The 230,686-nt window shown below is 63.7% G+C and carries 197 protein-coding genes, 5 tRNA genes and 2 pseudogenes (1 of these 204 only partly in view); 74 read left to right on the forward strand and 130 right to left on the reverse strand.

The window, feature by feature from the left end; all coding sequences use genetic code 11:
• From B9Z01_RS00510 to B9Z01_RS00545, 8 genes are all read right to left on the reverse strand, one after another.
• On the reverse strand, position 1 holds a 1-nt sliver of the coding sequence (locus tag B9Z01_RS00510) for an aspartate/glutamate racemase family protein (protein WP_085480315.1). It extends 752 nt beyond the left edge of the window; a 1-nt sliver of its 753-nt coding sequence is all that appears in the window; its start codon straddles the left edge of the window (only 1 of its three bases is visible, at position 1); its stop codon lies beyond the left edge, outside the window.
• Positions 2-70: 69 nt separating this feature from the next.
• Complete coding sequence (locus B9Z01_RS00515; RefSeq protein ID WP_085480316.1) at positions 71-1,552, reverse strand: NCS1 family nucleobase:cation symporter-1; 1,482 nt, start codon at positions 1,550-1,552, stop codon at positions 71-73.
• A gap of 436 nt (positions 1,553-1,988) precedes the next feature.
• A complete protein-coding gene (locus B9Z01_RS00520) occupies positions 1,989-2,690 on the reverse strand; it encodes a GntR family transcriptional regulator (RefSeq protein WP_085480317.1) in 702 nt (233 codons plus the stop codon).
• 315 nt (positions 2,691-3,005) lie between these two features.
• Positions 3,006-3,932, reverse strand: coding sequence for a muramoyltetrapeptide carboxypeptidase (ldcA, locus tag B9Z01_RS00525; protein ID WP_085480318.1), 927 nt, complete (start codon positions 3,930-3,932; stop codon positions 3,006-3,008).
• Positions 3,933-3,958: 26 nt separating this feature from the next.
• Positions 3,959-4,549 (reverse strand): tRNA adenosine(34) deaminase TadA, encoded by a 591-nt coding sequence (gene tadA / locus B9Z01_RS00530; RefSeq protein WP_085481128.1) that lies wholly within the window; start codon positions 4,547-4,549, stop codon positions 3,959-3,961.
• 47 nt (positions 4,550-4,596) lie between these two features.
• Positions 4,597-4,998 carry a DnaJ family domain-containing protein gene (locus B9Z01_RS00535; protein WP_085480319.1) on the reverse strand — a complete coding sequence of 134 codons (402 nt, stop codon included), beginning with the start codon at positions 4,996-4,998 and terminating at the stop codon, positions 4,597-4,599.
• A gap of 190 nt (positions 4,999-5,188) precedes the next feature.
• Positions 5,189-5,812, reverse strand: a complete 624-nt coding sequence (locus tag B9Z01_RS00540; RefSeq protein ID WP_085481129.1) for a 2'-5' RNA ligase family protein — start codon at positions 5,810-5,812, stop codon at positions 5,189-5,191.
• 275 nt (positions 5,813-6,087) lie between these two features.
• Positions 6,088-6,768 (reverse strand): protein-L-isoaspartate(D-aspartate) O-methyltransferase, encoded by a 681-nt coding sequence (locus B9Z01_RS00545; RefSeq protein WP_085480320.1) that lies wholly within the window; start codon positions 6,766-6,768, stop codon positions 6,088-6,090.
• Positions 6,769-7,060: 292 nt separating this feature from the next.
• Here B9Z01_RS00545 and B9Z01_RS00550 point away from each other — a divergent pair, with 292 nt between their 5' ends.
• Positions 7,061-7,888 (forward strand): MetQ/NlpA family ABC transporter substrate-binding protein, encoded by an 828-nt coding sequence (locus tag B9Z01_RS00550; RefSeq protein ID WP_085480321.1) that lies wholly within the window; start codon positions 7,061-7,063, stop codon positions 7,886-7,888.
• 52 nt (positions 7,889-7,940) lie between these two features.
• A complete protein-coding gene (locus B9Z01_RS00555) occupies positions 7,941-8,918 on the forward strand; it encodes a sulfonate ABC transporter substrate-binding protein (protein ID WP_085480322.1) in 978 nt (325 codons plus the stop codon).
• A 152-nt stretch (positions 8,919-9,070) separates the two neighbouring features.
• Here the strand turns inward: B9Z01_RS00555 and B9Z01_RS00560 are convergent, their stop codons facing one another.
• From B9Z01_RS00560 to B9Z01_RS00575, 4 genes are read right to left on the reverse strand one after another with little or no spacing between them, the layout of a single operon-like run.
• The gene (locus B9Z01_RS00560; RefSeq protein WP_085480323.1) at positions 9,071-9,922 is read right to left on the reverse strand and encodes an amidohydrolase family protein; all 852 of its coding nucleotides are present in this window, start codon (positions 9,920-9,922) and stop codon (positions 9,071-9,073) included.
• 26 nt (positions 9,923-9,948) lie between these two features.
• A complete protein-coding gene (locus B9Z01_RS00565; protein ID WP_244195891.1) occupies positions 9,949-10,794 on the reverse strand; it encodes a sugar phosphate isomerase/epimerase family protein in 846 nt (281 codons plus the stop codon).
• Positions 10,791-11,531 carry an SDR family NAD(P)-dependent oxidoreductase gene (locus B9Z01_RS00570; protein WP_085481130.1) on the reverse strand — a complete coding sequence of 247 codons (741 nt, stop codon included), beginning with the start codon at positions 11,529-11,531 and terminating at the stop codon, positions 10,791-10,793. Before B9Z01_RS00570 ends, B9Z01_RS00565 begins: the two co-directional genes overlap by 4 nt.
• Before the next feature lie 37 nt (positions 11,532-11,568).
• Complete coding sequence (locus B9Z01_RS00575; RefSeq protein ID WP_085480325.1) at positions 11,569-12,927, reverse strand: MFS transporter; 1,359 nt, start codon at positions 12,925-12,927, stop codon at positions 11,569-11,571.
• A gap of 179 nt (positions 12,928-13,106) precedes the next feature.
• Here B9Z01_RS00575 and B9Z01_RS00580 point away from each other — a divergent pair, with 179 nt between their 5' ends.
• Positions 13,107-14,009, forward strand: a complete 903-nt coding sequence (locus B9Z01_RS00580; RefSeq protein WP_085480326.1) for a LysR family transcriptional regulator — start codon at positions 13,107-13,109, stop codon at positions 14,007-14,009.
• A gap of 147 nt (positions 14,010-14,156) precedes the next feature.
• Here the strand turns inward: B9Z01_RS00580 and B9Z01_RS00585 are convergent, their stop codons facing one another.
• Positions 14,157-15,053, reverse strand: a complete 897-nt coding sequence (locus B9Z01_RS00585; protein ID WP_085480327.1) for a VOC family protein — start codon at positions 15,051-15,053, stop codon at positions 14,157-14,159.
• 344 nt (positions 15,054-15,397) lie between these two features.
• Here B9Z01_RS00585 and B9Z01_RS00590 point away from each other — a divergent pair, with 344 nt between their 5' ends.
• Together B9Z01_RS00590 and B9Z01_RS00595 are read left to right on the forward strand one after the other, a co-directional pair.
• Positions 15,398-16,975: a tannase/feruloyl esterase family alpha/beta hydrolase gene (locus tag B9Z01_RS00590; RefSeq protein ID WP_085480328.1), complete on the forward strand. Its 1,578-nt coding sequence runs from the start codon at positions 15,398-15,400 to the stop codon at positions 16,973-16,975.
• A 469-nt stretch (positions 16,976-17,444) separates the two neighbouring features.
• Entirely contained in the window at positions 17,445-19,133 is a 1,689-nt protein-coding gene (locus tag B9Z01_RS00595; protein ID WP_085480329.1) for a hypothetical protein, read from the forward strand.
• A 189-nt stretch (positions 19,134-19,322) separates the two neighbouring features.
• Here the strand turns inward: B9Z01_RS00595 and B9Z01_RS00600 are convergent, their stop codons facing one another.
• The gene (locus B9Z01_RS00600) at positions 19,323-19,574 is read right to left on the reverse strand and encodes a hypothetical protein (protein WP_085480330.1); all 252 of its coding nucleotides are present in this window, start codon (positions 19,572-19,574) and stop codon (positions 19,323-19,325) included.
• Positions 19,575-19,759: 185 nt separating this feature from the next.
• Entirely contained in the window at positions 19,760-19,945 is a 186-nt protein-coding gene (locus B9Z01_RS00605) for a hypothetical protein (RefSeq protein WP_085480331.1), read from the reverse strand.
• A gap of 505 nt (positions 19,946-20,450) precedes the next feature.
• Here B9Z01_RS00605 and B9Z01_RS00610 point away from each other — a divergent pair.
• Together B9Z01_RS00610 and B9Z01_RS00615 are read left to right on the forward strand one after the other, a co-directional pair.
• Complete coding sequence (locus tag B9Z01_RS00610) at positions 20,451-20,822, forward strand: YciI family protein (RefSeq protein ID WP_085480332.1); 372 nt, start codon at positions 20,451-20,453, stop codon at positions 20,820-20,822.
• Complete coding sequence (locus B9Z01_RS00615) at positions 20,819-22,096, forward strand: RNA polymerase sigma factor (RefSeq protein WP_085480333.1); 1,278 nt, start codon at positions 20,819-20,821, stop codon at positions 22,094-22,096. The genes B9Z01_RS00610 and B9Z01_RS00615 overlap by 4 nt, the downstream gene beginning before the upstream one ends.
• A gap of 12 nt (positions 22,097-22,108) precedes the next feature.
• Here the strand turns inward: B9Z01_RS00615 and B9Z01_RS00620 are convergent, their stop codons facing one another.
• Positions 22,109-23,530, reverse strand: a complete 1,422-nt coding sequence (locus tag B9Z01_RS00620; RefSeq protein WP_085480334.1) for an MFS transporter — start codon at positions 23,528-23,530, stop codon at positions 22,109-22,111.
• A 26-nt stretch (positions 23,531-23,556) separates the two neighbouring features.
• Between B9Z01_RS00620 and B9Z01_RS00625 the strand changes: the two genes are divergently transcribed.
• The 3 genes from B9Z01_RS00625 to B9Z01_RS00635 all read left to right on the forward strand — a co-directional run bounded on the left by B9Z01_RS00625 (position 23,557) and on the right by B9Z01_RS00635 (position 26,110).
• Complete coding sequence (locus B9Z01_RS00625) at positions 23,557-24,471, forward strand: GntR family transcriptional regulator (protein ID WP_085480335.1); 915 nt, start codon at positions 23,557-23,559, stop codon at positions 24,469-24,471.
• A gap of 64 nt (positions 24,472-24,535) precedes the next feature.
• Positions 24,536-25,285, forward strand: a complete 750-nt coding sequence (locus B9Z01_RS00630) for an arylmalonate decarboxylase (protein WP_085480336.1) — start codon at positions 24,536-24,538, stop codon at positions 25,283-25,285.
• Between the two features lie 84 nt (positions 25,286-25,369).
• Positions 25,370-26,110 (forward strand): alpha/beta fold hydrolase, encoded by a 741-nt coding sequence (locus B9Z01_RS00635; protein WP_085480337.1) that lies wholly within the window; start codon positions 25,370-25,372, stop codon positions 26,108-26,110.
• A 195-nt stretch (positions 26,111-26,305) separates the two neighbouring features.
• On the opposite strand, the gene B9Z01_RS00640 is transcribed toward B9Z01_RS00635, so the two are convergent.
• The 5 genes from B9Z01_RS00640 to B9Z01_RS00660 form a co-directional block, all read right to left on the reverse strand.
• The gene (locus B9Z01_RS00640; protein ID WP_085480338.1) at positions 26,306-27,706 is read right to left on the reverse strand and encodes a cytochrome P450; all 1,401 of its coding nucleotides are present in this window, start codon (positions 27,704-27,706) and stop codon (positions 26,306-26,308) included.
• A gap of 93 nt (positions 27,707-27,799) precedes the next feature.
• Complete coding sequence (locus B9Z01_RS00645) at positions 27,800-28,564, reverse strand: class I SAM-dependent methyltransferase (RefSeq protein ID WP_167387410.1); 765 nt, start codon at positions 28,562-28,564, stop codon at positions 27,800-27,802.
• A gap of 98 nt (positions 28,565-28,662) precedes the next feature.
• On the reverse strand, positions 28,663-29,868 hold the full coding sequence (locus B9Z01_RS00650) for a cytochrome P450 (protein WP_167387411.1): 1,206 nt from the start codon (positions 29,866-29,868) through the stop codon (positions 28,663-28,665).
• Positions 29,858-30,610, reverse strand: coding sequence for a tRNA-dependent cyclodipeptide synthase (locus B9Z01_RS00655; RefSeq protein WP_085480341.1), 753 nt, complete (start codon positions 30,608-30,610; stop codon positions 29,858-29,860). The genes B9Z01_RS00650 and B9Z01_RS00655 overlap by 11 nt, the downstream gene beginning before the upstream one ends.
• 637 nt (positions 30,611-31,247) lie before the next feature.
• Entirely contained in the window at positions 31,248-32,096 is an 849-nt protein-coding gene (locus B9Z01_RS00660) for a LysR substrate-binding domain-containing protein (RefSeq protein WP_085480342.1), read from the reverse strand.
• 102 nt (positions 32,097-32,198) lie between these two features.
• On the opposite strand from B9Z01_RS00660, the gene B9Z01_RS00665 reads away from it, so the two are divergent.
• A complete protein-coding gene (locus tag B9Z01_RS00665) occupies positions 32,199-32,846 on the forward strand; it encodes a LysE family translocator (protein WP_085480343.1) in 648 nt (215 codons plus the stop codon).
• A 112-nt stretch (positions 32,847-32,958) separates the two neighbouring features.
• Here the strand turns inward: B9Z01_RS00665 and B9Z01_RS00670 are convergent, their stop codons facing one another.
• A complete protein-coding gene (locus tag B9Z01_RS00670; RefSeq protein WP_085480344.1) occupies positions 32,959-33,909 on the reverse strand; it encodes a LysR family transcriptional regulator in 951 nt (316 codons plus the stop codon).
• Positions 33,910-34,327: 418 nt separating this feature from the next.
• Here B9Z01_RS00670 and B9Z01_RS00675 point away from each other — a divergent pair, with 418 nt between their 5' ends.
• The 4 genes from B9Z01_RS00675 (at position 34,328) to B9Z01_RS00690 (ending at position 39,114) form a co-directional block, all read left to right on the forward strand.
• Positions 34,328-35,119 (forward strand): SDR family NAD(P)-dependent oxidoreductase, encoded by a 792-nt coding sequence (locus tag B9Z01_RS00675; RefSeq protein WP_085481131.1) that lies wholly within the window; start codon positions 34,328-34,330, stop codon positions 35,117-35,119.
• Between the two features lie 71 nt (positions 35,120-35,190).
• Positions 35,191-36,948 (forward strand): dihydroxy-acid dehydratase, encoded by a 1,758-nt coding sequence (ilvD, locus tag B9Z01_RS00680; protein WP_085481132.1) that lies wholly within the window; start codon positions 35,191-35,193, stop codon positions 36,946-36,948.
• Positions 36,949-37,148: 200 nt separating this feature from the next.
• Positions 37,149-38,456, forward strand: coding sequence for an MFS transporter (locus B9Z01_RS00685; protein ID WP_085480345.1), 1,308 nt, complete (start codon positions 37,149-37,151; stop codon positions 38,454-38,456).
• Positions 38,457-38,619: 163 nt separating this feature from the next.
• Complete coding sequence (locus tag B9Z01_RS00690) at positions 38,620-39,114, forward strand: ester cyclase (RefSeq protein WP_085480346.1); 495 nt, start codon at positions 38,620-38,622, stop codon at positions 39,112-39,114.
• A 15-nt stretch (positions 39,115-39,129) separates the two neighbouring features.
• Here the strand turns inward: B9Z01_RS00690 and B9Z01_RS00695 are convergent, their stop codons facing one another.
• Positions 39,130-40,062: a LysR family transcriptional regulator gene (locus B9Z01_RS00695; RefSeq protein WP_085480347.1), complete on the reverse strand. Its 933-nt coding sequence runs from the start codon at positions 40,060-40,062 to the stop codon at positions 39,130-39,132.
• A 142-nt stretch (positions 40,063-40,204) separates the two neighbouring features.
• Here B9Z01_RS00695 and B9Z01_RS00700 point away from each other — a divergent pair, with 142 nt between their 5' ends.
• Together B9Z01_RS00700 and B9Z01_RS00705 are read left to right on the forward strand one after the other, a co-directional pair.
• Positions 40,205-40,987, forward strand: coding sequence for an SDR family oxidoreductase (locus B9Z01_RS00700; protein ID WP_085480348.1), 783 nt, complete (start codon positions 40,205-40,207; stop codon positions 40,985-40,987).
• A gap of 65 nt (positions 40,988-41,052) precedes the next feature.
• A complete protein-coding gene (locus B9Z01_RS00705; protein WP_244195892.1) occupies positions 41,053-41,424 on the forward strand; it encodes a nuclear transport factor 2 family protein in 372 nt (123 codons plus the stop codon).
• 102 nt (positions 41,425-41,526) lie between these two features.
• Here the strand turns inward: B9Z01_RS00705 and B9Z01_RS00710 are convergent, their stop codons facing one another.
• From B9Z01_RS00710 to B9Z01_RS00725, 4 genes are all read right to left on the reverse strand, one after another.
• Positions 41,527-43,236: a thiamine pyrophosphate-dependent enzyme gene (locus tag B9Z01_RS00710; protein ID WP_085480349.1), complete on the reverse strand. Its 1,710-nt coding sequence runs from the start codon at positions 43,234-43,236 to the stop codon at positions 41,527-41,529.
• A 163-nt stretch (positions 43,237-43,399) separates the two neighbouring features.
• Complete coding sequence (locus tag B9Z01_RS00715) at positions 43,400-45,190, reverse strand: acyl-CoA dehydrogenase C-terminal domain-containing protein (protein ID WP_085480350.1); 1,791 nt, start codon at positions 45,188-45,190, stop codon at positions 43,400-43,402.
• A 13-nt stretch (positions 45,191-45,203) separates the two neighbouring features.
• Positions 45,204-46,169 carry an electron transfer flavoprotein subunit alpha/FixB family protein gene (locus B9Z01_RS00720; protein WP_085480351.1) on the reverse strand — a complete coding sequence of 322 codons (966 nt, stop codon included), beginning with the start codon at positions 46,167-46,169 and terminating at the stop codon, positions 45,204-45,206.
• Between the two features lie 15 nt (positions 46,170-46,184).
• Positions 46,185-46,934 (reverse strand): electron transfer flavoprotein subunit beta/FixA family protein, encoded by a 750-nt coding sequence (locus B9Z01_RS00725; protein ID WP_085480352.1) that lies wholly within the window; start codon positions 46,932-46,934, stop codon positions 46,185-46,187.
• A 439-nt stretch (positions 46,935-47,373) separates the two neighbouring features.
• Between B9Z01_RS00725 and B9Z01_RS00730 the strand changes: the two genes are divergently transcribed.
• Complete coding sequence (locus B9Z01_RS00730; RefSeq protein ID WP_085480353.1) at positions 47,374-50,112, forward strand: winged helix-turn-helix domain-containing protein; 2,739 nt, start codon at positions 47,374-47,376, stop codon at positions 50,110-50,112.
• A gap of 97 nt (positions 50,113-50,209) precedes the next feature.
• Here the strand turns inward: B9Z01_RS00730 and phaZ are convergent, their stop codons facing one another.
• The 5 genes from phaZ to B9Z01_RS00755 form a co-directional block, all read right to left on the reverse strand.
• Positions 50,210-51,043 carry a poly(3-hydroxyalkanoate) depolymerase gene (gene phaZ / locus B9Z01_RS00735; RefSeq protein ID WP_085480354.1) on the reverse strand — a complete coding sequence of 278 codons (834 nt, stop codon included), beginning with the start codon at positions 51,041-51,043 and terminating at the stop codon, positions 50,210-50,212.
• 74 nt (positions 51,044-51,117) lie between these two features.
• Positions 51,118-51,534 (reverse strand): phasin family protein, encoded by a 417-nt coding sequence (locus tag B9Z01_RS00740; RefSeq protein ID WP_085480355.1) that lies wholly within the window; start codon positions 51,532-51,534, stop codon positions 51,118-51,120.
• Between the two features lie 66 nt (positions 51,535-51,600).
• Positions 51,601-53,235 carry an alpha/beta fold hydrolase gene (locus B9Z01_RS00745; RefSeq protein WP_420814642.1) on the reverse strand — a complete coding sequence of 545 codons (1,635 nt, stop codon included), beginning with the start codon at positions 53,233-53,235 and terminating at the stop codon, positions 51,601-51,603.
• A 169-nt stretch (positions 53,236-53,404) separates the two neighbouring features.
• On the reverse strand, positions 53,405-53,881 hold the full coding sequence (locus B9Z01_RS00750; RefSeq protein WP_085480357.1) for a MaoC family dehydratase: 477 nt from the start codon (positions 53,879-53,881) through the stop codon (positions 53,405-53,407).
• 22 nt (positions 53,882-53,903) lie between these two features.
• On the reverse strand, positions 53,904-55,547 hold the full coding sequence (locus B9Z01_RS00755; RefSeq protein ID WP_085480358.1) for a fatty acid--CoA ligase: 1,644 nt from the start codon (positions 55,545-55,547) through the stop codon (positions 53,904-53,906).
• A gap of 259 nt (positions 55,548-55,806) precedes the next feature.
• On the opposite strand from B9Z01_RS00755, the gene B9Z01_RS00760 reads away from it, so the two are divergent.
• Positions 55,807-56,256: a hypothetical protein gene (locus B9Z01_RS00760; protein ID WP_085480359.1), complete on the forward strand. Its 450-nt coding sequence runs from the start codon at positions 55,807-55,809 to the stop codon at positions 56,254-56,256.
• A gap of 18 nt (positions 56,257-56,274) precedes the next feature.
• On the opposite strand, the gene B9Z01_RS00765 is transcribed toward B9Z01_RS00760, so the two are convergent.
• From B9Z01_RS00765 to B9Z01_RS00785, 5 genes are all read right to left on the reverse strand, one after another.
• Positions 56,275-57,768 carry an MdtP family multidrug efflux transporter outer membrane subunit gene (locus tag B9Z01_RS00765; protein ID WP_085480360.1) on the reverse strand — a complete coding sequence of 498 codons (1,494 nt, stop codon included), beginning with the start codon at positions 57,766-57,768 and terminating at the stop codon, positions 56,275-56,277.
• Complete coding sequence (locus B9Z01_RS00770; RefSeq protein WP_085480361.1) at positions 57,765-59,912, reverse strand: FUSC family protein; 2,148 nt, start codon at positions 59,910-59,912, stop codon at positions 57,765-57,767. The genes B9Z01_RS00765 and B9Z01_RS00770 overlap by 4 nt, the downstream gene beginning before the upstream one ends.
• 9 nt (positions 59,913-59,921) lie before the next feature.
• Positions 59,922-60,980: a multidrug transporter subunit MdtN gene (gene mdtN / locus B9Z01_RS00775; RefSeq protein ID WP_085480362.1), complete on the reverse strand. Its 1,059-nt coding sequence runs from the start codon at positions 60,978-60,980 to the stop codon at positions 59,922-59,924.
• Positions 60,981-60,999: 19 nt separating this feature from the next.
• On the reverse strand, positions 61,000-61,284 hold the full coding sequence (locus B9Z01_RS00780) for a YtcA family lipoprotein (RefSeq protein ID WP_244195893.1): 285 nt from the start codon (positions 61,282-61,284) through the stop codon (positions 61,000-61,002).
• A gap of 269 nt (positions 61,285-61,553) precedes the next feature.
• Positions 61,554-62,957, reverse strand: coding sequence for a sensor histidine kinase (locus tag B9Z01_RS00785; protein ID WP_244195894.1), 1,404 nt, complete (start codon positions 62,955-62,957; stop codon positions 61,554-61,556).
• 514 nt (positions 62,958-63,471) lie between these two features.
• Here B9Z01_RS00785 and poxB point away from each other — a divergent pair.
• Entirely contained in the window at positions 63,472-65,193 is a 1,722-nt protein-coding gene (gene poxB / locus B9Z01_RS00790) for a ubiquinone-dependent pyruvate dehydrogenase (protein WP_085480364.1), read from the forward strand.
• Positions 65,194-65,242: 49 nt separating this feature from the next.
• Positions 65,243-66,535, forward strand: coding sequence for an MFS transporter (locus B9Z01_RS00795; RefSeq protein WP_085480365.1), 1,293 nt, complete (start codon positions 65,243-65,245; stop codon positions 66,533-66,535).
• Positions 66,536-66,608: 73 nt separating this feature from the next.
• Here B9Z01_RS00795 and B9Z01_RS00800 read toward each other — a convergent pair whose 3' ends face one another.
• From B9Z01_RS00800 to B9Z01_RS00815, 4 genes are all read right to left on the reverse strand, one after another.
• Positions 66,609-67,247 (reverse strand): response regulator transcription factor, encoded by a 639-nt coding sequence (locus B9Z01_RS00800; RefSeq protein ID WP_085480366.1) that lies wholly within the window; start codon positions 67,245-67,247, stop codon positions 66,609-66,611.
• 147 nt (positions 67,248-67,394) lie between these two features.
• Positions 67,395-67,712, reverse strand: coding sequence for a YnfA family protein (locus B9Z01_RS00805; RefSeq protein ID WP_085480367.1), 318 nt, complete (start codon positions 67,710-67,712; stop codon positions 67,395-67,397).
• A 35-nt stretch (positions 67,713-67,747) separates the two neighbouring features.
• Positions 67,748-68,065: a CcdB family protein gene (locus B9Z01_RS00810; protein ID WP_085480368.1), complete on the reverse strand. Its 318-nt coding sequence runs from the start codon at positions 68,063-68,065 to the stop codon at positions 67,748-67,750.
• Positions 68,065-68,307, reverse strand: coding sequence for a type II toxin-antitoxin system CcdA family antitoxin (locus B9Z01_RS00815; protein ID WP_085480369.1), 243 nt, complete (start codon positions 68,305-68,307; stop codon positions 68,065-68,067). The genes B9Z01_RS00810 and B9Z01_RS00815 overlap by 1 nt, the downstream gene beginning before the upstream one ends.
• A 224-nt stretch (positions 68,308-68,531) precedes the next feature.
• On the opposite strand from B9Z01_RS00815, the gene B9Z01_RS00820 reads away from it, so the two are divergent.
• From B9Z01_RS00820 to B9Z01_RS00845, 6 genes are all read left to right on the forward strand, one after another.
• On the forward strand, positions 68,532-69,509 hold the full coding sequence (locus tag B9Z01_RS00820; protein WP_085480370.1) for a LysR family transcriptional regulator: 978 nt from the start codon (positions 68,532-68,534) through the stop codon (positions 69,507-69,509).
• Positions 69,509-70,978 (forward strand): NAD(P)-binding domain-containing protein, encoded by a 1,470-nt coding sequence (locus B9Z01_RS00825; protein WP_085480371.1) that lies wholly within the window; start codon positions 69,509-69,511, stop codon positions 70,976-70,978. The genes B9Z01_RS00820 and B9Z01_RS00825 overlap by 1 nt, the downstream gene beginning before the upstream one ends.
• Positions 70,979-71,058: 80 nt before the next feature.
• The gene (locus tag B9Z01_RS00830) at positions 71,059-71,583 is read left to right on the forward strand and encodes a CMD domain-containing protein (protein ID WP_085480372.1); all 525 of its coding nucleotides are present in this window, start codon (positions 71,059-71,061) and stop codon (positions 71,581-71,583) included.
• Positions 71,580-72,179, forward strand: a complete 600-nt coding sequence (locus tag B9Z01_RS00835; protein WP_085480373.1) for a peroxidase-related enzyme — start codon at positions 71,580-71,582, stop codon at positions 72,177-72,179. Before B9Z01_RS00830 ends, B9Z01_RS00835 begins: the two co-directional genes overlap by 4 nt.
• A 46-nt stretch (positions 72,180-72,225) precedes the next feature.
• Entirely contained in the window at positions 72,226-73,530 is a 1,305-nt protein-coding gene (locus tag B9Z01_RS00840) for an MFS transporter (protein WP_085480374.1), read from the forward strand.
• Positions 73,531-73,647: 117 nt separating this feature from the next.
• On the forward strand, positions 73,648-74,073 hold the full coding sequence (locus tag B9Z01_RS00845) for a DUF3293 domain-containing protein (RefSeq protein WP_085480375.1): 426 nt from the start codon (positions 73,648-73,650) through the stop codon (positions 74,071-74,073).
• A 56-nt stretch (positions 74,074-74,129) separates the two neighbouring features.
• Here the strand turns inward: B9Z01_RS00845 and B9Z01_RS00850 are convergent, their stop codons facing one another.
• From B9Z01_RS00850 to tsaC, 3 genes are all read right to left on the reverse strand, one after another.
• Positions 74,130-75,368 carry a metal-dependent hydrolase family protein gene (locus B9Z01_RS00850; RefSeq protein ID WP_085480376.1) on the reverse strand — a complete coding sequence of 413 codons (1,239 nt, stop codon included), beginning with the start codon at positions 75,366-75,368 and terminating at the stop codon, positions 74,130-74,132.
• Positions 75,369-75,474: 106 nt separating this feature from the next.
• Positions 75,475-76,767, reverse strand: coding sequence for an MFS transporter (locus tag B9Z01_RS00855; protein WP_420814638.1), 1,293 nt, complete (start codon positions 76,765-76,767; stop codon positions 75,475-75,477).
• Positions 76,768-77,087: 320 nt separating this feature from the next.
• The gene (gene tsaC / locus B9Z01_RS00860) at positions 77,088-77,663 is read right to left on the reverse strand and encodes an L-threonylcarbamoyladenylate synthase type 1 TsaC (protein WP_085480378.1); all 576 of its coding nucleotides are present in this window, start codon (positions 77,661-77,663) and stop codon (positions 77,088-77,090) included.
• Between the two features lie 406 nt (positions 77,664-78,069).
• Between tsaC and B9Z01_RS00870 the strand changes: the two genes are divergently transcribed.
• The 3 genes from B9Z01_RS00870 (at position 78,070) to B9Z01_RS00880 (ending at position 81,081) form a co-directional block, all read left to right on the forward strand.
• Positions 78,070-79,317 (forward strand): aconitase X, encoded by a 1,248-nt coding sequence (locus tag B9Z01_RS00870; RefSeq protein WP_085480380.1) that lies wholly within the window; start codon positions 78,070-78,072, stop codon positions 79,315-79,317.
• Positions 79,310-79,798: an aconitase X swivel domain-containing protein gene (locus B9Z01_RS00875; RefSeq protein WP_085480381.1), complete on the forward strand. Its 489-nt coding sequence runs from the start codon at positions 79,310-79,312 to the stop codon at positions 79,796-79,798. Before B9Z01_RS00870 ends, B9Z01_RS00875 begins: the two co-directional genes overlap by 8 nt.
• Before the next feature lie 170 nt (positions 79,799-79,968).
• Complete coding sequence (locus B9Z01_RS00880; RefSeq protein ID WP_085480382.1) at positions 79,969-81,081, forward strand: branched-chain amino acid ABC transporter substrate-binding protein; 1,113 nt, start codon at positions 79,969-79,971, stop codon at positions 81,079-81,081.
• A 57-nt stretch (positions 81,082-81,138) separates the two neighbouring features.
• Here B9Z01_RS00880 and B9Z01_RS00885 read toward each other — a convergent pair whose 3' ends face one another.
• Positions 81,139-81,888: a FadR/GntR family transcriptional regulator gene (locus B9Z01_RS00885; RefSeq protein WP_085480383.1), complete on the reverse strand. Its 750-nt coding sequence runs from the start codon at positions 81,886-81,888 to the stop codon at positions 81,139-81,141.
• 248 nt (positions 81,889-82,136) lie between these two features.
• Here B9Z01_RS00885 and lhpI point away from each other — a divergent pair, with 248 nt between their 5' ends.
• Both lhpI and lhpH read left to right on the forward strand, forming a co-directional pair.
• The gene (gene lhpI, locus B9Z01_RS00890) at positions 82,137-83,048 is read left to right on the forward strand and encodes a bifunctional Delta(1)-pyrroline-2-carboxylate/Delta(1)-piperideine-2-carboxylate reductase (protein ID WP_085480384.1); all 912 of its coding nucleotides are present in this window, start codon (positions 82,137-82,139) and stop codon (positions 83,046-83,048) included.
• A 227-nt stretch (positions 83,049-83,275) separates the two neighbouring features.
• Positions 83,276-84,283: a trans-3-hydroxy-L-proline dehydratase gene (lhpH, locus tag B9Z01_RS00895; protein WP_085480385.1), complete on the forward strand. Its 1,008-nt coding sequence runs from the start codon at positions 83,276-83,278 to the stop codon at positions 84,281-84,283.
• 281 nt (positions 84,284-84,564) lie between these two features.
• On the opposite strand, the gene guaA is transcribed toward lhpH, so the two are convergent.
• From guaA to guaB, 3 genes are all read right to left on the reverse strand, one after another.
• Positions 84,565-86,148, reverse strand: coding sequence for a glutamine-hydrolyzing GMP synthase (gene guaA, locus B9Z01_RS00900; RefSeq protein ID WP_085480386.1), 1,584 nt, complete (start codon positions 86,146-86,148; stop codon positions 84,565-84,567).
• A 236-nt stretch (positions 86,149-86,384) separates the two neighbouring features.
• Entirely contained in the window at positions 86,385-87,221 is an 837-nt protein-coding gene (locus tag B9Z01_RS00905; RefSeq protein ID WP_085480387.1) for a hypothetical protein, read from the reverse strand.
• A gap of 6 nt (positions 87,222-87,227) precedes the next feature.
• Entirely contained in the window at positions 87,228-88,688 is a 1,461-nt protein-coding gene (guaB, locus tag B9Z01_RS00910) for an IMP dehydrogenase (RefSeq protein ID WP_085480388.1), read from the reverse strand.
• A gap of 464 nt (positions 88,689-89,152) precedes the next feature.
• Between guaB and B9Z01_RS00915 the strand changes: the two genes are divergently transcribed.
• Positions 89,153-90,130 carry a DMT family transporter gene (locus B9Z01_RS00915; RefSeq protein WP_085480389.1) on the forward strand — a complete coding sequence of 326 codons (978 nt, stop codon included), beginning with the start codon at positions 89,153-89,155 and terminating at the stop codon, positions 90,128-90,130.
• A gap of 33 nt (positions 90,131-90,163) precedes the next feature.
• Here B9Z01_RS00915 and B9Z01_RS00920 read toward each other — a convergent pair whose 3' ends face one another.
• Together B9Z01_RS00920 and B9Z01_RS00925 are read right to left on the reverse strand one after the other, a co-directional pair.
• A complete protein-coding gene (locus B9Z01_RS00920) occupies positions 90,164-90,496 on the reverse strand; it encodes an RnfH family protein (RefSeq protein WP_085480390.1) in 333 nt (110 codons plus the stop codon).
• Positions 90,493-90,930 (reverse strand): type II toxin-antitoxin system RatA family toxin, encoded by a 438-nt coding sequence (locus B9Z01_RS00925; protein ID WP_075301055.1) that lies wholly within the window; start codon positions 90,928-90,930, stop codon positions 90,493-90,495. Before B9Z01_RS00925 ends, B9Z01_RS00920 begins: the two co-directional genes overlap by 4 nt.
• Positions 90,931-91,030: 100 nt before the next feature.
• On the opposite strand from B9Z01_RS00925, the gene smpB reads away from it, so the two are divergent.
• Positions 91,031-91,471, forward strand: coding sequence for an SsrA-binding protein SmpB (gene smpB, locus B9Z01_RS00930; protein ID WP_085480391.1), 441 nt, complete (start codon positions 91,031-91,033; stop codon positions 91,469-91,471).
• A 49-nt stretch (positions 91,472-91,520) separates the two neighbouring features.
• On the opposite strand, the gene B9Z01_RS00935 is transcribed toward smpB, so the two are convergent.
• From B9Z01_RS00935 to ppsA, 3 genes are all read right to left on the reverse strand, one after another.
• Positions 91,521-92,453, reverse strand: coding sequence for an SPFH domain-containing protein (locus tag B9Z01_RS00935; RefSeq protein ID WP_085481135.1), 933 nt, complete (start codon positions 92,451-92,453; stop codon positions 91,521-91,523).
• Between the two features lie 80 nt (positions 92,454-92,533).
• Positions 92,534-92,992: an NfeD family protein gene (locus B9Z01_RS00940; RefSeq protein WP_085480392.1), complete on the reverse strand. Its 459-nt coding sequence runs from the start codon at positions 92,990-92,992 to the stop codon at positions 92,534-92,536.
• A gap of 169 nt (positions 92,993-93,161) precedes the next feature.
• Positions 93,162-95,564, reverse strand: a complete 2,403-nt coding sequence (gene ppsA, locus B9Z01_RS00945) for a phosphoenolpyruvate synthase (protein ID WP_085480393.1) — start codon at positions 95,562-95,564, stop codon at positions 93,162-93,164.
• Between the two features lie 115 nt (positions 95,565-95,679).
• Between ppsA and B9Z01_RS36610 the strand changes: the two genes are divergently transcribed.
• Entirely contained in the window at positions 95,680-95,802 is a 123-nt protein-coding gene (locus tag B9Z01_RS36610) for a hypothetical protein (protein ID WP_275937482.1), read from the forward strand.
• A 345-nt stretch (positions 95,803-96,147) separates the two neighbouring features.
• Entirely contained in the window at positions 96,148-96,963 is an 816-nt protein-coding gene (gene ppsR / locus B9Z01_RS00950) for a posphoenolpyruvate synthetase regulatory kinase/phosphorylase PpsR (protein WP_085481136.1), read from the forward strand.
• 132 nt (positions 96,964-97,095) lie between these two features.
• On the opposite strand, the gene B9Z01_RS00955 is transcribed toward ppsR, so the two are convergent.
• The 16 genes from B9Z01_RS00955 to rpsB form a co-directional block, all read right to left on the reverse strand.
• Positions 97,096-97,884, reverse strand: coding sequence for a TrmH family RNA methyltransferase (locus tag B9Z01_RS00955; protein ID WP_085480394.1), 789 nt, complete (start codon positions 97,882-97,884; stop codon positions 97,096-97,098).
• A 51-nt stretch (positions 97,885-97,935) separates the two neighbouring features.
• The gene (gene rnhB, locus B9Z01_RS00960) at positions 97,936-98,646 is read right to left on the reverse strand and encodes a ribonuclease HII (protein WP_085480395.1); all 711 of its coding nucleotides are present in this window, start codon (positions 98,644-98,646) and stop codon (positions 97,936-97,938) included.
• The gene (gene lpxB, locus B9Z01_RS00965; protein ID WP_085480396.1) at positions 98,643-99,812 is read right to left on the reverse strand and encodes a lipid-A-disaccharide synthase; all 1,170 of its coding nucleotides are present in this window, start codon (positions 99,810-99,812) and stop codon (positions 98,643-98,645) included. The genes rnhB and lpxB overlap by 4 nt, the downstream gene beginning before the upstream one ends.
• 3 nt (positions 99,813-99,815) lie before the next feature.
• Positions 99,816-100,604, reverse strand: coding sequence for an acyl-ACP--UDP-N-acetylglucosamine O-acyltransferase (gene lpxA / locus B9Z01_RS00970; protein ID WP_085480397.1), 789 nt, complete (start codon positions 100,602-100,604; stop codon positions 99,816-99,818).
• Between the two features lie 93 nt (positions 100,605-100,697).
• Entirely contained in the window at positions 100,698-101,162 is a 465-nt protein-coding gene (gene fabZ / locus B9Z01_RS00975; RefSeq protein WP_085480398.1) for a 3-hydroxyacyl-ACP dehydratase FabZ, read from the reverse strand.
• A 183-nt stretch (positions 101,163-101,345) separates the two neighbouring features.
• Positions 101,346-102,482, reverse strand: a complete 1,137-nt coding sequence (gene lpxD / locus B9Z01_RS00980; RefSeq protein ID WP_085480399.1) for a UDP-3-O-(3-hydroxymyristoyl)glucosamine N-acyltransferase — start codon at positions 102,480-102,482, stop codon at positions 101,346-101,348.
• Positions 102,483-102,585: 103 nt separating this feature from the next.
• The gene (locus tag B9Z01_RS00985) at positions 102,586-103,107 is read right to left on the reverse strand and encodes an OmpH/Skp family outer membrane protein (RefSeq protein WP_208625860.1); all 522 of its coding nucleotides are present in this window, start codon (positions 103,105-103,107) and stop codon (positions 102,586-102,588) included.
• A gap of 46 nt (positions 103,108-103,153) precedes the next feature.
• Complete coding sequence (bamA, locus tag B9Z01_RS00990) at positions 103,154-105,457, reverse strand: outer membrane protein assembly factor BamA (protein ID WP_085480401.1); 2,304 nt, start codon at positions 105,455-105,457, stop codon at positions 103,154-103,156.
• Positions 105,458-105,525: 68 nt separating this feature from the next.
• Positions 105,526-106,920, reverse strand: coding sequence for an RIP metalloprotease RseP (rseP, locus tag B9Z01_RS00995; protein WP_085480402.1), 1,395 nt, complete (start codon positions 106,918-106,920; stop codon positions 105,526-105,528).
• A gap of 7 nt (positions 106,921-106,927) precedes the next feature.
• The gene (locus B9Z01_RS01000) at positions 106,928-108,133 is read right to left on the reverse strand and encodes a 1-deoxy-D-xylulose-5-phosphate reductoisomerase (RefSeq protein WP_085480403.1); all 1,206 of its coding nucleotides are present in this window, start codon (positions 108,131-108,133) and stop codon (positions 106,928-106,930) included.
• A gap of 10 nt (positions 108,134-108,143) precedes the next feature.
• The gene (locus B9Z01_RS01005; RefSeq protein ID WP_085480404.1) at positions 108,144-108,965 is read right to left on the reverse strand and encodes a phosphatidate cytidylyltransferase; all 822 of its coding nucleotides are present in this window, start codon (positions 108,963-108,965) and stop codon (positions 108,144-108,146) included.
• Positions 108,959-109,741 (reverse strand): polyprenyl diphosphate synthase, encoded by a 783-nt coding sequence (gene uppS, locus B9Z01_RS01010; protein WP_085480405.1) that lies wholly within the window; start codon positions 109,739-109,741, stop codon positions 108,959-108,961. The genes B9Z01_RS01005 and uppS overlap by 7 nt, the downstream gene beginning before the upstream one ends.
• Positions 109,742-109,803: 62 nt before the next feature.
• Positions 109,804-110,364 carry a ribosome recycling factor gene (gene frr / locus B9Z01_RS01015; protein ID WP_013089702.1) on the reverse strand — a complete coding sequence of 187 codons (561 nt, stop codon included), beginning with the start codon at positions 110,362-110,364 and terminating at the stop codon, positions 109,804-109,806.
• Positions 110,365-110,462: 98 nt separating this feature from the next.
• Positions 110,463-111,176, reverse strand: coding sequence for a UMP kinase (pyrH, locus tag B9Z01_RS01020; protein WP_085480406.1), 714 nt, complete (start codon positions 111,174-111,176; stop codon positions 110,463-110,465).
• 222 nt (positions 111,177-111,398) lie between these two features.
• The gene (tsf, locus tag B9Z01_RS01025) at positions 111,399-112,280 is read right to left on the reverse strand and encodes a translation elongation factor Ts (RefSeq protein ID WP_085480407.1); all 882 of its coding nucleotides are present in this window, start codon (positions 112,278-112,280) and stop codon (positions 111,399-111,401) included.
• A 209-nt stretch (positions 112,281-112,489) separates the two neighbouring features.
• Positions 112,490-113,242 carry a 30S ribosomal protein S2 gene (gene rpsB / locus B9Z01_RS01030; RefSeq protein ID WP_085480408.1) on the reverse strand — a complete coding sequence of 251 codons (753 nt, stop codon included), beginning with the start codon at positions 113,240-113,242 and terminating at the stop codon, positions 112,490-112,492.
• A 632-nt stretch (positions 113,243-113,874) separates the two neighbouring features.
• On the opposite strand from rpsB, the gene map reads away from it, so the two are divergent.
• From map to B9Z01_RS36840, 3 genes are read left to right on the forward strand one after another with little or no spacing between them, the layout of a single operon-like run.
• Positions 113,875-114,684 carry a type I methionyl aminopeptidase gene (map, locus tag B9Z01_RS01035; RefSeq protein WP_085480409.1) on the forward strand — a complete coding sequence of 270 codons (810 nt, stop codon included), beginning with the start codon at positions 113,875-113,877 and terminating at the stop codon, positions 114,682-114,684.
• Positions 114,685-114,710: 26 nt separating this feature from the next.
• The gene (locus B9Z01_RS01040) at positions 114,711-117,290 is read left to right on the forward strand and encodes a [protein-PII] uridylyltransferase (RefSeq protein WP_085480410.1); all 2,580 of its coding nucleotides are present in this window, start codon (positions 114,711-114,713) and stop codon (positions 117,288-117,290) included.
• A gap of 6 nt (positions 117,291-117,296) precedes the next feature.
• Positions 117,297-119,432 carry a pseudouridine synthase gene (locus tag B9Z01_RS36840; RefSeq protein WP_085480411.1) on the forward strand — a complete coding sequence of 712 codons (2,136 nt, stop codon included), beginning with the start codon at positions 117,297-117,299 and terminating at the stop codon, positions 119,430-119,432.
• A gap of 135 nt (positions 119,433-119,567) precedes the next feature.
• Here the strand turns inward: B9Z01_RS36840 and def are convergent, their stop codons facing one another.
• The 5 genes from def to B9Z01_RS01070 all read right to left on the reverse strand — a co-directional run bounded on the left by def (position 119,568) and on the right by B9Z01_RS01070 (position 128,468).
• Positions 119,568-120,101 (reverse strand): peptide deformylase, encoded by a 534-nt coding sequence (gene def / locus B9Z01_RS01050; RefSeq protein WP_085480412.1) that lies wholly within the window; start codon positions 120,099-120,101, stop codon positions 119,568-119,570.
• A complete protein-coding gene (gene ligA, locus B9Z01_RS01055) occupies positions 120,098-122,209 on the reverse strand; it encodes an NAD-dependent DNA ligase LigA (RefSeq protein ID WP_085480413.1) in 2,112 nt (703 codons plus the stop codon). The genes def and ligA overlap by 4 nt, the downstream gene beginning before the upstream one ends.
• Positions 122,210-122,360: 151 nt before the next feature.
• Positions 122,361-123,674 (reverse strand): cell division protein ZipA C-terminal FtsZ-binding domain-containing protein, encoded by a 1,314-nt coding sequence (locus B9Z01_RS01060; RefSeq protein ID WP_085480414.1) that lies wholly within the window; start codon positions 123,672-123,674, stop codon positions 122,361-122,363.
• Between the two features lie 113 nt (positions 123,675-123,787).
• Positions 123,788-127,306 (reverse strand): chromosome segregation protein SMC, encoded by a 3,519-nt coding sequence (gene smc, locus B9Z01_RS01065; protein ID WP_085480415.1) that lies wholly within the window; start codon positions 127,304-127,306, stop codon positions 123,788-123,790.
• 148 nt (positions 127,307-127,454) lie between these two features.
• Complete coding sequence (locus B9Z01_RS01070) at positions 127,455-128,468, reverse strand: DMT family transporter (protein WP_085480416.1); 1,014 nt, start codon at positions 128,466-128,468, stop codon at positions 127,455-127,457.
• 706 nt (positions 128,469-129,174) lie between these two features.
• Here B9Z01_RS01070 and dapC point away from each other — a divergent pair.
• From dapC to cls, 6 genes are all read left to right on the forward strand, one after another.
• Complete coding sequence (dapC, locus tag B9Z01_RS01075; RefSeq protein ID WP_085480417.1) at positions 129,175-130,437, forward strand: succinyldiaminopimelate transaminase; 1,263 nt, start codon at positions 129,175-129,177, stop codon at positions 130,435-130,437.
• 117 nt (positions 130,438-130,554) lie between these two features.
• Positions 130,555-131,382, forward strand: a complete 828-nt coding sequence (gene dapD, locus B9Z01_RS01080; RefSeq protein WP_085480418.1) for a 2,3,4,5-tetrahydropyridine-2,6-dicarboxylate N-succinyltransferase — start codon at positions 130,555-130,557, stop codon at positions 131,380-131,382.
• A complete protein-coding gene (locus B9Z01_RS01085; protein WP_085480419.1) occupies positions 131,382-131,747 on the forward strand; it encodes an ArsC family reductase in 366 nt (121 codons plus the stop codon). Before dapD ends, B9Z01_RS01085 begins: the two co-directional genes overlap by 1 nt.
• Positions 131,748-131,871: 124 nt before the next feature.
• Positions 131,872-133,011, forward strand: a complete 1,140-nt coding sequence (gene dapE / locus B9Z01_RS01090) for a succinyl-diaminopimelate desuccinylase (protein WP_085480420.1) — start codon at positions 131,872-131,874, stop codon at positions 133,009-133,011.
• Positions 133,012-133,024: 13 nt separating this feature from the next.
• On the forward strand, positions 133,025-133,909 hold the full coding sequence (gene prmB, locus B9Z01_RS01095; RefSeq protein WP_085480421.1) for a 50S ribosomal protein L3 N(5)-glutamine methyltransferase: 885 nt from the start codon (positions 133,025-133,027) through the stop codon (positions 133,907-133,909).
• Positions 133,910-134,094: 185 nt separating this feature from the next.
• A complete protein-coding gene (cls, locus tag B9Z01_RS01100) occupies positions 134,095-135,564 on the forward strand; it encodes a cardiolipin synthase (RefSeq protein ID WP_085480422.1) in 1,470 nt (489 codons plus the stop codon).
• 67 nt (positions 135,565-135,631) lie between these two features.
• Here cls and B9Z01_RS01105 read toward each other — a convergent pair whose 3' ends face one another.
• Complete coding sequence (locus tag B9Z01_RS01105; RefSeq protein ID WP_085480423.1) at positions 135,632-136,111, reverse strand: glutathione peroxidase; 480 nt, start codon at positions 136,109-136,111, stop codon at positions 135,632-135,634.
• 225 nt (positions 136,112-136,336) lie between these two features.
• On the opposite strand from B9Z01_RS01105, the gene B9Z01_RS01110 reads away from it, so the two are divergent.
• Positions 136,337-138,310 carry an ATP-binding cassette domain-containing protein gene (locus B9Z01_RS01110; RefSeq protein WP_085480424.1) on the forward strand — a complete coding sequence of 658 codons (1,974 nt, stop codon included), beginning with the start codon at positions 136,337-136,339 and terminating at the stop codon, positions 138,308-138,310.
• 119 nt (positions 138,311-138,429) lie between these two features.
• A complete protein-coding gene (locus tag B9Z01_RS01115; RefSeq protein ID WP_085481137.1) occupies positions 138,430-139,437 on the forward strand; it encodes a CaiB/BaiF CoA transferase family protein in 1,008 nt (335 codons plus the stop codon).
• A gap of 124 nt (positions 139,438-139,561) precedes the next feature.
• Here B9Z01_RS01115 and B9Z01_RS01120 read toward each other — a convergent pair whose 3' ends face one another.
• The 3 genes from B9Z01_RS01120 to alr form a co-directional block, all read right to left on the reverse strand.
• Positions 139,562-139,840 carry a DUF2866 domain-containing protein gene (locus B9Z01_RS01120; RefSeq protein ID WP_085480425.1) on the reverse strand — a complete coding sequence of 93 codons (279 nt, stop codon included), beginning with the start codon at positions 139,838-139,840 and terminating at the stop codon, positions 139,562-139,564.
• Between the two features lie 153 nt (positions 139,841-139,993).
• On the reverse strand, positions 139,994-141,370 hold the full coding sequence (gene radA / locus B9Z01_RS01125; RefSeq protein ID WP_085480426.1) for a DNA repair protein RadA: 1,377 nt from the start codon (positions 141,368-141,370) through the stop codon (positions 139,994-139,996).
• Positions 141,371-141,373: 3 nt separating this feature from the next.
• Positions 141,374-142,444 (reverse strand): alanine racemase, encoded by a 1,071-nt coding sequence (gene alr, locus B9Z01_RS01130; RefSeq protein WP_085480427.1) that lies wholly within the window; start codon positions 142,442-142,444, stop codon positions 141,374-141,376.
• Positions 142,445-142,662: 218 nt separating this feature from the next.
• Here alr and lplT point away from each other — a divergent pair, with 218 nt between their 5' ends.
• A complete protein-coding gene (gene lplT, locus B9Z01_RS01135) occupies positions 142,663-143,970 on the forward strand; it encodes a lysophospholipid transporter LplT (protein WP_085480428.1) in 1,308 nt (435 codons plus the stop codon).
• Between the two features lie 80 nt (positions 143,971-144,050).
• Positions 144,051-144,857, forward strand: a complete 807-nt coding sequence (gene thiD, locus B9Z01_RS01140; protein WP_085480429.1) for a bifunctional hydroxymethylpyrimidine kinase/phosphomethylpyrimidine kinase — start codon at positions 144,051-144,053, stop codon at positions 144,855-144,857.
• 62 nt (positions 144,858-144,919) lie between these two features.
• Here the strand turns inward: thiD and B9Z01_RS01145 are convergent, their stop codons facing one another.
• The 4 genes from B9Z01_RS01145 to tsaB all read right to left on the reverse strand — a co-directional run bounded on the left by B9Z01_RS01145 (position 144,920) and on the right by tsaB (position 148,614).
• Positions 144,920-145,945: a DUF1853 family protein gene (locus B9Z01_RS01145; protein ID WP_085481138.1), complete on the reverse strand. Its 1,026-nt coding sequence runs from the start codon at positions 145,943-145,945 to the stop codon at positions 144,920-144,922.
• Positions 145,946-146,094: 149 nt separating this feature from the next.
• Positions 146,095-147,300 (reverse strand): uracil-DNA glycosylase, encoded by a 1,206-nt coding sequence (locus B9Z01_RS01150; RefSeq protein WP_085480430.1) that lies wholly within the window; start codon positions 147,298-147,300, stop codon positions 146,095-146,097.
• Complete coding sequence (gene rimI / locus B9Z01_RS01155; RefSeq protein ID WP_085480431.1) at positions 147,287-147,781, reverse strand: ribosomal protein S18-alanine N-acetyltransferase; 495 nt, start codon at positions 147,779-147,781, stop codon at positions 147,287-147,289. Before rimI ends, B9Z01_RS01150 begins: the two co-directional genes overlap by 14 nt.
• Complete coding sequence (gene tsaB / locus B9Z01_RS01160) at positions 147,778-148,614, reverse strand: tRNA (adenosine(37)-N6)-threonylcarbamoyltransferase complex dimerization subunit type 1 TsaB (RefSeq protein ID WP_085480432.1); 837 nt, start codon at positions 148,612-148,614, stop codon at positions 147,778-147,780. Before tsaB ends, rimI begins: the two co-directional genes overlap by 4 nt.
• Positions 148,615-148,794: 180 nt before the next feature.
• Here tsaB and B9Z01_RS01165 point away from each other — a divergent pair, with 180 nt between their 5' ends.
• The 3 genes from B9Z01_RS01165 to aceA all read left to right on the forward strand — a co-directional run bounded on the left by B9Z01_RS01165 (position 148,795) and on the right by aceA (position 153,001).
• A complete protein-coding gene (locus B9Z01_RS01165) occupies positions 148,795-149,064 on the forward strand; it encodes an acyl-CoA-binding protein (protein ID WP_085480433.1) in 270 nt (89 codons plus the stop codon).
• Between the two features lie 560 nt (positions 149,065-149,624).
• A complete protein-coding gene (locus B9Z01_RS01170) occupies positions 149,625-151,244 on the forward strand; it encodes a DEAD/DEAH box helicase (protein WP_085480434.1) in 1,620 nt (539 codons plus the stop codon).
• Positions 151,245-151,696: 452 nt separating this feature from the next.
• Positions 151,697-153,001 carry an isocitrate lyase gene (gene aceA, locus B9Z01_RS01175; protein ID WP_143808821.1) on the forward strand — a complete coding sequence of 435 codons (1,305 nt, stop codon included), beginning with the start codon at positions 151,697-151,699 and terminating at the stop codon, positions 152,999-153,001.
• Positions 153,002-153,347: 346 nt separating this feature from the next.
• On the opposite strand, the gene B9Z01_RS01180 is transcribed toward aceA, so the two are convergent.
• Positions 153,348-153,782 (reverse strand): universal stress protein, encoded by a 435-nt coding sequence (locus B9Z01_RS01180; protein ID WP_085480436.1) that lies wholly within the window; start codon positions 153,780-153,782, stop codon positions 153,348-153,350.
• Between the two features lie 145 nt (positions 153,783-153,927).
• Positions 153,928-154,830, reverse strand: a complete 903-nt coding sequence (locus B9Z01_RS01185; protein WP_085480437.1) for a LysR family transcriptional regulator — start codon at positions 154,828-154,830, stop codon at positions 153,928-153,930.
• 150 nt (positions 154,831-154,980) lie between these two features.
• Between B9Z01_RS01185 and B9Z01_RS01190 the strand changes: the two genes are divergently transcribed.
• Both B9Z01_RS01190 and aceB read left to right on the forward strand, forming a co-directional pair.
• Positions 154,981-155,832, forward strand: coding sequence for a (S)-2-haloacid dehalogenase (locus tag B9Z01_RS01190; protein ID WP_085480438.1), 852 nt, complete (start codon positions 154,981-154,983; stop codon positions 155,830-155,832).
• Between the two features lie 88 nt (positions 155,833-155,920).
• Complete coding sequence (gene aceB, locus B9Z01_RS01195; protein WP_085480439.1) at positions 155,921-157,513, forward strand: malate synthase A; 1,593 nt, start codon at positions 155,921-155,923, stop codon at positions 157,511-157,513.
• 186 nt (positions 157,514-157,699) lie between these two features.
• Here the strand turns inward: aceB and B9Z01_RS01200 are convergent, their stop codons facing one another.
• Together B9Z01_RS01200 and rraA are read right to left on the reverse strand one after the other, a co-directional pair.
• A complete protein-coding gene (locus B9Z01_RS01200; protein ID WP_085480440.1) occupies positions 157,700-158,101 on the reverse strand; it encodes a gamma-glutamylcyclotransferase family protein in 402 nt (133 codons plus the stop codon).
• Between the two features lie 39 nt (positions 158,102-158,140).
• On the reverse strand, positions 158,141-158,635 hold the full coding sequence (rraA, locus tag B9Z01_RS01205) for a ribonuclease E activity regulator RraA (RefSeq protein ID WP_085480441.1): 495 nt from the start codon (positions 158,633-158,635) through the stop codon (positions 158,141-158,143).
• 151 nt (positions 158,636-158,786) lie between these two features.
• On the opposite strand from rraA, the gene B9Z01_RS01210 reads away from it, so the two are divergent.
• On the forward strand, positions 158,787-159,686 hold the full coding sequence (locus tag B9Z01_RS01210; RefSeq protein WP_085480442.1) for an AraC family transcriptional regulator: 900 nt from the start codon (positions 158,787-158,789) through the stop codon (positions 159,684-159,686).
• Positions 159,687-159,703: 17 nt separating this feature from the next.
• Here B9Z01_RS01210 and B9Z01_RS01215 read toward each other — a convergent pair whose 3' ends face one another.
• The 5 genes from B9Z01_RS01215 to B9Z01_RS01235 form a co-directional block, all read right to left on the reverse strand.
• Positions 159,704-160,168, reverse strand: a complete 465-nt coding sequence (locus tag B9Z01_RS01215; protein ID WP_085480443.1) for a GNAT family N-acetyltransferase — start codon at positions 160,166-160,168, stop codon at positions 159,704-159,706.
• Between the two features lie 177 nt (positions 160,169-160,345).
• Positions 160,346-160,422: transfer RNA gene (locus B9Z01_RS01220), tRNA-Asp, on the reverse strand.
• Between the two features lie 103 nt (positions 160,423-160,525).
• A tRNA-Glu gene (locus tag B9Z01_RS01225) sits at positions 160,526-160,601 on the reverse strand.
• A 61-nt stretch (positions 160,602-160,662) separates the two neighbouring features.
• Positions 160,663-160,739 (reverse strand) — tRNA-Asp (locus B9Z01_RS01230).
• Positions 160,740-160,842: 103 nt separating this feature from the next.
• A tRNA-Glu gene (locus B9Z01_RS01235) sits at positions 160,843-160,918 on the reverse strand.
• A gap of 891 nt (positions 160,919-161,809) precedes the next feature.
• Here B9Z01_RS01235 and B9Z01_RS01240 point away from each other — a divergent pair.
• Positions 161,810-162,682, forward strand: coding sequence for an IclR family transcriptional regulator (locus tag B9Z01_RS01240; RefSeq protein WP_275937483.1), 873 nt, complete (start codon positions 161,810-161,812; stop codon positions 162,680-162,682).
• Positions 162,683-162,699: 17 nt separating this feature from the next.
• On the opposite strand, the gene B9Z01_RS01245 is transcribed toward B9Z01_RS01240, so the two are convergent.
• The 14 genes from B9Z01_RS01245 to B9Z01_RS01310 form a co-directional block, all read right to left on the reverse strand.
• Positions 162,700-163,227: a flavin reductase family protein gene (locus B9Z01_RS01245; protein ID WP_085480445.1), complete on the reverse strand. Its 528-nt coding sequence runs from the start codon at positions 163,225-163,227 to the stop codon at positions 162,700-162,702.
• 61 nt (positions 163,228-163,288) lie between these two features.
• Entirely contained in the window at positions 163,289-163,717 is a 429-nt protein-coding gene (locus tag B9Z01_RS01250) for a MaoC/PaaZ C-terminal domain-containing protein (RefSeq protein WP_085480446.1), read from the reverse strand.
• Positions 163,714-164,199: an FAS1-like dehydratase domain-containing protein gene (locus tag B9Z01_RS01255; RefSeq protein WP_085480447.1), complete on the reverse strand. Its 486-nt coding sequence runs from the start codon at positions 164,197-164,199 to the stop codon at positions 163,714-163,716. Before B9Z01_RS01255 ends, B9Z01_RS01250 begins: the two co-directional genes overlap by 4 nt.
• A gap of 61 nt (positions 164,200-164,260) precedes the next feature.
• A complete protein-coding gene (locus tag B9Z01_RS01260; RefSeq protein ID WP_085480448.1) occupies positions 164,261-165,427 on the reverse strand; it encodes a thiolase family protein in 1,167 nt (388 codons plus the stop codon).
• A complete protein-coding gene (locus B9Z01_RS01265; RefSeq protein WP_085480449.1) occupies positions 165,424-166,611 on the reverse strand; it encodes an acyl-CoA dehydrogenase family protein in 1,188 nt (395 codons plus the stop codon). Before B9Z01_RS01265 ends, B9Z01_RS01260 begins: the two co-directional genes overlap by 4 nt.
• 42 nt (positions 166,612-166,653) lie before the next feature.
• Positions 166,654-167,832, reverse strand: a complete 1,179-nt coding sequence (locus tag B9Z01_RS01270; RefSeq protein WP_085480450.1) for an acyl-CoA dehydrogenase family protein — start codon at positions 167,830-167,832, stop codon at positions 166,654-166,656.
• Entirely contained in the window at positions 167,829-168,899 is a 1,071-nt protein-coding gene (locus B9Z01_RS01275; RefSeq protein ID WP_085480451.1) for an ABC transporter ATP-binding protein, read from the reverse strand. The genes B9Z01_RS01270 and B9Z01_RS01275 overlap by 4 nt, the downstream gene beginning before the upstream one ends.
• Complete coding sequence (locus B9Z01_RS01280) at positions 168,899-169,969, reverse strand: ABC transporter ATP-binding protein (RefSeq protein ID WP_085480452.1); 1,071 nt, start codon at positions 169,967-169,969, stop codon at positions 168,899-168,901. The genes B9Z01_RS01275 and B9Z01_RS01280 overlap by 1 nt, the downstream gene beginning before the upstream one ends.
• Positions 169,969-170,868: an ABC transporter permease gene (locus B9Z01_RS01285; RefSeq protein ID WP_085480453.1), complete on the reverse strand. Its 900-nt coding sequence runs from the start codon at positions 170,866-170,868 to the stop codon at positions 169,969-169,971. Before B9Z01_RS01285 ends, B9Z01_RS01280 begins: the two co-directional genes overlap by 1 nt.
• Positions 170,861-171,778, reverse strand: a complete 918-nt coding sequence (locus B9Z01_RS01290) for an ABC transporter permease (protein ID WP_085480454.1) — start codon at positions 171,776-171,778, stop codon at positions 170,861-170,863. Before B9Z01_RS01290 ends, B9Z01_RS01285 begins: the two co-directional genes overlap by 8 nt.
• The gene (locus B9Z01_RS01295) at positions 171,775-173,550 is read right to left on the reverse strand and encodes an AMP-binding protein (protein ID WP_167387413.1); all 1,776 of its coding nucleotides are present in this window, start codon (positions 173,548-173,550) and stop codon (positions 171,775-171,777) included. Before B9Z01_RS01295 ends, B9Z01_RS01290 begins: the two co-directional genes overlap by 4 nt.
• A gap of 38 nt (positions 173,551-173,588) precedes the next feature.
• Positions 173,589-175,154, reverse strand: coding sequence for an ABC transporter substrate-binding protein (locus B9Z01_RS01300; RefSeq protein WP_085480456.1), 1,566 nt, complete (start codon positions 175,152-175,154; stop codon positions 173,589-173,591).
• Between the two features lie 33 nt (positions 175,155-175,187).
• On the reverse strand, positions 175,188-176,021 hold the full coding sequence (locus B9Z01_RS01305; RefSeq protein ID WP_244195896.1) for an SDR family NAD(P)-dependent oxidoreductase: 834 nt from the start codon (positions 176,019-176,021) through the stop codon (positions 175,188-175,190).
• A 299-nt stretch (positions 176,022-176,320) separates the two neighbouring features.
• Positions 176,321-177,913: an FAD-dependent oxidoreductase gene (locus tag B9Z01_RS01310; RefSeq protein ID WP_085480458.1), complete on the reverse strand. Its 1,593-nt coding sequence runs from the start codon at positions 177,911-177,913 to the stop codon at positions 176,321-176,323.
• A gap of 72 nt (positions 177,914-177,985) precedes the next feature.
• Here B9Z01_RS01310 and B9Z01_RS01315 point away from each other — a divergent pair, with 72 nt between their 5' ends.
• Entirely contained in the window at positions 177,986-178,207 is a 222-nt protein-coding gene (locus B9Z01_RS01315) for an acyl-CoA carboxylase biotin carboxyl carrier protein subunit (protein ID WP_085480459.1), read from the forward strand.
• Positions 178,208-178,303: 96 nt separating this feature from the next.
• Here B9Z01_RS01315 and B9Z01_RS01320 read toward each other — a convergent pair whose 3' ends face one another.
• Positions 178,304-179,902: an ABC transporter substrate-binding protein gene (locus tag B9Z01_RS01320; RefSeq protein WP_085480460.1), complete on the reverse strand. Its 1,599-nt coding sequence runs from the start codon at positions 179,900-179,902 to the stop codon at positions 178,304-178,306.
• Positions 179,903-180,159: 257 nt separating this feature from the next.
• Between B9Z01_RS01320 and B9Z01_RS01325 the strand changes: the two genes are divergently transcribed.
• The 4 genes from B9Z01_RS01325 to B9Z01_RS01340 all read left to right on the forward strand — a co-directional run bounded on the left by B9Z01_RS01325 (position 180,160) and on the right by B9Z01_RS01340 (position 185,024).
• Positions 180,160-181,698, forward strand: coding sequence for an acyl-CoA carboxylase subunit beta (locus tag B9Z01_RS01325; RefSeq protein WP_085480461.1), 1,539 nt, complete (start codon positions 180,160-180,162; stop codon positions 181,696-181,698).
• Positions 181,699-181,755: 57 nt separating this feature from the next.
• Complete coding sequence (locus B9Z01_RS01330) at positions 181,756-182,544, forward strand: enoyl-CoA hydratase/isomerase family protein (RefSeq protein WP_085480462.1); 789 nt, start codon at positions 181,756-181,758, stop codon at positions 182,542-182,544.
• 105 nt (positions 182,545-182,649) lie between these two features.
• Positions 182,650-183,567 (forward strand): IclR family transcriptional regulator, encoded by a 918-nt coding sequence (locus B9Z01_RS01335; RefSeq protein WP_085480463.1) that lies wholly within the window; start codon positions 182,650-182,652, stop codon positions 183,565-183,567.
• Between the two features lie 68 nt (positions 183,568-183,635).
• The gene (locus B9Z01_RS01340) at positions 183,636-185,024 is read left to right on the forward strand and encodes an acetyl-CoA carboxylase biotin carboxylase subunit (RefSeq protein WP_085480464.1); all 1,389 of its coding nucleotides are present in this window, start codon (positions 183,636-183,638) and stop codon (positions 185,022-185,024) included.
• 343 nt (positions 185,025-185,367) lie between these two features.
• Here B9Z01_RS01340 and B9Z01_RS01345 read toward each other — a convergent pair.
• Both B9Z01_RS01345 and gltX read right to left on the reverse strand, forming a co-directional pair.
• Positions 185,368-185,443: transfer RNA gene (locus B9Z01_RS01345), tRNA-Ala, on the reverse strand.
• A gap of 133 nt (positions 185,444-185,576) precedes the next feature.
• Positions 185,577-186,986, reverse strand: coding sequence for a glutamate--tRNA ligase (gltX, locus tag B9Z01_RS01350; RefSeq protein ID WP_085480465.1), 1,410 nt, complete (start codon positions 186,984-186,986; stop codon positions 185,577-185,579).
• Positions 186,987-187,521: 535 nt separating this feature from the next.
• On the opposite strand from gltX, the gene B9Z01_RS01355 reads away from it, so the two are divergent.
• On the forward strand, positions 187,522-188,463 hold the full coding sequence (locus B9Z01_RS01355; protein WP_085481139.1) for a patatin-like phospholipase family protein: 942 nt from the start codon (positions 187,522-187,524) through the stop codon (positions 188,461-188,463).
• Between the two features lie 169 nt (positions 188,464-188,632).
• Here the strand turns inward: B9Z01_RS01355 and B9Z01_RS01360 are convergent, their stop codons facing one another.
• The 6 genes from B9Z01_RS01360 to B9Z01_RS01385 all read right to left on the reverse strand — a co-directional run bounded on the left by B9Z01_RS01360 (position 188,633) and on the right by B9Z01_RS01385 (position 195,759).
• Positions 188,633-189,298 (reverse strand): C40 family peptidase, encoded by a 666-nt coding sequence (locus B9Z01_RS01360; protein WP_085480466.1) that lies wholly within the window; start codon positions 189,296-189,298, stop codon positions 188,633-188,635.
• 136 nt (positions 189,299-189,434) lie between these two features.
• Entirely contained in the window at positions 189,435-191,072 is a 1,638-nt protein-coding gene (locus B9Z01_RS01365) for an ABC transporter ATP-binding protein (RefSeq protein WP_085480467.1), read from the reverse strand.
• Positions 191,069-192,175 (reverse strand): ABC transporter permease, encoded by a 1,107-nt coding sequence (locus B9Z01_RS01370; protein WP_085480468.1) that lies wholly within the window; start codon positions 192,173-192,175, stop codon positions 191,069-191,071. Before B9Z01_RS01370 ends, B9Z01_RS01365 begins: the two co-directional genes overlap by 4 nt.
• A complete protein-coding gene (locus B9Z01_RS01375; protein ID WP_085480469.1) occupies positions 192,175-193,212 on the reverse strand; it encodes a microcin C ABC transporter permease YejB in 1,038 nt (345 codons plus the stop codon). The genes B9Z01_RS01370 and B9Z01_RS01375 overlap by 1 nt, the downstream gene beginning before the upstream one ends.
• A gap of 72 nt (positions 193,213-193,284) precedes the next feature.
• Positions 193,285-195,228: an extracellular solute-binding protein gene (locus B9Z01_RS01380; RefSeq protein ID WP_085480470.1), complete on the reverse strand. Its 1,944-nt coding sequence runs from the start codon at positions 195,226-195,228 to the stop codon at positions 193,285-193,287.
• Between the two features lie 183 nt (positions 195,229-195,411).
• Complete coding sequence (locus B9Z01_RS01385; protein ID WP_085480471.1) at positions 195,412-195,759, reverse strand: hypothetical protein; 348 nt, start codon at positions 195,757-195,759, stop codon at positions 195,412-195,414.
• Between the two features lie 480 nt (positions 195,760-196,239).
• Between B9Z01_RS01385 and B9Z01_RS01390 the strand changes: the two genes are divergently transcribed.
• From B9Z01_RS01390 to B9Z01_RS01430, 9 genes are all read left to right on the forward strand, one after another.
• The gene (locus B9Z01_RS01390) at positions 196,240-197,526 is read left to right on the forward strand and encodes an MFS transporter (RefSeq protein ID WP_085480472.1); all 1,287 of its coding nucleotides are present in this window, start codon (positions 196,240-196,242) and stop codon (positions 197,524-197,526) included.
• A gap of 19 nt (positions 197,527-197,545) precedes the next feature.
• Entirely contained in the window at positions 197,546-199,972 is a 2,427-nt protein-coding gene (locus B9Z01_RS01395; protein ID WP_085480473.1) for a glycoside hydrolase family 31 protein, read from the forward strand.
• A gap of 115 nt (positions 199,973-200,087) precedes the next feature.
• The gene (locus B9Z01_RS01400) at positions 200,088-201,272 is read left to right on the forward strand and encodes a porin (RefSeq protein ID WP_085480474.1); all 1,185 of its coding nucleotides are present in this window, start codon (positions 200,088-200,090) and stop codon (positions 201,270-201,272) included.
• 323 nt (positions 201,273-201,595) lie between these two features.
• Positions 201,596-202,432 carry a transporter substrate-binding domain-containing protein gene (locus tag B9Z01_RS01405; RefSeq protein ID WP_085480475.1) on the forward strand — a complete coding sequence of 279 codons (837 nt, stop codon included), beginning with the start codon at positions 201,596-201,598 and terminating at the stop codon, positions 202,430-202,432.
• Between the two features lie 51 nt (positions 202,433-202,483).
• Positions 202,484-203,200: an amino acid ABC transporter permease gene (locus tag B9Z01_RS01410; RefSeq protein ID WP_085481140.1), complete on the forward strand. Its 717-nt coding sequence runs from the start codon at positions 202,484-202,486 to the stop codon at positions 203,198-203,200.
• A gap of 21 nt (positions 203,201-203,221) precedes the next feature.
• Complete coding sequence (locus tag B9Z01_RS01415) at positions 203,222-203,866, forward strand: amino acid ABC transporter permease (RefSeq protein ID WP_085480476.1); 645 nt, start codon at positions 203,222-203,224, stop codon at positions 203,864-203,866.
• Complete coding sequence (locus B9Z01_RS01420) at positions 203,863-204,615, forward strand: amino acid ABC transporter ATP-binding protein (RefSeq protein ID WP_085480477.1); 753 nt, start codon at positions 203,863-203,865, stop codon at positions 204,613-204,615. The genes B9Z01_RS01415 and B9Z01_RS01420 overlap by 4 nt, the downstream gene beginning before the upstream one ends.
• A 102-nt stretch (positions 204,616-204,717) precedes the next feature.
• Positions 204,718-205,467, forward strand: coding sequence for an IclR family transcriptional regulator (locus tag B9Z01_RS01425; RefSeq protein ID WP_085480478.1), 750 nt, complete (start codon positions 204,718-204,720; stop codon positions 205,465-205,467).
• A gap of 74 nt (positions 205,468-205,541) precedes the next feature.
• Positions 205,542-205,928, forward strand: coding sequence for a RidA family protein (locus B9Z01_RS01430; RefSeq protein WP_085480479.1), 387 nt, complete (start codon positions 205,542-205,544; stop codon positions 205,926-205,928).
• 153 nt (positions 205,929-206,081) lie between these two features.
• On the opposite strand, the gene glmU is transcribed toward B9Z01_RS01430, so the two are convergent.
• The 13 genes from glmU to B9Z01_RS01495 all read right to left on the reverse strand — a co-directional run bounded on the left by glmU (position 206,082) and on the right by B9Z01_RS01495 (position 225,756).
• The gene (glmU, locus tag B9Z01_RS01435; RefSeq protein WP_085480480.1) at positions 206,082-207,443 is read right to left on the reverse strand and encodes a bifunctional UDP-N-acetylglucosamine diphosphorylase/glucosamine-1-phosphate N-acetyltransferase GlmU; all 1,362 of its coding nucleotides are present in this window, start codon (positions 207,441-207,443) and stop codon (positions 206,082-206,084) included.
• 40 nt (positions 207,444-207,483) lie between these two features.
• On the reverse strand, positions 207,484-208,698 hold the full coding sequence (locus tag B9Z01_RS01440) for a pectate lyase family protein (protein WP_085481141.1): 1,215 nt from the start codon (positions 208,696-208,698) through the stop codon (positions 207,484-207,486).
• A gap of 27 nt (positions 208,699-208,725) precedes the next feature.
• A complete protein-coding gene (gene glmS / locus B9Z01_RS01445; RefSeq protein ID WP_085480481.1) occupies positions 208,726-210,543 on the reverse strand; it encodes a glutamine--fructose-6-phosphate transaminase (isomerizing) in 1,818 nt (605 codons plus the stop codon).
• Between the two features lie 111 nt (positions 210,544-210,654).
• On the reverse strand, positions 210,655-211,746 hold the full coding sequence (locus tag B9Z01_RS01450; protein WP_085480482.1) for an SDR family oxidoreductase: 1,092 nt from the start codon (positions 211,744-211,746) through the stop codon (positions 210,655-210,657).
• Positions 211,747-211,773: 27 nt separating this feature from the next.
• A complete protein-coding gene (locus B9Z01_RS01455; RefSeq protein WP_085480483.1) occupies positions 211,774-213,837 on the reverse strand; it encodes a tetratricopeptide repeat protein in 2,064 nt (687 codons plus the stop codon).
• Positions 213,830-215,014: a KpsE/RkpR family capsule polysaccharide export protein gene (locus B9Z01_RS01460; protein WP_244195897.1), complete on the reverse strand. Its 1,185-nt coding sequence runs from the start codon at positions 215,012-215,014 to the stop codon at positions 213,830-213,832. The genes B9Z01_RS01455 and B9Z01_RS01460 overlap by 8 nt, the downstream gene beginning before the upstream one ends.
• Positions 214,974-215,702 carry a P-loop NTPase family protein gene (locus B9Z01_RS01465; protein WP_085480484.1) on the reverse strand — a complete coding sequence of 243 codons (729 nt, stop codon included), beginning with the start codon at positions 215,700-215,702 and terminating at the stop codon, positions 214,974-214,976. Before B9Z01_RS01465 ends, B9Z01_RS01460 begins: the two co-directional genes overlap by 41 nt.
• Before the next feature lie 7 nt (positions 215,703-215,709).
• A complete protein-coding gene (locus B9Z01_RS01470; RefSeq protein ID WP_085480485.1) occupies positions 215,710-217,053 on the reverse strand; it encodes an ABC transporter permease in 1,344 nt (447 codons plus the stop codon).
• A gap of 9 nt (positions 217,054-217,062) precedes the next feature.
• Complete coding sequence (locus B9Z01_RS01475; RefSeq protein ID WP_167387414.1) at positions 217,063-218,094, reverse strand: polysaccharide biosynthesis/export family protein; 1,032 nt, start codon at positions 218,092-218,094, stop codon at positions 217,063-217,065.
• 80 nt (positions 218,095-218,174) lie between these two features.
• On the reverse strand, positions 218,175-220,436 hold the full coding sequence (locus tag B9Z01_RS01480; RefSeq protein ID WP_085480487.1) for a glycosyltransferase: 2,262 nt from the start codon (positions 220,434-220,436) through the stop codon (positions 218,175-218,177).
• Positions 220,437-220,570: 134 nt separating this feature from the next.
• A complete protein-coding gene (locus B9Z01_RS01485) occupies positions 220,571-223,054 on the reverse strand; it encodes a tetratricopeptide repeat protein (protein WP_143808762.1) in 2,484 nt (827 codons plus the stop codon).
• A 32-nt stretch (positions 223,055-223,086) separates the two neighbouring features.
• Positions 223,087-224,349 carry a nucleotide sugar dehydrogenase gene (locus B9Z01_RS01490; RefSeq protein ID WP_085481143.1) on the reverse strand — a complete coding sequence of 421 codons (1,263 nt, stop codon included), beginning with the start codon at positions 224,347-224,349 and terminating at the stop codon, positions 223,087-223,089.
• 171 nt (positions 224,350-224,520) lie between these two features.
• A complete protein-coding gene (locus B9Z01_RS01495) occupies positions 224,521-225,756 on the reverse strand; it encodes an EAL domain-containing protein (RefSeq protein WP_085480489.1) in 1,236 nt (411 codons plus the stop codon).
• A 294-nt stretch (positions 225,757-226,050) separates the two neighbouring features.
• On the opposite strand from B9Z01_RS01495, the gene B9Z01_RS01500 reads away from it, so the two are divergent.
• On the forward strand, positions 226,051-226,638 hold the full coding sequence (locus B9Z01_RS01500) for a recombinase family protein (protein WP_085480490.1): 588 nt from the start codon (positions 226,051-226,053) through the stop codon (positions 226,636-226,638).
• A 76-nt stretch (positions 226,639-226,714) separates the two neighbouring features.
• Here the strand turns inward: B9Z01_RS01500 and B9Z01_RS01505 are convergent, their stop codons facing one another.
• Positions 226,715-227,290, reverse strand: coding sequence for a recombinase family protein (locus tag B9Z01_RS01505; RefSeq protein ID WP_085480491.1), 576 nt, complete (start codon positions 227,288-227,290; stop codon positions 226,715-226,717).
• Positions 227,291-227,762: 472 nt separating this feature from the next.
• Between B9Z01_RS01505 and B9Z01_RS36010 the strand changes: the two are divergent.
• Together B9Z01_RS36010 and B9Z01_RS34575 are read left to right on the forward strand one after the other, a co-directional pair.
• A pseudogene (locus B9Z01_RS36010) lies at positions 227,763-227,903 on the forward strand (IS5/IS1182 family transposase); the annotation flags it as partial.
• Positions 227,904-228,353: 450 nt separating this feature from the next.
• Positions 228,354-228,689 (forward strand): annotated as a pseudogene (locus B9Z01_RS34575) (FAD-dependent oxidoreductase); the annotation flags it as partial.
• A 141-nt stretch (positions 228,690-228,830) separates the two neighbouring features.
• Here B9Z01_RS34575 and B9Z01_RS35380 read toward each other — a convergent pair.
• Both B9Z01_RS35380 and B9Z01_RS36015 read right to left on the reverse strand, forming a co-directional pair.
• Positions 228,831-229,316 (reverse strand): hypothetical protein, encoded by a 486-nt coding sequence (locus B9Z01_RS35380; protein ID WP_167387404.1) that lies wholly within the window; start codon positions 229,314-229,316, stop codon positions 228,831-228,833.
• Positions 229,317-229,343: 27 nt separating this feature from the next.
• On the reverse strand, positions 229,344-230,102 hold the full coding sequence (locus B9Z01_RS36015) for a hypothetical protein (RefSeq protein ID WP_244195898.1): 759 nt from the start codon (positions 230,100-230,102) through the stop codon (positions 229,344-229,346).
• Positions 230,103-230,686: the final 584 nt, after the last annotated feature.

Consider the following 230,686-nt stretch of genomic DNA (forward strand, 5'->3'; position numbering starts at 1 on the left):
TATCGACTCCTGTTCGACTCTTTGCGACTCTTTGTTACAACAGCAAAATCAGGCGAGATTCAGCCGGATTTCAGCGTGCCAGCACGCGATAGAACAGCGCGCCAAGCCCCGCGCCGATGAACCACGAAAAATTCGCGCAGCCGTCGAGCCCCGGCACCATCACGCAGATCACGGCGATCAGCGCAGCCGGTAACAAAGCCGCCACGGCGCGATGGTTGACGCCGTTGCGATACCAGTAGCTGCCGTTCGGCGAGACGGTATAGAGATCATCGAGCACGATCTTCTGACGCTTCACGAGGTAGTAATCGACGATCAGGACACCGTACAAAGGTCCAATGAAGCTGCCGAGCACGTCGAGCGTGTAGTGGATCACGGCAGGATTGTTGAAGAGATTCCACGGCGTGATGAACACCGACGCGACCGCCGCGAGCATGCCGCCCGCGCGCCAGCTGATGAGGCGCGGCGCGACGTTCGAAAAGTCGAATGCCGGCGACACGAAGTTCGCGACGATGTTGATGCCGATCGTCGCGATCGTGAACGTGAGCGCGCCGAGAATGACTGCCATCGGATAGTCGATGCGGCCCACCGTTTCGACCGGGTCCGTAATCAGTTCGCCGAACACCGGCAGCGTGGCCGCGGTCGTCACCACCGTGACGAGCGAGAACGCGAGGAAGTTGACCGGCAGCCCCCAGAAATTGCCGCGCTTCACGCTGCGAAAGCTCTTGCCGTAGCGCGAGAAATCGCCGAAATTGAGCATCGGTCCGGAGAAGTACGACACCACGAGCGAGATCGCCGTAATCATCACCGGCACCACTTCCATGCCGTGATATTTGACGCCGCCGAGGTTGATGCCGATGTTGCGCCATCCCGCGCGATACACCATGTAGCCCGCGAGAATGAACATCACGACGTAGACGGCAGGACCCGCGAAGTCGATGAACTTCTTGATCGTCTCCATGCCGTGCCAGAACACGAGCGCCTGCAGCACCCACAGCAGCATGAAGCCGGCCCAGCCGAGCATCGACAGACCGAACAGCCCATGACGATGCACGTCGGCATACGGCAGCAGTTGCGGCACGAACTTCAGCACGACGATCACGAGCGCGCTCGACGCGAGATAGGTCTGGATGCCGTACCACGCGACCGCGATCAGGCCGCGAATCACCGCGGGAACATTCGCGCCGAGCACGCCGAAGGTCGCGCGGCACGCGACCGGATACGGCACGCCGTTCGCCTGGCTCGGTTTCGCGATGAGATTGCACAGCACGTTGACGAACGTGATGCCGACGAGCAGCGAGGCCAGCACCTGCCAGCTCGTCAGTCCGAGCGCGAAGAGGCTGCCCGCGAACACGTAGCCGCCGACGCTATGCACGTCGGACATCCAGAACGCGAAGATGTTGTACGCGCTCCAGGTCTGCTTCGGCAGCGGCGCGAGATCCTCGTTGTAGAGCCGTTCACTGTAGCCGGCCGGCAGCGAGTGACCGGCTTGCGCGCCGTCGTCTGCGAAAGTGGAAAGTTCGGGACTGCCTGGCGCTGCACTGAACTGAGCCATGATTCCTCCTTTGGATAGGTACCGTCGATAAGGCATCGACGGACATTGCATCAGCCATGCCAGTCGCACGCTTTGCGCTCATGTGAAGGCGAAAATGCGGGCGCCGTGGGCTTTGGCCGTGCCGCGGGTATCTCCGTACTGAAGTACTTGTGGTTATCGCATCGCCAGCCGCCGCGGGTTCCCGGCGATGCGTCACTGCTCGAAGCCCATCGCTTGGCGACGGACGTGCGTGTTCCGGCCGGCGGCGCTCACGGGAGCGCCGCCTTGCCACGCGTCATCTGGTTCAATTCAATTCAGTGCGGCGCGCACCACGAACGGGCGCGTCTGCCGGTGTGTCTGCCTTTTGCCTACGGCCTGCTTGCGTTCCTTATTTGCCGCCAGCCTGCAAATCACCTCAGCCTGGGGTGGACCCGGCCTTGGCTGTCTCCGTGGATATTTATTTCGGCGCCAGCGCGCCAAATACTTCGTGCAAATCCGCTGCCCCACGTGCGGGGCGGTCCAGCATCTTCAACTCGACGCTTTGCAGATGGCGCGACATGAGTGCCGTCGCCTCTTTCGCATCGCCGGCGTCGAGCGCGGCGAGAATCGCTTCGTGGTCCTCGAACGAGCAAGGGCTGCGTCCAAGCGACTCGTAGAGCGCCGAAATCAGCGTGGAGCGCGCGACGAGCCCATGCAGGCAATCGCACAGCACCGTGTTGCCGGTGAGGCTCGCGAGCTCGGTATGGAACTCGCCCGACAGACGGATCCATGCCGGAAAATCCCGGGTTTCGAACGCCTTGCGTTCGCGGCCGATCATGCCGCCGATGTTCTTCAAACGCCGCATGCCGTGTCCGTTGCAAATCTTTTCGACGACGGCCAGCTCGATGATGCGGCGCATTTCGAACACCTCGTGCACCTCCTGCAGCGACGGACTCGCGACGAACGCACCACGATTCGGTTCGAGGTCGACGAGCCGCTCGCCTGCGAGTTGCGACAACGCCAGGCGGATCGGGCCGCGTTTCACGCTAAATACTTCGCACAACTGCGCTTCGGTCAGCTTCGCTCCCGGTGCCAGCCGATGCTCGAGGATCGCGGCGCGAATGCGCTCGGCAATCGCTTCGGGCTTCGGACTGTTTGCGGCGGAATCGGTATCGGACATGATGTGCGTCTCGGTATGTTGGTCATCATAGGATGGACACAAAAATTGTCAACAATTTTTGTGTCTATTTTTGTCAATCTGCGATGCTAGCGAATGGTCGATGAGGCGCACGCATAGGCTACAAGGCCGTCTGACAGGGATCTGAACCTGTTAGAGAGTTGCGCGGCCGTTGTCTGTCGGCTGGTTTTTGTCAACAAAATCATAAAACGAAGGGTGTGGTGTGGAGTGTGGGGAGTATCGCAAATCTGACCGTTAGTTGCGTCCAAGGACTGAAGAAAAGCGGGCTGCTGCCCGCTTGCGCCCTGTCCGCCCGCTTCAGGCCAGATAGGGATAGCCCGACAACGTGAGCCTGAAGCCGTGCGCATTGGTGACGAGATGCGCGTCCGCGCCGACCGGCAGCGTCAGCATGTTGTGAATGTGCCCGAACTGCAGCCCCGTCACGACCGGAATGCCGATCAGCGCTCTCACCTGCTCGACCATCGCGTGCAGGTCGTAGCCGTTGTCGTAGTCGTAGGTCTTGCCGCCGGAGAAATCGCCGAGCACGAGCGCCTGCTGCTGCGCGAGGATACCGGCCAGATGCAGTTGATAAATCATCCGCTCGACCCGGAATGGCTGCTCGTTGACGTCTTCGATAAACAGGATGCCGCCCTGCACCGGCGGCATGTACGGCGTGCCGACCAGCGACGCCAGCACCGCCAGATTGCCGCCCCACAGCATGCCCGACACATCGACCGCCTGCGCTTGCGGCGTGTTGCCCGTCACGGTCATGGAGGGCTTCGTCAAGGCCGACCAGAAATGCTGCATCGTGAATTCGCTCAAATCTTCCGCGCCGAAATCGCTCATCAGCATCGGGCCGCCGAAGGTCTTCACACCGGCGCGCGCGAGCAGTGCAAGCTGGATCGCGGTGAAGTCGCTATGGCCGACTAGCGCGATCGGCTGATCGGAGAGCCGCCGCTGCAGCCCTTCGTAGTCGAGGCCATGCAGGATGCGCACCGCGCCGTAGCCGCCGCGCACGGCGAGCACCACATCGGGCAGCTCGCGCGATGGATCGGCGAGCCGGTTCAGATCGGCCGCGCGCTCGCCGTCGGTACCGGCAAAGCGCTGATAGCGGCGCTTTGCCGCCGCCTCGCCGTCGACGCGATGCCCCTGCGCCCGCAGCCGATGCAACGCGCGATGCAGCACCTCCGGATCATGCGGATACCCGGACGGCGCGATCAGTTCGATGGTGCGATGAGCAGTCATGGCAAGACCCGTTGGACGTTGTTGTTTTAGAGCGGTGACGGTGGGAGCGGTTCGCCGTCGGCCTGGGCGGTAGTCCCACGCGCCGCCGCGCGCGCTTCGCGGCTCGCGCGCCGCCGCTCGGCAAAAAACGATCTGAGCGCGGCGGCGCATTCGGCTTCGAGCACCCCGCCGCTCACGGTCGTGTGATGGTTCAGTTGCGGATTCGCGAATGCATCGACGACGCTGCCGCACGCGCCGGTTTTCGGATCGCGCGCGCCGAACACGACACGGGCGATGCGCGCGTGCATGATCGCACCGGCGCACATCAGGCACGGCTCGAGCGTCACATAGAGTTCGCAGCCAGGCAGACGGTAGTTTTCGAGCGCCTGCGCGGCGGCGCGCAACGCGGCCATTTCCGCGTGCGCCGAAGGATCGTGCGCGCCGATCGGATGATTGAAACCCGTCGCGATGACCTCGTCGCCTCGCACGAGCACCGCGCCGACCGGCACTTCGCCGGCTGCGCGCGCTTCTTCGGCGGCAGCCTGGGCGAGCGCCATGAAGCGCAGATCGCGTTCGGAAACGATGCGGGGTTCCGGCGGCTCGGGGGAGATAACAGGCGTGGGGGACACTGCCGTCACGTCGCCCGTTGCGGGCACGGCGGCCGCAGCGCGAACGAGCGGCGCGCTCACTGAGAACCCGCGCTAGCCGCACCGACGTCGCCGACACGTTCCGATAGACGTTCGGCAATCCGGCGGCAATATTCGCGCGGCAGGACCAGCGGGCCGCCGCGCAGCGATTCAAGCGCCATATCAAGCGCGAGCATGCGCGCCTGAAGACGGCAACGGGTCGCCTGGTCGCTCACGGCATTCAACTCCGTTTGCAGGTCGCGCAAGGCGCGAAGCTGCTCGACAGCGGGCGGCACGAAGCCCGCGTTTTTCAGAATCCGGTTGGCGACGCGCACTTCTTGCGGCACCAGAGCATCGTCGTCGAGGGACAGCGGCGCGCCCGCACCCGGCAAGTCGTCGAATTCTCCGCGTGCGGCGGCGGCGGCAATACGCTGTTCGACAAGCGCATCAAGCAATTTCATCTGCAATCCACTACGTTGAGGCCCGTGCATTCTATCAGGGAGCGCACGAGCGTTCAGACTGCCTCGCCGACAAGAACCCCCGCCCATCGGCTGATTCAGCGCATTTGACGGCGCATCGCGGTGCACCTCTGGAGTGAATCGCCAGGTTGCAGGATACGCATGGCCGTGAAGAAACCACGCTGCGCGCCATTCACTGCCGCTCACCACGGCCCGCGACCCGCGGCCCCTCGGGGCTCCCCGTCAACGGCCAGCGCGCGAGCACGATATGCCGGGTGCGTCCGAGCAGACTGTGGATCAGCGCGAACTCCCGCACATTCCAGCACGCCGGTTCAACCGGACGGCGCTCGGCCCACGGTATCCCGTACGCCAGCGTTACATGCGGCATGAACCGCGTCTCGGGCTCGACGCCGACGTTTTGCAAAGCCGCCGCGAGTGCGTCGTGAAGCACATGCAGCCCCTGCACGCCATCTTCACCGACCAGCACCGCCGGCCCGAGTCTCGGCTTTTTCGCGAAACTCGCGAGCGCATCGAACTCGACGGTAAACGGCGCCATGCTGACCGACGCGGCCGCCCGCTTCGCCGCGTCGACGTACTCCGGCGGCAGGCCACCCGCGAAATTGCCCAGATAACGCAGCGTGACGTGCAAACGGCCCGCCGCGAGCGGCTTGCTGCGCACGCGCGCCGCATCGCAAACCTGCTGCGCGAACTTCGCGATGCCGGCCGCCGTATTGCTGTCCGGAAAGACCGCGAAAAAAAGTCCGTCTGTTGGCGCGGGCGGCGCCTCGAGCCCGGGCAACCACAGTTGTTCAGACATCTTGCCTCGTTCCTTCGCCTGTTTCTTCAGCTGCTTCTGCGCTCGCTTCTGCGCGTCTTTCCGCGTGGCCTGTTCCTGCGATCCGCCCACCACCCGCGGCTCGCCTTTGCATGATACTGTATATTCATACAGTATCTCAAGGAACGTAGCTTGACGTCATGAATGGCGCAGCGGCGCATGCGCATTCAGCCTGCTGGCATCGAAGCATCCCGCCTCGGCAGCCGTCGACGAAAAGCCATGCCGCCTGGTGAAGCGCTGCGGCGAACGCCTTCATTTCACCCTGCCCATCGCGCGGCGAGGCGCCCCCGCTCGGGCCAGCCGTCGCCGCCAACGAGCGGAACGAACCTCACATCGCCGAACGCATGTTCTTCGTATTCCTGCTCGCTGCTGCGCACGATCTTCACGAGCCGCTGACGACCCGACTCGCTCCCGACCGGCATCACGAGGCGCCCGCCGCACGCAAGCTGGGCACGCAGCGCAGTCGGCACATGCGGGCCACTGGCAGCCGCGATGATCGCGTCATAAGGCGCATGCTCCGCGAGGCCCGCCGTGCCGTCGCCGAGATGAACCGACACGTTCGCGTAGCCGAGCCGCTGCAAGCGTTCGCGTGCGGCTTCGACCAGCTCGGCGTCGCGTTCGATCGAATCGACTCTCGCCACGATCTCCGCGGCGATCGCGGCGGCATAGCCTGAGCCCGTGCCGATATCCAGCACGCGCTCGCCCGGATGAAGCGCCGCGGCTTCCAGCATCTTCGCGACAATGAACGGCTGCGAAATCGACTGCCCGCCGCCGATCGGCAACGGCGTGTCGTCGTAAGCGAATTCGTGCCAGTAGGGCGGCACGAATGCCTCGCGCGGCACGCGCCGCATTGCCGCCAGCACAAGGGGATCGCGCACGCCACGGCGAAAGATCTGCCACTCGACCATCCGCTCGCGCGCCTCGGTAAATTCACTCATCGCCGTCTCCTGACGATCACCGCACCGACCGGTTCGAACTCCGCCCGATGTGCGGCGCGAAGGCGCCGTTGCCTGCTGGAGTTGCTGCCGCAGCGCGATGCCCTAGGCAGCGGGTCACATACTCGCTTCAGCAATCAGCATACCTCGGAGGGAAAGGTACGGATCAGGCATGGCCGCTCACCGTCCGCCGCTTACGCTCATCCGCGATAACGATAGCTCTCCATATTATTTGCGCGGCAGCGGGCGGCTCCTTAGGATTTCGTGACCTTCACTTCGACTCCTTCTGAACAATATGAATACGACAAAAGCACTCAGGGCCGCACTCTTCTCGCTTCTCGTCACCTGCGGCATCGTGAGCGCGCAAGCGGCGCTCGCAGCGGGGCAGACAGTGCGAGTCGGCATCATGTCCGGCGAGGACGAGGACGTGTGGCGCGCGGTGGCGGCCAATGCGGCCAAACAGGGCATCACCGTCAAGATCACGACGTTCTCCGACTACACGCAGCCGAACGAAGCGCTCGCGCAGCACGATCTCGACGCGAATTCTTTCCAGCACAAGCCTTATCTCGACGCGCAAATCGCGGCGCGCCACTATGACATCGTGCCGGTCGGCTTCACCTATGTGCAGCCGATTGGCCTCTACTCGCGCAAGGTGAAATCGGTCGGGGCGTTACCGCAGAATGCGACGATCGGCGTGCCGAACGATCCGAGCAACGAAGGCCGCGCGCTGCTGCTTCTGCAAGCGAATGGACTCATCAAGCTGCGTCCCGACGTTGGTTTGCTGCCGACCGCGCGAGACATTTCGGACAACCCCAAACACATCCAGATCAAGGAACTCGACGCGGGCATCGTCGGCCGCGCGATTAGCGACGTCGACGCGGCCGTCGTTAATACCGACTGGGCGGTCAAGGCGGGCATCAAGATTCCGCAGGAGCGCATTGCGCAGGAGAAAGTGCCGGGTAATCCGTATCGCAACTTCATCGCGGTCAATGCGAAAGATGCGAACGCGCCCTGGGTGAAGACGATTGTGGACAGCTATCAGCAGGCCAATGTCGCCTCAGAGATTCTGACCGTTTATCACGGTGCGACGCTGCCGGCATGGGACGGCGCGCCCCAACACTGACTTTCGCCTGCTCTACCGCGAACGCCTGCCCCCTTTCACCGTACCGCTCACCATGTCCACTCAAAGAACGCCCCACGATCGACGCAGCTTCCTGAAACTCTCGCTGGGCGCCGCAGCGGCGGCCGCATCGGCCACAAGCGCCCGTTTTTCTTTCGCGCAAGGGACGTCACGCACGTTGCGTATCGGCAACCAGAAGGGTTATCTGAATCTGCTCAAGGCACGCGGCACGCTCGAAAAGCGGCTCGCGCCGCTCAACGTGTCGGTGAGTTGGACCGAGTTCGCGGCGGGCCCCGTGCAACTGGAAGCACTCAATGTCGGCTCGATCGATTTCGGCGACGTGGGCGAAGCGCCGCCGATCTTCGCGCAGGCAGCCGGCGCGCCGCTGGCGTATGTCGCGGCGACGGTCACGCGCCCGCAGTCGGAAGCCGTGCTCGTGCCGCCGCAATCGACGATACGCTCGGTCGCGGATCTCAAGGGCAAACGGATCGCGTTCAACAAAGGCAGCAACGTTCACTACTTTCTCGTGAAGCTGCTGCGCCAGCATGGCCTGCAATACGGCGACGTCAACTCGGTGTTCCTCGCACCCGCCGACGCGCGAGCCGCGTTCGAGCGGGCGTCCGTCGATGCGTGGGTGATCTGGGATCCGTTTTTCGCGGCGGCGGAGAAATCGCTCGGCGCCCGCGTGATCGCGGATGCAAGCGGCGTGGTGGGCAATCGCGCGTTCTACTTTTCGTCGCAGAGCTATGTGGCGAACCATCCCGACGTGATCCGGGTTGTGATCGAGGAACTGGACAAGGTCGATCAATGGGGCAAGCAGAACAAGGATCAGCTCGCCAGCGAACTGGCCCAGTTATGGGGCCTGCCGAAGCCGGTCGTGGACGCGGCCGTGCAGCGCCAGCAGTTCGGCACGCAACCGATCACCCACGCGATTCTCGGCGAGCAGCAACAGATCGCCGATACGTTCCTCGAGCTTGGACTGATTCCGAAGCACATCGACGTGCTGAAGGCGGCGCCTTCCAATCTCGCGTAACGGCGCAGCAGCCGATTATTCGAAGCCAGGCCCGATGTCATGCGTGGCCTCGCGACGCTCGACCACGCCGCCAGCAAGACAGGCTGCCTGGCACTCAGGTTCGATGAGCCGGTTGCAGCCTCGCCGGCATCACGGCGCGCGGTGATGCCCACTCACGCGCGTTTGCCGCCTCGTGGTTCGTCGAAACCGAAAAGCCGGCGCGGCGTTTCCCACTGGATCTGTCGCCGCACTGTTGCGTCGGGCACGATCGTTTCGAACAGCGTCAACAGCGGACCGTAATCGAGCCGCTCCGGCGCGCGCAGAAACGGCCAGTCGGAACCCCACACGCAGTGCTCGGGCCCGAACGCGCGCAATAGCGCCTGCGCGTACGGCCAGGTATCCTCGTACGGATGCGCGGCACGCGAGTACTTCTGCCAGCCCGACAGCTTCACGCTCGTCCTGCCGCTTTCCGTGAGACGCAGCAGCGCGTCGAAACCGGCCTGAGCGATGCCGTCCGCGCTATCCGGGCGTCCGCAGTGATCGACGACGATCGGCGCGGGCTGCCGCGCGAGCCAGGGCCCGAGCGCTGTCATCTGGTCGCCGGTCACCTGGATCTGCGCGACCATGCCGAGGTCGGCGAGCATGCCGAAGAGCGGGCCCGCTTCGAGCACGAGTTCGATACCCTCCATCGCCGGATTGAATGCCACGCCCACCACGCCCGCCCGGCGCAGCGCGGCAAGCTCGGCGCGGCCGATGTCGTTGTCGACCACCGCGATGCCGCGAAAGCGCTCTTCATGGGTTTCGAGCGCATCGAGCAGGCAGCGGTTGTCGGTTCGATAGCCGCTCGTCGGGCCGACGAGCAGCGCGTGGCGCACGCCATAGGCATCCATCACGTGCACGAACTGCGCGGCCGTGCCGACTTCCTGCTGCGCGGGCCGATAAGCAGTGTCGTCGCGATACGGGAAGCGGATCGGATCGAACACGTGGCAATGGCAGTCGATCTTGTCTTCGTCGAATACGCTCATGGACTTTTCCACTCAGAACTCAGAACTCAGAAAGCGGGCGTTGCATGCGCAACGGCAGCCGCGCGCTCGACGACGCGTCGCGCGCCCCGGTAGGCCAGATCGATACGCTCGTGAGCGGGTAGCGACGGCATCGGCATCTCGACGCTCAGCGCGACGTCCGGCGCCAGCGCGCGCAGCAGCGCATCGAGCGGCAGTGCGCCGTCGCCGGGCGCGAGCCGGGCGGTGCGTGCTTCGTGAATCGCTTCGTCATCGCTCGACGGCAGCGTGGCAGGCGCGTCGCACAACTGCACGATGCCGATCGACGCGGGCGGCAGCGCGGCCACGTCTTGCGGCGTGCTGCCCGCGCGCGACAGATGCAGCGCGTCGATCACCAGCGCGAGATTCGGATGCGCGGCGCGTTCAATCGCCGCACGCGCCTGCGCGAGCGTGCCGACATGGCGCCAGCGCATGAATTCCAGATCGATACGCAATCCGAACGGTTGAGCCAGACCGGCGAGCGCGGCGAGGTTCGCGGCAAGACGCGCCGCATCGGCATCGTCGCCGGAGACGCTCACACAGCGCGCGCCGAGCGAGGCGGCCGCTTCGAATAGCGGCACGAACGAGGCGGGATCGAGCGTCGGCACGACCGGAATGAACTCGACGTCGAGCACGGCAACGCCCTCGCCCGCCATCACCTCGCGCAACTCGCGGTGCGCCGCGGTGCCCGCCATGACCGGCCAGGAGACGCCATCGGGCGTGGCCGGATGCATACGCAGCCCGACGCCCTTGAAGCCGGCGCGCGCGGCGAGCCGCACCCACGGCACGGGCGCGAACTCGAGCGCCGTCAAATGCGCGACGGCAAGCGGGCGCGCCATCTGTTGAGCGGGTTTCAATAGGTGGCCCTCCCGCCCGTCAGGTCGAACGTGAAGCCTGTCGTAAAGCTGCAGGCGGGGCTCACGATCCAGCTCACCATCCTGCCGACCTCCTCGATCTGCAGGAAGCGGCCCAGCGGAATCTTCGCCTTGCTCGCTTCGATGTGCTCAGGCGACATCTCGCGGAACAACTCCGTCTCCACCATCGCGGGCGCCACGCAGTTCATCAGCACGTTGTCGCGTGCGAGTTCCTTCGCGGCCGATTTGGTGAACGCGATCACGCCCGCTTTCGCGGCGGAATACGCGGAGATGAACTGCACGCCCTCCTTGCCCGCGATCGACGCCACGTTGAGAATCCGTCCGCCGCCGCGCGCGCGCATGTGCGGAACCGCGACGCGGCAGCCGTAGAACACGCTGTTCAGATCGACTTCGAGCACCCGCTGCCAGGTCTCGACCGGATACTCCCAGCTCGGCACCACCGGGCCGTTGATGCCTGCGTTGTTGACGAGAATGTCGACGTGGCCGAGCGCCGCGACGGTCGCTTCGAACGCCCGCTCGACACACGCGTACGACGAGACATCGACGGACTGAAGATGATCGGGCTCGAAGCCGAGACGCGCGGTGTCGCACTCGCTGACATCGAGGTCCCAGATCACGACGCGGGCGCCGTCGGCCTTCAACTGGCGCGCGATGCCGAGCCCGATGCCGCGCGCGCCGCCGGTGACGATCGCGACCTGGCCGTCGAAAGAGTGACTCATGACGAACATTTCCTTTTGAGGTTGCAGATGGATGAATTCAGATGGAGGCGTCGGCGTTCGTGAGGACGATCCGCTTGAGGTCGCCGACCACGAACACGTAGGAGAGCGCGCCGACCAGCGTGACCGCAGAAATGAAGGCCAGTGCGTAGACGAATGAGCCCGTTGCGTTGACGATCAGTCCGATCACGAGCGGCGTGACGATGCCGGCCGCGTTCGCGAACAGGTTGAAGAGGCCGCCGCTCAGGCCGAGCAGTCCCTTCGGCGCAATATCGGAAACGATCATCCAGGCGAGCGCCGACATGCCTTGCGCGAAGTACGCGACGCACAGAATCGCAATCACGGCCGCGGTCGAATCGACGTAGTTCGCGAGCGCGATGCTCGCGGCGGCCAGCAGACCGGTAATCACGGGCAGCTTGCGCGACCAGTTCAGCGAAATGCCGCGCCGGAGCATGGCATCGGAAATCCAGCCGCCGCTCAGCGTGCCGACCGATGCGGCAATGAACGGCAGCACCGCGACCATGCCGACCTTCAACCACGGCATGTGCCGCTCGGTGACGAGATAGGTCGGAAACCACGTGAGAAAAAACACGTTGGTCGAATTGCAGGCGAACTGGCCGATGCAGATGCCGAGCATGCTGCGGCGGCGCAGCAGCGCGGCGATATCGGCCCAGCGAAAGCGCGTGGTCTCGCGGTTGCCGTCGACCACGCCGCCGCCGTTCGCGATGTGATCGAGCTCGGCGCGGTTCGCCGCTTTCGACTCGTGCGGCTCGCGAAAGCGCAGCGCCCAGACCACGCCGAAGGCCACACCCACCGCACCGACCATGCCGAACAGCGCGCGCCATCCATAGCGCTGTTCGAGCCAGAAAAGCAGCGGGCTCAGGAATGCGAGGCCCACGTACTCGGCGAACGTATAGACGCCCGTCGCGCGGGCCCGCTCGCTCTGCGGGAACCAGACCGCGACGACACGGCTGTTGGTGGGAAAGCACGGCGCTTCAGCCGCGCCGATCAGGAGCCGCATGATGAGCAGCGACACGAACCCCGCCGCGAGCCCTTGCAGCCCCGTGAACAGCGACCACAGCGTCAACGCGAAGAAATAAGTCCAGCGGGTGCCGACGCGATCGAGCAGCACGCCGCCCGGAATCTGGGCGGCGGTATAGGTCCACGAAAAAGCGGAGAAGATCACGCCCATGAGCGCCGGTGTCAGCCCCAGATCGTGGCTCATGCCAGGCGCCGCAATGCCCGCGACGCTGCGATCGAGATAATTGATCATCGTGCCGATCGCGAGCAGCGCGAGGATGCCGAAGCGTGCCCGCGTGCGTGCGGCGGCGGGCGCGGCCGCGTGGGTCTGCGCGGCGCCATACGTCTGCGGCGCGCGCGGCGTCTCGATTGGGTTCATCGCGTCTCCATCGTTGATTATGGTGTGCGCCGCCGGCCTCTGGCGCTCTGCCGCGGCCGGCCTGCGGTCTACGATGGAGATACTAGGGAGTAACCGTCCGGCTGTCGTATGCCGAGTTTCAGCTATCCTATAACTTTTGGTTAATCGTGTTACTCGCCCGGCTCGGGGCCGGAGGAAGGATGCGCTTCAAGCTGCGGCAAATGGAAGTGTTTCGCGCCGTGATGCTCACGGGCTCGATCAACGCGGCCGCGAAGATGCTGTATGTCTCGCAGCCGGCCGTGAGCAAGCTCGTCTCGCACACCGAAACCACACTGGGGCTGCGTCTGTTCGAGCGCGCGAAAGGCCGCCTGATTCCGACGGCCGAGGCCCAGGCGCTGTTTCGCGAGGTCGAGCAGGTCTACCAGTCGGCGCTGCGGGTCGATGAATTCGCGCGGGCGCTCGCGCTCGGCCCGGCGAGCCTGCTGCGCGTCGCGTGCAGCCCGTCGCTCGCGACCGCGATCGTCGAACTCAAGCGCAAGCTGCCGCGGCTGCGGGTCGACTGGCATACGACGCTGATGGCCGAAATGCCGTTGGAAGTGCTAAGCAAAACCGTGGACGTCGCCGTCACGTCGATGCCGATCGAGCACGAGCATCTCGAAGTCGTACCGTTCATGCGCGGGCGCATGGTCTGCGTACTGCCGCCGGATCACCCGCTCGCGCAACAACCCCGCATTGCGCTCGCCGATCTCACGTCCGAGCCGATGATTCTCTTCAGGCGCGACATTCCGTTCGGCACGATGGTCGTGCGGGCCTGCCAGCAAGTCGATGTCGATCTGACCTCGGTCGTCGACGTGACGCGTGCCGATCAGGCGCTTGCGCTCGTGCGCGGCGGACTCGGGCTCGCCATCGTCGATGAGTTCGCGGCGGCCGAGGCCGATTGCGTCGTGCGTCCGCTCGTCGAGAATCTCGAGATGACCTCGACGTTCGTCTACTCGAAGTTCTCGCCACCCACGAGAAACGCGATGTTGCTGATGAGAGCCGTCTATCGGCGCGCCGAGCAGTTGGGACGACAGATCGGCAGTGTGCCGGGCGAAATTGCGTGACGCCGTGCCGTCCGGTCATGCCTGGTCATACGCGTTGCTTGCCGTGCGAAACGCCTCTCCCCCGTTCGTTGCCGACCTGCCGATCGTGCTGTTCGATGCATTCAATTCCATGTCAATTCCATGTGGCAGCAGCGAGTCGCTGCCAGATCAAAACACACCGCTTCGTGAATCGGCACCCTTTCGATAGTTCCGGTTGGTCTGTTCCGGATTGCGGTTCACGAGCGCTCGCGCATAAAGCGGATGATGCAGACTCCGCACTTCGTGCTCGAGTTCGAAGCAGCGTGCGCCGGACGACAGATCGACGATGTCCGCGAACCGGTACTGATGCGGCTCTTCCCCATAGGCAAGCCCGTACTCGGCGAGGCGCGCATAGGGCTCGGAAAAGCGGGCAGCGTAAAGGGCGATGTGATGTCCGTCGTATTGCGCAACCGGCTCGGGCGTTTCTGCGTACAGCAACTGCTGATGCGTTCCCACATCGATCACCGCACGTTGCAACCCGTCGCGCTCCTCCGTCGCAACGGGCGCATGGAAGATATCCCGGTAGAAACGCGCGATAGGCAGCGCACTGCCGACAGGCACATCGATCCTGACGAATGCGATGCCCAGATCTATTTCCGACCAGGGGCTCGAGGCGGATCGACCCGCAGATCGACCCGCAGATCGACCATGTGGATCGAGACACTCGTAGCGGTTACCCCAAGGGCAGATCACCTCGATGCTGCCTGAGCGCTCCGTCCAGCCGAACTGCGTGCCATCGAGCAGCGGCTCGACAGAGCGCAGGCGCGCAACGAGCGGTTCGAGTTCGCCGGCAACGAGGCCGACGCTTCCCCGCAGGCGCTGCGCGTCTCCTTGCGGCAAGTGAATTTGCGATCGGCCGATGTTGATCCACATATTGTCCACGCCGGTCATGATGAACGGATCGCGCGTCAGCCCAAGTCCACTGACGTAGAAGGCGGTCGCGAGAATCTGATCGGGAATCTTCAGGTTGACGTGCTCGAGCAGTATCAGATTGCCGGTATCGTCGTGAGCGTAGGAGTGCTTCATTGGGTCTGCCTTGCGATGGGTGAATCATATTGCCTGAACGTGGGAGACGACCTTTCGCGAGCGGCTTGTCTTCCCGAGGTAACACCATACCGCGTTCACAGGTTGCCGTTCGAAGCCGCTTTGCGAGGCGTGGCGCCGATGCGGCGCGGCTAGAACTGGCCGCGTCGCCAGCAGCCCGTAACCGCGCGCCCCATATCGTCCCGATGAAAACCGCGGCGTATCTCCAGGGGTTAACGTTGCTATCCGAACTTTTAACGGCAACTTATCCTGCACCCCGAATGTAAACCGACCGGTCGGTTAATTAATAGAACGAGAAAATCCGTATTCATCCAAGGAGATATCAGATGGCAAGTCCGTTTGGTCTGTTTGTCAGGCGCTCCAACCGTGTACGCGTGGGCATTGCCCGGTCATTTTTAACATGGGGCATGGCCGGTCTGTGTGGTCTGTTGGTCGCTGCGTGCGGAAGTGATGACGTGACGCCTGCGACCACCGCTCAAACCAACGCATCAAAATGTACCTCGCTCAACGGTCAAACGATCGGCGGAATTCAGATCACGGCGACCAAGCGCACGGAAGCAAGCGGCGACGTTCCCGCCTATTGCAAGGTCAGCGCCACTGGCGCTCAGGGGACCACACTCGACATCGAAGTCGATCTTCCGGACAACTACGCAAACCGGTTATTCCATCAGGGCGGTGGCGGTTTCGACGGGTCCATTCCGACCGTTGAATCTATCAACCAGACTTTTCCGCTAGTCAAACCGCTGCAGCGCGGCATGGCCTTCACTGCGTCGAATGGCGGCAACCGGGACGGCAACCCCGCCGATTTCATTACCAATGCCACCCAAAAACAGGACTACTCGTACGCCGCTTTGGGTATCACCGTGCATTTCGCCAAAGCCGTCATTGCATCCTTTTATGGCCAGGCGCCTAAATACACGTACTTCGAGGGTGCATCGAACGGTGGACGAAATGCCTACCTCGTCGCTCAGGATTGGCCCGCCGACTACGACGGCATCATCGCCGGTTCCGAAACCATGGACATGGCGACACAAACCATGGCATGGCTCAACATGGCTTCCAAGGTAGGAACGGCAGCGATGCCCAGCAGCGCGCAATGGACGGCGGCCTATCAGGCTGCCTTGCAACAATGTGGCAACGCAAACGGCGTCATACTGAATCCCGATGCCTGCACCTACGACCCTGCGCCGCTGCAATGCGGAACCGCGGGTGCGCCGGCAGCAACCTGCCTTACCCCCGCGCAACTGCAGACTGTCCGGCAACAGATCGGCGCGCTGAACACAGGCAGCGGGACGCTGCTGTATTCCGGTTACTACTGGGCGGACTTCGGCAGCGCCCTTGGTGTTGACGCATACGCAACGCTGGGAGGCGGCTTCGCGGGAATCGCGACGGGTGACGGCAATTGGCTTTTGCCGGCGACCACGCCGGGAAGTTTGCAGGCGACCTTCAACGTCGACAGCGCCTATCCGGTCATCGCCGCAGGTCTGCAAACGGCGGGAGCCGATCACAGCCTTCCCGCCATCGCACAGTATCTCGTATCGGGCAAGAAACTGATCTCGTTCCACGGCGGTGCGGATCCGCTGCTGTCGGCTCGCGATCATCTTCGCAACTGGCTGACCATGACGCAACTCGCAGGATCGGCGGCGAGCAACGCGCGCTTTTACCGCGAGGCCGGTGTGGGCCATGTCACAGGCGGCAATGGACCTGACCAGTTCGACTACATTGGTCCGATGATCGCGTGGGTCGAACAAGGCGTCGCGCCTGGCCAGTTGACCATGACGAAACTCGACGCGAACGGCAACGTGACAGCAACCCTTCCCGACTGTCCGTACCCGAGCGTGCCGCATTACAACGGCTCGGGAGACATCAATCAGGCTGCCAGCTATAGCTGCGCAAGCAGTTGATCGTGCGTGATGGCGAGTCGGCGGCTTATGCCGCCGATAGCAAACATCCAGACACCCCAGATCACGTTATCCCACCGGAAAGGTGCAAAGTCAGTCAGATATACGATTCTGACAGGACTGCTTATCGAAAGCGGCGAACGTCCGCCCGCGTTTCCGATGCGCGTCAAGGGCGCCGAGCCGTCTACCCGCCATCGCCTCCGCTCTAATCCACGCCGGGCCATGGATATGAGAACGCGGGAGATCCCGACGACCTGCCTTAGCCAATGAGCGGGTAAACCTCGGTCGTGACATCGCGCATGGCAGTGCCGCGAAAAATATCAAACGGAATATCGAACGGAATTTCAGACCGGTTGTTGGCTTCGAGAAAGTTTGGTGCAATCAGCCGGTCATCAAGTGCCCCTAGGATTAGCCGGTTCTACCCCGCAGTTCCGCTAAAGAAGATCCCGTCCGATCCCCTACGGAGACACACATGCAAAGAAGAAATCTTCGCCCGATGGTTCGTACCCTGATGTCCGCCGGCTGCACATCCTTCGTTCTCTTTACACTCGCTAGTGCCAGCGCTCACGCAGACTCCTCCGGTCACGATCAGGACAACAACGGCCATTTCAAGCCCGGCCTGCTCGTTATAAGCCGCAGTGTCTACGACAACGTCTCGAGCAACGTGCAGGTGGGCAGCATCCTGCCGCCCAATTGCGCCAGTACTCAAGGCGGGTGCAGCGCTTCAACGGGGGCGCCCGCCGACGGCACGTACCCGTACGTGTGGAATAACGATGGCTACGACGCCAGCTTCGGCATCACGTCGCGGATCTTTCTCGACCAGATCACGCCGGGCGGCACACTCGTGAGCACGCTCGAAGTACCGAACAGCCTGCAGAAGAGCTTTGCACACGACCAGCTGGTGACGAGCTTCAGCTCGAAATCGGAACTCGCGCTGCATCTGTCGACGGACGGCCAGTATCTGACGTTCATGGGATACGTCGCGCCCGTGAACACGCTCGACGCTTCCAACTCGAACACGCCGGGTGCGGTCGATCCGACGAACCCCGTCGGCCAGAACTTCTATCGCGCGGTTGCCCGTGTCGATCGCAACGGCCACTTCCGCTTCACCGAAACCAATGCGTATAGCGGCAACAACGGCCGCTCGGCGATTCTCAACAACAGCAACGGTCACGATATCGTCTACACGTCGGGCAATGCCGGCAACGGCGCGAACCCGCAACCGGATGGCGTCATTCTTGGCGCAGGCGCGCAATTCATCGATGCGTCGACGCACCACGAAGCCCAGCAGAATCCGGGGACGCCGGCGCCGCTCGCGAGTTTCTCGGTCACGCAACTCGGCGCGAAAGCCGACAAGATCGGCAAGGACGATAACTTCCGCGGCATGACCGTCTTCAATAACGTGCTGTACTTCACGAAGGGAAGCGGCAGCAACGGCGTGAATACCGTCTACTTCGTCGATACCACGGGTAGCGCATGTCCCAACGGCGTCGGCGTGCCGTCGCCGAAAGCAACGTTGCCGACCACACCGCTTGCCTACAACGCCGCGACGCTGCAAACCAGCGGCCTGCCGAACAACATGTGCATTCTGGCCGGCTTCCCGTCGACGCCGAACAAGTCGGCGACCACGCTCTCCTATCCGTTCGGCCTCTGGTTCGCCGACGCGAATACGCTGTACGTGGCCGACGAAGGCGATGGCTATACGGGCGGCGCCGACCTCTACACCCATGCCGCCGCGCAGCCGCAAGCCGGTCTGCAGAAATGGACATACAACACCGGCACGAAAACGTGGACGCTCGCCTATACGTTGCAGACGGGTTTGAACCTCGGCACGCAGTACACCATACCCGGCTATCCGACGGGTTCCAATACGGCGACGGGACTGCCGTGGGCACCCGCTACCGATGGACTGCGCAACCTGACCGGCCATGTCGACAGCGACGGCACCGCGACGATCTGGGCAGTCACGTCGACGATCAGCGGCAATGGGGATGTAGGCGCCGATCCGAACAAGGTCGTAGCGATTCGGGACATCGTCAAGAATACGGCGGCTGCCGGTGCAGCGCAGGAGAAGTTCGTCACGCTGCGCAGTGCGGGGTATGCGGAAGTGCTGAGAGGTGTTTCGTTCGCGCCGGGCACCGATCTGAACGGGCGCTTCTGAACGTCTGATCGCGTTGTCTGGATTGCACATGGCAAACCGGGCGCTTGCACGCGCAAGCGCCCGGCATGTCAACCGCCGCGCGTCCAATCTCGCATGACGCGGCGGCGGCTCCCTGATTGCACGGCAGTTGGAGACACGGTTAAAGACCGCAGTTAAAGACCGCTGGCGGCCATGGCCGCAACGCAGGCTTTATGCATGCCCCGTCACGAATTTTTTCGTCGCGTGATAGCCGTGTTTTGTTGCATCGGCAACGGAATGACCCGCACTCTTCGCACCACGGCCGACCGCGTGCACGGCATCGCTCACGGCATGCCCGGTTTTCTTTCCGGCCGTCTTGACGTCGCTCTTGAACTCATGAGCGCCCGTTGCCAGGCTCGCATGAGCAAGCGGACTGAGCACGGCCAGCATGCACACGATGATCGAAATTCTCGTCTTTTTCATCACACTGATTCTTCCCTACAAGAAAAGCCGCTCCATGCTACGGCCAGAGTCCTTTGGACAACTCGCTCGCAGGATAACGATGGTCAACAAGGGTCGGGTCAAAGGGTTGGCGCCGGCTTGAAAACTGCCGGGCCCGAATTCGGCTCGAACGACACGTTCGTCGACGGAACCGGGCCGCAACGAAGCTATCTTCGCCAGCCGCGCCCGTAGTAACCGCCAAAACCGATGCCGACATCGACGGCAGGCGCTGCGTAGTACGCAGGCGCATAGCCGTACCCATAGACCGGCGCGGGTGCATAGCCATACGGTGGAGCGACGATGCATCCTGACAGACCGGCCGCGAGGGCAATGACACACAAAAGTCTGATCATGATTTTCTCCCTGCATTGATTGTAGATGGCAGGCGCATCCTGATTCGCAACGAAGTGTGTCCGAACGTAACCGGTCGGACACTCGCGCGATAACCGCAACAACCGCGATAACGCAAGCGCGCATGAGAGCCTTCGCGCGGCATTCCGTGCGCGACATCGACGCCTGCGGCGAGCCCGGGATTTCAACGGAAGCTCGCCGGATCAGGCCTCGTGCGGCGACGTGCGTGTGATCCATATGGGAATAACATACAGCGAGACATACAGCGAGGCGGTGGCGCGATCCGCGGCCGCGCCGCGATGGCGGGCTCGCCCGACGTGAGCGCGCACACGGTCATCGACGAGGGCGAGCGCATGAGACGGATGCATGGTCGGCGATTTTTTTCGACGTAACCTGTCCATCGGCATGCGGCCCGAGCGTCATTGTCATGGCGGCCCGATATCGACTGATGTCGCCCGATATCGCCCGATGTCGGTTCCCCCGCCTCAACCCATGATGGAGGCTCACATGCAATACCTGTTGATGATCTATTCGGAAGAAAACCGTTGGAGCCAGATGACCGATAGCGAGCGGCAGCAAGGCGTCGCCGCGTATCAGGCGTACACCGAATCGTTGAAAAAAACAGAGGCGCTGCTAGGCGCCAACCGGCTGCAACATTCGAACACCGCTACCACGGTGCGGCTTGTCGACAACAAGCCGCAGGTGCTCGACGGCCCCTTTTCCGATTCGAAGGAGCAACTCGCTGGCTACTACCTGATCGACGTGCCCAACCTGGACGCGGCGATCTCGTGGGCGTCGCGTTGTCCCGGCGCGGCACACGGTGTCATGGAAGTGCGCCCGGTGTGGACTGCTCCTTACGACGCACCGTCTGCTGCATGAGCCCGTCCGGCGGCGCCGGCCCTGAGGGTGACGCGGACGGCGCCGCGCATTCGATTGCCGAGGCGGTCGCCCGCCGCAGTTACGGCAAGCTCGTCGCGCTGCTGGCGATGCGTACGCGCGATATCGCCGCGGCCGAAGACGCGCTGGCCGACGCGTTCGCGGCCGCGCTCGCGGACTGGCCGGCGCGCGGCTGCCCCGCGAATCCCGAAGCGTGGCTCATGACGGTTGCGCGCCGCCGGGCGATCGACGGCGCGCGCCACCGGCGTGTCGGCGACGAGGTGAGCAACCAGCTCGCGATCCTCGCCGACGAGATCGACGAGCATGAAGCCGACGTATTGCCCGACCGGCGGCTTGCGCTGCTGTTCGCCTGCACGCACCCCGCGCTCGAGGCCGCGATTCGCACGCCGCTGATGCTGCAGGTGGTGCTGGGGCTCGAAGCGAAGACGATCGCGTCCGCGTTCCTGACCTCGCCCGCCGCCATGAGCAAGCGCCTCGCGCGAGCGAAGCACAAGATCCGCGAAGCGGGCATTCCGTTCAGCGTGCCCGAGCGCGAAGAGTTGCCCGGCCGGCTCGCCGCGGTGCTGGAAGCGGTCTACGCGACGTATGCGGAAGGCTGGAGCGACCCGGTCGGCGGCGATAGCGGGCGGCGCGATCTCGCCGGCGAGGCGCTGTTTCTCGCCCACCTGCTCGCCGAGCTGTTACCCGAAGAGCCCGAGACGCTCGGTCTGCTCGCGCTGATGCTGTATGCGCAGGCGCGGCGCGATGCGCGACGCGATGCGGCCGGCGACTACGTGCCGTTATCGGCCCAGGATCCGGCGACATGGAACGCGCCGATGATCGACGCCGCCGACGCACTGCTGCGACGCGCGAACGCCTTCAACGCAATCGGACGTTTTCAGCTCGAGGCCGCGCTGCAGTCGGCGCACGTGCACCGCTGCCGCACGCATCGCTCGAACTGGGACGAGATCGTACAGCTCTACGATGCGCTGCTCGCGATTGCAGCGTCGCCGGTAGTCGCGGTGAACCGCGCGCTCGCGCTGGCGGAACGCGACGGCCCGCAGGCGGCGCTCGACGCGCTCGCTCCCTATGCGGACGATCCGCGGCTCGCCGACTACCAGCCGTACTGGGCCGCGCGCGCCGATCTGCTCGCGCGTGCCGGCGCGGCGGCCGAGGCGCTCAACGCGTACGATCTCGCGATCGGCCTCGAGCGCGATCCGGCCGTGCGCCGGTTTCTGCAGCGCAAGCGCATGGAACTGTCGTCGGCGAACCGCTAGTGGCCCGTTCCGTCACTGCCTGCCCGGCCTCGGGATGTGCCGCCGCACGAGGGCCAACGCCACCGTCACCGCGGCCATCGCGGCGCCAAGCATCCATAGATAGCTCGACGCGCCGCCCATCGTAATCACCGCCGCGCCGGCGAACGAGCTGAGAATGGCGCCCATGCGGCCAAATGAATTCGCCGCCGCCGTGCCCGTTGCCCGCACCTTGGTCGGGTACACGTAGGCGCACAGCGCGAACGAAGTCGAGATCACGGCATTGACGAAAAGTCCATGCAAACCCAGCCCCAGCACCAGCAGATTCGCGCTGCGCAACGGATCGACACCGATCAGGGCCCAGGCGCTCAACGCGCCGCCCACGCTGCACACGACGAGCGGCCAGCGCGAACCGAAACGTGAGATCGCCACCGCGCAGACCAACGCGCCGATGACGCCGCCGAGGTTGTATGCCATCAGCCCCCGGCCCGAAATCGCGACCGGCAAGCCTTGCCCCGTCAGCATCGCCGGTAGCCAGCTGAATGCGCTGTAGACCGCGAGCAGACCCATGAAGTTGGCAATCCAGATGGCGATCGTGTCGTTCGCCCGCTGGTCCTTGAAGAGTGCGGTGAAACCGGCATGCTTTTCGTGGCCTTGCTCGCGCGCATCGACGAATGTCGCGTCAGCCTCGACGGGGCGCGAGATCGCGCGCAACAACCGCGCGAGTTCGGGCCAGCGATGCGTTCGGCGCGCCAGAAAGCGCGGAGATTCCCGCAAGCCGGCGCACAGTGCGAGCGCCAGCGCGAACGTGACGGTGCCGCCGATCATGAACAAGCCGCGCCAGCCGTAGACCGGCAACACGTGCGCCGCCAGGACCCCCGCCAGCATGCCGCCTAGCGGCACGCAGACGATCGTCACCGTCACGGCCATGGTCCTGAAGCGCGCAGGCGTGTATTCCGCGGTGAGCGTGGTCGACGTGGGCAGCACGCCGCCGATGCCGAGGCCCGCGATGAAGCGCAGCAGCGCGATCATCCAGATGTTCGGCGCAAATCCAATCGAAAACGTCGCGACGCCGAACAACAGCACGCTGCCGATGATGGCCCAGCGCCGCCCGAGCCGATCGGCCACGAGACCTGCGCCGATGCTGCCGAAAGCCATCCCGGCGAGGCCCGCTGCCACGACCGGCGCGAAAGCGTTGCGCGTGATGCCCCATTCCTTGATCAGCACGGGAATGACGTAGCCGATCAGCTGGCCGTCGAAGCCGTCGACGAGAATCGACAACGCCGCGAGCAGCACCACGACACCCTGCACTCCCGTGAATGCGCCGTCGTCCAGTATGGAACCGATGTCGACGGTGGCACCGCTCGCGCTCACGCTCGCCTCGCCGATGCACGCAGCGCCGTCCGCCCGTCCTGGCGAAGGACTCGCGGAGTCCGCCGTTCCGGTGTAACTCGCCATGAGCTTGTCTCCTGATCGGCTGGCGCATGGGGACGCCGCCGTCTTCGATGGTTGCCGGCGCCGCTTCACCCGTGGATTTCGAGGGCCGGGGCAGTGTGCGCCTCCTGGCGGAGGCTCGGCACACGGTCGGATCTCAGCGTAGATATGAATATCAGATATGTAAACTGATATTTTTACTTAGCCAGTATAAATTTCAAATTGCCGATTTGATATTCACAATCTATGATGGATGCGTTCATGACAACCGCACACCTGCCGTCCACATGTCGAAGCCAGAACTCGCCGTCAGCACCACCGAGCAGATCAAATCGCAGATCGAGGAGGCCATCAACGCCGGCACCTACCTGCCCGGCGATGCGCTCGACGATGCCGCGCTCGCAAAGCACTTCGGCGTTTCGCGCACCCCCGTGCGCGAGGCGATCCTGCAGTTGTCAGCGCAAGGTCTCGTGAAAATCGTGCCGCGCTCGGGAATCTACGTCGCGCGCATGTCGATCAAGGAACTGCTCGCGATGTTCGAGCTGCTCGCCGAACTCGAAGGCGCCTGTGCCAAGCTCGCCGCACGGCGCATGGATCTCCCCCAGCGCCAGCGGCTCAAGCAGCTTCATGAGGAGAGCCGTGTCTTCGTGGACACGTACGATCCGGAAAGCTACGAGAAAGCCAACGCGAGCTTCCACGGGCTGCTGTATGAGGCCTCGCTCAATCGCTATCTGGAAGAACAGATCCTGATGATCCGCAAGCGGACCCGGGCCTATCGTCAGGACCACTTCCGGATGCCGCAGCGGCTCGCGAAATCGTGGGCGGACCACGGGCGTATCGTCGACGCCGTGCTTATCTGCGACGCCCAGGCCGCATCGCAGGCCATGATCGATCACATTGCGATCGGCGGGCAGGAGTTTGCCGAATTCGTCACGCGCATTCCCGATGCGCTGCTCGAGCCGTGAAGGCCGAACCTTTCTGTCCGTTCGCCCATTACGTCCATTGACCCCGACAACCTCGAATCCACTCATGACCTCACCTGACTCCACCGCTCCCCTGATCGGCCTGATCGTCCCCCCTGCCTCGGGCGAGGTGCCCAGCGACGCGGCAAAGCTGTACCCGCATCGCGCGCGCTTCATCGCTCGCGGACTCGCGCTGCCCGCCATTTCCACGGCCGGCTACGATTCGGTGATCGACACGGTCACGGCAAGGGCCATCGAGCTGGCGGATGCCGGAGCCCAGGTCATCTCGCTGATGGGCACGTCCCTCAGTTTTTACCGCGGCGCCAACTTCAACCGCGAACTCGTCCGCGCGATGACCACCGCGACCGGCCTCCCCGCCACGACGATGAGCCAGGCTGTCGTCCGGGGCCTGCGCAACGTGGGCGCGCGGCGCATCGCCGTGGCTACCGCGTACACCGACGACGTCAACGCGCGGCTGCGGGATTTCCTGCTGGCGGAGGGTTTCGAAGTCAGATCGATCAGCGGGCTGGGGATGACCGATGTGATCGGCGTCGGCGAGGTCACAGGCGACACCCTGATGGCTATCGCGCGCGACGCCTTCGCGAAAGACCCAACGGCACAGGCCATTCTGATTTCGTGCGGCGGCCTGAAGACCCTTGGAATCATCGAGGCACTGGAAGCGCAGTTCGGCGTGCCGGTCGTCTCCAGTTCTCCCGCGGGCTTCTGGGATGTCGTGCAACTGGCGAACGTCGATCCGCTTGTCAGCGGCGCGGGGCGACTCTTCCGGCAACGCGCGCCGGCTGTCGAATCGCATTGATGTAACGGGAGTAATGGGAGTAACGGGGGTTTTTGCGCGCGCACCTATCGTGCGTTTATCGCGCATATTTCGGATAACGATACGATGATTCCTGCTTTCCGCCTCGACGGCCAGCCGAAAACGTTCGTTCTCGTTCCCGGGTCCTGGCACGGTGGATGGTGCTGGTCGCGTGTCGTCACGGCGCTCACGAGGAAGCGGCACAGGGTATTCGCGCTCACACAAACGGGATTGGGTGAGCGTCGCCACCTCGCGGCCGCCGCCACGCATATCGACGTCTATGTCGACGACATCGTCAATACCATCGAGTGCGAGGAACTTCACGACGTGGTGCTCGTGGGGCATAGCTTCGGCGGCATTCCCATCACGGGCGCCGCTGCCCGGCTGCCCGCGCGTATCCGCTCACTCGTGTATCTGGATGCGGGCGTGCCCGAGGTCGGGGAGTCCGCCCTCAGCCCGCTCTCGCCCGAGGAACAGGAGCGCCGGCGACGCTCGGCGCTCAGGCTGGATGGCATCGACGTCCTGATGCCGCCTGCCGGGGCGCCGGCTCATTGGGGCATTGCGGGCGCAGCGGCCGAGTGGGTCATGAGGCGCTTGACGCCGCATCCATTGGCTACGTATGCCACCCCGCTCGAATACGACAGAAGCAGTTGGGAAGCGCTTGCTCGTACCTATATCCGGTGCACCGCGTTCCCGCATCCGCACCTCATCGTGCGTCAGAACCAGCTTCGTGCCGATACGCGATGGAACTGGATCGAGTTCCCGGCCGGCCATCACGCGATGGTGTCTCATCCTGAAGAACTGGCCTGTCTGCTCGAAACGCTCTGAATGGCGAACGGTTCGTCGAGCGCCGTATGCGTGAGGCCGTACTTCGCCATGCGGGCACGATGATCCGCCGAACCGGGGTACTGGCGAAGCTCAGCGGATCCAGGCCGTGAAGCGGCGCCACGTACCTGATTCGATCGCAACGCTGAACTGGGGAATTGCCGCTCTACTCCAGATTGTCTGGTGACACAGGAGTATCTAGGCGCGAATACTGTCGATCTGAATGGGTAGCCCACGCGTTGGGCCCACCATGACACCGACATGCACAGGCCGGATCCTATCCGGCTTCAATAGTCGCAAGTCGAAACGACTGACTAGACGGGCAAGCATGATTCTCTGCTGAAGTTCCGCAAAAGGCGCACCCAGGCACCGCCACACACCTAAGCCGAACGGGAAGAATTGCCGGACTTGCTGTTTGCCCCCGATGAATCGCTCCGGGAGAAATTCATGCGGCCGCTCCCATATCGCAGGGTCTCTATGAACGAGAAACATGCTCGGCCCCAATACAATGCCGGCAGGCAAAGTGTAGGAGCCCACCGTCATAGACTCTTTCAGGAGCCTCGGTAGATATAGCGCCACGGGAAATAGTCGCATCGACTCGCTCATCACTGCGTCGACGTATTCAAGTTCCTTGACCTTCTCCGGTTGAAATTGCTTACCCATGACCGTGTCAACCTCCTTCTGCACTCGGGCGAGTGCGTCTGGATGCCGGAGCAAGCAATAGAGTGCCCAGGAAAAAGTGTTCGCCGAACTTTCGTAACCACCAATCAGAAGCGTCAGAAGCTGGTCTCGCAGCACGGCGTCGGACATCGCCGCTCCGTCTTCGAGACGCACGGTTGTCAGCATGGCGAGAATATCGGTTCGGGCTGGTCCGCTCGCCGCGGTCCAGGTTCTGCATTTGTGAATCTCCTCCTGCAGCATCTCGTCGACCACACGGAAATTGCGAGCCGCGCGACGAAACAGAATATCCATGGGATACGGATTTTTCCGCGCCGGACACCCACGCACATAGTCATAGACTTGCTGGGCGCCTATGTACGCCGACAGGCCGAAAACAAGCGGCTTCGTCATATAGTTCATATACCCGAGATACGCGGCGCTGAATCGTTCCAGCCGGGCGCTGTCGTCGATGCCGAGAACGAGCCGCACGATGAAGTCGAGCGTGATTTTTCGCGACTCCCTGGTCATCTGGCGCTGATCGCCAGTCTTCCATAATTCGATATGGGCGTCGGTGATCCGGAGCATCTCCGGCGCATAGCCGCGAATCCGGTCACCGTGAAAAGGCGGTGTGATCGCCTTGCGCAGGAGCCGGTGCGGCTCACCGTGAGCGAACAGCACCGAATTGTTGCCCACGAGGTAGCGAAACTCGTCGACATGCCTTCCAGGACCGTCATAACCTGATCCGCTCAATGATTGGATCACGCCACTATCACTCGTGATGACGGTCGGTGGCCGCCCGGGCAAACGCAAGGTGAATGTATTCCCGTATAGCCGATAGCAACTCGAGAAGTATCCATGGGGATCGCGCAACAATTTACCCATCTGCATGACACCGGGTGCTGACGGCCCCGGCGGAAGGTCGCATGTTTCGAAGTTCATGATGATCTCCGCTGTCCTGCATGAATCCGTCCCTGGCTATAGCCGATGCATCCCGTTCCGGAAATGCCGATAGCGTTGACCGTTTCCTGCCGTTCACGACGACATCGCATCGATGATGATCGCGTGCGGAGATGTCAGATAGTTGGACCAGTATGACGGCTCCAACAACTCTTTCCCTTCATCGGACAACCAGGGTTTGATCCATTGAGCGTTATCGAATCCCGCGCTGCTCAGCGCGCGCTCGTGCGCGGACTTTGACCAGTAGAATGCATCCACACTCACTGCGTGTTCGCCTACCTCGGCGGTCAGATGAACGATTGCGCCATCTCGCCTGCGGTTATCGGTTTGCGACAGGCTGAAACCATAGTGGCTATACCAGTGGGCGTCGGGACAGAAATCCGGATTCAGCGTGAATGCGACGAAGCGCTGACCTGGGGAAGACAGCGCTTTGCGTGCGGTCATGCACAATGAGGCAAGTCGAGCCTCGGTATTCGCGTAGGGGAGCACGTACACCGAGACGACCAGATCGAACTGCCCGATTAACGACCGGTTCTCGTCGGCCGACGAACTCATCGCGTCATGGACAAGGTAGTCGACCCCCAGATTTTCGCGAGCTTCGCGGCGAGCGGCGTAATCCATCATTCCAACCGAAATGTCGGCGCCAGTCACTTTCGCCGCACCACGCCGCTTCAACTCCCTGGTATAGAGTCCGCTGCCACAGCCTAAATCGAGCACGCGCAGCCCGTGCACGTCGCCCACGACCGACAGGAAACTGTTCAACTCGATATGCTTGCGAAACGGCATCGAGTCCAGGCTCTCTTCGTAGGCAATAGCCAGATCGTCAAACTGACTGTCCATATGTTCCTCTCGTGTGAGCATCCATGCGCAAGGCGTGATCGTTCGCCGGCCGATTGTCGGGCTTCACCTTTTGACGCCGCTCCGGGCTTCCGTTGAACTCACCATACGACCGGAAGACATGCCGGTTTCGTAAAAATGATGTCCTGTTCCCACGGCACCTGCTCAGGCGACACCGCCATCGCCAGACTCGGGAAACGTTCGAATAATTTCCGATAGGCAATGAGCAGAAACTGGCGTGTCAGGGTCGCACCCAGGCAAAAATGAGGACCCGCGCCAAAAGTCGCCGTACCATCCGTTTTGCGCAGAATCCGGAATTTTTCAGGTGAGTCGTAGTATTTGGGGTCCCACGTCGCGCCGAGCATCGTCGCGCAAACGGCATCGCCTTTTCTGATCGTCACATCATGGAGTACCAGGTCTTCCAGTGCGACACGCGGCATCCCAAGCACGCCGTTATGGTGGTATCGAAGCACCTCCTCCACCGCCTTGGGCCACAGCAACGGATCCTGAAGGCAACGGCGCAATTCCTGAGGGTGCGCAAGGAGGGTGAAAACGCCCGTGCCGAGCGGTGAGACCAGCGGATCGCTGCCAGTAATGAAAAGATAGGCAACCGTGCTCACGAGTTCATCTTCGCTGATCGAGCCGGACCGATGCGCGTCGATCAATGCCGCGATTGGGTCCTCCCGATCGCCGTGTTCACTCCTGGAACGAATAACGTCACGGCAAAACGCGACGATCGCCGCTATGCCGGTGGCTACCTCTTCCGGCGTTGCCACGAAATTGGTTTGCGCCTTGAAGAATTTTGCGTAATCGCTCCTCAGTTCCGCCGGTACGCGAAGGATGAAGCTACTCACCTCCAGCGGCAATGGCGCCGCGTAGTGCGGTATCAGGTCCGTCGGATTAGGGCCGCTCCCGATCGCATCCAGGAATTTTTCAGCGATAAGCGTGATCGGGTCTTCGAGCCGAGCGACCGCCTCGCGCGTATAGAAGCGATAAATGACCTGCTTCACGCGTGTGTGATCTGGCGGATCCAGATTGAACAGGCCACCGGGTAAGGCATTGAAATCCTCTCCCACGAAGCGCGGACCACCCGGATAAGTCAGGTCGCGTGAGAAACGACGATCAGTCAATAACATATGAATGTCATCTTTTCGGGTGAGCATCCATGCGTGACAGCCGCTCGGCAGCCGAATTGGGCAAACCGGCCGATTCTTTCTCGCCCAGGCGATAATTTCGGGGGGTTTTCCCATGCTGCCCGGTGTAAAGGGATAAGAAATCCGTTCGGATTCACCGATATTAGCCTGCATTTCGAGCCTCCTCGCCCGCATGATCCGCGAACCCGTCGCCACCATATTGAATATGGTTTTCAGGCAGCCAGTCGTGAAAAGCATCCTGGGAAAGCACGATGAATCCCTGATTACGTGAACAACGGCCTTGCAATAGAAAATAGCTGATATCGAACGGACGATGATATGCAAAAACCGAGTGTTCGACGCCGAAAACGGCAGGGCTATCGAGGAGAATTGGAATTTCGGCCAGTGGATAGCTCACGGCGGCCTCTATGGCAGTCGGAGAGGGTTCGCATTTCGCTATAGAACTTACCGCGGCGCGGGCTAAGTCCTGGCATGCCTGTCTCCATGACAAGTCGTGCTGATACATCGAATACGCATAAGCTTTCAGATCCCGATAACGTGGGCGATTTTCATATTCCGTCCATGAGCACACGTAATCTTCTGGATTATCTATGCCGCATTCACGGAATGCCGTTATTGCGGCATACCGTAATTTCCTGACAGCTCTCTGAACGCGTCTTACGGCATCAGGGGGGGCGATCCCCGCCGCGACAAGGGTATGCGCCGCTTCGTATCCGGCCGTCATGACGTCGACACGCCCGAAATGCGCGCAGGCCCAGTGCACGAGTTGTTCGACCCGTTGAGGATTGTAGTAGCTATTCATCGGGCTCACGCCGAGAACAATGTGTTCGGCACGTTCGGCGAGTCGGCGGCAATTGTCCGAAATCGGCTGAACGGAAAAATTGATTTGTTTCATATGTAAAATCAGGTTCTGGTGAATGATGTCGATACGTCACATACCCAGGATGGAATCTGCCGAATTGCAACGATGGAGACGATCAATTTTCAACATCGTCTTCATTAAGATTTTTCACTTCCCCTGTGCTTCCGCGCAGTCGCCCCCTTCCGGGAACATTGAAACCAATATTCCGTGGCAGACAATGCGGTCTGTTTCTTCAACCACTTAAATAGGGTGTAATCGCCAGTTCTCCGCGCGCATATATCATCCGCGAAGTCGTTGCAATCTATCGAAATAAATTCACAATTGAGTTTTCACAATTCGACGAGGCCATTGAGATTCAACAAGGATGGTAGTCAACAAAATAGAATATGCAATGTTTACATTTTTCGAACAGAGATATTATTCTGGACTTCTTCCAGTAATTCGATGGTCTTTTTGGGGCGGAATTGAGTGTTGGCCGTCAACGTTTGGACAGTAGTCTTTATATCGTCTGGAGCGTATTAAGCATTTTGCATAATCGGAAAGGCATGAATGAACATCGACGTGACGAATACGACAAAATGCAGGCCCCGCGAGCGAGGCCTTCGCGGGTTTATTAACCGTATCCTTGTGCCGGCGCCAGCTTAAGCACAACCTGTTCCGCGCATGGAACTCAGCCCCTCCATTCAGCCAGAATCTGCTCAGCGAGGAAATCACACGGCGGCCGTCCGGAACGGGCGCTGCGTACAAGGACCACTTCGAGTTCATTCAGCGAAGGCAACCCATCGTTTTGCGATAGCTGAACAAGGTGCCCTGGCACGCTGCATCTTGCGAGAGGCGCGATCGCAAGCCCTGCTTCGACCATGCTGATGAGCCCCAGCAAACCCGGACTCTCGTAAGACATGCGATATTTGATGTTCTCCCGCTGAAGCGCACTGATGGCATAAGCACGTGCAGTACTGCCCTGTGCGAACACAGCGATTGGAAGCGGACGCTCTTCCCACATCTTTCTTGCCGGCGATCCGGCCCACACCATCGGCTCGAACCGGATGAATTCACCCGCGACGCCCTTTGTTTTCGTCATGCATGCCAGGTCGAGCGTGTTGTCTTTGAGCAATGGAACGAGCGCGCTGCTGGGCAAGCCGATGACCCGGATGTCCACACGCGGATGAGTGACCGCGAACTTCCCCAGAACATGGGGCAACAACGATGAAGCGTAGTCGTCGGGAATGCCGATGGTTACCCGCCCCTTCACCTCCGGACGCACCACCGACGCCCAGGCCTCATCCCGCAACGCAAGCATCCGCCGGCCATAATCCAGAAGCGTTTTGCCCTCTGCGGTAATGCTGACGTTACGGGTGCTGCGCACGAAGAGCTGTTTGCCCAGCGCCTCTTCGAGCGCCTTGATCTGCATGCTCACTGCCGACGCAGACCGATGCACGGACTCCGCCCCGCGAACGAACGATTCTGTGTCGGCAACCGCCACCACCATCTCAAGCACGTCCAGATCGAGTTTTTTCATTTTATTCAGAAAATCTGATTAATAGATTCAATTTAATCCGTTTTACCAGATCATGCATCAGGCCGATACTATTCTCGGTAACCACCTCGCGGAGTTGGCGCAATGCACGGCACGGCATCGATTTACGGATTTCTGGCGGTCGGCGGCATGCTTGCCGTGACACCGGGGCCGAACATGGTCTACGTGATGTCACGTTCGATTGCGCAAGGGCGCGCCGCCGGGCTGATCTCGCTTGCGGGTGTGATGCTCGGCTATCTCTTCTACATGTTCGGGGCAGCATTCGGCATCACCGCGTTCTTCCTGAGCGTGCCTTACGCAGGCAGCGTCCTGGGCGCGGCGGGCGCGGTGTATCTGTTCTATCTGGCGTGGCAGGCAGTGAAGCCCGGCGGCCGTTCTCCGCTGGAGGTTCGCGATCTGCCTCGCGAACAGCCTTACCGGCTCCTTGCGATGGGCGCAACCACCAGCCTGTTGAATCCCAAGCTCGCGATGGTTTTCCTGTCACTTCTGCCGCAATTCATCAACTACCAGGACGGCAGCGTTCTCAGGCAATCGCTCGTGCTCGGTTCGTTGCTGATCATCGCGTTCGCCTCGGTCAATGGTTTCGTGGCAATCTGCTCGAGCAGCATGGCAGCTTTCCTCTCCCGCCGCCCAGGACTCCTGCTGGCTCAACGCTGGACGATGGGGATCGTTCTGGCTGCACTCGGCGCACACATGACCATCGATGCATTGAAACTGGGCGGCATCACCTGATTTCGCTCTCTGCCCCCGCTCTCTGCCCCCCGCTCTCTGCCTTGTTATCGCGAGCGCTTCGAATTCATCAGGAAACCCGTGAACCCGAATGCCGTGAACTCACGGCAGCCGCTCATTCCTTTCGTATCTCGTTGGCCGCCTCCTTGAGACATTCGACAAACAGCAGCTCGGCGCCCCGCAACGCGTCGACGCGCCAGTACGCGACAATTTCGGTGAGCGGTTCGAGCGGCGGCAACGGCAGGATGCGCATGTGGCCTCGCATGGCATGCAGGCGCGCCGTCGAGAGGGGCAGAATCGCGACGAATTCGCCACGCGTGAGCAGTGTGATGTTGAGCGAGAGCGCACTGGACTCGACATTGCTCGCGCCCGGCACGATGCCGTGCGCGGAGAGCGTCTCGATCAACGTGGCGTAGGCGGGCGAGCCGTGCAGAGGCGTGATCCAGCGGCAGCCGCGCAGGTCGTTCCATTCCACGGTCTTATCGAACTGCCCCAGAGGATGATGCGCACTCGCCACGAACACGAACGACTCGCTGTGCAGCGATTCCTGACGTAACTGCGTCTGCGCGGTTGCGACCCGGTTGCGGCCGATAGCGATGTCGAGCTCGCCCTCATCGAGCATTTTGATGAGCCGGTCCAGCGTCCCTTCGACGAACGACAGCGAAGCGGACGGCGCACGCCGCAGGAAAAGCTGCACGGCATCGGCGATCAATGGCTCGGGAATGGTCGCCACCGCGCCGAAGCGCAAATGACCGCCCGTACCCGCCGCGAGCGCCTGCACGTCCCGGCGCGCCAATTCCAGCTGACGCAATATCTCGCGCCCGCTCGTCACGATCACCTCGCCGATACTCGTGAATTCCAGCGCATTGCCGACACGGTTCACGACGCTCACACCCATCGCCTGTTCGATTTCCGCAATCTGCCTGGAGATGGCGGGCTGCGTGACGTGAAAAGCCGTGGCTACACGTGTAATTTGCCCGAGTTCGGCCAACGCGACGAGGATACGCAGATGCGGGAGCTTGAGGCCGCTGCGGAAGAACCGGTCGATGGAATCGTCGTTCTGCATAGGGGGTTTTTCGTATTCGGCATAACCATTCGATTATGCGCGATACCAAAAGAGTAATTTGCGGCGGCCCACCGGAGACAGCTACTCTTGGGGTTTCAAACCGATCCCCGATTTTGGCGCAGGCAAAGCATAACAAAGCCGGTCGAGATACGCCGCATGCCCCGACGCTCGTCGGGCGGCACCGGGGACAGCGCCGCAGAGACGCTATAGAGACGCCAAGGAGACGACATGAGTACCCGGTTATCCGGGCGGGACGCGCCGCACTCCGCCGCGTATCCCGCACTGCCCGCTCACCCTCTCCGTCGCTTTGTCGATCGCCGTCGCGCACGCACTGCATGTGTCCTTGCACATGTCGATGCGCACGCGGCAAAACGCAATCGCAAACGGTAACCCATTCATTGCATCGAGGATTCTCAACATGACGCATACCGCAGCGCCGGTCTGCACGATCACGGGCGCGGCAAGCGGCATCGGCGCCGCCACGGCCATGCGCTTCGCACGGGCGGGCTGGTCCGTCGCGATCGGCAATTTCGACGAAAGCACGCGGCACGATGCGCTCGCGGTCGAAGCCGAATGCCGTGCTCTCGGCGCGCAGACGCTGGTGTTCGACGCCGACGTCGGCGACGCCGCCGCCTGCCGCCGTGCTATCGACACGATCGCCGACCGCTGGCGGCGCATCGACGCGCTCGTCAATTGCGCGGGGACGACACGCGCGATCCCGCATCACGCGCTCGACGACATCGACGCCGCCGAATTCGAGCGCGTCTACCGCGTCAACACCATCGGGCTCTTCCAGATGACGCGCGCCGCCGCGCCTTTGCTGCGCGAGTCGGCGCAAGCGGCGCGCAGCACGAGCGTCGTGAATGTGTCGTCGCTCGCCGGGTTGAACGGCACCGGTTCGTCGATCGCATACGCAGCGTCGAAAGGTGCCGTCAACACCATGACTCTCTCTTTGGCTCGCTCGCTCGCGCCACACGTGCGTGTGAACGCGATCGCACCCGGCATGGTCGACGACGGCCTGCTGCAGCGCACACTCCAACCCGAACAATATCGCGACGTGCTTGCACGCATGACCGGGAACTCTCCGCTCAAGCGCGTCTCACAACCAGCCGAAATTGCGGACCTCGCGTTTTTCCTCGTCGATCAGGCACCGGCTATCACAGGGCAGATCATCGCGGCCGAAAACGGTTTTCTGCTCACAACCGCATGATCCCGAAAGCAACCGGTAAGCCGATCGAACAGGCGCTACAGGCAACGAATCGCCCTCACCTCGAGACGAACATGACAGACCTCCACAAGCACCGCTCCCGGATGGTGACCGATGGCATCACGCGCGCGCCGCATCGCGCGTTCCTGCGCGCAACCGGGCTCGATGAAGCGTCGATGCAGAAGCCCTTCGTCGCCATCGTCGACACGTTTGGCGAGAACACACCGTGCTCGATGTCGCTGAACCAGGTATCCGACAATGTGCGCCTCGGCGTGGCCGCCGGCGGCGGCGTGCCGATCCGCGGCACGGCGATCTCGGTATCGGACGGCACGTCGATGAACCACGCGGGCATGCGCATGAGCCTTGTCTCACGCGAAGTGATCGCGGACAGCGTCGAGCTCTTCGTGCGCGCGCACGGCTACGACGCGATCGTCGGCGTCGCCGGTTGCGACAAGACGCTGCCGGGCATGCTGATGGGCATGGTGCGCGTGAACGTGCCGGGCGTGTTCCTGTTCGGCGGTGCGATGCTGCCGGGCACAGCGCCCGGTGCCATTCCGGGCGGTGCGGGCCACGGACTGCAACGCCAGGCGACCATCCTCAATGCGATCGAGGCCGTCGGCGCGGCGCAGCGCGGTGACATCACGCGCACCGAACTCGACGCGATCGAGAAGCGCTGCACGCCGACGGCCGGCTCGTGTCCCGGCCAGTTCACCGCCAACACGATGGCGATGGTCGCCGAAACGCTTGGCCTCGCACCACTCGGCTCGGCGATGGTGCCGGCCGTCTACAGCGAGCGTATCGCCATCGCGCGGCGCGCCGGCGAAACTGTAATGCACGCCTTGCGCTGCGGCGGTCCACTGCCGCGTGATCTCGTCACCGTGAAGAGTCTCGAAAACGCCTGCGCGGCCGTGGCGGCAACGGGCGGTTCGACCAATGCCTGCCTGCACATTCCGGCAATCGCGCACGAGGCGGGTATCCGCTTCACGCTCGACGACGTCGAACGCGTGTTCGCACGCATTCCACTGATCGGCGATCTGCAGCCGGGCGGACGCTATCTCGCGCAGGACCTCCATCATGCAGGCGGCGTGCCCGCTGTGCTCAATGCGCTGCTGGCCGGCGGCCATCTGCACGGCGACGCGCTCACGCTCGCGGGCACGACGCTCGAGGAAGAACTGGCGCACTTCGATGGCCCTGACGGAGAAGTGGTGCGCACCTGTGACGCCCCGCTCTCGCATAACGGTGGCCTCGTGATTCTGCGCGGCAACCTTGCTCCCGATGGCGCGTGCCTGAAAATCGCCGGCCTGAAATCGCTGACGTTCACCGGCACCGCGCGCCTCTTCGAATGCGAGGAAGACTGCATGGCCGTGGTCGCGGCGCGCAGCTATCGTGAGGGCGACGTGCTCGTGATACGCAACGAAGGGCCACGTGGCGGACCCGGCATGCGGGAAATGCTGAGCGTGACGGCAGCGATTTACGGCCAGGGTATGGGCGAGAAAGTTGCGCTGCTCACCGATGGCCGCTTCTCGGGCGCAACGCGCGGCATGTGTATCGGCTACATCGGACCTGAGGCGGCCGCAGGAGGACCGATTGCGCTGCTGCGCGACGGCGACCGCATTCGCATCGACGCGCGCGAGGGCGTGCTGCACGTGGAACTTTCAGACGACGAAGTCGCGCTGCGCCGCGCGCAGATGCCGCCGCTCGAGCCGAAGCGGCTGGCCGGCGTGCTCGAGAAATATGCGGCGCTCGTGCGGCCCGCGCATCTCGGCGCGGTGACGCATTCGGGCAATCTCGACTGGCCCTACGACGCCCCAACGCATGGGGATACCGCATGAACGCGGCAGCGAGGACCGAGGAAGCGGCACCGTGCGTGCGTCTTTGCGGACCCGGAAAGATGGACCTGCCAATGGCTCACACATGCGGTCGAACGAGGCCTGGCTGACGCGGACATTTCGCAGATGGTGACGGTAGCGCCCGACTGAAGATGCACCGATGTATGCATTGCAAAACGACATATAAGATCACGGAGACAAGCATGCCAACACTCGAATCCACGCCCGCGCTCGGTGCTTCCGGTGAGCGCCTCACCGCGAGCCAATGGCGACTGCTCGTGCTCGCAAGCCTCGGCGGTGCGCTCGAGTTCTATGATTTCGTCGTCTACGGCGTATTCGCGCAGTTCATCGGCGCTGCGTTCTTCTCGATGCTCAATCCGATGATGTCGCTCGTGATGTCGTTCGCCGTTTTCGCCATCGGCTATCTTTCCCGGCCTATCGGCGGAATGGTGCTGAGCTGGTTCGGTGATCGCTATGGCAGGCGGCGCGTGTTCATCGTCTCGGTGATCGTCGTGTCGCTTTCGACAATCGGCATGGGCCTCGTTCCTACCTACGCGAGCTGGGGGCTCACGGCAACGTTCACGATGATCGGCCTGCGGCTGATTCAGGGCTTCTGCCTGGGCGGCGAGCTGCCGGGCTCGATCACCTATGTCGTCGAGACGGTACCGCGGCGTGCGGGCTTCGTCTGCGGCATCGTGTTCTTCTTCGTGAATTCGGGCGTGCTGCTCGCGGCGAGCATGAACCTGTTCGTGCACGCGGTCCTCACACCCGCCGCGATACCCGTCTACGGATGGCGCATCGCCTTCGTGTTCGGCGGGTTGATCGGCTTGCTCGGCTTCTGGTTGCGCCGCAAGCTCGAAGAGACGCCCGAGTTTGCCCACATGAAGCATCTTGCGTCGAAGCATCCGTTCGCCGAACTATGGCGCGAGCACTGGCGCGCCGTGTTGGCCGGCGTGCTCACGACAGCGGCAACGGCGGGCTACAACGGCCTGCTGTTCGCGCATATGCCGGCATACCTCGACAAGGTTCTCCACTACGACCCGCATGCGGCCGCCGTGGGTCAGAATGTTGCGCTCGCGACGGCATCGATCGGTATCCTGATCGTCGGATACATCGGCGACCGCGTGCCGCGGCGTTATCTGATGCGCGCGGGTGCCCTTATTCTCGCCGTGCTTGCGCTGCCCTTTTACTCCGCACTCGTCGCGCGCAGCATCGATCTGATTCTGCTGATGTTCCTCGCCGGCCTGGGCGCGGCACTCGTCAGCGGCACGTTTGCATGCATCATCGCCGATATGTTTCCCACGCGCGTTCGCTTTAGCGGTGTCGCCATCGCGTTCAATCTGAGCTTCACGCTTTTCAGCGGCACGGCGCCGCTGATCGGCACATGGCTCATCAGCAGGACCGGCACGCCGGTGGCGCCGGCCTGGTTCATGATGGCGTGCGCACTCCTGACGTTTCTTGCCACCTTCCCTTTAAAGGCATTGAGTGGAAAAATTGGCGCTGCTGGATGAGATCCGCCTTCGAAGGGTCCCGGAAAAAGGACACCCTGACAGCAGGACTCTCCCGCTCCTTCCGGCTTTGTCCGTCTGAAGATGTTGCTGTGAACACAGCCGGCGGGAAAGCAGGCAACCAGTGGGCCCTGATTCCCGGTTAAAACAACGAAGCGGAGCATGAATGAACAGACGAGACTGGATTGCCCGTGGATTGACGGCATCAGCATGTGCCGCCTTACCCGCCTCCGGCGCGATGGCGTTTTCCGATGGTAAGCCAGATGTTGTGATGCGCTTTGCGAAAGCGCTCAGTGAGCGCGACATCGACGCCTTCGCGGCCCTGTTCTCATCGAATTACGTGAACCATCAGTTCAGCGCCGCCAGCCCGCCATCCGCCGGGGGAACGGCAAAGGAGCTGACGGTCAGGCTGTTCCGCGCACGTATCGACGGCATGGCGGACCTTAAGGTAGTCGTCGACAAAGCATTGACAGAGGGTGACAGTTGCGCGGCCAACTTCACTTATGAAGGTACCCATACGGGTTTGTACATGGGTGTTCCGCCCACCGGCAGGCGTCTGCGGTTCTCGTCATGCGATATCTTCAGGATTAGCAATGGCTTGATCGTGGAGCACTGGGGCATGGGGGATATTGCCGGTTTGATGGCGCAGCTTAAGGGGTGACATGCATTAGCCATCTCAATGCATGCCCCCAGTTCCAAGTGTTGATGGATTTTGAATGCGTTCATAGAGCTGCGTCACCCAGTCGGCGAATACCCGCACCTTGGTACTGAGTTGGCGGCTTGGTGCATAGGAGATGTAGATATCCAGAGGCTTCGGCCGCCAGGCATCGAGAATAACCACGAGATCACCGCGCTCGACGGCGGCCCGCACCATGAAGTCAAGGGTGTGCACTATCCCGATGCCGGCCAGTGCCGCTGCCAGGTGGGCATTGCTTTCATTGACCATGACATTGCAGTGCGGATGAATCTCAAGTGGCTTGCCGTCATCGAGAAAATGCAGCGGCTGTATGACCCCGCTCTGCGCTGAGAAATAGCCCGCGACGGGAAAGCCGTCATCGAGGATTTGCTGCGGATGAGCCGGCACGCCATAGCGCGCCAGATAGGCTGGGCTGGCGCAAGTGGCCCAGGCGAGCGAACCGATCTTGCGGGAAATCAGAGCGCCATCGTCCGCGGTGCTGCGAATGGCGCAATCGATGTTTTCGCCGATCACGTCGACAGTGCGATCGGTGACGCCAAGCTGCAACTGGATATCCGGATAGCGCGCGCAGAAATCAGGCAGCGCGGGAATCAGCAGGCCACTCGCCGTCGAGCCGCCAATGTCCACTCGCAGCCGGCCACGCGGGTTGGCTCGCGCACGGCCAAGGGTGGCCTCGACGTCGTCCAGCTCGGCCAGCAGATGTTTGGTGCGTTCGTAGTACGCCGCCCCGTCACTGGTCACGCTGACCCGTCGTGTACTGCGTTCAAACAGCTTCACCCCGAGATGTTTCTCCAGAAACTGGATCGACTTGCTCAGCGTTGCGTTGGGCATCTGCAGCGATTCCGCCGCGCGGCTGAAGCCGCCGGTTTCGACAACACGAGCGAACGCACGAATGGCCTGCAGGTGATCCATGGCGGTTTCCCCTGTCCCCTATGACTGGCGTATTTTTTCCAATTGTGAATAAAGAAGTCACGAATGACCAGTTTATTCCTTTTCTGACCAGGCATAAATTGAACACCGTCACGCGGCATGTGCCGCTTTCCGGAGTTCTCTCATGCAGATTTCAGACCTCACCAACCTTCACGCCGCGAGGCACACCGGCAAAATCGCCTTGATCACCGGGGGCAGCTCCGGCATCGGCCTCGCCACCGCGAGGCGCCTCGCCCGCGAGGGTGCGATCGTCTTCATCACCGGCCGTCGCCAGAGTGAATTGGACAAGGCCACGGCTGACATCGGGCACGGTGTCACGGCCATTCAAGGCGACGTTGCCGTGGCGGCGGACCTGGACCGTATCTTCACCACGATCAGGAATGCGCATGGACGCCTGGACATCCTGTTCGCCAATGCAGGCGGTGGCGAATTTGCCGCGCTTGGCACGATCACGGAAGCCCAGGTGGATAAATACTTCGGCATCAACGTCAAGGGCACGTTGTTCACCGTGCAGAAGGCGCTGCCATTGATGGGCAAAGGCAGCGCCATCGTGGTGACCGGCTCGATCGCCGCTAACCAGGGCACGCCATCCTTCGGTGTCTACGCAGCGACCAAGGCCGCGCTCCGATCGTTCGTGCGCACCTGGGCCTCCGATCTCAAAGGCCGGGATATCCGCGTCAACCTCATCGCGCCCGGTGTGGTGGTCACGCCGGCCTACAAGTCCGAGTTGGGCATGAGCGAGCGGGATATCGAGCAATACCTCGTGGACGTAGCGAACCGCACGCCGCTCGGGCGTGCGGCAAGCGCGGACGAGATGGCGAAGGCCATGTCGTTTCTCGCTTCCGACGATGCGAGCTACATCACCGGTACGGAACTGGTGGTCGACGGCGGCATGACGCAGATCTGAACGCGTACGAACGTGGAAGCTCGCTACCGCCGCAGCCCCGATCATCCATCATAGGAATCCTTATCATGAACATGTCTCACACCATCCCGACCTTACTGCTTCGCAACCTCAGCGATGTTTTCGGCGAGATAGATCCCGTCCGCCGGCGCGCGGCACTCAAAGAACTCTTCCACGAGGACGCTGTCTTCTACGACCCCAAGCAGGGCGTATATCGCGGACATGCCGCGATCGACCAGATAGCCGGTGCGATCAAGGCAACGCATCCCGACTTTCAGTATCAGCCGATCGCCGAACCGGAGACGACCGGCGACGGCGGCCGGGTCAAGTGGGTCTCCGGCACCCCGGGCAAGGCGCCGGAATATGCCGGCACCGACTTCATCATTGCGCGCGACGGCAAGATCGCTGCCGTCTACCTTTTCTTCGATCCGCTTCCCTGAGGTGGGGGGCCGGACTTCGCCTTCGGCCCGCGGCGGAACCCTGCGAGAGTAGTCGTCGAGTTCCGGGGCCCAGCGGATTACGACGCGCTGACTGCGCAAGTCCTACAAATTTTCGCGGATCATCGCGAACACGTCGGCGGACTGCCCCTGCAGCAGCGCCTTCGCCGAATACAGGACCATGCCGTACGCAGCGCCCCACTCTATCTTCGGCGGCATCACGAGCGTCATCGTGTCCACCTTGACGTTCAGAAGCGCGGGGCCGGGCGCGTTCAACCACATCACGACGGCGTCTTCGAGTTCATCGGCTTTCGTCACCGTGCGCCCCCATAAGCCGATCGCTTCGGCGACCTTGCCGAAGTCCGGATTTTGCAGACCCGTGTAGAGCGGAAGCATGCCTTCGGACTTCTGCTCGATGTCGATAAATCCAAGCTTGCCGTTGTCGAACACCACCACCTTGATGGGCAGCTTCTCCTGCACCGCCGTCATGAGCTCGCCGAACAGCATGGCGAGGCCGCCGTCGCCGGACATGGAAATCACCTGGCGTCCAGGCTGGCACTTCTGCAGCCCCAATGCCATCGGCAGGGCCGCGGCCATCGTGCCGTGCAGCAGACTCGAAAACACCCGGCGTTGTCCATTCGTATCGATATGCCGATAAAGCCAGACAGTAGGCGTCCCATCGTCGGCGCAAAAGAGTGCATCGCTCGCTGCGTGCCGGTTGATCAGCTCGGTCAGATAGATGGGCGGGATCGTGCCGCGGCTCGACGCGACGGCCTTGGCGCGATGGGTTTCCACCGCGCGGGCATGCCGTTCGACGAGCTTGTCGCGGAACTCGGTCGATGTGCGCGGTTCGAGGCGCGGCAGCAGAGCCTCCATCGTGGACTTGATCTCGCCGACCAGCCCCAGCGTGACCGGATGCCTGCGCCCGAGATGATCGGGCGCGATGTCGATCTGGACGATTTTGGCCTTCTGCGGGTAGAACTGCCGCCATGCGAAGTCGGCGCCCAGCATGAGCAAGGTCTCGCATTCGGATACCGCCAGATAGCCCGCTTCGCCACCGATGATGCCCGTCATGCCGACGTTGTACGGATTGTCGTGTTCAAGCGCGTCCTTTGCGCGGGACGTGTGGGCAATCGGCGCTTTGAGCCGCTCGGCTACGGCAAGGATCTCGGCGTGAGCGCCACGGCATCCCGAGCCTCCATAGATCGCGATCTTCTCGCCTGCATTCAGGATCTCGGCGACACGGTCGAGGTCCGCGTCGCTCGGCCGGACCACGGGCACATTGGTATGGACCGAGTACGGAACGTCGTCGCTCGTACTGGCATGGGCGATGTCGACTGGAACGATCAGCACGGCTACGCCACCCTTCGCAATGGCGGTCTGACAGGCAATCACCGCTTTGCGGCGTGCCTGCTGCGGCGTAATGATCATGTCGCAGAAAACACTGCACGATCCATAGATCGCCTTGAAATCGACTTCCTGCGGAAAGTTGAAACCGATTTCCTCGCTCGCCACCTGGGTTGCGATCAGAACAACCGGAGCCCGATTACGGTTCGCGTCCACGAGGCCGTTAATGAAGTGAAGGCTGCCCGGGCCGCAGCTTCCCGCCACGGCGGTCAGATTGCCGGTCAACAGGGCTTCGGCTTCCGCGGCGAACGCCCCGGCCTCCTCATGACGCACATGGACCCACTCGATGTCGCTCTCGTTAATGTGGTGGGCGATGAGATTCAGCGTATCGCCGACGATGCCGTAGCAGCGCTTTACGCCCGCCTGCTCGAGAACTTCGACGATGATTTCCGCAACTTCCTTGCTCATGGACGTCTCCGGGCCCTGACTTGTCTCGATGATAGTGAGCAGGAGGAAGCGCGGCTATTACATAAAACTGGAATCCGCCGCGTGTACGCCGATGAACCCGACTTCGACTATGCGTGCGCATGACGCTTCACGGCGCGGCCTTCCCCCTTGTTGCACGTTCGATTCAGAACTGCTCGATCGACATGTCGACTGCACCGGATGCACCGCGCAGGATCGCCGTTTGAAGGGCTTGAACTTTCGGCAAGATCTTGTCCGCGTAGAAACGCACAGTGGCGAGCTTCGTGCGGTGAAATTCCTGATCCTCACCGGCTGCCTCTTTTTTCGACGCCACCAGCGCAGCGCGTGCCATCTGCCATCCGCCGCACACGTATCCAGTCATCATCAGATAGTCGACGGAGCTCGCCAGCGCGCCATCGATGTCTGTCGACAACGCGGACAGCATCCACTTCGTCGCGTCTTCGAGCGCCTGCGCACTTGCCGCGACGGCCGTACCAATCGGCGCGAGCCGTGCGTCCGTGCTTTGCCCGGCTTCCAGCGCAACGCTACGCATCTCCGCGACGAGCGCGGACATCGCGGCTCCGCCGTCCGAGGCGAGCTTTCGTCCCACCAGGTCCGCGGCCTGAATGCCGGTCGTGCCTTCATAGATCGTCGCGATGCGGGCATCGCGAAGAAACTGGCACGCGCCGGTTTCCTCGATGTAGCCCATCCCGCCATGCACCTGCACGCCGAGCGACGCGATCTCGACACCCAGTTCGGTGCACCAGCCCTTCAGCACCGGAATCAGCAGATCGACCCGCGCCTGATGTCGCGCACGTTCGCTATCGTCCGGATGCCGGTGCGTGCGATCCATGTCGGCCGCCATCACGTAGGCGAACGCGCGCATCGCTTCGATCTGGGACTTCATCGTCAGCAACATGCGACGGACATCCGGGTGATGAATGATGGCGACCGCCTGGCCTGAGCGGCTTGCCGCCAGACGTCCCTGCACGCGCTCGTTCGCATACTCCCGGGCTTGCTGGTAGGCGCGCTCCGCCATCGCGAGCCCCTGAATGCCGACCTTCTGGCGCGCTTCGTTCATCATCGTGAACATGTGCGCGAGGCCTTTGTTCTTCTCGCCGACCAGATAGCCGATCGCGCCGTCCTTGTCGCCGAAGCTCATCACACAGGTCGGACTCGCGTGGATTCCCAACTTGTGCTCGAGGGACACGCAGTGAACGTCATTGCGCTGCCCCGGCGAGTCGTCGGCGTTCAGCAGGAACTTGGGCACGAGGAACAGCGAAATCCCGCGCACGCCTTCCGGTGCATCGGGTGTGCGGGCGAGGACGAGATGGATCACGTTGTCCGTCATGTCGTGGTCGCCCCACGTGATGAAGATTTTCTGGCCGTAGAGACGATACTGATTACCGTCCGGCACGGCCTTCGTGCGTACGGCGGCGAGATCCGATCCAGCCTGCGGTTCGGTCAGGTTCATCGTGCCCGTCCACGCACCGCTGATGAGTTGAGGCAGATAGCGCTGCTTGAGATCCTCCGAGCCATGCTGCCGCAATGCCTCGGTGGCGCCGGCCGTCAGCAGCGGGCACAGCGCGAACGCCATATTGGCGGAATTCCACATCTCCACGGTGGCCGCATGCAGCAGTTCGGGCAGGCCCTGGCCGCCGAACGCGGGGTCGCCGCTGAGGCCGCTCCACCCTCCCGCGGAAAATTGCCGGTACGCCTGCGCGAAACCGTCCGCTGCGACCACGCCGTCCTGCGTCAGACGCGCGCCCTGCCCGTCGCCGGTTTTATTGAGCGGCGCGAGCACTTCGGCCGCGAGCTTCGCGGCTTCTTCGAGTACGGCATCGGCCAGTTCAGGCGTGACCTCGTCGAGGCCCGGCAGCGACGACAGCGCGTCGAGATCCGCCAGTTCCGTCATCACGAAACGCATGTCGCGCAGCGGTGCAATATAGGTGCTCATCGTTTGTCCCGAATCAGTTCTGTTGCAGTTTGGCCAGTTCGCCGGACAGTTCCGGCAACACCTTGAAGAGATCCCCGACGATCCAGTAGTCGGCAACCTGGAAGATCGGCGCCTCTTCGTCCTTGTTGATGGCGACAATCACCTTCGAGTCCTTCATCCCGGCCAGATGCTGGATCGCGCCGGAGATGCCCACGGCGATATACAACTGTGGAGCGATCACCTTGCCGGTCTGACCGACCTGGTAGTCATTCGGCGCAAAGCCGGCATCCACCGCCGCGCGCGACGCGCCCACCGCTGCGCCAAGCTGGTTGGCAATGTCGTCGAGCAGTGCGAAGTTCTCGGGCGACCCCATGCCTCGGCCGCCCGAAATCACCCGTTGCGCGGACGTCAGTTCGGGGCGCTCCGAGCGCGTCAGCTGCTGACTCACGAAGCGCGAGCCTTGCACTTCGGGCGCGTGCTCCAATGCTTCGATCGCGGCCCCGCTGCTTTCCGTCTTTGCCGATGCCGCTGCCGCTGCCGCCGCAAAGGCTGTCGTTCGAACGGTGATGACCTTGACGGTGTCCGCGCTTCGCACCGTTGCGAGCACATTGCCTGCGTAGATGGGGCGCACGAACGTATCGGCGGACTCGACGGCAACGATGTCCGAGATCTGTGCAACGTCGAGCAGCGCGGCCACGCGCGGCATCACGTTCTTCGCGGTCGTGGTGGCCGGCGCCATGATGTGGCTGTACGGCCCGGCGATCTTCACGATGAGCGCGGCGAGGTTCTCGGCCAACGCGTGACCATAGTGCGCGGCATCGGCCACGAGCACGCGGGTCACGCCGCTAACGCGGGCGGCCTGCTCGGACACCTTCGCGCATTGCGCTCCAGCCACGAGAACATGAATGTCGCCGCCAAGACGCGCGGCGGCCGTGATGGCGTTCAGCGTCGCCGCCTTGAGCGCCTGATTGTCGTGCTCTGCAATAACGAGTACGGGCATGTCTCTCTCCTTCGATCAGATGACGCGAGCAACGTTTTTCAACTTGCTCACCAGTTCCGCGGCATCGGCCACGCGCACGCCCGCTGCGCGCTTCGTCGGCTCCGCGAGCTTCAGCGTCGTCAGCCTCGGCGTGACGTCGACACCAAGCGTCTGCGGCGTCACCACGTCGAGCGGCTTTTTCTTCGCCTTCATGATGTTGGGCAGCGTGGCGTAGCGCGGCGTGTTCAGGCGCAAATCGACGGTGACGATGGCGGGCAGATCGACTTCGATGGTTTCCAGACCGCCGTCGATCTCACGCGTCACCGTGGCCTTTCCCGCCTCGAGCGTCACCTGCGAGGCGAACGTCGCCTGCGGCCAGCCAAGCAGCGCCGCCAGCATCTGGCCCACCTGGTTGGCGTCGTCGTCGATGGCCTGCTTGCCGAGCATCACCAGTTGCGGCTGCTCCTTGTCGACCAGCGCTTTCAAAAGCTTCGCCACCGCGAGCGGCTGCAAATCCTCGCTCGACTCGATCAACACCGCACGATCCGCGCCGATCGCCATTGCCGTGCGCAGCGTTTCCTGGCATGCCGGCACGCCGCAAGACAGCGCGACCACCTCGGTCACGGCACCCGCTTCCTTCATGCGCACGGCCTCTTCCACGCTGATTTCGTCGAACGGATTCATCGACATCTTCACGTTCGCGATATCGACGGCGCTGCCGTCGGCCTTCACGCGAACCCTCACGTTCGCATCCACGACGCGCTTGACAGGTACCAGTACTTTCATTGACGACTCCGTGTGTACAAAAGCATTTCATCCGGCCAGCCACGCGAGCGGCCGCAAAGAGAGGGCATCGTTCGGAACGTTTCGGGGCGCGCTCATCCACGTGCACAACCGCCCTGCGCCCTACGTGATGGCAGGAGCGGCCCCTTACCCTGTGGTCCGGGCTTGTGCATCGCAGCACGATGCGTGCGCCGCACACGCCTTCTTCTTCGAGGTGGTTGGCGTATCATCGGGTCAACCGTGCACCGCATAGGCACACGCCTCGCCAGCCACCCCAGGCGGTAAATCGGCGCACAGAACCGTTGTCCGGCCGCACTTCGATCTCCTCTATGGAATCTATGGTGACTCCGCGTGGCGTTGCGCAATATCCCCCGTATAGGGGAGCGCGTTGGCATGGGCGGGGGATGACAGCCAGGGTCGACCCGAGTGCCCGGAGCCGCCGATGCAAGTAATCGATGTAATCGCGCCAGCCAGGCCCTCTCTGCTTCTCGCTACGAAGCTGCTGCCGCCGCGCATGCCGAGGGGGTTGATCGATCGCCCGCGGCTGATCGATCTGGCGGCGCTTGCCGAAGACAAACGGCTCACGGTCATCAAGGCGCCCGCGGGCTTCGGCAAGACCTCGCTCGCGCTCGCGTGGCTCGACCAGTTGCGCACGAGCGGCGCGCACGTTGCCTGGCTTTCGCTCGATACCGACGACGACGAACCCGCCCGCTTTCTGCACCATCTCGCGCAGGCATTGCGGCATGCTTGCGGCAACATCGGTGCGTCGGCGATCGGCCTGACCGCCGACGCCTCCCTCGTTCCCGCGCAGTCCATCGTGGCGACGCTGATCAACGAACTGGTCGAAGTCGATGAGGAGGTCTATCTTTTCCTCGACGACTATCACCTGATCAACCTTCCCGTCATTCACGAAGTCGTAGCGTTCTTCATCGAACACATGCCGTCGCACGTGCACGTGGTGGTGTGCACCCGGGTCGATTCCACGCTGCCGCTGGCGCGCTTGCGGGCGAGGAATGAACTGCTGGAAATCGACGCAGCGGCGCTGCGCTTTAACTTCGAGGAAACGCAAAGCTTCATCGAACGCGAGTGTCGCGGCAAGCCGGACGCTTCCACCATCAAGTCGCTGTTCGCGAGCACCGAGGGTTGGGCCGCGGCGCTACGCATTTCGGCCTCGGTGCTGGCCCGGAAAGACCATCCGCCGGGGGCGGAATCAGGCACGCCGTCCGGTGCGTCCCGGCCGTTCGCCGCCTACCTCGAAGACATGCTGAAACATCTGCCCGCGGAGATGGTCGAGTTCATGCTGCGCACGGCGATCCTCGATCGGCTGAGCGCGTCGCTGTGCGCGGCGGTGACGGGCGTCGGCAACAGCCAGGGCATGCTGGAAGCGATCGCCGAGCGCCAGCTTCTGCTGGAGCCGATGGACGTCGAAGGACACTGGTTCCGTTATCACCATCTGATGCGCGACTACCTGTGCCAACGGCTTGAAACGCAGCACCGCGACGAGGTGGCGGACGTGCACCGCCGCGCGTGTCAGTGGTACGCGCAACAGGAGCAATGGACGGACGCTGTCCGGCACGCCATCGCCGCAGGCGCGACCGACGACGCGATCTCGCTGATGGGCCGCTGCGCGATGGCGCTCGTGACGAAAGGCGATCTGCTCACGCTGCTGGGCTGGCAGCGCCAGTTCCCGGCGCACCTGATGCGCGGACAGGTACAGGTCAGACTGGCGATCGCCTGGGGCATGGCGCTCGCATTACGCTTCGACGACGCGCTGGCGATGCTCGACGCGCTGGCGCACGACACCGCCAGCGGCGCCGACACCGACCACATACGCTGGGAATGCGAGGCGATCCATGCTGTGCTCGCCGCGTTGCAGGACGATCCGCAACGCGCGCTCGCGATGGCGCAGGCCTGTCTCGCGCGGCCGTCGACCGATGTCTGGACCACCAACGTCGTGTCCAACGTCGTGCGGTTCGGGCACTGGAAAGCAGGCAACCTCGAAGCGCTGTACGCGACACCCTGGGTGCCCTATTCGATCGAAGAGGACCAGCGAAATGTGTTCTCCTCGGTGTACCGGCTGTGCCTGCTCGGCCACACGGAAATGCAGCAGATGCACTTCGTGCTTGCCGAGCGGTATTTCATGGAATCGATGCATCTCGCCGAGCGTTATTCCGGCCCGCAGTCCATTTCCGCCGCCTTGTGCGCGCCGATGATCGCGCAGATCCGCTACGAGCAGGGCCGTCTGGATGAGGCCGAGGCGCTGCTGCTCGATCTGATGCCCATCGTCGATCTGGCCGTCCTGCTGGATAGCGTGCTGATCGCGTATCGCCTGCTCATCCGGATTGCGGTGGCGCGTTCGAATTCCGCGCACGCGTACGTGCTGCTCGACCGCGCGCAAACTCTCGGCTATCAGCGCGGCTGGCGTCGCCTCGTTGCAGCAGCGCTGGTCGAGCGCACGCGGCTGCATATCAGCGAAGGAAGAATGGCGGAAGCCTCCGCGTGTGTTTCTCAACTCGACGGACTCGCGGGCGAGGATACGCAATCGTCTCCACCTGTGTCGGCGGAAATAGACAACTATCGCGCACTCGCCACGGCCTGCGTGGCGATGGCACAGGGCCGAACGGACGCCGCCGTCGAAGATTTGAGCGCCGCACGGCACAGCGCCGAAAGCCGTCACGTCGACTACCTCGCTTTACGCCTGCGAACCACGCTCGCGCTCGCGTGGATGAACGCGGGCAAAGTTCACGAGGCGATCGAGGTGTTTGGCGAGGTCGTGAAAATAGCCGCGTGCACAGGCCTTTACCAATCCATCCTCGACCAGGGTCCTGAAATCGGGCCGCTATTGCAGGCGGTTCGCGACGCGACGCGCAATACCGCGCAAACGAAGGACGTGGCGAATTACATCGACCGTCTGCTGGATGGCTGGCGTGCGCTCTATCAGCCCGGCAGCGCGTCGGCGCGTGAGCGTGACGCCGAACGCGAATCGCTGAGCGCGCGAGAACGCGATATCGTCGGGCTGATCGCGCAAGGGCTGTCGAACAAGGAAATCGCGCGCAATCTCGGGATCGCACCTGAGACGGTCAAATCCCACGTGAAGAGCATTTTCGTCAAACTGGCGGTCGACAAACGCGCGCATGCCGTCGCACGCGCGCAAGCGTTGGGACTGCTAGGCAATAGCTAGACGATCCGCCGACCGTACCGGCTTCGGCAAACGATCGCGGCCACGCTAGCCACAAATACGCAACGGTTCGCGCTTCGATCGCCGCGAGTCCGCAAGCTCAACTCCCCTCCCGGCGCAGAAATTCGCGCACGACAGGCGCAACCTCCTTCGCCCGCGTGATGAGAAACAGGTGGCCGTCGTCGATCACATACAGCTCGGCAGCGGGGATGCGCGCCGCAAGAATTCTGGCGTTGGACAGCGGCACGATGGGATCGTCGTTGCCGTGCATGACGAGCGTCGGCTGACGCAAGGTGCAGAGCCAATGCAGACTGGTCCAACCCCAGGCGGCCATCAGTTGATAAAGGTATCCGCGGCCGCGCGGCGGCTGGATATGGCGGCCGTGCTCCTTGAGCAGGTCAGGATCGCGCCGGTAAGCACCGCCGTAGATCTCCGGCCCGACCTCTTGCAGATAGGCCGGATCGGTATAACGTCTCGGACCGATCAGCTTCGACAGAACGGAGAGTCTGGCCGGCACCATCAGCACACCGGGCGAAGTCGCGGCGAGGATCAGTCTGCGGCAGCGCACCGGATACTGCCGCGCGAACTGCTGCGCGAGCGCGCCGCCCCACGATACGCCGAGCACGTCGACAGCCCCGTCATACCCTAGCCGCCGCAACAGCTTGTCGGCTAACACGCAGAGTGTCGAAAAGCGATAAGGCGCGAGCGGCAGCGGCGAGCCGCCCACACCGGGAATGTCGAAAATGACGACGCTGACGTCGTCCAGCGCTTCGACGAACGGCTCGACGAGTTCCAGATTGGCGCCGATGCCGTTGAAGACGAGAAGCGGCGCAAAGGCATCGCTGCCGTGCCGGATGCCGACGCGCACGAACTGGCCGTCCAGATCGATCATCCGGATTTCCATGCTGCTGACAGACTCGGGACTGGTATTCATTTTTTTCATCCGGACACAGGCTTCTCGCAACGCACAGCATCGTGGTATCGGCGCCAGACGACGCCCTCGCTGTATCACCGCGCGCGTTGCAGCAGCGCCTTCAACTCCTCGACATTCTCGGCGACGCGCTTCGAGATCACCGCATAGCTGTCGGCCTGGGCGCGGTACGCCGTGTGGGCGAGTTCCTGCATGTCCGTCAGTGCCCTGTGCAACGCCTGTTGTACTGCCTCGCCCGCGGCCGGCTTGTTCTGCGCCGCACTCTGCTGCGCGACCAGCGACTGGAGCTGCGTCATCGTCGCGTTCAGAATCTCCATCTGTTTCTGGCCGAGCGACTGCATGCCCGTCAGCGCCGCCGTGTTGGCGGCGGCCAGTGCTTCGATGTCCTTGCGGCGCGACTCCAGAATGGCGTTCGCGTCGACGCCGGGCAGCTTGAACTGCTTGATGAGCTTGATGTATTCAGCAAAAAGGCTGTTGGGATTGGTCGATTCCATACTAAGTTCTCCAGATAAAGTAAATTGAGTTGCTGACGGCGCACAACGCCGTCAGCGTGTTGCACGTCAGGCTTGCATGACGTAGGTTCCCGGCGCCGCCGTTAGCGACGGATGCCGTTCATTGCCGAGCGCCGCGGGCGCGGCGCGCCGTTCGCCGGAACGCGCGGCCAGCCAGTCTCGCCAGTCGCTCCACCACGAATCCTTCTCGATCTGCGCACTCGCGAGCCATGCGTCGGCGTGCGCCGGCAGCTCGGGATTCATGTAGAACTTTGCCTTCGGATTGCCCGGCGGGTTGATCAGACTCTGAATGTGGCCGCTCGAACTGAGCACGAACCGCGTATCGCCGCCGAACAGCCGGGCCGTGTTGTAGACACCTTTCCACGGCGTAATGTGATCGGTGATGCCGGCCACCACGTACTTGTCGCACGTCACGTCGGACAGATCGATCGGCGTGCCGAGGATGCTCAGCGCGCGAGGCTTCGTGAACAGGTTGCCGATGAAAATGTCGAGCAACTGGCCGTGCAGCCCGGCGGGTAAGCGCGTCGTATCGTTGTTCCAGTACAGGATGTCGAATGCGGGCGGCGTCTTGCCCATCAGGTAGTTGTTGACCCAGTAGTTCCACACCAGGTCGTTGGGCCGCATCCACGCGAACACGCGGCCCATCTCTTCGCCGGCGAGCACGCCACGGGACGTGCTGTTCTGCTTGGCCGCCGCGATGGCCTCCGGTGTCGCGAAGAGACCGAGTTGCGAATCCGCGGTGTTGTCCAGCACAGCGACCATCAGCGTGGCGGCGTTGACGGTTTCTTCGCCGCGGCTCGCCAGATGTCCGAGCAAGGCCGAGATGGTCATTGCGCCGGAGCAGGCGCCGTGCAGATTGACGTCGTCGCTGCCCGTGATGTCGCGCACCGCCGTAATCGCTTCGAGCAGCGCCGTGACGTAGGTGTCGAGATCCCAATGAGCTTGCGCGGCGGTCGGATTGCGCCAGCTCACCACGAAGACCTGAAACTCGTTCTTCACCAGATAGTCGACGATGCTCTTGCCTTCCGAGAGATCGAACACGTAGTACTTGTTGATCTGGGGCGGCACGATCAGTTGCGCACGGCCATAGACGTGCGGGGTCGACGGGGCGTACTGGATCAGCTCCAGCACTTCGTTGCGAAACACCACGGCGCCGCGCGACGTGCCGAGGTTCTTGCCCACCTCGAATGCCGTCTTGTCGACCTGAGCCGGCATGCCCTGATTTTTCAGCATGTCCGTCACGATGTTCCTGAAGCCGCCCAGCAGGCTCGCGCCGCCGGAATCGATGACCTTCTTGAGGGCCGCGGGGTTGCCGAGCAGCGTGTTGGTCGGCGACAGCGCGTCCGTGAACAGCGACAGCACGAATTGCGCGCGCTCCTTGGTCTTCGGGTCGAGTCCGGAGCGGTCGACAAACCCGGACAGCGCATCACGCCACGCGAAATAACCCTGCATCGTCATTCTGTACCACGAATTGTCGCGCCACGCCGGGTCGCCGAAGCGCTTGTCCGCCGCCGGCGGCGTGCCTTCCCCGTTACCGCTCAGCACGGCAATCAGCTCGCGAACCAGCTTCGCTTCCTGCTCCACGAGCAAAGCCGGTTGCCGAAAAGCCTGCGCGCCGATCTGCTGCGCGGTGGCGAGAACGTCGCGCGGACGCAGTCCAACAAACGGGTTGGGGCCCAACATGCCTTCTGTCGCGGACGCCGCGAGATCGTCCGCCGGTTCGCCGCGCGACAGGTCTTCCGTCGTTGCCGCCGCAGTTGCCGCTGTCGTTGCCGCCGTCGTTGCCTCAATAGTTGCCGCCATTTTGCCGCTCCTCAAACTTTCATCAGCTTCGTTCATCACACACGTCCGCTCAGGCGATCAGCATCGCCAGCGTCTCGGCGATCAGCGCCGGTTTGTCCTCGCCGTCGATCTGCAATTCGTTCTTCGTCTTGACGATGACCCTCGCGCCGTCCTTTCTGTCCACCGCGAGCAACGTCACGCGGTTTCGCACACGCGCTCCGGCTTTCACGGGCGTCATGAAGCGCACCTTGTCGAGCCCGTAGTTGAGACCGGCGGACGCGTCCTCGGGAATGACGCCGGTTTCGATCGCGAGCGCCGCCAGCAGCGAAAGCGTCAGATAACCGTGCGCGATGGTTCCGCCGAACGGACTCTCGCGCTTGGCGCGCTCGACGTCCACGTGGATCCACTGCGTGTCGCCCGTGCATTGCGCGAAAGCGTCGATGCGTGCCTGGTCGACGACGACCCAGTCGGACACACCCAGTTCCCGACCGACGAATTCCTCGATCGTGGTGATGCTGTATTTGATGCCGTATTTATCGATGTTCATCGTGATTGCTCCTCGTGACCGGTCAGGCGAACTGCGCGCGCAGCCACTTCTTGTTCGCCTTGCCGACACTGGTCTTCTCCAGCGCGTCGACGAACCTGACGATTTGCGGCACCGCGTACTTCGAGATACGTCCCGTTGTACTGAACGTCAGCACATGACGCTTGATGTCGTCCTCGGTGACCACGGCGCCCTCATGCAGCACCACCAGCGCCACCGGCCGCTCGCCCCATTTCTCGTCGCTGATGCCGATAACGGCGACTTCGGCCACGCCCGGGTACAGCGAAATCAGGCTTTCGATTTCGAGCGACGAGACCCATTCGCCGCCCGACTTGATCACGTCCTTCATGCGGTCGGTGATCTGCAGGTTGCCCGTCGGGTCGATATTCGCGATGTCCTGCGTGTGCAGGTAGCCGCCGCTCCAAAGGTGAGCGGACGCTTCGGGGTTGTTCAGGTAGCCCTGGGTCAGCCACGGCGCGCGCGCGACGATCTCTCCATACGCTTTGCCGTCGTGGACGACCTCCTCCATGTTTTCGTTGACGACGCGCAGATCGACGAGCGGTATCGGCAGCCCCGTCTTGCAGCGCAGGCGCAACTGTTCATCGGCGTCGAGCGCCTCGGCGCCGGGCGGCAATTGCGCGAGACTCAGCACCGGACACGTTTCGGACATGCCGTAGCCCGCGAAGATGTCGATGCCGCGTTCGAGCGCGGCACGCGCGAGTCCGTGCGTGAGCGCCCCGCCGCCGATGATGATCTTCCACTTGCTGAAGTCGGCGGACCTGGCTTCAGGACAGTTGAGCATCATGTGCAGGATCGTGCCGACGCAATGCGAGAACGTCACGCCTTCGTCGCGCACGAGCTGCACCAGCCGGTCCGGCATGTAGCGTCCCGGATAAACCTGCTTCACACCCAGCACGGTGGCGATATAGGGCATGCCCCACGCGTGCACGTGGAACATCGGTGTGAGCGGCATATAGACGTCGCCGCGGTGAAAGCGCTGCCCGGATTCGGGGCTCGACAGCGCCGCCATCACGGTAATGGTGTGCAGCACCAGTTGGCGATGCGAGAAATAGACGCCCTTGGGCAGACCGGTCGTCCCGGTCGTGTAAAACGTCGTGGCGCGCGTATTCTCGTCGAAGTCCGGAAAGTCGTAGCGATCCGAACTCGCGGCAAGCATGGCCTCGTATTCGGTGGAGAACGGAATCGAGTGCGTACTGGCCTCGCTGCCCTCCTCGTCGATCCAGACGAAGGTACGCACCGTTTCGAGCTGGTCCTTGATCGCCTCGACGACAGGCAGAAAATCGGTGTGAACGAACAGTATCTCCGCACCGGCGTGATTGATCGTGTAGGCGATCTCGGCCGGCGACAGGCGCACGTTGACCGTCTGCAGGACGGCGCCCATCATCGGCACCGCGAAATAGCATTCGAGGTAACGGTGACTGTCCCAGTCCATGACCGCGACGGTGCTGCCGTGCCGCGCGCCGAGCTGGTTCAGCCCATTGGCGAGCCGCGCGATGCGCTCGCGCAGCGTCGAATAGGTCATCCGTACTTGCCCGCGATACACGATCTCCTGGTCCGGCGCCTGAACGAACGACGTGTGCAACAGTTGCTTGATCAGCAATGGATAAGCATAGGCCGAGGGCGTGGTGGCCGTGGCATCGTCCCGCATCTGAATCTCCTTGAGTCCTGAACTGGATGGCGGGCAAACACGGCTTCATTGCTGCGTCGGCTTGCTGTGTCGTCCCGATAGACAAATGATCGGCGCGAACGCGATCTGGACATATCCCCTGAACGGGGGAGCCGGACGGGTGATGCGGGAGGGACGGCTCGCGTGGGCGCGCAGCGCTAAAAAGTCGCGCTCGGACCGGGAAAAATGTCCGCACGGGCACTAATATGAATAACCGTGACAGGCAATGAGAGGATGCTTCATGAACGCATCGGCCATCTCCGCGCTGGCTGCACTGGTCGGCGCCGCCATCGGCGGCCTGACCTCGGTTCTCGCCAGCTGGCTGACCCAGCGCACCCACGTTAGAGCGGAGTGGCTCACGCATGACCTCACCTGGCGGCAGGACCTGTACAAGGCGTTCATCGAGGACGCGACGAACTGCTATGTCCACGCGCTGCAACACAGCGAGCCCGATCTCGCCGCGCTCGGCAATCTCTACGCGAAGATCAGCCGCATGCGCGTGCAGTCGTCGCGCCAGGTCGCGGACGAAGCCGATGTGATCGGACGCAAGATCGTGGACACCTACCTCGCGCCGGACAAGACCTTTATCCAGATTCACGAGATGCTTGCGGATGGTTCGATCGACATTCTCGGCAAGTTCAGCGATGTGTGCCGCGCGGAATTCGCGTCGCTGCGCGCCCAGCAGATCTGAACCCTATCCGTGCGCCGTTCAGCGCGGTTTCAGCTCGACGGGCGGGTCGGCGCGATAGCCGCCGCCGAGCGCCTTCGTCAACGCGATCTCCTGGCTGAGCGTCTGAGCGTTGAGCGTGAGCAGTTCAGCCTGTGCCGCGATGACGGGCTGGTGCGCTTCGAGCGCCGCGAGCTGGCTCGTCAGTCCGCGCCGGTAAGAGGCTTCGACGCTGTCTCTCTCGAACGCAACCGATTCGATCCGTTGCGTCTGCAACCCGGTCTCCGTATCGAGAGCCTGCAGACGGCTGCCGGCTTGCGCGACATCGCGTACCGCGTCGAGAACGGCCTGGTTGTACTGTTCGATCAACAGATTGCTTCCCTCGCGCGCGCCGCTCAGGTTCGCGTTGAGCCTGCCGCCGTCGAAGATCGGCAGATACAGGCCCGGAATCAGGTTGATCTGCTGGCTTGCGTGCGTGAAGAGATCCGCGAGATGCAAAGCGTCGAAGCCGAAGAATGCCTTGATGTCGAAGCTCGGATAGAACGCCGCCTTCGCCGCATCGATCCGGCTGAACGATGCCTGTACGTACCATCGCATCGCCTGCAGGTCAGGGCGCCGGGCGAGCAGTTCGTAGGAAAGCGTCGCCGGCAGCGCCGCCTGCGAGCGCGGCAGCGAGACAGGTTCGATGGCGGGCAGGCCGTTGGGTCCCGCGCCGACCAGCGCCCGCATCGATTCGCGAAGCTGCTTGATCTGCCCTTGCGCCGACACGATCTGCCGTTCGACGGCCAGTTGCTGCGCCCGTGCTTCTTCGAGCGGGGTGCGAGATTCGACACCGCGCGCCGCACGCGCTTCGTGTGCCTGCACCGCGAACATCGCTATCGCATGCGATTCGTTCAGCAGGTCGATGAGCTGATAAGTCGTCTGGATGCCGTAGTAAAGCTGCGCGACATCCGTCGAGATTTCGAGTTCGACCGCGGACGTCTCGGCAAGACGCGCGTTGCTGACACCGAGCGACGCGGCAATCTGCGCGCGCTGCTTGCCCCAGAGATCGATGTCGTAGCTTGCGCCCAGCCCGACGATGCCCTCGGTGTACCACGGCCCGGTCAGCCCCGCTTCGGGTTCGTTCTTCGCGAACGGTCCAAGAAAACCGTTCGCGGAAACGTGAGTGCGATCCAGCGACGCCAGCGCGGCCACCTGTAGACTCGATCCCGCTGCGGCGAGCTCCACGTCAGACTTCGCCTGCGCCACGCGCGTGCGCGCAATCACCATCGTCGGCGCATTGGCGAGCGCCTGATCGATCAGCGCGTCGAGCTGCGCATCGTGATAGCGCGTCCACCAGCGCGCATCGGGCCAGCCGTCGCGCGCGAGGTGGATGTCGCTCGCGAGGTTGATCTGCTCGGGCGCAATCTCGGCATAGGGCTTGCCGTTGTGGTGGATCAGCGCGCATCCCGGCAGCATGGTGGATAGCCATGCGACGCAGAAGAACAGGAAGCGGCGACGCCATCGCCGGCTGCGTACACCCGAGCGCGCTTTCATGTTCGCATCGCCGGTGAAGCGGTCGCCGCAACGGCTGCGTCGACGCGCCAGTCCGGCAAGCCCGCGACCTGCCGCGCGAGCTCGTCCGCGGCGGCGATCAGCAACCCGTCAGCCGGTTCGACAGCTTGCGCGGCGATCCCGATGCGTTGCGGCGCGCGGGCGTCGGGCGGGCTGTCCGCAACTTGATCCGCGTATCGCTCGAGTTCGACGCACGCCTGTTCCTGTGCCGCGCGCACGGCATCGACCGTTCGCGGGTTCGGCGATCCCGCTTGCGCCGCCTGTGCTGCTTGTGCGCTATGCAACGCATCGCCCGCCAGCATGATTTCGCGTCCCTGCGCGAGAACCGTTTGTGCGCGCAATGTCAGTTGCTCCTGTTCCCCGTCCCCTTCCTGCCAGTTGGGTTCGAGCGCGACACGCGAAAGCATCGCCTCGCAATCGGCCAGCATGGCCCACGTCTGCAACTGGCGCTGCGCCTCGGGTAGCACATCGGGCAGCACATCGGGTAACGCACCGCGCGTCCCGGCGTCTGCCTGCGTGCTGCGCAGTTGCGCGGCAATCGCGCGCAGCAGGGTTGCGAGCTTCCGCCGTAGCGCGTCGCCCTCACCTTCCCGCCAGAACGACATCTGCACGAAGGTCGCCACGCCGACACCCAGCACAATGCCGACCATGCGGTCGCGGATTTCCGTGAGGTTCGTGGTTGGACCGAACTGTTCGAGCAGCGCGAGCGAGAAGGTGAACATCACCTGAATGCCGGCATAGCCGATCCGCTCCGAGCCGGCCGCGATCCACGCGCCGAGCGCGACCACGGGCAGCGTCATCAGCAGCAGACCGACGATGTCGTCGAGATGCGGCACGACGAACACCACCATGAACAGTGCCAGCGCGCTGCCGATGCTGGCCCCGCTCACCCGCAGCAACGCGCGCTGTGTCGATGCGCCGAGGCTCGGCAGCGCGACGACGAGGCAGGTCAGCATGATCGTGTGAATGCCCTGCCAGTCGACGGCGTTGTAGAACACGTAGCAGCCGAGCACGGCGAGCAGCGTCTTCAGCGAAAAGCGCAGGTACGCGGGATTGGTCCATGCGTCGGGCGCGACCATCGGTTCGCTCGCGGGCGGCTTGCTCGCTGCCGTGGCGCTTCCGACCAGATCGGCGAAGGCGCGCAGCGCCCGCTGCATGTCGGCGGCAGCGGGAATCGCGTCGGCCACATTACGCTCTTCCGGTGTCGCCGTGCTCACGTAGCGATAAGGAGCGCCCGCCATCACCGCTTCGTCGAGCGCGCGGCCATTCGCGCGCAACTCGAGCAACATCGCCCGTTGCGCGGCCGATGCGGGTTGCCAACCAGGCGGCAAATCACTCGCTCCGCGATAAAGACGCGACACGGTCGCAATGCACGCAAGCTGCAACGCCTGATGCTCGCGATAGTGGGCATCACGCATCGTCGTGAACCGCAGCAGCTTCTGCAGCGTCAGCGCGCCTTGCTGGACGGCCGCCAGCGTGATCGGCCCGGCGTGCGTCGTGCCGTCGATCAACTGCGTCAGGCACGCGTCCAGCGCCGCCAGTTGCCGATGGATCTCCGCCTTGAGCTGCAATTGCGGTTCGGCGGGCAGCAGCAACGTGTTGACCACGAGCGTCAGTGCGATCGGATAATTGACGGACACCCACACCCACAGCACCGCGCGAATCAGCAGGTCGGCCTGATCGGTCTGGTCGACGAAACTCTGCACGTAGATCACGACGATCGCGACGATAAAGAACACCACGCCGATTTTCAGTACCCGCATCAGGTACACGCTGCCGAGGAACACCAGACTCGCGGTCACGATGCGCAGCAACGGATAGTCGAACGTGAACTTGAGCAGCAGGATCGACAGACCGATGGCGAGCGTCGAGCCAACGATGAACATCACGCCGACCAGCCGTGTGACCACCACGTTCGACTGCGTGACGTAGAACACCACCAGCAGGGACAGCGCGAGCGACGGCACCTCGAGCGCCATCGACACGACTATCACGATGGCGCTCGTCAGCATGCAACGCAGCATCACATTGAGACGCCCAGGGAAAGGCGCCAGCTCGCGTGTGAGGAAAGCGCCCGCATCGCGCAGCATATCGGGCATACGGGGCAGATAGTCGGCGGTGGTCATGGGCGCCTCTCAATGGCGCTCGCCGTCGTTGCCGCGCCCGGGTTCCAGCACGGCGACCGCCGACGTTCCCACGCGAAACAGCTCCGGGTTCGGATGATCGACGCGGATCTTCACCGGGAAGCGCTGCGCGACATGGACCCAGTTGAGCGTGCGTTGAATGCGCGGCAATCCGCCAGGCAACGCAAGGCCGGCTTCATCGGACGCGATACCGTAGCTGATCGAATCGACGCTGCCCTGGAAGCGCTGGCTGGTATCGCTCATCAGATAGACCGTGGCGGGCGTGCCCGCCCTGACGCCCTTGAGTTCGGTCTCGCGAAAGTTCGCCACGACATACCAGTGGCGCGTGTCGATCAGCGTAAAGACCGGTTTGAGCGCCGTTGCAAACTGACCTGTCGATGTCTTCAGGGACACGACGCGTCCGTCGAACGGCGCGCGTACCGTCGCAAACTCGAGGTTCAGTTCGGCAATCGCGATCTCCGCCATGATGACGGCTCGTTGCGCGACCAGCGCGTCGACGCCGCTCACCGCCGCTGCCGCCTGCTGCGCCTGCAGTTGCGCGGCGCTGAGTTCGGCCTGGGTGGCGCGTTGCGCGGTGCGCGCACGGTCGACGTCCTCCGCCGACACATAGCCATGCGACAGCAACGGCTCCATGCGGTGCAGCGTGTCGGACGCCTGACTGGCCGCGGCGCGCGCTCGCTCGACGGCCGCCCGCACCGACTGCGCGTTGTATTGCTGCGCATTGACCGTGCGCTGGGTCAGCTCGATCTGGCGGTCGAGTGCGACGAGCGACGCGTTGCTGCGCGCCAGCGCTTCCTGATACGGACGCGGATCGATCCGGAACAGCAGATCACCCTGCTTCACCGCCTGATTGTCGCGCACGGCCAGCTCGACGATGCGGCCGCTGACTTCGGGCACGACGTCGATCGTATCCGCGTAGACATAGGCGTCGTCGGTGCGCGGCGCGCGGTCCAGCTGGCGAATGACGAATAGCACCAGCAACAGCGTCACCACCACCAGGACGATGACCGGCCATGCTTTCTTCTTTGTCGTGCTGGGAGTCGTCGCCATTGCATTAGCCGGAGGAGATTCAATGCTGGAACAGCATCAACCAGACAGCGAGTGAAAGGAAAGTGACAAGCGCGGGGTACGCCACCGCTGCAGGCCGGATCAGATGGCTGGCCTGCAAACGCCCGAGAATCAGATGAATGATGATCGTAAGCACGACTCCCGCGACGATACAGAACAGCCAGTCGGGAAAGTACGCGCCGAGCACGCCAATCGATGGCGCGTTCGTGCATCCCGACATCAGGATCGCGGCAGTCACCGCCATGCCGATTGCACGCTGTGAGCATCGGCCTCTGGCGAGCAGCATGTGTCGTTTCAAAGTCGTCTCTGTGGCTCGAATCAATATCACACCTTGCAGATACGCCGGGAGACCGCAGGCGTGGCGGTGCCTCACATTAACGCCAGAAAAAGGTACCCCGCATCACATGAATATGGAATGTCGCTGCAAGAAACTGTGACGTAAAATCGCGCGGACCTCGTGGCCGCGCGGTGCTGTCTCGACGGATTGCCGCGCTGCGCCTTTCCGCAGAGGATAGTTTTCCATAGGCGCTCCCGCCGGCGCATTCCGGCGTCACGTCAGCGGGCGCCCCTCGTCGTGTTTGAGCTTTCGATCGGCAGGCTGAAGCTGAACGTGATGCCGCGGACCTCATTGCGCACGGCCCAGATGCGACCGGCGTGTGCTTCGACGATCGTCCGGCAGATCGAAAGCCCGATGCCCATGCCCGCCTGTTTCGTGGTGAAGAAGGGTTCGAATATCTTCCCGAAGTCGGCAATTCCCGTACCTCGATCTTCGACATCGATCACCACGCTTTCCCCGTCGCGTCGCGAGCGGATCAATAGCAGCTTCGGCCGTTCCGTGGTGGCTGCCAATGCCTCGATCGCGTTGCGGACGAGATTGACGAGCACCTGCTGGATCTGCACCGCGTCGGCCCGGATTTTCGGCACGTCTTCGGCTAGCGTCGTTTCGAGCGAAACCGCATTTCGCTGGATATCGTCAGCCATCAGTGTGCACACCTGAAGAATCAGTTTGTTGATGTCGAGGTCGATCATTTCAGGATCTGTATGCTTGAAAAGTGCCCGAATGCGGCTGACCACGTCCGATGCGGCATTGCCGTCCCGCACGATATTCGCGGCGGAAAGCCGGGCTTCGTCCAGGTTGGGCGGCTCGGCCGACAGCCAGCGCAGGCAAGCCTGCCCATGCGCGACGACCGCCTGCAGCGGCTGGTTGATCTCATGAGCGATTGAAGCGGACAATTCGGTGGCCGCTGCGATCCGCGATGCCTGGGCAAGCTTGTCCTGCGCGTCGCGCAAGGTCTCCGCCAGTTTCGCGGTGTCGTCGATGTCGACGTCGAGGCCGAAGAATTGCATCACGCGCGGGTTGGCGGCTTCTCCACCGCTTTGCTCGCGCGCGGAATCGGCTTCGAATCTGGATAGCAGGTGCTGCTTGCTCGACAACTCGTCGAGTAGCTGGAGAAGTTCGCGCCGGACGCTCTCGGGCCGACGGGTGCTGTCCTCGACTGCGATGCCCGAATGGGGCCGCCGGAGCAGATGATGATGGTCGGCCCGATAAGTGCGGGCAATGATCTGGGCGATCAGATCGAAGTAGTCGAAAAGGAATAGCGAGACGTCGAACAGCAACTCTCGGGTGAGCCTTCCGTCCAGCTCACCGAGTGCGATGTACGCGCTCCAGATTTCCCGCAGGCCGTAGCGCAACGCCTGCAACAGGCTCGTCAGCGGCACGCGCTGATGCTCGCGTCTTTGCGCGATTTCGCGGAAGACAGCCATATCCCGGGCCGATGGCGGTTCGCCCGACAAAAGCATCTCGAACCACACCTTGGCTGACAGAGCGATCGAATCCTCGACGTCCTGCATGGCAGGAGGCGGAAGCAATCTGTAGCCGTCGAGCGACTTCAGTGTCTCGAGTGCGCGTTCGACGACAAGCGACAGATCTGCTGCGAGAGATGCGGTCTTTTCCCGCAAATCGCTGCTGATCCTGGGTACGTTGGCTAACACGGTAATTTATCTGAAAGTATCGGGCGCACGGATTCGATCGACGAACGGGCCGGCGCTGTAAGTGCGACTGCTGCTCGTCGGTTGGTCCGCGCACTTGCGGTGCAGTGCGGGTCGATGCAGATCGATGCAGATCGATGCGTCGGTCGAGCCTCTGGATGAGTTGGGCGAATCAGCTCAATTCCCATCCGTTGCACGCATGGTCTCGCGGGGCGTCGTGGCACGGCATCCCCCTTTCGGGGGACAGGCGACGCGAGCGATGGGGGATAGGCAGCCGTCACACCCAACCGGAAGTCCAGGGTTTCTCTGTGCGGTAACTGAAAGGTGCGGGTGATTGCAGATTCATGTAATAGCCGCCCTGCGGCCCGCCGCCTACTATCGGGAATCCGGCACGTCTCCAATCCCAATACGAACATGTGGAGCGATCGTGTCTCCCTGAGCAGGCATCCAATCCGTAGTCTTTTTCAACCTATGGAGATGTGAAATGGCGACGATAGCGGCCGACTACATGGTTAGCGCTTTGGTAAATGCCGGAGTCAAGCGCGTGTTCGGGGTAGTGGGCGATTCACTCAATGGCTTCACGGACTCCTTGCGCCGGGACGGTTCGATTGAATGGGTTCACATGCGGCATGAGGAAAGCGCGGCGTTCGCCGCCGGCGCCGAGGCTCATCTGACGGGTCAACTCGCAGTCTGCTGCGGAAGCTGCGGCCCGGGCAATCTGCACCTGATCAACGGCTTGTTCGATTGCCATCGGAGTGGCGTTCCTGTTCTCGCTATCGCCGCGCATATCCCGAGCACGGAAATCGGCATCGACTATTTTCAGGCGACCCACCCTGAAATCGTGTTCAAGGAATGTAGTCACTACGTCGAACTCGTCAGTAATCCAGATCAACTCCCGCAAATCCTGGGCCGTGCGATGCGGACGGCGGTTGCGCGCAAAGGCGTCGCCGTGGTCGTCATACCCGGAAATGTGGCACTCGGCGCTCTCAGCAAACCGGTGCCGAACTGGAGCGTGCCTTCCGCGCCGGTGATTCACCCATCGAACGACGACGTCGCGAAACTCGCACGCCTGCTGAACCAGTCGTCGCGAGTGACGTTGCTTTGCGGAGCCGGCTGCCGGGATTCCCATACGGAAGTCGTGGAACTTGCCCGCAAGCTGCAGGCGCCGATCGTGCACTCCCTGCGAGGAAAGGAGTACATCGAGTACGACAACCCGTTCGATGTGGGCATGACGGGTCTGGTCGGATTCGCCTCCGGCTATTCGGCGATGAAGAGCTGCGACATGCTGCTGATGTTGGGCACCGACTTCCCTTATCGTCAGTTCTATCCGGAGAAGGTGACCATCGCGCAGGTCGATACGAGAGCCGAAGCGCTCGGCAACCGATGTCCGCTGGAACTCGGCGTGTTGGGCACAGTCAAGGATACGCTCAAGGAACTTCTTCCAATGATTCAGGAAAAAGCGGACGGCAACTTCCTGAGTCGCGCACTCGACGATTACCGCAAGGCTCGCCGGAGTCTGGATGCGCTCGCAGAGCCGGAAGCAGGCAGCAGCACCATCCATCCGCAGTACGTGACCCGGCTCGTCAGCGAACTCGCCAACGACGATGCCATCTTCTCCTGCGACGTCGGCACTCCCATCGCATGGACGGCGAGATACCTGAAGATGAACGGCAAACGACGACTGGTCGGTTCGTTCAATCATGGCTCGATGGCCAATTCGCTGTTGCACTCGATCGGCGCGCAGGCCGCTTTCAGGGGCCGGCAAGTGATTTCGATGTCGGGTGACGGCGGCTTCACCATGATGATGGGCGAGTTCGTGACACTGATTCAAACGGGTCTGCCGGTCAAAGTCGTCGTGCTCAACAATGGCACGCTGGGCTTCGTGGAAATGGAAATGAAGGCCAGTGGATTCGTCGATACGGGATGCGACCTGAAAAATCCGAACTTCGCCGCAATGGCCAATGCGATGGGAATCAAAGGCGTGCGCGTCGAGCACCCCGCGGAACTGGAAGGAGCGCTACGCGAAGCATTCGCTCATCCGGGTCCGGCTCTCGTCGACGTAGTGAGCGCGCGTCAGGAGCTCGTCATGCCTCCCGTGACCACCGCTGACCAGGCCTATCACTTTGGGCTGTTTACGCTGCGTGCCGTCATGGACGGTCGAGGCCAGCAGCTCATCGATCTCGCCAAGGTCAATCTGTTCCGGTAGTGCGCTCCGAAGAGGGAGGGACCGTTATCCAGACAATGGAGATCGAGCCATGTCCAGCAAAGCCGCGACCCCCGTAAATATTTCGTCAGACCGCGAGCCCATACACATGGGCTTCGTCATTGCCTGGCTTTTCTGTGCGGCGTTCTACTTCATGCAGTACATGCTGCGCTCCGCGCCGGGCGTGATGATTCCCGAGTTGAGTACGGCGTTCGCCCGCGATGCGTTGGGTGTGGGCGCACTCGTCGGCCTCTACTACTACACCTATGCGCTGTTCTCCATCGTTTGCGGTGCGATGCTCGACCGGTTCGGTGGCAAGGCCGTCATTCCAGCCGGCATCGTTCTCGTTGCAGCGGGTGCGGCGCTATTCGGTCTGGGCAGCGTGGAGGCCGCGCAGATCGGCCGCCTGTTGCAAGGTGCGGGTTCGGCATGCGGGTTCATCGGCGCGGTATATCTCGCCACGCACGGCTTTCCGCCGCGTTCGCTCGCGACGGCAGTCGGCTTCACCCAGTGCTTCGGCATGCTGGGCGGCTCCGCGGGTCAGTTCGCGGTTGCGCCGCTGATTCACGGCCTCATCACGTGGCAGCAGTTCTGGTGGCTGTCCGGCCTCGTCATCTTTGTGATCGCCGTGCTGGTGCTCGTCGCGACGCCGGCAGCCCATGACGACAGCCCAGCCAGCCGGGGCTCATGGCTGAAGATGTTCGCACCGTACAAGGAAGTGCTGTCCAACCCGCAGTCGTATCTTTGCGGCTTTTGCGCTGGCCTGCTGTTCCTGCCGACTACGGTGGGCGACATGATCTGGGGCATTCCCTTCCTGCGCAACGGTCTCGAAGCCAGCTATACGCAAGCCGTCAATCGCGCGAGCATGGTGCCGCTCGGCTGGGTGATCGGCTGCCCGCTGTTGGGCTACCTGTCCGACCGGCTGGGCCGCCGCAAGCCGGTATTGATCGCGGGCGCACTGCTGATGCTGGTGTCGGCTGCGGGCATCTTCTATCTGCCGGCCGGTGTGGCGCCACACTACGTGCTCGGCCTGCTGCTCGGCATCGGCTCCGGTGCGGCCATGCTGCCGTACACGATCATCAAGGAAGTCAATCCGGACAATGTGAAGGGCAGCGCCAGCGGCGCGATCAATTTCCTGGTGTTCACCTTCAGCGCACTGCTCACGCCCGTGTACGGCAAGCTGCTCGCCCATCTCGCGAACGGCGGGGCGATGAACCTGCCGGTGTTTCGTGCAGCCGGATCGTGGCTGCTCGGTGGCATCGTGCTCGCGGTGGTGCTTGCGATGTTCATGCGCGAAACCGGACCACGCGGACCACGCGGACCGCGCGCACGCGCGAACGCGTGAGGCGGTACATCCGGGCAGCCAGATTCTCAGGAGACTCCAGCTCATGGAGCCTCTCAAAGGTTTAACGCTGGCTTCAGGCTTCGAACGTGGTGGTCGGCGAGGTGTCGAGTTGCAGCTTTTCTGCCTGCCGCACGAGCGTGGCAAATGAATCCGCCTGCATCTTTCTCATGATATGGCCGCGATGCACCTGCACCGTGTATTCAGTGATGCCTAGCATCGCCGCCACCTGCTTGTTGAGCAGACCGCGTGCGAGCAACGGCAACAGCTCCTGCTCACGCGGCGTCAGCGATTGATAGAGCGCCTGGAGCGCCGCCGCATCCTGCACCTGTCTGCGAAGAACGTGCGCCTTCGCGAGGGCCGCGTCCACGGTGCGCATCAGCGCGTCTTCATTGACGGGCTTCGTGAGAAAGTCCACCGCCCCGCCCTTCATCGCCAGCACGACGGACGGTACATCAGCCCGTCCTGTAATGAAAATGACGGGAATCGTGGCGTCCGTGCCGACAAGCTTCTGCACTTCCAGCCCATTCATCTCCGGCATGCTCATATCGAGGATCAGACAGGCAACGGCATTTCGACGCGGCGTGTCCAGAAACGCTTCACCGGAACTGAAAGCTTGCACGTCTTTGCCGTTTGCGCGCAGCAGCGTCGAGAGCGCTTCTCGCACCCGCCTGTCGTCGTCGACTACATAGACCAGTTCGTTTGCGGATTCCATGGAACCTTCTGAGGTTTAGGGCCGCTCCACGATTGATTCACTGAATGTGCGTCTCGCGCGGACGTGCCGAGCAAAAATTATAGTCGCCGGAATTGTCCGCCGGTGATCTGCTCCAGAAATCCTGGGCAGAAATGAGTGTGAGTATTATCAGCCTGGCTGAAAGGCGATGATCGCCATTCCTGCGAGCGCCAGCGCAACCCCCGCGCAGTCCCATCCGTTGGGCCGGATTCCTTCGACAAGCCAAAGCCAAACCAGAGCTACGCCGATATAGACGCCACCGTAAGCCGCGTAGACTCGCCCGGCAGCAGACGGGTGCAGCGTAAGCAGCCAGGCAAAGACAGCAAGTGAGATCCCAGCGGGGATCAGTAGCCACGCACTGCGGCCCTCTCTGAGCCAAAGATAGGGCAGATAGCAGCCGACGATCTCGGCTACCGCCGTCGCAACATAAAGAAGGAATGTTTTCATTCTCGTGGTAGCGCAAAAAGGAGCGCGTCCTGCGATCAGTAGTCGCCCAGCAGACGATCAAGCGCTGCGGTCATCCGATCCCGGTGCTCCCGTAGTGAACCGGTCTTCGGACCAAGCTCGCTGAGCGGGACGGACACAATGAACGCCGGGTGCATGATGCATTGGGTGCCGCCGATTTCGAATGAAGGTGTGAAGTCCGCAGGAAGCTCCCCCTGCGGAAACGAGTCAGCCCGGATCAGCGGTATGACGACCCGGGACGTCAATCCCTCGAGCAAGTCGCTTTGCACGTCGACAAGGTACGGCGTGTTCACCTTGCTTTTGCTGTTATTGGCATAAACGTCGAATCGCGCCATTAAAACACCCGGTATTCAGCGAGTGGAAGCCCGTTCTTTTCGATCCATTCGTTCGTGTTCCTGATGAACTCCGCGTTCTCCTGTGCCCAACGACGACCTTCTTCCGTCCTGATCGCCTCCCTCAATGCCTGCTCACAGGTGCGGGAAAAGTTGATGCCCAGCTCTCTCGCCCGTTCATAGACGTCGACGGGCAACGTGACGTTTGTCGCCTTGCGTGCCCCGGCTGTCGCTGCTCGTGCCATGTTGAATCCTCCATGCGGATATTTATGCGCATATTAATCAACATGATAACCCACATTGGAGTGTGTTTCCCGTTACGCGCCGCGGCATGCCTTCCGACCAGGGCAAACCCCTTCTTCCAATATCCCGGAATAACGATATAAACATCAATTATTTGGTAAACACATTCTATACGCCTGAGAATGTGAAATTCGCATTCTCAGGCGCCACGACACCAGCCCGAAAGATGGAACTCCGCCAGCTCGAAGCCTTCGCCGCAGTGATCACGACCGGTAGCGTCACAGCCGCCGGCCGCCTGCTGGGGCGCTCGCAGCCCGCCATCACGCGGCTGATCCAGGAACTCGAAACCGAGGTCGGCTATCCGCTGTTCGCACGCAACGGCCCGCGCGTCACGCCGACCGAGCAAGGCATCCTGCTCTATGAGGACGTCGAGCACGTGCTGGCAGGCTTGCAGCAGATCCGTAAGCGCGCCGACGCGATTGCGCGCGGCGAAAGCCGGCCGCTGCGCATTGCCGCGACCTCCGCCCTCGCCGCCGGCCTCGTGCCCGCCGCGCTCGCGCACACCCGTCTTGCCTCCGCCGCGCAGACCATCCAGCTGCGCAGCGTGCCGCCCGAGCAGGTCGTGCACGCCGTACTCACCGGCGCGGCCGACATCGGCGTGGCGAGCCTGCCGCTTGAACACCGCGGCGTGGTCGTGCACTGGATCGGGCAATCCGCGTGCGTTGCGGCGCTGCGCGACGACGATCCGCTCGCGCGCCATGACCGGCTGCCGCTGTCGGCCTGCGAGGGCCGGCGCATCGTCACGATGCAGAACCCCTACCGCCTGCGCCGCCGGCTCGACCACGCGTTCGCGCAGGCGGACGTCACGCCTGCCGGCCTGATCGAAACGAATTCGTCGATGAACGCGCTCACCATGGTTCGCGCCGGTCTCGGCATCTCGGTGCTCGAACCGGTCACGGCCTACGGCATGCCGCTCATCGACGTCGCGATTCGCCCGATCGACGCCGACATTCCGTATTTCTTCGGCGTGATCTCGCGCGATGCCATCGCGCTGCCGCCCGTGGCCGCAACGCTCATCGACGCGCTCGCCGACGCAGCCCGTGCCGTGCTCCCCGATTTCGCGTTGCGCGCGAGCGCCGAGCACGCCCAAGTCCTGCAGTCGCTGTATGGCGATCTGCCCGCCGCCAAGGAATCTTTGCCGTAATGAATCCGATCACCCCATCGTCTGCGGGTCTCGCCGCGCTCGAAGCCCGTCTGCGCGAGGATCTCGCGTGGCTCGAACTGCCGGCGAAGCGCTGGATACCCGAACGCACCCACGACGGCCGCCCCGTTATCAGCGTCGCGATCGTGGGCGGCGGCATGGCCGGGCTCGCGGTGTCCGCCGCGCTCAACCATCTCGGCATCGACACCGTCATCTACGACGAGTCGCCGCGCGGCTTCGAAGGCCCGTGGGCGACCACGGCGCGCATGGAAACACTACGTTCTCCGAAGCAGCTCACCGGCCCCGCGCTCGGCCTGCCCTCGCTCACGTTCCGCGCGTGGTTCGAAGCGCAGTTCGGCGCGCAGGCGTGGGACGCGCTCGACAAGATCCCGCGCCTGCAATGGATGGACTATCTGCGCTGGTATCGCGACGTGCTCGATATCGACGTGCGCAACGAACACCGGGTCACCGCGATCACGCCACGCGCGGACGGCAGCGTCGCGCTGTCGGTCGCGAGCGCCACCGGCAGCGAGACCGTCCATGCGCGCCACGTGGTTCTCGCGACGGGCCGCGACGGCCTGGGTGGCCCGTCCGTGCCCGCATTCGTGCGTGATCTGCCGCGCCGCTTCTATGCCCACTCGTCCGATGTGATGGACTACGGCACGCTGCGCGGCAAGCGCGTCGGCGTCATCGGCGCGGGGGCGTCGGCGATGGACAGCGCAGCGACCGCGCTCGAAGCGGGCGCGGCCTCGGTCGATCTGCTGATCCGCCGCACGGACATCCCGCGCATCAACAAGGGCAAGGGCGCCGGCAATCCTGGCCTCACGCACGGTCATGTCGCGCTGTCCGATGACTGGAAGTGGCAGATCCGCCACTACATCAACGTGCAACAGGTGCCGCCGCCGCGCGGCAGCACGCTGCGCGTATCGGGCCACGCCAACGCGCGATTCAACCTCGGTGCGCCGATCACCGGTATCGAGCCCGTGGATAACGAACTGTTCGTCAGTACGCCGAAAGGTGTCTTCGCACTGGACTTCCTGGTGTTCGCAACGGGCTTCCGGACCGATCTGGCAAGCCGCTCCGAATTCGCGCCGTTCGCACGCCACGTTCGCGCCTGGAAAGACCGCTACGCGCCGCCCGCGGGCGACGACGACATCGAGCTTGCCGATTCGCCCGACCTCGGACCGGTCTTCGAGTTCCAGGAAAAGACGCCCGGGGCGTGTCCCGGGCTCGAACGCATCCACTGCTTTTGCGCGCCCGCCACGCTCTCGCACGGCGCGCTGTCGGGCGACATCCCGGCCGTCAGCGAAGGCGCGAAGCGGCTCGCCCAAGGACTTGCCGCGACGTTCTATCGTGAAGATGTCGAATTGCATTACGCCAACATGGCGGCCTTCGCCGAGCCGGAAGTCGAAGGAGACGAATGGACGCCCGCGCCACCGCCCCCGGCACTCGCCGAGCGCGAAGCGAAATGAGCGCGTGATGCGTGCAGCGCGAACACGAGCCGGGGCAAAAGCATGCGGCCCCGGCCATCTGGAGTTTTCCGGAGTTGACCATGACATACGACACTAACCACGACATCATTGACCACGTTGCGGGCCTCGCGCCCAATTCGGCCACTCATGCATTGCGGCACCAGCGTGCCAAAGTCGTGGAAGCGACCCAGGGCAGCTACGACGCGCTGTTCGATCCCGCGCTCGACGGCCTCACGCTTGCCGAGCGGTTGCTCGTCGCACTCTACGCGAGCCGCCTCGCGCCCTCACCCACGCTCGCCGCCCACTACCGCGCCGAACTGGCCGCGCACGACGTCGATGCGGCGACGCTCGCCATCGTGGAAACCGGGGCGCCCGAGAATCTCTCCGCGCCTCGCCTGCGCGCGATCCTCACGTTCACTCGCACGCTGATCGAAAATCCGGTCGCGGGCGACAAGGCCGCGCTGCAGACGCTGCCCGCCGCCGGACTGACGACGCCCGCCGTCGCTGCGCTTGCACAGCTGATTGCCTTTCTGTCGTACCAGACGCGCCTCGTCGCGGGTCTGCAAGCCCTAAAGCAACTGAAGCAACTGGAGCGCGCATCATGACCGACATCATCCGTTCGCACGGCTTCACGAACGAATCGCTGGAATGGGCCGCGTGGCTCGACGTTGTCGACCTCGACCATGCCAGCGCCGAACAGATCGCCGTTCTCGAGGAGAGTCACCCCAAGGCAAAAGTGTCGGACTACTACCGGTTTCTCGTCCATCAGCCTGAAATCCTGCGGCAGCGCTCCGCCGCGTTCAACGCGATCATGTACGCGCCCGGCGGCCTGCCGCGCGCGGAACGGGAACTCTCGACCACCGTCGTTTCGCGGCTCAACGGCTGTGTGTATTGCGCGTCGGTGCACGCCCAGCGTTTCGAGCAGCTTGCCAAACGCAACGATGTCATCCGGCAGGTGTTCGCCGATCCGCACAGCGCCGGCACGACAGAGCGCGAACAGGCGATCGCGCGCTTCTCGGCCGCGCTGACCGAGTGCCCGGACGAAATCAGTGCGGACCATTTGCATGCATTGCGCGAGGCCGGTCTGACGGATGCCGAAATGCTCGACCTGATCCATTCGATCGCCATTTTCGCGTGGGCAAACCGGCTGATGCTCAATCTCGGCGAACCCGTGTTTCCCGAGCAGACGCCCGCCGCCTGACCGAACCATGCTGGACAGTCCTTCAACCAATACCCGGGGATAGCCGATGGGCACTCAAGCTGGCATCAAACCTGTCATCGTGGCCGCCGTGCTGGCCAATGCGATGGAGTGGTTCGATTTCACGATCTTCGCAGCGATGACGCCGATCATCAGCAAGCTGTTCTTTCCGGCCGCGCAGGGCGCCACGGGCGCGGATCTGAATGCGATCCTGCTGACCACGGCCCTGTTCGGCGCGGGGTTCTTCATGCGGCCCGTGGGCGGCGTGCTGCTCGGCCTCTACGGCGACACCTATGGCCGCAAGGCGGCTATGACGCTCGGCATGGGCATCATGGCGCTGGCCGCCGCGATCATGACCTTCTCGCCGACCTATGCCACGGCCGGTCTCGCCGCGCCACTCCTGATGCTCATGGCCCGGCTGCTGCAAGGTTTCTCGATAGGCGGCGAGTTCGGCACGTCGACCGCGTTCCTGATCGAACTGGCCCCGCCGAATCGCTCCGGCTTCTACGGATCGTGGCAGATGAGCGGGCAACTCATGTCGACGATGCTCGGCGCCGCGCTCGGTATGGTGGTCACGCAGGCGTTCACGCCCGAGCAGCAGCTCGCGGGCGCATGGCGCATCCCGTTCGCGGTAGGCCTGCTCATCGCGCCGCTGACCATTTATCTGCGCCGCCACGCGAGCGAAACCTATGCGCGCATCCACGCAACGCCGCTAACCCTCGCGGCGGAAGCGGCCACCGTCAAGCGCGGACTGTCCGACTATCTGATCGGCATGGGCATGGTGGTGGCGAGCACCGTTTCGTTCTACGTCACGTTCGGCTACACCGTCACTTACGCGAAGCAGGTTCTCAAGCTCCCCGTAGCGGAAAGCTTCATGGTGCAAATGATCGCGGCCATCGTCATGCTGATCGTCACGCCGATCGCGGGGGCGCTATCGGATCGTCACGACCGCAAGACAATGCTGATCGTCTCGCTGGGCGCCTACCTGGTTGCGATCTATCCGCTTTATGCGTGGGTCGTAGCCGCGCCGTCCGTCCCCCGGCTCCTCGTCACGCAGATCGTGATCGGCGTGCTGAGCGCCACCTTCCTTGGCGTTTATTGCACGACGCTTGCCGAGATGTTCCCCAAGCGTTCGCGCGCGACGTCGCTCGCCGTGGTCAATAATGTCGTTGTCCTGATCTTCGGCGGCTTTGCGCAGACTTTCGTGACCTGGCTCATCGCACTCACGGGCTCGCCGCTGGCGCCGGTGCTCTATGTGATGATCGGCGTCGCGCTCGGTCTCGTGGCCGTCGTTGCGCTGAAGCCGGGCCATTTCAGGCAGCGCAGCGCGAACGCCGCGCAGAGCGCCGGATGATGCAGCGGGGTCTCGACAATCGTATCTGCAGGAAAGGTCGACCTGCAGAACGATGTCGCGCGCCGGCATGGCCGGCGCGGTTGCGCCTCGCGCCCTGATCTTTTCACACCACACATCATGACCGCGCACTCGAACATCGATCCGGCTACGATCAAGGCCTATCGTGAAACAAACTACTGTGTCGAAGGCGACATGCCGATCACGTTGCAGGTCGACCAGAAGAACGACGCCCTCTCTACCCTGCACAAAGCCATGGGTGTCGAGTCGAGTGTCTTTATTACCGCATGGAATCCATACAGCCGGAAGTGCGACGACGAAACCAACGCTGGACTACAGAAGAAGCTGATCGACGAGTTGACCACACGAGGTCTGCGCTTCGTCAACGGAGTCGGTCGTCACCCGGCAAGCGACTGGGCTGAACCCAGCTTTCTGGTCCTCGGAATTTCACTCGAAGCTGCAAAACGACTTGGAAAGCAGTACGAGCAGAACGCAATCGTCTGGTGCGGTGTGGACGCAGTGCCGCAGCTGGTGCTGTTGCGATAGCCAAGGTTGCCCAGCAGGAATTTTCAGCCGAATTCAACTATACAAACCATTGAGTACTACGTGGCAAGACGATTCTTGAAGAACTCGCCTTGTTTCATGATGACGTCCAGATGGCGGCCTTGCTCACCGAGAAGCTCGATGCTTTCCAACGGGTTGCCATCAACCACCAGCAAGTCCGCGGTCGCTCCTGGCGCAACGACGCCCAGTTCCCCCGTCCTGTTCAAAACCTCCGCTGCCACGGACGTTGCCTGACAGATGACCTCGTAGTTGGAAAACGCGCGTGTACGAAGAATGAGTTCTTCGCTCTGGCGCTGGTGCATGGTACCGAGCAGGTCGGAACCGTATGCCATCTTGACCGCGTGGCGCTTGTAGATTTCCAGCGAGTCCAGGCCTTTCTGCAGCACAGCTGCGTTCTTCACAAGCGAATCCGGCGGGAAGCCGGCCTCCGCGCCATCGGTTCTGCAGGCTTCGTAGGTAATTAGCGTCGGCACAACGAAAGCGCCTCGCTCAGCCATCACGCCGGCAGCTTCGTCGTCGACGAGATTGCCATGCTCGATCGTGCGAACACCGAGCTCGACGGCACGCTTGATTGCCTGTGCCGTATAGGCGTGCGCCATGACGTACGTCTGATGCTGGCGCGCCTCGGCAACGGCGGCGCGGATTTCGTCCTCGGAGAACTGCAGGTTGCCGATCGGGTCCGTCGGAGATGAGACGCCACCGGACGCCATGATTTTGATTTGCGTTGCACCTTGACGGATTTCCTGCCGAATCGCGCGGCGAATATCGTCGACGCCATCGACGATGCGTCCAATGGCGCCGTAGTACTGCGAGCAGGGACAGTTGTCGGGGCTATGGTCGAGCCTGACGCGAAAGTCCGCGTGACCGCCAGTCTGAGAAAGCGCCTTTCCCGACGTGAAGAGACGCGGCCCCGGTGTTAGCCCGGTCTCCACGGCTTGCGCAAGTGCGTAGTCCGCTCCGCCTGCATCGCGCACGCTCGTGAAGCCGCGTTCCAGCATCCCTCGAAGAATCGGTACGGCGCGGAATAACGCGAACGCATTTGGCAGCTTCGCATTCGTTCCCAGATTGGCCATGCTCGCGAGGACATGAACATGGCAATCAATCAGCCCGGGCATCAGCGTCTTGCCCTTGACGTCGAAAACGTTAGCCGCCGAGCGAAGCTCAATGCGTGTCGCGACCTCCCGGACAACGCCATCCTCAACCAGAACGTCGTACGGCTGGTCGTCTTCGTTGTGATTGGCGTCGACAATGCGCGCGCCCTTAAAAAGTGTCAGCATCGTTCCCTCTTCCAGGAATGCAAAAACCGTCTAAGCCGGATAGCCCCGCGTCGACGATTTCACGCGGCGAGTATCTGTCGCAACCGGGTATCCACGCGGCTGCTGTTTAAAAGTCGTCTACCGGCTTCGGATAGACAACAGCACCGAGAAAGCTGAGCACCGCTGCGAACGCAACATATGCCGCGGGCGCCAACTTGCTTCCGGACCACGCGATGAGCAGCGTGATGACGAATGTCGCGAAGCCGCCGAAGATGGTCACGGCGATATTGTAGGCAAGCGAGAGTCCCGTGGAGCGCACACGACTCGGAAACATCTCGGCGAAGACAGCGAGAATCGGCGCCGTGTATGCCGAGATAAGCACGCCGAAGACAAGCTGAAAGAGCACCAGCGAGGTCAGTGACGGGCTACGCACGATGTAAGCGAACATCGGGAACGCGAGTACGCCGATGAGCAGCGCCGAAATCGCGACAATGAACCGGCGGCCGATTCGGTCCGACAGCCACCCGAATACAGGCGATGCCACCAGAATGACCGCGCCGCCAATCAGTCCAGCGCGAAAGCCGAGTTCCTGCGGCAAGCCGAGCGACTTCACGACAAACGTCGGCATGTAATACAGCAGCACATAGGTGCATACGGTCCACAGAATGACGAGCGAAATAGTCGAAAACGTCTGTCGCGGGTACACACGAATCACCTCGCGAAGCGGCGTATCGGACTTCTCTGCGTGTTTGAAGGTCGGGGTTTCGTCCAGCCCGCGACGAATGAACCAGCCGACTGGCGCAATCAGAAGGCCGAGCGCAAACGGAATACGCCACCCCCAGGATTCCAGCGCGTCCGGGCTCAGTTCCGAAGAGATGAAGACGCCGACGCCTGCCCCGGCCAGCACGGCGAATCCGATACTCGATTGAATATAACTCGCGTACAGACCCCGAGATCCGGGCGGAGCGTATTCGGACAGAAACGTAGCGGCGGAACCCATTTCACCGCCATGTGCGAAGCCCTGAATCAGGCGTCCGATCACTAGCAGGATAGTCGCACCCACGCCAATCTGCTGGTAGGTCGGAGCAAATGCGACGATGGCGATTCCGAGCGCCATCAGCATGATCGAGAGAGACAGGGCCTGCTTGCGGCCCACGCGGTCGCCATAAACGCCCAGGATAATGCCGCCGAGCGGGCGGATGAAAAAGCCAACGCCGAAAGTAAGCGCAGCCAGTAGCAATGAGATAACCGGGTCCTGGGTTGGGAAAAACAGCTTCCCAATCGTCACCGAGAAGAAGCTATAGCTCGAGAAGTCAAAGACTTCCAGCGCGGTGCCGATTACAGTCGCGGCAACGGCTTTGCCCTTGTCGGCCGCGCCGGTGGCCATCGCCGGGCCAGCGGTCACTTTAGATGTGTTCACTACGTCGCTCCCACATGGACATGCATCCATGAATAGGACTACTAAGGTCAAAGTTATTGAGGCGCCAGATTTTCTGGTGCTGACATCCTCTGGGACTGATGTTTATCGCGCCCGTCCCAGGGTGCTCGCTGAATGGATGCCGTTTGAACCACTGCCGAAGCAAAGCTTCGCTCTTACGCGCCATTGTGGTCGAATCGTAGACCGCGAAAATGTACCAAGCAAGCATTTTCGTAAAATTGGATTACTTTAAGACCACAAATCAGGGCAAACACCTAAGCAGGTGACCGCCGGACAACCAGTTGCGCGGTTCGACCAGCCAGTCAGCCACGCAATGCCTGGCCCGTCATTGCGTCGAAGATCTTCGTAGCTGTGCCCAGCTCGCCAATCGGCGCGTCGAGCAATGCGTCGAGTTGATGGGCGAAGTAGCCCTCGACCGCCTCCACGGAGCGGGCGGGTGCGTGACCGTGCAAATTCGCGCTTGTTGAAACCACCGGCCCGCCAAGGACGCCGCAGAGGGCGACAATCGGCGTATGGGCGCTTACGCGCACCGCTACGCCGGCGTGCCGCCCGCGAATCCACGCAGGGACGAGGTCACTTGCCGGCAGAACCCACGTTACGGGCCCGGGCCATGAGCGATGGATTGCAGCCAGCCGGCCCTGCGGAACGAGGTCCCAGCGGACGTAAGGAAGTGTCTGCTCAAACGTGCCGCAGGCAAGGATGACTCCCTGCTCGAGACTGCGCTCCTTGAGCGCGCACAGTCGGGCGACCGCGCTTTGATTTGCCGGGTCGCATCCCAGGCCAAACATTGCTTCCGTCGGATAGGCGACGACGCCCCCGTCCTTGATGCACCGTGCAAATTCCGTGAGTTGGTCAGGAGCTAACGCGAATCTTTCCATGGCGGAGTATCTACTGGTCGAGCGGTTCGTGCGGTGGTTCGGGGGACTTGCCAATCAAGCGAAAACTGGTTCAAAAGCAGCCAGCAAGAGGCGCAATATAGCGCAGCAAAGCTACATTGCCACGCAACCGTGCTGCGCGGGGCGGTTTTTTTGGACGAAATGCGACCAACGCCTCGCGAAATGCACCGATGTTGTGCAAAATCTTGGGAATTGGTTCACCGTTTTTATTTTTGGTGCAAAATTGAGCCAAATATACAAGTCCATGGCACGAACTGGCTGGTAAAACCGCAGACAATCCGCGAAAATTGGGCTAGATAAAAACCAGTATGGACACAAATTATTTCCAGTTGTACATTTCAGCCTAATGTTATCGGCGGCCATGCCCGTAGCTTATGAGGAGCCCCGGATGTTGCAGTTGAGCGAACGCGACAAAGCGATGTTGAATGGCGAATTTGGTGAAGGACCAGCGCGTGCGATGCGCATCGTCACGCGGACTGCTGACGTGATGTCCGCGCCGAGTCTCATCGACATTACCTCTGCCCACATTGATGGTTGCCTTTACCACGGGCAAACAAGCCTCGATTTCGTCGAACTCTTCGTCGCCGCTGGCGCCAGGGTCGCGGTCCCGACCACGTTGAACGTTGGTTCGTTGGATTTGATTCATCCCGAGCTTTATCACGGCGATCGCTCGATTCAGCGAGACGCGCAAAGGCTGATGGACGCACACCTGCTGCTCGGCTGCGAGTCGAGCTTCACATGCGCACCCTATCAGTTGAAGAACCGACCCGCGAAAGGTGAGCAGATCGCCTGGGCCGAGTCGAATGCAATCGTCTTTGCCAATTCGGTGCTTGGCGCGAGGACCAGCCGTTACGGCGATTTTCTCGACCTCGCCGCGGCTATTACCGGCCGTGCACCGTATGCTGGCTTGCACGTCGAAGAAAATCGCGCAGGACAGATTGTCTTCGACGTTGCGGACTTCTCGCGCATGGCCTCCCGCGACATCTATTTCGCCGCGCTGGGTCTCCTCGTCGGCAAAGTAGCGGGTGCAATTGTGCCGGTTATCGTTGGATTGCCGCCCGACACCACCGAAGACGAGCTCAAGGCGCTTGGCGCGGCTGCCGCATCGAGCGGCGCAGTCGCGCTGTTTCACGCGGTCGGCGTAACGCCTGAGGCGCCTACGCTCGAAACTGCCTTGCAGAACCAGGCGCCGCTGAAGAAGGTCGAGGTCTCCCTTGCGGACCTCAATGAAATCCGCAGCACGCTCAATAACGGTCGCGAGGGCGATGAACTCGTCGCTGTTTCGCTTGGTACGCCCCACTTCTCTCTCGCGGAATTTCGCCGGCTGGCTAGCCTGCTCGACGCCTTTGAGGGCAAGCCCAGGTCCGACTTCTACGTGAACACCAGCCGGTTCATCCTCTGGGAACTCGAGGAAATTGGCCTCGCCCGCGAATTCGAGGAACGAGGCATCCAGATCGTCGTCGATACGTGCACGTACATCACACCAGTCATGAAGAAGCTGACCGGACTGGTCATGACCAATTCAGGCAAATGGGCATCGTACGCTCCGGCAAACATCGGCGTGAGTGTTGCGTACGGAAGTATGAGCGAGTGCGTGCAGTCGGCTTTCGAAGGGAAGGTGCGTTTCAATGGCTAAGAGTTCCGAAGTTTCCGCTCTGGACACCGCTGAAGCGGCGAATACGGGCGGGCCCCTGATCGGCGATGTTCTGGTGTCCGGCACGGCGAACGCCGAGAAAATTCTGCTTGAAAAGCCTTTGAGCTTTTGGGGTGGATACGACTCGAACGCGGGCAAAATCATTGACCGCACGCACCCGCAGATCGGCGAGACGCTGGCGGGGAAAATCATGGTCATGGCTCACGCCAAGGGTTCCAGCTCCAGCAGCAGCGTGCTTGCCGAAGCGATTCGCAATGGTACCGGCCCGTCGGGCATCGTCCTGAGGGAGCGTGACCTCATCATTTCGATTGGCGCGATCGTTGCCGTCGAGCTATACAACCTCGCGGTCCCGGTCGTTTGCCTGCCGCCGTCTGCCTTCGACCAGGTCGTTTCCTCGAGAGGGAAGATTCGCATTGAAGCCGGTGAAGGAATCAACGGCGCAAGGGTCTTTCTCACAGACTAGAGAGGTTGAGCGATTGGTTTGAAAGAACGGGCCAATCAGATTATTTAATTAGTAGTGCAATACGAGTTGTGTGCCGTCAGCTGTTACCCGTACTTCGCAATGGCAAGAAATCGAGGTTTTTGTTGACCAACAGGGCTCGCGGGAGTGCGGGCGTTAGACAAGGAAACATCATGAAGCTCAAAGCTGCAATTGCTACGTTCGCACTGGGCGGTCTCTCAATGGCGGCGCACGCCGACCAGATCGTAAAAATCGCAATTTCGGGTCCGCTGACCGGTCCGCAGGCGGTGAGCGGCAAGGACGACGAAAACGGCCTTCGTCTGGCTATCGACCAGCTCAACCAGAAGCCGATCAAGGTGAACGGCCAGGCAGTGAAGTTCCAGATGCTGTCGGAAGACGACCAGGCTGACCCGAAGACCGGTGTTCAGGTCGCGCAACGCATCATCGACCAGCAGCCGACCGCTTTCCTCGGCCCGCAGAACTCGGGGGTTGCGATTCCTGTGTCGCGCCTGACGAGTGCGGCCAAAATCCCGATGCTGACGGTTGCATCGAACCCGCAGCTCACCAGGCTGGGGTACGACAACATCTTCCGCACGGGTGCAAGCGACTCCGTACTTGGCTCGTCGATGGCAACGTTCGCCGTCGAAAAGCTGCACGCAAAGACCGCTGCCGTCATCGACGATCGCACCGCGTACGGTCAGGGCCTGGCAGACCAGTTCATCGAGAAAGCGAAGTCGCTCGGACTGCAGGTGGTCGACCGCGAATTCACGAATTCGCAGGCGAGCGACTTCCTCGGCATTCTGACGACGATTAAGGGCAAGAACCCCGACGTTATCTTCTTCGGTGGCTACGTCCCGCAAGGCGCCCCGATGGCAAAACAGATGGTCGCTCGCGGCGTGCGCGCCAAGCTGCTCGGCGGCGACGGCATCTGCGCGGACGACATGGCAAAGGTTGCGGGTGCAGCGGCAACCAACGTCTACTGCTCGATGAGTGGTACGGGTCTGGACGGCACGCCGGAAGGCCGCGACTACATCGCGCGCTACAAGGCGAAGTTCAATACCGAGCCGCAAGCCTACGGCATCACGTACTACGACGGCATGCTGCTGCTGGCAAACGTCATTTCGCAGGCACAGACGACTGACCCGGCCAAGCTCGTCCTGGCGCTGCGCAACGCAAGTTTCAAGGGGGTCGCCGCGACCTACGCGTTCGACAAAACGGGCGACCTGAAGAACGCGCCAACGACCGTGTTCACTTACAAGGACGGTCAAATGGTTGCGGTCAAATAACCCTCAAATAGCCCTCTTCGCTCCAGTCGGACGGCTCGGCCCCCGAGCCGTCCGGGGTCAGGCGGGGGTGATGTCCCGCTTCACACGCTGGATATGCTGCTCGACATAGAAGGCTGCTGCGTCCGCATCGCCCGTCACGATCGCTTCGTAGATGAGCCGATGCTCCGCGACATAGAGGCGAATACGCTGCGGGTCGAAGATGCCGTCGTCCTTGATCCGCTTCCAAAGCGACTGGTCCATCGTTTCAGCAATCTCGCCCGCCAGTTTCGCGAGCAGTGCATCACCCGTCATTTGCGCAAGCTGGCGATGAAAAAGGCGGTCACTGTTGTTCCAGAGCGCGCGCTGTTCAGGGTCGGAAACGTCCGTCAGCGTTTCCATTTGCGCGAGATAGTGCTCAGCCAACTTGTCGCGCTTTTTGAGGGCCGCTGCTCGCCGGGCTATCGCGGGTTCAAGAATCAGGCGGACATCGAGCGTGGCAGACGGACTGTAGTCGGGCTGAATTTCTCCATCGACGTTTTCCTTCGTCGTCCCGGCGCCTCTGGAGAGCACATCAGGCGCGTTGGTCGCGACGTAGGTGCCGGAATTTCTCCGCGTCACGACGAGGCCCTCGTTTTGCAGGGCGCCGATGGCCTCACGCACCGCGGGACGGCCTACGCCGAAAAGCGACGCCAGCTCCCGCTCCGAGGGCAGACGCGCATCGGGCATGAACCGTCCAGAGCGAATCTCCGCGCGGATTTTCTCCGAGACCTGTTCGTAAATCTGAAGCGGACGGAAGTTGCGAGGCAACTCGAGTAAGGCGGATGCCATGATGAAAGCCAGGTGATTTGGGTGGTTTCAAATATACCACTTTCATGACAATTCTCGACCACATTGCCGCTCCGAGTGCATTCAGGGTCTTCCCTACGAATAGGCGGTCATCCATCCAACCAAAAATTATTGAAAATGTTGCATTTGGATTGATTAAAAACCACAATTGGTTTAGATTTGGTCCATCGAAATCTCAGCGCGCACTCTCCGTGTCCATCGCGAATTTTCAACTTTTCCGTGGGAACAGCATGAACACCTCCAGGACCACCTTCGATGCACAAGCGACCGCCTCGCTTCTCGATTACACGACGCTCGTGAACATCTTGCGCGAGACGATCGTCGAGTACGGCGCTGGACGCATCGTGAGTCCCGAGCGCCTCGCCATTCCACTGCAGCAAGGCGGGCTGATGCTCTCCATGCCGTCGAGCGCCGAAGACATCGCCATCCATAAGCTCGTGAACGTCTGCCCCGGCAACATCACGCGCAATCTGCCGACTATCAATGGTCAGGTTATCGCGTGCGACGCTGTCACCGGCGAGATGAAGTTCGTTCTGGACGGCCCGACCGTGACTGGCCGGCGGACTGCCGCCGTCTCGGCACTGGGCGCCATGACGCTCACAAACGGTTCGCCCAGGGAGATCCTGGTCATCGGCACTGGCAAGCAGGCGTCCAACCATGTCGAAGCCTTCGCCACGCTCTTTCCCGACGCCCGCCTCCTGGCAAAGGGCATCTCAGCTGACGACACGCGCAGCTTCGTTGAGCGCCAAAAAGCCGTTGCTCCCAGGCTCGAAGCGCTGCAAGGTGAGATTCCCGATTCCGTTGACGTCGTCGTCACCGTGACGACGAGCAAAAAGCCCGTCTACGATGAAGCTGTGCGCGCTAGCCGCCTGGTCATCGGCGTGGGGGCATTCACCCCAGACGCTGCTGAAATCAGCAAGCAGGTTGTCGACAACAGCTTCGTGGTCGTCGACGACCCGGTGGGCGCAAAGCACGAGGCAGGCGACCTGATTCAGGCCCGCTTCGACTGGACCCGGGCAGGTTCTTTGGCTCAAGCGATTCAAGGCCAGTTGAGCGCCGATGCGCCGATTTTCTTCAAGAGCGTCGGATGCGCGGCGTGGGACCTGGCAGCCTGCCGAGTTGCCCGCCAGGCACTCAACTGATTCGACAGCCCCGGCAGATGCATGCCGTTCGAGTAATAGCACCTGGCGCCCGTTGTTCCGCTGCACTGGCAGCAAGATGTTCGAGCCAGACGCTCTTTACGTTTTGCACAACCGCGATTCAGTCAATACTCGTTTCGCACCGGCCTGGAAGCTCTCCCGTCGAAGATGCAAAGAGAGCCTGTGGCAGAGTCATGAACCGGATGACGTATTCTTAACCACGGAACGACATGAAAATCACTCGAACGATTTCCACCGTAGAGGTTCATACCGGCGGAGAGGCATTTCGTCTTGTCACGAGCGGGCTTCCTCGCCTTCCCGGCGACACCATCGTAAAGCGACGCGCCTGGCTGAAAGAAAACGCCGACGAGATTCGCAAGGCGTTGATGTTCGAGCCGCGCGGTCACGCCGACATGTACGGCGGATATTTGACCGAACCGATTAGCCCTCACGCCGACTTCGGGATCATCTTCGTTCATAACGAGGGTTATAGCGACCACTGCGGACACGGCGTTATCGCGCTGTCTACCGCGGCGGTCGAGTTGGGTTGGGTTCAGCGCCAGACTCCCGAGACGCGCATCGGCATCGACGCTCCATGCGGGTTCATCGAAGCATTTGTGCAATGGGACGGTGAACACGCCGGCAACGTTCGCTTCGTGAACGTTCCCTCGTTTATCTGGAAGAGAGATGTGACTGTCGAGACGCCGTCCTTCGGTACGGTGAAGGGCGACATCGCTTTCGGAGGCGCTTTCTATTTCTACGCCGACGGACAACCTCACGGCCTCGAAATTCGAGAGTCATCGGTCGAAGACCTCATCCGCTTCGGCGCCGAGGTGATGGAAGCTGCGAACAAGGCGTATCCGGTCGAGCATCCGAACATCCCGGAAATCAACCACATTTACGGGACGATCATTGCCAATGCACCGCGGCACGACGGCTCTACCCAGGCCAATTGCTGCGTCTTCGCCGACCGCGAAGTGGACCGCTCACCGACGGGTTCCGGTACCGGAGGACGCGTCGCTCAACTCTATTTACGCGGCCAACTGGGCATGGGCGAGACACTTGTCAACGAGTCCATTATCGGCACGGTATTCAAGGGACGCGTGCTGAGCGAGACGACGATCGGCGACATTAAGGCAGTTATCCCGGAAATCGAGGGCAACGCGTATGTTTGTGGCTTCGCGACCTGGATTGTGGACGAGCGAGACCCTTTGACTTACGGGTTCCTCGTTCGTTAAGCAGCGCTGACACGGATAGACATTGGGGGGGCGACCGCCCTTCATCCGCTCCGTTGGAATTGTCCAGACTGCGGCGTCGAATCTACCTCAGCCCACATTGCCAGGATGATCTCTTCCAACTTCGGTTGGCCAAATTCCGTCAACTGATACCGTCAGACTGATTTGACGGTATCGGGCAAGGCCCGGATCACAGCAGACCACATCGGACAATGACCTCCTGTTTTTTAAACGGAAAAACAGGAAAAACCGAAGCTCCCGGAACGACCTGGGAGCAGTCCAAATCATTCCCACTCAATCGTCGCCGGCGGCTTCCCCGAGATGTCATACACCACCCGGTTGATCCCCCGCACTTCATTGATGATCCTGTTCGACACCTGCCCCAGCAACTCGTGCGGCAGATGCGCCCAGTGCGCGGTCATGAAGTCGAGCGTCTGCACCGCGCGCAGCGCAACGACGTACTCGTAGGTCCGCCCATCGCCCATCACGCCGACGCTCTTCACCGGCAGGAACACCGCGAACGCCTGGCTCGTCAGATCGTACCAGGACTTGCCGGTCTCCTTGTCGATGGTATTGCGCAGCGTCTCGATGAAAATCGCATCCGCGCGGCGCAGCAGATCCGCGAAATCGCGCTTCACTTCGCCGAGAATCCGCACACCCAGGCCCGGGCCCGGGAACGGATGGCGGTACACCATCGAGTGCGGCAGGCCGAGCTTCACGCCGAGTTCGCGCACTTCGTCCTTGAACAGTTCGCGCAGCGGCTCGAGCAGCTTCAGGTTCAGCGTCTCGGGCAGACCGCCCACGTTGTGGTGGCTCTTGATGGTTTGCGCGGCCTTCTTGCCCTTGCCTGCCGATTCGATCACGTCCGGATAGATCGTGCCCTGTGCGAGCCACTTCGCGTCGGTCAGCTTGCCGGCTTCGGCCTGGAACACTTCGACGAATTCCGCGCCGATGATCTTGCGCTTCGCTTCCGGATCGGTCACGCCGGCCAGCTTGCCGAGGAACGCCTCGCTCGCGTCGACGTGGATCACCTTCACGCCGAGGTGATCGGCGAAGAGCGCCATCACCTGCTCGGCTTCGTTCAGGCGCAGCAGGCCGTGGTCGACGAACACGCAGGTCAGCTGATCGCCGATCGCGCGATGCAGCAGCGCCGCCGCCACCGACGAATCCACGCCGCCCGACAGCCCCAGAATGACGTGCTCGTTGCCGACCTGCTCACGAATTTTCGCGACGGCCTCGTCGATGTAGTGGCCCATTTCCCAGTCGGCCTTCGCGCCGCAGATCTGCAGCACGAAGCGCTCGAGCATCGCGCGCCCCTGCACGGTGTGCGTGACTTCCGGATGCCACTGCAGGCCGTAGAAGCGGCGCTGTTCGTCGGCCATCGCAGCGATCGGACACGATTCCGTCGATGCCATCAACGCGAAGCCCGGCGGCATGTCGAGCACCTTGTCGCCGTGGCTCATCCATACCTTCAGCATGCCGTGGCCTTCGGGCGTCGTGAAGTCGCTGATGCCTTCGAGCAGGCTCGTATGGTTGCGCGCACGCACTTCGGCGTAGCCGAACTCGCGCAGATGGCCGATCTCGACCTTGCCGCCGAGCTGCTGGGCCATTGCCTGCATGCCGTAGCAGATGCCGAGCACCGGCACGCCGAGTTCGAACACGGCTTGCGGCACGCGCGGCGTATCTTCATCGGTGACCGAGCTCGGGCCGCCGGAGAGGATCACGCCCTTCGGCGCGAAGTCGCGGATGAACGACGCGTCGACGTCGTACGGGTGGATTTCCGAATACACGTTGGCTTCGCGAACGCGACGTGCAATCAGTTGGGTGACTTGCGAACCGAAGTCGAGAATCAGGATCTTGTCATGCATGGCTGCGGACGGAATCAGAAGTGAGCGGATACGGAATGCCGCGCACGAGGCGCGGCGTTGAATTCAAAGCGTTCAAAGTGGTCCGCGCAAAAGCGGCAGGACCGCGACGCGAACATGAAACACCACGATAGCGAGCACTGCAAAACACCTTGGCGCGGCCAACACAGCAGCCAGCAGCCTGCGATGCGCGCGAACGGAACCCGGTAGCCTCGGCAAACGGCGTGGCGCGCGGCGCGTCAGCCATGAAACGGCGGCCGGGATGTGCCGGGCGCGTCGTTGCGGGTGTCGCCCGGTGCGGCCGCTGCAGCGCGCGCAGCACGTTCGGACTCGCTCAGGGCGGCGTCTCCCGCAGCCGAACGAAGCGGCGCGGCCGAGCCGGGATTGACAGCGCTTGCGGAGCCAGCGGCAGGTGCAGCAGATGCGGCAGCAACGGGATTGACCGGCCGCGTGGCCGGCATGACGGGCTCGAGCACCGGCTCGGCGCGATAGCCCGGGAAGTCAGAGGTGGCACGCGGCTCGCGCTCGAGTTCGCGCCGCCGTGCGGCTTCCCTTTCGGCCTCGTTCCCGGCGTCCCTGGCGGCCTGTTTATCGGCACGTTTATCGGCACGCTTGTCGGCGCTTCTGTCAGCGCTTTTGTCCGCTTTACCCGACGAGGACTTGCCCACAATCCCCTTCTCGCGCCGCCGCACCGCGCCCGACAGCCTCACGCCGCCGAGCCCGATCACCACCAGCACCGCACCGGCCAGCACCGCGACGATCTGCCCGAAGCCCGTGAGCGACGGCGAGCGCATCCCCAGCAGCCAAACCAGCATCAGCACGCCGGTCAGCCAATGCACGTGTCCAACGACCTTCGCGACCGTCGAGGTCATCGCCCCGTCGAACGACGCATGCACCGCGAGCCACGCAAGCCCGATCAGCGCGACGCCGAACGCCTGGCCGATCAGCACCGGCTCCGTTTGCACCAGTTGCAGCGCGTTGTACAGCGAAGCCCACGGCGTCAGCAGGAACAGCAGGCCGAACGCCAGCAGCAATAACGCATCCAGGATCAGTACAACGCGCAGCAGTGGCTTCATGGGCGTTTAGTCCACGTGGTAGTTGGGGGCTTCCTTGGTGATCTGCACGTCGTGCACGTGCGACTCGCGCAGGCCCGCGCCGGTGATCTGCACGAACTCGGCCTTCTCGTTCATTTCGGCGATCGTGCGGCAGCCGCAGTAGCCCATGCTCGCGCGCACGCCACCGATCAGCTGGAACAGGATCGCGTTGACCGAGCCCTTGTAGGCGACGCGGCCTTCGATGCCTTCCGGCACGAGCTTGTCGATGTTCGCCGAGTTGTCCTGGAAGTAGCGGTCCGCGGCGCCGTCCTTCATCGCGCCGACCGAGCCCATGCCGCGGTACGACTTGAACTGGCGGCCCTGGTACAGGAACACCTCGCCCGGTGATTCTTCGGTGCCGGCGAACATGCTGCCCATCATCACCGCGCTTGCACCCGCTGCGAGCGCCTTGCTGACGTCGCCCGAGAAGCGCACGCCACCGTCGGCGATGACCGGCACACCGGTGCCCTTGAGCGCCTCGGACACGTTCGAGATCGCGGTGACCTGCGGCACGCCCACGCCGGCGACGATCCGCGTCGTGCAGATCGAGCCCGGGCCGATACCGACCTTGACGCCGTCCGCGCCGTACTCGACGAGCGCCTTCGCCGCCGCCGCCGTGGCGATGTTGCCGCCGATCACCTCGACGTGCGGGAAGTTCTGCTTGACCCACTTGACGCGCTCGAGCACGCCCTTGCTGTGGCCGTGCGCGGTATCGACGACGATCACGTCGACGCCGGCCTGCACCAGCAGCTCGACGCGCTCTTCGTTGTCCTCGCCGACGCCGACAGCGGCGCCCGCGCGCAGCTTGCCGTGTTCGTCCTTGCACGCGTCCGGGTGCTCGGTCTGCTTCGTGATGTCCTTGACGGTCATCAGGCCGCGCAGCTCGAACGCGTCGTTGATCACGAGCACGCGCTCGAGGCGATGGTGGTGCATGAGCGCCTTCGCTTCGGCGAGCGGCGTGCCTTCCTTGACGGTGACGAGGCGCTCGCGCGGCGTCATGATGTTGCGCACCGGCTCGTCCAGACGCTCCTCGAAGCGCAGGTCGCGGTTCGTGACGATACCGATCAGCTGCGCGCCTTCGACGACCGGGAAGCCCGAAATGCCATGCTGGCGCGACAACGCGATCACGTCGCGCACCTTCATTTGCGGCGGCACGGTGATCGGATCACGCACCACGCCCGACTCGAAACGCTTGACCTTGGCGACTTCACGCGCCTGCTCGGCCGGCGTGAGGTTCTTGTGGATGATGCCGACGCCACCCATTTGCGCCATTGCGATGGCAAGGCGTGCTTCGGTGACCGTGTCCATGGCGGCGGACACAAGCGGCATATTCAGGGAAATGTTGCGGGTCAGCCGGGTCTTGAGGCTGGTGTCGCGCGGCAGAACGTCGGAGAAGGCCGGGACGAGAAGCACGTCATCGAACGTGAGTGCTGTTTGGATCAGACGCATGGCAAATCCTATAGGCGCAAAAGCGAATTATACGCGATACCCCCCCGGTTTTCACTGCGCGAACAGCAGCTTAGCGAATTTCGGACGATTTTTTGCACTTCCGGCATGCGGCGATTTCGCTTGCCTGTTCGCGTCGGGTTCAATCGGGTTTCGTTTGCGCGTTCACAGGCAAAGCGCGGAAAAGCGGCGGATTGGAGGCGGCGGCGCCCTGCACACCTGCCTGAACGCCCTGCCGACCGGTGCAACCGGGGCGCAGAGAGCGCCGGCCCTGCATTTGCGGAAATTTCGTGGCGGCTGGCGGCACGCCGCGATGACCGGATCGGGTCGATCGGGTCAATCGGGCCGGTTGTGCCGATCTAGCCCGAAAACCCGCAAAAATCAGCCGAATGCAGGATCGAACAAGACGCGCCGCCCGCGAAACGGCTATTCTGCCGACCATTCCAGTTTTTTTGCAGGGGCAGTCGATGCAGCGCGGTGTGGCATATGGGGTAATGGCCGGGGCCTTATGGGGCATGGTGTTTGTGGTGCCGCGCGTGCTGCCCGACTTTTCGCCGCTGCTGCTCGTCGCCGGCCGCTACACGATGTACGGCGTCGTCTCGCTGGCCGCGGCGCTGCCGATGGCGCGCTCGCTCGCCAAACGCCTGAGCCGCGAGGATCTGATCGCGCTCGTGAAGCTCGCGCTCGCCGGCAACATCATCTACTACCTGCTGCTGACGGAGGCCGTCCATCTGATCGGCATTGCGCCGGCATCGCTGATCGTCGGCGTGCTGCCGGTCACGGTCACGCTGATGGGCCGGCGCGATCACGGCGCGGTGCCGCTCGCGCGCCTCGCCTGGCCGCTCGCGATCGTGATGGCCGGCATCGTCTGCATCAATATCGACGTGTTTACGGTGGCGGGTGCTACGCCGGTCAGCGTCGCGACGCGGCTCCTCGGCGTCGCCTGCGCGGTCGGCGCGCTCGGCTGCTGGACGTGGTTCGCGGTCGAAAACGCGCGCTATCTGCAGCGTCAGACGCATTTCAGCGGCAACGAGTGGTCGGTGCTGTGGGGTGTCGTGACGGGCGCGCTCGGGGCGACGCTGTGGCTCGCGGTCGCTGTGCTGCCGTCGGGCGGCCCGCAGGGCGAACTCGCGGACACCCGCTGGCAAACGTTCTGGCTGCTCAATCTCGTCCTCGCGATCGGCGCGTCGTGGCTTGGCAACGGCCTGTGGAACGCCGCGGCGAAACGGCTACCGCTCACGCTGTCCGGCCAGATGATCGTGTTCGAAACGCTGTTCGCGCTGCTGTATGCGTTCATCTACGACCAGCGTCTGCCGCGTCCGCTCGAACTGGCGGCGATCCTGCTGCTGGTGGCGGGGGTCTGCTGGTCGGTGCGCCGGCATTCGGACGGCGATTCGTCGGGAACGGCGCGCGTCGAGGATAAGGCGCAGGTATCGGCGCCGTGATCTGGGTGCGGCGCCAGGCCGCAGCGCCCCCGCCTAACGCGAATCCTTGTTCAGCCAACGGCGCCCTTCGATCGACCCTGCCTTGCGCGTCTTCTCGACGCGGCGCTGGCGCGACACCTTCGGATCCACAAGCAGCGGCCGGTAAATCTCCACGCGGTCATGATCGGTAAGCACCGTATCGAGCGGCTTGAGCTTGCCGAACACGCCCACCTTCTGCGTGGCGAGATCGATCGACGGAAAGCGCTGCAGGATCCCGCTCGCGTCGATCGCCTGTTGCAGCGTCGCGCCCTCGGGCAATTCGAGTGGAATCAGCGTCTGCGCATCGGCCGACGCGTAGCAGACTTCAACCGACAGCCGCGCGCTCATGCTTTGCCGTAGCGCTGATCGGCGCGCTTCACGAAGGATTCGACGAACGTATTGGCGATGTGATTGAACACCGGCCCGATGATTTTCTCGAGCAGGATATTGGTGAATTCGTAGTGCAGTGCAAATTCGATCTTGCATGCATCGGCGCGCAGCGGCGTGAAGCGCCAGAAACCGGTGAACTTGCGAAACGGGCCGTCCGCGAATTCCATGTCGATGCGCGTGGGGCGCTCCATCGAGTTACGTGTGGCGAAATGCTGCTTGATGCCCTTGAAGTTGATATCGATCTTCGCCTCCATGCCGGTTTCGTCCTGGCGGCGGATTTCGACTCCCCCGCACCAAGGCAGAAAATTGGGGTAATCGGCGACGTCGGTGACGAGGTCGAACATCTGTTCCGCCGAATGGCGAATCAACACGGTTTTCTGGACATCTGCCATAAATTGAACAGCACGTGGCAAGGGTGGACAAGCGCCGCGGGCTTTCCTGGCCCCGCTTTGCTAAAATCGTGATTTTAAACGAGTTGGGCACTTTCCATTCATGAGCATTATCGACAACAGAAAAGCCTTCTTCGACTACTCGGTCGAGGAACGCTACGAAGCAGGACTCGTGCTCGAAGGATGGGAGGTCAAGGCATTGCGCGCGGGGCGCGGCCAGATCAAGGAAGGCTATGTGGTGATCCGCAACGGCGAACTGTTCCTGATCGGCACGCACATCAGCCCGCTGCCCGAAGCATCGACTCACATCAAGCCCGACCCGGTGCGCACACGCAAGCTGCTCCTGCGCAGCGAAGAAATCAGCAAGCTGATCGGCAAGGTCGAGCAACGCGGCTATACGCTCGTGCCGCTCAATTTTCACTACAAGAACGGCCGCGTCAAATGCGAGATCGGTCTTGCCAAGGGCAAGAAGCTGCACGACAAGCGCGAGACTGAGAAAAAACGCGACTGGGAGCGCGAAAAGGCGCGACTGATGCGCTCGTGAACCGGGGGCTTTGTTTGGTCACGCAACAGCGCAAACCCGCTTAGCCCGTTCAGCCCGCCGCGGTTCCCGCCTTGCCCTTGTTCACGATCGCCAGCGCGGACGCGATCATCGAACTCATGTTCGACATGTCGCCCGGCACGATCAGCGTCGTGCCCTGCTTCGCCAGATTCGCGAACGCGTTCACGTACTGCTCGGCCACCTTCAGATTCACCGCTTCCATTCCGCCGTTCGACTGGATCGCCGCCGCGATTTTCTGGATCGCCTGCGCGTTGGCCTCGGCCACGGCGAGAATCGCCGCTGCCTGACCCTGCGCCTGGTTGATCGCCGCCTGCCGCTCGCCTTCGGACTTCTGGATCGCCGCTTCGCGGCCGCCGGACGCGATATTGATCTGCTCCTGCTTGCGTCCTTCCGACGCCGCGATCAGCGCGCGCTTTTCGCGCTCGGCGGTGATCTGCGCCTGCATCGCGTGGAGGATTTCCTTCGGCGGCGTCAGGTCCTTGATCTCGTAGCGCAGCACCTTGACGCCCCAGTTCGCCGCCGCTTCGTCGAGCGAAGACACGATGCTGTGGTTGATGAAATCGCGCTCTTCGAACGTCTTGTCGAGTTCGAGCTTGCCGATGACCGAGCGCAGCGTGGTCTGCGAGAGCTGTGTGATCGCGAACACGAAATTGCTCGATCCGTACGACGCCTTCATCGGATCGGTGACCTGAAAATACAGCACACCGTCGACCTGCAACTGGGTGTTGTCGCGCGTGATACAGACCTGGCTCGGCACTTCGAGCGGAATCTCCTTGAGCACGTGCTTGTACGCGATCCGGTCGACGAACGGGAACGCGAAGCTCAGGCCCGGCGTCAACGTGGCGTGATAACGGCCGAGGCGCTCGAGCACCCATGCATGCTGCTGCGGCACGATCTTGATGGTCTGCGACGCCAGCACGATCACGACGATCAACAGCACTGCCCCGACGATGGTTGAATCCATATGGCTACCCTCCGGTCCTTGGTTCGAATAATAGTTGTGCGCAGGTTGGTGCGCCTGCGCGGCGAGCATCGCGCCGATGCTCAGACCGCCGTCGCGTTGGCCGTCTTCCGCGGCCGGCTCGCCACGACGATGAGGCAACTGCCGCGCAGTTCCCTGATCTCGTAGACCTGTGCGTCTTCAGGTTCGCCTGGAGCCAGCTCGACGTCCCACGCCGCGCCGCGATAGGTGGCGCGCGCCCTGCGCTCGTGCCATGCCGGCACGTTCAGCGTCTGACCGATATCCAGATTGACGTCCGGGTTGCGCGACGCCTGTTCGCGCTTGCGGCGGCCAAAGCGCGAGCGCCTGAGCAACACGACCGCCGCAAGCGCGACCACCGCCGCGACCGTGAACTGCAGGTCGGCCCCCGCGCCGGCGATATGCGCGAGCGCGGCCGCCACGCAGCCGAACGCGATCATCAAGAGATAAAAGGTGCCGCTTATCAACTCCAGCACGACAAGCACACCCGCCCCGATCCACCAGAACAGCCCACCAGGCGCCACGTCGACCTCCACAAAGCAAAACACCCCGGATCTACCGGGGTGTTTATAGCACGAAGCGGACGCATTTAACGCGCGATGTGCCGCACGTCGACGCGCCGCGCACTCTGCTCATTCGCCGCAACTCGCGTCATGCATGCCGCCTGAAACGCGGCATGCATGACTTCGCCGATTACTGCTTCGACTTCGCCAGTTGCTGCCACGTCTCGATGATCGTGTCGGGGTTCAGCGAGATCGACGCGATGCCTTCGTCCGTCAGCCATTGCGCGAAGTCCGGATGATCGGACGGGCCCTGGCCGCAGATACCCACGTACTTGTTCAGGCGCAGGCAGGTTTCGATCGCGCGCTTGAGCATGAACTTGACCGCCGGATCGCGCTCGTCGAAGTCGACCGCGAGCAGTTCCATGCCCGAGTCCCGGTCGAGGCCGAGCGTGAGCTGCGTGAGGTCGTTCGAGCCGATCGAGAAGCCGTCGAAGTACTGCAGGAACTCTTCGGCGAGAATCGCGTTCGACGGCACTTCGCACATCATGATGAGACGCAGGCCCTTCTCGCCGCGCTTCAGGCCGAACTTATCGAGCAGCCCGACCACGCGCTCCGCCTGCTTCAGCGTACGCACGAACGGCACCATGATCTCGACGTTGTCGAGGCCCATCTCTTCACGCACCTTCTTCAACGCGATGCATTCCATCTGGAACGCTTCGGCGAAGTCTTCGGCGATGTAGCGCGATGCGCCGCGGAAACCGAGCATCGGGTTTTCTTCATCCGGCTCGTAACGCGAACCGCCGATCAGCTTCTTGTACTCATTCGACTTGAAGTCGGACAAACGCACGATCACGGGCTTCGGATAGAACGCCGCGGCGATCGTCGCAATGCCCTCGGTCAGCTTGTCGACGTAGAACGCGCGCGGCGACGCATGACCGCGCGCGACGCTCTCGACCGCCTTCTTCAGGTCCTGATCGACGTTCGGGTACTCGAGAATCGCCTTCGGGTGCACGCCGATGTTGTTGTTGATGATGAACTCGAGCCGCGCGAGACCCACGCCCGCGTTCGGCAGTTGCGAGAAGTCGAAAGCGAGCTGCGGATTGCCGACGTTCATCATGATCTTCACCGGAATCGGCGGCAGTTCGCCGCGCTGCACTTCGGTGATTTCGGTTTCGAGCAGACCGTCGTAAATCTTGCCTTCGTCGCCTTCCGCGCACGACACGGTAACGAGCGCGCCGTCCTTCAGCACGTCGGTCGCGTCGCCGCAGCCGACCACCGCCGGCACGCCCAGCTCACGCGCGATGATCGCCGCGTGGCAGGTACGCCCGCCCCGGTTCGTGACGATCGCCGAGGCGCGCTTCATGACCGGTTCCCAGTTCGGGTCGGTCATGTCCGCGACGAGCACGTCGCCCGGCTGCACACGGTCCATTTCCGACGGATCGTGAATCACGCGCACCGGACCCGCGCCGATCTTCTGGCCGATTGCACGGCCCGTGGCGAGCACGTTCGACTGGCCCTTCAGCTTGAAGCGCTGCTCGGCCTTGCCCGCGGCCTGGCTCTTCACCGTTTCCGGACGCGCCTGCAGGATGAAGATCTTGCCGTCGCGGCCGTCCTTGCCCCACTCGATGTCCATCGGACGCTGGTAGTGCTTCTCGATGATGACCGCGTACTTCGCGAGCTCGATCACGTCTTCGTCGGTGATCGAGAAGCGGTTGCGCTGCTCGTGCGGCACGTCGACGGTCTTCACGCGGCCCTGCTCGCCGGCCTTGGTGAATTCCATCTTGATGAGCTTCGAGCCGATCGAGCGGCGAATGATCGGGTACTTGCCCTGCGCGAGCGTGGTCTTGAAGACGTAGAACTCGTCGGGATTCACCGCGCCCTGCACGACGGTTTCGCCGAGACCGTAGCTCGACGTGATGAAGACGGCGTCCTTGAAGCCCGATTCGGTATCGAGCGTGAACATCACGCCCGCCGCGCCGACGTCCGAGCGCACCATGCGCTGCACGCCCGCCGACAACGCGACTTCAGCATGCGTGAAGCCCTTGTGGACGCGATAGGAAATCGCGCGGTCGTTGTATAGCGACGCGAACACGTGCTTCATGCGATCGAGCACGTCGTCGATACCGACCACGTTGAGGTAGCTTTCCTGCTGACCGGCGAACGACGCGTCCGGCAGATCTTCGGCCGTGGCCGACGAACGCACGGCAAACGACAGCTCTTCAGGCGAGCTCTTTTGCAGCGTGTCGAACCCTGCGCGAATATCAGCCTCGAGTTGCGGCTGCAGCGGCGCGTCGACGATCCATTGACGGATTTCCTTGCCTGCTTCGGCGAGCGCTTTCACGTCGTCGATGTCGAGCGTTTCGAGACGTTTGGCGATGCGTTCGGTCAGATCGTTGTGATGCAGGAAGTCGCGGAATGCCAGCGCCGTGGTGGCGAAGCCGGTCGGCACGCGCACGCCGGCTTCGGCGAGCTGGCTGATCATCTCGCCCAGCGACGCGTTCTTGCCGCCGACGATATCCACATCGGTCATCCGCAACTGCTCGAACGGAACTACATACGCCTTGTCCTTTGCGACGGTAACTGCGTTAGTCATACAAGCCCCTAAGTGTGAAAGAAATTCACGGCTGTGCAAGTGGGCTTGAACACGGGCAGCCCATTGGAAGCTCGACCCCGTGCCTTGCACAACCTGTTGGAGAAGCAATCGCAATATGAAGCCGCAGGCGCGCGGCATGGGGCGAGGCATGGTGCACGGCAGCCGGATGCGTGGCGAAGAACGCGAATGGAGGGATTTATCGTTCGATCCGTCGCGTTCAGCACGCATTCCCGGCTGATAGCGAGGCGTTGACCGACCGTTCGCGGTGAGTTAGGCGCCAATCGCCTGCAATTGCTTATCCAACAGGTTGCCGCTATTCTACCGTGCCGACTCCTGAAATGTGGCAGTCGGACGAGAATTGCGCCTCGAATCGCGCCCGGCCCCTGTCAGCGGGCTTTTGCGAGGCTTGGTCGCCTCCGGCGCGGCTGAGAGATCCACGGCACGCTGCGTCGGGTTCGGACTGTCCACCGGCTTCGGCCAGCCACTGGAGAACGAGCCCGCCGCAGCGCGGTTCGATTCGAGCGCGCTTTACCGCTCACGCTTTCCGGCTCATTTTTTGCCGCTCACGTTCAAAGCCCCACTGATGCCGCCCACCGTATTCATCGTCTCAGACGGTACCGGGATTACTGCCGAAACCTTCGCGCATTCGATCCTCTCCCAGTTCGACCAGAAATTCCGCCTGGTTCGTGTGCCTTTCGTCGATTCGACGGAAAAGGCCTATGCGACGCTCGAAAAGATCAACGAGGCGCACGTGCAGGACGGCCGTCGCGCGATCGTCTTCACGACACTCGTCGATAGCGCGTCGAATCAGATCGTCAAGCGCTCGAACGCGCTCGTGCTCGACATGTTCCAGACCTTCGTCGAACCGCTCGAACAGGAGCTCGAACTGAAGTCGAGCCACGCGATGGGCCGCGGCCACCAGAACGCGGACACCGAGGAATACAAGAACCGGATCGAGGCGATCAACTTCTCGCTCGCGCACGACGACGGCCAATCGAACCGCAACCTCGAAGACGCTGACGTGATCCTCGTCGGCGTGTCGCGTAGCGGCAAGACGCCGACGAGCCTCTACCTCGCGATGCAGTACGGCGTGAAGGCGGCGAACTATCCGCTGATCCCCGAAGACTTCGAGCGCGGCAAGCTGCCCACGCCGCTACTCGAGCATCGGCAGAAGATGTTCGGCCTGTCGATCGATCCGCAGCGTCTCTCGGAAATCCGCAACGAGCGGCGGCCGGGCAGCAAGTACGCGGCGCTCGAAAACTGCCGCTACGAGATCAACGAAGCCGAAGCGATGATGCGGCGTGAAGGAATCAAGTGGCTGTCGTCGACGCACAAGTCGATCGAGGAGATCGCGACGACGATCCTGCAGGAGATCAAGCTGGACCGGCCGTCTTATTGAGCGCCGCCGCAGTGGTAGGGCGGGAGCGATGCGGGGGCGGTTCGGGGTAGATGCGCGGGGTAGATGCTCAAGGTAGGTAAATAGCGGCCCACGTCGATGCGATGGCCTGAAAGCGCGCAGCGCCATTCACGCCTACGACTTTCGCCCCCGCTGCTGACGGCACTGCTCGAACACGCAGATCGCCGCCGCGGCCGCCACATTGAGCGATTCCATGCCGCCCGGCTGCGGAATCGTCACGCGCAGCGAAACGGCATCGCGCCAGACCTGCGACACACCCGCCCCTTCGTTGCCGAACACCCACGCGAGCGGCCCGCTCAGATCGCAGTCGTAGATCGCTTCGGCGCCGTGCGAATCGGTGATGGCGATCGGCACCGCCAGACGCTCGATCAACGCAGCCGCCTCGACGTCCTCATGAATCTGCAACAGGAAATGCGCGCCCATGCCCGAGCGCAGCACTTTCGACGACCACGCGTACGCGGTACCCGGCGCACAGAATACCTGTTCGATACCCGCGGCGGCCGCGCTGCGCAGAATCGAGCCGACGTTACCCGCGTCCTGCACGCCGTCGAGCACGAGACAGCTCTGCGCGACACGCTCGGGCAGCGGTGTATCGAGCTTCTCGACCAGCAGCAGAATGCCGACGCCATGCACGACGTTCGAGAGCTGGCCGAACAATGCGTCCGGCAGCGTCACGAGCCGATGATCCTCGATACGCGACACGATGGCCTGCGCTTCGTCGTGACGCAATGCGCCGTCGGTGACGATGCACAGCTCCGGCTGGCCCGCGACGTCGAGATACGCGCTCGCGAGATGGAAGCCTTCGAGCAGCGCATGGCCGCTGCGGCGCTGTTGATGCGTCGAGCCGGCCAGTGCCTTCAGACGCTTGTAGAGCGGATTGTCCCGCGAGGTGATGGCTTTCACAGGCAGCGAAGGCAGTGAGAATGGAAAAGAAGGGTTTGCACCTTCGCAGGATCAGCGCGAGGCCACCACGCGAGCGCCAGCCGCCGGCAGCGGCGCCCCCGCGCCGAAACGCAGATACGCTTCGCGCACCGGCGCGAACGAGCGCCGATGATGCTCGCACGGCCCATGCTCGCGCAGCGCGGCGAGATGCTGCGGTGTGCCGTAACCCGCATGCGCGTCGAAGCCGTAGACGGGATAGGTCTGATGCAGTTCGAGCAGCATCCGGTCGCGCGTGACCTTGGCGAGAATCGACGCGGCCGAAATACTTTTGACGAGCGCATCGCCGCCGATCACCGCTTCAGCACGAATGCTCAGCGTCGGACAGCGGTTGCCGTCGACCTTCACGAGCGTCGGCACGACCGCGAGACCTTCCACAGCACGCTTCATTGCAAGCATCGTCGCGTGCAGGATATTCAGCGAATCGATTTCCTCGACCGTCGCCGACGCGATGCAATAAGCGAGCGCACGATCGACGATCTTGTCGTACAGCTCCTCGCGCTTTCTGGCGGTGAGCGCCTTCGAATCGTCGAGGCCGCGAATCATCGGCTTCGACGGATCGAAAATCACCGCCGCCGCGACGACCGGGCCGGCGAGCGGCCCGCGCCCTGCTTCGTCGACGCCGCAGACGATCTCATCGGCGCTCTCGAAGTTCAGGCCGGCCTGCTGCGCCGCCGCGCGAACGGCGGCCGCGGTCTTGCGGCGAGGCGCGCGCGCAACGGTCATGAGCGGCGTGCCCGCTGCTGGACGACGCTCGCCACGACTTCCGCCGCGCGCTGCGCGGTGTTCTGCTTCAGCACGTGATGCATCTCCGTGAAGATTTCCTTCAGCGTGCGCCGGTTGGCCTCGTCGCGCAACTGCTTCAGCGTGGCTTCCGCGAGCGCCTGCGGTGTCGCGAAGTGCTGCAGGATTTCGGGCACCACGAAGCGTCCCGCGAGGATGTTCGGCAGGCCCACGTAGGGCAAATAACCCTGACGGCGCATGATCTGGCCGGTCAGCCAGGGCACCTTGTAGGAGATGACCATCGGTTTTTTCAGCAGCGCGGCTTCGAGCGTCACGGTACCGCTCTTCACGAGGATCGCGTCGGCGGCGGTCATCGCGAGCTGCGACTGACCGTCGATGATGGTCAGCGCGAGACCCGGATGCGCATCCACGAGCCGCTGCAGCATCGCGCGCAATGCGGGCGTCGCCGCCGGCATCACGAAGCGCACGCCGGGCTCCTGGTGCTGCATCATCTCCATTGCGGCGAAGAACGTCGGGCCGATCAGATCGATTTCCGAGCGCCGGCTGCCCGGCAGCACCGCGATCACCGGAGCGCCTTCCGCGAGACCGAGCGTGCGGCGCGCGCCGGCCGTGTCGGGTTCGAGCGGAATCTGGTCGGCAAGCGGATGGCCCACGTAAGACGCCGCGACGCCCGCCTTTTCGAGCAGCGCCGTTTCGAACGGGAACACACACAGCATGTGGTCGACCGCCTTCGCGATCTTCTTGATGCGCCCGCCCCGCCATGCCCAGATGGACGGGCAGACGAAATGCACGGTCGGAATGCCCGCGTCGCGCAGCGCATGTTCGAGGCCGAAGTTGAAGTCGGGTGCATCGACGCCGACGAACACCGAGGGCGGCTCGGCGAGCAGCTGACGCTTCAGTTCGTTGCGAATGCCGAGAATTTCGGGGATGTGCCGCAGCACTTCGACGTAGCCGCGCACCGCGAGTTTTTCTATCGGCCAATGCGCGTCGAAGCCCGTGGCGATCATGCGCGGGCCGCCGATGCCGTAGTACTGCGTGGCGGGCGGCAGCCGGCTTGCGAGGCCGTCGAGCAGCGACGCGGCGAGCAGGTCGCCGGACGGCTCGCCGGCCACCATTGCGACGCGCAGCGGACTGGGTTGCAAGGCCATCGGCTAGCGGATGATGCCGCGCTGCGACGCTTCGACGAACGCGAGCAGCGTTTGCACCGGCGCGTCGCCGTCGCCGCCGGCGGAGCCGAGTTCCCGCAGTTGCACCTTCGCTTCTTCGAGCGACAGGCCATTCTTGTACAGCACGCGATAAGCCGTGCGCAGCACCGAGATCGCATCCGCCGAGAAGCCGCGGCGACGCAAACCCTCGACGTTGATGCCGTGCGGCTCGGCCTTGTTGCCGGCTGCGATCACGTACGGCGGGACGTCCTGCACGAGCGCCGACGCGCCGCCCAGCATCGCATGCGCGCCGATGCGCACGAACTGGTGCACGCCCGACATGCCGCCAATGATTGCATGGTCGCCGATCGTGACGTGGCCGGCCATCTGCGCGTTGCTCGACAGGATCACGTTGCTGCCCACGTGGCAGTCGTGACCGATGTGCACGTAGGCCATGATCCAGTTGTCGTCGCCGAGTGTCGTGACGCCCGCGTCCTGCACCGTGCCGGTGTGGATCGTGGTGAACTCGCGGATCATGTTGCGGTTGCCGATCACGAGCCTGGTCGGCTCGTCCTTGTACTTCATGTCCTGCGGGCGGCCGCCGACCGATGCGTAATGGCCGACGCGGTTGTCTTCGCCCAACGTGGTGTGGCCTTCGATCACGCTGTGCGAACCGACCGTGCTGCGTGCACCGATGGTCACGTGTGCGCCGATCACGGCGTATGGCCCGACTTCGACGGATTCGTCGAGTTGCGCGCCCGGTTCGATGATCGCAGTGGGATGAATCCTGCTCATGCGTCCTCGCTTCTGATTCTGTTGCGTTGTCTGGATGGGCCTGTCGCGGGCCGGCCTCGCGTATACCGCGCCGCCGCGTGCCCGCACAGCGGCTTAGGCGTCCTTGTCCGTGTGCCGCACTGCGCACATCAGATCGGCTTCCGCCGCGACGACGCCATCCACTTCAGCACGTGCCTTGAACTTCCAGATGCCGCGCATGTGACGCTCGAACGTGCAGCGCAGGATCAGCTGATCGCCCGGTTCCACCACGCGCTTGAAACGCGCGTTGTCGATGCCGACGAACAGGTACAGCGTGTTCGACGGATCGCTCGGCTCTTCCGAGAACGTCAGCAGCGCCGCGGTCTGCGCGAGCGCTTCGAGAATCAGCACGCCAGGCATCACCGGCCGCGTCGGGAAATGTCCCTGGAAATACGGCTCATTGATCGACACGTTCTTCAACGCTTTGATGCTCTTGTGCGGTTCGAGTTCGAGCACCCGGTCGACCAGCAGGATCGGATAACGATGCGGCAGCAGCGTGAGAATCTTATGAATGTCGAGATTGATTTTTTCGGTGCTCATGGTGTTTCTGCTCACGCATTGACTGCGCGGTGATGACTGCGGATGCTGGTGCAGGTGGGTTGAAAACGCGCGCGGCCGGCGCCCTTCGTGACTAGCGGCCGTGCCGCCCGGTCGCGGCAACCGGCTTTGCTTCATGATGCTCGCCCGCTATTTTACGCGGTGCCGGCGAGCCGCCGTGATATCTCAGATCCGATTGCCTGCGGACTGCCCTGCCGCGTCGCCCGCGGGATGGGCCGCCGCGTCGCCGGCCTTGTTCCCGGCCTTGTCCGCCGCGGCGCTTTCGAGTGCCTTGATGCGATCGCGAAGCTTGTCGATATTGCGCAGCAGCGCCGCGCTTTTGTTCCAGTCCGCGTGATTCACGGCCGGGAACGCGCTGGTGTACATGCCGGGTTTGAGCAGCGACTTCGACACGCCCGACTTCGCCGTGACGATCACGTAATCGGCGAGCGTGACGTGCCCGGCAATGCCAACCGCGCCGCCGATCATGCAATGCCGGCCGATCGTCGTGCTGCCCGCGATGCCCGCGCAGCCGGCGATCACCGTATACGCCCCGACCTTGCAGTTATGGCCGATCTGCACGAGGTTGTCGATCTTCACGCACTCTTCGATGATCGTGTCGGCCATCGCGCCACGGTCGATCGTTGTGTTCGCGCCGATTTCGACGTCATTCGCGATCGACACGCCGCCGACCTGCGGAATCTTCACCCAGCTGCCGGTGCGCGCATCGCCCTCGCCGACGAAGTCCGGCGCGAAGCCGAAACCGTCCGAGCCGATCACCGCACCCGCATGCACGATCACGCGCTCGCCGAGCTTGCAGCCGTGGTACACGGTGACGTTCGGATACAGATGCGAGTTCGCGCCGATGCGCGCGCCACGGCCGATCACGACATTGGCATCGAGCCGCGCATGCTCGCCGATCACCGCGCCGGCCTCGACCGTGACGCGCGGGCCGAGCACCGCGCTCGCGGCGACCTGGGCGGAAGGATCGATCGTTGCGCTCGGATGCACGCCGGGCACGGCCTTCGGCGCGGCGAGATCGATGAAGGTTTGCGCGACGCGCGCAAAGTAAGCGTAGGGGTTCGGCGTGACGATGAAGTTACGGCCATCGCACGAGGCGAGCTTCGCGAGATCAGCAGCGCTGATCAGTACCGCACCCGCGCGGGTCGTTTCGACTTGTGACAGATATTTCGGATTGGCGAGGAACGCCAACTGGTCCGGGCCTGCCTGGTCGAGCGGCGCGAGACCGCCCACGCGCTGCGAACCGTTTCCGACTACTTCACCGCCGAACCGCTGGACGATGTCCTCGAGCGTAAATGCCATGCCTATCCTGTCTCCTGCCAGTTCAATCCAATCCGCAATCCAATCCGCAATCCAATCCCGTGCAGACACGCGCCGACGCGCGCCGCACGGCAATACGCCGCCCTTAGTTGCCCGACGCCGCCAGCGCCTTCAGCACCTGGTCGGTGATATCGATGCGCGGGCTCACGTACACCGCTTCCTGCACGATCAGATCGTAGTGCTGCGTTTCGGCGATCTGCTTGATGACCTTGTTCGCGCGATCGAGCACCGCCGCCAGTTCTTCGTTGCGACGCTGGTTGAGGTCTTCGCGGAACTCACGCTGCTTGCGCTGGAAGTCGGAGTCGAGTTGCGACAGATCGCGCTGCTTCTGCGCGCGATCGGCCGGCGACATCGACGCGCCGTTCTTGTCGAGTGCATCGGACATCGACTTGAGTTTCTGCGCCATGTCGGCGAGATCCTTGTCGCGCTTCGCGAATTCGGCCTCGAGCTTGAGCTGCGCAGCCTTGGCCGCCGCCGATTCGCGCAGGATGCGGTCGGAATTCACCGCGGCGATTCTCGCCTCCTGCGCATGCGCCACCCCGACCCCCAGGGTCATTGCCAGCGCCAATGCGCACGCTACACGTTTCGAAAACATACCGGTTAGCAAAGTCATCCTCTCGATACTGTAGTTTGGCGAGCCGCCAGCGGCCCGATCAGAACGCCGTCCCGATCTGGAACTGGAACTTCTGATACTGGTCGCCGGTGTGCTTCGTGAGCGGGAAGCCGAGGCTCAGCTTGAGCGGGCCGATCGGCGAGATCCACGCGAGACCCACACCGTAGCCGTAACGCAGGCCGTTCGCGCCGATGCTGTTACCTTCCGTTCCCCACACGTTACCGCCGTCGAGGAACGTGAACACACGCAGCGTGCGGTCGTAGCCGGTGCCCGGCAGCGGGAACGTCAGCTCGATGTTGCCCACGAGCAGCTTCGAACCGCCGATCGGGTCGCCGGTCTTCGCGTCGCGCGGACCGAGCGAACTCGGCTCGTAGCCTCGCACCGAACCGATACCGCCAGCGAAGTAGTTCTTGAAAATCGGATAAGGCTTGCCGCCGAGGCCGTTACCGTAGCCGCCCTGGAAGTTGAAGCCCAGCACGAAGCCGCGCGCAAACGAATAATAGTACTGCGCGTTGATGTCGGCCTTGTAGTACTGCGTGCCGCCGATCGGCGTGCCGTATTCGGCGTTCGCCTGCGTGAAGTAGCCGCGGCTCGGCACGAGCGCGCTGTCGCGCGCGTCACGCGACCAGCCCACCGTGAGCGGGACGTTGTTCGAGATGCGCCCGAACTCGTTCACGTAATCGATATAGCTTTGCGGCGTATTCGAGTCGATGTCGAGCTGGTTCTGCTCGAAGCCCGCGCCGAAGTACACCGTGTCGACTTCCGAGAACGGAATGCCGAACTTCAGGTCACCGCCCAGCGTGACGATCTTGAAGCTCGAATCGGTCGAGTAATACAGCGGCTGGTACGTGCGGTAGTAGACGTCGGTGATCCGCTTGATGCCGTCCACCGTGAAGTACGGGTCGACCTGCGTGACCGTCAGCGTCCGGTACGTCTTCGCGGTATTGACGTTCACGGAGAGACTCGTGCCGGAACCGAACACGTTGTCCTGCGACACGCCCGCGGACAGCACCACCTTGTCCGTCGACGAGAAGCCCGCGCCGAGCGTGATCGCGCCGGTCGGCTTTTCGGCGACCTTCACGTCGATGTCCACCTGGTCGGGCGTGCCTTCCACCGGCGTGGTGGTCACGTCGACGTCGGTGAAGTAGCCGAGACGGTTGATCCGGTCTTTCGACAGCGCGAGGCGGTTCGAATCGAACCACGAGCTTTCGAGCTGGCGCATTTCGCGGCGCACCACTTCGTCGCGCGTACGCGTGTTGCCGACCACGTTGATGCGGCGCACGTAGACGCGGCGGCTCGGGTCGACCTGCAGCGTGAGGTCGACCGTGTGATTGGTCTGGTCGATCTTGGGCTGCGCATTGACGGTCGCGAACGCGTAGCCGTATTCGCCGAGCTTGTCGACGATCGCCTTCGTGGTGGCCTGCAGCTTTTCGGCCGAGAAGCGGTCGCCCGGCTTGATCTTGATCAGCCTCTTCAGCTCTTCCTCGCGGTCGAGCAGATTGCCGGCGAGGCGAATGTTCGAGATCTTGTACGGCTCGCCTTCATGCAGCGTGACCGTCAGATACATCTCCTTCTTGTCCGGCGTGATCGACACCTGGGTCGATTCGATGCTGAACTCGAGGTAACCACGGTTCAGGTAGTACGAGCGGATGTTCTCGAGGTCGCCGGTCAGCTTGTCTTTCGCGTACAGATCGTTCTTCGTGTACCACGAGAACCAGTTCGGCGTGGACAGCTGCATTTCGTCGCGCAGCGTACCCGTGCTGAATGCCTTGTTGCCGATGAAGTTGATCTGGCGGATCTTCGCGCTCGGGCCTTCGGCCACCGAGAACAGCACCGCGACGCGATTGCGGTCGATCGGCGTGATGGTCGTGGTGACTTCGGCCGCGTAGTAGCCGCGCGTCAGGTACTGACGCTTCAGTTCCTGCTCGGCCTTGTCGACGAGCGCCTTGTCGAAGTAGCGGCCTTGCGACAGGCCGACCGCGCGCAGCGCCTTGATCAGGTTGTCCTTTTCGAACTCGTGAATGCCGGCGAAGTCGATCGTGCCGATGGCCGGACGCTCCTGCACCTGCACGACGACCACGTTGCCTTCGGTCGCGATCTTGACGTCGTTGAAGAACCCCGTGGCATAGAGCGCGCGAATTGCTTCGGACGCCTTGTCGTCGCTAAAAGTATCGCCCTGCTTGATGGGCAGGTACGCGAACACCGTACCTGGTTCGACGCGTTGCAATCCCTCAATGCGAATGTCTTGCACCACGAAGGGCGTCGTTGCGTGAGCAACCAGCCCATGCGCGGCGAACGCCGCGGCTATAACCGTCTTCGGACCAAAGCGATGAGGTTTGAACAACGTGCTTCCCCAGTGTGTATAGCTGCATCAGGCCGGGCGGGCCGCCCTCGAGAACGCCGCCGGACACTTTAAAAATGGATTAAACGAGCCAGATCGTTGAACAGCGCAATCGCCGACAACGCGACGATGCAGGCGAGACCCGCCCTCTGAAAAACGAGTTGCCAGCGATCGGAGACAACTTTACCGGTCACAGCTTCAACCAAATAATATAACAGATGCCCCCCGTCCAATACCGGAATTGGTAACAGGTTCAGCACGCCGAGGCTAATGCTGACAAGGGCCAGGAACGACAGAAACGCGGAAGGACCCAGACGTGCGCTCTTTCCCGCGTAATCGGCGATCGTGACCGGGCCCGAAAGATTCTTCAGCGACGCCTCGCCGACGACCATCCGCCCGAACATGCGCACCGAGTACGCCGAGAGCTCCCATGTGCGGCGCGCGCCAAGCCGCAGGCTGTCGAGCGGCCCGTAGCGCACGTTGATCGACGGCACCTGGGTCGCCAGTTCGGCGCCGATGCGGCCGATCTGCTGCCCCGTCTCCGCATCGCGCTGCAATTGCGGCACGATGCTGATCTCTTCGAGCGTGCCCGCCACATGGCCGCCGCGGCCGCCGCGCTCCACTTGCAGCTTGACCGGCACGCCGGCGTGCGATTTTACATAAGCAATAAAGGCCGCGGCATTATCGGCCGGCGTGCCGTTGATCGCGCGCAGCCGGTCGCCCGTGACGAGCCCCGCTTTCTGCGCCGCGCTGCCCGCCTGGACGCCGGCCACCGTGAGCGTGCCGCCGCCTGGCTCGAAGCCGAGACGCGACATGAAATCATCGTCGACGTCTTTCTCGCTGAGACCGCGCAGGTCCATCGGGAAATCAGACGTGCCGTGCGTGTCCTTCGCGGCGAGCACGATGTGCTTGTGGTCGAACGCCGCGCCGAGCAGCTTCCAGCGCAGATCCGACCAGGAGCGCACCGGCTCGGTTTCGTCGGCGCCGTCCGCGCGCACGCCGACGATCGTCTCGCCGCCCTCGAACCCCGCCACCGCAGCCGGCGTGTTCGGCGCGGGCGTGGCGATCACGGCCGCCGGCTCGCTCACACCGGTGGCGAACACGAGCGCGAACAGCACGATGGCGAGCAGGAAATTCGCGACCGGACCGGCTGCGACGATCGCAAAGCGCCGCCACACCGACTGCCGGTTGAACGCATGCGGCAAATCCGCGGCGGGGATCGGCGCGGTGCCGGTCTCGCGCTCGTCGAGCATCTTCACGTAGCCGCCGAGCGGCAGCGCGGCAATCGTCCACTCGGTGCCCGTCTTCGGGCTGACCCATCGGACGAGCGGCGTGCCGAAGCCGATCGAGAAGCGCAGCACCTTCACGCCGCACAAACGCGCGACGCTGTAGTGCCCGTACTCGTGGACCACCACGAGTACGCCAATCGCAACCGCGAAAGCGAGCAGTTCGATCAGCAGATTCATAGGCGCCTCACTGGACGGCGCGTTCCGTGCGACGGGCGCCGTCGGGCAGACGCGCGATGAATTGGGCAGCGGCGCGGCGCGCGGCGGCGTCCGCTTCGATGACGTCTTCGAGCGCGTGCGCGCTGCGGTTCGGCAGTGCGTTGAGCACCGAGTCGACCACTTCGGCTATCGCCATGAAGCCGACGCGGCGCGCGAGGAATGCTTCGACCGCGACCTCGTTCGCCGCGTTCAGCGCCGCACTGGCGACGCCGCCCTCGGCCAGCGCCTTCATGGCGAGCGCGAGGCATGGGAAGCGCGCGTAATCGGGCTTTTCGAACGACAGCGAGGCGATCTCCACGAGATCGAGCTGCGCCACGCCCGAATCGACGCGATCCGGAAAGGCCAGCGCGTGCGCGATCGGCGTACGCATGTCGGGATTGCCGAGTTGCGCGAGCACCGAGCCGTCCGCGTACGACACCAGCGAATGGATCACGCTCTGCGGATGGATCAGCACGTCGATGCGCTCGCCCGGCAGGTCGAACAGCCAATGCGCCTCGATGACTTCGAGGCCTTTGTTCATCATCGTGGCCGAGTCGACCGAAATCTTGCGGCCCATGACCCAGTTCGGATGCTTGCAGGCTTCATCGGGCGTCACGTCGACGAGCGTGGCCGGCTCGCGCGTGCGGAACGGGCCGCCCGACGCGGTCAGGATGATCTTGGAGACGCCGCCGTGCAGCGACGCTTCGCGCGGCAGGCACTGGAAAATCGCGTTGTGCTCGCTGTCGACCGGCAGCAGCACCGCGCCGTTGTCGCGCACCGCGTTCATGAAGATCGCGCCGGACATCACGAGCGCTTCCTTGTTCGCGAGCAGGATGCGCTTGCCCGCGCGCGCCGCGGCGAGGCTCGGCGCGAGACCGGCCGCGCCGACGATCGCCGCCACCACCGTGTCACAGCCCTCGCTCTTCGCGACGTCGACGAGCGCTTGCGGCCCGTAGGTGACCTCGGTCTTGCAGCCCGCCTCGCGCAGCTTCGCGGCGACCGTCGCGGCCGTGTCGGCATCGCCGACCACCGCCACTTCGGGCTTGAAACGCAGGCACTGCTCGACGAGTTTGTCGCCGTTGCGATGCGCGGATAGCGCGTAAATCGAAAAACGCTCGGGATGGCGCGCGACCACGTCGAGCGTACTGTCTCCAATCGAGCCCGTGGAGCCGAGCAATGTCAGACGTTTTTGCATATCTCTTTCTCTAGCCGAGCAGCAGCATGGCAAGCGGCAGCACCGGCAATAATGCGTCGATGCGGTCGAGCACGCCGCCGTGCCCCGGCAGCAGGCCGCTCGAGTCTTTGACGCCGGCCTGGCGTTTCAGCATCGATTCGAACAGGTCGCCGACCACGCTGAAAGCCACCAGCAGAGTCAGCGCGAGCACCGTGCGCACCGCGCCCCATTGCGCCAGCAGCGCGGAATACAGGGTCGGCTCGAACGCGTGCAAAAAGACCGCCGCCGCCGCGACGATCATCACCACCAGCCAGCCGCCGATCGCGCCCTCCCAGGTTTTACCCGGACTGATGGCCGGCGCCAGCTTGTGTTTTCCGAAAGCCTTTCCCGAGAAGTATGCGCCGATATCGGCGAGCCACACCAGGAGCAGCAGCGACAGCACGAACGGCACACCCTGCATGCGCGCGGCGACGAGAGCATGCCAGCAGGCAACGAATCCGACAATGCCGGCAAGGAACAGGAAGACGCGCCACGCGCCCTGCGCGAGCACGGGCTTGCGCAGCAGCACGAACGGACCGGCGATCACCCAGAAGATCGCGGCCGCCTTGAAGAGCGAACGAGCCTCCGCGATTCCGGCGCCGAGCCTTGTGCTCGCGACCAGCGCGACGGCGGCCAGCAGCGCGTAGATCACCGGACCGGCGCCGCCCACCTTGAGCAGACGCGCCCACTCCCACGCGGCGAACACGACGACGAAAGCAATCAGCGCGCCGAACGCGCCCACCGGCGCGAACAGCGTGACAGGCAGGAACACTGCCAGGAGGACGATCGCCGTGATGACACGGGTCTTTAGCATGGGAGCGAATCGACGTTCTGCGATTGCGGTTCGAGCTGAGCGCTGGTGCGGCCGAAGCGGCGCTCACGCTCGGCGTACGAGGCGATGGCATGACCGAGTGCGTCGGCGTCGAAATCCGGCCAGAACGTGTCGGTGAAATAGAACTCGGTGTAGGCGAGCTGCCACAGCAGGAAGTTGCTCACGCGCCGCTCGCCGCCGGTACGGATGAACAGGTCCGGCTCCGGCGCGTAGGCCATGGACAGATGCTCGGCGAACGAATCCTCGTTGACTTCGACCAGCTTGCCCGCGAGCGCGGACTGCTCGGCGAGCTTGCGGGTGGCCTGCATGATGTCCCAGCGGCCGCCGTAGTTCGCGGCGATGGTGAGCGTGAGACGGGTGTTGCGCGCGGTCTTGGTTTCCGCGCGGCGGATCAGGTCGCGGATCTTCGCGTCGAAACGCTCGAGATCGCCGACCACGCGCAAGCGGATGCCGTTCGCGTGCAGCTTGCCGATCTCGCGCTCGAGTGCGGTGACGAAAAGGCGCATCAGGAACGACACTTCTTCGTTCGGGCGGCGCCAGTTCTCCGAGCTGAAGGCGAACAGCGTCAGATATTCGACGCCCCGTCGCGCGCATGCCTCGACGGCCGCCCGCACTGCGTCGACGCCGCGCGTATGGCCTGCCACGCGCGGCAAACGCCGCTGAGTGGCCCAACGGCCGTTGCCATCCATGATGATCGCGATATGTCGCGGCACCGCGGCGACTTCAGGCACGCGCACGGTTGAGCTGGTATAGGTCATGGCCGTCGGGACAGTAATGCCAGTAAAGAAGTGGAAATCAGAAGGTGCTGAGCCGAACGGCATCAGACCGTCATGATCTCGGCTTCTTTCGTCGTGACGAGTTTGTCGATTTCAGCGACGAATTTGTCCGTCAGCTTCTGGACGTCGTCGCCTGCGCGACGCTCGTCGTCTTCCGAAATTTCCTTGTCCTTGACGAGCTTCTTCAACTGCTCGTTGGCGTCGCGGCGCAGGTTGCGCACCGCCACCTTGGCCGTTTCGGCTTCGCTGCGCACGACCTTGGTCAGCTCGCGGCGGCGCTCTTCGGTCAATGCGGGCATCGGCACGCGGATCACGTCGCCGTGCGTGGCCGGGTTCAGACCGAGGTCCGACTCGCGGATCGCCTTTTCGACGACCTGGACCATCTTCTTTTCCCACGGCTGCACGCCGATCGTGCGTGCGTCGATCAGCGTGAGGTTCGCGACCTGCGAAATCGGCACCGGCGAGCCGTAGTAGTCGCACTGGATGTGATCGAGCAGGCCCGTGTGCGCACGACCCGTGCGGATCTTCGACAGGTCGTTCTTGAACGCGTCGATCGAACGCTGCATCTTCTGTTCAGCGCCCTTCCTGATATCAGCCACAGACATTTTTAAACCTCCGAACCTTCAAAACAGTGCGAGCCGCCCGGCACGCGCGATGCGGCGACCCGGGCTCGCGTCAAAGCCCACGTTATGTAAACGAGAGTTTACACGTGGACGAGGGTGCCCTCGTCCTCGCCTTGCACGATGCGCTTGAGCGCACCCGGCTTGACGATCGAAAACACGCGGATCGGCAGCTTCTGGTCGCGGCACAGCGCGAATGCCGTCGCGTCCATCACCTGCAGATTGCGGCCGATCGCCTCGTCGAAGCTGATCGTGGCGTACCGGGTCGCGCTCGTATCCTTCTTCGGATCGGCCGAATAGACGCCGTCCACCTTGGTCGCCTTCAGCACCACTTCCGCGCCGATTTCCGAGCCGCGCAAGGCGGCCGCCGTGTCGGTCGTGAAGAACGGGTTGCCGGTGCCGGCCGCGAAAATCACGACTTTGCCCTCTTCGAGCTGACGGATCGCGCGGGGCCGGATGTACGGCTCGACGACCTGGTCCATGCGCAGCGCCGATTGCACGCGCGCCTCGATGCCCGCGTGGCGCATCGCGTCCTGCAGCGCCAGCGCGTTCATCATCGTGGCGAGCATGCCCATGTAGTCGGCCGTGGCGCGGTCCATACCCGCCGCGCCGCCCGCGACGCCGCGGAAAATATTGCCTCCGCCGATCACCACGGCCAACTGCGTTCCGAGACGGACCACCTCGGCCACGTCCGCCACCATTCGTTCGATGGTCGCGCGATTGATGCCGAAGGCATCGTCGCCCATCAGAGCTTCACCGGAGAGTTTGAGCAGGACGCGTTTATAGGCAGTGGGCATAGAGGTATCCAGATCGCGCAGAACAGGGCAACAACAAGGGACTAATGTAGGGGTGAAATGCTGATTCGGGCAAGCGCCGCCAAATTTGGCGAACCTTTGGGTTCGCCCGCTGCGGCCGCGCGGCGAGGGTCAACCCGTGCGCGGCCTTGCGGCGCTGCCGAGCGCGGCGAAGTCTTGCTTCGCCGCGGGTCCAACGGTACGGCAGTGAAGCTTAGGTAAAGCTTATTGTTGCTTTGCAGCAGCGACCTGGGCGGCCACTTCCGCGGCAAAGTCGTCCTGCTTCTTCTCGATGCCTTCGCCGACCACGAACAGCGTGAACTTCTGCACGCTCGAGTTGGCCGCCTTCAGCATCTGCTCGATCGTCTGCTTGTCGTTCTTCACGAACGTCTGGTTCAGCAGCGACACTTCCTTCAGGTACTTCTGCACGCTGCCGTCGACCATCTTCGCGACGATTTCAGCCGGCTTGCCCGATTCGGCCGCCTTCTGTTCAGCGATGCTGCGCTCCTTGGCGATCAGGTCCGCCGGCACGTCGTTCGACGACAGCGACACCGGCTTCATTGCGGCGACGTGCATTGCCACGTCCTTGCCGACCTGCTCGTCCGCGCCGGTGTACTCGACCAGCACGCCGATACGCGTGCCGTGCAGGTACGCGGCCAGCTTGTTCGCGGTGTCGAAGCGCACGAAACGGCGGATCGACAGGTTTTCGCCGATCTTGCCGACGAGCGCGAGGCGCACCGCATCGACCGTCGAGCCGTCGAGCGGCAGGGCCGACAGAGCGGCGACGTCAGCCGGGTTCTGCGTCGCGACGAGTTCCGCGACCTTCTTCGAGAATGCGAGGAAGTCATCGTTCTTCGAAACGAAGTCGGTTTCGCAGTTCAACTCGACGAGCGAACCAGCGTTGCCGTTGATGAACGATGCGACCACGCCTTCAGCCGTCACGCGCGACGCCGCCTTGCTCGCCTTGTTGCCGAGCTTCACGCGCAGCAGCTCTTCAGCGCGCGCCAGATCGCCGTCGGCTTCCGTCAGCGCCTTCTTGCATTCCATCATCGGCGCGTCGGTCTTCGCGCGCAGTTCTGCAACCATGCTTGCGGTAATTGCCGCCATCATTTGCTCCTTGGGTTCTGTCTGTCACACGCCGCCCGCATTTCGATGCCGGCGGCAGCAATTCGTTTCAGCGCTTTCACGTATTTTTCACGGGCATCGCGCCAGGCGCCGTCTGGGAGCACCCTGCCAGATGCCTGTTACAACAATGTCGCGGCTTAAAAAAAGGGGGCCTGTAGAAAGCCCCCTTTTTTGCCGGACACGGGGCAGCTTTACGCTTCTCCGTTGACCTCGACGAACTCGTCGCCGTCGCCGCCACGGGCAGCCTGCACCACTTCGTTGACCGCGTTCGCACGGCCTTCGAGGATCGCGTCGGCCACGCCAGCCGCGTACAGGGCCACTGCCTTGCTCGCGTCGTCGTTACCCGGGATCACGTAGTCCACGCCTTCCGGCGAATGGTTCGTATCGACCACGGCGATGACCGGAATACCGAGCTTGTTCGCTTCGGTCACGGCAATCTTGTGGTAGCCGACGTCGACCACGAAGATCGCGTCCGGAATGCCGCCCATGTCCTTCACGCCGCCGATCGACTTCTGCAGCTTGGCCATTTCGCGTTCGAACAGCAGCGCTTCCTTCTTGCTCATGCGCTCGGTTTCACCGGCTTCCAGCGCTGCTTCCATGTCCTTCAGGCGCTTGATCGAAACCTTCAGCGTCTTGAAGTTGGTCAGCATGCCGCCGAGCCAGCGTGCGTTGACGAACGGCATGCCGGCGCGCTGCGCTTCCAGGGCGATCGTGTCGCGCGACTGGCGCTTCGTGCCGACGAACAGGATCGTGCCGCGGTTCGATGCCAACTGACGCGCATACTTCAGCGCGTCGTTGTACATCGGCAGCGTCTTTTCGAGGTTGATGATGTGAATCTTGTTGCGATGACCGAAAATGAACGGGGCCATCTTCGGGTTCCAGAAGCGGGTCTGGTGACCGAAGTGGACACCGGCTTCCAGCATTTGACGCATTGTAACTGCCATGAAATTCTCCACGAGGGTTGGGTCTTAAGCCGGCTGCCGCATCGGGCGCGCCCGCCTTTTCGTTTTGGCGGGAGCGCGTCGACACCCTGGGTGCGCCGGCTTGCGAATGGACTGCCTGATACTGCTACACTGCTTTGCCACGCTCGCGACGCAGGCAACCAGCGCCGCGAGAAGCCTTTCCCACCCTGCCCCAGGTGTGCTGCACGTGCACGCTGTACGTGCAAATTGCAGACAACCAAATGAAACTAGGCGTAGGTCGACTTAGCCGAAGATTATAGCACGTGACTATCGGCTGACTCAAGCCGCCCGGTAGAGCCCGGCCGGGCTCGCCGCAGCCGGGCGAGCGCCGCGGATCGCACCAGCGCGACGCAGGCCGGGAGCAACGCGTGAAGCGATCCCTGGCGCACTCTTTAATTGCCGGGCTAACTGCCGGGCAGAAAAATCCGCAAAAAAAACCCGGCAAAAAGAACCCGCAAAATAGCCGGCGAAAGACCTGACAAGCGACCTGGCAAGCGACCTGACAAGCGGGCCCGGCAGCGCTCCGCAAAAACGCCCCGCCCGCTCGCAAAAGCCTGCGGCGGCCTGAATATGGTGCGATAATCCCGCAATAAATCGCATTTCAGGCCCGACTCATGGCTATTACCATCAAAAACGACCACGATATCGCACAGATGCGCGTCGCTTGCCGGCTCGCCAGCGAGGTCCTCGACTACATCACGCCGTTCGTCAAGGCCGGCGTCACGACCGGTGAACTCGACCGCCTCTGCCACGAATATATGGTGAAGGAACAGGGCACGGTTCCCGCCCCGCTCAATTACCAGCCGCCCGGCTACCCGCCCTACCCGAAAGCCACCTGCATTTCCGTCAACGACGTGATCTGCCACGGCATTCCGGGCGACAAGGCGTTGAAGAACGGCGACGCGCTCAACATCGACATCACCGTCATCAAGGAAGGCTATTTCGGCGACACGAGCCGCATGTTCATCGTCGGCGAAGGCTCGATCATGGCGAAGCGCCTCGTGCAGGCCACCTTCGAATGCATGTGGCTCGGCATCGACCAGGTGCGCCCCGGCGCGCATCTCGGCGACATCGGCTATGCGATCCAGAAGCACGCCGAAGGCCTCGGCTACAGCGTGGTGCGCGAATATTGCGGCCACGGCATCGGCACCGTGTTCCACGAAGACCCGCAGATCCTGCACTACGGCCGCCCCGGCACCGGGCTCGAGTTGCAGCCGGGCATGATCTTCACGATCGAGCCGATGATCAACGCCGGCCGCCGCGACATCCGCACGATGCCCGACCAGTGGACCGTCAAGACCAAGGATCGCAGTCTGTCGGCGCAATGGGAGCATACGGTGCTCGTCACGGAAACCGGCTACGACGTACTGACCGTGTCGGCCGGCACGCCCGCGCGGCCGCCCGTCGTTGCGGCCACGGCCTGACCGGACTCCGATCTCGACGCCCGCCAATGAGTAGTGTTCCAGCCGTCGCCCCATCCCATGCCACGTCGCTGAAGGCGGACTACAAAGTGGCTAAAGCCCAGTTGCTGGAACGCTTCCGAACGGCCACCAACGTCGACGCGTTGATGGCCGCGCTCGCGCGCGCCACCGACAACTCGCTGCGCGCCGCCTGGGACACCTGCGCGCTGCCGGACGAATTTGCGCTCGTCGCGGTCGGCGGCTATGGGCGCGGCGAGCTCGCGCCGCACTCCGACATCGACATTCTCGTGCTGCTGCCCGACGCGCCGCTCGAGCATGTCGCGGCACGCATCGAGCGCTTCATCAGCCTCGCGTGGGATCTCGGACTCGAACTCGGCAGCAGCGTGCGCAGCGTATCGCAATGCATCGAGGAAGCCGCCAACGACGTCACCGTGCGCACGTCGCTGCTCGAAGCGCGGCGCATCACGGGCAGCACCGCATTGTTCGACGATTTCGCGGCGCGCTACCGCGAAGCGCTCGACCCGAAAGCGTTCTTCACGGCGAAGGTGCTCGAAATGCGCCAGCGCCACGCGAAGTTCCAGGACACGCCCTACGCGCTCGAGCCGAACATCAAGGAGAGCCCGGGCGGCCTGCGCGACCTGCAACTGATCCTGTGGATCACGCAGGCGGCCGGTTTCGGCAGCAGCTGGCGCGAACTCGAAGCGCGCGGGCTCATCACCGAGCGCGAGGCGCGCGAACTGCGCCGCAACGAAGGCTTTCTGAAGGCCCTGCGCGCGCGGCTGCACGTGATCGCCGGCCGTCGTCAGGACATCCTGGTGTTCGACCTGCAGACGCCCGTCGCCGAGAGCTTCGGCTACAAGCCCACCGCGACGAAGCGCGCGAGCGAACAGCTGATGCGCCGCTACTACTGGGCCGCGAAAGCCGTCACGCAACTCGCCACGATCCTGATCCAGAACATCGAAGCACAGCTTTTCCCGAGCACGAGCGGCATTACGCGCGTGCTGTCGAACCGCTTCGTCGAAAAGCAGGGCATGCTCGAAATCGCCGACGACGATATCTTCCAACGCGAGCCGAATGCGATCCTCGAGGCGTTCCTGCTGTACGAGCAGACGCCCGGCGTGAAGGGCCTGTCGGCGCGCACGCTGCGCGCGATCTACAACGCGCGCGACGTGATGGATCAGCACTGGCGGCGCGATCCGGAAAACCGGCGTCTCTTCATGGAAATCCTCAAGCAGCCGGCCGGCATCACGCACGCGCTGCGGCTCATGAACCAGACGAGCGTTCTCGGGCGCTATCTGCTGAATTTCCGCCGCATCGTCGGGCAGATGCAGCACGACCTCTATCACGTCTACACGGTCGACCAGCACATCCTGATGGTGCTGCGCAACCTGCGCCGCTTCGCGATCGCCGAGCACGCGCACGAATACCCGTTCTGCAGCCAGCTGATCGCGAACTTCGACCGGCCGTGGGTACTCTACGTGGCGGCGCTGTTCCACGATATCGCCAAGGGCCGCGGCGGCGATCACTCGACGCTCGGGATGGTCGATGCGCGGCGCTTCTGCCGCCACCACGGCATCGACGGCGAGGACGGCGAACTGGTCGTCTGGCTCGTGCAGCAGCATCTGACGATGAGCCAGGTCGCGCAAAAGCAGGACACGAGCGACCCGGAAGTCATCAAGCGCTTTGCCGAGCTGGTCGGCACCGAGCGGAACCTCACCGCGCTCTATCTGCTGACCGTGGCCGACATCCGCGGCACCAGTCCGAAGGTCTGGAACACCTGGAAAGGCAAGCTGCTCGAAGACCTGTATCGCACGACGCTCGCGGTGCTCGGCGGCGCGCGGCCCGATGCGCATTCGGAACTGAAGTCGCGCCAGGAAGAGGCGCTCGCGCTGCTGCGCCTCGAAACCGTGCCGGAAGGCGCGCAACGGGCGCTATGGGACAAGCTCGACGTCGGCTACTTCCTGCGTCACGACGCGGCCGATATCGCCTGGCAAACGCGCGTGCTGTACCGCCACGTCGAAACGCCGACCCCGCTCGTGCGCGCGCGGCCGTCGCCGATCGGCGAGGCGTTGCAGGTGCTCGTGTACGTGAAGGATCAACCCGATCTGTTTGCCGGCATCTGCGCGTATTTCGACCGCAACGGCCTGTCGGTGCTCGATGCGCGCGTGAGCACGACGCGCCACGGCTACGCGCTCGACAACTTCCTCGTCACGCATACCGAAGAGGACGTGCATTACCGCGACATCGCCAATCTGGTCGAGCAGGAGCTCACTGCCCGCCTCGCGGGCCACGGCACCCTGCTGCCGGGACCGTCGAAGGGCCGGCTCTCGCGTTTGTCTCGCACCTTTCCGATCACGCCGCGCGTCGACCTGCGGGCCGACGAGCGCGACCAATACTACATCCTGTCCGTGTCGGCGAACGACCGGCCAGGCCTTCTTTATTCGATTGCGCGCGTGCTGGCTGAGCACCGGGTCGGCGTCGCCTCGGCGCGGATCAATACGCTCGGCGAACGCGTCGAAGACGTGTTCCTGCTCGAAGGACACAGCCTGTCGGACAACCGCCTGCAAATTCAGGTCGAAACCGAGTTGCTGCGCGCGATCGCAGTGTGAGATTTCATGCGAACCAAATTAACAGCGAAGCATCCGCGTCCGGCGTCGTCGGACCGTGCCCCCGTGCGTTCCGGCAGCGCGTCGGCGCGCAAGCCGACCCGTCCGGCAGAACCGAAGCCTTCGACGAGCGGGTTCGGCGGGCCGCGCGCAGGCGCGGCGGCCGGCGGCGGCAGGCCGAGTGGGAGCAAGCCGGGCAGCGGCAGGCCGGGTGGCGGTAAGCCGACGGCGAGCGGTGCGCGTGCGCCACGTGCCGAAGGAGCGTTTGCGCGCAAGCGTGATGCGAATGTGGCAGACGCGCCGCGCCGTAATGAGGGCGAACGCGCGCCACGCCGCTTCGAGGGCAGCAGCGAGCGCAGCGAACGAACACCACGGCGGTTCGAAGGCGGAGGCGAACGTGGCGAACGAGCTCCGCGTCGGTTCGAGGGCGGCGCTGAACGTAGCGAACGAGCTCCTCGTCGGTTCGAGGGCGGCGGTGACCGTGGCGAACGAGCTCCGCGTCGATTCGAGGGCAGCGCTGAACGTGGCGAACGGCCCGCGCGTCGGGCTGATGCCGAGCGCGGCCAAGGCGCGCCGCGCCGCTTCGAAGGCGCGAGCGATCGCAGTGAGCGCGCCCCTCGCCGCGACGCAGGTGATCGCACCGAACGCGCACCGCGCCGGTTTGAAAACAGTACTGAACGTAGCGAACGCGCCCCGCGCCGCTTCGAAGGCGCAAGCGACCGTGGCGAGCGCGCGCCCCGTCGCGATACGGGCGATCGCGCCGAACGCGCACCGCGTCGTTTTGAAAGCAGCACGGATCGCGGCGACCGAGCCCCGCGCAGTTTCGGCGACCGGCCCCCGCGCCGCGATGACGGCGAGCGTCGCCCGTTCGGCGGTTCGCGCGCAGGCGCGGGCCGTGCCGCGGAAGGTGGAGCGCGCGGCGAGCGTCCGATGCGACGCGAGCGCGATACGTCCGAGCGCCCCCGTTTTGGCAGCGACCGCGCGGCTCCTCAGGAACGGCGTGGCGGCGAAGGCCCGCGCCGCGTCGAAGGCGAGCGTGGCACGCTCGAGCGCGGTGAGCGCCGCTTCGCGAAACCCGTGAAAAGCGCCTATGCCGAACGCCCGGATCACCCGGACCGCCCAGCACGCGCACCACGCGATGAGCGCGGCGAACGCCCCCCCGCCAAACGCGAGTTCGGCGAGCATGCCGAACGCTCCTCCAGCCGCCCTGAGCGCAGCTTCGACAAACCGTTGCCGTCCGCGGCACGCCGCTTCAGCGACGACCGCCCGGCACGCGCCGCCAGGCCGCAAAAAGCAGCACCGCGGGCCAACACCGAACATCGCGGCTCCGACAGCACGGCCACGGCCGACGCCCCGCGCCGGCCGCGTCGCGATCAGGAAGACGCGCCGGGCATGCTGCGTCTGTCGAAGCTGATGTCCGGGCTCGGTCTGTGTTCGCGCCGCGAAGCCGACGAGTGGATCGAGAAGGGCTGGGTCATGGTGGACGGCGAGCGCGTCGACACGCTCGGCGCCAAAGTGTTTCCGGATCAGCGCATCGACATCGACCCCGCCGCCGAGGCCGCGCAGTCAAGCCAGGTGACCGTCCTGATCCACAAGCCGGTCGGTCTCGTCTCGGGCCAGGCGGAAGACGGTTATCAGCCGGCCATCACGCTCGTTACGCCCGAGAATCGCTGGGAAGGCGACCGCTCGGACATCCGCTTCTCCGTCGCGCATCTGCGCCAGCTCGCGCCGGCCGGGCGTCTCGACATCGATTCGACGGGCCTGCTCGTGCTGACGCAGGACGGCCGCATCGCGAAACAGCTGATCGGCGGCCATTCGGAGGTCGAGAAGGAGTACCTGGTGCGCGTCGCCTACGGCGAGCATACCGTCGACGTGGAGAGCCATTTCCCGGCCGACAGCCTCGCGCTGCTGTGCCACGGCCTGTCGCTCGACGACGTGCCGCTCAGGCCCGCGCAGGTGAGCTGGCAGAACGGCGAGCAGTTGCGTTTCGTGCTGCGCGAAGGCAAAAAGCGCCAGATTCGCCGGATGTGCGAACTGGTCGGCCTCGAAGTGATCGGCCTGAAGCGCGTGCGCATGGGCCGCGTAGTGCTCGGCGCGCTGCCGCCGGGCCAATGGCGTTATCTGTCGGAAGACGAGTCGTTCTGAGCGCCCTCACCGTTCAAGCGCCAAAGACACCCGTCAAGCAAAAACCCCACGCACACGCGTGGGGTTTTTTCATTTCCGGCTATTCGCGGCAGCAGCACGATCCAGCAAGCGCCGGCGGTGCCGCGGCACGCAACCTCAATCGTCGCTATTCGGGTCGAGGTCCGGGAACAGCACCTCGGTAAAACCGAACTTCGAGAAATCGTTGATCCGCATCGGATACAGCTTGCCGATCAGGTGATCGCACTCGTGCTGCACGACCCGCGCATGAAAGCCCTCCGCAACGCGGTCGATCGGATTGCCGAACTGATCGAAGCCGTGATAGCGGATCATCGAAAAACGGCTCACCGCGCCGCGCAGCCCCGGCACCGAGAGGCAGCCCTCCCAGCCTTCTTCCATGTCGAGCGACACCGGCGTGATGGTCGGGTTGATCAGCACCGTCTCCGGCACCGGCGGCGCGTCCGGATAGCGCTCGTTCTTGCCGAATCCGAAAATCACCACCTGCAGATTGACGCCGATCTGCGGCGCGGCGAGACCCGCGCCCTCCGCATCGTGCATGGTCTCGAACATGTCCTTCACGAGTTCGTGCAGTTCGGGCGTGTCGAAATGATCGACCGGCTCTGCAATCTGCAACAGACGCGGATCGCCCATTCTGAGAATTTCTCGAATCATGAATACCCCTCCAGAAGCTTGCGCATACCTTCTTCGTCGAGTACGGGGATGCCGAGTTCCTCTGCCTTCGCGAGTTTGGTGCCCGCGTCGGCGCCCGCCACCACGTAACTGGTCTTTTTCGATACCGACCCCGCCACCTTCGCGCCGGCCGCTTCGAGCATTTCCTTCGCCTCCTCGCGCGCAAGGTTCGGCAACGTGCCGGTCAGCACGACCGTCTTGCCGGCCAGCACGCCCTGCGGCGCCCTCGGCGCAGGCGGCCCTTCGGACCACGTGACCTTGCCCGGCGCGCGCAACTGCTCGATCACGGTGCGGTTGTGTTCCTCGGCGAAGAACTGGTGAATCGATTCGGCGACCACCGGCCCGACGTCGTTGACCTCTAGCAGTTCTTCCAGCGGCGCGTCCATGATCGGATCGAGCGAGCCGAAGTGCTTCGCGAGGTCTTTCGCGGTCGATTCACCGACATGACGAATACCAAGCGCGTAGATGAAGCGCGCGAGCGTCGTGTGCTTCGCTTTTTCGAGTGAGTCGAGCAGATTCTGCGCCGATTTTTCGGCGAAGCGATCGAGTTCCGCGAGCGTCGCGAAGCCGAGGTTGAACAGGTCCGCCGGGGTGCGCACGAGATTCTGCTCGACGAGCTGATCGATGATTTTTTCGCCGAGGCCGTCGATATCGAGCGCGCGCCGCTGCGCGAAGTGCCACAGCGCCTGCTTGCGCTGCGCCGGACAGAAAAGCCCGCCCGTGCAGCGCGCAATCGCCTCGTCGGGCAGGCGTTCGATGCGGGAGCCGCACACCGGGCACTGCGTCGGCATCACGAACTCGCGCGCATCGGCCGGACGGCGCTCGATGAGCGCGCTGACCACTTCGGGAATCACATCGCCGGCGCGCCGCACGATCACCGTGTCGCCGATGCGGATGTCCTTGCGGCGCACTTCGTCTTCGTTGTGCAGCGTCGCATTCGTGACCGTCGCGCCGCCGACGAATACCGGCTCGAGCCGCGCAACCGGCGTAATCGCGCCGGTGCGGCCAACCTGCACGTCGATCGCGACGAGCTTCGTGAGCGCTTCCTGCGCGGGGAATTTGTGCGCGAGCGCGAAACGCGGCGCGCGCGACACGAAGCCGAGCGCTTCCTGCTCGTCGCGCCGGTTGACCTTGTAGACCACGCCGTCGATGTCGTACGGCAGCGCGTCGCGCTTCTCACCGACCGCGCGGAAAAAGCCGAGCAGGCCTTCGGCGCCCTGCACGACCGCGCGCTCGCCGTTGACCGGCAAACCCATTTCCTTGTACCAGTCGAGCAGTTCGCTGTGCGTGGCCGGCATCTCCATGCCTTCGAGCACGCCAATGCCATACGCGAAGAACGACAGCGGCCGTTGCGCGGTGATCTTCGAGTCGAGTTGCCGCAGACTGCCCGCTGCCGCATTGCGCGGGTTCGCGAATTCGCGTTGTTCTGCGGCGCGCTGGCGTTCGTTCAGGCGCTCGAAATCGCGCTTGAACATCAACACTTCGCCGCGCACGTCGAGCACGTGCGGCACGCGCTTGCCCTTGAGCCGGAGCGGAATCGAGCGGATCGTGCGGACGTTTTCGGTGACGTTCTCGCCGGTCGTGCCGTCGCCGCGCGTGGAGGCCTGCACGAACACGCCGTCGACGTAACGCAGCGAGATCGCGAGGCCGTCGAACTTCAGCTCGGCTGCGTATTCGATAGGCAACTGCGCGACCGGCAACTGCGCGACTGACCCCGGCGCGGCCGGCACCGGCGGCTCGCTCGCGTTCTTGCCGAGCGCGTCGGCGACGCGCTTGTCGAACGCGACGATGTCTTCGTCGGCAAAGCCGTTGTTCAGCGACAGCATCGGCTGCTCATGAATAACCGGCTCGAAGCCGCTCGCCACCTCGCCGCCGACGCGCTGGGTCGGCGAATCCGGCACGATCAGGTCCGGATGCTCGGCCTCGATGTGCTCCAGTTCCTTGAACAGCTTGTCGTACTCGGCATCGGGCAGGTCCGGTTGATCGAGCACGTAATACGCGTAGTTCGCGCGTTCGAGTTCCGCGCGCAGCCACGCGGCCCGCTCCGCCGGAGCGCTGGTTGCAGAAGGAAGAACGGAGGGTCTGGCCATGCTGTCGGACGCTTCTCAACGTGAAATTCAGACCTCCGATTATCGCAGGAAGCGTGCCCCTTTACACCGGCTGAATGGGCGGTTTGGGAGCTTTAAACGACGACGGCCGCACGATGTGCGGCCGTCGCAATGACACGGGAAACGCGCCGGCCTACTGGCTGAACAGACGCCGCGTAGCCGGCGAACCCGCGGGAATGCCCGCCTGTTCGAGCTTTGCGTACAGCGTCATGAGTTGCTTTTCGATCGCGAGCAGCGCGCTTTCCGGCAGCGGCCGGCGACCGTCGTCGACCACGCGCCCGCCAATCCGCTCGGCAAGCGACTTCGCGTAATCGCACATGAGCCGGAACGGCAGGATGTCTTCATCGGCGACCGGCACGTCGAGCACGAGCGTAATCATCTCGCCGCCCTTGTACGTGAGGTCGTCCCGCAGGAAGTTGGTGTCGCCGAACTGCAGCATGAACACCGGGCTTTGCCGCGAGTCGAGCTTGACGAAACGCGTGCCGTCGCGCGAGAGCAGCAAGCCGTCCTGCGAGGCGACCGCCTGCACGTAATTGGCTGACCACGGCGCGCCGTCCGACAGCACGTTGATCGACAGTTGCGCATCGCACTGCGCGGCGAAGCCGTCGAGTTCGCGCGCCATCGCCACCGTTTCGAGCATGTCGGGGAATTCCGGCGATGCGTCGAGCGCATCGGCGAACTGCTGCACGCCGGTCACGAATTCGGAGAACTCGAGTTCGTTGAGCGCGCCGCTGCGGTTGGCGAGTTGCGCGGCCGCGCGCAGTTCCTCGTAGCGCGCGCCGTTCTGCAGCAGCTCCCATGCGCCGCCTTCGGGCTTGCCCTCGATATGCACCGGCTTGCTGCCCGCGCGGCGCAAACGCTGTGCAAACGGAATCACCTTGTCGCCGGCCACCGGGCCATTCAAGCGAATCGGCACGATGCAGTCGATGCGCCGATCGACGATCGCGGGCGGCGCCGACGAAATCGTCGTGGCCGCCGGCAGAATCGGCTCGACGCGCTCCTGTGCGGCCGGTGCCGCTTGGCCCGCCTGGGCCGCGGGCGCTTCGGCGGCGGGCCGCTCGCGCTGCGCATCCGGCGCCGCGGCGTGCCCGCCGCCGGTTTCGCCCTCGATTTCCGGATAACCGTTCGGCGACGTCATCTCGGCCTGGATATCGGCCGGCGTATCGAGCGGCGCGGCGCTCACGCCGAACGTCGGCTCGACGCGCGCGGCGGTCGGATCCGCCGCCTCGGCGCCCACGGTGGGTTCGCGCCGCGTGGTCGGCCGGGCCGGTTCGATGAACGGGCTCTGCTCCTCATGCTCGTCCCGCGCAAAGCTCTCGGCGGTCTCGGCCGGCATCGGCCGCGGCATCTTGCGGCGCACCTTCGCGCCCTGCCACGCGTTGTACACGACCACGCCCCCGACCACCACGGCGCCCGCGCCGATCAAACCGAGTGTCAACTCGTCCATGCATGCTCCGTCAGCAATTCTTCTATCCGCGCGGCCCTGTGTGCGCTCCACGTCCCGCGCGGCAATCGATTCAAGCCGCTGCGCTGGATACGCACGCCCGCGAAGGCTTTAACTCAAACGATATTCTGGGCGAAACCGGCCGCCGTTTCCATGTCGACCGCGACGATGCGCGACACGCCCTGCTCCTGCATCGTCACGCCGATCAGTTGCTGCGCCATTTCCATCGCGATCTTGTTGTGCGAAATGAACAGGAACTGGGTTTTGTTCGACATCGCCCGCACGAGGTTCGCGAAACGTTCGGTGTTGGCGTCGTCGAGCGGCGCGTCCACTTCGTCGAGCAGACAGAACGGCGCGGGATTCAGCTGGAACATCGCGAACACGAGCGCGGTCGCGGTCAGCGCCTTCTCGCCGCCCGACAGCAGGTGAATCGTCGAATTCTTCTTGCCCGGCGGCTGCGCCATCACCTGCACGCCGGCGTCGAGAATTTCCTCGCCAGTCATGATGAGCTTCGCCTGGCCGCCGCCGAAAAGACGCGGAAACAGCTCGCCGAAATGACGGTTCACTTCGTCGAACGTGCTTTGCAGCAGCGTGCGCGTTTCGCCGTCGATCTTGCGGATCGCGTCTTCGAGCGTTTCGATCGCGCTCGTCAGGTCGGCCGATTGCGAGTCGAGGAAGCTCTTGCGCTCGGTCGCGGCCTTCAGCTCGTCGAGCGCGGCCATGTTGACGGGCCCGAGCGCGACGATCGCGTTGTTGATGCGCGTGACTTCGCCCTGCAGGTACGACGGCTTCATGTCGGGCGTGAGCTTCGCCTGCAACTCGGCCTCGTCGACACCCGCCGCGAGCAGTTGTTCGACGAACTGCTCGCCGTTGATGCGCGCGGCCTGCTCCTTCAACTGCAATTCGTTGATCCGGTCGCGCAACGGCTGCAGTGCGCGCTCGGTACTCAGACGCGTTTCGTCAGCTGCGCGCAGCTTCGACGTGAGGTCGTCGAGTTCGACGCGCGCGGCGCGCAGCGCCTCTTCCTTCGCGGTGCGGATGTCGAGCGCGTCCTGCAAACCGGTGTGCGCGGTCTGCTCGTTGATCGTTTCGAGCTCGGCGCGCGCGTCTTCGAGCGAGCCCGCGACGCGCTCGCTCTGCTCGTGCGCGACCTGGATGCTGCGCTTGAGCTCGTCGATGCGGTTCGCCATGTTGCGCGCGGCAAAGCGCGCGTCGGTGGCGGCGCGGTCGAGGTCGCGCGCTTCGCCGCGCGCGGTCGTGAGCGCTTCGTCGAGCGCTTCGAACGCGAGCTGGTGATCTTCGAAGCGCGCCTGCAATTCGGCCAGCTCGCCGTCGTGGCGCTCGAAGTTCGCTTCCGATTCCGCGCGCAGCGCACGCTGCTCGTCGATCTGCGCGACGATCTCCTCGAGCTCCTCGCGAATCTGCGTGCTGCGCTGCGTGTAGCGCTCGTGCGCCTGGTTGAGCTTGAGCACGTCCATCTGCAAGGCGTGCACGCGCTGCGTGGCGCGCTCGGCCTGCTGCCGCACTTCGGCGAGCGCCTGCGCGGCCTGCGTGTGAGCGGCTTCGGCGCGGATCGCGGCGGCCTTCGCCTCGTCGGCGAGCAGCGCCTGCGCGCGCACCTGGCGGCCGAGATTTTCGATTTCCTGCTGACGCGCGAGCATGCCGGCCTGTTCGGAATCGGCCGCGTACAACTGCACGCCGACGCGCGTGACCACATGCCCCGCCTTCACGACGAATGCGCCGCCTTCCGGCAACTGCGAGCGCATCGCGAGCGCCTGCTGCAGGTCGTCGGCGACGAACGTGAGGCCGAGCCAGTCGTTGAGCACCGCGCGGATGCCCGCGTCGTCGATGCGCACGAGCGGCAGCAGCGCCCGCAATGCGGCCGGTGTCGCGGGCGGCTGACCGGCCGCCGGCGGCGCGTAGAACGCGAGCTTGGCGGGCGGCGCGTCGGTCGCGAACGCCTTGACCCAATCGAGGTTCGACACTTCGAGCGCGGCAAGACGCTCGCGCAGCACCGCTTCGAGTGCGGTTTCCCAGCCGGCTTCAACGTGCAGCTTCTTCCACAGACGCGGCAGGCTGCCCAGTTCGTGCTTGTCGAGCCACGGCTGGATCTTGCCCTCGGTCTGCACGTTCTCCTGCAACTGCCTGAGCGCCGCGAGCCGCGCGTCGAGCTGATGAATCTGCGCGCTTTCGGCCTGTACGCGCTCCTGCGCGGCGCGGCGCTCGGCGTCCAGACGCGGCAGCGTTTCCTGCGCGTCGGCAAGACGGCCTTGCGCGTCGCGCAGAATCTCTTCGTGCTCGGCGAGCTGCATGCGCAACTCTTCGAGCTGCGCTTCGTCGGGCGCGTCGAGACCGCCTTCTTCCGATTTCAGCCGCTCATGGCGCTGCTGCAACTGCTGCAACTGCTGATCGGCATTGCGCTGATGCGCGGCTTCGAGCTTGAGCGCCTGCTCGGTCTGCGCGATGCCGCCGCGCTCCGCGTTCAATTCCGTCTGCGCGTCACGCCAGCGCGCTTCGAGCGCGGGCAGCGCGTCGTGCTTCGCGGCGGCGGCGTCTTCGGCGAGCACGGCTTTTTCTTCGGCGACGGCCAGTTGCTCTTCAGCGTCTTCGATATCGCCCCGCGCCTTCTCAGCCTGCGACTGCCACTGCTCGCGCTGCGCGGTAAGCGCGGCGATCTGCGCCTGCACGCGGTTGCGCGATTCGACGATGAAGCGGATCTCCGCTTCGAGCCGGCTCACTTCCGCATTCGCTTCGTAGAGTGCGCCCTGCGCGCCTTGCATCGCGTCGCTCGCCGAGTAATGCGCGACCCGCAGCGTTTCGAGCTGCGCTTCGACTTCGCGCAGCTTCGCGGTTTGCGCTTCGAGGTCGATCTGCGCCTGTTCGATCGCGCGCTGCTGGCGTTCCTGCTCGCCCGCGGCCTCGTTCTTGCGCAACAGCCACAAAAGACGCTGCTTCTCCTCGCCGTCGCTTTGCAGCTCGCGGTAGCGCGTGGCGACGACCGCCTGCCCCTCGAGCTTTTCGAGGTTCGAGCCGAGTTCGCGGACGATGTCCTCGACGCGCGTCAGGTTCTCGCGCGTGTCGTGCAGACGGTTCTCGGTTTCGCGGCGGCGTTCCTTGTACTTCGACACACCGGCGGCTTCCTCGAGAAACACGCGCAGCTCCTCGGGCTTCGCCTCGATCAGGCGCGCGATCATGCCCTGCCCGATGATCGCGTAAGCGCGCGGCCCAAGGCCGGTGCCGAGGAAGATGTCCTGGATGTCGCGGCGGCGCGCCGGCAGATTGTTGATGTAGTAGCTCGATGTGCCGTCGCGCGTGAGCACGCGCTTCACGGCAATCTCCGCATACTGGCCCCACTGGCCGGCGGCGCGGCCGTCCGCGTTGTCGAACACGAGTTCGACGCTCGCGCGGCTGCCGGGCTTGCGGGCGGTCGAGCCGTTGAAGATCACGTCCTGCATCGACTCGCCGCGCAGCTCCGAGGCGCGCGATTCGCCGAGCACCCAGCGCACGGCGTCGATGATGTTGGATTTGCCGCACCCGTTCGGCCCGACGACGCCAACCAGTTGGCCCGGGACCTGGAAATGCGTGGGATCGACGAAGGATTTGAAGCCAGCGAGTTTGATCGAGGTCAGACGCACGGCGATTTCGCTGTTTGAAAAGGAAGAATGAATAGGTGGCTCGCGGGGTGCGTGAGCCGCTCGCCGCTGCGGCGAAACGGCCCTCGCACACTCGCGAGCCTTCGCGATACGGGCGCCGGCTGCACACGCTCCGGCTAATGAGGGGGAATCATACCATCGCGCGTGAGCTGTTCTTACCGCCTTTACGATGGTCGCCGCGGTCATCGCGAACCTCACTGCCATCGCACGTGCCGGGCGCGCTCACGTCTTCGATGGCGGGATCGGGCGGCACTGCCTTCGTGCGATGCATCCAGCTCGATAACGCCGACGCGAGCACGATGCACGCGCCGCCCGCCCATTCGCGCGGGCCCGGCGTTTCGCCCGCGAACAGCCACGCGGACAGCGCCGTCACGACGAGCTCGAACAGCATGATGATCGACGCGCGGTTGGCCGGCACGCGCGCGAGTCCGTATTGCACGAGCATGTTGTTCGACGCGAGCAGCAGGCCGAGACCGAGCACGAGCAAAGCCGCGGTGCCGAGATGCGCGCCCGTGGGCGGCGCGGGCATCGGCTCGAACAGCGCCGCGCACGCGCCGAAGATTGCCGCGCCGCCGAAGACCGTCGCGGTGCGCATTTCCGGCTTCATCTGCGGCAGCACGCGGCTCGTCTTGAGGATCAGCACGTTGCTCATGGCAAAGCCCATGCCGCCCGCGAGGCCCGCCCATTCGGCGAGATTGCCCGGCACCGGAATGCCGAGCCGGGGCGACCACAGCATCGTCATCGCGCCGGCAAGCGACAGCGCGGCGAGACCCGCGCCGGACCACGTCAGGCGTTCGCGCAGGATGAAGTGCGCGAAGAGCGCGGTCCACGCGGGTGTCAGATAGAACAGCAGCAGCACGCGCATCACCTGGCCGTGGATCGCGCCCCACACGAAGCCGAGATTCGTCACGCCCGCGGCCAGCGCGAGTGCGGGCAGCAGCCAGTGCCAACGCACGGTTTTGAGCGCCCGGCGGCGCACGAGCAACACGAAGAGACATCCGGCGCAGCTCGTCAGCGCGCTCGCGGCGCTGCCGGTGACGCCGAGTGCGGCCAGCATGCGCAGCGGATACCAGACCATCCCCCATACCGACGCACCCAGCATGATCGCGAGCGTCGGCCAGCCGTTGCGAAGCCAGGTGCTCATGGTGCGGGGCTCCGGGCGATTCGGCTCGCGGCTTGGCTAGCGGTTCGATTCGCGGCCTGGGCGGGGTTTCGCGTTCGCGCTTCGCGGGTTGCGTCGTTGGGTACGTGGGCGAATGCCTGGTCGATACCCTTACCGGCTGATTTACCGGTCGCTCTGCCAGCCACTTTTCCGGCTGCTTTGGCGAGTGCCCGGTCGGTTACCTTGCCGGTTGCGTCGCAGGCCGCCTTGCCGGCTGCCCGGCTTGCCGTGCCGTTCGTGACTCCGCCCGCCGTACCTGCCGCGCTCGCGACATGGGCACGCTCACGCCGGTTTTCGCCGGCTGTCTCCTGACCTGCTGCGTACATTGCTGCTCCTGCGTATTCTTTTACGCAAACCGTGCGTGGTTCGCGCCGTTCCCGCTGCGGCGAATTCCGTTGCGCCGCCTGGCGGGTTGTGTTGCTTGCGCGCGGCGCGAAGACCCCGAAGACCCTCGCCGCCGCCTTTGCGCACCGGTCCGGCGGCACTTCGCTTTGCCCGCCAGCCGCCGCGCCCAGGGGCGCGCCACGCTATAATCGCCGCTTCGCCGTCGCGACCCGCTACCGGCTGGCCCGTCGAGCGCATGAGATGCCGTTTTCTGCGGCCGTTTCCTGCGCCGCTCACCCGCCAGCGCGCATGCCGGCGTTCCCGCATCCGTCCGCGTTCATCCTCGATCAGGCCCGATCCGCCCGTGAATCCGCTACTCGACTCCCTTCAGCCCTATCCGTTCGAAAAGCTGCGCGCGCTTTTCAAGGACGTCACGCCGCCGGCCGGCCTCGCGCACATCAGCTTCGGCATCGGCGAGCCGAAACATCCGACGCCCGAACTGATCCGCGACGCCGTCGTGAATTCGCTCGGCGGCCTCGCCACGTATCCGGCCACGCTCGGCTCGGCGCCGCTGCGCGAGTCGATCGCGAAATGGATCGCCCAGCGCTACAACCTGCCGCCGCTCGATCCGGCCACCGAGGTGCTGCCCGTGTCGGGCTCGCGCGAGGCGCTGTTCGCGCTCGCGCAGACGGTGCTGAACCCGCGCCGCGACGCGCATGGTAGTAGCAGTAGCAGTAGCGATGCAGGCAACGAGCCTGCGATCGTACTCTGTCCGAACCCGTTCTACCAAATCTACGAAGGCGCGGCGATTCTCGGCGGCGCCACCCCGTACTTCGTCAACAGCGACCCGGTGCGCAACTTTGCATGCGACTACTCGGCGGTGCCCGCCGACGTCTGGGCCCGCACGCAGCTGCTGTACGTGTGCTCGCCCGGCAACCCGACCGGCGCCGTGCTCACGCTCGACGACTGGCGCGAACTGTTCGCGCTGTCGGACCGCTATGGCTTCGTGATCGCCTCGGACGAGTGCTACTCCGAGATCTATTTCGACGAAGCGAAGCCGCCGCTCGGCGGCCTCGAAGCCGCCCACAAGCTCGGGCGCGGCTTCGAGCGGCTCGTGATGCTCTCCAGCCTGTCGAAGCGCTCGAACGTGCCGGGCATGCGCTCGGGCTTCGTCGCCGGCGACGCGCAGATCCTCAAGGCGTTCCTGCTGTATCGCACGTATCACGGCGCGGCGTTGTCGACGGTATTCCAGAGCGCGAGCATCGCCGCGTGGAACGACGAGACGCACGTGCGCGAGAATCGCGCGAAATACCTGCGCAAGTTCGCGACCGTCACGCCGATGCTCGCCGACGTGCTCGACGTGCGCCTGCCCGACGCCGCGTTCTACCTGTGGGCCGACGTCTCGCGTACCGGCCTCACGGACACCGGGTTCGCCCAGCGCCTCTACGCCGACTATAATGTGACGGTTCTGCCGGGCTCGTTCCTTGCGCGCACTGCGCACGGTGTGAACCCCGGCCGCAATTTCGTGCGTCTCGCGCTCGTTGCCGATGTCGACGAATGCACCGAAGGCGCGCGGCGGATCGTCGACTTCTGCCGCTCGCTGGGTGACAGCCGGGCTGTCGGCTGAGTCGTCAACTGAGTGCGAACCGGGCGCCGGCGAGGCACGCCCGGGTTGTCCCTGATCCGCGCGCGAGCCGCACCGCATCCTCTTCTCCAGACTTCAACCCTTCAGAAAATCACGCATATGTCGCAACAACTTCAGAGCATCATCGACACCGCCTGGGAAAACCGTGCCGACCTGTCGCCGAAGGCCGCGCCGGCCGAAGTGCGCGAGGCCGTCGCTCACGCGATCGAGCAACTCGACAAGGGCGCACTGCGCGTCGCCGAAAAGAAGGACGGCGACTGGGTCGTCAACCAGTGGCTGAAGAAGGCCGTGCTGCTGTCGTTCCGCCTCGAAGACAACGCGCCGATGCCGGCTGGCGGTTACAGCCAGTTCTACGACAAGGTGCCCTCGAAGTTTGCGAACTACACCGCTGAAGACTTCGCCGCGGGCGGCTTCCGCGTGGTGCCGCCCGCGATCGCGCGCCGCGGCTCGTTCATCGCCAAGAACGTCGTGCTGATGCCGTCGTACACCAACATCGGCGCCTACGTCGACGAAGGCACGATGGTCGACACGTGGGCCACCGTCGGCTCGTGCGCGCAGATCGGCAAGAACGTGCACCTGTCGGGCGGCGTCGGCATCGGCGGCGTGCTCGAGCCGCTGCAGGCGAACCCGGTCATCATCGAAGACAACTGCTTCATCGGAGCGCGCTCGGAAGTCGTGGAAGGCGTGATCGTCGAGGAAAACTCGGTGATTTCGATGGGCGTGTACCTCGGCCAGAGCACCAAGATTTACGACCGCGAAACCGGCGAAGTCACGTACGGCCGCATTCCGGCGGGCTCGGTCGTGGTGGCGGGCAACCTGCCGTCGAAAGACGGCACGCATAGCCTCTACTGCGCGGTCATCGTCAAGAAGGTCGACGCGAAGACGCGCGCGAAGGTCGGCCTGAACGAGCTGCTGCGAGGCGACTGATGGCGCGCGGCACCAAAACCGTCGTCTACGGCATTCCGAACTGCGACACCGTGAAGAAGGCGCGTGTGTGGCTCGAAGAACACGGCGTCGAGTTCGAGTTTCACGATTTCAAGAAGGCCGGTGTGACCGAGCCGCTCGTGCAGGACTGGCTCAAGGACGTCAAGCTCGACGCGCTGCTGAACCGCCGCGGCACCACATGGCGTGGTCTGTCCGACGACATGAAGGCGGCCGCGGAAACGCAGCCGGGCGCGATTGCATTGATGATCCACAAGCCGTCGGTCATCAAGCGGCCGGTGCTCGTGGTCAACGGGCGCGTCAAATCGCTCGGCTTTTCCGCGGACGAGTACGCGGCGCTGTTTGCATAGAGCACAAGCGCGGCTCGCTGGCGATTGTCGCGGCCTCGCGACGCGTCGCTCCAAGGCTGTTGCCGGCTGCGGTGAAAAACCGCCGCCGGCATTTTTTCATTTCAAAGTGGTTTGCACTGAATCCATGTCCGGCACCCTCGCCCTTACCGAACAACTGATCGCGCGCGCTTCCGTCACGCCCGACGACCAGCATTGCCAGCGTCTCCTGATCGAACGCCTCGCCGCGCTCGGCTTCGAGCACGAGACGATCGAATCCAACGGCGTGACGAACCTGTGGGCCGTCAAGCGCGGCGTCGACGGCACGCGCGGCAAGCTGCTCGCGTTCGCCGGCCACACCGACGTGGTGCCGACCGGCCCGCTCGAACAGTGGCACTCGGCGCCGTTCGAGCCGACCCAGCGCGACGGCAAGCTGTACGGCCGCGGCGCGGCGGACATGAAGGCGTCGATCGCCGGCTTCGTGGTGGCGAGCGAGGAATTCGTCGCGGCGCATCCGGCGCACCGCGGCTCGATCGCGTTCCTCATCACGAGCGACGAGGAAGGCCCCGCCACCGACGGCACCATCAAGGTGGTCGAGGCGTTGCAGGCGCGCGCGGAGCGCATGGACTACTGCGTGATCGGCGAGCCGACTTCGAGCGCGCGTTTCGGCGACATGGTCAAGAACGGCCGGCGCGGCTCGCTGACGGGCAAGCTCGTCGTCAAGGGCGTGCAAGGCCACATCGCCTACCCGCATCTGGCGAAGAACCCGGTGCACCTGCTCGCGCCCGCGCTCGCCGAACTCGTCGCCGAACGCTGGGACGACGGCAACGAATACTTCCCGCCGACCACCTGGCAGGTGTCGAACATCCACAGCGGCACCGGCGCGACCAACGTGATCCCGGGCCACGCGGACGTCATGTTCAACTTCCGCTTCTCGACCGCGAGCACGGTGGAAGGTCTGCAGGCGCGCGTGCACGCGATCCTCGACAGGCACGGCCTCGAATACGATCTGCAATGGATCGTCGGCGGCCTGCCGTTCCTGACGCCGCGCGGCGATCTGTCGGACGCGCTCGCGCGGGCGATCAAGGACGAAACCGGCGTGGACACCGAGCTGTCGACGACGGGCGGCACCTCGGACGGCCGCTTCATCGCGCACATGTGCAAGCAGGTGATCGAGTTCGGACCGCTGAACGCGAGCATCCACAAGATCGACGAACATATCGAAGTCGCCCACATCGAGCCGCTGAAAAACGTGTATCGCCGCGTGCTCGAACAACTGATCGCGTAACGAGAGACCTACGATGACGCTGCCGTTTTCCACCGTTCGCGACCTGCTGCGTTTCGCGGTGTCGCGCTTTAACCAGGCCGAACTGTCGTTCGGCCACGGCTCGGGCAATGCCTACGACGAAGCCGCCTATCTGGTCCTGCACACGCTGCATCTGCCGCTCGATCTGCTCGAGCCGTTTCTCGACGCGCGCCTCACGTCAGCCGAAATCGACGCGGTGCTCAAGGTGATCGAGCGGCGCGCCGCCGAACGCGTGCCGGCCGCGTACATCACCCAGGAAGCGTGGATGCACGGCTACCGCTTTCATGTCGACGAGCGCGTGATCGTGCCGCGTTCGTTCATCGGCGAGCTGCTGCAGGACGGCCTGCAGCCCTACGTCGAAGATCCCGAACAGGTCGGCGCGGTGCTCGAACTGTGCACCGGCTCCGGCTGCCTCGCGATTCTCGCCGCGCATGCGTTCCCGAACGCGGACGTCGACGCGGTCGACCTGTCCGCGCCCGCGCTCGAAGTCGCAGCGCGCAACGTGACGGACTACCACCTCGACGACCGCATCGCACTCTTTGAAGGCGATCTGTACGCGCCGCTCGCCGAGCGCCGCTACGATGTGATCCTCAGCAATCCGCCGTACGTGAACACCGCGTCGATGCAGACGCTGCCCGCCGAATATAAGCACGAGCCGGAAATGGCGCTCGCGGGCGGCGCGGACGGCATGGACATCGTGCGCCGGATCATCGTCGGGGCGCGCAACTGGCTGACCGAAGACGGCGTGCTCGTGGTCGAGATCGGCAACGAGCGCGAGCACGTCGACGCGGCCTTCGGCGGGCTCGACCTCGTGTGGCTGTCGACCAGCGCCGGCGACGACAACGTGTTCCTGATTCAGGCCAGAGATTTGCCGGTCTGAGTTCGACCTGGTCCCATGCGTGATTTTCAGGCAAGCTGGCATGGGTTCGCCGCTGCCGTGCGCTGCATTGCCCGGCGCTGCGGCCTGAAACCGTTGCCCGGCACGCTCGCGGCAGACCGCGGAGCGAGCCCGCTGTCCGCCCCCGTTTTCTGAAACGCAGCGCTTCGCCAACTCTTCGCGAGCTTATGCAATTCGACCTGCTTCACGTCGGCCCGCTGGTTGCTCTTGCCCACATTCTCGGCATCATCGCGGCCTGCCACGCGATTCTCCATACCCGCACCTCGCAGGGCGCGATTGCGTGGGCCGTGTCGCTGGTCGCGATGCCTTATCTGACGCTCGTCCCTTACCTGTTCCTCGGCCGCAGCAAGTTCGCGGGTTACGCGGACGCGCGCCGCGTCGAGAACGAGCTGCTGCGCACGCGCGCGCATCCGCAAGAATGGGACACGCAGGCTTCGTCGGCGGGACTGCCGACCCAGCAGCTCGGCGCGCGGCTCGTGCAGTCGCTCACGCGTCTGGGCGGCATGCCGTTTCTGTCGGGCAATACCGTGCGCACGCTCGTCAACGGCACAGCGACCTTCGAGGCCATCTTCGAGGCCATCGAAAACGCACGCCGCTATGTGATCGTGCAGTTCTTCATTGTGCGCGACGACGAGCTCGGCGACATGCTCAAGGACGCGCTGATCGCGAAAGCGCAACAGGGCGTGCGCGTCTACTTCCTGTACGACAGCATCGGCAGCTTCGATCTGCCGCATCGCTACGTCGCGGCGCTGCGCGCGGCGGGCGTCGAAGTGCATCCGTTCGCGACCAATCGCCGCTTCGTCAACCGTCTGCAACTGAACTTCCGCAATCACCGCAAGATCGTCTCGGTGGACGGTGAACGCGCGTTCGTCGGGGGTCATAACGTCGGCGTCGAATACCTCGGCGCGAAGCCGCCGCTTTCGCCGTGGCGCGATACGCATATCGAGGTGCGCGGCCCGGCGGTCGCGAGCATCCAGTTCGTCTTCATCGAGGACTGGTACTGGGCCACACAGCAGTTACCCGAATTCGACCCGCCGGCGGCCGAAACGGCCGGTGAAACCGCCGGATCCGCCGAATCCACCGCAAGGCACATGCACTGCCTCGTGATGCCGAGCGGGCCGGCCGACAGGCAGGAAACCTGCTCGCTCTTTTTCGTCGAAGCGATCAATGCGGCGCGCGAGCGGATCTGGATCACGACGCCCTATCTCGTGCCCGACGAAGCGGTGTTCTCGGCACTGCGGCTCGCGGTGTTGCGCGGCGTGGACGTGCGCATCCTGATTCCGAGCCGGCGCGATCACCTCGTCGTATTCGCGGCATCGAAGCTGTATGCGTACGATTCGCTGCGCGCGGGCATCCGCATCTTCCGTTATCAGCCGGGCTTCCTGCATCAGAAGGTCGTACTGATCGACAGCGCGGCAGCCGCGATCGGCAGCGCCAATCTCGACAACCGCTCGTTTCGCCTGAACTTCGAGATCATGGTACTGACCGTGGATCGCGGCTTCGCGCTCGAAGTCGAAACGATGCTGCTCAACGACTTCGCCGAATCGCGCGAAATCGACCGCAACGAGTACCGCCAGGCGAGCGCGCTGCGGCGCATGCTGATGCACGTGGCGCGGCTCTTTGCGCCGATCCTGTAGATCCTTGCCGTAGACCCTGTAACCCGCGCCGCGATCAGGCGAGGCGATTCACCGACGGCAGCACGGCTCACAACAACGCTTCGATGTCCCCGGTGATCGTCTCAGGCTTCGTGAGCGGCGCATAGCGCTTCACGACGTTGCCGTCGCGGCCGATCAGGAACTTCGTGAAATTCCACTTGATCGCCTCGAGGCCGAGCAATCCCGGCGCCTCGCCCGTCAGATAGCGGAACAGCGGGTGCGCATTCGGGCCATTCACGTCGACCTTGTCGAACATCGGGAACGTCACGCCGTAATTCTTCTCGCAGAAGCTGCCGATCTGCGCGGCGTCGCCCGGCTCCTGCTTGCCGAACTGGTTGCACGGAAAGCCGAGCACCGCGAGCCCGCGCGCCGCGTACGTGTCGTAGAGCTTCTGCAGACCCGCGTACTGCGGCGTGAATCCGCATTCGCTCGCGGTGTTGACGATCAGCAGAACCTTGCCCTCATACTTCGCGAGACTCACTTCCTCGCCACCGAGCGTGCGCGCCGAAAACGAATAGATCGATGTCATGTGCTCTCCCGTGAAAGCCGTCAGTCTATGCCAAAAGACGTGCGGATACAGTCGGCCGGATGGCCTATGCCGGCTGGGCACCATGTGACACGAGGCAATGCGCGGCGGCCCGTGCCGGCACGAAGCGAGGCACGCTGACGAGCCGCGACGCAGTCAGCCGGGGGCCGCGCGCCCGGCGACACTCCGGGCAGTCTAAAATAGCGGTTTTATTCAGCCGGCCACTTCGTGATCCGCTTCAATCAGTTCAGCCTCGCGCGCGGCACCAAGCCGCTTTTCGACAACACCACGTTCACCCTGAACCCCGGCGAAAAAGCCGGCCTCGTCGGGGCGAACGGCGCGGGCAAATCGACGCTGTTCGCCGTGCTGCTCGGCGAGCTGCATGCCGACGGCGGCGATTTCTCGATCCCGCCGACCTGGCGCATCGCACACGTCGCCCAAGAAACGCCCGCCGTCGACAAGACCGCGCTCGCCTACACGCTCGACGGCGACGCCGCGCTGCGCGACATCGAAGCGCGCATCGCCGCGGCCTCGGCGGCGCACGACGGCGCGGCCGAGGCCGACGCGCACGCCGCGTTCGCGGACGCCGACGGCTACACCGCGCCCGCGCGCGCCGAGGCGCTGCTGCTCGGCCTCGGCTTCACGCTCGAACAGACGCGCGAGCCGGTCAGCAGTTTCTCGGGCGGCTGGCGCATGCGCCTGAATCTCGCGCAAGCGCTCATGTGCCGCTCCGACCTGCTGCTGCTCGACGAACCGACCAACCACCTCGACCTAGACGCGATCGTCTGGCTCGAAGACTGGCTGCATCGTTACGCGGGCACGCTGGTCGTGATCTCGCACGACCGCGAATTTCTCGATGCCATCTGCAACGTCACGCTGCATCTCGAGAACCAGCAGATCAAACGTTACGGCGGCAACTACTCGCAATTCGAAGTGCTGCGCGCGCAGCAACTCGCGCTGCAGCAGAGCGCGTACGAAAAACAGCAGCGCACGGTCGCGCATCTGCAAAGCTACATCGACCGCTTCAAGGCGCAGGCCACCAAGGCGCGCCAGGCGCAAAGCCGCATGAAGGCACTCGAAAAGATGGAGCTGATCGCGCCCGCGCACGTCGCCTCGCCGTTCACGTTCGAGTTCCGCACGCCCGATTCCGCGCCGAATCCGATGATGGTCATGGAAGACGTGCGTTGCGGCTACCACGCCGAAGACGGCAGCGAGATTCCGATCGTCGAGCGCGTCATGCTGTCGATCCAGAACGGTCAGCGCATCGGCCTGCTCGGCGCGAACGGCCAGGGCAAGTCCACGCTCATCAAGACGCTCGCGGGCACGCTCGAAGCGCTCGCCGGCCACGTGCGCGAAGGCAAGGGGCTGCGCATCGGCTACTTCGCGCAACATCAGCTCGAAACGCTGCGCCCCGACGACACGCCGTTGCAGCATCTCGCGCGCCTCGCGCCCGACACGCGCGAACAGGAACTGCGCGACTTCCTCGGCAGCTTCAATTTTTCCGGCGACATGGCGACCTCGAAGATCGCGCCGTTCTCCGGCGGCGAAAAGGCGCGCCTCGCGCTCGCGCTGATCATCTGGCAGAAGCCGAACCTGCTGCTGCTCGACGAGCCGACCAATCACCTCGACCTCGAAACGCGCCACGCACTCACGATGGCGCTCGCGCAGTTCGAGGGCACGCTGATTCTCGTGTCGCACGACCGGCATCTGCTGCGCGCGACGACCGATCAGTTCATGCTCGTTGCAAAACATCGTCTGCAGGAATTCGACGGCGATCTCGACGACTATCGCGACTGGCTGCTGCAGCATGCGGCCGAGCAGCGCGCGGCGTTGAAGGCGAATGCGGCGGGCGCGGCGAGTGCGTCGGCTAATGGCATGAACGGCACCAACGGCACCGGCGGCGCTGACGCAAACGTGAATCGCAAGGAGCAGCGCCGCCTCGAAGCGGAAACACGTCAAAAGCTCGCGCATCTGAAAAGGCCGCTGCAAAGCCGCATTGCGACGATCGAAAAGGAAATGGACACGCTCAACACGGAGAAGACGACGCTCGATACATTCGTCGCCGATCCGGCCAGTTACGAGCCCGAGCAGAAGAACAAGCTGACGGAGGCAATCCGCCGTCAGGCAGATGTGAACGCGCGCCTCGAAACGCTCGAAGCCGAATGGCTCGAGACGCACGAGGAACTCGAACAGATCGGCTAGCGGCACGCAGCGCCGGGCCGCGCCGGCATCGACGGGAGCCTGCTTTGTCATTTGCGACATCATCGTCCGCTTCGTCGTCCGCATCATCGGCGGCTGAAGCGCCATCCGCGCCGCCCGCGCTGCAGGGGCTGCGCGTGCTCGACCTCACGCGCCTCCTGCCGGGTCCGGTGGCCGCGCTGCGGCTCGCCGAGCTCGGCGCCGACGTGCTGAAAATCGAAGCGCCCGGCGCGGGCGACCCTACCCGCACGATGATGCAATCGTCGGGCGACCGTGTCGCGGGACGGCCCGGCGCGTTCTACCGGATGGTCAATCGCGGCAAGCGCGAGACGCGTCTCGACCTCAAATCGGACGCGGGACGCAACGTGCTGCGCGCGCTCGCGGCGGAAGCGGATGTGCTGATCGAAAGCTTCCGGCCCGGCGTGATGGAGCGTCTAGGCATCGGCTATGAAACGCTGCGCGCGGCCAACCCGCGCCTCGTCTATTGCGCGATCTCCGGCTACGGCGCGAATGGTCCGTTCGCGCGGCACGCCGGTCACGATCTGAACTACATCGGCTATGCGGGCGTGCTCGATCAGCTCGCGGACGAGGACGGTACGCCGATCCTGCCCAACTTCCAGATCGCCGATCTGCTCGGCGGCGCCTTGAGCGCGGTCACGCAGATTCTCGCCGCGCTATGGCACGTCGCGCGCGGCGGCGAAGGCCGTTTCGTCGATGTCTCGATGACGCATGCCTCGTATGCGCACAACGTCATCGCACAAGTCTCGCTCGCGAACGATGGCGCGGCGCCTGCCGCCCGCGCCGGTCTGCTCAATGGCGGCGTGCCCTGCTACAACCTGTACCGCACGCACGACGGCCGCTGGCTCGCGGTGGGCGCGCTCGAGTTGAAGTTCTGGGAAACGCTGTGCATGGCGCTCGACCGGCCAGAATGGGCGACGCGCCACTGGAGCCTCGGCCAGGCGATCGGTGGTCCGGACGCCATCGCGCTTATCGGGGAATTGGCCGGCGTGATCGGCACACGCACGCTCGACGAATGGGTGCAGTCGCTGGAAGCGCTCGACTGTTGCGTGTCGCCGGTGCTGACGGTGGCCGAGGCCGCGCAGCATCCGCTCTTCAATCCGCATGCGTAGGCGGCGGCGAGTGCGGCCGCGAGTGTGAGCGATGCAGCGAGCGATGCTGCGAGAGACGGCGATGAGAAAAACCTCGCGGGTTAGCACGTGCGGCACGCGCTGCGGCCGGCCCCGCCCCGCACCCTCAGCGCCGCGCGGCCGACTGTCTCGGCAGGGTCTGACGCGGCGTTTTTTCGTCGTCGTGCAGCAGATGTTTGCGGCCTTCCACATGACGGCTGATCGTGGCGCGCACTTCGGCGGCCGTGACGTCCTCGGCCACCACCCGCCGCGATATCTGCCCTGCCGTGTCGATCCACTCGACGATCCGGCAAGCGCCGCCCCAAGGCTGGCGAATCGGTGCTGAGACACGACAGCCGCGCACCTGAATGGAACGCTCGGCTACGGTTTCACGTGACTGTTTCAAAGCGCGATCCTTTTTCGGGCATCAGAGGGGATGGATACCCTTACAGCTTAGAAAAAAGGCATGGCGGCCAGGTTACAGCCAATAGGGAGATATTTACCGGGAATTACGGCGCGCAAGGTGCACACACTACGCACACGCGCCGCAAGTCCCTGTTTATTCGAGCGTGCGGACCCGGTCGATCGCCTGCTCGATCCGCTCGACCGCAACGACCTGTAAGCCTTCGATCGGCTGCTTCGGCGCGTTGGCCTTCGGAATCACCGCGACCGAGAAGCCGAGCTTGGCCGCCTCCTTCAGGCGCTCCTGGCCGCGCGGCGATGGCCGGATTTCGCCGGCAAGCCCCACTTCGCCGAACACGACGAGCCCTTTGGGCAGCGGCTTGTTGCGCATCGACGAATGGATCGCGAGCAGCACCGCGAGGTCGGCGGCGGGCTCGGAAATCTTCACGCCGCCCACCGCGTTCAGAAACACATCCTGATCGAAACACGCGATGCCCGCATGCCGATGCAGCACCGCCAGCAGCATCGCGAGGCGGTTCTGTTCGAGACCGACCGCGAGGCGCCGCGGATTCGGCGCGTTGGCGGCGTCGACGAGCGCCTGCACCTCGACGAGCAGCGGCCGCGTACCCTCCTGCGTGACCAGCACGCACGAGCCCGGCACCGACTGCTCGTGCTGCGACAGAAACAACGCCGACGGATTCGCGACGCCACGCAAGCCGCGCTCGGTCATCGCGAACACGCCGAGTTCGTTGACCGCGCCGAAGCGGTTCTTGATCGCGCGCACGAGACGGTACGACGAGTGCGTATCGCCCTCGAAATACAGCACCGTATCGACGATATGTTCGAGCACGCGCGGGCCCGCGAGCGCGCCTTCCTTCGTCACGTGGCCGACCATGATGATCGTCGTGCCCGACTGCTTGGCAATGCGTGTGAGTTGCGCCGCGCACTCGCGCACCTGCGCGACCGAACCCGGCGCGGAGGTGAGCGCATCGGAATAAACGGTCTGGATCGAGTCGATCACGGCGACCTCGGGCCGTTGCTCGGTGATCGTCGCCTGGATTTTTTCGAGCTGGATTTCCGCGAGCAATTGCAGCTCGCTCGCGGTCGACCCCGGTTCGAGCAGCGAGAGCCGTTGCGCGCGCAACGCAATCTGCGCGCCCGATTCTTCACCGCTGATATAAAGCGCGCGTTTGTGCGCGGCGATTTCCGCGAGCGATTGCAGCAGCAGCGTCGATTTGCCGATGCCCGGATCGCCGCCGATCAGCACCACGCCGCCCGGCACGAGACCACCGCCGAGCACGCGGTCGAATTCGCTCACGCCGGTGGAAAAACGCGGCACGTCGGACGCGTCGATGTCGGCGAGGCGCCGCACCGGGGTGCTCTTCGCGAGCGACTGGAAACGGTGCGTGGCCGGCCCTTCGGCGACCGATTCGATGAGCGTGTTCCACGCATTGCACGAAGGGCATTGGCCGGACCACTTCGGCGACTGCCCGCCGCATTCGCTGCAGATGTACAACGTCTTCGCTTTCGCCACGCGTTACTCCGCGCGGACCGGCACGCGCTGTGCGACCGCGCACATGAGCTCGTAGCCGATCGTGCCGCACGCCTGCGCGACGTCGTCGATCGGCAGCGCGGCGCCCCACAGCTCGACGCGCGAGCCGACGTTGGCAGTCGGCACCGGCGTGAGATCGACCGTGAGCATGTCCATCGACACGCGCCCGACGATGCGCGTGCGCACCCCGTCGACGATCACCGGCGTGCCTTCCGGCGCGATACGCGGATAGCCGTCCGCGTAACCGCACGCCACCACGCCGATGCGCATCGGCCCGCGCGCGGTGAACGACGAGCCATAGCCGACCGTGCTGCCCTCGCCGAGCATTTGCACGGCGATCAGTTCCGAGGCGAGCGTCATGGCCGGCTGCAGGCCGGTGCTTTCGATCGCGGCCGTCACGCCCGAGGGCGACGCGCCGTACAGGATGATGCCCGGGCGCACCCAGTCGAAATGCGCTTCCGGATGCCAGAGCGTGGCCGCCGAATTCGCGAGGCTGCGCGCGCCGGCAATGCCCTGCGCGCCGCGCTCGAATGCTTCCATCTGATGCTTGATGCCACGATCGCCGTCGGCATCGGAGAAATGGGTCATCAGCGTGATCTGGCCGACGCCCTGGCAGGCGCGCGCGCGCTCCCATGCGGCACGGAATTTCTCGACCGTGTAGCCGAGCCGGTTCATGCCGGTGTTCATCTTCAACTGGATATTGACCGGTTTGGACAGGCGCGCCATTTCGAGCATGCGCAACTGTTCGTCCGAATGCAGCGCGGTGGTCAGGCTGTAGCGGTCGATCACGTCGATATCGGTCGGACGAAAAAAGCCTTCCAGCAAAAGAATCGGGCCTGCCCAGCCCAATTCACGCAACTTCACCGCTTCTTCCAGGTCCAGCAACCCAAAGCCGTCCGTTGCGCGCAAACCCGGAAACACGCGCGCGAGGCCATGCCCGTAAGCATTTGCCTTGACGACGGCCCAGATTTTGGATTTCGGCGCATAACGCCGGGCGACGGCGAGGTTATTGGCGAGAGCGGCGGTATGAATCGTGGCTGAGAGGGGGCGCGGCATGGGTTCTTTTCGTAAAGACACTTGCGAATCAGCGGCTTACACGGCGTTTTCAGCGCTCGGCGGCCCGCTGGGCGGTGCGATCAAGGATTCTGCTAGTCCGAATCCAGCTATTTTCGTGATATAAAGCCGTGCGCACAACCCATTTCGATCGGCATAAGGCCGGACGCATTGCAAACGGCCGGAGCGGACAGGCCGCAGCGAGGACAGCATCGCATCAGATGAAAAAAGGTTTTTACACCATCATGGCCGCGCAGTTTTTTTCGTCGCTGGCCGACAATGCGCTTCTGATCGCTGCTATCGCACTGCTGAAAGATCTTCACGCTCCGAACTGGATGACGCCGCTGCTCAAGCTGTTCTTCGTGCTGTCGTACGTCGTTCTCGCCGCTTTCGTCGGCGCCTTCGCCGACTCCCGTCCGAAAGGACGCGTGATGTTCGTCACCAATACCATCAAGGTCGTCGGCTGCATCACGATGCTGGTCGGCGCGCATCCGCTCATTGCATACGGCATCGTCGGCTTCGGCGCGGCGGCCTACTCGCCCGCCAAGTACGGCATTCTCACCGAACTGTTGCCGCCTGACCGCCTCGTTGCCGCGAACGGCTGGATCGAGGGCACCACGGTCGGCTCGATCATTCTCGGCACGGTGCTCGGCGGCGCGCTGATCAGCCCGCATATCGCCGCGCCGATTCTCAGGCAGCACATCCCCACCGTGAACACGCCCGCGGAAGCCGCGATGCTCGTCATCATGGGCATCTACATCATCGCCGCGCTCTTCAATCTGCGCATTCCCGACACCGGCGCGCGTTATCCGAAACAGGAACACGGGCCGATCCGCCTCATCACCGATTTCGCCGACTGCTTTCTCGTGCTGTGGCGCGACAAGCTCGGGCAGATTTCGCTCGCGGTCACGACGCTGTTCTGGGGCGCGGGCGCGACGCTGCAATTCATCGTGCTGAAGTGGGCCGAGGTGTCGCTGAACATGTCGCTTTCCGAAGCGGCGATCCTGCAGGCGGTGGTGGCGGTCGGCGTCGCGGCCGGCGCGATTTTCGCGGCCTCGCGCGTGCCGCTCAAGAAGTCGCTCTCGGTGCTGCCGGTCGGCATCATGATGGGCCTGTCCGTGATGCTGATGGCGTTCTATACGCGCGATCTGTTTCCCACGCATTGGGGCATCTATTTCGGCCGCATGCACGTGCCGGGCTATCTGATCTTCGCGTATATCTTCCTGATGCTGGTCGGCGGCCTGTCGGGCTTTTTCGTCGTGCCGATGAACGCGCTGCTGCAGCATCGCGGTCACGTGCTGCTGTCGGCGGGTCATTCGATCGCCGTGCAAAACTTCAACGAAAATCTCTCGGTGCTCGTCATGCTGTGCCTGTACGCGGTGCTCGTGTGGCTCGACGTGCCGGTCACCGCGGTGATCATGCTGTTCGGCACCTTCGTCTGCCTGATGATGTGGCTCGTGATGCGGCGCCACCAGGCGAACCAGCGTGCGTTCGATTCCGTCGCGCTGATCGGCGAAGCGAAGCACTGAGCAAGCACAGAACCGCAGCGAGCCGGCTTTTTCGACGATGCGCGCGCTTCTCGCGTGCGCTCCTTCTTCCTCGCTTGACCATGACCCAACCGATTCCCAATGTGCTGACGATCGCCGGTTCCGATTCCGGCGGCGGAGCCGGCATCCAGGCCGATCTGAAGACTTTCTCCGCGCTCGGCGCTTACGGCGCGAGCGTGATTACCGCACTCACCGCGCAGAACACGCGCGGCGTGAGCGCGATACACGCGCCCGATCCGGGCTTCGTCACCGCGCAACTCGACGCGGTGTTCGACGACATCCGCATCGATGCGGTGAAGATCGGCATGCTCGCGAACGCGCCGATCGCGCGCGCGGTCGCCGATGCGCTGCGCCGTTACAAGCCGAAGCACATCGTGCTCGACACGGTGATGATCTCGAAAAGCAATCACGCGCTGCTGCTGCCCGATGCGGTCGCGGCCGTGCGCGACGAACTGCTGCCGCTCGCCGATCTGCTCACGCCGAATCTGCCGGAAGCCGCCGCGTTGCTCGGCACGCAGCCCGCCACCGACGAAGCCGGCATGGTCGACCAGGGCGAGGCGCTGCGCGCGCTCGGCGCACGCGCGGTGTTGATGAAGGGCGGCCATCTGAGCGCGGCGGATAGCCCCGACTGGCTCGTGCAGGCGAGCGGCACGCTGCGCCTGGGCGGCCCGCGCGTGCCGGTGAAGAATACGCATGGGACGGGTTGCACGCTCTCGTCGGCGATTGCGGCTTTGATTCCGCAGCGCAGCGACCTTGCGAGCGCGGTGACCGATGCGAAGCGCTATCTGACTGCCGCGTTGCAGGCAAGTGACCGGCTCGCGGTCGGCAGCGGCGTGGGGCCGGTGCATCATTTTCACGCCTGGTGGTGACGGGCCGCGCGGCCTGTCTTCCAAGGTACTGATGCAGCACTGATAGCGGCACTGATGCCGCGCTACTGCGTTGCGTAGTGCCGTGCGTGTTCGGGCCAGTCGTCCGGCACGATAAAGCCGCGCGAGCGTTCGATCAGATGACCCGCGCCGTCCTCGATGAACGCCGCGACCATGACGGGTCCACGCTGAGGCGAGGTTTGGGCGGCGAGCGTCGGTGCATCGACGTATGGCGCGCCTTCGGCCATATCGCTGTCTTTGCTCTCGTCTTTGTTCTTCCCCCGGCTCGCGCCCTGCTCGTCCAGCGCGACGCGTCGCGGCGCGAGCCATTCCAGCCGCGGCAACGCCCGCCACGTTCGCGCGTGCGCCGCCGCGAACGCCGGCCAGTCGCTGCGCGTGACCCACCAGCCGCGCCCATGCGCGGGGTCGAGTTCGACGGGGTCGGCCGGCGTATCGCCATGTCGATAGAAGAGCCAACCTTTGACGAACATCTGCGCAGTCCACGGCCCCGGATAACCCGCCGACGCAAACTCCTCGCGCGCGCTCAACGGCAACTGATGGTTGAGCAGATGCGCGAGCTTGATGTCGAAGCGGTCCTTCAGATTCGGGCCGACGTAATCGGCAAGACGTCCCGCCGATGATTCGCGCGCTTCGCCCGCGTGCAGATAGCACTTCACCGCCAGTTCCCAATGCAGCCGCGCACCCTCGCGCGTGCTCACGAGAAAATCGCATTCGCCGAGCGTGACGCCCGCGCGCCGCAACGGCACGCCAGCCGCGACGAGTTGCGCCGCCGGTCCGTACTGCAGAAACCAGCCGAGCAGCCGTTCAGCGTAGCGGCCAAGACGCGTGATGCGCGTCGCCTCGAGATCGAGATGCAGAGACTCTGGCGCGGCGTCGAGCGCGCGCAGCCAGGCGGTCGTGGCCTGCAATTGCGACGGTGTTTCAAAAGGATTCGCGAGCGCACCGATCGGCGATTGCGGGCGCAGCAGATCGGGACTCAGCAGCAGCCACGCGAGATCGCGCACGGCGGGATCGCGCAATGGATCATCACGTGATGGATCGTGCGTGGGAGCGAGCGGCGTGTCGAGCAGCGCGCCGCGAAGTGTGTCGCGAAGTGTGTCGCGACGTGTGCCGAGAAGCGTGTCGGGAAGCGTGCCGAGAAGCTGGCCGAAAAGCGCGGCACGGGTCACGGGCGCGGCGGCATCGGGCGCCGCCGACCCGTTGAGCCCATTGGGCGTGCTCACGTCGGCTCGTTCGACGACGCGCCACCGCCCGCCAGCCACGTGTCGCGCGCGAGGCACAGATCCGCCCAGGCCTTCGCCTTGTCGGGCAGGCTGCGCAGCAGATAAGCGGGATGGTAGGTGACGATGACGGGCACACCCTCGTACGCATGCACGCGGCCGCGCAGCGACGAAATGCTCGCCTCGGTCTTCAGGAGGCTTTGCGCTGCGAAGCGGCCGAGCGCCACGATCAGTTTCGGCTTGACGAGCGCGACCTGACGCTGCAGATACGGCTCGCAACGCGCGACTTCATCCGGCTGCGGATTGCGGTTGCCGGGCGGGCGGCACTTGATGACGTTCGCGATATAGACGTTGGTGTCGCGCGCGAGCGCAAGCGAACGCAACATGTTGTCGAGCAGCTTGCCGGCCTGACCGACGAACGGCTCGCCCAGGCGGTCTTCATTCTCGCCGGGCGCTTCGCCGATCAGCATCCAGTCGGCATGACGATCGCCGACACCGAAGACCGTGTTCCTGCGTTTCTCGCACAGGCGGCACGACTCGCACGCGGCGACGCGCTCGCTCAGTGCGTCCCAGTCGAGCGTATGGACGGGTGGCAGTGAGGGGGTGTCGCCGCGAGCTTCGGCGGGTGCGTGAGGGGACGCATGAGCAGGCGCATGAGCGGGCAGATCATCGAACCACGCGAAGTCGTCGTCGGGCGGGGCGTCGAAGTTTGGCGGTTCGGGGGAATGCGCTTGCGGTTGTGTTCGCTGTTGCTCCGACTGTTGCTTCGACTGTTGCTCCGGCTGCCGTGCCGGGCGGCGCGGCGGCGCGGGTTCGTCCTGCTGCACAGATTCGGACAACGCCGGCGGCGGCGGCACGTCCGCCGATGCGCGCATCGGCTCGCGCATAACCTGCGCAGCAGGCTCCACGTGACGCTCATCGCGCGCGTGTTCCTGCGCGTGTTCCTGCGCATCTCCCCGCACGGAGCGCGGCTCATCTGCACGCCCCGCCGCGACGCGATCGTCCGGCCGATTGCGTCCGTCACCCGGGATGACCGGCTCGCCGGCCGCCGCGCGAGCCGCTTCGGCACGCCCATCATCCTGCGTGCCCTGGCCATCGCTATACCCGGCACCCGCCTCATCGACAGCCGGCCGCGCCGCCATCCCGCGACGCACCCACAACGGCGCGAGTCCGAATTCTTCGAGCACCGATTCATGCAGCGCCATCTGCGCCCTCCGTAGCAAACGAAAAACGCATCACGATCGCGTCCTCCCGGCCGCGATGCCGCGCCGGATAATAGTTCTTACGCCGGCCGATCGATGCAAAGCCGAAGCGTTCGTAAAGCCGGATCGCCCGATGATTCGACGGCCGCACTTCGAGCAGCAGGCCTTCGAGCTTTTCGGCGTGTGTAATGCGCACCGCCTCGCGCAGCAGCGCGAGACCCGCACCGGCGCCTTGCGCCTGCGGCGTGACACACAGGTTGAGCAGATGCATTTCGTCGACGACCGGCATCAGCACGCAATAGCCGATCAGCGCCCCTGTCACGTGCCGCAGACAGATACCGAAATAGCCGTTGCGCAGCGAGTCGCCGAAATTGCCGCGGCTCCACGGAAACTCATACGCGAGCTTCTCGATCGCGGCGACCTCGTCGAGATCGCTTTCGGTCATCGGCGACATGTAGCGGTCCGCGAGCAACACGCCGCTCATTGCTTCGCCTCACCGTGGGGCGCTTGCCGGGGCGCGCCGTCGGGCGTATGCCCGGCCGCCTGCGTTGCTGTCTGTGCCGCCTGCGCCGCCTTGGCCGCTTTTTCTGCGGCGCGCTCCGCAGTGGTCTGAGCGACCTTGTCGCGTATGTATTCAGGTGCAGCCTGATCGGCGGGCACGGTACGCCCTGCGTGAAACGCGCGCAACGCAGCATAGGCCAGCGGCACCGCATGCGGCAGCGCCTCGCCATCGACGCTGCGCGCGGCGGCAACCGCGGGCAGCCGCGCGCCGAACGCAGCGGCCGCGTTGCCTGCGAGCGTGAACGGCACGTCGGGCAGCACGAGCCGCTGCGGCGCATCGAGCGACGCCGTTTGCACGGTGCGCCATTCGTGTTGCGCGTCGTCCCACGCGTAGTCGGCCCAATAGATTTCGTCCATGCGCGCGTCGAGCGCGGCCAGCACGCGCGTCGCCGACGGATCGCGCAGACGCGCGCTTTCCGCGCACACAAGCAGGGTGCCGAGCGGCACGACCGGCAGATTCAGGCCGAACGCGAGGCCTTGGGCGACGCCGGTCGCCGTGCGCAAACCGGTAAACGAGCCGGGACCGGAGCCGAACGCGATCGCGTTACAGTCCGCGAGCGCGAGACCCGCTTCGTCGAACAGTTCGCGGATCGCCGGGAGCAGGCGCGTGCTGGAGACCGCGCCGGTCTGCTCGTGGCGCACCCAGACGCGGGGTTCGGCGGTGGGCTGACCGGCTGAATCGACGGACGCGGACACGAGCGCCGCCGAACAGAATTCGGTCGAAGTATCGAGGGCAAGGAGCACTGTTTGAGTCATGGACCGTATTGTAATCGGCGCCGTGCGCGTGGATGGTGGTTTGCCGGCGGGTTTGCACTGGCGCGCCGAACCGCTCCCCGGCCGTGAGCGTTTGGAATAAGCCCTCGGTCCCGCAGCGGCAGGCAATTGTTATGATCTTCGGCCAACCTCATTCGAGCCCGCCCGGCGGGCCATACAGCCATGACCGATATCGACACCCAGTTCGCGCAAGCCCAGGAAGACGTCAAGCAGTTGCCGGAGCGTCCGGGCAACCTCACGCTGCTGCGTCTTTACGCGCTCTTCAAGCAGGCGAGCGAAGGCGACGTGCAAGGCGACAAGCCGGGCTTCACCGACATCGTCGGCAAATACAAGTACGACGCGTGGGCGGCGCTCAAGGGCACCGCGCAGGACGCTGCGAAGCAGCAATACGTCGAGCTCGTCGAGTCGCTGAAGAGCGGCGCCGCAGCCTGACACGCTTGCGGCTTTAGCGCGGCCTCAGCGCAACCGCCACACCGCCGCAACATGGCCGCCCTGTATGATGCAGCGGCCTCGCGGCGATTCCGGCACCGCCAATGGCACCCAATGGCACCGCCAATAAGCGCGAATTCCGGCCGCCGCTTCCCCGGCCGCCCTACCTGTTCCCGCGCGCTTTTCCGATCCGACAGATCCGAATAGTGGCGCAGTGCAACAAATTCCGATATAATGCTGCCTGCGCTTCATCGCTATGCCTGCTTTTTCGAGCGGCCCTGGCGGCGCGGCGTCTCGTAGCGTTTAGCTCCAATCCAGTTTAGAACCTGTCCCCTCCTGCCTAGCCCTCTACGGGCATCAAGTCCCAGGCTGGCGGCACGCCGTGTTGGCATGTCGCATCCGATACAGCTTCTAACGAAAAGCTCGCCTTTATTGTCGCGAGCTGCCCCCGTTTTTTGATTTGCTCGCTGCTTCTTTGCTCGCTGAATCCGACGACTTGGGTATGCCGATTGGCGTTGACGTTTTAACTCCCTGATTCCCCAGGATCGTTTTCAAGGATTCACATGACTTCGAGCAATTCCTCCAGCAGCCCGTTGAACGCCATCGCCGACGAAGCACTCGGTCTCGCATCCGCTGCACCTGCCGCACCCACGGCACCCGCGGCAGCCGAGCCGGCTGAAGCCAAGCCGTCGTTCGCGTCGCTCGGTCTGTCCGCGGAAGTCGTCTCCGCGCTGACCGCTGCTGGTTACGAGCATCCGACGCCGGTACAGCAACGCGCGGTGCCCGCTGCCATCGCCGGCCGCGACCTGCTGGTTTCGAGCCCCACGGGCTCGGGCAAGACCGCTGCGTTCATGCTGCCCGCCATCGAGCGTTTCGCGCAGCTGCAAAAGACGCAGACGAGCCAGCCGCGCGAACCGCGTCCGGCCGACGGTGGCCGTGGCCGCCGTCCGCAGCCGGTCGCGCGTCCGACCATGCTGGTGCTGACCCCGACCCGCGAACTCGCGATGCAGGTCACGACCGCCGCCGCAACCTACGGCAAGCATCTGAAGCGCCTGCGCACCGTCAGCATTCTCGGCGGCGTCGCCTATGGCCAGCAGCTGATGCTGCTCGCGAAGAACCCCGAAATTCTCGTCGCCACGCCGGGCCGTCTGATCGACCACCTCGAGCGCGGCCGCATCGATCTGTCGCAACTGCAGATCCTCGTGCTCGACGAAGCCGACCGCATGCTCGACATGGGCTTCATCGACGACATCGAAACGATCGTCGCCCAAACGCCGGCCACGCGTCAGACCATGCTGTTCTCGGCCACGCTCGACGGCAAGATCGGCTCGCTGACCGGCCGTCTGCTGAAGGATCCGGAGCGCATCGAGATCATCCAGCGTATGGAGCAGCGCACCAACATCGCGCAAACCGTTCACTACGTCGACGACCGCGATCACAAGGATCGTCTGCTCGACCATCTGCTGCGCGACGCCGGCCTCGACCAGGCCATCGTCTTCACGGCCACCAAGATGGACGCGGACCAACTGGCGGGCCGTCTTGCCGACGCCGGTTTCGAATCGGCTGCGCTGCACGGCGACCTGCCGCAAGGCGCACGTAACCGCACGATCCGCGCGCTGCGCGAGCGCCGCGTGCGCGTGCTGGTGGCAACGGATGTCGCCGCTCGCGGTATCGACATCCCCGGCATCACGCACGTGTTCAACTACGATCTGCCGAAGTTCGCCGAAGACTACGTGCACCGTATCGGCCGTACCGGCCGCGCGGGCCGCTCGGGTGTCGCCGTGAGCCTCGTGCATCACGCAGAACAGGGTGCGCTCAAGCGCATCGAGCGCTTCGTGCGCACCCCGCTGCCGGTCAACGTCGTCGAAGGCTTCGAGCCGCGCAAGGCGCCGCCGTCGGGTAACGGCCGTCCTGGTTTTGGCGGCCGCGGCCGTCCGGGCGGTAACAGCGGCCGGCGCTTCGGCAGCGGTTCGGGCAAGCCGGGCGGCTACGGCAGCGGCTCGCGCAATGGCAGCGGCAGCGGCAGCGGCAACAGCAACGGCAATGGCAACAGCTGGGGTAACAAGCCGGCCGGCGGCGGCTCGCGCGAAGGTTACGGCGCAGCACGCGAAGGCTACGGCTCGCGTGACGGCTACAGCGCGCGCCGCAACGACGGTCCGCGTTCGGCCCGCCGCGGCAGCTAAGCGGTGCTGATTGCGGCGAGGTTGGGCTCACCAGAGCTCATCACTTCGCTGCACACAATACGCTGAAAGACCTGGACGGCTGCACGCCGTCCGTCAGTCCAGGAAAAACCGGTGCTCAGGCACCGGTTTTTTTTCGTCCATTGTTCGCCCACCCCAAATTTCACGATATGAAAAAATTTTTTGCGTCGTAAAAAATCATGCTGCAAGGCACAAGACGCCTATTGCAATATGGAAAATATCGTTTCTCAATACGAAACGACAGATTCAATTCATTGATTTCATTGAACAATAAATATTGGAAAAACGCTTTGCGGCGCCTGTCACGCGATCATCGATTTGCCTAGACTCTTATATAAGACTTCACGGAACAAAACGCCCAGCCGGGCCCGACGCTTCGAGAAGACAGAGTCACCCATCCTCCATAACAGGCACAGAAGGAGCACATCATGACCATGACCCGCGAACAGCAAGTGAAGCAACTCCAGCAGCAATGGGAAACCGATCCGCGCTGGAAAGGCGTGAAGCGCACCTACTCGGCGGAAGACGTGGTCCGTCTGCGCGGCTCGGTGCAGGTTGAGCACACGCTCGCGAAGCGCGGCGCGGAGAAGCTGTGGGCCGCCGTGAACAGCGAGCCGTTCGTCAACTCGCTCGGCGCGCTGACCGGCAACCAGGCGATGCAGCAGGTCAAGGCCGGCCTCAAGGCGATCTACCTGTCGGGCTGGCAGGTGGCGGGCGATGCGAACGTCGCGGGCGAAATGTACCCGGACCAGTCGCTGTATCCGGCCAACTCGGTGCCGCTCGTCGTCAAGCGCATCAACAATACGTTGACGCGCGCTGACCAGATCCAGTGGTCGGAAGGCAAGAATCCGGGCGACGAAGGCTACATCGACTACTTCGCGCCGATCGTGGCAGATGCGGAAGCCGGTTTCGGCGGCGTGCTGAACGCGTTCGAACTGATGAAGGCGATGATCGAAGCGGGCGCGTCGGGCGTGCACTTCGAGGACCAGCTTGCCTCGGTCAAGAAGTGCGGCCACATGGGCGGCAAGGTGCTCGTGCCGACCCGCGAAGCCGTCGCCAAGCTGACCGCCGCGCGTCTCGCCGCGGACGTGTCGGGCGTGCCGACCGTGCTGCTCGCCCGCACCGACGCGGAAGCCGCCGACCTCGTCACCTCGGACGTCGACGACAACGACCGCCCGTTCCTGACCGGCGAGCGCACGGTGGAAGGCTTCTACCGCACGAAGCCGGGCCTCGACCAGGCGATCTCGCGCGGCCTCGCGTACGCGCCGTACGCCGACATGATCTGGTGCGAAACCGGCAAGCCGGACCTCGAGTTCGCGAAGAAATTCGCCGACGCGATCCACAAGGAGTACCCGGACCAGCTGCTGTCGTACAACTGCTCGCCGTCGTTCAACTGGAAGAAGAACCTCGACGACGCGACGATCGCGAAGTTCCAGCGCGAACTCGGCGCGATGGGCTACAAGTTCCAGTTCATCACGCTGGCCGGCTTCCACGCGCTGAACTACTCGATGTTCAACCTCGCACACGGCTACGCCCGCAACCAGATGACCGCATTCGTCGAAATGCAGCAGGCGGAATTCGCGGCGGCCGAGAAGGGCTTCACCGCAGTGAAGCACCAGCGCGAAGTCGGCACCGGCTACTTCGACGCGGTGACGCAGACCGTCGAGCGCGAAGCGTCGACGACCGCGCTGCATGGTTCGACGGAGAACGAGCAGTTCTTCGACAAGAAGGTCGCCTGAACCTGAGAGTGCAGTTGGAAGTCGAGGCCACGCGGACCGGGCGCCTTGCCGGTCCCGCGGCCTGATCGCAGTAACGGTGGGCAAACACGGTCGGCAAACACGACTGGCAAACGGCAGGCGGCTCCGTCAGAGAGTCGCCGTCATAGGGAGGAACCGCGCCGCCGCGCTCGGGCAGTCAATCCGAAGCCGGTCCAAAATCGGCACCCCATCCGGCACCCAGCGGCCGGCGGCCAGGTTCGGCAAGAAACAATCGCAGCAGCGGAGAAAAGCTCGCACAGCGCATCGTGCGGCGACTATGGGCGCGCCAGTTTCGCGGCTGGCGCGTTTTTTTACGCCCACACGGCGTTCAGCGATACACGATCACCGGAATCTTCGTATGCGTGAGCACCCGTTGCGTTTCGCTGCCGATCAGCAGGCTGCCGAGCCCGCGCCGCCCATGCGAGGCCATGAAGATCACGTCGCAGCCGCCCTGCTCGGCCGCCTCGATGATGCCGAGATAGGGCGCCGGATGCACGCTCGTGCGACTGTCGACGTGCACGCCGACCCGGTGCGCGGCGTGCTCGACCTCGCGCAGATGCACGCGCGCTTCGCGCTCGCTGCGCTGCAGGAACTCGGCGGGCGGCTCGACCACCACGTCGGAGAACGGCGAGTACGGATATTGCGGCAGACACGCGTACGCGGTGACGCGCGCGCCGACGGCCTGGGCGAGATCGATCGCGCCCGCTATGGCCTTGCGTGACAGGTCGGAACCGTCGGTCGGAACCAGGATGTGGCTGAACATGATGCCCTCCGTCGCCGGCTGCGCGCAGCGCGGCTTCAGCGTTCAACGAAGCCCGGCATGCAGGCTGCTCCAATCGATTGTAGTGCGTGGGAATGTGGGTAGGGATCGGCCGAGGGTCTGTCTGGATATCGGGACCGGCAACCCGTCAATCCCAATAACCGGGTTCGCCGTACGTATGCTTGAGAAAGTCCAGAAACAGCCGCACCCGCAGCGGCAAATGACGGCGCTGCGGAAACACCGCGTGAATGCCGATCGGCGGCGCGGCGAATTCGTCGAGCACGGTCACGAGCCGGCCGGTCGAGATCTCCGCGCCGATCTCCCACCACGAGCGCCACGCGAGCCCGTGCCCCGCGAGACACCATTCATGCAGCACCGCGCCGTCCGAGCATTCCATCGTGCCGGACACCTTGATCGACACGACCTTGCCGTCCTGCTGGAACATCCACCCGCGTTGCTGGTTCGCACTCGCGCCGAGCGCGAGGCAGTTGTGACGCGCGAGATCGGCGAGGCTGCGCGGCGCACCGCGCCGGCTCAGGTACGCGGGCGACGCGACGCACACGCGCCGGTTTTCGGCGAGTTTCAGCGATACGAGCGACGAATCGGGCAATTCGCCCAGTCGCACCGCGCAGTCGAAACCTTCGTTGACGAGATCGACGAGCCGGTCGGACAGATCGAGCGTAATCGACACGTCCGGATGCGCGACCGTGAACGCCGGCACGAGCGGTGCGACATGCCGGCGCCCGAAACCGGCCGGCGCCGACAGCCGCAGATGGCCGCTCGCCTTGACGCCGCCCGCCGACACGCTCGCCTCGGCGTTCTGCATGTCGTGAATGATGCGCTGGCAGTCCTCGAGAAAAGCCGAACCTTCGAAAGTCAGCGTGAGCTTGCGCGTCGTGCGCACGAGCAGCTTGACGCCGAGACGCTCTTCGAGCGCATCGATGCGCCGGCCGATGATCGCGGGCGCGACGCCTTCGGCGAGCGCCGCCGCGGAGAGGCTGCCCCTGGCGGCAACGGTGACGAAAGTCTCGATCTGCTTGAAACGGTCCATGACTGATGCGTGCCGCCACGAGGTGGAAAAGTGAGCATGCGCGTCAGATTAGGTATATGAAAGTAAAAGATCAAGTGATCTTTAGCCTATTTTTTTACCCCTGATACCACCAATACAATCGACCCCGACCTCTGACAGGAGTGCACGGCAATGTCGGCCACAACGACACCTTTCCCGCGAGCAGTAATCTTCGACGCCTACGGCACGCTTTTCGACGTGCATTCGGTGATCGCCGCCGCGGAGCAACTGTTCCCCGGCCACGGCAACGCGCTCTCGCAGTTGTGGCGCCAGAAGCAGATCGAATACACGCAACTGCGCACGCTCGCCGCGCACGTGGAAGCGCCCGGCGAACACTACCGGCCGTTCTGGGACATCACGCTCGACGCGTTGCGTTTTGCCGCGAAAAAACTGCAACTCACGCTGGGCCGCGCGGCCGAAAAACGTCTGATGGACGAATACGCGTGCCTGTCCGCGTTCCCCGATGCGGTGCCCGTGTTGCGTGCGTTGCGCGAACCGGCCCCCGGTTCAGCCTCGGACTCGGAATCAGCATCGGGCGCGGCTACTGCAACGGCCGCGCCACGCGCCGGGCTCGCGATCCTCTCGAACGGCAATCCGCAGATGCTCGACATCGCGGTCAAAAGCGCGGGCATGAGCGCCCTCTTCGATCACGTGCTGTCCGTCGACGCGGTGCGTGCCTACAAGCCCTCGCCCGCCGCGTATGCGCTCGGCACCGAAGCGTTCGGCGCAGCGGCGCGCGAGATCGTCTTCGTGTCGTCGAACGGCTGGGACGTGGCGGGTGCGACGTGGTTCGGCTTCACGACGTTCTGGCTCAACCGGCAGAACGCGCCCCTCGAAGAACTCGGCGTCACGCCCCATGGCACGGGCAGCGGGATGAACGATCTGCTGGCTTTTTTGCAAACGCTTTCTGCGCCTTCGCCCAATGACGGTCACCTGAAAAAGCAACGCGGCGGCACCCGCAAGCGCGCCGGCCCGCGCGCCTGACGGCAGCTACCGCAGCCATCTGGCAATACACCCACCCACTACTTTTCAACATCCGCATTTCTGCAATCTGACCGACCAAGGAGAAAACATGACGAATTTACTGTCGCTGCCGCAGGGCATGGAAATCACGGGCGAGATCAAGCCCGGCTTTGAAGCGATCCTCACGCGTGAAGCGCTGGAACTCGTCGCCGCGCTGCATCGCACGTTCGAGCCGCGCCGCCAGCAACTGCTGCAGGCGCGCGTCGAACGCACGAAGCGGCTCGATGCGGGCGAGCGCCCCGACTTCCTCGCCGAAACGAAGAGCGTGCGCGAAGGCGACTGGAGCATCGCGCCGCTGCCGCACGATCTGCAATGCCGGCGCGTCGAGATTACGGGTCCTGTCGAGCGCAAGATGATCATCAATGCGCTGAATTCGGGCGCGGATTCCTATATGAGCGACTTCGAGGATTCGAATGCGCCGAGCTGGGACAACCAGATCACCGGCCATATCAATCTGAAGGACGCCGTGCGCCGCACGATTTCGCTCGAACAGAACGGCAAATCGTACAAGCTGAACGACAAGACCGCGACGCTGATCGTGCGTCCGCGCGGCTGGCATCTCGACGAGAAGCACGTGAAGGTGGACGGCAAGCGCGTGTCGGGCGGCATCTTCGATTTCGCGCTCTACATGGTTCACAACGCGAAGGAGCTGATTGCGCGCGGCTCGGGCCCGTACTTCTATCTGCCCAAGATGGAGAACCATCTCGAGGCGCGTTTGTGGAACGACATCTTCGTCGCCGCGCAGGAGGCGGTCGGTGTGCCGCGCGGCACGATTCGCGCGACGGTGCTGATCGAGACGATCGTCGCCGCGTTCGAAATGGACGAGATTCTGTACGAGCTGCGCGAACATAGCTCGGGTCTCAACGCGGGACGCTGGGACTACATCTTCTCGGCGATCAAGAAGTTCAAGAGCGACCGCGACTTCTGTCTCGCCGATCGCTCGCAGATCACGATGACGTCGCCGTTCATGCGCGCGTACGCGCTGCTGCTTCTGAAGACCTGTCACCGCCGCAACGCACCGGCGATCGGCGGCATGAGCGCGCTGATTCCGATCAAGAACGATCCGGCCGCGAATGAAAAAGCAATGGGCGGCGTGCGCTCCGACAAGGCGCGCGATGCCGGCGACGGCTACGACGGCGGCTGGGTCGCGCATCCGGGCCTCGTGCCCATCGCGATGGAAGAGTTCGTCAAAGTGCTCGGCGACAAACCGAACCAGATCGGCAAGCAGCGCGGCGACGTGCTCGTCATCGCGGCCGACCTGCTCGACTTCCGCCCGGAAACGCCGATCACCGAAGCGGGTCTGCGCAACAACATCAATGTCGGGATTCACTACCTCGGTTCGTGGCTCGCGGGCAATGGCTGCGTGCCGATCCACAATCTGATGGAGGACGCGGCCACCGCGGAAATTTCGCGCTCGCAGGTGTGGCAGTGGATCCGCTCGCCGAAGGGCAAGCTCGACGACGGCCGCAAGGTGACGGTCGAACTCGTGCGCGAGCTGTCGGCGCAGGAGCTCGCCAAGGTGAAGCAGAGCGTGGGGGGTGACACGAAACCGTATGAGCGCGCGGCGCAGATTTTCGAGCAGATGTCGACTGCCGAGCAATTCACCGATTTTCTGACGTTGCCGCTTTACGAGGAACTTTGAGTGCGGGGGTGAGGCGGGCACGGGCAGGACGGGCGGGCGGTTCGTTGACCGTCCGGGCTGCGTGATTGTGTGACCTGCCTCGATTCGGTGGATCGATGAACAGCGCGCCATGTGGGTAAGTGGCGCGCTGTTTTTTTGGGGCTTCGCTTTCGCACAAGCGCGCCGCGCCTGCGCGCATTCATTCAGTCAACGCGTGCGACGATACTCGACCCAATCTCCGGATCGGATCTCGGGCAGCCCCTTCACCGCGCCCGGCGTGACCGGATAGAACCGGCAGTTCACGACGTTGCCGTCCACTTTCACCATCACCTCGCGGGCAAGGAAACGATCCTCGACGCCCGGGTAGACGGCTTCGATTTCGTCGAGCACGGCGACCAGCGCGTCGTCGATTTCGTAGACGTCGCCGCATACGTCGACGCCCGCTTCATCGACGACGAGTCCCGGATACAGGCCAAAATCGAATAGATGGCCGCGCACCGTGGCGCTGCCGAGCAGGGTCGGCGCCGGGACGTCGTTGCGCGCCGCGGCTTCGCTGATATCGTTCGCTTCACCGGCACGCAGCGTGCCGTAGACAAAGACGGTCTGCATCGTTCTCAGGTCTCCCTGGTTGAAAGTTCGGGTGCGGCTTCAATCCAGCGCCACGTTCGCGACGAGCACACCGTCGAGATCCACGTAGATCCATTCGCCCGGATGCACGAGCGCGCCGGGCAAGCTCACCGGCACGTCGCGTTCGCCGGCACCGCGCTTCTGCGGGCGTCGCGGACAGGTGGTGAGCGCCGCCACGCCGACGTCGAGTTCATTGATCTCGAGCGAATCGCGCACGCAGCCGTTCACGACGATGCCCGCCCAACCGTTCTGTTGCGCGATCTCCGCGAGGTTGCCGCCGACCAGCGCGCAGCGCAGACTGCCGCCGCCGTCGACGACCAGCACGCGGCCCGCGCCCTCTTCTTCGAGCGTGGCGCGCACGAGCGCATTGTCTTCGAACACCTTCAGCGTCACCGCCTGGCCGCTGAAGTACGCGGTACGGCTAAACAGATGGAAGACCGGTTCGAGCACGCGCAAGGTGCCGAGTGCCAACAGGTTCTCGTGCGCGTCGCAGAGGTCCGCGGTAGCAAAGCTCATGGTTTCTCCTTGAGGCTCATGGCAATCGGGACATTATGCAACGATGGAAGGCCGGCAACGCCGGACGAGCGCCTCTACAATGATGAGTCCCGCGGTAATTTGCGGCGGCCGGCTCGCCAGCCGCACTCCGTTATCCGAACCGAGTTTCGCCATGACTTCGTCCGCCGACTCAGATCTGTCGAGCCTCGTGCGCTTCGCCGATATTCCGCCCGAGTTCGAGCCGACCAGCACGCACCCGATCCGCGTGCGCTCGCGACCGATGCCTGCGGGCTGGCACATCCCGCGCCATACGCATGCGTGGGCGCAAGTCGCGTATGCGTCGCGCGGTGTGCTGCGTGTCGCGACGACCGGCACTACGTGGATGGTGCCGCCTTCGCGCGCGATCTGGGTGCCGCCACACGTGACGCACGAAGTGGTCGCCGTCGAGGACGCGTTCCTGCGCACGCTCTACATCACCGAAAGCGCCGTACCGGCCGGGCTCGATACACCGCGTGTCGTCGAAGTATCGAACCTGCTGCGCGAAGTGATCGCCGCGCTCGACATGCCCGGTCTGTCCGCCGCGCGCGAGCAGTTGCTCGGCGCGCTCGCGCTCGACGAGCTGACGTGCTCCGAGCCGCTGCCGCTGTCCGTACCGATGCCCAACGAAAAACGCCTGCGCGTGCTGTGCGAAGCGGTGATCGCGGACCCGACGCACGGCGAGTCGCTCGAACAATGGGCGGCGAGCGTCGGCGCGAGCACACGCACGATCGCGCGGCTGTTCCGCCGGGAACTGGGCGTGAGTTTTTCGCAATGGCGCCAGCAGGCGATTCTCGCGCGCGCCATTCCGCTGTTAAGCCAGGGACGGCCGCTCTCGCATGTGGCGCAGGAATTGGGCTATCAGAGTCAGAGCGCGTTTTCCGCGATGTTCCGCCGCGCTTTCGGCGCGAGTCCGCGTGCGTTCATCGAGCGAGGCGCCGAGCATCGCGTGGACAACGGCGAGCCTGACGATACGCGCGCGGACGCAGAAACGGCACAGAATCGCGCGGACCCGGCGGACGTTGCGGGACGCTGAATGGCGCAAACCCCGCCTCAAACCCGCCGCGCCAGATGACGAATCGCGCCAAGTTGCGCGAGCCGCGGCCCGGCGAGCCTATAACCCTTGCGCTGATACAGCCGCGCCGCGGGATTGTCGACGAACACGCGTAGTTGCAGCTCGCGCAGTCCGCGCTCACGCGCCCATTGATGCGAAATGTCGAGCAGATACGTGCCGGCACCGAGTCGCCGATAACCCTCGGCAATCTGCACGTCGCGGATATGCAGCGAATCGCCCTCTTCCGTAATGCGCAGCACGCCCATCGGCACGCCGTCCACTTCGAGAATGAAATTCTCCGATTCGCGCCAGCTGCCGAGAAACAGATCGCTGCGCCAGACCAGATGATGCCGGCGATAGTAGCCGCCCATGTTGTTGCGCGTCAGCGCCTCGGCAAACTCGAAATCGTCCATGCTGGCATTGCGCAGATGAAACGGTGACGGAGCTTCGGTGGGATCAAACATGACGGGAACGCGAGGATGAGTCGGATCAACGGTAAAACAGGCCGCGTGTGCTGGCAATGGCTGTTTGTCCCGAGCCTGCCTGGAGGCGGTGCGCGGCAACGCGCAGACAGCAAGCGGCCAAAATCAGATGGCCAAAATAAAAAAGCCCACTTCTTCCGAAGTGGGCTTTCTCAAATCTGGCGGAGCGGACGGGACTCGAACCCGCGACCCCCGGCGTGACAGGCCGGTATTCTAACCGACTGAACTACCGCTCCAGTCTTTACACCTTAGCTTGCGAGTGTCGGTTAATTCTCTGCAAGCTGCGCTGCTTTACTACTTGCCGGGCCTTGACCCGAATACTAAAGCGACGCTGATGTCTGGCGTCCCCTAGGGGATTCGAACCCCTGTACTCACCGTGAAAGGGTGATGTCCTAGGCCTCTAGACGAAGGGGACAACGTACTGCTTACACCTTTAATGAAAAAGCCCGTTCAGGTTTGTGTGAACGGGCTTTGTCTGGCGGAGTGGACGGGACTCGAACCCGCGACCCCCGGCGTGACAGGCCGGTATTCTAACCGACTGAACTACCACTCCAGTCTTTACACCCTAGCTTGCGAGCGTCGGTTAATTCTCTGCAAGCTGCGTTGCTTTACTACCTGCCGGGCTTTAACCCGAATACTAAAGCGACGCTGATGTTTGGCGTCCCCTAGGGGATTCGAACCCCTGTACTCACCGTGAAAGGGTGATGTCCTAGGCCTCTAGACGAAGGGGACATAATCTTTTCAGATCTGTCTTTAACTCGCTGCCAACTTACGCTAACTGGTCAGTTATTTCGTTTCGTCAACTGCGAAGACCGCTATTCTAACTATATTTCAGCGATTTGTGAAGTCTTTTCTCTACAACTTCCAGACTTCGCAACCACTTTACTCTGGCGGGTAAGCAGGATCGAAAAGCTTCCTCAATCCTTTGTCCACCAACGCTTCGGCGAACTCTTGACCCACCAGGTACGCATTGGGTACATCATCCACGACTTGATGTTTTTCAGCAACATCCTGCTTCAAAACAACCGTAAGCACCTTGTTTCGAAGCGCTCAGAAGCAGAGAACGAGATTATAAGCAGACATCTCCACGATGCGCAAGAATTTTCCGTCACTGCTTTTCCGTCACTGCCCTACCAGGATTATTTGGGATCTTCTCGATAGCCGACCTGAAAACAGGCGAGCCGCAGCGCCCTTCTTCCGGCTCGTTGTCTACGTTGAGAGGGTCGGCAGCCAATGGGAAGCTTTCTCAATGCCCGCGGAACCGTGATGACTCACTCTGGATTCGAGTGCATTCTGGACCAGCATGTCCAACCAGCGGCACAACGTTGTCCAGGTCTTTTAACGGAGAGCGTCTATCCCCGTTGCTTTCGACATGCATGCACCCGCTCAATCCTGCAATGCATTCCACGCGATTGATTCAATCAGCGTCCAGGCTGCAATGAACACGCTCCAGATCGACACAGCGTCTTCGTCACTCAAATGCGAATGGACCGCACAAGTCTCGTTGCGTGGCGAATGGTTATAGTAGGATCTCGATAAACGGACGGGGAAATCGAAAGCCCCTATCCAACGAGCCGTGTCTCGGCCTCCAATCGCGCTCACTCTTCTGCTCCACTTTCCACCGTGCCCACAAAAAGCGTCGAAACAGCGCCCAAGGCTCGCAAACCGAAAGCCAACGCGAGCGCTGCCGGCCAACCAGAAAAAACCGCTGGTAACACACCGCCGCTAGGCACTCAAAGCATCCATCGGGCCGTCACCGTTCTGCGCGAAGTCGCCGCGCACGGCATGAAAGGCCTGCGCCTGTCCGACATCGCCGACGCCCTTTCGCTGGAGCGCCCTACCGCGCATCGCATCGTCAAGGGCCTCGTGGCGCAAGGCATGCTGATGCAGAACCGCGACACACGGCACTACCATCTCGGTCACGTCGTGTACGAACTCGGCCTCGCCGCGTCGCCGCATTTCAGCCTGCGAGAGCTATGTCAGCCCACGCTGCAGACGCTCGCCGAAAAGTCAGGCGACTCCGTCTTCCTGATGGTGCGCAGCGGACTCGATGCGGTGTGCATCGATCTGCTCGAAGGTGGGTACCCGATCCAGACCCGCACGCTTGAAATCGGCGGACGCCGACCGCTCGGTATCGGCGCAGGCAGCCTCGCATTGCTCATTTCGCTGCCGCCCGACGAGCGCGCGCGCGTCATGGCAACCAACGCAGGACGCCTGACGACGTTCGGCAATTTCGCTCAAGCGCGCCTGGAAAAGGCGATCGCGGTATCGACCGAAGCCGGCTACGCGATCAATGAGGAAGACGTGCTGCCAGGCGTCTCGGCGATCGGTCTGTCGATCCGCCCGCGTCAGGGCACGCCCTATGCCGCCATCAGCATCGCCGCGATCGAGTCGCGGCTCTCGGGCGCACGACGCGTGGAAATGGCGAGACTACTGCAAAAGGAAGTGCGCGCCCTCGAGAAGAAGCTGGAAGCCGAGTCGCTGCGCTGGGAATAACGCGTCAACGGCAGGTATCACCCCAGCGCAAGATCCGGATGCGGCGTCGGTACGCCATAGGCGCCACCGGCATAGAGCAGTGGCACTCTGTCGCAATGATGGAGATCCACCACTTCACCGACAAAGATGAAGTGATCGCCACCCTCGTACTTGAACGTGAGGTTGCATTCGAACCAGGCCACGCAACCGTCGAAGAGCGGCATGCCCCCGCGGCCGCTGCGCCACTCGACGCCCTCGAAGCGATCCGGCACCGACGACGCGAACCGCGCGGCGAGCGGCATCTGATCCGCACACAGCACGTTGACCGCGAAACGCCCCGATGCCTCGAACACCTCCAGACTGCGCGAGCGCTTGTTGATGCTCCACAGCACGAGCGGCGGTGAAAGCGAAACCGAGTTGAAGGAATTGGCCGTCAGGCCCACGGGCGTGCCGTCGGGCATCGTGGTCGTGACAATGGTCACCCCGGTCGCAAAACGTCCCAAAGCGTGACGAAAATGGCTGGCATCAAACGTGGCATTCACGGAAGCCTCCTCGAAAGACGTCATGGCTATCTCGTTTCCTCGCACCGCGCGCGAAAACCGGCACGGCGATTCATTCGGACTGCGATCAGTGCGCGCGCGGGGCGGCCACCACGGCAGCCCCGCTCGCGACCGTCTTCTCCCCGACGCGCGCCACGATGTCGCAGCGCAGGTGTCGTCGCCCATCGCTACCGGGCGAACAATCGGACACCGTGCCGAGCACCATGACAACATCGCCGGGCCGCACGGGCGCATTGAAGCGCGCTTCGATGTCGATGATTGCCGCAGCGGGCCCGGCCCAATCCGACACGGCACGCCCCATGAATCCCATCGTGAGCATCCCGTGCGCAATCACGCCACCCAGCCCCGCTTCCCGTGCGTAGCCCTGGTCGTAGTGAATGCGGTTGTAGTCGTCTGACGCCCCGGCGTAGCGCACGAGTTGCGTCGTCGTCACGGCCGGCAACGAGAGCGCGAAGGTGTCGCCGATGCGCGCGTGCAGGAGATGCGTGCCATTCATGCCAGACTCCTCGACGCGACCTGCTGCGCCGATCGATAGACGGTGGTGCGCCGCACCGCGAACACACACTCGTGCGCCACGCCGTCGTTGTCCACCCGATACCCGGACATCACCTGACGCAGCAGCGACATCGCACCCCGGGCGCCGTCCTTGTCGTCGATACCGACCAGTTGCAGCCGGCACTCGAATCGCATGCCCGCCACGATGGGCCGGTGGTAGTGAAAGCCCATTTCGCCCGCAACGATGCGGCGCCGGTCGAGCGCCGCGATCCACGGCGGGTCCTGCGGCGCACGAAAACAGGTCGGAAATGTCGGCGGCGCCACGATGCCCTCGTAACCGTGACGGCGGGCAAACGCGTCATCGCGGTACAGGAGGTTGTCGTCGCCAATCGCATCGGCGAACTTGCGAATCGCGCCGCGCTCCACCTCGACCAGAAACGGCGGCGCACTCGTGCCAATCAGTGAACGGTCGACTTCAGTCATCGTCACGCCCCTCGTTCCTCGTTCGTCGTTCCCGGCTCGCCTTGCCGCGCTGCGCAGGCTGTCATTCGACGCGCTCCACGATGGTCGCGGTTCCCAGCCCGCCACCGCAGCACATCGATTGCAGTCCGTAACGCCCGCCGCGCAGCTCCAGTTCGTCGACCAGTCCGGCCATCAACCGCGCGCCCGTCGAGCCGAGCGGATGGCCCACGGCGATCGAGCCGCCGTTCACGTTCACGCGCGACAGATCAGGCTTGATCTCGGCCAGCCACGCACCCAACACAGACGCGAAGGCCTCATTGATTTCGAACAGATCGATGTCCGCAAGTGCGAGCCCACTGCGCGCCAGGATCTGCTGCGTCGCCGGAATCGGGCCGGTCAGCATCATCGCGGGATCGACGCCGACCACGAATTGAGCACGCAGGACGGCACGCGGACGCAGTCCGTACTCGCGCGCTTTCGCCGCTGTCATCAGGAGCACGGCGGCCGCGCCATCGGACACCTGACTCGCGTTGCCTGCCGTCACGCTGCCGTCCTCGCGGAACGACGCCTTGAGCGAGGCCAGCTTCTCCAGCGACGTATCGCGACGCACACCCTCGTCCCGCGTCACTGCCTGCCCATCCACACCCGTCACCGGCAGGAGTTGCCGGGCAAACCGGCCGGCATCGTGGGCGGCAGCGCTCAACGTGTGACTGCGCAACGCGAGTTCGTCCAGATAGGGACGCTCCAGCTTCCAGTGCGCGGCGATGCGTTCTGCGGCAATGCCCATGGAAGGCATCGAGAAGCGCTCGACCAGCGACTCCGGGTAACGACGTCCGTAGCGCGTGTCGTCGTTGCCGCCCTGCGTCGTCGACATGAGCTCGACGCCGCCGGCAATCACCACGTCGCACGTGCCGCTGCGAATCAGGTTGTCGGCAAAGTGAATCGCCTGCTGCGACGATCCGCAGGCACGCTGCACCGTCGTGCCCGGCACGCTCACGGGGAAGTCGGCCATCAACAGCGCGGTACGCGCGATATTGCCCGCCTGCTCGCCCACCTGGGTGGCGCAACCGGCGACCACGTCGTCGACCGCATCGGCGGGCAACCCGTTGCGCGCCAACACCGCCGCGAGGACCTGCGCGAGCAGCGCCGCGGCGTGCCACTCCCTCAGCGCTCCATTACGACGCCCGACAGGCGTTCGCACGACATCGACGATGACCGGATCCCGGCCGGCAAGCGCGGAGACTTTCATTCCCCGGACTCCCCGGACCTGGCCGCCCATTGACTGTTCTTCCGGCCGAGCAGGTGGCCCGCGATCATGTTCTTGTGGATCTGCAGCGTGCCGCCGTAGATCGATCCGCCGCGCACCTCGCGATACAGCCCCTCGACGGGGTACTCCGCCATGTAGCCGTAGCCGCCGAGCAGTTGAATCGCGTCGTCGCAAATCTCCTTGGCCGCCTGCGCGACGTACACCTTCGCCACCGACGTCTCCAGCGGCGAAGGCAGTCCGCTCGCCGTATTGGACGCTGCCCGGTAGGTGAGCATCTGGGCCGCTTCGAGCTTGACCTTCATGTCGGCCAGCATCCATTGCAGTCCCTGGAAGTCGGCCAGTTCGCGCCCGAACTGCTTGCGCTCCTGGACGTACTGCAACGCAAACTCGAACGCGGCCTGCGCCGAACCCAGCATGCGCGAGATACTGCCGAGACGCTCAACGTTGTACACGCTGATGAGCTTCGCAAACGCGCGGCTCTCGGCAAGAATGTTCGCCTTCGGCACGCGGCAGTCGTCGAAGTACAGCTCGTACTGCCGCTCGCCCGCCATGTTCAGCGTGCCGCCGCTGCAGGAGAATCCAGGCGCGTCGTGCGGCACCATGATCGCGCCGATGTCGCTCGCGCGCCCGGTGTTGCCGAAGCGGCAGTAAAGCATCGTGTAGTGATGCCCCTTGGCGGCACTGATGAAGATCTTCTGGCCGTTGATGATCACGTCGTCGCCCTCGATACGGGCGCGGGTTTTCATCGCCGTCGCCGCCGATCCCGCATCCGGCTCCGTGATGCCGATGGACACGCCGATCTCGCCGCGCGCAACGCCCCCGACGAAGCGCGACTTCTGCGCCTCGGTACCGAGTTCGAGCACGGCGCCGATGGCCCCCGTGGACGTGCGGTGCGCGAGGCCACCCAGAGTTGAGTCGACACGCTGGATGGTCTGGATCAGCAACAGCGTTTCCAGCAGGGGCAAGCCGACCCCGCCGTATTCCTGCGGCATGTTCAGCGCCAGCAATCCTGCTTCGGCCATCTGCCGGCGCAGTCTTTGCAACGGCGCGAAGTCGCCCTTCGTCTCGGCCTCGTGGGCCTCCTTCGCGAGCGGGAGCAACTGCCGGCACAATTTCTCGGTCGCATCGATCAGTTCGCGCTGCGATTCGGTAAGCTGAAAATCCATGAAAACTCTCGAAGACTAGATTGACGAAGGCGACGTACGCGCTCAGCGCTGAAGCGTCGAATCGAACGATTCGCCGAGCTCTGCCGCGCCCACGATCTGCGCGGTCTTGTCGTGCCCGACGTGCAGAATGTGCGTGTTCAGATCCCGGATCAGACGCGCCAGCGGGAACTCGTCGAACAGCGCGGTCGATCCGGCCAGCATGATCAGCGTGTGCGACATCTGCAACGCGGCATGCGCGCAAATCGACTTGGCCTGCATGGAAATCAATTCGGCATGCTGAACATCCCCGGTGCGCCATGCGTCGATCGCGTTCTCGAACACGATCTGCGCGCCGTGCAACTGCGTCCTCGCCTCGCCCATGCGGAGCTGCACGAACGGATCCTTGCCGCGGCCGCGCTCGACGAGACTTTTCCGCACCCACTCGTAGGCGCCCTCGATCATCCCGAGATAATTCGCCGTGAAGCCCAGATGGAAACGCCCCTGCCAGCGCCCGCGCGGATAGACCCCCGGCTCGCCGAGCACGTGCAGTTCGTCGATGAAGACATCGTTCAGGTAAATTTCCGGGCTGGGACACACGCGCATGCCCGTCGGGCGATACCAGTCGTGATTGATGGTGAGCCCTTCCATGCCCGGCTCGACGATGACCATCAAATGCGACCTGAAGTATTCCGTCTCGCCTTCGATAGTCGCGAACACGATGGCAACGCCGTTCTCGTAGCCGTTGGTCGCATAGTTCTTGTTGCCATTGACGACGTAGCCGCCGTCGACCTTCTTCGCCGTGGTCTTGAGCACGTACATGTGCTTGCGGCCCGCCTCGCTGCCGACGAACGACGACACACTCATCTTCTGTGTCATCGGCTTCACGAAGCGCTCGCGCTGCGCATCGGTTCCCAACTCGTCGAGCGCCCAGGCCACGTGGTTCTGAACCTGCATGCAGTGCGCGGTGCCGGGCGACACCCGGGCCACGCGCCGCATTGCCTGCAGGAACGTTGCCGGATCGGCCGACATCACGTTGCTGCCAAGGCCGCCGTGCTCCTTGCGCACCGTTGCCGTGAGCAGGCCGAGCTCGAACAGGTCCTGCAGGTTCTCGAACGGCATTGCCGCCGCGTCGTGATATTCACGCTCACGCCCGGGAAAGCGGCTTTGCACGACAGCTTCGAGCGCGGCGAGCACATCGAGGTTGCCCTGCCTCGACAACGAGGGGGTTTCCGCAAAATTCATGTAGCCTCCTGAAAGGGGACCGCCTGAGCCTCCGCAGCGGAGGTAACGGCGGCTTCTATCGCCTTCGGGCCGACGGCGCGCGCAGCAGTGTTCGCTGTCGCTGCGGGAATCGTTTCGGCGAAATGACACGTCACCCAGTGGCGCGGCGCGATTTCCCGCGCTACCGGCTTCTCCTCACGACAACGCGCCGCCGCATGCGGGCAGCGCGGATGAAACGGACATCCGGAAGGCGGATTCATCGGCGACGGAATCTCGCCGGCCACCGCCTGCGCGCCATTCCCGCCCCGTGCGTCGACCGAGGCGATCAGCGCCTGCGTGTACGGATGACGCGCGCCGCGCATCAGCGTCGCGGTATCGGCCATCTCCATGAACTCACCCAGGTACAACACTCCGATGCGCTGGCTCATGTAGGCCACCACCGCGAGATCGTGCGAGATCAGCAGGTAGGTGAGATCGAGCGTGCCCTGCAGGTCCTTGAGCAGATTCAGGATCTGCGCCTGGATGGACACATCGAGCGCGGAAACCGGCTCGTCGAGAATCATGCAGCGCGGGTTCAGGCTTAGCGCGCGCGCAATCGCCACCCGCTGGCGCTGACCGCCCGACAACTCGTGCGGGAACTTGCGCTGCGTGCCGCCCGGCAACCCGACGAGCTGCAACAGTTCCGCCACGCGACTCGCGCGGCCCGCATCGTCGAGTACGCGATGAATGCGCAAGGGCTCGTCGATGATCCGGCCGATGCGCATGCGGGGATTGAGGGCGCTGTACGGGTCCTGCAGCACGGGTTGCAGCACGCGATGAAAGCGTTCCCGGGCCGCGGCGCTCAACTGCCGGATGTCCTGCCCGTCGACTTTCACTTCGCCGCTCGTGGCCGGTTCGGCCAGCATCAGCATTCTGGCGATGGTGCTCTTGCCGGAACCGGATTCGCCCACGAGACCGAAGGTCGCCCCCGGTTCGACGTCGAACGTCACTCCGGCGACGGCATGAAGCGGGCGCGCACGACCCAGCAGCCCGCGACGGACGTCGTAGGTCTTTCGCAGATTGCGCACGGAAAGATACGCTTGCGGCATCACGCCACCTCCCTGCGCACGCGCGCCACGCCGGCGAGAGCCGGTTCGCCGCCGCTGTCTGCCGCACTATCGCAGCAGGACGATGCCGCTTGCGACCACATCTGCATCGTCTGCCAGCATGCGCTGCGGCGGGCGCCGTTCTGCCACTCGAACCAGTCGGGGTACTGGGCGTGACACTGCTGCGTGGCCAGCGGGCAGCGCGGTGCGAACCGGCAGCCCGCCGGCCACTCCGCCAGCCCCGGCTGCTGCCCCGGAATCGCCTCCAGACGTTTCTCGTAGCGCCCGAGCGACGGCACGGCGCGAAGCAGACCGGCGGTATAGGGATGCGCCGGCCGCGCGAACACATCGGCAATCGGCCCCGACTCGACGATGCGCCCGCCATACATGATCGCGACGTCGTCACAGAACTGCGACGCGAGATGCAAATCATGCGTGACGAAGATCAGCGCCATGTTGCGCTGCTGCTGAAGCTCTCGCAGCAGCTTGAGAATCTGCAACTGGACGGTGACGTCGAGCGCGGTCGTGGGTTCGTCGCAGATGAGCAGCTCGGGAGAGAGCGCGATATTGATGGCGATGGAGACGCGCTGGCGCATGCCGCCGCTGAACTGGAACGGGTAGCTGTCGAGCCGCTCCAGCGCCGCCGGAATCTTCACGCGCTCCAGCACGTCGACGCTCAGCCGCCGCAGTTCCGCCTTGTCGCGAATCCCCTGGTGAACGCGGAAGATCTCCGCCACCTGATCGCCGATGGTCAGCAGCGGATTGAGGGACGTCATGGCGTCCTGCAGGATCATGCCGATCTCGCGGCCGCGAATCTTCGCCATCTCCGCGCGCGAGAGCCTGACCAGATCCCGGCCTTTGTAGAACACTTCGCCCTGAACCACGCGTCCGTTCGACGGCAGCAGCCCGAGCAGGGTGTTGCACGTCATGCTCTTGCCCGAGCCGGACTCGCCGACCAGCGCCAGGGAACGTCCGGCGTCGACGCGCAGGCTGACGTTGTCGACGGCCGTCACGACGCCATGCTTGCCCCGCAGCATCGTGGTGAGATTTCGCGCTTCGAGGAGTGCGGTCATTACCACCCCCTCGACATCGTGGGGCTCAGGCGATCGCGCAGCGCGTCGCCAAGCTGATTCGCAAGCAGAACGGTGACCATCAGGACCATGCCGGGAATGCCGCAAATCCACCAGGCGGTGTCCAGATAGCCCCGGCCATCGGCGATCATGGCGCCCCACGACGGCGTTGGCGGTTGCACGCCGAGGCCGAGGAACGACAGCGTCGCCTCCAGGATGATGATGGTGCCGATGTCGAGCGTGGCGAGCACGATGAACGTGTTGATCACGTTCGGCACGATGTGGGCAAGCATCACACGAAGACGCGAGGCGCCCGCGAGCTTCGCCAGCAACACGAAGTCACGGGAGCGCAGCGACAGCGCTTCCGAGCGCGTGACACGCGCGAAGCGCGCCCAGTTCGCGAGGCTCAGCACGATCACCAGATTGAAGACGCTGAAGCCGATGGCTCCTACCAGCACCAGCGCGAGGATGACCGCCGGCAGCGCCAGCTGGATGTCCGCCACGCGCATGGCCACCGCATCGGCCCATCCGCCGAGATACCCGGCCGCGATACCGAACAGGCTGCCGAACACACCGGCGAGGAGTACCGCGCAGAACGAGACGTACAGCGAAATCTGCGATCCCCAGATCACCCGGGACAACAGATCGCGTCCCAACTGGTCGGTGCCGAACCAGTGCGCCGCCGACGGCGGCTTGAGGATGTCGCTCAGCGAAATCGCGTTCGGGTCGTGGGGCGAAAACCATTGCGGGGCGAGCGCGACGACAATCAGCGCCAGCGCGAGAGCCATGCACACCCAGAGCTGGACATTGCGCCAGAGACGCCGGCGCGCGCGCATCTGCGGCACCGGTACACTGGCCTCGGCCGGGCGTTGCTGCAAGTCGAGGGGGGTGACCTCATGCATAGCGAATCCTCGGATCGACGTAGGCGTAGAGCACGTCTACCGCCAGGTTGAGCAAGGTGAAGATCAGCGCCCCCACCGTGACGGCTGCCTGTACGACCGTGTAGTCGAGATTGGAGATCGAGTCGAGAATCAGGCGGCCGATGCCCGGCCACGAGAAGATGAACTCGACCGAGACAGCGCCGCCCATCAGGATGCCGAACTGGAGCGCCGTGAAGGTAATCATCGGCAGGAGCGCGTTGCGCAGTGCGTGGCGGAAGATGATCGTGCGCTCCGGCACGCCCTTGATGCGCGCGAACTTGATGTATTCCGTATCGAGAACTTCAGACATGCTCGATCGCGTCAGCCGCATGATCCCCGCCGCCGAATACCAGCCAAGGGCCACGGCAGGCATGACGAGATGCGGGAACGTACCGTAGCCGTTGGTCGGAAACCACGACAGCTGGATCGAGAACAGGCGGATGAAGAGCAGGCTGAACAGAAACGGGGGGGCCGCCTGCCCCAGCACCGCGAAGAGCTTCGCGCACTGATCGAGCGCACCGCCGCGACGTACGGCAGCGATGGCGCCGAGCGGCACGCCCACGAGCATGCCCAGTCCGAGCGCCGATGTCGTGAGCAGCAACGTCGGCCACAGCGCACCGAGCACCACGTCGAGCGCCGGGCGCGAGAACCGGTACGACATGCCGAGCTGCCCCTGCAGCAGATGCCAGAGGTAGCTGCCGTACTGCACGGGGATCGGGCGGTCGAGGCCCATCTGGTGACGCAGCAACGCGCGGTCCGCCTCCGTCGCTTCGGGCGGCAGCATCAGATGCGTCGGATCGCCGATCAGCCGAACGATCAGGAAGATCACCAGCGTGACGAGCAGCACCGTGATCAACGACTGCGCCACACGGCGCGCCAGATAGCGAATCATGCGTGCGTCCCCCCGTCCGGCGCGGCGCGGGTTTGCGTGCTATCGCCTGCTGCGAGATTGCGCGTCGCGCGATCGCGCAGTTCCAGCTTGCGAATCTTCTGGCTGCCGGTCAGGGGCCACGTGTCGATGAACTCGACATAGCGCGGCACCTTGTAGCTCGCAATATGTTCGCGGCAGTACTGCTGCAACGCCAATGGCGAGATGTCGGCGCCTTCCTGACGTTCGATGTAGGCGTAGCCCACTTCGCCAAGGCGCGCGTCGGGTACTCCCACCACGACTGCCTGACGCACGCCCGGATACGTCTTGAGGAAGACTTCGATCTCCTGGGTCGCCACGTTGAAACCGCCCGGCTTGATCATCTCCTTCACCCGGCCGCGGTAGGTGAGGTATCCGTCGCTGTCGATCTCGCCGAGATCGCCAGTGAGCAGCCAGCCTCCGGCATCGATCGCCTTGCGGTCCTCGTCGGGCATGCGGTAGTACCCTTTCATCACCACATAGCCCGCGATGCAGATCTGGCCGATCGCGCCCGCCGGCAGATCGGCACCGGTTTCGATGTCGGCGATGCGCACCCGCACATCGCGCACCGGACGCCCGTTGGTGCGCGAACGCTTCTCGTACGTGTCGTCCCAGCGCGTGCGCACGACAGCATTCGAGGTTTCCGACATGCCGTAGGCGCTCACCAGTTCCGGCACCCCGAGCGTGCGGCTGACCCATTCGAACGACGCCGTCGGCAGCGGTGCCCCCGTGCCGGTGCGCAGGCTCGACAGGTCGTACTGGCCGATAGCGGCGAACGCCTTGAGGTCCTGGACGATCGTGTCGACGAAGAAACTGACGGTGATGCGCTCGCGCTCGACGAACTCGCAGAAGAGCTTCGGCGAGAACTGGTCCGCGATGACCATCGCCGCGCCGGACACGGCCATTGCCAACGTGTAGAACGTTCCCGTCGCCGTGAAGAGCGGCACGCACGAGAGGTAGCGGTCGCGCGACGTCAGCCGCAGGCATTGCGCCGCGTAGTGATTGTTCGACAGCAACGCGCCGTGGCGCACCATCGCCCCCTTGGGGAACGAGGTCGTGCCCGACGTGTACAGGATCTGCGCGACGTCGTCCGGCTTGACCTGGGCGAAGCGGCGCTCGAGCGCGCCGTCGTCCAGACAATGCCGGCCGTGCGCCTCGATGGCGTGGAAATTCTCCATGCTGGTGGGCAGAGCACGATCCGCGGGCAGACCGACGACCCGGCGCAACGCCGGCATGCGTTCGCACTGCCAGGCATCACGGCGTTGCAAGGTCCATTCGGGATCGAGTTGCGCGAGGATATCGAAATAGCGCACACCGCGCCCGGCGGGACCGCCGTACTCCTGCACGATCAGCGTGGTCGCGTCCGATTGCTCAAGCACATAGGCGACATCGCTGTCCCGAAACCGCGTGTTCACCGGCACCAGCACCGCGCCGATGAGCGGCACGGCCCAACGCGCGATGAGCCATTCGGCGCTATCGGACATCCATAACGCGACGTTCTCGCCGGGAGCCACGCCGAGGGACATCAGGCCACGGGCGAAGGCGCGAATGCGCTCTGCGAGTTGCGTGAAGCTCAGGCGCGTCTCGCCGTGCACCACGGCCTCGCGTTCGCCATGCTCGTTGACGATCCACGTCAGCGCACTCGCGAAAGTCTCACGCGTCCAGTCAATCGCATCGGCCGGCGAGGCCGCCACGGTAACGTCCACCTGAGCCGGCATCCCGCGAGGGGCCAATACGCTATCGTCGTCTCGGTTCATGGTCTGATTCATCCGTTCGCGTCCGCTCGAGAGCCGGCTCACTTCCAGCTCAGGCTGCGCAGGTTGTAGTACCCGCTGCCGTGTTGTGGCTCCCAGTTCAGCTTCACGTCCTGCGCGAAGGTGTAATAGAGCTCGGTGATCAGGACGGCATGCCCGTCGTCATGCAACAGTCGCCCGATCTTCCTGAATATCTCGTCGCGCTGCTCGCGCGAAGTCGCGGCATCCCCCTGGGCCACCAGCTTTTCGACTTCCGGGTTGTAGTAGTCGGACCAGGTGCCGTCCTTCGTCGCGGCGCCGCTGATCGGATGCACCGGATCGTAGATGGCGTTGGAGAACTGCATCATCGTCATCGGTCCGCCCTTGTGCGTGTTATTCAGGCGGCTCCACGCGGCGTAATCGATGACCTTGACGTTGGCTTTCACGCCCACCGCCGCCCAATAGGCCGCGATCACTTCGCAAAGCTCCTTCGGGTTGTCCGTGGGACACAGCAGGTCGGTCGTGAAGCCGTTCGGGTACCCGCCCTGCGCCAGCAGCTTCTTCGCCTGCGCCGGATCGTACGGATAAGGCTTGAGCGTGCGATCGACGCCATACGGATAGCTCGACGACACATACGAGGACATCTGCGCGCCGACGCCATGCAGCACCTGATTGATGATCGCCTTGGTATCGAGCGCGTAGTTCAGCGCCAGGCGAACCTCGCGTTTCGAGAGCGGCGTGCCCGGCACATTCGAATACAGCCGCACGGCGAGCGGGCTGCCGACCGCCACCGACTTCACGGTGAGACCCGCATTGGCCTTCAGGCGCGCCACGTCGACGCTCGGCACATAGTCGATGACGTCGACCTCGCCATTGAGCAGCGCGTTGATGCGGCTGCTCGCTTCGGGAATGACCTTGAAGACGAGATGCTTGATTCCCGGCTTCGGCCCCCAGTAGTCATCGAATCGATCGAGCGTGACCGACTGTCCGATCTTCTGCTCGACGAATCTGTAGGGACCCGAGCCCACCGGAGCGCGCGCGAAAGCCTCAGGCGACGGCAGCGACTCGGTATAGGCCTTCGGTACGAGCAGCAGATAGCCGGCGATCTTGTTGAGGAACGCGCCATCCTGCCGCTTCAGGTGAAACACGACCGTCGTGTCGTTGGGGGCCTCGACGCGGTCGACGAGATTGGCGAAGTACGGGCGCCGCGTGCTCTTCGTCTCCGGCGCAACAATGCGCTCCAGCGAGTACTTCACGTCTTTCGCGGTGAGCTTCGTGCCGTTGTGGAACTTGACGTCATTGCGCAGCGTGAACGTGTACTGCAAACCGTCCGGCGAGATCTTCACGCCCGTGGCGACGCTCGGCTTCAGGTTACCGTCGATGTCGAACGCGTAGAGCGTGTCGAACAGCTGCCATCCATAACGCTGCGAGTCGCCCGTTGCGGCCACCTGCCCGTCGAGATTGTTGATGTCCTTGCCGACGGCGAAAACCACGGTGTCCCGGTCGACTGCCGGCTTTCCGCCGATGGCCATTGCCGCCGTCGACGACCACAGGGCGGCGCACAGCGCGATGCCCGATCCGATCCACGCCATCTTGCGCGGCCATGCCTGCAATGCCCGTAAGTGCATTGAACTCTCCGAAGGAAGACGCGAGACGAAGACTTACCGCAATGTCTCCGGGCCGCCCTTGACATAGATGATCTGCCCCGACACGAACGAAGCGTCTTCGCTGCAAAGGAAGGCCACGACATTCGCGATGTCACGCGGAACACCGACCCGGCCGAGCGGAATGCTCCTTGCGCGTTGCCGTTTGTATTCCTCCGGATCGATGCCGCGGCGCTCTGCCGTCTGACGCGTCATTTCGGTGTCGACAAACCCGGGTGCCACCGCGTTGACGTTGATATTGAAGGGGCCGAGTTCGATGGCGGCCGTGCGCGTGAAAGCCTGCAACCCTGCCTTGGCAGACGAGTAGTTCGCCTGCCCGCGATTGCCGAGCGCCGATGTGGAAGAGAGATTGACGATCTTGCCGCTGCGTTGTTCGACCATATGCCGTTGCGCGGCGCGCGTGCACAGGAACGTGCCGCGCAGGTGGACGTTCATGACCCGGTCCCAATCGTCGACCGACATCTTGAACAACAGGTTGTCACGGGTGACACCGGCGTTGTTCACGAGGACATCGAGCCCGCCGAGCTGCGCGATCACCTGCGCGACCAGCGCCTCCACCTGTGCCTCGTCGGTGACGTCGCAGCCAAAGCCCACGGCGTCATGCCCGCCGTCGCGCCGCAACGCCTCGGCTGCCGATTGCGCCGCGTCTGCCGAGATGTCGCAGATCGCCACGCGCGCACCCTCCTGCGCGAACCGTTCGGCCGTCGCGTAGCCGATGCCACGCGCGCCGCCCGTCACTAGGACCACCTTTTCCTGGAAGCGATTGCTCATGCGCTTGCGTCTCCTGATTGTGGCGCTGCCTGATCTATGCCGGCAGTCGTCGTCATGCAAACCAGTCTAGTCACGCGTCGCACGATGGTCAATATTTGAAACAAATAACTTTCCACAAAATTCACCAGGGATAACTCTCAGCCCGATCAACACGCCATCGGCTATCTTTATAACGCAAGAATAATCCTTCCTTTATATGGGTTACTGCTTAGCTAAGCATGACGTTCGGGCTTGCTTCATCTACGAAAACTGGCGCAACATCTATTCCACCATTTGAACGTTAACGAAGGACGCTGGAAAACGACATGCAAAACGAGACGCAACGCACGAACCCTTCGCTACCCAGCGCGCGTGGCGCGTCAGGCGCGCTGGGTGTGCGCCGTCTCGCCCGCCCTCGCCGCATTCCGGCCGGCAATACGTCCGCCGACAATGCACTCCGCGAGATTGCCGCCCGCCATGTAGATGTGTCCGAACACGCTGCCGAGTTCGCCCGCCGCATAAAGCCCTGCGATAGGCTCGCCAAACGGGTCGAGCACCCGCTGCGACGCGTCGTGAACCGGACCGCCCTGCGTGTTGATCACGACCGGCCACAGCGAAGCGGCGTAGAACGGCCCTTCGCGCAGCGGCGTCATCGTCTCGGGACGCCGCCCGAACGCGTCATCGCGCCCGGCATCACAACCCGCGTTCCAGTCGCTCATCGTGCGCACCAGCTCCCGCTCCTCGATCCCCAGCTTCCGCGCCAGCGCCTCGATCGTGTCGGCCTTCTGCAGCAGGCCGTTTTCGACTTCCTTCAGGTTGTCGCTGCTCCACTCGTACCAGGCGTCGCGGTCGTTCGTGATCGACCGGCCCATCGGATACATGCGACGCCCCGCCTCGTCGAAAATCAGGAACGACGGCAGGCGATCGTGGCGATAGGCCGACGGATCATAGTGATCGAACTGGCGCACACCGGTGTCCGAGATATACGGCGGATATTCGTTGACGTAACGACGCCCGCGCTGGTCGACGATGATCCACGCCATCTGCGGCAGCGGCTTCGTTTCGCGCTCGGGCGTCCACATCGGCAGGATCTTGGCGTAGATGCCAAACGGGTACGACGGATCGGGATGCCGGATGCCGTACGGCCCATGGTGGTGCCACATATGCCAGAGCGCAGCGCCCGCGGCTTGCGCCATACGAATGCCATCGCCCGTATTGCCGCGAAAGCTGCCCGGCAGCACCGGCGTCGACACGAAGAACTGGCGCTTCATCTCCTCGTCGGCCTCGAACCCGCCGCAGGCGAGCACTACCGCGCGACGCGCCTGCACATGCAGCGAGTCGCCGCCGCGCCGCAACCGCACCCCCAGCACCTCGCGCTGCGCGCCCTGCACCAGCCGCTCGACGCTCGTCGACAGCCACACATCGATACGGCCGGCGGCGCGGCGCGCCTCGACGTTGTCCAGCAGCAACTTGAAGAGCAGGCAGCCCGGACGAAACGGCCGCGCGGCGAGGTATCCCGCGGGATCGCCAAAACCCGGGATCGACTCGACGTCGGCGTAAGCAAGCGAATCGCAGCCCGAAAACGGGTAGTTGCCCGCCGCCGCCTCGACGCGCACCACAGCACCGTTGACGCGCGCCAGGTCACGCAGGTAATCCGGCACTTCCGTCATGCCGGCCGCGAGCGTGCGCAGAACGTCGTCCGGCGTGCGGCCGCCGCACGTGCGCCGCAGGTACTGAAACGCAGCGCCCGCATCATCCGACACGCGCACACCACCGGCCGACAGGATCGAAATGCCGCCGGGATCGGGCATCTTCTCGATCAACAGCACACGCGCGCCGGCGTCCGCACTCTCGATCGCCGCCACCGCGCCGGCAGCGCCATAGCCCACGACGATCACGTCATATTCCGCCTGCCACCGCGCGGCCGCGCCGGGCGTGATCCGATGTTCCGATGCATCCAAGAAAGCAACCATGTGTCGACGACTCCTAGTTGTCCACTGCTCACCGTTTGTTGAACCACTCGTCACTACCCGGAGGAAACCGAGATGCCCAACCACGCTGTCTGCTCTGAAATCACTGGCACGGTCTGCCAGGTGCTCGTCGCCGAAGGCGACACCGTGTCCGAAGATCAGGCGCTGTTGATAGTCGAATCGATGAAGATGGAAATTCCCGTGATTGCACCGCGCGCCGGACGGGTCACGCAGGTGCACTTCAACGTGGGCGACCCGATCGGCGAAGGCGACGCCGCCGTGAGCCTCGACGCCTGATTCACCGGATCACCCGGCACATCGGGCCCGTGCGCCGTGCGTCATCTCGCACGACGCACGGCACGCGACATGCGGCGGCGCGCCGGCCTCAATGACTCAATGCCAGGCGACCTTGCGGAAGTTGAGGAAGCCCGAACCCTGCTGCACCTCCCACGTCAACGCCTTCTTTTTCGCGAAGACGTTGAACAACTCCGTCACGAGCACCGCGGAGGCGTCGTCGTGAAGAATCTTGCCGATCTTGCGGAACAACGCACCGCGCGCCTCGGCACCCGTAGTGGTATCGAGCTGCTTGAGCAATGCCTCGACTTCCGGGTTGTAGTAGTCGGACCAAGCACCGTCCTTCGAGAACGATCCCGCTACCGGATGAATCGGGTCGTAAATCGCATTGGTGAATTGGGTGGTCGTCATCGGTCCGGTCTTGTGCGTGTTGTTCAGGCGACTCCACGCCGCGTAGTCGATGCGATTGATGTCGACCTTGACCCCGACCTGCCCCCAGTAAGCCGCCAGGGCCTCGGCAAACTCCTTGGGCGTCCCCACGGCGTCATAGAGCCTGATCGAAAACCCGTTCGGATAGCCCGCCTGCTTGAGCAGCTCGCGCGCCTTGGCGGGATCGTAGGGATACGGGGCGATGCTCGGGTCGCCGCCATAGGGGAAGTACTTCGAGATGAACGTGCCCATCGGAGCCCCGACACCATGGAACACCCCCTTGATGATGGCATTCGCGTCGATGGCGTAGTTGAGCGCGAGGCGCACGTCGCGCTTCGCAAGCGGCGAATCTGGCACGTTCGAGTACAGGCGCACGTGCATCGGGGACGACACCGGGTTGGTGATGACATCCAGCGCCGCGTTCTCGCGCAGCCGCGCCACTTCGGCGAGCGGGATCATGGCCGCGATGTCGACCTCGCCCGACACGATCGCGTTGACCCGGCTCGACGGCTCGGGGATGTATTTGAAGATAAGCGTCTTGATGGCGGGCTTCTCGCCGTAGAAGTCGTCGAAGCGCTCGAGCTCGAGATACTGCCCCACCTTGTTGGTCTTCACGCGATAGGGCCCCGTGCCGATCGGCGCCGCGGCAAACGCTTCGACATTCGGCAGCGACGACGTGTACTTCTGCGGCACGATGAACAGGAAACCGGCGATCTTGTTGAGAAAAACCCCGTCAGGCTGCTTCAGGCGGATGCGAACCGTGAGCGGATCGGGCGTGTCGACGCCATCGATGACCGGCGCGAAGTACGGGCGGCGCGTGCTCTTCGTTGCCGGGTCGATGATGCGCTCGATCGAGTACTTCACGTCCGCCGACGTGAACGGATCGCCGTTGTGGAACTTGATGTTCGGCCGGAGCTTGAACGTGTAGACCAGCCCGTCGGGCGACATCGTGTAGCTGGTCGCCATGCGCGGCACGATGTTGCCCTTGTCATCGAAGCCGTAGAGCGTATCGAAGATCGACATCGCGTAGCGCTGCGAATCGCCGCTCGCCGTCACCAGCGCATCGAGACTCTGAATCTCCTTGTCGAGCGCCACGACGAGCGTGTTGCGATCGACGGCCGGACCGCTCCGGTCCGCCGCCATTGCCTCGGACGACACCCCCGCTGCCCCGAGCACACCCAACGCCCCGACAGCGAGCGCGACCGCCGCCCCTGCCCGCAACCCCGACGCCACACGCTCCAGCGCGCGCCATCCCGTGATTCGATTCATTTCGACCTCGCTTTGTACGTTCACATATTGGAATTAAAAAAGCATCGAAAACCCCGCCCGGATCCACGCCGATTTCTCTGGCATGCTGTTGAAATATCCGCTATAAAAGCTAGAAAACATGGCCATCGATGTCAATAAGCTATGATACCGATGCGATATCGCCGCCCACGCAGCGCACCATATAATCGTAATTTATTTCAATATATGGATATCTGGAAAGCCGCACTCTCCGTACCCATCGCACCGCCAGGACGCCCATGGATAAACGCAAGATCGACGAACTCCACGCACGCCGCGAGGCCATCCGCACAGCGACGCCGGCGGCCGCCATCGCAAAGCTCCGCGAGCAGGGAAAGTTGACGGCGCGCGAGCGGATCGCGTTGCTGCTGGACGACGGCAGCTTCGTCGAGATGGGCGTTCATGCGCACAGCGCGCACCCGTCGCTGCGCGAGCGCACACCAGCCGACGGCATCGTTACCGGCCACGGCACCATCGACGGACGCACCGTCTACGTCGCGGCGGACGACGCGACGGTGCTGGGCGGCACGCGCGGACGCGTCGGCGAGATCAAGATCGCCCGCGTGCGCGAGGCCGCCTTGCGTCACCGGAAACCGTTCATTGCGCTGATGGAAGCGGGGGCGGCACGCGTGCAGGAGAGCTTCGGCGCAACGGCCGCGAACATGGGCGCCCGCTTCGCGGATCACTTCCGGATGTCCGGGCAGATTCCGCAACTCGCCGCCATCCTCGGGCCCGCCTTTGGCGGCCCCTCCTTCACGGCCGCCCAATCCGATTTCACGGCGCTCGCGCGCGGCACGGGCGTGATGGGCATGTCGGGGCCGCTGGTCGTCAAGGTCGGCACCGGCGAGTCGGTTACCAGCGATGCGATCGGCGGCGCGCAGGTCAGCGAGACCGTGACCGGCCAGACCGACTATGTCGGCGACACGGAGGCCGATACGCTACGCAGCCTGCGAACGTTTCTGTCTTTTCTCCCGAGCCACTGCGGAGAACTTCCACCCGTCTCGGAAGCGAGGCCCGCCGCCGTCGACACCGAAGAAGGCCGCGACAAGCTGCGCGCGCTCATTCCGGATGTCGGGCGTCAGGCGTACGACATGAAACGCGTGTTGAGCCTCATCGTCGACGCGGGCGACCTGTTCCACTATCGGCCGCGCTTCGGCCCGAACCTGATCACCGCATTCGGGCGCATCGATGGGCAACCCGTCGGTTTTGTCGCGTCGAACCCGATGGCGCGCGGCGGCGTGATGGATGAAAAGACGGCACAGAAGGCCCGCAAATTCGTCGACATTTGCGACGCGTTCCACGTCCCGCTCGTCTTCATTTGCGACGCCCCCGGATTTCTCGTGGGTCCCGAGATCGAGAAGCATCGCATGGTGTCGCTCGCCGCACGCCTGCTCAACACCGTATGCGCCGCGTCCGTGCCAAAGGTCACGTTTGTGGCGCGCAAGGCCATCGGCCTCGCCTATCTCGCGATGTGCGGGCGGGCCATGCGCCCCGACTACCTCGCCGCGTGGCCGGGCGCGCACTTCGACGTCATGGGGCCCGAGGCAGGCGTCGAGCTCGTGTACGGACGCGAGATCTCGGCCGCGCAGGACCCGGCCGCACGCAAGGCCGAAATCATGGCCAGGCTCGACGAGCAGTCGAGCGCCTACGAGGCAGCGGCACAGGGCTGGATCGACGACGTGATCGACCCGGCCGAGACGCGCGACGCCATCCGGCGCGTTCTGCTCGCCACAGCGGACGCCCGCCAGCCCGGGTTCAGGCATCGCATCGACCCCTGAGACGGGTTCATGCGGACAACACCCCGGCGTCGATCACCTGAGGACGGCATCGCGACCATGAACATCGATTTTTCCGTGGACGAAGGCGTTGCCACCGTGCGCCTGAACCGCCCCGAAGCGCTCAATGCTATCGACTATCCGATGCGCGAGCGGCTTCAGCACCTGTGGCGGCACATCGGCAGCACACCGGAGATTCGCGCCGTCATCGTGACAGGCGCCGGGGAACGCGCGTTCAGCAGCGGCGCGGATCTGCGGCGCACGCCCCCACCGGCAACGTCCTTCGCCGCCCAGACGTTTGGCGGCGAAGGGGCCGAACCGGAAGCGGGGTCGCTGACCCTCGGCCTCGATTTCGACACCCCCACGATCTGCGCCTTTAACGGGCTCGCGTACGGCGGCGGACTGGAAATCGGCCTCGCGTGCGACATCCGTATCGCGGCCGATACGGCACGCTTCGCGTTACCGGAGGTCTGCGTGGGTTCGATGCCCGGTTCGGGCGGGACACAGCGTCTGCCCCGTCTCATCGGCAGCGCCAATGCCATGTGGATGCTCCTGACCGGGGAGTCGATCGACGCACAGGCGGCGCTGCGCATCGGCCTCGTGAGCCACGTCGTGGCCCCCGACGCGCTTCTCGGGACGGCCACCGGCATCGCGCGCCGCATTGCCGACGCAGCGCCGCTTGCCGTGCGCGCCATCAAGCGGGCGGCGCGCGACGGACTGGACATGCCGTTGCCGATCGCGCTCACCTACGAACGTCAAACGTGGGGGCTGTTGCGCGACACGGAAGATCGCAAGGAGGGACGTGAGGCGTTTGCGCAGAAGCGCACGCCGGTGTTTCGCGGGCGTTGATGTGAAGGAGTTTTACGCGACATTGCCTGCGGCATACTTCGCACTCCCATCATTGACACGCCATCTTGTCTGCACGACGCAAACGCCAGATACGGATAGATTCTCATGACCCCGTCTCCACGACATTCCAGCAACATCGACGGCTGTCTCGCCGACACGACGGAAATGACCCCCGGCAGCCCATCGAATGGCGACGTGCCGCACGCGCCCGCCACCCGCCGGGCGAACGAAGGAACGCAGAGCATTCAGCGCGCCATTGCCGTATTGCGCCTCATCGCCATGTGCGGCCCGCAAGGTCTGCGGCTTCACGAAATTGCGGAGAGTCTTGCGCTGGAACGCATCACTGCGCATCGCATCGTCAAGGGACTCGCCTTCAGCAACATGCTGCAACTCGATCCGCAGACGCGACGCTACTCGCTGGGCCACATGGTTTATCTGCTCGGCCTGGGCGCATCGCCGGCGTTCGACCTCAAGGAGCGCTGCCAACCCACGCTGCGCCGGCTTGCCGATGCGACAGGCGATTCCGTTTTCCTGATGGTGCGCAGCGGCCACGAAGCGGTGTGCTTCGATCACGTGCAGGGCAGCTATCCGATTCGGACACACAGCCTGAAGATCGGCGCACGGCGGGCACTTGGCGCGGGTGCAGGTGCTATGGCGTTGCTCGCCGCGTTGCCCGACAGCGCTGTCGAAACCGCGATTGCCGCGAATGCGGTGCATCTTCCGCGCTATCGAGACATCTCGCCCGGGCGTTTGCGCGAGATGGTCGCGAAGACCCGCCATGACGGCTACGCAACCAACGTACAGACGGTGATCGCGGACGTGAGCGCCATCGGCATGACGCTGCCCCGGAACGACGGCCCGGCGTTCGTATCGATCAGCATTGCGTCGATCGCCTCACGCATGACGGACGCACATCTTGACGACGCGCTACATGCACTCCGGCGCGAAACCGAAGCATTGGGCCGGCATCTGGACGACGCCCGGGTCGCGTGGGGCGGCATGGCCGACGACATTTCCGCGTAGCCACTGGCAACACCTCGGCATCAGCCCGGGGACGCACCCGGGACATGGAAACACAGGAGGAGAGAGATATGTTTACGAAGGTCCTCGTCGCGAACCGCGGCGCGGTCGCGGCGCGCATCATTCGCGCGCTGCGCCAGATGAACATCCGTTCCGTCGCGGTCTGCTCCGAGGCGGATGCGACGCTGCCTTATCTGGCGCAAGCCGATGAAGTGTATGCCATCGGCCCTGCGCCAGCGATGTCGAGCTACCTCGACCAGGACCGCCTCATGGAGGTTCTGGCGCGTTCGAAAGCGGACGCCGTACATCCCGGCTACGGTTTCCTGTCCGAAAATGCTGGCTTTGCGCGTCGCGTGATCGAGGCAGGCGCGGCGTTCATCGGACCGTCACCGCGCTGGATCGAAGCGATGGGGCACAAGACGCGCGCAAGGGAGTTGATGGCGCGCCACGGCATGCCGATGTCGCCGAGTTCGGGTCTGCTGGATGAGCATACGGAATCGATCAGCGCGGCGGCGCGTGCGATCGGGTACCCGGTGCTGATCAAGCCGGCGGCGGGAGGCGGAGGCATCGGCATGGTGCCGGCATGCGACGAAGTCTCGCTGCTCGCCGCGATTGAGCAGGCGCGCTCGCTCTCGCGGAAGAGCTTCGGCAATGCCGATCTCTATCTCGAGAAGTTGATCAAGCGTCCCCGTCATATCGAATTCCAGATTCTGGCGGACAAAGCCGGGAATGCGTGCCACCTGTTCGAGCGCGATTGCTCGGTGCAGCGCCGCCATCAAAAAGTGATCGAGGAATCGCCCGCCCCCCTGCTGCCACGTCGCGACCTGGAGGCGACCGCCGAACGTGTCGCCAGCTTGCTGCAAGACATCGGCTATGACGTCATCGGCACGATCGAAACGCTTTTCGGCGCCGACGGGACATGCAACTTCCTCGAGATGAATACCCGCTTGCAGGTCGAGCACGCGGTGACGGAAGCGATCACGGGCGTGGATCTCGTCACGTCGCAAATCCGCCTGGCGGCGGGAGAGGAACTTGCGACTGTCATCCCGGATTCGCCGCGCGTGAACGGACATGCCATTGAAGTGCGCGTGTATGCCGAAGATCCTGTACGGTTCTTCCCGTCGCCCGGGAAACTCGAAGTCTTCGAGCTTCCTCGCGGAGACGGGATACGCGTAGAAACGGGATATGCACAGGGAAACACAGTCACCCCCCACTACGATCCGCTTCTGGCGAAAATCATCGTGCACGCGACAGATCGGGCCGCAGCCATCCGGCAGATGATCGAGGCATTACGCGCAACGGAGATACGCGGCGTGAAGACCAATATCCCGTTCGCCCTTCAGGTCCTCGACGACGAGCCATTCCAGCTCGGACACGTTCACACGGGACTTGGAATGGACATTCTCGCTGCCGCAAGGCATGGGAACTCCCCCGTTTTCAACGATGTTCAGAAGTACTAACTAGTACGACATCCCGCCGATAGGTTTAGTACTTATCGGGATGCAAGTACGGGGCAATAGCGTGACGCGCTCCCCGGCCATCGCGTCGGGCGTACCGGTGCCCGGCAGGGATTCCCAACGTCCACTGTGGCCGCGAAAGATGGCGCCATAACGATGGCGGCCGAGTTCAGTCAGCCGCTCGAATGCGGTCTTCGTACGAGTACATGGACTACCTCCAGGTAGTCCAAGATTTCTGCCGCCCCCTCTACTCGACAGAAATAGACCCCGGAAAAGCAAAAAGCCTTGATTTCTCAAGGCTTTTTTTGCATTTCCCGACTGATCTGGACGTTAGCAGACTAACGTTTGGTGGAGGTAAGCGGGATCGAACCGCTGACCTCTTGCATGCCATGCAAGCGCTCTCCCAGCTGAGCTATACCCCCGGCAGATCAGAGAAACGAGATTCTAGAGGGCGATCTGCGTTTTGTAAATACCCTTTGAGCAATTACATGCGAATTTTCCCCGGCCACACGCGAACTCTCCTGTGCGCGCCGGAACGCACCCGCTCAATGCCGATTAAGCCAGCACCTTTTCGATGCGGCTCACGACGACGTCGCGGCCGAACAGCATCAGCACGCTGTCGATCGACGGCGTATGCGTCGTGCCCGCGACCAGCAGACGAACCGGCATCGCGAGCTGCGGCATCTTCAGCTTGTGCGCGCCGAGCGTAGCTTTCAGCGTGGCGGCGATCGCCTCCTTGCTCCACTCGACGGTCTTCAGCGCAGCGGCAAGCTCGGCGAGCGCCGGGCGGACCGCGTCGGTCACGTGCTGCGCAAGCGACTCGGCATCGGGCGCCGGCGTGCGATAGAACATCGCAGCATTCTGCGCGATCTCTTTCACGGTGGACGCGCGATCCTTCATCAGGCCCACGACTGCCGTCAGATCCGGGCCTTGCGCGAGCGTGGCTTCGTCGATGCCGAGCTCCGCGAAGAACGGCTTCGCCAGTCCGGCGAGGCGCGCGTTGTCCGCTTCCTTGATGTAGTGCGCGTTGAGCCAGTTCAGCTTGTCGTGGTCGTATTGCGCCGGCGACTTGCCGAGGTGTTCGAGATCGAACCATTCGACGAACTGCTCGCGCGTGAAAATCTCCGCGTCGCCATGCGACCAGCCAAGACGCGCCAGATAGTTGACCACCGCTTCCGGCAAATACCCCGCGTCGCGATAACCCATCACGCTCATCGCGCCGTGACGCTTGCTCATCTTCTCGCCCTGCTCGTTGAGCACGGTCGGCAGATGCGCATAGACCGGCGGCTCGCCGCCGAGCGCGCGCAGAATGTTGATTTGCCGCGGCGTGTTGTTCACGTGATCGTCACCGCGAATCACGTGGGTAATGCGCATGTCGAGATCGTCGACGACGACGCAGAAGTTGTATGTCGGCGTGCCGTCCGGGCGCGCGATCACGAGGTCGTCGAGTTCTTCGTTCGAAATTTCGATGCGGCCTTTCACCGCGTCGTCCCACGCGACCACACCCGTCAGCGGATTACGGAAGCGCAATACCGGCTGCACGCCCGCGGGCGGCTGCGGCAGCACCTTGCCCGGTTCCGGGCGCCACGTGCCGTCGTAGCGCGGCTTTTCGCCGGCTTCGCGCTGCCGCTCACGCAGCGCGTCCAGTTCCTCGGTCGACATGTAGCACGGATAGACGAGCCCCGCGTCCTGCATCTCTTTGAGCACTTCGCGGTAACGGTCCATGCGCTGCATCTGATAGAACGGGCCTTCGTCGAAATCGAGGCCGAGCCATTGCATGCCTTCGAGAATCGCGTCCACGGATTCGGTAGTGGAACGCTCGACGTCGGTGTCCTCGACCCGCAGCACGAAGGTCCCTTTCATCTTGCGCGCGAACGCCCACGGATAGAGCGCGGAGCGGATGTTGCCGAGGTGGATGAAGCCGGTGGGACTCGGTGCGAAACGGGTGCGAACGGAGGTGGTCATTAGCGGTTACTCGGAAAACAGGCGCCGGCGCCAGGGCGAACAGGCTCGCGAAGCGCGGCAGCGGAGCGCACCCATGACGGCGGACTGCGCTGCGCATGGGCACGAAGGAAATAAGTGCAAGAGTCGAATTATACCTTCCGCACCGGTGTTGCCGCCCTCGTCCGAATGGCCTGGGGCGTCTGCGCGGGCGGCATCCGAAGGCGCGCGTGAGCGCTGGAAAATCCATGTTGGGAGATCGATCACGCGGGACGTTGGCAATCGGCGGCGCCTGGCCGCTCCCGAATACTTCCTCTGCAACGTTTCATTACAGTCCGCCGCGCAACCCGATCCTTTGATTTATGATGTGCGCGCTGTGACCGGACAGCCGGCCGGACACCTGGCAGGAGGCCATCGCACCACGCGCGCAATCGGCGCCGGTGATCCGCCCCGCCTGAACCCTGGTTTGAATCTCCGTTTAAATCTCAGTTTGACCCTCAGCCTGATCGCGGCACGCGCGACGCCGCTTGCGTCGCCCGCACCGTTGCTGGAGAACTTGTTGAAACCCTCATCCCCCCGTTTAAGCCGCCGCAATTTTTCGTTGGCGGCAGCATCCGCGGTGCTCGCCGCCTGCACCACGACCGGCGCCAAAATCGATAACGCACCGGTCGCCGTCACGCCCACCGCTCCCCCGCCGCCCGAAAAACCGCAGCGGCCGGTCCGCGTCGCGCTCGCGCTCGGCGGCGGCGCCGCGCGTGGCTTTGCGCACATCGGCGTCATCAAGGCGCTCGAGGCGCGCAATATCCAGATCGATCTGGTCGCCGGCACGAGCGCCGGCTCGGTGGTCGGCGCGCTATACGCGTCGGGCATGAACGGCTTTGCGTTGAACAAGCTCGCGCTCTCCATGGACGAAGCGTCGATCAGCGACTGGGCAATGCCGTTTCGCACGCGCGGCTTTCTGCAAGGCGTCGCGCTGCAGAACTACCTGAACACGACGCTGAACAATCGTCCGATCGAAAAGATGGCCAAACCGCTTGGCGTCGTCGCGACCGATCTGCAGACCGGTCAGCCGATCCTGTTCCAGCGCGGCAACACCGGCATCGCGGTGCGCGCGTCGTGCAGCGTGCCGTCGATTTTCGAGCCGGTGAAGATCGGCGGTCACGAGTATGTAGACGGCGGTCTCGTGAGCCCGGTGCCCGCGTCGTTCGCGCGCAGGATGGGGGCCGATTTCGTGATCGCGGTCGATATTTCGCAGCGCCCGGAAACCGGCGTGACCGCGAGTTCGTTCGACGTGCTGATGCAGACGTTCACGATCATGGGCCAGACGATCAAAGCCTATGAACTCGACAAGTACGCCGACGTCGTGATCCGCCCGAATCTCGCGGCGATGAGCGGCAGCGATTTCTCGCAGCGCAACGCGGCGATTCTTGCCGGCGAAGAAGCGGTCGCGAAGATGATGCCGGAATTGCAGCGCAAACTCGCCGCACGCCGGATGGCATGAGCTGAGTTGGCGGCGGCGGCAATGCCGCCTGCAAAAAGCACGCGAATCAAAAACGCACGCCCCAAACGCAAAAAAGCCTGCTTCGAACGAAGCAGGCTTTTTTATCGCATCGATCGGGGTAAACCGGCGGACCCATTGCCCGCCTGTCAATCCCAACCCAGCCGGAAACTCAGTTATTGCCGCCGATCGTCGCATTCACGCGCTTGCGCAGATCGTCGCCCTGATACGAGGTCTCGATCCGGCGTGCGCCGGTGAAGCGTTTTTCCCAGTAGCCGTCATCCATGTCGTCGACGCGGATCGTGCTGCCGGTGGACGGCGAATGCACGAACTTGTTGTCGCCGATATAGATACCGACGTGCGAGAACGTGCGGCGCATCGTATTGAAGAACACCAGATCGCCCGGCTTCAGGTCGCTCACGCGCACCTTCTCGCCCACGCGGCTCATTTCCTCGGCACGGCGCGGCAGCGCGAGGCCGAGCGTGTCCTGGAACACGTAGCGCACGAAACCGCTGCAATCGAGGCCTGAATCGGGCGTATTGCCACCCCAACGGTAGCGAACGCCGATCATGTTGAGCGCGCCGACCACCACGTCACCCGCTTTGCCGGCCATGCCGGAAAGGAACGACTTGGCGCCGCCGCTCTGGCTGTCGGCAGCCGGGGTTTGCGCAGTGGAGAAGGTGAGAGAATTCGACCCGGTGGTGGTCGAATAAGAGGCATTCTGATTGAAACTGCTTACTTCGTCGGCGAACGCGCCGGGAGCTGCTGCCATCAAGACGCCAATGAACATCCCGGCGACGACGCGCGTACAAGCCTGGGTTAGATTTCTTTGCTGCATTGGTCGGTAGTTTTTGCCAGAAAATCAGTGGGCTACGAAAAAAGTTTGGTCGATAGTAGCCAGTAAGTATTTGTGTGTCAAAAGAAATAGAAAAAATCAATCGAGATACACACCCAATTGACGAAAGGGTGAAAAATCAACGATCAAGCGCTGCTTTCAGTAGCTTTCGCGTGTAGGGATGGGACGGAGTCGCAAAAATCTTCTCGACATCCCCCGTCTCGACGATCGAACCGTTTTGCATTACCACGACGCGGTGCGCCATCGCCCCGATCACCTCGAGGTCGTGGCTGATGAACACGAAGCCGAGATTGTATTTCTGCTGCAAACCGGCGAGCAGCTTGAGCACCTGCTGCTGGATCGAGACATCGAGCGCGCTCGTCGGCTCGTCGAGGATCAGCACGCGCGGCTCGAGCACCAGCGCGCGCGCAATCGCGATCCGCTGCCGCTGTCCGCCCGAAAACTCATGCGGATAGCGGTACAGCGCCGTGCGGTCGATGCCGACTTCGCGCAGCACCGCCATCACCTTGTCGCGCCGCGCCTCTGGCGTCATCTGCGGCCGGTGCAGCGCGAGCCCTTCGCCGACGATCCGCTCGATCGTCTGCCGCGGCGAAAGCGAACTGAACGGATCCTGAAAGACAACCTGCATGTTCGAGCGCAAGGCAGTTTTTTCCGCCCCCCGATAGCTGGCGAGCGCTCTGCCCTGAAACTCGATCTCGCCGTGCGCGGTGCGCTGCAAGCCGAGCAGCGCCATCGCGAGCGTCGACTTGCCCGAGCCCGATTCGCCGACGATCCCGAGCGTCTCGCCCTGACGCACCGACACGTTCGCCTGCTCGACCGCGCGAAAACGCCCCGAGCCGAACCAGCCGCGCCAGCCCGGCAGCTTCGTCCTGAAGTCGACGCACACGTCGCGCGCATCGAGCAGCACCGGCGCGATCGGCAGCACCGGCACGACCGTGCGCTGCGGCCGGCTCGCGAGCAGCCGCTGCGTGTACGGATGACGCGGCGCCTCGAATACCTGTTCGACCGCCCCGGTTTCGACGAGCACGCCGTGCTCCATCACCGCGACGCGCTGCGCGAAATGGCGCACGAGGTTCAGGTCGTGCGTGATGAGCAGCACGGCCATGCCGCGCTTTTGTGCTTCGTCGCGCTGCAGTTCGAGCAGCAGCTCGACGATCTGCGCGCGGATCGTCACGTCGAGCGCCGTGGTCGGCTCGTCGGCGAGCAGCAGGCGCGGACGGCACGCGAGCGCCATCGCGATCATCGCGCGCTGCCGCTGGCCGCCCGAGAGCTGATGCGGGTAGCTGTTCACGCGTTTGCCCGGCTCGGCGATGCCGGTGCGCGCGAGCAACGCAACCGCGCGTTTGCGCGCTTCGCTCGCGCTCACGCCGTCATGCACGACGATGGTCTCCGAAATCTGGTCGCCGATCGTATAGAGCGGATTGAGCGCGGTCATCGGCTCCTGGAAGATCATCGCGATCTCCGAGCCGCGCAGGCCGCGCATCGCGCGCTCGCTCTTCGCGAGCAGATCTTCGCCGTCGAAGCGGATCGAGCCGCTCACCTGCGCATCGGCCAGCAGGCGCAGCACCGATAGCGCGGTCACGCTCTTGCCCGAGCCCGATTCGCCGACGAGCGCGACGCGCTCGCCGCGCTGGATCGCGAGCGTCACGTCGTTCACCGCGACGGTGTCGCCGAAGGTCACGCGCAGATGATCGAGTTCGAGCAGCGGCGGCGCCGCCATCGCATCCTGCGAACTACGCTGCGGGATGGCGCTCATTGATGGCCTCCCGCGCGCATCGCATCGGAGATGCGCGTATCGAGCGCATTGCGCAGCGCGTCGCCCATGAAGGTCAGCAGAAGCAGCATCGTCACGAGCACGCCGAAGGTGGACACCGAGATCCACCACGCGTCGAGATTCGCCTTGCCCTGCGCGAGGAGTTCGCCAAGGCTCGGCGTCGGGGGCGGCACGCCGAGGCCGAGAAAGTCGAGACTGGTCAGCGCGAGAATCGCGCTGCTCATGCTGAACGGCAGGAACGTGATGACCGGTGTCAGACTGTTCGGCAACACGTGACGCCAGATGATCTGCCAGTGCGACAGCCCCATCGCGCGCGCCGCGCGCACGTAGTCCTGCTGGCGATTGCGCAGGAACTCCGCGCGCACGTAATCGGACAGGCCGATCCAGTTGAACAGCGACAGCAGCACGATCAGCAGCGCGAAGCCGGGCTCGAAGATCGACGAGAAGATGATCAGCAGATAAAGCTGCGGCATCGCGTTCCAGATTTCGATGAGACGCTGCCCGAGGATATCGGTTCGTCCTCCGAAATAACCCTGCACCGCGCCCGCCGCAATGCCGACTATCGTGCTGATTACCGTGAGCACGAGACCGAACTCGACCGACACGCGAAAGCCGTACAGCAGACGCGCGAACAGATCGCGGCCGCGGTCGTCGGTGCCGAGCCAGTTTTCACGCGACGGCGGCGCCGGGTTCGGCGACTTCGAAAAGTAGTTCAGCGTGTCGTAGTAATAGTGGTTCGGCGGATACAGCGCGAAGTTGCCCGGCGCATCGAAGCGATGCCTGATGTACGGATCGAGGTAATCGGCCGGCGTCGGAAAATCGCCGCCGAACGTGGTCTCGGCGTAGGTCTTGAACATCGGAAAATACAGGTGGCCGTCATAGCGCGCGACGAGCGGCTTGTCGTTCGACCACAGCGGCCCCGCGAGGCTCGCCGCGAACGCGACGACGAAGATGACGAGGCTCCAGTAGCCGAGACGCTGCTGACGAAAACGCCGCCACACGCGGCGCGCGGGCGTGGGCGACACGAGCGCGCGCGGCAGTTCGCTGCGCGCTGTCGCATCGGCTGAAAGGCGGGCTCGATTCATCAGCGCTCCAGTTGTTCGAATTGGATGCGGGGATCGACCCACACATAGCAGAGGTCGGAGATCAGCCGCGTGACGAGGCCGATCAGCGTGAACAGATACAGCGTGCCGAGCACGACCGGATAGTCGCGCCGTATCACCGATTCATACGACAGCAGCCCGAGCCCGTCGAGCGAAAACAGCGTCTCGATCAGCAGGCTGCCGGTGAAGAACGCGCCGATGAACGCGCCCGGAAAGCCGACGATCAGCGGCAGCAACGCATTGCGGAACACGTGCTTCCACAGCACGCGCTTTTCCGACAGACCTTTGGCGCGCGCGGTCAGCACGTACTGCTTGCGGATTTCGTCGAGGAACGCGTTCTTCGTCAGCATCGTGACGACCGCGAAGCTGCCCACCACCGAGGCCGTGATCGGCAACGCGATGTGCCAGAGATAGTCGAGGATCTTGCCGAAAAAACTGAGCTGGTCCCAGTTGTCGGAGGTCAGGTTGCGCAGCGGAAAGAGTTGCAGGAACGTGCCGCCGCCGAACAGCACGAGCAGCAGCACACCGAGCACGAAGCCCGGAATCGCATAGCCGATCAGCACGACGAGGCTCGTCGCGAGATCGAAGTGCGAGCCGTTGCGCACCGCCTTCGCGATGCCGAGCGGCACCGATATCAGATACGTGAGGAAGAACGTCCACAGGCCGATGCTGATCGACACCGGCAGCTTCGAGACGATCAGCGACCATACGCTTTGATGGCGGAAATAGCTTTGCCCGAGATCGAAGGTCGCGAAGCGCTTGAGCATCAGCACATAGCGTTCGAGCGGCGGTTTGTCGAAGCCGTACAGCTGCTTCAGTTGCGCGATCTGTTGCGCGTCGACGCCGCTATGCGAGCGCAGGCCGAACGGCGCCGCGCCCTCCGCGCCCTTGCGCAACTCGTGCTGCATCTGCTCGACCGGTCCGCCCGGCACGAACTGGATCACGACGAAGGTCAGCGTGAGCACGCCGAGCAGGGTCGGGATCATCAGCAGCAGGCGTTTGAGGATGTAGCTCCACATAGGCGGTGTTCCGGTGCGAGGGCGTTGGATTGATCGAAGAGCGGGCGATGCATGAACGGCACGTTGGCGCGGCTACGGTTTCGGCTGCTTGTCAGCGGGCGACGTTTGTGCGCGCGCCTGCGGATCCTCATACCACCACATCGACGTGATCCAGCCTTCCGCGCCATAGTACAGCGGCAAGGTCTTCGGCCATGCGAGCCCGCGCTTGAACGCGACCCGGTGCGTGCCGCTGTACCAGTGCGGCACGACGTAGTAGCCATGCATGAGCAGACGATCGAGCGCATGCGCGGCGTCGGTCAGTTGCTCGCGCGTTTGCGCATGCACGAGCGCGTCGAGCACGGCGTCGACCGCCGGCGACTTCACGCCGATCGCATTGTCCGAACCGGGCGTATCGGCGGCCTTGCTGCCGTAGCGGTTCACCTGCTCCGAGCCCGGCACCTGTACGTCGGGCATGCGAATCGTCGTCACGTCGAAATCGAACGCATCGAGGCGCTTCTGATAGACCGCGAAATCGGCCGTGCGGAACGTCGCGGTAATGCCGAGCTTCTGCAGATTGCGCGTGAAGGTCGCGATGATCGGCTCCATCGACGACGCCGAGCCCGCGTCGTCGAGAATCTCGAACCGGAACGGCTCGCCCTTCGCGTTGCGCAGCGCGCCGTCGCGATAGACCCAGCCGGCCTGCTGCAGCAGATCGCGCGCCTGCAGCAGGTTGGCGCGCAGCGAACCAGGCGGATCGGTATCGGGCTGTTTCGGCATCGGGCCGAACACGGCCGGGTCGAGCTGGCTGCGATACGGTTCGAGCAGCGCGAGTTCTCCCGGCGAGGGCAGCCCCTTCGCCTGCCATTCGGTGTTGGCGAAATAGCTGTCGATACGCGTGTACTGGTTGAAGAACAGTTGCCGGTTCAGCCACTGGAAGTCGAGCGCGAGATCGAGCGCCTTTCGCACGCGCACGTCCTGGAACAACGGCCGCCGTGTGTTCAGGATGAAGCCCTGCATGCCGGTGCCGTTGTGCTGCGGGAATTCGCGCTTGATCAGCTCGCCGCTGTCGAACTTCTTGCCGACGTCGCGCCGCACCCAGTTGCGGGCGATGTATTCGACGAGCGCATCGTATTCGCCGGCCTTGAACGCTTCGAGCCGCGCGGTGCTATCCGCATAGAGCTTGTAGACGATGTGCTCGAAGTTGTTCATGCCGACGCGCACCGGCAGATCGGCGCCCCAGTAGTTCGGGTCGCGTTGAAACGTGATCGTGCGGCCGTTGTCGTAGCTCTCGATCAGATACGGGCCGCTCGCAATCGGCTTTTCGAATGCGAGCTGATCGAACGGAATACGGCTGCCGTCCGGCTTCATCCCCCACTTGCGCGAAAACACCGGCATGCTGCCCGCGAGCAGCGGCAACTCGCGATTGCGGTCGCGAAACTCGAAGCGCACCGTCTGCGGATCGACGACGACCGCGCGCTTGATCTCCCCGAAAATCGATGCGTATTGCGGCGCGGCCTGCGGGCTTTTCAGCGTATCGAGCGAGAACTTCACGTCGTCGGCGGTAACGGGGTCGCCGTTCGAAAAACGCGCGCGCGGGTTGATATGGAAGGTCACCGACAGGCCATCGGGCGCGACGGCGATGTCGTCGGCAAGCAGCCCGTACGCCGATGCGACTTCGTCGCTGCTGCCGGTCGTCAGGCTCTCGAACATCATTTCGAGGCCGGGCGCCGGATTGCCGCGCAGCGTGAACGGATTGAACTTGTCGAAGCTCGTCAGGCGGCTCGGGTTCGCAAGCACGAGCGTCCCGCCCTTCGGCGCATCGGGGTTCACATAGTCGAAGTGCTTGAAGCCGGCCGGATATTTCGGCTCACCGTATTGCGCGATCGCATGAGCGGCATGAGCCGGTTGCGCGGCGAGCAGGCTGGCGAGGATCACCGCAACAGCGAGCGCACTGGCGAGCGCGGCGCGCAAGGGTCCGTGGATCACGCTGTGTGGACATGCATGAGGCGTTTGAACCCGTCGCGAGCCAGTTGTCATAGAGGTCTTGCTGGTGAATGGGCAGTGGCGATGTGGGGGAATTCTACCGAATTAATCCGCGCCCTCCTGCTCAAGGCTGCGACGAAATGCGTCACCTGCAAATGTGCCGGCGCAAACAAAAACCGCCCTCGCGGGGCGGTTTCCGTTTTCAGCGGCGCGGCTCGCAGCCGCGCGCGTTGCGCTTTAGTGCCAGCCGCGACGATTGTCGTAATGGTCGCGCGCATAGTTGCCGCGACCCGGCGGATGACGACGATACCAGTCGTCACGCGCCCAGTAGCGATGGCCGTCCCAGTAACGATCGCCATGCCAGCCGATCACGATTTGCGGCCCCCCGTAGTACACGGGCGCCGGCTGATAGATGACGGGAGGCGGAGGCGGCGGAGGCGGCGCGTAGACCGGAGCCGGTGCGACGTAGACCGGTGCGGGAATACCGATATTGACCCCGACGTTGAGCCCTGCGGCCATCGCAGCACCCGATGCACCCAACGTCAACACCCCGAGCAGAAGCGGAACAAGACGAGCGGACTTCATTGATCACCCTTTGTAGGAACGTGTTTTGTTGGCGGAAATATAGCGCAAGGAAGCGACGCGCGTATTTCAACTTTGTAATAACTGATGCTGAAAATCGCCTCTTCGAGCGTGGGTAACGTCTGGTTACATTGGGCAGATGGTCCTGAGAAAAACGGCAGGAAGGGACGCTGCCGGCCACGCACGCGGGCTTCAAACGCCCTCGTGTTGCCGCCCGACAAAAACGAACATTTTCACGTTCGAAAGAACATTTATATCGAACATCACGAAACCAAGACATCAGATCACTTTACAGAATCGAATGTTTAATCTCTAAATTATTCCAAAAAATCAAGGAAAAACGACAAAACATATATGGTTTACCCTGGTATTCCGGTTGGTTCCAAGTGATAGGATGACTGCCATCGAAAATCAACAAATGTTCGAATTCGCGCATATCCGAGCGCCGCTGGAGCGGCGACTCGCCGCGCCACGGAGACTGATTTGAAAACGATCATGGGATTGCGCTGGTGGATCATTGCCCTCGTCTGCGTCGGGACGATCGTCAATTACCTGTCGCGCAACGCGCTCGGCGTGATGGCGCCGGAACTGATGAAGCTGCTGCACATGAGCACGCGGCAGTACTCGTATGTCGTCGGCGCGTTTCAGGTCGGCTATACGATCATGCAGCCGGTCTGCGGTCTCATCATCGATCTGATCGGCTTGCGGCTCGGCTTTGCCCTCTTCGCGTGCTTGTGGTCGCTCACGGGCGTGTTCCACGGTTTCGCAGGCAGCTGGTTTTCGCTCGCGGCATTGCGCGGCTTCATGGGCTTGAGCGAAGCCGTCGCGATTCCGGCCGGCATGAAGGTGGTCGCCGAATGGTTTCCCGATCGCGAGAAATCCGTCGCGGTCGGCTACTTCAATGCGGGCACCTCGCTCGGCTCGCTGCTCGCGCCGCCGCTCGTCGTGTTCCTGTCGCTGCGCTACGGCTGGCAGAGCGCATTTGCAGTGACCGGCGCGCTCGGTTTCGTGTGGGCCGCCGCGTGGTATCTGCTGTATCGCTCGCCCGCCGACCACAAGCGCGTGAGCGACGCGGAACGCGCCACGATCCTGCGCGGCCAGGCGCCGCCCGCGGCACAGCGCGCAAGCGTGCGCGAGGTGCTGCGCACGCGCCGCTTCTGGGCGATCGCACAGGCGCGCTTTTTCGCCGAGCCCGCATGGCAAACGTTCAGCTTCTGGATTCCGCTCTATCTCGCCACGCAGCGTCATATGGATCTGAAACAGATCGCCATGTTCGCGTGGCTGCCGTTTCTTGCCGCCGATCTCGGCGGCCTGTTCGGCGGCTATCTCTCACCGTTCCTGATGAAGCATCTGCGCGTGCCGCTGATCTGGTCGCGCATCTCGGGCGTAGTGCTCGGCGCACTGATGATGCTCGGCCCGGCGTCGATCGGTCTCGTCGCATCGCCGTATCAGGCCATTGCGCTCTTCTGCGTGGGCGGCTTCGCACACCAGATGATCTCGGCGCTCGTCAACACGCTCGCCGCCGACGTATTCGACCCGGGCGAAGTCGGCACGGTCGCCGGCTTTGCGGGCATGGCCGCGTGGCTCGGCGGCCTCGGTTTCTCGCTGATGGTCGGCGCGCTCGCCGATTCGATCGGCTATACGCCGCTCTTCGGCGCGCTCGGCGCGTTCGACATCATCGGCGCGACGCTGCTGATCGTCCTGATGCGCGGCGTGCCGCGCCATGGCCGCGCGCATCGCGCCGACCTCGGCATCAACACTGCTGCGTGACCTCCATCGAAGACCCATCATGCGTTCATTGACCAATCTCAAACATCCGCCGCGCTTCGCGTTGTCGTCCACGGCCGGCAACCCCATCGTGCTGAGCGCGCAGCCGAACCGCCAGATCGAACTGTTCGTGCTCGCGGAAGACGTCATCCGCGTACTCGTGCTGCCGGACGGCGAAACTCGCGGCCCGCGCACTTGGGCAATTGCGCCCGGCGCGGACGACGTGCCGCTCGAAGGCCGCGAGCGCCGCGACATGAGCGGCTTCACGCCGCCGCCGTTCACGGTGAGCGAAGAAGCGGGACACGTCGTGATCGAAACGGCGCGCGTGCGCGTGAGCATCGCGCTCGAAGGCGGTGCATGCGCGTGGGACATCCTGCACGACGGCGCGTGGCATCGCGTAATGAGCGATCGCAAAACGCAGGCCTATAACTTCGGCTGGTGGGACTCGCGCGTGTATCACTACGTCGAGCGCCGCCGCGACGAAATGTACGTGGGCCTGGGCGAGCGCGCCGGCTCGCTCGACCGCGCGCAGCAGAGCTACGAGATGCGCAACATCGACGCGATGGGCTACAGCGCGCGCACGACGGACCCGCTCTACAAGCACATCCCGTTCTACGTGACGTGGCAGCCGCAGACCTCGACGGGCTTCGGCCTCTTCTACGACACGCTCGCCGACTGCCGCTTCGACATGGGCCGCGAGCTCGACAACTATCACGGCCACTATCGCCATTTCATCGCCGAGCATGGCGATCTCGACTACTACTTCATCGCGTCGGCGGGCTCGCCGCTCGACGCGGTGCGCCGCTTCACATGGCTCACCGGGCGTCCCGCGTGGATGCCGAAGTGGGGCCTCGGCTACTCGGGCTCGACGATGAGCTATACGGACGCTCCCAACGCGCAGCAGCAAATGGGCGAATTCATCGAGCGCTGCCGCGAGCACGACATGCTGTGCGATTCGTTCCATCTGTCGTCGGGCTATACGTCGATCGGTGCGAAGCGTTACGTGTTCAACTGGAATCACGAAAAGTTTCCGGACATCGACGGCTTCGTGCAAAGCTATCTCGAGCACGGCGTGCGCCTGTGCGCGAACATCAAGCCGTGTCTGCTGCAGGACCATCCGAAGTTCGAGGAGGTCGCGAGCGCCGGCCTGCTGATCGAAGCGTCCGACGGCGAGCCCGCATGGGTGCAGTTCTGGGACGAAGTGGGCGCCTATCTCGACTTCACGAATCCCGCCGCGATCGACTGGTGGAAGGCGCGCGTGAAAGAGGCGCTGCTCAGGCACGGCATCGCGGCCACGTGGAACGACAACAACGAGTTCGAGATCTGGTCGCCTAACGCGATAGCCCACGGTTTTGGCAAGCCTTATCCCGCGCATCAGGCGAAGGTGCTGCAAACGCAACTGATGATGCGTGCGTCGCACGACGCGCAGCGCGAGCATGCGCCCGACAGGCGGCCGTTCCTCGTGTCGCGCTCCGGTGGCGTCGGCATGCACCGCTACGTGCAGACGTGGTCGGGCGACAACTACACGTCGTGGGAAACGCTGCGCTTCAATCTGAAGATGGGCCTCGGGCTCGCGATGTCCGGCATATCGAACAGCGGGCACGATATCGGCGGCTTTTCGGGTCCGGCGCCGGGGCCGGAGCTGTTCGCGCGCTGGGTCGCGTTCGGCATCTTCCTGCCGCGCTTTTCGATTCACTCGTGGAACGACGACGGCACCGTCAACGAACCGTGGATGTACCCCGAAGTCACGCAGCAGGTGGCCGGTCTCATCAAGCTGCGCTACCGGCTCATCCCTTACCTGTACGAACTGCTGTGGCAATCGCACAGCGCGTACGAGCCCGTGTTGCGGCCGATGTTCGCGGAGTTTCCGCACGATGCGCGCTGCCTCACCGACGGCGACGACATGATGCTCGGCTCGTCAGTGCTGGTCGCGCCGGTGGTCGACGCGAACCGGACTACGCGTGACGTGTACCTGCCGGCCGGCACGCGCTGGGTCTCGTACTGGAGCGGCGAAGCGTTCGACGGCGGCCAGACGGTCACGCTGCCCGCGCCGTTCGAGCAGCCCGTGTTCCTGCTGCGCGAAGGCAGCGTGATTCCGCTGAATATCGCCGAGCAGCATTTCGGCCGCCCCGCCGACGAGCGCGCGTTCATCGCGGTGCCGTATGCGGGCGCGGGCACCGCGCAAGGCCGTTGCATCGAAGACGACGGCGAGAGCGAAGCATGGCGTCGAGGCGAGCAAGGCCGCTGGAACGTCATGCTAACGACGGACGACGCCGGCACGTTGCGCATCGCGGTCGAACGTCCGGGCTGGAGGTCCGCGCCGCAATCGCAGGTGCGCATCTTCGTGCCGATGCACGAGACGCGCGCGATCGTCTGCGCAAACGGCACGCTCGCAGGCGATCACACCGAGGACGGCTGGCGTTGCCTGACGATTTCGCTGCCGCATTGAGGCACCGCAGGTGGCACGACGAGGAAGCACCACGAAGCACTGAACGACAAACCGCGTCGGCCTGAGCAGTCAATGAGCGCTCAGGCCATCCATTGAGTCCGGAGACACTCACATCATGAACCCAACCCAGCGCGCGCGTACCCGCGCGTTCGCCTTCTTCTGCCTGCCGCTCGCGGGCGCCGCGTTTTCGGCCAGCGCGTCTGCGCAAAGCAGCGTCACGCTGTACGGTGTCGTCGACAACGCGTTCAGCTACGTCAGCAATCAGAAAGGGCATTCGAACTTCTATATGAGCCAGGGCAACCTGCAGGCGAGCAAGTTCGGCCTCCTCGGCTCGGAAGACCTCGGCGGAGGCACGAAGGCGATCTTCCGGCTCGAAAGCGGCTTCAATTCGCTGACCGGTGCGCAAAGCACCGCAGGCAACCTGTTCAACCGCCAGGCCTATGTCGGTCTCGCGAATGACCGCTACGGCACCGTAACGCTCGGCCGGCAATACACGCCCTACTTCCAGATGGTCGGCGCGCTCGGACCGACCGGCGTGCTGACCGGCGCGACCGGCGCGCACCCCGGCGATATCGACGCACTCGACACGACGCTGCGTTTCAATAATTCGGTGACCTATCTATCGCCGACGATCGCGGGCCTGCAGGCGAGCGCGCAATACGGTCTCGGCGGCGTGCCCGGCAGCGTCGCGAACGGCAGCCTGTTCAGCGCGGCGCTGCGCTACGACTACCAGCCGGTGTCGCTCGCCGCCGGCTACGTGAAACTCAAGGACATCGCGACGAGCGCGGCGCTCGGCAGCTTCGCCATCAACTCGCCGGTGAACAACGGTTATGCGAGCGCGCGCAGCGCGCAACTGTTCGCCGCGGCGGGTCGCTATAGCTGGCACGATCTGATGATCGGCCTCAACTACTCGAACGTGCAGTACGCGCCGGGCAACGGGTCGCTCTTCCTCGACAAGGCCGTGTTCAACACGTACGGCGTAATTTCGACGTATCGGCTCACACCGAGCGTGACCGTCGGCGGCGGCTACAGCTTCACGCAGTCGAGCAAGGCGAATGGCATCAGCGACCCTGCGCACTATCACCAGATTTCGCTCGAGCAGACCTACAACCTCTCGCAGCGCACGACGCTGTATGCGCTCGAAGCGTATCAGCACGCGAGCGGCAAGGCGCTGATTGCGGCGGGCAGCGGGGTCAGCATTGCCGACGCGGTCGCGGTGGTCGGCGACTCGCAGAATACGACGCCATCGTCGGGGCCGTCGCAGTTTGTCGGGATGGTGGGGTTGCGGCACGCGTTCTGATTGATTGGCTGCAACACGCCGAAGGCCTGCCGGAGCAATCCGCGCAGGCCTTTTGTTTTAATGCCCGCAGAAGCGCGTCGAGCCCCGAACGAACGCCATCACCACTCGCGCCATGCCTGAAAAAAAATAAAAACACAATTAGGGTTCAGTCCACTTGCCGCTTTATTTCTAGTGTCCAAAACTTCGCCTGAATCCGATTAGCCAGATGTCTGTCCGGTATATCGGATAAACGGGTGCGTGAGCCAGCGGGTTCCCGAGCGTGCCGAAGGCACTGGAACCGTTTCGTCCGTCCCGGGACACCCTTTTCCGATCAGGACCTTTACATGAAACTTGCAAAACGTGGCGCCAAGACTGTCTTTCTGTTCGCCGTTGCTGGACTGCTCGCGTTGACGGGCTGCACCAAGGTGTCGACTCCGGGACAGGGCGCGGCAGCTTCCTCCTCGACCCTTCAGACGGTGCTGCAGCGTGGCGCCCTGCGCGTTGGCGATTGCCTGAGTTTCGCGCCTTTCGGGTTCTACGACAAAGATGGTCAACCCGATGGCTACGACGTGGACCTCGCGAAGGAACTCGCCAAACAGATGGGCGTGAAGCTCGAGATCGTGAACACGACGAGCGCAAACCGGATTCCGAATCTGCAGACCGGCAAGGTCGACGTCGTGTTCTGCAACTTCACGCGCAATCTCGAGCGCGCGAAAGTCGTCGATTTCACGACGCCCTACGTCGTTGCCAGCGAAGCACTGCTGGTCAAGAAGAGCAGCGGGATTCAGTCCATCAAGGATATGAATAATCGCACGATCGCCACGGTAAAGGGATCGACCAACGGCGACGAAGTGCGCGCGCTGAACATGGGCGTCAAGATTCAGGAATATGACAGCTCGCAGGCCGCGATTCTCGCCGTCAAGCAGGGTCAGGCCGATGCGATGATCGAAGACAACAACTTCCTCGCCTACCAGGCGAAGCTCGACCCCGAGCTGATGGTCACTAACGAAGCCCTCGTGCCGCTCGAGTACAACGCATTTGGCGTCAAGGCCGGGGACCAGGAGTGGCTCAACTATCTGAATCTGTTCCTCTTCAACATCAATGCGTCGAAGCAGAACGCCGAGCTCTACAAGAAGTGGTTCGGCGCCGACCCGCGCTACTCGTTGAACCCGCAGTTCTAAGGAGCGAGCGATGTCGATAGCGCACGAGACTCGATCGATGTGGAGGATATGATGAGTTATGAATGGCTAACCTTGTGGGCCTATGTGCCCGACTTCTTGCGAGCGGGCTGGCTCACGCTGCAGGTGACGGTGCTCTCGTTCGTGCTGGCGGTGGTGCTCGGGCTGTTGGCCGCGCTCTCCAGCGTCAGTCCGGTCGCCCTGTTTCGGCATATCGCTCGCGGCTATGTCGAAATCATCCGCAATACGCCTGTCCTGCTGCAGATTTTCATCGTGTTCTTTGGCCTGCCGTCCGCCGGCATTTCACTGGACGCATACTGGGCCGGCGTGATTGCACTGGGACTCAACGTCGGCGCCTACCTGTCGGAAGTGTTTCGTGCGGGCATACAGTCCGTGCCGCGCGGCCAGCTGGAAGCGGCCGGCATTCTCGGGCTCGAGCGCGGGCAGATCTTCACGACGATCGTGCTGCCGCAGGCAGCGCGAGCGGTCTATCCCACGATCGTGAATTACCTGATCCAGTTGTTACTCGGTACGTCGCTGCTGTCCGCCATTGCGCTTCCGGAGTTGACCGGAACCGCGACGGTGATCAACTCGCGCACCCTTCTCTACATTCAGACGTTCGCCGTGACGCTGGTCGCGTATCTCGTACTCAGCAACGTACTTTCATGGCTTGCCGGCCAACTCGGAGCGCGAATTTTTCATCCTCCTCTGGTCATCCGGCCTCGCGCCCGTTTCGGGGGCTTTTCAATGCGTCGGGCCAACCGAGCTTAATCTTCGCATCGGAGTTGGATTATGTCAGTTGAACTGCTGAGAACCAGTCTTTCAATCCTGCTGCAAGGGTTGGTGACGACGCTGCTGCTTTCCGTGGCGTCGATCGTGGGCGGCACCCTGATTGGTCTCATTGCCGCCGTTCTGCGGTCGTTCGGACCGTGGGGCACGTCCCGTATCGCCAGGCTTTATACAGAGCTGTTTCGCGGTACGCCCATACTCATCACCTTGATGTTTATCTACTTTGGCGTGTCCTACTTCGGTTACGCGATCGATGTGTTCGCGGCCGGAGTAATCGGCTTGAGTGTGTATCAAGGCGCGTACATTGCCGAAGTGTTCCGCTCCGGCATTGAGTCAGTGCCTAAAGGCCAGTGGGAAGTGTCGCAAATCCTCGGTCTCACGAAAGCTCAGGCGTTCTCATTCGTCGTGCTGCCTCAGACGGGGAAGATCGTGCTGCCTCCGCTCATTGGCCAGTATCTGTCGCTCATCAAGGACACGTCGATTGTCAGCATGATCGGGATGTCCGAACTGATGCACGGTGGCCAGGCCATCGTCGACCGCGTCGGCAAGCCTGTCGAGATTTACGGACTCGTCGCCCTGATTTACTTTGCCGTGTGCTTCCCACTCTCGCAATGGGTGCGCCACCATGACCGTAGGAGATTGTCGTGAGCAACCAGACTCAAACCAGGCCCATCATTTCACTGGCGGGCGTCAGCAAATCATTCGGTTCGACCCGTGTGTTGAACGAAATCAATCTCGAGGTTCGGTCGGGCGAAGTCCTGGTGCTGATTGGCGCTTCCGGCTCCGGCAAGAGTACCGTGTTGCGGATCATGGCTGGACTCGAAACGTCGGATTCCGGCGAGGTCTGGGTCAACGAGGTTCCGCTGCATGATCCCCGCCGGGCACGCGAGATTCGTGGCCACGTGGGCATGGTTTTCCAGCAGTTCAATCTGTTTCCTCACAAGACCGCGCTCGGAAACGTCACGCTCGCGCTCATCAAAGCTCGCAAGATGAATCCCGCGGATGCGCGCAAGCGCGCGATGGACGCGCTCGACCGCGTCGGACTCGCCGAACGCGCGGAGCACTACCCGAGCCAGTTGTCGGGCGGTCAGCAGCAGCGCGTCGCGATCGCGAGAGCGCTTGCCGTGGAGCCGGGCATCATGTTCTTCGACGAAGCGACATCGGCACTGGACCCGGAACTGGTCGGCGAAGTCACCGAGGTCATGCGCGGTCTCGCGCGCGATGGCATGACGATGGTGGTGGTCACCCACGAGATGGGCTTTGCTCGTAAAACCGCCGATCGCGTTGTGTTTATGGACAAGGGCGTTATCGCCGAGCAGGGAGAGCCCGAGCAGATTTTCGTCAATCCGTCGAACGAGCGCACGCGACAGTTTCTGCACAGGGTTCTCGACCATTAACGTATTGCAGGCTGAATGTCGTTCTTTCGAGTCTCCACGCACGGTAAACTCACATCACTCGACAGACAGTCGGCTTTATGAACGCTTCAATGGAGTGAGTGGATGGCTGTTACAGAATCGTCGCGGGCCAGAGGCGTGGACCGCGTCATCGCAATTTTTCGGCAGTTGCATATCGCTCAGCGGCCAATGACGATGCGCGAGTTGATCGAGGCAACCGGCGCGCCTCGTTCGAGCATCTATGAATTGGCCGCGATTCTCACCGAGGTAGGCTGGCTCGAGACGGCGGCGGACGGCAGCGTGTTCTTCGGGCGCGAAATGCACTACTACGGGTCCGATTACGCCACTCATAACGATTTGATCAGCCGCGCTCATCAAGCCATCCTGGCGCTGGTCAGAAAGTACGAAGAGACTACGCAGCTGTGCATGCTCGAGGGCAACAAGTACACCGTCGTGCTCTCGGAGAGTAGCGCGCGGCCTTTTAACATCAGTTCAGACATCGGCGTGAGAGTGCCGATTCCCTGGACCGCGACAGGCCGTCTGCTGCTTGGCCACCTGAGTGCGGACGAGATTCGCGCTCTGATCCCCGCCGACGATTTCGTCCTCGACAACGGTGTTCAGATCGACTTCGCTGAATTCTTTCGGGATGTACAACACGCGAAAGAGCAAGGCTATTGCTGCACCGAAGGGTTGTCCAATGCCTTTCGGCTCTGCATGGCGGCGCCAATCTGCGACCGCGCAGGCTTTCCGATTGCCGCGCTCTGTTTCATGACGAGCCGCGACACGAGCCCGGAGAGACGAACCGGAATGCTCGAAGACCTTCTGCAATCCGCGAAGGCGTTATCCCATAGATAGTCCCGGCGCGTGAATGGACTAACGTTCCAGCCTCGCGATGCATGGAATCAAACAATGCTTTCAGGAGTAAAGCGATGAAGCGTTATGGAGTAGAAGGCGGTAAAGGAACCGGCGGTCAACACATGCCGTTTGCGCGCGCGGTCGAGGCGAATGGCTGGCTGTTCGTCTCCGGCCAGACGCCGATGGTAAACGGTGAAGTCATTAACGGCGGAATCGTAGAACAATCGCATCAGGCGCTGAAGAACGTATTCGCGATCCTGCAGGAAGCCGGGTATGGCGCGGAACACGTCGTACGCTGCGGGGTCTGGCTCGACGACTCGCGCGACTTCGCGTCCTTCAATAAAGTATTTCGCGAATACTTTGGCGATCATCCGCCCGCACGTGCGGCCGTCGTATCGAGCATGGTTATCGACTGCAAGGTCGAGGTCGATTGTGTCGCTTATAAGGAACCGCAAAAGTAGAGGCGGCGCGCCGGTTTGATTCGAACTGCCGCCTTCACGCACTTGCGTGACAGGAATACTCGAGCGAGGTTCACCCTCGCCTCGTGATCTCTTCACGCCAATCGGGAATCCGATCGGTTGGGAAATGCACCGGCATGCGCGGCATTGAGCCGTTCAGGGCTTTTTCTTCATCGGTCGAACGTAGCCGGTTTTCGCGATCTGCGCCTTTTCGTTGAGCGCGAGCGCATCTTCGGGCACGTCCTTCCACACCGTCGTGCCCGCCGCGATCGTCACGCCGCGGCCCACGCGCACCGGCGCGACAAGCTGTGTATCCGAACCCACGAACACGTTGTCCCCGATGATCGTGCGGTGCTTGTTCGCACCGTCGTAATTGCAGGTGATGGTGCCCGCGCCGATATTCACGCCCGCACCCACGTCGGCATCGCCCACGTAGCTCAGGTGATTCGCCTTCGAGCCCACGCCGATGTTCGCGTTCTTCACTTCGACGAAATTGCCCACGTGCACCTCATCCGCGAGCTTCGCACCGAGGCGCAGACGCGCATACGGTCCGAGCACCGCGTTCGCGCCGACTGCCGCGTTTTCGATGTGCGTGTACGCGTCCACACGCGTGCCCGCACCGATCGACGCGCCGCGGATCACACAGTTCGGCCCCACGCTCACATTGTCCGCCAGCGTCACCTCGCCTTCGAACACGCAGTTCACGTCGATGAACACGTCGCGCCCGCAGGTGAGCGAGCCGCGCACGTCGATGCGCGCCGGGTCCGCGAGCGTCACGCCCGCCACGAGCAGCGCCTCGGCCACGTTACGCTGATACACGCGCTCCAGTTCCGCGAGCTGCTGCTTGCTGTTCACGCCGAGCGTTTCCCATTCGTCGTCGGGCTGCGCGGTCACGGCCGGGTGGCCTGCAGCGATCGCGGCTTCCACGACATCGGTCAGGTAATACTCGCCCTGGGCGTTGTCGTTCCTGAGCGCGGCGAGCCAGCCCGCGAGCGGCGCGGTGGGCGTCACGACGATGCCGGTGTTGATCTCGGCGATCTTGCGCTCGGCCTCGTCAGCGTCTTTCTGCTCGACGATGCGCACGACTCTCGCCGCCGCGTCGCGCACGATGCGGCCGTAGCCGCTCGGGTCGTCGAGCGTGACGGTCAGGATGCCGTAACCGTTCTGACCGGCGGTGTCGACGAGCCGCCTGAGCGTCGATGCGCGCGTGAGCGGCACGTCGCCGTAGAGCACGAGCGTCGGCACGTTCGTATCGAGCAACGGCAGCGCCTGCGCGAGCGCATGGCCCGTGCCAAGCTGCTGCGCCTGCAGCGCGAACTGCACGTCGGGCGCGCCGACGGCTTCGCGCACGGCTTCGCCGCCATGGCCGACCACGACGACGAGCCGGGTGGATGAAAGCGCGCGGGCGGTATCGATGACGTGCGAGAGCAGCGGTTTGCCGGCAAGCGGATGAAGCACTTTCGGCAGCGCGGAGTGCATGCGTTTGCCCACGCCTGCCGCGAGAATCACGATGTTCACGAGTATGACCGTATGTGTATGAATGGATGGAATCGCATCGTCAGTGACAAGGCGTTCCCGGCGCGGGGCCGTCGGTATTGCCCGCGAACCGGCGGATTTCGTCCGCGAGCTTTGGCGTTGGCGCGTCGTACGTATAGCAATAGGGCGGCGCCGGCACCTTTTCCGGCAAATAGCTCTGCAAGACAGCCTTCGCGTCGCGAAGATAGAGATTGTCTTTCACCGAAAGATACGCGCGATAGTCGCGCTCCCCGCCCGCGTAAAGTTTAGCCGTCCGCTCGAAATTCCTCTGGTCCGATCCGCCGTTCGGCAACGCGGATCTCGACGGCGCGTCGGCAATGTATTTGCAATAGCTGGCCTTCACGCCTTCCACCGTGGGGAAGAACTCCGGCTCCACGCAATCGCGCTTCGAAACGTTGCTGAAGATGTTCCCCTCCACCAGCGCCCGCGCCTGAAGGCTGAAGCTCATGCCGTAGAAATCCCAGTTCTCGAGCAGATTATTGAAAATATGAAACGTGCCGAACTGCGCGCGCGGGTTGCGCTGCACGGTATCCAGGAAATAGCAGTGGTGAACGGTCACGCGCGCGCCCTTGTCGCGATCGTAATTGGCGAACAGATCCTTCGACGTGATGTTGTTCAGCAGCATCACCTTGTCGTCGTCATGGAACTTGACCCACGACACCGTCACGTCCGTCGAGCCGTTCTTCACGTTGAGCAGGCGATCCGCGAACCGGGAAAGATCGAGATGGTCGATCCAGACATTGGTCGAATGATTGGCCACGTTGATTGCCTGCGAAAACGTCCGCAACCGCCCGTCGATGGTCAGATGCGTGACGATCACGTTGTTGCTGCCGTAGATGCCCAGCCCATAGTCGAGCAGCGTCACGCGATGCCCGCGGCCATCGATCGTGACGTTGCCCGGCACACGCAGTTGCGACAGCAACGTGATGGTCATGTCCGACCCGAAGCGGATCCAACGCGGCCCGCGGGCGTGGGCGAGCGCCTCCCGCAGCGTTCCCGGCCCCGCATCCGCCGGCGACGTCACGGTCACGACCTCTCCGCCCTCGCCGCCCGTCGCCGCGCGCCCATAGCCCTCGCGCTGCGCGAGCAGGCCGGAGACGAACGGACACGCCGCGTCCGCCTTCGCGCACGCGCTGCCGGACTCCGCGAACGCCGTGCGCGACGACGCCGCCAGTGCGAGACAAACAAGCAGCCCCAACCGCAAGCCCCGCACGATGCTGCCTACGCTGATCGTCATGAACATCACCTTTTATGAAGGGTCAAGCTACTCGACCGTTACCGACTTCGCGAGGTTCCTCGGCTTGTCGACATCGGCGCCGCGCGTGCACGCCGTGTGATAGGCGAGCAACTGGAGCGGCACCGTGTACAGCACGGGCGAAAGCGGCCCGTAGTGCGCGGGCATGCGAATCACATGGATGCCTTCCTCGCTGGCGATCTGCGCGTCCTTGTCGGCCAGCACGTAAACCTGGCCGCCACGCGCCCGCACCTCCTGGATGTTCGACTTCATCTTCTCCTGCATCGCGTCGTCCGGCACGATCGCGATCACGGGCATCGCTTCGGTCACGAGTGCGAGGGGCCCATGCTTGAGTTCGCCCGCCGGGTACGCCTCGGCGTGGATGTAGGAGATTTCCTTGAGCTTGAGCGCGCCTTCCAGCGCAACGGGGTATTGCAGTCCGCGCCCGAGAAACAGCGCGTTCTCTTTCTCCGCCAGCCGGGTTGCCCACGCGACGATCTGCGGCTCCAGCTCGAGCATCGACGTCAGCATCTGCGGGAGCCCGTGCAGCTGTTGCAGATACTGCGACTCGCGCAGCGCCGTCACATGACCGCGCTCGCGCCCGAGCGTCACCGCCAGCATGAAGAGCGCCACCAGTTGCGCGGTGAACGCCTTGGTGGACGCCACCCCGACCTCCTGCCCCGCGCGGGTCAGATAGCGTGTGCCGCAAAGCTGCACCATCGCGCTCGACGGGACGTTGCAGACCGTGAGCGTGCGTGTCTGGCCGAGCGACTGCGCGTACTTGAGCGCGGCCAGCGTGTCGGCCGTCTCGCCCGACTGCGAAATCGTCACGACGAGCGCGCGCCGGCTCGTCACCGGTTCGCGATAGCGATACTCGCTCGCGATCTCGACGTCGGTCTTGATCTTCGCGATCGTCTCGAGCCAGTACTTCGCGACGAGCCCCGCATAGTAGCTCGTGCCGCACGCGAGTATCTGGACGCTGTCGATGCCGTCGAACGTCGCGGGCGCGGCGTCGCCGAACAGCTCGGGCGTGAGGGCTTCGACACCACGCAGGGTCGCGGCCACCACCTCGGGCTGCTCGAAGATTTCCTTCTGCATGTAGTGCCGGTAGCTTCCCAGCTCCACCGCCGAGTTCTCCACGCTGATCCGCTGCGGTTCGCGCTCGACCGGTTCGCCGTTGCGCGTCACGACGCGGATCGTGTCGCGCGTCAGCTCGCACACGTCACCGTCGTCGAGAAAGAGGAAGCGGTCGGCCCGGCCCGTCAGCGCGAGAGCGTCGGAGGCGATGAAATTGCCGTCCTCGGCCGCGCCGATGAGCAGTGGCGACCCTTCGCGCGCGCCGACAATGATGTGCGGCGTGTCTTCGTGAACCACGGCGATCGCGTAGGCGCCGCGCAGGCGTTGAACGGCCTCGCGCACCGCCGCGAACAGATCGCCGTCGTAGAGGCTGTGAATCAGGTGGGCGATGACTTCCGTATCGGTCTGCGACACGAACGCGTAACCCGCATTGGACAGTTCGTCCCGCAGCGCTTCATAGTTCTCGATGATGCCGTTGTGGACCACCGCGAGCGCGTCGCCGGAAAGCATCGGATGCGCGTTGCGGATGGCCGGCGCGCCGTGCGTGGCCCAGCGCGTATGGGCAATGCCGCTCGCGCTTTCGAGGCGCGCGCGGCGCAGCCGCGAATCGAGGTGCGACACACGCTCGATGCTGCGCATGCGCTCGAGGCCCCGCGCCGAATTCACGGCCACGCCGCACGAATCGTAACCGCGATATTCAAGGCGCCGCAGACCCTCGACCAGCGCCGGAACGATATTCTCTCGCGCAACCGCGCCAACAATGCCGCACATGACTTGTTCCCCTTTCCGTATTGGGCGTGACTTCACGCCCATGCTTGACTGTGTTTTCGCTGTGTTCTCGCTGCGTTCTCGCTGCGTTCTCGATTAACGCGGCATGCCGATTCAGGCTGGCGCCTTCTCGCCCGCAACGAATGCGAGGTACCAGGGGAGCGCTTCGGTCATGCCCCGGCGAAGATCGAAGAGCCCGGTGAAGCCCAGATCCTTAACCGCCTTCGACACGTCGGCTTGCGAATGGCGCACGTCGCCCGCGCGAAACGGCTGGTAGGTCGGCTGCTTCCCGTAGTGAATGCCGTGCGTGGCGAGCCCTTCCTGAATGATCGAGAACAGGTCATTGAGCGTGGTGCGCCCGCCCACCGCGACGTTGTAGACCTCGCTCGCGGCGAGTTCCCCGAGCAGCGCGGCGCGCAGGTTGGCCTGCACGACGTTGCCCACGTAGCAGAAGTCGCGGCTCGTCTCGCCATCCCCGTTGATCTGCACGTCGTCGCCCGCCAGCATCGCCGCGACCCATTTGGGAATCACCGCGGCGTAAGCGCCGTCCGGGTCTTGCCGCGGACCAAATGCGTTGAAGTAGCGCAGGCCGATCGAATGGAAGCCGTAGGTGCGCGAATAGACGCTCGCATAGAGCTCGTTCACGAGTTTCGTCACGGCATAGGGCGAAAGCGGATTGCCGATGCGCTCCTCGCGCTTGGGCAGATTCGGCTCGTCGCCATAGGTCGAGCTCGACGCTGCGTAGACGAAGCGCCGCACGTTCGCCACGCGCGCGGCGTCGAGCATCGAAAGAAAACCGGACACGTTGACGTCGTTGGTCGTTTTCGGGTCCTTCACGGAGCGCGGCACCGAGCCCAGCGCTGCCTGGTGCAGCACGTAGTCCACACCGGCGACGGCCTTCGCGCACGCGTTCGCGTCGCGAATGTCGGCCTCGTGGAACGCGAAGCGGCTCCAGGCCGCGTCGCCGACCCGCTCGCGCACTTCGTGAAGATTGCGCCAATGGCCAGTGGCGAAATTATCGAGGCCGCGCACGTCCTGCCCCAGCAACAGCAAGGTCTCGACCAGGTTGGAGCCGATAAAGCCCGCGGCCCCGGTGACGAGCCAGCAAAACCGGTTTTCCTGCAGCAAAGTCCGCAGTCCGTTTTGTGCTTCATCCTGTAGCCACGACGGCAAGTCGGCGTTCACTGCGGTTTCATTCCGTTTCATTGTGTATCTCCACGTTCTGCGTAATCTTCAGGTAACCAGATCAACTGATGACGAATTGCTGCCGGATTCGGCGCGTGCGCTCAGCGGCGCCGCGCCCGAACGGTCAGCGGCCACGACATGCCGCCACAGCCCGCCGCTCAGGCGCAGGTTTTCAGGCCGCCCGGCCAGATGGGCGCGCAAATGCGCGAGCCACGCGTGCTGCCATCGCACGACGTAGTCCTCGAGCGTTTCCCCTTCGTGCGGCTCGGGCAGCCGCTCGAGCGTGTGCGCAATGCGGCCCTGCTCCCATCTGGGGGCATAGAAAATCGAAGGCAGGCCGAGGCGGTAACACGCGCGCGCGGCGAAGCTCGACCACGTGACCTCCTGGTTTTCGAACGGCACGCGCGCGGCCGCCGGATTGAGCGCTCCGTCCACCGCGAGGCACACGGCATGCCCCTCCTGCAGCGCCTTGAGGCTCGCCTTCACCACCTGGACCTCGGTCTTGTCGCCCGTCGAGATCAGCGAGCGCGCGTAGTGGCTGCGGCTGATGCCCGGCGTCGAGGCGATCCAGCGCGCCGGGATGTCGAGCAGATCGAGCGCCATCAGCCCGCCGTACATCGGCCCCACGTGAGCCGTGGCGACCACGAAGCCGCCTCCGGTCTCGCGCAAGGGTTCGAAGAACTGGTCGGCCTCGTCGAGGTTCGCGAGCAGATCCATGGCCTCTTCCGCGCGGTCCTCACGGCATTCGAGCCAGTCGAGCAGCAGATGATCGACGAGATAACCCCATTGCGCCGCGCGCTCCCATTGCTCGCGCGTCATCGCCCCGGCTTCGCCGGCCTCGTCGCGCAGCGCCCACGCCCAGTCCAGCCGCGCCCGCGGCACCGTCACCGTGCCGGCCGCGGCATCGACGCGCGCGAGCGCCTGCTCGAACGTGGCGGGCAAGCCGGCCGAGCGGCGGCGAATGAACGCGTCGAACAAGCTAGCCGCTTCCTCCACGCGGCCGGCCTGGGTCAGCGCACCCGCCGCCGCGCGCTGCCAGCGCGCGTGCTCCTCGTTCGAGCGGGCCAGCTGCAGATATTGCTCGGCCGACGCCGCGTGATTGCCGGAATGACGCAATGCGCGGGCGTACATCGCGCGCACGTGCTCGAGCCCCGGCGCGAGCCCGGCGCTCTTCTCCAGAAACGGCACCGACTGCGCAAAGCGCCCGGCGCGCAACAACGTCTCGCCATAAAGCGAATTGAGCCGCAGATCGTCCGGCGCCAACCGCACGCCCGCAGCGAGGTGTTCGAGCGCCGCGACCAGACGATCGTCGTGCGTGCCGCGCGCGAGATACGCCTGGGCGAGCTGTGAGCGCAGCGCAGCGCTATCGTGTCCGGCACGCAACGCGTTGCGCCCCACGGAGATGGCCGCGCCGGTCCGGCCGCTGCCGCGCAGCGCCTGCACCGCGACGCTCGCCACGCGATGATTCGGCGCATCGATCTTGGCGGCGATGCTCGCCGCACCGGTGTAATCGCCGTCGCGCAGCAGCGCGGTCATCCAGACATGCGCGTCGCCGGGGGTCAGCGTCGCGGCGCCGGGCGACTCACGCGCCAGTTGCGCGGCCGCGGCCGTCTCGCCGGCCTGCGTGCGCAATTGAATGCGCGTGGCCAGCAGCGAGACGTCGCCGGGCGCGGCGCGCGCGGCTTCGTCGACATGAGCGATCGCCTCGCTCCAGCGCTTGAGCCGCGCGAGCACGCTCGCGTAGCTGCGCCGGTCGTCGGCGCTCTCGGGATAAGCCCGCACCAGCAGGTCGAGCACGCGCGCCGCCTCGGCCAGCGCGCCGGACTTGACGAGCGGAGCGACCACGAGACGGCGCAAATCGGCGCGCCCCTGCGCGTCGCGGATGCGCTGCGCGTCGAGCCCGTCGATGCCGGCCGCGAAGCCCTTCGAACGAATCAGCGCGATCGCCCTCAGGACCTGCGCATTGGCGTCGAGCGCGCCGCCGCCGCGCTCGATCTCATCGAGCTGCGCGAGGCCGGTTGCCCAGCTTTCGGCCCGGATTGCCCGCTTCGCGGCATCGAGCGGCGTGAGGGCGCCGGCGCGCGCGCCGCGTTCGGCCGATGGCTCAGCCATGGCGGAACTCCCGGTACAGCGCCTCGGCCATGCGCACGGCCAATGCGAAGACGAACCCCACTGCGAGCGCCTCGATCAACAACAGGCTAACGTTGGGACTCCCAGGCTGCGCCTCGGGAACCGGGCGCGCGATCACGCTGAGATAGCGTTGCAGCCGCAGGGTGTCAGTGAACGCCTGCTGATAGTTCTGCCGTGCCGAAGCGAGATTCTGGTCCGCGAAGGTCTGCGCATTCAGCAGCGCCTGATAGGACTTCAGCCGGCTCGCCTCGGTATTGCCCTTTCCGCTCATGCGCGCGCGCACGTTGTCGAGCTGCTTGCGCAGCGCGCTCACCTGCATCTGTGCCGGCTGCAGCATCGGATGATTGGGATTGTTCAGCGCGCGAACCTTGTCGAGATTGATCTTCGCCGTGTTGAGCTCGGACTCCAGCTGCGCGGAGAGATTCAGCAGCATGCCGGCTTCCGCCTGGGGGTCGATGTTGCCGTTGCGCACGCGCCAGTCGGCAAGCGCGCCACGCGCATCGATGGCGTCCTTCTCGGCGCGCGTGACGGCCTCCCTGCTGACCTTGAGCGTATCGGCAATGCCCTTCTCATCCATGGTGTTGACGAATTGCTGGGCGAGCCCGATCAGCGCGTCGGAGATCGTTCGCGCGTCTGCCGGCGAGAAGGCGCTCACGCGCAGCACGTTGATCTGCTCGATCATGTTGTACGACACATCGATCGCGTCGAGATAGGCGCGATAAAGCTGGTCCTCGCTGGCTTCTGGCGACAGCCGGTTCACCGGATCCAGGTCGGTGTAGGCGAGGTACTTTCGCAGTCCTATCTTGCTGTCGAGCTGGCGCATGCCGTCGCGCGAGCGGATGAAGTCGGCGACGGCCCAGCCATCGACGAAGCCGCCCGCCGCGCTGTTGCCGCTCGACAGCAGGCTCGTCGAACTCTGCGCCGTCGCCGGGGACGCGCTCGAGCGCACCGAGAAGCGCGCTTCGGCGCCATAGCGCGGCGCGGCGAGGACGAGCGCGTAGAGCGCCGTCAGCACCACCGGCACGAACACGAGGCCGATCGTGACGAGGCGCCGGCGGCGGCGCGCCCGCAATGCCTCCTCGCGCGCCTTCGCGCGCTGCGCGATCGGCAGCTCCGCACTAGATGCCGAACTGGTCTCCCGCGCCGATGTCGACGACATTGTCTTCGCCTGACTCGCCCGGCGTTCCTGACTCGCTGCGAGATCGCCGGGGCGGGAAGCGGCGGATGCATTCTCCGAGGTCGTCGTCGATCCGAAGGCCGTATTGCTCATAGACCAAACCTTTGGTGCAGTAATCCATCATTTGCTGATGACGGTAGGTTGAAAGAATCAGCGTGCGTCCCACCAGCCGCTCTTCGAACAGCGCGAGCCACAGATTCGTGAAGCGGCACTCCTCGAACGGGATCGTTCCTTCGACGACGTACACGTCGAAATCCGGCACGAGCGCAAGCGCAAAGGAAAATTCCTGGCGTACGTAGAGCGGCCAGTGCTCCATGGACCGCGGCAGATACTCGGGGCTCGTCAGCAGGTCCGACACCAGCTCGACGCAGGGCGTGGACTCCATGCCGTAGAGCGCGCAGACGAACTCGATCATGCGCAGGCCGGTGGGCTTGCCGCGCACGAAGCCTTGCCGCCCGAGCGGCCACGAAACCAGCCTTTTGTGCTCGACGAAGCCTTCGCGCGGCGGCCGCAGGCCCGCGACGATGTCGACAATGGCCCGATGAAACTCGGGCCGGCGCGAAAGCAGCGCATAGCGCCCGCGCGGAATGCACAGGTCGACATCCTGAAGCAGCGGTTGCGGCGCGCCGAAGATGTAGGGTGTGTCCGTGACACCATTCAAAGAAATCATGGCGCGCTCACATCGGTTGCACGTGGGGTCGCGCGAGCCGTTCCATGGCCACGCCGAGCACGCCGAGGAAAACCAGCGCCGTGACGAAATAGGTGAGGCTCGCGTCGTGCGACGTGTAACTGTCGAAATAGGACGACCTCAGCAACTGCATGCCATGCGCGAACGGCGACCACAGAAAGTATTTCCGGTACGCCTCCGGCACCTGCTCGGAGACGAAAAAAACCGACGAGAACAACTCCAGGCCACGCTCGATCACGGGGGCGAACCGCAGGAAGAAGTGCCATCTGATCGCGATGCATCCAAAGATCAGTCCCATCGAGACGCCCGCGACTCCCATCATCACGACGTAGACGATCGCCCCCGACCAGCGCACCGGCAGCGTGATGAGCCCGAGGGCGTGGCCGCCGCTGATCAGAATGGCGTAGACGCCGAGATAGATCGCGATGAAGAGGCTGCCCTGCACGAGCGCCACGGCGAGCGGCGTGACGGGCTCCAGGTTGATGAGCCCGCGCGCCGACACGTAGCTCGTGCTCGTGCGAAACACCGCCTGCCGGAACATGATCCATGTCGTCGCGCCCAGCAACGAGAAGGTGGGCACGTCCATGCCGAGCACGTAGTGCGTGCCCATCAGGAAGTAGAGCGACGAAATCAGGCTCAGCAGCACGGCGGGACCGACCACGGACCACAGCAGCGCAATGCGGCTCTCGTTCTGGAGAATGTGCAGCTGGATCCGCAGCAACGGCAGGATGCTCGCCAGCCGCGATTGCAGCGTGCCCGGCTGCACACCGTGCTGCCGCGCATGAATGGCGGCGAGCCGCTCGCGCAGCAACGCGACTTCGCGCGCCTCCTGTGGCTGCAACGCGATCTCGAAGGCGACATCCTCGCGCGAGGCGAGCTGCCGCGCTTCGCGCGCTTCCTGCTGCCTGCGCTGCTGTGCGCGGCGCTCGAGCCCGTCGAGCAGACGCGCGTTGTCGGCGCTGAGCGTCGCCGGTGCGTAGCCCGCCGTGAGCACGTCCATGCCCGCCCGGATATCGGTTTCCAGCAAGCGCGCGACCATGCGTAGCTGGCGCCGGCGAAAATCCGCGCGTTCGGGCGGCGCGCCGTCGCGCGCGAGTTCCGCATCGAGCTCGCTCTCGAGCGCATCGTAGATGCGTCGCCGTCCGGCCACGCTTTCGCGCGGCGCACTGGCGAGCGCATCGAGCACGCCGGTCAGTACGTCGCCGACTTCGTCCGAGGCGCGCCAGTCGACGCGGGCGCCGGGCAACCCGGGCGCGGCGTTCGCGGTCTCGCCATCGGCATGCCGCGCCGTCCGGCGCTCACGCCAGTTCCTGATCCGATCCTGATTGCTCATGCCCGGCCTTCACTCCGATATGCTGGACACGGAGCGCGCAGTGCCAAGCGTCGCGCTGAAGGCCGAGAGAACCTTCTGGACCTGCGTGAACGGTGCGTCGGAGATATAAACCGCGTCGCCGTCGTGCACCGAGAACTTGCCGGCGAGCATCATCTGCTCGGGCTTCGTGAAATCGAACTGATAGACGACGGGCGGCGCGTCGGCCGCGCTCGCCGCCGCATCCGGCTGGATGCGCAGCAGGAACACCGCCTTCGGGTTGGCGAGCGCGTCGCTGACCCCGCGCGAATCGCCGAGCGCGTCCAGCACCGTGTAATTGCGCTTGCTGAGCTTGACCCTCGATTGCGTGCCCGCGGCGCCGAGTACGATCAGACTCTCCATGACGGTGTGTACGACAACGGAATCGCCGGCGCGCAACGCAATATCCTCCGCGCTGTTGCGATAGATATCGGACAGGCGCACGGACACGCTCTCGCCATGCCGCCGTACCGTGATCGCGAGCTGCTCGGGGTTCGTCTGACTCGGCGCGGCCTGACTCAGAAGCCCGCTCAGGCGCTGCGTGCCCGGCCCGATCGGATACACACCGGGCTTGCCGAGATCGCCCTCGATCGTCACAGTCTGCCCGTGCCGGTCCGTGCGCCGCACGCTGACATCGAGCCCGACGGTCACGCGGCTCAGGCGCCGCTCGATCGCCTCGCGCAGCCCGGCCGGCGTCAAGCCTTGCGCGCGCACACGGCCCACTTGCGGAACGTAGATCGTGCCCGCTTCGTCGATGACCATCTCGCCGAGATCCGTCATGCCGCCCGAGCCGTTGGCGAAGACGCCCACGCCGTCCTGCCCCCACAGCGTGATGCCGATGCCGTCGCCGGGTGCCAGTTTTTCATAGTCGACCAGCGGCGCCTGAAGGAAGCTGGCCGGAAAGCTCGCGTCGCCCGGCACGCGCGAGGCGAGCGCGAGCGCCGGCGTCACGCTGACCAGTTCGATGTCGTTGCGGTCGCGCGAGTTCTGCACCTCGCTCAGGAGCGGGCCGCTACGTGGAATCACACATCCCTGCAAAGCGCCGCAGAGGCAAAAAACCAAAGCCATGACCAGACGGTCAGGAATACGAACAAGCCGATACCGCATCAATTCATCACCAGAGTTTCGAGTTGTTCCACATGCCGGGGAGATTCGTCGACGGGCTCGTCGCGCCGGCACAAGCCCATGAACGTTTCGAGCATGGCTTCCACCGAAAAAAGCTCGGTGGCCCGCTGCGTTGCCCGTTCTCTCACGGTCGAGTCGGCCTGCGCGTTCAGCACGAGGTGCTCGATCTTCTCGCAGGCGTCGTTCAGGTCGGGGTTCTCCGCGCACGCGAGCAGATGCCCGGTTACGCCGTCTATGAAGCACTCCCCCGCTCCGCCCGCGGGCGTCGACACCGTGCAGATGCCGAGCAACTGCGCCTCGATCAGCACGTTCGGCAAGCCTTCGTGGCGAGACAGGAGCACCTTGACGTCCATCTTCGAGTACCAGAACCCCACGTGCGACGACAGCCCCACGAGCAGCAGACGGCCGGCGATCCCCAGTTCGGTCGCGAGCGCCTCGGCTTCTTCGCTGAAGCGGCCGTCGCCGACGATCACAAAGCGCGCCAGAGGACGCCGCTTCAGATAGCGATGCGCGAGCTTGATCCACAGCAGCGGCCGCTTGTCCGGCTCGAGGCGAAACACGCCGCCGATCGTTTCGGTCGCATCGGACGTGCGCTCGACGAACGTCGTCCACTTGTGCTCGTCCTGCTCCGAGGCGAGCGTGTTCATTTCGGGCACGCCGTTGTAGAGGATGCGAAAACGCTCGAGCGGCAGTCCCAGCCACTGCGCGTATTCGCGCGCGCCGGTCATGCTGTTGCTGACGAATTCGATGCCGGGCACCTCTGCGATGGCGCGATAGAACACCGCGTACTCCGGACGATTGCGCTCCTGCCGGATATTCGGCGGCAGCCCGCGAAACACGAGATGAATCGTCGGCACGCCGGCCAGCAGCGCGGCCAGCGCGCCGAAAAGACAGGTGCCGTCCTGCCACAGGCTCACGACGTCGAACGCGCGCTCGCGCAGATACGGGGCAAGCCGCGTGACGCCATAGTGGACCTGGGGCGGCAGGTTGCCGAGCATGCGCAGCAGGTCCGCGTCGTGAATCTCCTGGTGCGCGGCCGAAATCGCGGGCATCGCATTGATTTCGGAGACCTTGACGTCGGCGTCGAGCAACATGCCCAGAAAGAAGTCGAGCCGCTGCGGCCGGTCGACGCGCGCGGGATCGGAGTGCTGCTTGACCAGCACTTCCACGGCGCGCACGTCGCGGCCCGCGGCGTTTTCGCATGCCTCGGCCACCTCGGCCGACTCGGCCGCGAGACGCTGCAGATGCACGGCGAGCCGCGTGAGTTGCCGCTCCGCGCCGCCTGGCCCGAGGCTGCCCGTCACGAGCGCGACCGACGCGGGTTTTCCACGCGGCGGTGGCGACACGACGCGCTCGCGAAAGCGCAGGATGGCCTGTCGCATCGCGACGATCTTGATGTCCTGCCCGGTCAGATCGGCCGCGGATTCGAAGCGGCGGTAGAACGTGTAGTCGTCGATGATCTTCGCGACGAGCTGCTCGCCCTTGCTCTCGGGCGCGAGTTCGTGCGCGACGGGCTCGATGACCTGGATCGCGTCCGCGACCATGCCGCGTTTGGCGAGGCGCTTGGCAAACGCCACGCGCAGGTCGCGCCGGTCGTGCTCCGCGATGACCCGCCTGAAGAGCGCATCCGACGCGTCGTGCGCCTTGATGTCGGAGAGGAATTCCGCGCGCGTCAGCACCTTGCGCGGGTCGTCCGGCTGGTCGGGAAAGTGGCTGTCCGCCAGCGCCATGGCCTCGTCGACGCGCCGCTCTTTCAGAAGACGCGTCGCGTAGTGCCGCGCCACGACGAGATCGTCCGGACAGTCGCGCAGCAGGTCGGCCCATTGCGCGAGCAACCCCGTACTGAGCCCGGTCCGCTCCTTCACCTGGAGCAGCGCGATACGCACGGTTTTGTCGTCCGGCGCCTGCGCCGCGAGTCGCTCCACCTCGGCCAGATGCATGCGCGCGTTGCTCAGCGTCGTGCACGCGGCGAGCAGGCGCGCCAGTTCCTCGTGCAACGCCGGCAAGCCGGCCGACGGCGGCTCGCTAGACTGCGGCGGCTGCGGCTGCTCCTGCTCCCGCTGAAGCGGCAACGCCGCCTTGGGCTCCTTCGCGACCTTCGGCCTCGCCGCCTTGGGCTTCGCGGCCGCGCGCGGCTTTGCCGGCGCGGGCGCGTCGCCGCTCACCCGCGCTCGCGCTCGCCCTGGCCGGGCCTGCGCGGCGCGCGTGTTCTCGTTCGCCCCTGTTTTTGCTGCTTTAGCCATTACCGAAACCCAGCCGTCATTTCCTGGAATCACTCAACCCACGTTTGCGACCGCTCGCCACGGGCCGGGACTCGTGTCCCGGCCCGTGAACCGTCAGCGGCCGCTCAGCCTGCTTCGCTCGCTTCGCTTGCCTGTTACGCGGCCTTCTTGCGCCTCGCGCGATCGATGAATATCCGGCACTTCTGGATATTTCCGTCGATCAACTCCGGCGACGCGGAGAGGGTGCGCAGCGCCTGCCAGTACTTGAGCGCCTGGTCGAAACGATGCGTGCGCATGGCCCCGGTCGCCGCAGCCTTCAACCCGACCGCATCTTCGGGTGCGAGGCGCAGGATCGTCTCGCCAAGCGAGAGCCGGTCCACGTCGTTCGCTGCGTCGAGCGACTTCACCTTCGCGTGCAGTCCCGCGAGCACGCGCTTCTTCTCCTGCGACACTTCCTTGTTGTCCGGATCGAGTTGCTGCAGACGTTCGAGGAGTGCCCATGCGCGTTCGTAGTCACCCGCGCGGTGCGCTTCGCGAGCGAGCCGGATGGCGCGGCTGCGCAGGCCGAGAATCTGGCGCTTCGCCTCGATGCGCAAGGCCGGATCGCTCGAAGGCGAGTTCAGCACCCGCGCGTAGGCGTCGATCGCCTCGCCGTAGTAGCCGCTGCGCACCGCCATGCGCGCCAGCTTGATCCACGTGCCTTCCGCGATGTCGTCGAGCGGCGACGCATCGCGCAGATAAACCAGCGCGGTGCCGATGTCGTCGAGCGCTTCCGCCACGCGGATGCGGAAGCTCGCCAGCTCGGGGAACGTCGTGAGCGTCTGGCTGGCGATGGCGAGCACGCCGGCCGCGCGCTCATACTCCCGCGCGATGAGCGCCGCGCGCACGTCCTGACGCATCTGGCGTTCGAGCTGCCGCCTCGCGCGAATCAGCGCATTGCCGTTCGCGTTGAGCTGCGCGCGTGCCTGGATCTTGTCCGCCGCTTGCAGCATGTCGCCCGCGGTGAGCGCCGCGTTGCCCTCGTCGAGCCAGGCCGTGGCGCGGCGAGCGATCCATTCGGTGCTCTCCTTGCCGTTGTTGCGCGTGAGACCCTGGGTCACGACGAGCAGCGCGGCCGGCGTCGCGAAGCCACGCTCGGCCGTGCGTTGCGCGAGCGCGAGAATCTCGGCCTCGCCCATCTCCACGGTCTCGCGCGCCAGTTCCAGCAGCGCCGCGCGATCCGATGCCGCCAGCGCCCGGTCCCACAGCGCGAGGAAGCTCGGCGCATGAGCCGGCTGCACCTCGCGCACTTCGTGGGCCCACTGGATGGTGCCCTCGGCGTCGCCCGAGGCTTCGAGCAGACGGATCACCGCCGTCGCGGCGACCGAGGCGTCGGCCGTATCGGTCGAGACACGGAACAGGCGCTTCCAGGTGGCCAACGCCGTTGCCGTGTCGCCCAGCTTGCTGGCCGACTCCGCGCAGATGCGCAGCACCGCCGGCGCCTCATGCTCGTCGGCGATCAGCGCGGCGGCAAGCTGGGCCGCCTGCTCGTAGCGCCCGGTCTCGAAGTAGCACTGCGTGAGCCGCAAGTTCGTCTTTTCGTCGAACTCCGGCTCCGCGCCGAACGATTCGAACTGCGCGGCCGCGCCTTCGAAGTCGCCCAGCTCGTACTGCACGCGACCCAGCAGCAGCTGATGCTGACGGCTGCCTTCACCGTGGCGCAGGATGGCGTGCAGCCGCTGCGACACTTCGAGCACGCGTCCGGCGTTCCATGCGGCCTCGAGACTTTCGGCCGTGTCCTCGTGCTGGACGGCCTCGGTCTTCCCGGGCGCCTGGATTTCCGACGTATCGACCCGCGGCACGACAAATCCCGTGTACCAGGCCTCGCAAAGCTGGTCCGAGAACAGATCGGTGTAGTGCGTCAGATCGAGGCCGCCGTTTTCCATCGCGTTGGCCTGACCGAGCTTGCGCATGAGCGCCGTCGGGTCGTAGCACGGCACGTTCATGCGCTTCGCGATCGCGACCACCGTGTTGATGAGCTCGCGGCGTTGCTCGACCGGCATGTTGTCGGGCGTATCCGCGTTCACGTGCGTGACGAACGCCAGGTGGTCCTTGCCGACCATCGCGGCGATCTGCTCCATTTCGGCGGCGATTTCCGCGTCCTTGAGATCGCGCCGCTGGATCCGCGCGAGCAGATCACGGTCGGCCTGCGCCAGGCGCTGGAACGCGAAATCCTGCTCGAGCCATTCGCGGCGCTCGGCCATGCGACTCGGGCTCGCCATCGACCAGAACTGGCGCGTGCGTTTCTTGTCGGCGAAGAAGTCGCCGAAATGACGCACCATATAGTTCATCTGGATCGGATGATCGTCGACGCTCAACAGCTTTCGCGAGGAGATCTCCACCAGATAGAGATCCGCGCCGGGCCACGGCTTCTTCTCGAAGCTTTCGGCCGAGCCGGGACGAAACGTTAGCGTGCGCACGTCGGCGGGAATGTCCTTCTTGCCGAACATGAACTGCAACTGCTGAAGCGCTTCGGTACTCGTATGCACGAACCCATAGTTGCGGGCCAGCACCGGGAGCACCGGGTAACGTCCGGCGCCCCGGCGCAGCGGCGTATGGATACGGCAAGTACCGACAGGCGCAATGGTAAAGAGAGTCATGATGGTCGTTCAGATATCGTCTGCACTGCCGCTTAAAGCGCCCAGTAGGTGAGCTTGTTCTGGCTGATCCGCTTGCCGTCGAGCGACGACTTCAGGTCGCAGACGATCCCGCCGTCGGTGATCATCCCGGGCAGATCGTCCTCGATCGTTTCCATGATTTCGCGGTGCGGCACGGCGAACACGAGTACGTCGAGCGCGTTGAGTTCGTCGCGGCTCGCGAGCTCGATGCCGTACTCTTCGTGCACCTGTTCGGCATCGGCCATCGGGTCGTACACGATCGGCGACATGCCATAGCGCGTGAGCGCTTCGTAGAGGTCGACGACCTTCGAGTTACGGATGTCGGGCACGTTTTCCTTGAACGTGATGCCGAGAATGCCGACGCGGGTGTTCTCCCTGAGCCGGTGGCGGCTCGCGATCACCTGCACGAGACGACCGGCGACATAGTCGGCCATGCCGTCGTTGATGCGGCGGCCCGCCAGGATCATTTCGGGGTGGTAGCCGAGTTCCTGCGCCTTGGAGGTCAGATAGTAGGGATCGACGCCGATGCAATGACCGCCGACGAGACCCGGCGTGAAGCGCAGGAAGTTCCACTTCGTGCCCGCGGCTTCCAGCACTTCGGACGAGCGGATGCCGACCAGATCGCAGATCTTCGAGACTTCATTCATGAGCGCGATGTTGATGTCGCGCTGCGTGTTCTCGATAACCTTGGCTGCCTCGGCCACCTTGATCGACGAAGCGCGGAACACGCCCGCGTCGATGATCTTTTCGTAGACGGCCGCGATCGCATCGAGCGCTTCCTCGTCCTGCCCCGAAACGATCTTGACGATCTTTTCGAGCGGATGTTCGCGGTCGCCCGGATTGATCCGCTCGGGGCTGTAACCGAGCTTGAAGTCGATGCCGCAGCGCAGGCCCGAGCTCTTTTCCAGCTCCGGACCGCAGATGTCTTCGGTCGCGCCCGGATGGACGGTCGACTCGAACACCACGATGCTGCCCGGCTTCAGGACCGGGCCAATCAGCCGGCAAGCGCTTTGCAGCAACGAAAAGTCAGGACTGCACTTTTCGTCGACAGGCGTGGGGACCGCGACCACGAAGAAATTCGCCTCGGCCAGGTCCTCGACCTTGCTGCTAAAACGCAGCGTCGAGTCCCGCAGCACGTGCGGCTCGACTTCGCCGGTCCAGTCCTCGCCGTCGCGCAGGTTCTCGATCCGCCTCGCGTCAACATCGAATCCGGTCACATCAAAATGGCGCGCTAGCGCCACTGCCACGGGCAGACCAACATAGCCCAGGCCACACACCGCAATCTTCGTCGTCACACAATTCCCCTTATTAAACGTCGCATATCGCCGCCCCACGAACCGATGCACGGTTCGCGGGTACGAACGCTTCGACCCAGACAAATGAGCCCGAGGACCAGCCGCAAGACCAGACCTGGGCGTAACGATTTCCAGCCAAACCGAAATTCGGTATTAGTGAGGACTATTGATGTTTATATCTGCAAGGGCGTCTTTCGGAAAACAGGGTCCCTGGATGTGCGTCGCGCCAGCGAACTCCACGATCTCCAGGTCTGCTTCGTTTTCGACACCCATGATCACAACGTCGGCGCCGGCGCCACGCGCCAGCGTGACGAGGTTGCGCAGGAAGTCGCTGGCGCGGTCGCTTCCTCGCGCCTCGCGCAGGCAGCCTGCATCGATCTTGACGATATCGGCACCCAGCCACGCCAGCGCTTCGACGCTGCTGCCGCCGCCCCCTACGTTATCGAGTGCGACCTGACAGCCGAGAGCCTGAAGCCTGCGCACGAATGCGCCCACCCTGTCCAGATCGACCGGGGGTGCGACTCCCGAAAGTTCGATCACGAGCCGCTCCGCGACAGCACGCTGCTCACCCAGCACGGCGAGGATGAACGTCCACCAGACATCGAGCGAAGCGCTTCGCGATGTCACGTTGCAGCCTAGCGAAAGGCCCGGATTCAATTGCAGCGCGCAGACGGTCGCTTCGACGGCCCAGCGGTCCAGCCTGCGAATGAGACCGAGCCGCTCGAGCGGCGCCACCATCTCGGCCACCGGCCTGCGCACGCCGTGCGACATCCAGAACGGCACCATCTCGTAATAACGGATGACTTCCGCATTGCGCAGCGTGCAAACCAGTTCCGCGTCGAAGTCCCGGCAATCGAGACCGTCGTCCGAGAACAGGCGCCCGGCTGCCTTCATGTCGGAGAAAAAACGGTCGCGCCAGCACTGCTCTTCCTGCCCGAGCCGGGCAACGCTGGAGCCGGCGTCAGCGATCGCGATATCGAATGCGCGCTCCTTCTGCTCGACGACCGACAGGGAAAGCGCCACGAATACGACGTCCCCCGCGATCTCGACCGGCTGGTCAGCGAGATCGCCAAGAATACGGTCCAGCAGGAACCCGATCTGGGTTGAGCCCGACGTCGCTGCTGGCAGACCGCCGAGCGGCGAATCGAAAACGAACAGGATCAGATCGCCGCTCAGCACCGCAATGCCCGGCACCGACCGGCACAGCGCGCGTGCGCGCTCGAGAACGACGTGCCGCACAGCGAGCGCGGACCGCGAACCCCACGCGCGATCAATCTCCGGCAGGTTCTCAATCGACGCAACGATGCACAGCGCACCGGCCGGATCGGGCCGGTCGGGCAGATTGGCCACTGGCCGCACCGACTGCAGAAATTGCTCTTCGAACGTCATGTCGCTGCGCCTTTATTAAACGCAACGACATAACAGGGGGAAAAGGACTAAAGGAGCAAAAGGGACAAAAGGGGTCCCTTTCGCTCCAGGTATTTTTTCCGTAAATCCCGAGAGGAGGATCATGATTTACCCGATGAATTTTTAACGGCTATCGACTATGCTTGATCGTGACACAAAGGACCCGTTATGTCCAGACTTTTATATTCAGATTTCTTTCGTTTATTCAATAAAAAATGCTAAACGGGTGATTCGCTATCCGGGGGTAAAAACAAACAAACCACGGAGGTAAATGTCATGAAAATCGGTTATGCCCGTGTCTCAACGGATGAACAGAACCTGGATCTACAGACCCGCGCATTGCGGTCAGCCGGATGTCGCAAACTTTTTGAGGATCACGGTGTCTCGGGCGCCAGCTTTTCGCGGCCGGGCCTCGCATCGATGCTGGAGCAACTTCGTGCCGGGGATGTTCTCGTCGTGTGGAGACTGGACAGGCTGGGGCGTTCCCTGCGACGACTCCTCGAGCTGATCGAGGGTCTCAATGCGAAGGGAATACAGTTTCAATCGCTAACGGAGGCGATCGACACGACGTCGTCCAGCGGCGTGCTGGTCTTTCATATGCTTGCGGCGCTCGCGCAATTCGAGCGGTCCTTGATCGGCGAACGCACCCGCGCTGGAATGCTGGCTGCGCGCGACAGGGGATGCCACCTGGGCCGGCGCCCCAGCCTGACGCCGGAACAGAAGGCCACCGCCGTCGAGCTACTCGAGAGTTCCACCCTCACCGATGTCGCGACGAAATTCAAGGTTCATCCACGCACGATTCGCCGCGCGAAACAGCAGTCGGAGAAGGCTCATTCTCCGCAAACACGCAACCAGCCACGCTGATTCCGGGCGCCCGCGGGGCCGGCCGGCCCCGCGCTCCGGGCACGTCAAAGGCGGCTGCGAAACCAGACTGGCCAGGCTAGCCGGGCTGCTTCTCCACAACGAGTCCGTGTCGCCGCAAGCTGCGGAGCAAGGTTTTTGGATGGATATCGAACTGCTGGGCGACAACCATCGTGGACTGCGCGGCAAGCAACTGATGAGCGCGAACGCACTCCGCCTCCGTCATCGCACGACGTCTGCCGACGTGCTTGCCGCGAGCCTTGGCTGCCAGCATGCCCGCGCGCGTGCGCTCGCCGATCAGGGACCGCTCGAACTGCGCGAGCGCCGCCATGATATGGAAGAGCAATGTGCCGCCCGCGGACGTCGTATCGATGCACTCGGTGATCGACACGAACTGAATCTCTCTCTTTCCCAACATCTCCACCAGTTCGATTAACTTCTGGATCGAACGACCGAGCCGGTCCAGCCGCCAGACGACAAGTGTGTCACCCGCCTTGAGCGTGCGGAGGACATCGTCGAGTCCGGGCCGGGAAAACGTGCTGCCAGAAACACCGTGATCGGTGAAAATCTGGCCGCACCCCGCGACTTTCAACGCCTCAAGTTGAAGATCGAGATTCTGGTCATCAGTAGAAACTCTCGCGTAGCCGATTTTCATGCTTTCTCTACTTACCCGGCAAACCAGATACGCCGCTGGTCATAAATTCTTGGTAAATCAATGCACATGACTTCAACGACGCCTCTTATAGAGAGTCGTGAACCGATATCCGTGTTTCATCAAGGCGATCACCACCCCGACGAATAAATCGTCAATGCCTGCCGAAATGCCGACGGCGAGACAATCCGATATCCAACCGGGAGCGACAAATGCGCCTGTGATACACGCGAGCCGCGGGGAATGCGGTTTTGCCAGCGCCCCTGCCCGTCCGGAGCCCGAACTCGACCACATTGGTTAAAACAGGATTGCCAGGGAATGCGATTTACGACATGCGATTTACGACGCCTGATTCCGACAGGAAAATGGACGATTGCGATGTGATTCGCCATCATCGCCATCATCGTCGCCCGTGGGCACCTCGACGGCCGAGGCGATGGTGCATCCACTTCCCGTATCCGTGGCTCGGCCCGTCAACGTCAGCGACATGCTCGAAGCCAGCAGTCTGCTCCATGCGGAAGAAACCAACGCGTCTGGCGATTCCGGCTAACAGCGCGCGCACAAGCGCCCGGACGTCCAAGCCGGCATGAACCGGCATATGGCGATGAAGCCGGGGCTGATAGGTTAGCGGTGTGGTCCATTCAATTCCCTGTTCGACGATCAGGTACATCCGATCCGGTTTTGTGCAGAAGATCCCCGTATCGATGCGATATGAATCAGAATGATTTCGATTTACCCGAAATTAAATGAATTTTTAACACAAATTGCTTTCTTTAGTCACACCAATCCCTTTCATATGGTGACAAATATCTCTGAAACATATCACCATTTCTTCAGACGAAAGCATCTTATCTCATTATTTTTTATGGGGAAAATACCTTTTCCTCTTCGCCGAATGGCCAATTGTCAATTTACATTTTGTTTCAGATTAGCCCTAAAGTTGTCTAACCCGTATATTTGATCGAGCCGTAAAACGGGTTGAGTTGCCAATGGGCGATTCCAGGCGCCGCGGCTTGAAGTGAAGATCCTCGACGAAGGCACGGTCAGGCACAACGCGGTGTACGCTGGCGCCGGGAAGGATATTGCGGTACTCAAGGAGGCCAACGTCCCCCACGAATTGCTCACCGCGGCCGAACTCGCGCGAGTTGAGCCGGCATTGGCAGCCACCTCGCATAAGCTGACGGGCGGATTGCACTTGCCGGGCGATGAAACCGGTGACTACCAGCTATTCACGACCCGGCTCGCCGCGCTGGCCGGACAGATCGGCGTCAATTTCCGCTACAACACCCAGGTCGACGGACTCGTTGTCGAAGGCGGCAACGTCGCCGGTGTTCGACATGGGACGAAGCCCATTCACGTCGATATGTTTGTCGTGGCCTTCGGGTCCTGTTCCACGAACTTACGGCCACTTACGGTCGCGAACAAGGAACTGGCGTTGTCCGGTCTGTCCGCGCGTCAACGATTGGCACATCGCAGCGCGAACGGACACAGCACGGAAAGACGGGCACAAAAAAGCCGACTCTCGCGAGTCGGCTTTTACGTTTCAATCGAACGATTCAGGAGCAACAGTCCCGCCCTCTATCACCAAATGTTTCGCATCGCGTTTCGACTCGAAGAACCGCCAGTTCTCGTCATCCGATGTTACGTCTGGCGCTACGATCAAACGGAACGCTTGCGACAAAGAAACGACCAGACCGCAGTCCGGGCTGGCCGATATGCTTTCGACGATGACGGGTGCATTCCGGGCCAACAGTTGCCGCAGACGCAGTGCGAATGCGTTTGCTTCCTCGTCGGAACCCCCGATAGACTCCTCAGTTGCGATGATTTTTCCCGCCTCACTCAGCGTCCAGGCGCACTGAATATGCAGAGCCCATGCACTGACCTGCCTGGGTACACCATAAAAGTTCTTCGCTTCGTGCTTCGGACCAAAACCCAGGGTAAGCATATCCGCTGCACGACTGACGCCGCTCCACTCCAAGCCTTGAAGTACCGACAAGCGCCGCTCAATTTCTCTTTGATTGTTATCCATAGAAAATTTCCCTCGAACTGTCTGGCGTCACCGCAGATTGAACATGTCTCTGGCCCGTTCCATGATCTCGTGAAATCCCATTGGAGGCTCACTGCCAAGCTCATAATGAAGCTGTTGGGCCTGATCGGGAGTCAGGCGCAAAATTCTGGCAACGTCATTGGTCTGTTTGTTCTGCGCGAAATTGTTGCGTGGCCTTCCTTCGCTGCCTGCCAGTTCCATCGCATCGCTATCCGGCAGATCCTCCCTGTACTCGAACGGCTGCGCGCCGCCGAGCGGGATTGAGGTGTTCCTATCGTCGGCTTGGTCGCGGCCACGGCTGCCGCCAGACATGGCCGCGCGTGCGGCGCTCAGTTGGGCTTGCCAGGTGGCCGGATCGTACCGGACGGATCTCGCCGCGAGACTCCTCAACGGCGTGCTGTCGTACCGTGGAAACAGGTCAGCACGAGGGCCTTTGATGGCAAGCAGGGAGCCCCGGCGCACCTCGGCGAGAAGCGCATTGATGACCCACCAGCCGTCGGTGTCGGGGTTGCGGTCCCGAACACCAAGCAACCACAGCCAGCCACGCTTCTGGATACTCCTGACCAGATTCCCGTCCTTCTCCCACTCGCGACGGTTCAGTCCGGCAATACCGAGAAATTCCCGGGTATCTGCTCTGGCCTTCCCGAGGTCGGCGGCCTTTCTCAGGCACACCTTGTAGTGCTGTTCATCGCAGATAACATAACGGGCGCCCAGTGGTCTCTGACAGCACAGTTCCACGGAGCACATTTCAAATACGGACAAGGACATAGGTGTGTCGACGATCTATCTGAAGCCGCTGCCCGGATCGGCAGCGATCAGAATAAATACCGTGCTCCGGCTTATCCGTACATGGGCGACGGCCCAAATAGGGCATAGAGGTGCGTTTGATTTCTTGATAAAGAGCGCGGCATTGCGCCTGCGCTTTCAATGCAAGCGACAAATGCGTGTGCATCTGGTTCAGGTACTCGGAGTAAGCGGCCTTGCGCGCCAGGTGGTCGGATCATGTCGAGCGTGTTCGCCCACGACACAAGCATCGATTCCAGACCCTGCATGTCGCCCTGCTTGACCGAATCCACCTACATACGAAGCTCGGCCACGTATGCGGTCAAGTCTGTGTCCGCATCGAAAATCCCTTCGCTGTACTTAGTGCCCGTCACCGCGCTGCGTACAAGCGGACTCGACGCGAGCAACGCGCAGCGCTTTACCAGATCCACAGAGCGCGGGTCCGTGATCTCCAGCCTAGCCCGCGTTGCCCTTCGCGGTCGGCGGGTTTGCCGCCTGCTTCACCGCCTTCTCCGGTTTCCGGTTTGCCATCTCAACGTCACTCATAACGCCACGCAACGGATCGTTCA

The sequence above is a fragment of the Paraburkholderia susongensis genome, assembly GCF_900177725.1.
Taxonomy (GTDB): Bacteria; Pseudomonadota; Gammaproteobacteria; order Burkholderiales; family Burkholderiaceae; genus Paraburkholderia; species Paraburkholderia susongensis.

Coding starts and splice junctions, on each gene's coding strand:
- B9Z01_RS00515 (WP_085480316.1), bottom strand. CDS start 1,552: ATGGCTCAGTTCAGTGCAGCGCCAGGCAGTCCCGAACTTTCCACTTTC.
- B9Z01_RS00520 (WP_085480317.1), bottom strand. CDS start 2,690: ATGTCCGATACCGATTCCGCCGCAAACAGTCCGAAGCCCGAAGCGATT.
- ldcA (WP_085480318.1), bottom strand. CDS start 3,932: ATGACTGCTCATCGCACCATCGAACTGATCGCGCCGTCCGGGTATCCG.
- B9Z01_RS00535 (WP_085480319.1), bottom strand. CDS start 4,998: ATGAAATTGCTTGATGCGCTTGTCGAACAGCGTATTGCCGCCGCCGCC.
- B9Z01_RS00540 (WP_085481129.1), bottom strand. CDS start 5,812: ATGTCTGAACAACTGTGGTTGCCCGGGCTCGAGGCGCCGCCCGCGCCA.
- B9Z01_RS00545 (WP_085480320.1), bottom strand. CDS start 6,768: ATGAGTGAATTTACCGAGGCGCGCGAGCGGATGGTCGAGTGGCAGATC.
- B9Z01_RS00550 (WP_085480321.1), top strand. CDS start 7,061: ATGAATACGACAAAAGCACTCAGGGCCGCACTCTTCTCGCTTCTCGTC.
- B9Z01_RS00555 (WP_085480322.1), top strand. CDS start 7,941: ATGTCCACTCAAAGAACGCCCCACGATCGACGCAGCTTCCTGAAACTC.
- B9Z01_RS00560 (WP_085480323.1), bottom strand. CDS start 9,922: ATGAGCGTATTCGACGAAGACAAGATCGACTGCCATTGCCACGTGTTC.
- B9Z01_RS00570 (WP_085481130.1), bottom strand. CDS start 11,531: ATGAGTCACTCTTTCGACGGCCAGGTCGCGATCGTCACCGGCGGCGCG.
- B9Z01_RS00575 (WP_085480325.1), bottom strand. CDS start 12,927: ATGAACCCAATCGAGACGCCGCGCGCGCCGCAGACGTATGGCGCCGCG.
- B9Z01_RS00580 (WP_085480326.1), top strand. CDS start 13,107: ATGCGCTTCAAGCTGCGGCAAATGGAAGTGTTTCGCGCCGTGATGCTC.
- B9Z01_RS00585 (WP_085480327.1), bottom strand. CDS start 15,053: ATGAAGCACTCCTACGCTCACGACGATACCGGCAATCTGATACTGCTC.
- B9Z01_RS00590 (WP_085480328.1), top strand. CDS start 15,398: ATGGCAAGTCCGTTTGGTCTGTTTGTCAGGCGCTCCAACCGTGTACGC.
- B9Z01_RS00595 (WP_085480329.1), top strand. CDS start 17,445: ATGCAAAGAAGAAATCTTCGCCCGATGGTTCGTACCCTGATGTCCGCC.
- B9Z01_RS00600 (WP_085480330.1), bottom strand. CDS start 19,574: ATGAAAAAGACGAGAATTTCGATCATCGTGTGCATGCTGGCCGTGCTC.
- B9Z01_RS00605 (WP_085480331.1), bottom strand. CDS start 19,945: ATGATCAGACTTTTGTGTGTCATTGCCCTCGCGGCCGGTCTGTCAGGA.
- B9Z01_RS00610 (WP_085480332.1), top strand. CDS start 20,451: ATGCAATACCTGTTGATGATCTATTCGGAAGAAAACCGTTGGAGCCAG.
- B9Z01_RS00615 (WP_085480333.1), top strand. CDS start 20,819: ATGAGCCCGTCCGGCGGCGCCGGCCCTGAGGGTGACGCGGACGGCGCC.
- B9Z01_RS00620 (WP_085480334.1), bottom strand. CDS start 23,530: ATGGCGAGTTACACCGGAACGGCGGACTCCGCGAGTCCTTCGCCAGGA.
- B9Z01_RS00625 (WP_085480335.1), top strand. CDS start 23,557: ATGGGGACGCCGCCGTCTTCGATGGTTGCCGGCGCCGCTTCACCCGTG.
- B9Z01_RS00630 (WP_085480336.1), top strand. CDS start 24,536: ATGACCTCACCTGACTCCACCGCTCCCCTGATCGGCCTGATCGTCCCC.
- B9Z01_RS00635 (WP_085480337.1), top strand. CDS start 25,370: ATGATTCCTGCTTTCCGCCTCGACGGCCAGCCGAAAACGTTCGTTCTC.
- B9Z01_RS00640 (WP_085480338.1), bottom strand. CDS start 27,706: ATGAACTTCGAAACATGCGACCTTCCGCCGGGGCCGTCAGCACCCGGT.
- B9Z01_RS00645 (WP_167387410.1), bottom strand. CDS start 28,564: ATGGACAGTCAGTTTGACGATCTGGCTATTGCCTACGAAGAGAGCCTG.
- B9Z01_RS00650 (WP_167387411.1), bottom strand. CDS start 29,868: ATGCAGGCTAATATCGGTGAATCCGAACGGATTTCTTATCCCTTTACA.
- B9Z01_RS00655 (WP_085480341.1), bottom strand. CDS start 30,610: ATGAAACAAATCAATTTTTCCGTTCAGCCGATTTCGGACAATTGCCGC.
- B9Z01_RS00660 (WP_085480342.1), bottom strand. CDS start 32,096: ATGAAAAAACTCGATCTGGACGTGCTTGAGATGGTGGTGGCGGTTGCC.
- B9Z01_RS00665 (WP_085480343.1), top strand. CDS start 32,199: ATGCACGGCACGGCATCGATTTACGGATTTCTGGCGGTCGGCGGCATG.
- B9Z01_RS00670 (WP_085480344.1), bottom strand. CDS start 33,909: ATGCAGAACGACGATTCCATCGACCGGTTCTTCCGCAGCGGCCTCAAG.
- B9Z01_RS00675 (WP_085481131.1), top strand. CDS start 34,328: ATGACGCATACCGCAGCGCCGGTCTGCACGATCACGGGCGCGGCAAGC.
- ilvD (WP_085481132.1), top strand. CDS start 35,191: ATGACAGACCTCCACAAGCACCGCTCCCGGATGGTGACCGATGGCATC.
- B9Z01_RS00685 (WP_085480345.1), top strand. CDS start 37,149: ATGCCAACACTCGAATCCACGCCCGCGCTCGGTGCTTCCGGTGAGCGC.
- B9Z01_RS00690 (WP_085480346.1), top strand. CDS start 38,620: ATGAACAGACGAGACTGGATTGCCCGTGGATTGACGGCATCAGCATGT.
- B9Z01_RS00695 (WP_085480347.1), bottom strand. CDS start 40,062: ATGGATCACCTGCAGGCCATTCGTGCGTTCGCTCGTGTTGTCGAAACC.
- B9Z01_RS00700 (WP_085480348.1), top strand. CDS start 40,205: ATGCAGATTTCAGACCTCACCAACCTTCACGCCGCGAGGCACACCGGC.
- B9Z01_RS00705 (WP_244195892.1), top strand. CDS start 41,053: ATGAACATGTCTCACACCATCCCGACCTTACTGCTTCGCAACCTCAGC.
- B9Z01_RS00710 (WP_085480349.1), bottom strand. CDS start 43,236: ATGAGCAAGGAAGTTGCGGAAATCATCGTCGAAGTTCTCGAGCAGGCG.
- B9Z01_RS00715 (WP_085480350.1), bottom strand. CDS start 45,190: ATGAGCACCTATATTGCACCGCTGCGCGACATGCGTTTCGTGATGACG.
- B9Z01_RS00720 (WP_085480351.1), bottom strand. CDS start 46,169: ATGCCCGTACTCGTTATTGCAGAGCACGACAATCAGGCGCTCAAGGCG.
- B9Z01_RS00725 (WP_085480352.1), bottom strand. CDS start 46,934: ATGAAAGTACTGGTACCTGTCAAGCGCGTCGTGGATGCGAACGTGAGG.
- B9Z01_RS00730 (WP_085480353.1), top strand. CDS start 47,374: ATGCAAGTAATCGATGTAATCGCGCCAGCCAGGCCCTCTCTGCTTCTC.
- phaZ (WP_085480354.1), bottom strand. CDS start 51,043: ATGAATACCAGTCCCGAGTCTGTCAGCAGCATGGAAATCCGGATGATC.
- B9Z01_RS00740 (WP_085480355.1), bottom strand. CDS start 51,534: ATGGAATCGACCAATCCCAACAGCCTTTTTGCTGAATACATCAAGCTC.
- B9Z01_RS00745 (WP_420814642.1), bottom strand. CDS start 53,235: ATGTTGGGCCCCAACCCGTTTGTTGGACTGCGTCCGCGCGACGTTCTC.
- B9Z01_RS00750 (WP_085480357.1), bottom strand. CDS start 53,881: ATGAACATCGATAAATACGGCATCAAATACAGCATCACCACGATCGAG.
- B9Z01_RS00755 (WP_085480358.1), bottom strand. CDS start 55,547: ATGCGGGACGATGCCACGGCCACCACGCCCTCGGCCTATGCTTATCCA.
- B9Z01_RS00760 (WP_085480359.1), top strand. CDS start 55,807: ATGAACGCATCGGCCATCTCCGCGCTGGCTGCACTGGTCGGCGCCGCC.
- B9Z01_RS00765 (WP_085480360.1), bottom strand. CDS start 57,768: ATGAAAGCGCGCTCGGGTGTACGCAGCCGGCGATGGCGTCGCCGCTTC.
- B9Z01_RS00770 (WP_085480361.1), bottom strand. CDS start 59,912: ATGACCACCGCCGACTATCTGCCCCGTATGCCCGATATGCTGCGCGAT.
- mdtN (WP_085480362.1), bottom strand. CDS start 60,980: ATGGCGACGACTCCCAGCACGACAAAGAAGAAAGCATGGCCGGTCATC.
- B9Z01_RS00780 (WP_244195893.1), bottom strand. CDS start 61,284: ATGCTGCTCGCCAGAGGCCGATGCTCACAGCGTGCAATCGGCATGGCG.
- poxB (WP_085480364.1), top strand. CDS start 63,472: ATGGCGACGATAGCGGCCGACTACATGGTTAGCGCTTTGGTAAATGCC.
- B9Z01_RS00795 (WP_085480365.1), top strand. CDS start 65,243: ATGTCCAGCAAAGCCGCGACCCCCGTAAATATTTCGTCAGACCGCGAG.
- B9Z01_RS00800 (WP_085480366.1), bottom strand. CDS start 67,247: ATGGAATCCGCAAACGAACTGGTCTATGTAGTCGACGACGACAGGCGG.
- B9Z01_RS00805 (WP_085480367.1), bottom strand. CDS start 67,712: ATGAAAACATTCCTTCTTTATGTTGCGACGGCGGTAGCCGAGATCGTC.
- B9Z01_RS00810 (WP_085480368.1), bottom strand. CDS start 68,065: ATGGCGCGATTCGACGTTTATGCCAATAACAGCAAAAGCAAGGTGAAC.
- B9Z01_RS00815 (WP_085480369.1), bottom strand. CDS start 68,307: ATGGCACGAGCAGCGACAGCCGGGGCACGCAAGGCGACAAACGTCACG.
- B9Z01_RS00820 (WP_085480370.1), top strand. CDS start 68,532: ATGGAACTCCGCCAGCTCGAAGCCTTCGCCGCAGTGATCACGACCGGT.
- B9Z01_RS00825 (WP_085480371.1), top strand. CDS start 69,509: ATGAATCCGATCACCCCATCGTCTGCGGGTCTCGCCGCGCTCGAAGCC.
- B9Z01_RS00830 (WP_085480372.1), top strand. CDS start 71,059: ATGACATACGACACTAACCACGACATCATTGACCACGTTGCGGGCCTC.
- B9Z01_RS00835 (WP_085480373.1), top strand. CDS start 71,580: ATGACCGACATCATCCGTTCGCACGGCTTCACGAACGAATCGCTGGAA.
- B9Z01_RS00840 (WP_085480374.1), top strand. CDS start 72,226: ATGGGCACTCAAGCTGGCATCAAACCTGTCATCGTGGCCGCCGTGCTG.
- B9Z01_RS00845 (WP_085480375.1), top strand. CDS start 73,648: ATGACCGCGCACTCGAACATCGATCCGGCTACGATCAAGGCCTATCGT.
- B9Z01_RS00850 (WP_085480376.1), bottom strand. CDS start 75,368: ATGCTGACACTTTTTAAGGGCGCGCGCATTGTCGACGCCAATCACAAC.
- tsaC (WP_085480378.1), bottom strand. CDS start 77,663: ATGGAAAGATTCGCGTTAGCTCCTGACCAACTCACGGAATTTGCACGG.
- B9Z01_RS00870 (WP_085480380.1), top strand. CDS start 78,070: ATGTTGCAGTTGAGCGAACGCGACAAAGCGATGTTGAATGGCGAATTT.
- B9Z01_RS00875 (WP_085480381.1), top strand. CDS start 79,310: ATGGCTAAGAGTTCCGAAGTTTCCGCTCTGGACACCGCTGAAGCGGCG.
- B9Z01_RS00880 (WP_085480382.1), top strand. CDS start 79,969: ATGAAGCTCAAAGCTGCAATTGCTACGTTCGCACTGGGCGGTCTCTCA.
- B9Z01_RS00885 (WP_085480383.1), bottom strand. CDS start 81,888: ATGGCATCCGCCTTACTCGAGTTGCCTCGCAACTTCCGTCCGCTTCAG.
- lhpI (WP_085480384.1), top strand. CDS start 82,137: ATGAACACCTCCAGGACCACCTTCGATGCACAAGCGACCGCCTCGCTT.
- lhpH (WP_085480385.1), top strand. CDS start 83,276: ATGAAAATCACTCGAACGATTTCCACCGTAGAGGTTCATACCGGCGGA.
- guaA (WP_085480386.1), bottom strand. CDS start 86,148: ATGCATGACAAGATCCTGATTCTCGACTTCGGTTCGCAAGTCACCCAA.
- B9Z01_RS00905 (WP_085480387.1), bottom strand. CDS start 87,221: ATGAAGCCACTGCTGCGCGTTGTACTGATCCTGGATGCGTTATTGCTG.
- guaB (WP_085480388.1), bottom strand. CDS start 88,688: ATGCGTCTGATCCAAACAGCACTCACGTTCGATGACGTGCTTCTCGTC.
- B9Z01_RS00915 (WP_085480389.1), top strand. CDS start 89,153: ATGCAGCGCGGTGTGGCATATGGGGTAATGGCCGGGGCCTTATGGGGC.
- B9Z01_RS00920 (WP_085480390.1), bottom strand. CDS start 90,496: ATGAGCGCGCGGCTGTCGGTTGAAGTCTGCTACGCGTCGGCCGATGCG.
- B9Z01_RS00925 (WP_075301055.1), bottom strand. CDS start 90,930: ATGGCAGATGTCCAGAAAACCGTGTTGATTCGCCATTCGGCGGAACAG.
- smpB (WP_085480391.1), top strand. CDS start 91,031: ATGAGCATTATCGACAACAGAAAAGCCTTCTTCGACTACTCGGTCGAG.
- B9Z01_RS00935 (WP_085481135.1), bottom strand. CDS start 92,453: ATGGATTCAACCATCGTCGGGGCAGTGCTGTTGATCGTCGTGATCGTG.
- ppsA (WP_085480393.1), bottom strand. CDS start 95,564: ATGACTAACGCAGTTACCGTCGCAAAGGACAAGGCGTATGTAGTTCCG.
- B9Z01_RS36610 (WP_275937482.1), top strand. CDS start 95,680: ATGAAGCCGCAGGCGCGCGGCATGGGGCGAGGCATGGTGCACGGCAGC.
- ppsR (WP_085481136.1), top strand. CDS start 96,148: ATGCCGCCCACCGTATTCATCGTCTCAGACGGTACCGGGATTACTGCC.
- rnhB (WP_085480395.1), bottom strand. CDS start 98,646: ATGACCGTTGCGCGCGCGCCTCGCCGCAAGACCGCGGCCGCCGTTCGC.
- lpxB (WP_085480396.1), bottom strand. CDS start 99,812: ATGGCCTTGCAACCCAGTCCGCTGCGCGTCGCAATGGTGGCCGGCGAG.
- lpxA (WP_085480397.1), bottom strand. CDS start 100,604: ATGAGCAGGATTCATCCCACTGCGATCATCGAACCGGGCGCGCAACTC.
- fabZ (WP_085480398.1), bottom strand. CDS start 101,162: ATGAGCACCGAAAAAATCAATCTCGACATTCATAAGATTCTCACGCTG.
- lpxD (WP_085480399.1), bottom strand. CDS start 102,482: ATGGCATTTACGCTCGAGGACATCGTCCAGCGGTTCGGCGGTGAAGTA.
- rseP (WP_085480402.1), bottom strand. CDS start 106,920: ATGAATCTGCTGATCGAACTGCTCGCTTTCGCGGTTGCGATTGGCGTA.
- B9Z01_RS01000 (WP_085480403.1), bottom strand. CDS start 108,133: ATGCAAAAACGTCTGACATTGCTCGGCTCCACGGGCTCGATTGGAGAC.
- B9Z01_RS01005 (WP_085480404.1), bottom strand. CDS start 108,965: ATGCTAAAGACCCGTGTCATCACGGCGATCGTCCTCCTGGCAGTGTTC.
- uppS (WP_085480405.1), bottom strand. CDS start 109,741: ATGACCTATACCAGCTCAACCGTGCGCGTGCCTGAAGTCGCCGCGGTG.
- frr (WP_013089702.1), bottom strand. CDS start 110,364: ATGTCTGTGGCTGATATCAGGAAGGGCGCTGAACAGAAGATGCAGCGT.
- pyrH (WP_085480406.1), bottom strand. CDS start 111,176: ATGCCCACTGCCTATAAACGCGTCCTGCTCAAACTCTCCGGTGAAGCT.
- tsf (WP_085480407.1), bottom strand. CDS start 112,280: ATGGCGGCAATTACCGCAAGCATGGTTGCAGAACTGCGCGCGAAGACC.
- rpsB (WP_085480408.1), bottom strand. CDS start 113,242: ATGGCAGTTACAATGCGTCAAATGCTGGAAGCCGGTGTCCACTTCGGT.
- map (WP_085480409.1), top strand. CDS start 113,875: ATGGCTATTACCATCAAAAACGACCACGATATCGCACAGATGCGCGTC.
- B9Z01_RS01040 (WP_085480410.1), top strand. CDS start 114,711: ATGAGTAGTGTTCCAGCCGTCGCCCCATCCCATGCCACGTCGCTGAAG.
- B9Z01_RS36840 (WP_085480411.1), top strand. CDS start 117,297: ATGCGAACCAAATTAACAGCGAAGCATCCGCGTCCGGCGTCGTCGGAC.
- def (WP_085480412.1), bottom strand. CDS start 120,101: ATGATTCGAGAAATTCTCAGAATGGGCGATCCGCGTCTGTTGCAGATT.
- ligA (WP_085480413.1), bottom strand. CDS start 122,209: ATGGCCAGACCCTCCGTTCTTCCTTCTGCAACCAGCGCTCCGGCGGAG.
- B9Z01_RS01060 (WP_085480414.1), bottom strand. CDS start 123,674: ATGGACGAGTTGACACTCGGTTTGATCGGCGCGGGCGCCGTGGTGGTC.
- B9Z01_RS01070 (WP_085480416.1), bottom strand. CDS start 128,468: ATGAGCACCTGGCTTCGCAACGGCTGGCCGACGCTCGCGATCATGCTG.
- dapD (WP_085480418.1), top strand. CDS start 130,555: ATGTCGCAACAACTTCAGAGCATCATCGACACCGCCTGGGAAAACCGT.
- B9Z01_RS01085 (WP_085480419.1), top strand. CDS start 131,382: ATGGCGCGCGGCACCAAAACCGTCGTCTACGGCATTCCGAACTGCGAC.
- dapE (WP_085480420.1), top strand. CDS start 131,872: ATGTCCGGCACCCTCGCCCTTACCGAACAACTGATCGCGCGCGCTTCC.
- prmB (WP_085480421.1), top strand. CDS start 133,025: ATGACGCTGCCGTTTTCCACCGTTCGCGACCTGCTGCGTTTCGCGGTG.
- cls (WP_085480422.1), top strand. CDS start 134,095: ATGCAATTCGACCTGCTTCACGTCGGCCCGCTGGTTGCTCTTGCCCAC.
- B9Z01_RS01105 (WP_085480423.1), bottom strand. CDS start 136,111: ATGACATCGATCTATTCGTTTTCGGCGCGCACGCTCGGTGGCGAGGAA.
- alr (WP_085480427.1), bottom strand. CDS start 142,444: ATGCCGCGCCCCCTCTCAGCCACGATTCATACCGCCGCTCTCGCCAAT.
- lplT (WP_085480428.1), top strand. CDS start 142,663: ATGAAAAAAGGTTTTTACACCATCATGGCCGCGCAGTTTTTTTCGTCG.
- thiD (WP_085480429.1), top strand. CDS start 144,051: ATGACCCAACCGATTCCCAATGTGCTGACGATCGCCGGTTCCGATTCC.
- B9Z01_RS01150 (WP_085480430.1), bottom strand. CDS start 147,300: ATGGCGCTGCATGAATCGGTGCTCGAAGAATTCGGACTCGCGCCGTTG.
- rimI (WP_085480431.1), bottom strand. CDS start 147,781: ATGAGCGGCGTGTTGCTCGCGGACCGCTACATGTCGCCGATGACCGAA.
- tsaB (WP_085480432.1), bottom strand. CDS start 148,614: ATGACTCAAACAGTGCTCCTTGCCCTCGATACTTCGACCGAATTCTGT.
- B9Z01_RS01165 (WP_085480433.1), top strand. CDS start 148,795: ATGACCGATATCGACACCCAGTTCGCGCAAGCCCAGGAAGACGTCAAG.
- B9Z01_RS01170 (WP_085480434.1), top strand. CDS start 149,625: ATGACTTCGAGCAATTCCTCCAGCAGCCCGTTGAACGCCATCGCCGAC.
- aceA (WP_143808821.1), top strand. CDS start 151,697: ATGACCCGCGAACAGCAAGTGAAGCAACTCCAGCAGCAATGGGAAACC.
- B9Z01_RS01180 (WP_085480436.1), bottom strand. CDS start 153,782: ATGTTCAGCCACATCCTGGTTCCGACCGACGGTTCCGACCTGTCACGC.
- B9Z01_RS01185 (WP_085480437.1), bottom strand. CDS start 154,830: ATGGACCGTTTCAAGCAGATCGAGACTTTCGTCACCGTTGCCGCCAGG.
- B9Z01_RS01190 (WP_085480438.1), top strand. CDS start 154,981: ATGTCGGCCACAACGACACCTTTCCCGCGAGCAGTAATCTTCGACGCC.
- aceB (WP_085480439.1), top strand. CDS start 155,921: ATGACGAATTTACTGTCGCTGCCGCAGGGCATGGAAATCACGGGCGAG.
- B9Z01_RS01200 (WP_085480440.1), bottom strand. CDS start 158,101: ATGCAGACCGTCTTTGTCTACGGCACGCTGCGTGCCGGTGAAGCGAAC.
- rraA (WP_085480441.1), bottom strand. CDS start 158,635: ATGAGCTTTGCTACCGCGGACCTCTGCGACGCGCACGAGAACCTGTTG.
- B9Z01_RS01210 (WP_085480442.1), top strand. CDS start 158,787: ATGACTTCGTCCGCCGACTCAGATCTGTCGAGCCTCGTGCGCTTCGCC.
- B9Z01_RS01215 (WP_085480443.1), bottom strand. CDS start 160,168: ATGTTTGATCCCACCGAAGCTCCGTCACCGTTTCATCTGCGCAATGCC.
- B9Z01_RS01245 (WP_085480445.1), bottom strand. CDS start 163,227: ATGACGTCTTTCGAGGAGGCTTCCGTGAATGCCACGTTTGATGCCAGC.
- B9Z01_RS01250 (WP_085480446.1), bottom strand. CDS start 163,717: ATGAATGGCACGCATCTCCTGCACGCGCGCATCGGCGACACCTTCGCG.
- B9Z01_RS01255 (WP_085480447.1), bottom strand. CDS start 164,199: ATGACTGAAGTCGACCGTTCACTGATTGGCACGAGTGCGCCGCCGTTT.
- B9Z01_RS01260 (WP_085480448.1), bottom strand. CDS start 165,427: ATGAAAGTCTCCGCGCTTGCCGGCCGGGATCCGGTCATCGTCGATGTC.
- B9Z01_RS01265 (WP_085480449.1), bottom strand. CDS start 166,611: ATGGATTTTCAGCTTACCGAATCGCAGCGCGAACTGATCGATGCGACC.
- B9Z01_RS01270 (WP_085480450.1), bottom strand. CDS start 167,832: ATGAATTTTGCGGAAACCCCCTCGTTGTCGAGGCAGGGCAACCTCGAT.
- B9Z01_RS01275 (WP_085480451.1), bottom strand. CDS start 168,899: ATGCCGCAAGCGTATCTTTCCGTGCGCAATCTGCGAAAGACCTACGAC.
- B9Z01_RS01280 (WP_085480452.1), bottom strand. CDS start 169,969: ATGACCGCACTCCTCGAAGCGCGAAATCTCACCACGATGCTGCGGGGC.
- B9Z01_RS01285 (WP_085480453.1), bottom strand. CDS start 170,868: ATGCATGAGGTCACCCCCCTCGACTTGCAGCAACGCCCGGCCGAGGCC.
- B9Z01_RS01290 (WP_085480454.1), bottom strand. CDS start 171,778: ATGATTCGCTATCTGGCGCGCCGTGTGGCGCAGTCGTTGATCACGGTG.
- B9Z01_RS01295 (WP_167387413.1), bottom strand. CDS start 173,550: ATGAACCGAGACGACGATAGCGTATTGGCCCCTCGCGGGATGCCGGCT.
- B9Z01_RS01300 (WP_085480456.1), bottom strand. CDS start 175,154: ATGCACTTACGGGCATTGCAGGCATGGCCGCGCAAGATGGCGTGGATC.
- B9Z01_RS01310 (WP_085480458.1), bottom strand. CDS start 177,913: ATGGTTGCTTTCTTGGATGCATCGGAACATCGGATCACGCCCGGCGCG.
- B9Z01_RS01315 (WP_085480459.1), top strand. CDS start 177,986: ATGCCCAACCACGCTGTCTGCTCTGAAATCACTGGCACGGTCTGCCAG.
- B9Z01_RS01320 (WP_085480460.1), bottom strand. CDS start 179,902: ATGAATCGAATCACGGGATGGCGCGCGCTGGAGCGTGTGGCGTCGGGG.
- B9Z01_RS01325 (WP_085480461.1), top strand. CDS start 180,160: ATGGATAAACGCAAGATCGACGAACTCCACGCACGCCGCGAGGCCATC.
- B9Z01_RS01330 (WP_085480462.1), top strand. CDS start 181,756: ATGAACATCGATTTTTCCGTGGACGAAGGCGTTGCCACCGTGCGCCTG.
- B9Z01_RS01335 (WP_085480463.1), top strand. CDS start 182,650: ATGACCCCGTCTCCACGACATTCCAGCAACATCGACGGCTGTCTCGCC.
- B9Z01_RS01340 (WP_085480464.1), top strand. CDS start 183,636: ATGTTTACGAAGGTCCTCGTCGCGAACCGCGGCGCGGTCGCGGCGCGC.
- gltX (WP_085480465.1), bottom strand. CDS start 186,986: ATGACCACCTCCGTTCGCACCCGTTTCGCACCGAGTCCCACCGGCTTC.
- B9Z01_RS01360 (WP_085480466.1), bottom strand. CDS start 189,298: ATGCAGCAAAGAAATCTAACCCAGGCTTGTACGCGCGTCGTCGCCGGG.
- B9Z01_RS01365 (WP_085480467.1), bottom strand. CDS start 191,072: ATGAGCGCCATCCCGCAGCGTAGTTCGCAGGATGCGATGGCGGCGCCG.
- B9Z01_RS01370 (WP_085480468.1), bottom strand. CDS start 192,175: ATGAATCGAGCCCGCCTTTCAGCCGATGCGACAGCGCGCAGCGAACTG.
- B9Z01_RS01375 (WP_085480469.1), bottom strand. CDS start 193,212: ATGTGGAGCTACATCCTCAAACGCCTGCTGCTGATGATCCCGACCCTG.
- B9Z01_RS01380 (WP_085480470.1), bottom strand. CDS start 195,228: ATGACAACTGGCTCGCGACGGGTTCAAACGCCTCATGCATGTCCACAC.
- B9Z01_RS01385 (WP_085480471.1), bottom strand. CDS start 195,759: ATGAAGTCCGCTCGTCTTGTTCCGCTTCTGCTCGGGGTGTTGACGTTG.
- B9Z01_RS01395 (WP_085480473.1), top strand. CDS start 197,546: ATGCGTTCATTGACCAATCTCAAACATCCGCCGCGCTTCGCGTTGTCG.
- B9Z01_RS01400 (WP_085480474.1), top strand. CDS start 200,088: ATGAACCCAACCCAGCGCGCGCGTACCCGCGCGTTCGCCTTCTTCTGC.
- B9Z01_RS01405 (WP_085480475.1), top strand. CDS start 201,596: ATGAAACTTGCAAAACGTGGCGCCAAGACTGTCTTTCTGTTCGCCGTT.
- B9Z01_RS01410 (WP_085481140.1), top strand. CDS start 202,484: ATGAGTTATGAATGGCTAACCTTGTGGGCCTATGTGCCCGACTTCTTG.
- B9Z01_RS01415 (WP_085480476.1), top strand. CDS start 203,222: ATGTCAGTTGAACTGCTGAGAACCAGTCTTTCAATCCTGCTGCAAGGG.
- B9Z01_RS01425 (WP_085480478.1), top strand. CDS start 204,718: ATGGCTGTTACAGAATCGTCGCGGGCCAGAGGCGTGGACCGCGTCATC.
- B9Z01_RS01430 (WP_085480479.1), top strand. CDS start 205,542: ATGAAGCGTTATGGAGTAGAAGGCGGTAAAGGAACCGGCGGTCAACAC.
- B9Z01_RS01440 (WP_085481141.1), bottom strand. CDS start 208,698: ATGACGATCAGCGTAGGCAGCATCGTGCGGGGCTTGCGGTTGGGGCTG.
- glmS (WP_085480481.1), bottom strand. CDS start 210,543: ATGTGCGGCATTGTTGGCGCGGTTGCGCGAGAGAATATCGTTCCGGCG.
- B9Z01_RS01450 (WP_085480482.1), bottom strand. CDS start 211,746: ATGAAACGGAATGAAACCGCAGTGAACGCCGACTTGCCGTCGTGGCTA.
- B9Z01_RS01455 (WP_085480483.1), bottom strand. CDS start 213,837: ATGGCTGAGCCATCGGCCGAACGCGGCGCGCGCGCCGGCGCCCTCACG.
- B9Z01_RS01460 (WP_244195897.1), bottom strand. CDS start 215,014: ATGTCGTCGACATCGGCGCGGGAGACCAGTTCGGCATCTAGTGCGGAG.
- B9Z01_RS01465 (WP_085480484.1), bottom strand. CDS start 215,702: ATGATTTCTTTGAATGGTGTCACGGACACACCCTACATCTTCGGCGCG.
- B9Z01_RS01470 (WP_085480485.1), bottom strand. CDS start 217,053: ATGAGCAATCAGGATCGGATCAGGAACTGGCGTGAGCGCCGGACGGCG.
- B9Z01_RS01480 (WP_085480487.1), bottom strand. CDS start 220,436: ATGGCTAAAGCAGCAAAAACAGGGGCGAACGAGAACACGCGCGCCGCG.
- B9Z01_RS01485 (WP_143808762.1), bottom strand. CDS start 223,054: ATGACTCTCTTTACCATTGCGCCTGTCGGTACTTGCCGTATCCATACG.
- B9Z01_RS01495 (WP_085480489.1), bottom strand. CDS start 225,756: ATGACGTTCGAAGAGCAATTTCTGCAGTCGGTGCGGCCAGTGGCCAAT.
- B9Z01_RS01500 (WP_085480490.1), top strand. CDS start 226,051: ATGAAAATCGGTTATGCCCGTGTCTCAACGGATGAACAGAACCTGGAT.
- B9Z01_RS01505 (WP_085480491.1), bottom strand. CDS start 227,290: ATGAAAATCGGCTACGCGAGAGTTTCTACTGATGACCAGAATCTCGAT.
- B9Z01_RS35380 (WP_167387404.1), bottom strand. CDS start 229,316: ATGGATAACAATCAAAGAGAAATTGAGCGGCGCTTGTCGGTACTTCAA.
- B9Z01_RS36015 (WP_244195898.1), bottom strand. CDS start 230,102: ATGTCCTTGTCCGTATTTGAAATGTGCTCCGTGGAACTGTGCTGTCAG.